196 protein-coding genes, 5 tRNA genes and 1 pseudogene (2 of these 202 cut by a window edge) are annotated in these 230,686 nt (G+C 35.2%); 103 read left to right on the top strand and 99 right to left on the bottom strand.

Annotation, left to right across the window (positions count from 1 at the left end):
- Positions 1 to 671, top strand: the end of a protein-coding gene (gene mrdA / locus LPC23_RS04275) for a penicillin-binding protein 2 (RefSeq protein ID WP_229331355.1). It extends 1,279 nt beyond the left edge of the window; only the last 671 of its 1,950 coding nucleotides appear in the window; its start codon lies off the left edge, out of view; its stop codon occupies positions 669 to 671.
- A 97-nt stretch (positions 672 to 768) separates the two neighbouring features.
- The gene (gene rodA, locus LPC23_RS04270) at positions 769 to 2,004 is read left to right on the top strand and encodes a rod shape-determining protein RodA (protein ID WP_229331353.1); all 1,236 of its coding nucleotides are present in this window, start codon (positions 769 to 771) and stop codon (positions 2,002 to 2,004) included.
- Positions 2,005 to 2,051: 47 nt separating this feature from the next.
- On the opposite strand, the gene LPC23_RS04265 is transcribed toward rodA, so the two are convergent.
- Positions 2,052 to 4,319, bottom strand: a complete 2,268-nt coding sequence (locus tag LPC23_RS04265; protein ID WP_229331351.1) for a carboxy terminal-processing peptidase — start codon at positions 4,317 to 4,319, stop codon at positions 2,052 to 2,054.
- Between the two features lie 181 nt (positions 4,320 to 4,500).
- On the opposite strand from LPC23_RS04265, the gene LPC23_RS04260 reads away from it, so the two are divergent.
- The 3 genes from LPC23_RS04260 to LPC23_RS04250 all read left to right on the top strand — a co-directional run bounded on the left by LPC23_RS04260 (position 4,501) and on the right by LPC23_RS04250 (position 8,045).
- On the top strand, positions 4,501 to 4,776 hold the full coding sequence (locus tag LPC23_RS04260) for a hypothetical protein (RefSeq protein ID WP_229326877.1): 276 nt from the start codon (positions 4,501 to 4,503) through the stop codon (positions 4,774 to 4,776).
- Positions 4,777 to 4,797: 21 nt separating this feature from the next.
- On the top strand, positions 4,798 to 5,910 hold the full coding sequence (gene lpxB / locus LPC23_RS04255) for a lipid-A-disaccharide synthase (RefSeq protein WP_229331349.1): 1,113 nt from the start codon (positions 4,798 to 4,800) through the stop codon (positions 5,908 to 5,910).
- Between the two features lie 98 nt (positions 5,911 to 6,008).
- Positions 6,009 to 8,045 (top strand): ComEC/Rec2 family competence protein, encoded by a 2,037-nt coding sequence (locus tag LPC23_RS04250; protein ID WP_229331346.1) that lies wholly within the window; start codon positions 6,009 to 6,011, stop codon positions 8,043 to 8,045.
- Between the two features lie 5 nt (positions 8,046 to 8,050).
- Here the strand turns inward: LPC23_RS04250 and LPC23_RS04245 are convergent, their stop codons facing one another.
- From LPC23_RS04245 to LPC23_RS04230, 4 genes are read right to left on the bottom strand one after another with little or no spacing between them, the layout of a single operon-like run.
- Positions 8,051 to 8,512 (bottom strand): thioredoxin family protein, encoded by a 462-nt coding sequence (locus LPC23_RS04245; protein ID WP_229331344.1) that lies wholly within the window; start codon positions 8,510 to 8,512, stop codon positions 8,051 to 8,053.
- A 39-nt stretch (positions 8,513 to 8,551) separates the two neighbouring features.
- Positions 8,552 to 10,297, bottom strand: coding sequence for a peptide MFS transporter (locus tag LPC23_RS04240; RefSeq protein ID WP_229331342.1), 1,746 nt, complete (start codon positions 10,295 to 10,297; stop codon positions 8,552 to 8,554).
- Positions 10,298 to 10,301: 4 nt separating this feature from the next.
- Entirely contained in the window at positions 10,302 to 11,846 is a 1,545-nt protein-coding gene (locus LPC23_RS04235) for a peptide MFS transporter (RefSeq protein WP_229331339.1), read from the bottom strand.
- Position 11,847: 1 nt separating this feature from the next.
- Positions 11,848 to 14,019: a S9 family peptidase gene (locus tag LPC23_RS04230; protein WP_229331337.1), complete on the bottom strand. Its 2,172-nt coding sequence runs from the start codon at positions 14,017 to 14,019 to the stop codon at positions 11,848 to 11,850.
- Positions 14,020 to 14,194: 175 nt separating this feature from the next.
- Between LPC23_RS04230 and LPC23_RS04225 the strand changes: the two genes are divergently transcribed.
- Positions 14,195 to 15,511 carry a hydroxymethylglutaryl-CoA reductase, degradative gene (locus tag LPC23_RS04225; RefSeq protein WP_229331335.1) on the top strand — a complete coding sequence of 439 codons (1,317 nt, stop codon included), beginning with the start codon at positions 14,195 to 14,197 and terminating at the stop codon, positions 15,509 to 15,511.
- 5 nt (positions 15,512 to 15,516) lie between these two features.
- The gene (locus LPC23_RS04220) at positions 15,517 to 16,428 is read left to right on the top strand and encodes a GYDIA family GHMP kinase (RefSeq protein WP_229331333.1); all 912 of its coding nucleotides are present in this window, start codon (positions 15,517 to 15,519) and stop codon (positions 16,426 to 16,428) included.
- A 69-nt stretch (positions 16,429 to 16,497) separates the two neighbouring features.
- Here LPC23_RS04220 and LPC23_RS04215 read toward each other — a convergent pair whose 3' ends face one another.
- The 5 genes from LPC23_RS04215 to LPC23_RS04195 form a co-directional block, all read right to left on the bottom strand.
- Positions 16,498 to 18,594, bottom strand: a complete 2,097-nt coding sequence (locus LPC23_RS04215; protein WP_229331331.1) for a peptidylprolyl isomerase — start codon at positions 18,592 to 18,594, stop codon at positions 16,498 to 16,500.
- 146 nt (positions 18,595 to 18,740) lie between these two features.
- Complete coding sequence (locus LPC23_RS04210) at positions 18,741 to 18,944, bottom strand: hypothetical protein (RefSeq protein ID WP_229326856.1); 204 nt, start codon at positions 18,942 to 18,944, stop codon at positions 18,741 to 18,743.
- Positions 18,945 to 18,955: 11 nt separating this feature from the next.
- Entirely contained in the window at positions 18,956 to 19,495 is a 540-nt protein-coding gene (lptC, locus tag LPC23_RS04205) for an LPS export ABC transporter periplasmic protein LptC (RefSeq protein WP_229326854.1), read from the bottom strand.
- Positions 19,496 to 19,529: 34 nt separating this feature from the next.
- Complete coding sequence (gene bamG / locus LPC23_RS04200) at positions 19,530 to 20,783, bottom strand: BamG family beta-barrel-assembly machinery protein (RefSeq protein ID WP_229331329.1); 1,254 nt, start codon at positions 20,781 to 20,783, stop codon at positions 19,530 to 19,532.
- A complete protein-coding gene (locus LPC23_RS04195) occupies positions 20,776 to 21,510 on the bottom strand; it encodes a type III pantothenate kinase (RefSeq protein WP_229331327.1) in 735 nt (244 codons plus the stop codon). Before LPC23_RS04195 ends, bamG begins: the two co-directional genes overlap by 8 nt.
- A gap of 98 nt (positions 21,511 to 21,608) precedes the next feature.
- Between LPC23_RS04195 and LPC23_RS04190 the strand changes: the two genes are divergently transcribed.
- From LPC23_RS04190 to LPC23_RS04100, 18 genes are all read left to right on the top strand, one after another.
- Positions 21,609 to 21,681 (top strand) — tRNA-Phe (locus LPC23_RS04190).
- A gap of 49 nt (positions 21,682 to 21,730) precedes the next feature.
- A complete protein-coding gene (locus LPC23_RS04185; protein WP_229331325.1) occupies positions 21,731 to 22,015 on the top strand; it encodes a GIY-YIG nuclease family protein in 285 nt (94 codons plus the stop codon).
- 98 nt (positions 22,016 to 22,113) lie between these two features.
- Complete coding sequence (locus LPC23_RS04180; RefSeq protein ID WP_229331323.1) at positions 22,114 to 22,398, top strand: GIY-YIG nuclease family protein; 285 nt, start codon at positions 22,114 to 22,116, stop codon at positions 22,396 to 22,398.
- Between the two features lie 308 nt (positions 22,399 to 22,706).
- On the top strand, positions 22,707 to 23,126 hold the full coding sequence (locus LPC23_RS04175) for an IS1/IS1595 family N-terminal zinc-binding domain-containing protein (RefSeq protein WP_229326823.1): 420 nt from the start codon (positions 22,707 to 22,709) through the stop codon (positions 23,124 to 23,126).
- Between the two features lie 105 nt (positions 23,127 to 23,231).
- Positions 23,232 to 24,467 carry a hypothetical protein gene (locus LPC23_RS04170; protein WP_229331321.1) on the top strand — a complete coding sequence of 412 codons (1,236 nt, stop codon included), beginning with the start codon at positions 23,232 to 23,234 and terminating at the stop codon, positions 24,465 to 24,467.
- 36 nt (positions 24,468 to 24,503) lie between these two features.
- Positions 24,504 to 26,072, top strand: a complete 1,569-nt coding sequence (locus tag LPC23_RS04165; protein WP_229331319.1) for an MFS transporter — start codon at positions 24,504 to 24,506, stop codon at positions 26,070 to 26,072.
- A gap of 32 nt (positions 26,073 to 26,104) precedes the next feature.
- Positions 26,105 to 26,326, top strand: coding sequence for a DUF6814 family protein (locus tag LPC23_RS04160; RefSeq protein WP_229331317.1), 222 nt, complete (start codon positions 26,105 to 26,107; stop codon positions 26,324 to 26,326).
- 315 nt (positions 26,327 to 26,641) lie between these two features.
- The gene (locus LPC23_RS04150; protein WP_229331315.1) at positions 26,642 to 29,347 is read left to right on the top strand and encodes an ATP-binding protein; all 2,706 of its coding nucleotides are present in this window, start codon (positions 26,642 to 26,644) and stop codon (positions 29,345 to 29,347) included.
- A 4-nt stretch (positions 29,348 to 29,351) separates the two neighbouring features.
- The gene (locus LPC23_RS04145; protein WP_229326811.1) at positions 29,352 to 29,717 is read left to right on the top strand and encodes a response regulator transcription factor; all 366 of its coding nucleotides are present in this window, start codon (positions 29,352 to 29,354) and stop codon (positions 29,715 to 29,717) included.
- Positions 29,718 to 29,742: 25 nt separating this feature from the next.
- The gene (locus LPC23_RS04140; RefSeq protein WP_229331312.1) at positions 29,743 to 31,641 is read left to right on the top strand and encodes an acetate--CoA ligase; all 1,899 of its coding nucleotides are present in this window, start codon (positions 29,743 to 29,745) and stop codon (positions 31,639 to 31,641) included.
- Between the two features lie 36 nt (positions 31,642 to 31,677).
- On the top strand, positions 31,678 to 33,585 hold the full coding sequence (gene acs / locus LPC23_RS04135; protein WP_229326808.1) for an acetate--CoA ligase: 1,908 nt from the start codon (positions 31,678 to 31,680) through the stop codon (positions 33,583 to 33,585).
- A 140-nt stretch (positions 33,586 to 33,725) separates the two neighbouring features.
- A complete protein-coding gene (locus LPC23_RS04130) occupies positions 33,726 to 34,751 on the top strand; it encodes a LacI family DNA-binding transcriptional regulator (protein ID WP_229326806.1) in 1,026 nt (341 codons plus the stop codon).
- Positions 34,752 to 34,909: 158 nt separating this feature from the next.
- Entirely contained in the window at positions 34,910 to 36,247 is a 1,338-nt protein-coding gene (locus LPC23_RS04125; RefSeq protein WP_229331310.1) for an MFS transporter, read from the top strand.
- Between the two features lie 3 nt (positions 36,248 to 36,250).
- Positions 36,251 to 36,907, top strand: coding sequence for a beta-phosphoglucomutase (gene pgmB / locus LPC23_RS04120; protein ID WP_229331308.1), 657 nt, complete (start codon positions 36,251 to 36,253; stop codon positions 36,905 to 36,907).
- Between the two features lie 60 nt (positions 36,908 to 36,967).
- On the top strand, positions 36,968 to 39,289 hold the full coding sequence (locus LPC23_RS04115; RefSeq protein ID WP_229331306.1) for a glycoside hydrolase family 65 protein: 2,322 nt from the start codon (positions 36,968 to 36,970) through the stop codon (positions 39,287 to 39,289).
- A 126-nt stretch (positions 39,290 to 39,415) separates the two neighbouring features.
- On the top strand, positions 39,416 to 41,251 hold the full coding sequence (locus LPC23_RS04110; RefSeq protein WP_229331305.1) for a glycoside hydrolase family 13 protein: 1,836 nt from the start codon (positions 39,416 to 39,418) through the stop codon (positions 41,249 to 41,251).
- Between the two features lie 8 nt (positions 41,252 to 41,259).
- Positions 41,260 to 42,915, top strand: a complete 1,656-nt coding sequence (locus LPC23_RS04105; RefSeq protein ID WP_229331303.1) for an alpha-amylase family glycosyl hydrolase — start codon at positions 41,260 to 41,262, stop codon at positions 42,913 to 42,915.
- Positions 42,916 to 43,103: 188 nt separating this feature from the next.
- On the top strand, positions 43,104 to 44,330 hold the full coding sequence (locus LPC23_RS04100; protein ID WP_229331300.1) for a BaiN/RdsA family NAD(P)/FAD-dependent oxidoreductase: 1,227 nt from the start codon (positions 43,104 to 43,106) through the stop codon (positions 44,328 to 44,330).
- A gap of 695 nt (positions 44,331 to 45,025) precedes the next feature.
- Here LPC23_RS04100 and LPC23_RS04095 read toward each other — a convergent pair.
- Positions 45,026 to 45,502, bottom strand: a complete 477-nt coding sequence (locus LPC23_RS04095) for a TspO/MBR family protein (protein ID WP_229331298.1) — start codon at positions 45,500 to 45,502, stop codon at positions 45,026 to 45,028.
- Positions 45,503 to 45,719: 217 nt separating this feature from the next.
- Between LPC23_RS04095 and LPC23_RS04090 the strand changes: the two genes are divergently transcribed.
- The 4 genes from LPC23_RS04090 to LPC23_RS04075 all read left to right on the top strand — a co-directional run bounded on the left by LPC23_RS04090 (position 45,720) and on the right by LPC23_RS04075 (position 49,786).
- A complete protein-coding gene (locus LPC23_RS04090) occupies positions 45,720 to 46,808 on the top strand; it encodes a diphosphomevalonate decarboxylase (protein WP_229331296.1) in 1,089 nt (362 codons plus the stop codon).
- Positions 46,809 to 46,816: 8 nt separating this feature from the next.
- Positions 46,817 to 47,755, top strand: a complete 939-nt coding sequence (locus LPC23_RS04085) for a mevalonate kinase family protein (protein ID WP_229331293.1) — start codon at positions 46,817 to 46,819, stop codon at positions 47,753 to 47,755.
- A gap of 30 nt (positions 47,756 to 47,785) precedes the next feature.
- Complete coding sequence (locus LPC23_RS04080) at positions 47,786 to 48,742, top strand: geranylgeranylglycerol-phosphate geranylgeranyltransferase (protein ID WP_229331291.1); 957 nt, start codon at positions 47,786 to 47,788, stop codon at positions 48,740 to 48,742.
- Positions 48,743 to 48,862: 120 nt separating this feature from the next.
- Positions 48,863 to 49,786 carry a pseudouridine synthase gene (locus LPC23_RS04075; RefSeq protein ID WP_229331289.1) on the top strand — a complete coding sequence of 308 codons (924 nt, stop codon included), beginning with the start codon at positions 48,863 to 48,865 and terminating at the stop codon, positions 49,784 to 49,786.
- Positions 49,787 to 49,939: 153 nt separating this feature from the next.
- Here the strand turns inward: LPC23_RS04075 and LPC23_RS04070 are convergent, their stop codons facing one another.
- Both LPC23_RS04070 and LPC23_RS04065 read right to left on the bottom strand, forming a co-directional pair.
- Positions 49,940 to 52,081: a M3 family metallopeptidase gene (locus LPC23_RS04070; protein WP_229331287.1), complete on the bottom strand. Its 2,142-nt coding sequence runs from the start codon at positions 52,079 to 52,081 to the stop codon at positions 49,940 to 49,942.
- Positions 52,082 to 52,173: 92 nt separating this feature from the next.
- Positions 52,174 to 52,255 (bottom strand) — tRNA-Leu (locus LPC23_RS04065).
- Between the two features lie 109 nt (positions 52,256 to 52,364).
- On the opposite strand from LPC23_RS04065, the gene LPC23_RS04060 reads away from it, so the two are divergent.
- Positions 52,365 to 53,753, top strand: coding sequence for a dipeptidase (locus LPC23_RS04060; RefSeq protein ID WP_229331286.1), 1,389 nt, complete (start codon positions 52,365 to 52,367; stop codon positions 53,751 to 53,753).
- 45 nt (positions 53,754 to 53,798) lie between these two features.
- On the opposite strand, the gene LPC23_RS04055 is transcribed toward LPC23_RS04060, so the two are convergent.
- Positions 53,799 to 55,169: a saccharopine dehydrogenase family protein gene (locus LPC23_RS04055; protein ID WP_229331283.1), complete on the bottom strand. Its 1,371-nt coding sequence runs from the start codon at positions 55,167 to 55,169 to the stop codon at positions 53,799 to 53,801.
- Between the two features lie 130 nt (positions 55,170 to 55,299).
- Between LPC23_RS04055 and LPC23_RS04050 the strand changes: the two genes are divergently transcribed.
- Entirely contained in the window at positions 55,300 to 55,686 is a 387-nt protein-coding gene (locus LPC23_RS04050) for a DUF423 domain-containing protein (RefSeq protein ID WP_229331281.1), read from the top strand.
- Positions 55,687 to 55,816: 130 nt separating this feature from the next.
- Here the strand turns inward: LPC23_RS04050 and LPC23_RS04045 are convergent, their stop codons facing one another.
- The 10 genes from LPC23_RS04045 to dnaE form a co-directional block, all read right to left on the bottom strand.
- Entirely contained in the window at positions 55,817 to 56,467 is a 651-nt protein-coding gene (locus LPC23_RS04045) for a PH domain-containing protein (RefSeq protein WP_229331279.1), read from the bottom strand.
- Between the two features lie 83 nt (positions 56,468 to 56,550).
- The gene (locus LPC23_RS04040) at positions 56,551 to 57,321 is read right to left on the bottom strand and encodes a cyclase family protein (protein ID WP_229331277.1); all 771 of its coding nucleotides are present in this window, start codon (positions 57,319 to 57,321) and stop codon (positions 56,551 to 56,553) included.
- Between the two features lie 92 nt (positions 57,322 to 57,413).
- On the bottom strand, positions 57,414 to 58,577 hold the full coding sequence (gene hemW / locus LPC23_RS04035; protein WP_229331275.1) for a radical SAM family heme chaperone HemW: 1,164 nt from the start codon (positions 58,575 to 58,577) through the stop codon (positions 57,414 to 57,416).
- 53 nt (positions 58,578 to 58,630) lie between these two features.
- Positions 58,631 to 59,005 (bottom strand): four helix bundle protein, encoded by a 375-nt coding sequence (locus LPC23_RS04030; protein ID WP_229326770.1) that lies wholly within the window; start codon positions 59,003 to 59,005, stop codon positions 58,631 to 58,633.
- Between the two features lie 46 nt (positions 59,006 to 59,051).
- Positions 59,052 to 59,606: a crossover junction endodeoxyribonuclease RuvC gene (gene ruvC / locus LPC23_RS04025; RefSeq protein WP_229331273.1), complete on the bottom strand. Its 555-nt coding sequence runs from the start codon at positions 59,604 to 59,606 to the stop codon at positions 59,052 to 59,054.
- Positions 59,607 to 59,630: 24 nt separating this feature from the next.
- Entirely contained in the window at positions 59,631 to 60,107 is a 477-nt protein-coding gene (locus tag LPC23_RS04020; protein WP_229326768.1) for a hypothetical protein, read from the bottom strand.
- Between the two features lie 363 nt (positions 60,108 to 60,470).
- Positions 60,471 to 60,544 (bottom strand) — tRNA-Asp (locus LPC23_RS04015).
- An 85-nt stretch (positions 60,545 to 60,629) separates the two neighbouring features.
- Positions 60,630 to 61,556, bottom strand: coding sequence for a DUF58 domain-containing protein (locus LPC23_RS04010; protein ID WP_229331271.1), 927 nt, complete (start codon positions 61,554 to 61,556; stop codon positions 60,630 to 60,632).
- Positions 61,557 to 61,648: 92 nt separating this feature from the next.
- Positions 61,649 to 61,966 carry a thioredoxin gene (gene trxA / locus LPC23_RS04005; RefSeq protein WP_229318210.1) on the bottom strand — a complete coding sequence of 106 codons (318 nt, stop codon included), beginning with the start codon at positions 61,964 to 61,966 and terminating at the stop codon, positions 61,649 to 61,651.
- A 114-nt stretch (positions 61,967 to 62,080) separates the two neighbouring features.
- Positions 62,081 to 66,622: a DNA polymerase III subunit alpha gene (dnaE, locus tag LPC23_RS04000; protein ID WP_229331269.1), complete on the bottom strand. Its 4,542-nt coding sequence runs from the start codon at positions 66,620 to 66,622 to the stop codon at positions 62,081 to 62,083.
- A gap of 630 nt (positions 66,623 to 67,252) precedes the next feature.
- On the opposite strand from dnaE, the gene leuC reads away from it, so the two are divergent.
- From leuC to leuB, 4 genes are all read left to right on the top strand, one after another.
- Positions 67,253 to 68,647: a 3-isopropylmalate dehydratase large subunit gene (gene leuC, locus LPC23_RS03995; RefSeq protein WP_229331267.1), complete on the top strand. Its 1,395-nt coding sequence runs from the start codon at positions 67,253 to 67,255 to the stop codon at positions 68,645 to 68,647.
- A 107-nt stretch (positions 68,648 to 68,754) separates the two neighbouring features.
- On the top strand, positions 68,755 to 69,351 hold the full coding sequence (gene leuD, locus LPC23_RS03990; RefSeq protein ID WP_229331265.1) for a 3-isopropylmalate dehydratase small subunit: 597 nt from the start codon (positions 68,755 to 68,757) through the stop codon (positions 69,349 to 69,351).
- Between the two features lie 78 nt (positions 69,352 to 69,429).
- A complete protein-coding gene (locus LPC23_RS03985) occupies positions 69,430 to 70,953 on the top strand; it encodes an alpha-isopropylmalate synthase regulatory domain-containing protein (RefSeq protein ID WP_229331263.1) in 1,524 nt (507 codons plus the stop codon).
- 36 nt (positions 70,954 to 70,989) lie between these two features.
- Positions 70,990 to 72,051: a 3-isopropylmalate dehydrogenase gene (gene leuB / locus LPC23_RS03980; RefSeq protein ID WP_229331261.1), complete on the top strand. Its 1,062-nt coding sequence runs from the start codon at positions 70,990 to 70,992 to the stop codon at positions 72,049 to 72,051.
- Between the two features lie 71 nt (positions 72,052 to 72,122).
- Here the strand turns inward: leuB and LPC23_RS03975 are convergent, their stop codons facing one another.
- Positions 72,123 to 72,470: an RNA recognition motif domain-containing protein gene (locus tag LPC23_RS03975; protein ID WP_229318204.1), complete on the bottom strand. Its 348-nt coding sequence runs from the start codon at positions 72,468 to 72,470 to the stop codon at positions 72,123 to 72,125.
- Positions 72,471 to 72,710: 240 nt separating this feature from the next.
- Between LPC23_RS03975 and LPC23_RS03970 the strand changes: the two genes are divergently transcribed.
- From LPC23_RS03970 to LPC23_RS03950, 5 genes are all read left to right on the top strand, one after another.
- Positions 72,711 to 73,355, top strand: a complete 645-nt coding sequence (locus tag LPC23_RS03970; RefSeq protein ID WP_229331259.1) for a 30S ribosomal protein S16 — start codon at positions 72,711 to 72,713, stop codon at positions 73,353 to 73,355.
- Between the two features lie 15 nt (positions 73,356 to 73,370).
- A complete protein-coding gene (rimM, locus tag LPC23_RS03965; RefSeq protein ID WP_229326753.1) occupies positions 73,371 to 73,895 on the top strand; it encodes a ribosome maturation factor RimM in 525 nt (174 codons plus the stop codon).
- A gap of 82 nt (positions 73,896 to 73,977) precedes the next feature.
- Positions 73,978 to 74,691, top strand: a complete 714-nt coding sequence (locus tag LPC23_RS03960) for a tRNA1(Val) (adenine(37)-N6)-methyltransferase (protein WP_229331257.1) — start codon at positions 73,978 to 73,980, stop codon at positions 74,689 to 74,691.
- A gap of 78 nt (positions 74,692 to 74,769) precedes the next feature.
- Complete coding sequence (locus LPC23_RS03955; RefSeq protein WP_229331255.1) at positions 74,770 to 75,948, top strand: acyl-CoA dehydrogenase family protein; 1,179 nt, start codon at positions 74,770 to 74,772, stop codon at positions 75,946 to 75,948.
- 90 nt (positions 75,949 to 76,038) lie between these two features.
- Positions 76,039 to 76,821 carry a DUF3050 domain-containing protein gene (locus tag LPC23_RS03950; RefSeq protein WP_229331253.1) on the top strand — a complete coding sequence of 261 codons (783 nt, stop codon included), beginning with the start codon at positions 76,039 to 76,041 and terminating at the stop codon, positions 76,819 to 76,821.
- Between the two features lie 52 nt (positions 76,822 to 76,873).
- On the opposite strand, the gene LPC23_RS03945 is transcribed toward LPC23_RS03950, so the two are convergent.
- From LPC23_RS03945 to LPC23_RS03855, 21 genes and pseudogenes are all read right to left on the bottom strand, one after another.
- The gene (locus LPC23_RS03945) at positions 76,874 to 77,191 is read right to left on the bottom strand and encodes a 2Fe-2S iron-sulfur cluster-binding protein (RefSeq protein WP_229331251.1); all 318 of its coding nucleotides are present in this window, start codon (positions 77,189 to 77,191) and stop codon (positions 76,874 to 76,876) included.
- Between the two features lie 46 nt (positions 77,192 to 77,237).
- Positions 77,238 to 77,477 (bottom strand): NifU family protein, encoded by a 240-nt coding sequence (locus LPC23_RS03940; RefSeq protein ID WP_229331248.1) that lies wholly within the window; start codon positions 77,475 to 77,477, stop codon positions 77,238 to 77,240.
- Between the two features lie 9 nt (positions 77,478 to 77,486).
- Positions 77,487 to 78,614 carry an Mrp/NBP35 family ATP-binding protein gene (locus LPC23_RS03935; RefSeq protein ID WP_229326741.1) on the bottom strand — a complete coding sequence of 376 codons (1,128 nt, stop codon included), beginning with the start codon at positions 78,612 to 78,614 and terminating at the stop codon, positions 77,487 to 77,489.
- 154 nt (positions 78,615 to 78,768) lie between these two features.
- Positions 78,769 to 79,119: an MGMT family protein gene (locus LPC23_RS03930; protein WP_229331246.1), complete on the bottom strand. Its 351-nt coding sequence runs from the start codon at positions 79,117 to 79,119 to the stop codon at positions 78,769 to 78,771.
- 7 nt (positions 79,120 to 79,126) lie between these two features.
- Positions 79,127 to 79,762, bottom strand: a complete 636-nt coding sequence (locus LPC23_RS03925; protein ID WP_229326737.1) for a LysE family transporter — start codon at positions 79,760 to 79,762, stop codon at positions 79,127 to 79,129.
- Positions 79,763 to 79,823: 61 nt separating this feature from the next.
- Positions 79,824 to 80,498: a tRNA (guanosine(46)-N7)-methyltransferase TrmB gene (trmB, locus tag LPC23_RS03920; RefSeq protein WP_229326735.1), complete on the bottom strand. Its 675-nt coding sequence runs from the start codon at positions 80,496 to 80,498 to the stop codon at positions 79,824 to 79,826.
- A 92-nt stretch (positions 80,499 to 80,590) separates the two neighbouring features.
- Positions 80,591 to 81,094: a nuclear transport factor 2 family protein gene (locus tag LPC23_RS03915; RefSeq protein ID WP_229331244.1), complete on the bottom strand. Its 504-nt coding sequence runs from the start codon at positions 81,092 to 81,094 to the stop codon at positions 80,591 to 80,593.
- 138 nt (positions 81,095 to 81,232) lie between these two features.
- Positions 81,233 to 82,222 (bottom strand): aspartate-semialdehyde dehydrogenase, encoded by a 990-nt coding sequence (locus tag LPC23_RS03910; RefSeq protein ID WP_229331242.1) that lies wholly within the window; start codon positions 82,220 to 82,222, stop codon positions 81,233 to 81,235.
- 109 nt (positions 82,223 to 82,331) lie between these two features.
- The gene (mscL, locus tag LPC23_RS03905) at positions 82,332 to 82,769 is read right to left on the bottom strand and encodes a large-conductance mechanosensitive channel protein MscL (protein ID WP_229331240.1); all 438 of its coding nucleotides are present in this window, start codon (positions 82,767 to 82,769) and stop codon (positions 82,332 to 82,334) included.
- A gap of 19 nt (positions 82,770 to 82,788) precedes the next feature.
- Positions 82,789 to 85,233 (bottom strand): bifunctional UDP-N-acetylmuramoyl-tripeptide:D-alanyl-D-alanine ligase/alanine racemase, encoded by a 2,445-nt coding sequence (locus LPC23_RS03900; protein WP_229331239.1) that lies wholly within the window; start codon positions 85,231 to 85,233, stop codon positions 82,789 to 82,791.
- Between the two features lie 69 nt (positions 85,234 to 85,302).
- Positions 85,303 to 86,028: a porin family protein gene (locus LPC23_RS03895; protein ID WP_229331237.1), complete on the bottom strand. Its 726-nt coding sequence runs from the start codon at positions 86,026 to 86,028 to the stop codon at positions 85,303 to 85,305.
- Positions 86,029 to 86,134: 106 nt separating this feature from the next.
- Positions 86,135 to 86,221, bottom strand: a tRNA-Ser gene (locus tag LPC23_RS03890).
- Between the two features lie 53 nt (positions 86,222 to 86,274).
- Positions 86,275 to 87,306: an asparaginase gene (locus LPC23_RS03885; RefSeq protein WP_229331235.1), complete on the bottom strand. Its 1,032-nt coding sequence runs from the start codon at positions 87,304 to 87,306 to the stop codon at positions 86,275 to 86,277.
- Entirely contained in the window at positions 87,296 to 88,432 is a 1,137-nt protein-coding gene (locus LPC23_RS03880) for a 1-acyl-sn-glycerol-3-phosphate acyltransferase (protein WP_229331232.1), read from the bottom strand. Before LPC23_RS03880 ends, LPC23_RS03885 begins: the two co-directional genes overlap by 11 nt.
- A gap of 63 nt (positions 88,433 to 88,495) precedes the next feature.
- Entirely contained in the window at positions 88,496 to 89,263 is a 768-nt protein-coding gene (locus LPC23_RS03875) for a TatD family hydrolase (RefSeq protein WP_229331230.1), read from the bottom strand.
- Positions 89,264 to 89,282: 19 nt separating this feature from the next.
- A complete protein-coding gene (locus LPC23_RS03870; protein WP_229331228.1) occupies positions 89,283 to 90,497 on the bottom strand; it encodes a TCR/Tet family MFS transporter in 1,215 nt (404 codons plus the stop codon).
- Positions 90,498 to 90,615: 118 nt separating this feature from the next.
- Positions 90,616 to 91,836 carry a 2-oxoglutarate dehydrogenase complex dihydrolipoyllysine-residue succinyltransferase gene (gene odhB, locus LPC23_RS03865; RefSeq protein ID WP_229331226.1) on the bottom strand — a complete coding sequence of 407 codons (1,221 nt, stop codon included), beginning with the start codon at positions 91,834 to 91,836 and terminating at the stop codon, positions 90,616 to 90,618.
- Positions 91,837 to 91,869: 33 nt separating this feature from the next.
- Entirely contained in the window at positions 91,870 to 92,106 is a 237-nt protein-coding gene (locus LPC23_RS03860; protein ID WP_229326713.1) for a DUF2442 domain-containing protein, read from the bottom strand.
- Positions 92,087 to 92,158, bottom strand: a pseudogene (locus LPC23_RS10300) (hypothetical protein); the annotation flags it as partial. The gene LPC23_RS03860 and the pseudogene LPC23_RS10300, both read right to left, overlap by 20 nt.
- A gap of 35 nt (positions 92,159 to 92,193) precedes the next feature.
- On the bottom strand, positions 92,194 to 92,319 hold the full coding sequence (locus LPC23_RS10295; RefSeq protein WP_420842315.1) for a DUF4160 domain-containing protein: 126 nt from the start codon (positions 92,317 to 92,319) through the stop codon (positions 92,194 to 92,196).
- A gap of 1 nt (position 92,320) precedes the next feature.
- Positions 92,321 to 95,092, bottom strand: coding sequence for a 2-oxoglutarate dehydrogenase E1 component (locus tag LPC23_RS03855; protein ID WP_229331224.1), 2,772 nt, complete (start codon positions 95,090 to 95,092; stop codon positions 92,321 to 92,323).
- Positions 95,093 to 95,212: 120 nt separating this feature from the next.
- Here LPC23_RS03855 and LPC23_RS03850 point away from each other — a divergent pair, with 120 nt between their 5' ends.
- Complete coding sequence (locus LPC23_RS03850) at positions 95,213 to 95,761, top strand: hypothetical protein (RefSeq protein ID WP_229331222.1); 549 nt, start codon at positions 95,213 to 95,215, stop codon at positions 95,759 to 95,761.
- A gap of 55 nt (positions 95,762 to 95,816) precedes the next feature.
- Positions 95,817 to 97,151, top strand: coding sequence for an alkaline phosphatase D family protein (locus LPC23_RS03845; protein ID WP_229331220.1), 1,335 nt, complete (start codon positions 95,817 to 95,819; stop codon positions 97,149 to 97,151).
- Between the two features lies 1 nt (position 97,152).
- Here LPC23_RS03845 and LPC23_RS03840 read toward each other — a convergent pair whose 3' ends face one another.
- Both LPC23_RS03840 and LPC23_RS03835 read right to left on the bottom strand, forming a co-directional pair.
- Entirely contained in the window at positions 97,153 to 97,512 is a 360-nt protein-coding gene (locus LPC23_RS03840; protein WP_229331218.1) for a hypothetical protein, read from the bottom strand.
- Positions 97,505 to 98,479, bottom strand: a complete 975-nt coding sequence (locus tag LPC23_RS03835) for a polyprenyl synthetase family protein (protein ID WP_229331216.1) — start codon at positions 98,477 to 98,479, stop codon at positions 97,505 to 97,507. Before LPC23_RS03835 ends, LPC23_RS03840 begins: the two co-directional genes overlap by 8 nt.
- 178 nt (positions 98,480 to 98,657) lie before the next feature.
- On the opposite strand from LPC23_RS03835, the gene LPC23_RS03830 reads away from it, so the two are divergent.
- From LPC23_RS03830 to LPC23_RS03695, 28 genes are all read left to right on the top strand, one after another.
- Entirely contained in the window at positions 98,658 to 99,254 is a 597-nt protein-coding gene (locus LPC23_RS03830) for a TetR/AcrR family transcriptional regulator (RefSeq protein WP_229331214.1), read from the top strand.
- A gap of 7 nt (positions 99,255 to 99,261) precedes the next feature.
- Positions 99,262 to 100,608 (top strand): TolC family protein, encoded by a 1,347-nt coding sequence (locus LPC23_RS03825; protein ID WP_229331212.1) that lies wholly within the window; start codon positions 99,262 to 99,264, stop codon positions 100,606 to 100,608.
- A gap of 11 nt (positions 100,609 to 100,619) precedes the next feature.
- Complete coding sequence (locus LPC23_RS03820) at positions 100,620 to 101,783, top strand: efflux RND transporter periplasmic adaptor subunit (RefSeq protein ID WP_229331210.1); 1,164 nt, start codon at positions 100,620 to 100,622, stop codon at positions 101,781 to 101,783.
- Between the two features lie 39 nt (positions 101,784 to 101,822).
- The gene (locus tag LPC23_RS03815) at positions 101,823 to 102,185 is read left to right on the top strand and encodes a four helix bundle protein (protein ID WP_229331208.1); all 363 of its coding nucleotides are present in this window, start codon (positions 101,823 to 101,825) and stop codon (positions 102,183 to 102,185) included.
- A 44-nt stretch (positions 102,186 to 102,229) separates the two neighbouring features.
- Entirely contained in the window at positions 102,230 to 105,694 is a 3,465-nt protein-coding gene (locus tag LPC23_RS03810; protein WP_229331206.1) for an efflux RND transporter permease subunit, read from the top strand.
- Between the two features lie 122 nt (positions 105,695 to 105,816).
- On the top strand, positions 105,817 to 107,571 hold the full coding sequence (aspS, locus tag LPC23_RS03805; RefSeq protein ID WP_229331205.1) for an aspartate--tRNA ligase: 1,755 nt from the start codon (positions 105,817 to 105,819) through the stop codon (positions 107,569 to 107,571).
- A 125-nt stretch (positions 107,572 to 107,696) separates the two neighbouring features.
- Entirely contained in the window at positions 107,697 to 107,891 is a 195-nt protein-coding gene (locus LPC23_RS03800) for a cold-shock protein (RefSeq protein ID WP_220763283.1), read from the top strand.
- A 243-nt stretch (positions 107,892 to 108,134) separates the two neighbouring features.
- Positions 108,135 to 108,500, top strand: a complete 366-nt coding sequence (locus LPC23_RS03795) for an NADH-quinone oxidoreductase subunit A (RefSeq protein ID WP_229326690.1) — start codon at positions 108,135 to 108,137, stop codon at positions 108,498 to 108,500.
- 39 nt (positions 108,501 to 108,539) lie between these two features.
- Entirely contained in the window at positions 108,540 to 109,088 is a 549-nt protein-coding gene (locus LPC23_RS03790; protein WP_229326688.1) for an NADH-quinone oxidoreductase subunit B, read from the top strand.
- 4 nt (positions 109,089 to 109,092) lie between these two features.
- On the top strand, positions 109,093 to 109,614 hold the full coding sequence (locus LPC23_RS03785; RefSeq protein ID WP_229326686.1) for an NADH-quinone oxidoreductase subunit C: 522 nt from the start codon (positions 109,093 to 109,095) through the stop codon (positions 109,612 to 109,614).
- A 32-nt stretch (positions 109,615 to 109,646) separates the two neighbouring features.
- Positions 109,647 to 110,882: an NADH-quinone oxidoreductase subunit D gene (locus tag LPC23_RS03780; protein WP_229326684.1), complete on the top strand. Its 1,236-nt coding sequence runs from the start codon at positions 109,647 to 109,649 to the stop codon at positions 110,880 to 110,882.
- Positions 110,883 to 110,885: 3 nt separating this feature from the next.
- Entirely contained in the window at positions 110,886 to 111,416 is a 531-nt protein-coding gene (locus LPC23_RS03775) for a complex I 24 kDa subunit family protein (protein WP_229331203.1), read from the top strand.
- Between the two features lies 1 nt (position 111,417).
- Entirely contained in the window at positions 111,418 to 112,785 is a 1,368-nt protein-coding gene (nuoF, locus tag LPC23_RS03770; protein WP_229331200.1) for an NADH-quinone oxidoreductase subunit NuoF, read from the top strand.
- An 82-nt stretch (positions 112,786 to 112,867) separates the two neighbouring features.
- Entirely contained in the window at positions 112,868 to 113,893 is a 1,026-nt protein-coding gene (locus LPC23_RS03765) for an NADH-quinone oxidoreductase subunit G (protein WP_229331198.1), read from the top strand.
- A 3-nt stretch (positions 113,894 to 113,896) separates the two neighbouring features.
- On the top strand, positions 113,897 to 114,949 hold the full coding sequence (gene nuoH, locus LPC23_RS03760; protein ID WP_229331196.1) for an NADH-quinone oxidoreductase subunit NuoH: 1,053 nt from the start codon (positions 113,897 to 113,899) through the stop codon (positions 114,947 to 114,949).
- A gap of 57 nt (positions 114,950 to 115,006) precedes the next feature.
- A complete protein-coding gene (locus tag LPC23_RS03755) occupies positions 115,007 to 115,552 on the top strand; it encodes a NuoI/complex I 23 kDa subunit family protein (protein WP_229326674.1) in 546 nt (181 codons plus the stop codon).
- A complete protein-coding gene (locus tag LPC23_RS03750; RefSeq protein WP_229326672.1) occupies positions 115,552 to 116,064 on the top strand; it encodes an NADH-quinone oxidoreductase subunit J family protein in 513 nt (170 codons plus the stop codon). Before LPC23_RS03755 ends, LPC23_RS03750 begins: the two co-directional genes overlap by 1 nt.
- A 1-nt stretch (position 116,065) precedes the next feature.
- Positions 116,066 to 116,386, top strand: coding sequence for an NADH-quinone oxidoreductase subunit NuoK (nuoK, locus tag LPC23_RS03745; RefSeq protein ID WP_229326671.1), 321 nt, complete (start codon positions 116,066 to 116,068; stop codon positions 116,384 to 116,386).
- A gap of 6 nt (positions 116,387 to 116,392) precedes the next feature.
- Complete coding sequence (gene nuoL, locus LPC23_RS03740) at positions 116,393 to 118,276, top strand: NADH-quinone oxidoreductase subunit L (protein WP_229331194.1); 1,884 nt, start codon at positions 116,393 to 116,395, stop codon at positions 118,274 to 118,276.
- Between the two features lie 9 nt (positions 118,277 to 118,285).
- The gene (locus tag LPC23_RS03735) at positions 118,286 to 119,728 is read left to right on the top strand and encodes a complex I subunit 4 family protein (protein ID WP_229331192.1); all 1,443 of its coding nucleotides are present in this window, start codon (positions 118,286 to 118,288) and stop codon (positions 119,726 to 119,728) included.
- A gap of 13 nt (positions 119,729 to 119,741) precedes the next feature.
- Positions 119,742 to 121,112, top strand: coding sequence for an NADH-quinone oxidoreductase subunit N (locus LPC23_RS03730; RefSeq protein WP_229331190.1), 1,371 nt, complete (start codon positions 119,742 to 119,744; stop codon positions 121,110 to 121,112).
- A 310-nt stretch (positions 121,113 to 121,422) separates the two neighbouring features.
- A complete protein-coding gene (locus tag LPC23_RS03725; RefSeq protein WP_229331188.1) occupies positions 121,423 to 122,781 on the top strand; it encodes a Kelch repeat-containing protein in 1,359 nt (452 codons plus the stop codon).
- Positions 122,782 to 122,977: 196 nt separating this feature from the next.
- Positions 122,978 to 123,466 carry a T9SS type A sorting domain-containing protein gene (locus tag LPC23_RS03720; protein WP_229331186.1) on the top strand — a complete coding sequence of 163 codons (489 nt, stop codon included), beginning with the start codon at positions 122,978 to 122,980 and terminating at the stop codon, positions 123,464 to 123,466.
- On the top strand, positions 123,463 to 124,080 hold the full coding sequence (locus LPC23_RS03715; RefSeq protein ID WP_229331184.1) for a hypothetical protein: 618 nt from the start codon (positions 123,463 to 123,465) through the stop codon (positions 124,078 to 124,080). The genes LPC23_RS03720 and LPC23_RS03715 overlap by 4 nt, the downstream gene beginning before the upstream one ends.
- A 10-nt stretch (positions 124,081 to 124,090) precedes the next feature.
- Entirely contained in the window at positions 124,091 to 125,911 is a 1,821-nt protein-coding gene (locus LPC23_RS03710) for a DUF7151 family protein (RefSeq protein ID WP_229331182.1), read from the top strand.
- Between the two features lie 67 nt (positions 125,912 to 125,978).
- The gene (locus LPC23_RS03705; RefSeq protein WP_229331181.1) at positions 125,979 to 126,287 is read left to right on the top strand and encodes a hypothetical protein; all 309 of its coding nucleotides are present in this window, start codon (positions 125,979 to 125,981) and stop codon (positions 126,285 to 126,287) included.
- A 16-nt stretch (positions 126,288 to 126,303) separates the two neighbouring features.
- A complete protein-coding gene (locus tag LPC23_RS03700) occupies positions 126,304 to 129,087 on the top strand; it encodes an Ig-like domain-containing protein (RefSeq protein WP_229331179.1) in 2,784 nt (927 codons plus the stop codon).
- Positions 129,077 to 130,012 (top strand): PorP/SprF family type IX secretion system membrane protein, encoded by a 936-nt coding sequence (locus LPC23_RS03695; protein ID WP_338032156.1) that lies wholly within the window; start codon positions 129,077 to 129,079, stop codon positions 130,010 to 130,012. The genes LPC23_RS03700 and LPC23_RS03695 overlap by 11 nt, the downstream gene beginning before the upstream one ends.
- Before the next feature lie 52 nt (positions 130,013 to 130,064).
- Here LPC23_RS03695 and LPC23_RS03690 read toward each other — a convergent pair whose 3' ends face one another.
- Positions 130,065 to 131,753 (bottom strand): sodium/sugar symporter, encoded by a 1,689-nt coding sequence (locus tag LPC23_RS03690; RefSeq protein ID WP_229331175.1) that lies wholly within the window; start codon positions 131,751 to 131,753, stop codon positions 130,065 to 130,067.
- Positions 131,754 to 131,951: 198 nt separating this feature from the next.
- Here LPC23_RS03690 and LPC23_RS03685 point away from each other — a divergent pair, with 198 nt between their 5' ends.
- Complete coding sequence (locus LPC23_RS03685) at positions 131,952 to 132,362, top strand: DUF2452 domain-containing protein (RefSeq protein WP_229326653.1); 411 nt, start codon at positions 131,952 to 131,954, stop codon at positions 132,360 to 132,362.
- A 2-nt stretch (positions 132,363 to 132,364) separates the two neighbouring features.
- On the opposite strand, the gene LPC23_RS03680 is transcribed toward LPC23_RS03685, so the two are convergent.
- The 5 genes from LPC23_RS03680 to LPC23_RS03660 form a co-directional block, all read right to left on the bottom strand.
- The gene (locus LPC23_RS03680; protein ID WP_229331173.1) at positions 132,365 to 133,660 is read right to left on the bottom strand and encodes a DASH family cryptochrome; all 1,296 of its coding nucleotides are present in this window, start codon (positions 133,658 to 133,660) and stop codon (positions 132,365 to 132,367) included.
- Positions 133,661 to 133,831: 171 nt separating this feature from the next.
- The gene (locus LPC23_RS03675; RefSeq protein WP_229331171.1) at positions 133,832 to 135,367 is read right to left on the bottom strand and encodes a cryptochrome/photolyase family protein; all 1,536 of its coding nucleotides are present in this window, start codon (positions 135,365 to 135,367) and stop codon (positions 133,832 to 133,834) included.
- 6 nt (positions 135,368 to 135,373) lie between these two features.
- Positions 135,374 to 135,511: a DUF2256 domain-containing protein gene (locus LPC23_RS03670; protein ID WP_229331169.1), complete on the bottom strand. Its 138-nt coding sequence runs from the start codon at positions 135,509 to 135,511 to the stop codon at positions 135,374 to 135,376.
- Complete coding sequence (locus tag LPC23_RS03665) at positions 135,477 to 136,985, bottom strand: cryptochrome/deoxyribodipyrimidine photo-lyase family protein (RefSeq protein WP_229331167.1); 1,509 nt, start codon at positions 136,983 to 136,985, stop codon at positions 135,477 to 135,479. Before LPC23_RS03665 ends, LPC23_RS03670 begins: the two co-directional genes overlap by 35 nt.
- A 149-nt stretch (positions 136,986 to 137,134) precedes the next feature.
- Positions 137,135 to 137,214: transfer RNA gene (locus tag LPC23_RS03660), tRNA-Leu, on the bottom strand.
- 351 nt (positions 137,215 to 137,565) lie between these two features.
- Here LPC23_RS03660 and LPC23_RS03655 point away from each other — a divergent pair.
- From LPC23_RS03655 to pth, 3 genes are all read left to right on the top strand, one after another.
- Positions 137,566 to 138,507, top strand: a complete 942-nt coding sequence (locus tag LPC23_RS03655) for a ribose-phosphate pyrophosphokinase (RefSeq protein WP_229331165.1) — start codon at positions 137,566 to 137,568, stop codon at positions 138,505 to 138,507.
- Between the two features lie 27 nt (positions 138,508 to 138,534).
- Positions 138,535 to 139,140, top strand: coding sequence for a 50S ribosomal protein L25/general stress protein Ctc (locus LPC23_RS03650; protein WP_229326645.1), 606 nt, complete (start codon positions 138,535 to 138,537; stop codon positions 139,138 to 139,140).
- A gap of 88 nt (positions 139,141 to 139,228) precedes the next feature.
- The gene (pth, locus tag LPC23_RS03645) at positions 139,229 to 139,903 is read left to right on the top strand and encodes an aminoacyl-tRNA hydrolase (RefSeq protein ID WP_229331164.1); all 675 of its coding nucleotides are present in this window, start codon (positions 139,229 to 139,231) and stop codon (positions 139,901 to 139,903) included.
- A 10-nt stretch (positions 139,904 to 139,913) separates the two neighbouring features.
- Here pth and LPC23_RS03640 read toward each other — a convergent pair whose 3' ends face one another.
- Complete coding sequence (locus tag LPC23_RS03640) at positions 139,914 to 142,583, bottom strand: zinc-dependent metalloprotease (RefSeq protein ID WP_229331162.1); 2,670 nt, start codon at positions 142,581 to 142,583, stop codon at positions 139,914 to 139,916.
- A 198-nt stretch (positions 142,584 to 142,781) separates the two neighbouring features.
- Here LPC23_RS03640 and LPC23_RS03635 point away from each other — a divergent pair, with 198 nt between their 5' ends.
- On the top strand, positions 142,782 to 143,711 hold the full coding sequence (locus LPC23_RS03635; RefSeq protein WP_229331160.1) for a bifunctional riboflavin kinase/FAD synthetase: 930 nt from the start codon (positions 142,782 to 142,784) through the stop codon (positions 143,709 to 143,711).
- A 76-nt stretch (positions 143,712 to 143,787) separates the two neighbouring features.
- A complete protein-coding gene (bioB, locus tag LPC23_RS03630; protein ID WP_229331158.1) occupies positions 143,788 to 144,873 on the top strand; it encodes a biotin synthase BioB in 1,086 nt (361 codons plus the stop codon).
- Positions 144,874 to 144,931: 58 nt separating this feature from the next.
- Here bioB and LPC23_RS03625 read toward each other — a convergent pair whose 3' ends face one another.
- Positions 144,932 to 148,789 carry a calcium-binding protein gene (locus tag LPC23_RS03625; RefSeq protein ID WP_229331156.1) on the bottom strand — a complete coding sequence of 1,286 codons (3,858 nt, stop codon included), beginning with the start codon at positions 148,787 to 148,789 and terminating at the stop codon, positions 144,932 to 144,934.
- A gap of 165 nt (positions 148,790 to 148,954) precedes the next feature.
- Between LPC23_RS03625 and LPC23_RS03620 the strand changes: the two genes are divergently transcribed.
- Positions 148,955 to 149,431 (top strand): regulatory protein RecX, encoded by a 477-nt coding sequence (locus LPC23_RS03620; protein ID WP_229331154.1) that lies wholly within the window; start codon positions 148,955 to 148,957, stop codon positions 149,429 to 149,431.
- A 27-nt stretch (positions 149,432 to 149,458) separates the two neighbouring features.
- On the opposite strand, the gene LPC23_RS03615 is transcribed toward LPC23_RS03620, so the two are convergent.
- The 4 genes from LPC23_RS03615 to LPC23_RS03600 all read right to left on the bottom strand — a co-directional run bounded on the left by LPC23_RS03615 (position 149,459) and on the right by LPC23_RS03600 (position 153,781).
- Positions 149,459 to 150,613 carry a beta-ketoacyl synthase N-terminal-like domain-containing protein gene (locus LPC23_RS03615; protein ID WP_229331152.1) on the bottom strand — a complete coding sequence of 385 codons (1,155 nt, stop codon included), beginning with the start codon at positions 150,611 to 150,613 and terminating at the stop codon, positions 149,459 to 149,461.
- 20 nt (positions 150,614 to 150,633) lie between these two features.
- A complete protein-coding gene (gene bioA / locus LPC23_RS03610) occupies positions 150,634 to 151,905 on the bottom strand; it encodes an adenosylmethionine--8-amino-7-oxononanoate transaminase (protein ID WP_229331150.1) in 1,272 nt (423 codons plus the stop codon).
- Positions 151,906 to 151,962: 57 nt separating this feature from the next.
- On the bottom strand, positions 151,963 to 152,580 hold the full coding sequence (bioD, locus tag LPC23_RS03605; protein ID WP_229331148.1) for a dethiobiotin synthase: 618 nt from the start codon (positions 152,578 to 152,580) through the stop codon (positions 151,963 to 151,965).
- Positions 152,581 to 152,641: 61 nt separating this feature from the next.
- Positions 152,642 to 153,781 (bottom strand): aminotransferase class I/II-fold pyridoxal phosphate-dependent enzyme, encoded by a 1,140-nt coding sequence (locus tag LPC23_RS03600; RefSeq protein ID WP_229331145.1) that lies wholly within the window; start codon positions 153,779 to 153,781, stop codon positions 152,642 to 152,644.
- Positions 153,782 to 153,947: 166 nt separating this feature from the next.
- Here LPC23_RS03600 and LPC23_RS03595 point away from each other — a divergent pair, with 166 nt between their 5' ends.
- The 4 genes from LPC23_RS03595 (at position 153,948) to LPC23_RS03580 (ending at position 157,787) form a co-directional block, all read left to right on the top strand.
- Positions 153,948 to 154,487 (top strand): hypothetical protein, encoded by a 540-nt coding sequence (locus LPC23_RS03595; protein WP_229331143.1) that lies wholly within the window; start codon positions 153,948 to 153,950, stop codon positions 154,485 to 154,487.
- A 294-nt stretch (positions 154,488 to 154,781) separates the two neighbouring features.
- Positions 154,782 to 155,690, top strand: coding sequence for a hypothetical protein (locus tag LPC23_RS03590; RefSeq protein ID WP_229331141.1), 909 nt, complete (start codon positions 154,782 to 154,784; stop codon positions 155,688 to 155,690).
- Positions 155,687 to 157,231, top strand: coding sequence for a vanadium-dependent haloperoxidase (locus LPC23_RS03585; RefSeq protein ID WP_229331139.1), 1,545 nt, complete (start codon positions 155,687 to 155,689; stop codon positions 157,229 to 157,231). The genes LPC23_RS03590 and LPC23_RS03585 overlap by 4 nt, the downstream gene beginning before the upstream one ends.
- Positions 157,232 to 157,340: 109 nt before the next feature.
- Positions 157,341 to 157,787 (top strand): DoxX family membrane protein, encoded by a 447-nt coding sequence (locus LPC23_RS03580; RefSeq protein WP_229331137.1) that lies wholly within the window; start codon positions 157,341 to 157,343, stop codon positions 157,785 to 157,787.
- Between the two features lie 59 nt (positions 157,788 to 157,846).
- On the opposite strand, the gene LPC23_RS03575 is transcribed toward LPC23_RS03580, so the two are convergent.
- The 7 genes from LPC23_RS03575 to LPC23_RS03545 form a co-directional block, all read right to left on the bottom strand.
- Complete coding sequence (locus LPC23_RS03575) at positions 157,847 to 158,128, bottom strand: F0F1 ATP synthase subunit delta/epsilon (RefSeq protein ID WP_229326617.1); 282 nt, start codon at positions 158,126 to 158,128, stop codon at positions 157,847 to 157,849.
- An 85-nt stretch (positions 158,129 to 158,213) separates the two neighbouring features.
- Positions 158,214 to 159,725 (bottom strand): F0F1 ATP synthase subunit beta, encoded by a 1,512-nt coding sequence (gene atpD / locus LPC23_RS03570; RefSeq protein ID WP_229331135.1) that lies wholly within the window; start codon positions 159,723 to 159,725, stop codon positions 158,214 to 158,216.
- Between the two features lie 202 nt (positions 159,726 to 159,927).
- Positions 159,928 to 161,460: an SGNH/GDSL hydrolase family protein gene (locus LPC23_RS03565; RefSeq protein ID WP_229331133.1), complete on the bottom strand. Its 1,533-nt coding sequence runs from the start codon at positions 161,458 to 161,460 to the stop codon at positions 159,928 to 159,930.
- A 28-nt stretch (positions 161,461 to 161,488) separates the two neighbouring features.
- Positions 161,489 to 164,335, bottom strand: a complete 2,847-nt coding sequence (locus LPC23_RS03560; protein ID WP_229331131.1) for a TonB-dependent receptor domain-containing protein — start codon at positions 164,333 to 164,335, stop codon at positions 161,489 to 161,491.
- Between the two features lie 287 nt (positions 164,336 to 164,622).
- Positions 164,623 to 166,470, bottom strand: coding sequence for a glutamine--fructose-6-phosphate transaminase (isomerizing) (glmS, locus tag LPC23_RS03555; RefSeq protein WP_229331129.1), 1,848 nt, complete (start codon positions 166,468 to 166,470; stop codon positions 164,623 to 164,625).
- A gap of 9 nt (positions 166,471 to 166,479) precedes the next feature.
- Positions 166,480 to 168,051 (bottom strand): BamH family beta-barrel-assembly machinery protein, encoded by a 1,572-nt coding sequence (locus LPC23_RS03550; RefSeq protein ID WP_229331127.1) that lies wholly within the window; start codon positions 168,049 to 168,051, stop codon positions 166,480 to 166,482.
- A 16-nt stretch (positions 168,052 to 168,067) separates the two neighbouring features.
- Positions 168,068 to 168,880: a glycogen/starch synthase gene (locus LPC23_RS03545; protein WP_229331125.1), complete on the bottom strand. Its 813-nt coding sequence runs from the start codon at positions 168,878 to 168,880 to the stop codon at positions 168,068 to 168,070.
- A gap of 107 nt (positions 168,881 to 168,987) precedes the next feature.
- Between LPC23_RS03545 and panC the strand changes: the two genes are divergently transcribed.
- The 3 genes from panC (at position 168,988) to radA (ending at position 171,690) form a co-directional block, all read left to right on the top strand.
- Positions 168,988 to 169,836: a pantoate--beta-alanine ligase gene (gene panC / locus LPC23_RS03540; RefSeq protein WP_229331123.1), complete on the top strand. Its 849-nt coding sequence runs from the start codon at positions 168,988 to 168,990 to the stop codon at positions 169,834 to 169,836.
- A gap of 14 nt (positions 169,837 to 169,850) precedes the next feature.
- On the top strand, positions 169,851 to 170,201 hold the full coding sequence (gene panD / locus LPC23_RS03535; RefSeq protein WP_229326604.1) for an aspartate 1-decarboxylase: 351 nt from the start codon (positions 169,851 to 169,853) through the stop codon (positions 170,199 to 170,201).
- 127 nt (positions 170,202 to 170,328) lie between these two features.
- The gene (gene radA, locus LPC23_RS03530; RefSeq protein ID WP_229326603.1) at positions 170,329 to 171,690 is read left to right on the top strand and encodes a DNA repair protein RadA; all 1,362 of its coding nucleotides are present in this window, start codon (positions 170,329 to 170,331) and stop codon (positions 171,688 to 171,690) included.
- 2 nt (positions 171,691 to 171,692) lie between these two features.
- Here radA and LPC23_RS03525 read toward each other — a convergent pair whose 3' ends face one another.
- The 6 genes from LPC23_RS03525 to LPC23_RS03500 form a co-directional block, all read right to left on the bottom strand.
- Entirely contained in the window at positions 171,693 to 172,295 is a 603-nt protein-coding gene (locus tag LPC23_RS03525) for a lipoprotein signal peptidase (protein WP_229327124.1), read from the bottom strand.
- A 116-nt stretch (positions 172,296 to 172,411) separates the two neighbouring features.
- A complete protein-coding gene (locus tag LPC23_RS03520) occupies positions 172,412 to 172,792 on the bottom strand; it encodes a TraR/DksA family transcriptional regulator (RefSeq protein ID WP_229326602.1) in 381 nt (126 codons plus the stop codon).
- Between the two features lie 6 nt (positions 172,793 to 172,798).
- The gene (ileS, locus tag LPC23_RS03515; protein WP_229331121.1) at positions 172,799 to 176,200 is read right to left on the bottom strand and encodes an isoleucine--tRNA ligase; all 3,402 of its coding nucleotides are present in this window, start codon (positions 176,198 to 176,200) and stop codon (positions 172,799 to 172,801) included.
- Between the two features lie 189 nt (positions 176,201 to 176,389).
- On the bottom strand, positions 176,390 to 177,103 hold the full coding sequence (recO, locus tag LPC23_RS03510; protein ID WP_229326599.1) for a DNA repair protein RecO: 714 nt from the start codon (positions 177,101 to 177,103) through the stop codon (positions 176,390 to 176,392).
- A 104-nt stretch (positions 177,104 to 177,207) separates the two neighbouring features.
- On the bottom strand, positions 177,208 to 178,551 hold the full coding sequence (gene gdhA / locus LPC23_RS03505; RefSeq protein WP_229326597.1) for an NADP-specific glutamate dehydrogenase: 1,344 nt from the start codon (positions 178,549 to 178,551) through the stop codon (positions 177,208 to 177,210).
- 247 nt (positions 178,552 to 178,798) lie between these two features.
- Positions 178,799 to 179,254 (bottom strand): DinB family protein, encoded by a 456-nt coding sequence (locus tag LPC23_RS03500; RefSeq protein ID WP_229331119.1) that lies wholly within the window; start codon positions 179,252 to 179,254, stop codon positions 178,799 to 178,801.
- A gap of 85 nt (positions 179,255 to 179,339) precedes the next feature.
- Here LPC23_RS03500 and LPC23_RS03495 point away from each other — a divergent pair, with 85 nt between their 5' ends.
- From LPC23_RS03495 to LPC23_RS03460, 8 genes are all read left to right on the top strand, one after another.
- Positions 179,340 to 179,690, top strand: a complete 351-nt coding sequence (locus tag LPC23_RS03495; protein ID WP_229331117.1) for an arsenate reductase family protein — start codon at positions 179,340 to 179,342, stop codon at positions 179,688 to 179,690.
- The gene (locus tag LPC23_RS03490; RefSeq protein ID WP_229331115.1) at positions 179,690 to 180,589 is read left to right on the top strand and encodes a DMT family transporter; all 900 of its coding nucleotides are present in this window, start codon (positions 179,690 to 179,692) and stop codon (positions 180,587 to 180,589) included. Before LPC23_RS03495 ends, LPC23_RS03490 begins: the two co-directional genes overlap by 1 nt.
- Positions 180,590 to 180,626: 37 nt before the next feature.
- On the top strand, positions 180,627 to 181,487 hold the full coding sequence (locus tag LPC23_RS03485; RefSeq protein WP_229331113.1) for a YicC/YloC family endoribonuclease: 861 nt from the start codon (positions 180,627 to 180,629) through the stop codon (positions 181,485 to 181,487).
- 10 nt (positions 181,488 to 181,497) lie between these two features.
- Complete coding sequence (gene gmk, locus LPC23_RS03480) at positions 181,498 to 182,070, top strand: guanylate kinase (RefSeq protein WP_229331111.1); 573 nt, start codon at positions 181,498 to 181,500, stop codon at positions 182,068 to 182,070.
- Positions 182,071 to 182,134: 64 nt separating this feature from the next.
- Complete coding sequence (nadD, locus tag LPC23_RS03475; protein WP_229331109.1) at positions 182,135 to 182,716, top strand: nicotinate (nicotinamide) nucleotide adenylyltransferase; 582 nt, start codon at positions 182,135 to 182,137, stop codon at positions 182,714 to 182,716.
- 71 nt (positions 182,717 to 182,787) lie between these two features.
- On the top strand, positions 182,788 to 183,951 hold the full coding sequence (locus LPC23_RS03470; protein WP_229331107.1) for an iron-containing alcohol dehydrogenase: 1,164 nt from the start codon (positions 182,788 to 182,790) through the stop codon (positions 183,949 to 183,951).
- A gap of 276 nt (positions 183,952 to 184,227) precedes the next feature.
- A complete protein-coding gene (locus LPC23_RS03465; RefSeq protein WP_229331105.1) occupies positions 184,228 to 185,223 on the top strand; it encodes an NAD(P)H-dependent glycerol-3-phosphate dehydrogenase in 996 nt (331 codons plus the stop codon).
- Between the two features lie 11 nt (positions 185,224 to 185,234).
- A complete protein-coding gene (locus LPC23_RS03460; protein ID WP_229331103.1) occupies positions 185,235 to 185,450 on the top strand; it encodes a hypothetical protein in 216 nt (71 codons plus the stop codon).
- A gap of 85 nt (positions 185,451 to 185,535) precedes the next feature.
- On the opposite strand, the gene LPC23_RS03455 is transcribed toward LPC23_RS03460, so the two are convergent.
- From LPC23_RS03455 to LPC23_RS03445, 3 genes are all read right to left on the bottom strand, one after another.
- Positions 185,536 to 185,943 (bottom strand): hypothetical protein, encoded by a 408-nt coding sequence (locus LPC23_RS03455; protein ID WP_229326582.1) that lies wholly within the window; start codon positions 185,941 to 185,943, stop codon positions 185,536 to 185,538.
- Between the two features lie 143 nt (positions 185,944 to 186,086).
- The gene (gene pheS / locus LPC23_RS03450) at positions 186,087 to 187,106 is read right to left on the bottom strand and encodes a phenylalanine--tRNA ligase subunit alpha (RefSeq protein ID WP_229331101.1); all 1,020 of its coding nucleotides are present in this window, start codon (positions 187,104 to 187,106) and stop codon (positions 186,087 to 186,089) included.
- Positions 187,107 to 187,184: 78 nt separating this feature from the next.
- The gene (locus tag LPC23_RS03445) at positions 187,185 to 187,541 is read right to left on the bottom strand and encodes a hypothetical protein (protein ID WP_229326579.1); all 357 of its coding nucleotides are present in this window, start codon (positions 187,539 to 187,541) and stop codon (positions 187,185 to 187,187) included.
- A 136-nt stretch (positions 187,542 to 187,677) separates the two neighbouring features.
- Between LPC23_RS03445 and LPC23_RS03440 the strand changes: the two genes are divergently transcribed.
- Entirely contained in the window at positions 187,678 to 188,181 is a 504-nt protein-coding gene (locus LPC23_RS03440; protein WP_229331099.1) for a CvpA family protein, read from the top strand.
- 9 nt (positions 188,182 to 188,190) lie between these two features.
- On the opposite strand, the gene LPC23_RS03435 is transcribed toward LPC23_RS03440, so the two are convergent.
- The 9 genes from LPC23_RS03435 to LPC23_RS03395 all read right to left on the bottom strand — a co-directional run bounded on the left by LPC23_RS03435 (position 188,191) and on the right by LPC23_RS03395 (position 197,808).
- Positions 188,191 to 188,934, bottom strand: a complete 744-nt coding sequence (locus LPC23_RS03435; protein ID WP_229331097.1) for a tetratricopeptide repeat protein — start codon at positions 188,932 to 188,934, stop codon at positions 188,191 to 188,193.
- A 51-nt stretch (positions 188,935 to 188,985) separates the two neighbouring features.
- Complete coding sequence (locus LPC23_RS03430) at positions 188,986 to 189,369, bottom strand: GxxExxY protein (RefSeq protein ID WP_229331095.1); 384 nt, start codon at positions 189,367 to 189,369, stop codon at positions 188,986 to 188,988.
- Positions 189,370 to 189,421: 52 nt separating this feature from the next.
- Positions 189,422 to 191,182 (bottom strand): BatD family protein, encoded by a 1,761-nt coding sequence (locus LPC23_RS03425; RefSeq protein WP_229331093.1) that lies wholly within the window; start codon positions 191,180 to 191,182, stop codon positions 189,422 to 189,424.
- Positions 191,183 to 191,215: 33 nt separating this feature from the next.
- Positions 191,216 to 191,998 (bottom strand): tetratricopeptide repeat protein, encoded by a 783-nt coding sequence (locus LPC23_RS03420; protein WP_420827830.1) that lies wholly within the window; start codon positions 191,996 to 191,998, stop codon positions 191,216 to 191,218.
- The gene (locus tag LPC23_RS03415) at positions 191,982 to 193,016 is read right to left on the bottom strand and encodes a VWA domain-containing protein (RefSeq protein ID WP_229331091.1); all 1,035 of its coding nucleotides are present in this window, start codon (positions 193,014 to 193,016) and stop codon (positions 191,982 to 191,984) included. Before LPC23_RS03415 ends, LPC23_RS03420 begins: the two co-directional genes overlap by 17 nt.
- A gap of 128 nt (positions 193,017 to 193,144) precedes the next feature.
- Positions 193,145 to 194,146 (bottom strand): vWA domain-containing protein, encoded by a 1,002-nt coding sequence (locus LPC23_RS03410; RefSeq protein ID WP_229331089.1) that lies wholly within the window; start codon positions 194,144 to 194,146, stop codon positions 193,145 to 193,147.
- Positions 194,146 to 195,771, bottom strand: coding sequence for a hypothetical protein (locus LPC23_RS03405; RefSeq protein ID WP_229331087.1), 1,626 nt, complete (start codon positions 195,769 to 195,771; stop codon positions 194,146 to 194,148). Before LPC23_RS03405 ends, LPC23_RS03410 begins: the two co-directional genes overlap by 1 nt.
- Before the next feature lie 92 nt (positions 195,772 to 195,863).
- Positions 195,864 to 196,727 (bottom strand): DUF58 domain-containing protein, encoded by an 864-nt coding sequence (locus tag LPC23_RS03400; RefSeq protein ID WP_229331085.1) that lies wholly within the window; start codon positions 196,725 to 196,727, stop codon positions 195,864 to 195,866.
- A 76-nt stretch (positions 196,728 to 196,803) separates the two neighbouring features.
- A complete protein-coding gene (locus tag LPC23_RS03395; protein ID WP_229326562.1) occupies positions 196,804 to 197,808 on the bottom strand; it encodes an AAA family ATPase in 1,005 nt (334 codons plus the stop codon).
- A gap of 212 nt (positions 197,809 to 198,020) precedes the next feature.
- On the opposite strand from LPC23_RS03395, the gene LPC23_RS03390 reads away from it, so the two are divergent.
- The 3 genes from LPC23_RS03390 to LPC23_RS03380 are packed head-to-tail and all read left to right on the top strand — an operon-like array spanning position 198,021 to position 200,396.
- Positions 198,021 to 198,893 (top strand): aldo/keto reductase, encoded by an 873-nt coding sequence (locus LPC23_RS03390; protein WP_229331083.1) that lies wholly within the window; start codon positions 198,021 to 198,023, stop codon positions 198,891 to 198,893.
- A gap of 14 nt (positions 198,894 to 198,907) precedes the next feature.
- A complete protein-coding gene (locus LPC23_RS03385; protein ID WP_229331081.1) occupies positions 198,908 to 199,663 on the top strand; it encodes an SDR family NAD(P)-dependent oxidoreductase in 756 nt (251 codons plus the stop codon).
- 7 nt (positions 199,664 to 199,670) lie between these two features.
- Entirely contained in the window at positions 199,671 to 200,396 is a 726-nt protein-coding gene (locus LPC23_RS03380; RefSeq protein ID WP_229331079.1) for a metallophosphoesterase family protein, read from the top strand.
- 56 nt (positions 200,397 to 200,452) lie between these two features.
- Here LPC23_RS03380 and amaB read toward each other — a convergent pair whose 3' ends face one another.
- The 3 genes from amaB to LPC23_RS03365 form a co-directional block, all read right to left on the bottom strand.
- The gene (gene amaB / locus LPC23_RS03375) at positions 200,453 to 202,006 is read right to left on the bottom strand and encodes an L-piperidine-6-carboxylate dehydrogenase (protein ID WP_229331077.1); all 1,554 of its coding nucleotides are present in this window, start codon (positions 202,004 to 202,006) and stop codon (positions 200,453 to 200,455) included.
- Between the two features lie 126 nt (positions 202,007 to 202,132).
- Positions 202,133 to 202,672, bottom strand: coding sequence for a 3-hydroxyanthranilate 3,4-dioxygenase (locus tag LPC23_RS03370; protein ID WP_229326556.1), 540 nt, complete (start codon positions 202,670 to 202,672; stop codon positions 202,133 to 202,135).
- A 41-nt stretch (positions 202,673 to 202,713) separates the two neighbouring features.
- Positions 202,714 to 203,811: an endonuclease/exonuclease/phosphatase family protein gene (locus LPC23_RS03365; protein WP_229331075.1), complete on the bottom strand. Its 1,098-nt coding sequence runs from the start codon at positions 203,809 to 203,811 to the stop codon at positions 202,714 to 202,716.
- Between the two features lie 128 nt (positions 203,812 to 203,939).
- On the opposite strand from LPC23_RS03365, the gene LPC23_RS03360 reads away from it, so the two are divergent.
- From LPC23_RS03360 to LPC23_RS03350, 3 genes are all read left to right on the top strand, one after another.
- Positions 203,940 to 204,905: a S66 peptidase family protein gene (locus tag LPC23_RS03360; RefSeq protein ID WP_229331073.1), complete on the top strand. Its 966-nt coding sequence runs from the start codon at positions 203,940 to 203,942 to the stop codon at positions 204,903 to 204,905.
- Between the two features lie 17 nt (positions 204,906 to 204,922).
- The gene (locus LPC23_RS03355) at positions 204,923 to 205,282 is read left to right on the top strand and encodes a YraN family protein (protein ID WP_229331071.1); all 360 of its coding nucleotides are present in this window, start codon (positions 204,923 to 204,925) and stop codon (positions 205,280 to 205,282) included.
- A gap of 108 nt (positions 205,283 to 205,390) precedes the next feature.
- On the top strand, positions 205,391 to 206,047 hold the full coding sequence (locus LPC23_RS03350; protein ID WP_229331069.1) for an aspartate kinase: 657 nt from the start codon (positions 205,391 to 205,393) through the stop codon (positions 206,045 to 206,047).
- A 43-nt stretch (positions 206,048 to 206,090) separates the two neighbouring features.
- Here LPC23_RS03350 and mfd read toward each other — a convergent pair whose 3' ends face one another.
- The 9 genes from mfd to LPC23_RS03305 form a co-directional block, all read right to left on the bottom strand.
- Positions 206,091 to 209,453, bottom strand: a complete 3,363-nt coding sequence (gene mfd, locus LPC23_RS03345; protein WP_229331067.1) for a transcription-repair coupling factor — start codon at positions 209,451 to 209,453, stop codon at positions 206,091 to 206,093.
- The gene (locus LPC23_RS03340) at positions 209,446 to 210,063 is read right to left on the bottom strand and encodes a hypothetical protein (RefSeq protein WP_229331065.1); all 618 of its coding nucleotides are present in this window, start codon (positions 210,061 to 210,063) and stop codon (positions 209,446 to 209,448) included. The genes mfd and LPC23_RS03340 overlap by 8 nt, the downstream gene beginning before the upstream one ends.
- A 145-nt stretch (positions 210,064 to 210,208) precedes the next feature.
- Complete coding sequence (locus LPC23_RS03335; RefSeq protein ID WP_229331063.1) at positions 210,209 to 212,131, bottom strand: OmpA family protein; 1,923 nt, start codon at positions 212,129 to 212,131, stop codon at positions 210,209 to 210,211.
- A 10-nt stretch (positions 212,132 to 212,141) separates the two neighbouring features.
- The gene (locus tag LPC23_RS03330; RefSeq protein ID WP_229331061.1) at positions 212,142 to 213,053 is read right to left on the bottom strand and encodes a PorP/SprF family type IX secretion system membrane protein; all 912 of its coding nucleotides are present in this window, start codon (positions 213,051 to 213,053) and stop codon (positions 212,142 to 212,144) included.
- A gap of 33 nt (positions 213,054 to 213,086) precedes the next feature.
- Positions 213,087 to 219,275: a T9SS type B sorting domain-containing protein gene (locus LPC23_RS03325; protein ID WP_229331060.1), complete on the bottom strand. Its 6,189-nt coding sequence runs from the start codon at positions 219,273 to 219,275 to the stop codon at positions 213,087 to 213,089.
- A 516-nt stretch (positions 219,276 to 219,791) separates the two neighbouring features.
- Positions 219,792 to 220,637, bottom strand: a complete 846-nt coding sequence (locus LPC23_RS03320) for a glycine-rich protein (RefSeq protein WP_229331059.1) — start codon at positions 220,635 to 220,637, stop codon at positions 219,792 to 219,794.
- 11 nt (positions 220,638 to 220,648) lie between these two features.
- Positions 220,649 to 224,209, bottom strand: coding sequence for a beta strand repeat-containing protein (locus LPC23_RS03315; protein WP_229331058.1), 3,561 nt, complete (start codon positions 224,207 to 224,209; stop codon positions 220,649 to 220,651).
- A 10-nt stretch (positions 224,210 to 224,219) separates the two neighbouring features.
- Positions 224,220 to 224,855 carry a hypothetical protein gene (locus tag LPC23_RS03310; RefSeq protein WP_229331057.1) on the bottom strand — a complete coding sequence of 212 codons (636 nt, stop codon included), beginning with the start codon at positions 224,853 to 224,855 and terminating at the stop codon, positions 224,220 to 224,222.
- On the bottom strand, positions 224,852 to 225,337 hold the full coding sequence (locus tag LPC23_RS03305; protein ID WP_229331056.1) for a T9SS type A sorting domain-containing protein: 486 nt from the start codon (positions 225,335 to 225,337) through the stop codon (positions 224,852 to 224,854). Before LPC23_RS03305 ends, LPC23_RS03310 begins: the two co-directional genes overlap by 4 nt.
- Before the next feature lie 663 nt (positions 225,338 to 226,000).
- Here LPC23_RS03305 and LPC23_RS03300 point away from each other — a divergent pair.
- The 3 genes from LPC23_RS03300 to LPC23_RS03290 are packed head-to-tail and all read left to right on the top strand — an operon-like array spanning position 226,001 to position 227,810.
- Positions 226,001 to 226,579, top strand: a complete 579-nt coding sequence (locus tag LPC23_RS03300; RefSeq protein ID WP_229331055.1) for a Crp/Fnr family transcriptional regulator — start codon at positions 226,001 to 226,003, stop codon at positions 226,577 to 226,579.
- 25 nt (positions 226,580 to 226,604) lie between these two features.
- Positions 226,605 to 227,180 (top strand): Crp/Fnr family transcriptional regulator, encoded by a 576-nt coding sequence (locus LPC23_RS03295; protein ID WP_229326530.1) that lies wholly within the window; start codon positions 226,605 to 226,607, stop codon positions 227,178 to 227,180.
- Between the two features lie 51 nt (positions 227,181 to 227,231).
- Entirely contained in the window at positions 227,232 to 227,810 is a 579-nt protein-coding gene (locus tag LPC23_RS03290) for a Crp/Fnr family transcriptional regulator (RefSeq protein WP_229331054.1), read from the top strand.
- Between the two features lie 13 nt (positions 227,811 to 227,823).
- On the opposite strand, the gene LPC23_RS03285 is transcribed toward LPC23_RS03290, so the two are convergent.
- Positions 227,824 to 228,105: a hypothetical protein gene (locus tag LPC23_RS03285; protein ID WP_229331053.1), complete on the bottom strand. Its 282-nt coding sequence runs from the start codon at positions 228,103 to 228,105 to the stop codon at positions 227,824 to 227,826.
- Between the two features lie 897 nt (positions 228,106 to 229,002).
- Between LPC23_RS03285 and LPC23_RS03280 the strand changes: the two genes are divergently transcribed.
- A complete protein-coding gene (locus LPC23_RS03280; protein WP_229331052.1) occupies positions 229,003 to 230,658 on the top strand; it encodes a DUF6377 domain-containing protein in 1,656 nt (551 codons plus the stop codon).
- Between the two features lie 10 nt (positions 230,659 to 230,668).
- On the opposite strand, the gene LPC23_RS03275 is transcribed toward LPC23_RS03280, so the two are convergent.
- On the bottom strand, positions 230,669 to 230,686 hold the 3' end of the coding sequence (locus tag LPC23_RS03275; protein WP_229331051.1) for a TonB-dependent receptor plug domain-containing protein. It continues 600 nt past the right edge of the window; 18 of the gene's 618 nt are visible here — the last part of the coding sequence; the start codon falls outside the window, past its right edge; the stop codon is at positions 230,669 to 230,671.

Genomic DNA, 230,686 nt, shown 5'->3' with positions numbered 1-230,686 from the left:
GGAGAAGTACAGCTATTGTATCTAATGCAATTGGTCAAGGAGAAGTGCTAATGACACCTATTCAATTAGCGAATATGATGGCAACAGTAGCGAATCAAGGTTATTATTATACTCCACATATCATTAAATATATTAAAGGGAGAAAAATAGAAAAAAAATTCACAACGAAACATTATACAACAATTGATAGAAAATATTTTAAACCAATTATTGATGGTTTATTTGATGTATATAATTTAGGTACGGCCTATCATCTTAAAGTAGAAGGAATCGATATTTGTGGTAAAACAGGAACTGCGGAGAATTTTGCTAAGATTGGAGGAGTGCGAACTCAACTTGAAGATCATTCAATATTTGTTGCCTTTGCACCAAAAGATAATCCAAAAATTGCAATAGCTGTAATGGTAGAAAATGGTGGTTACGGTGCAACAATTGCAGGTCCAATCGCCAGTCTAATGATTGAAAAATACCTTAGAAATAAAATCACTAGAACTGATTTAGAAACTCGTATTCTAAATAAAAGTTTACAAGGTCAATATGCAAAACTGGGCGGGCTTTCGGAAACTGTTAAAAAAGAAATGAGAAAACAAGACTCAATTATAAAAAGTAAAACTAGTAATCCCAAATTGAAAAAAGACACAATACAATCCGTAAAAAAAGTGGCTCGTTAAGTAATGAAAACACTATTTACAATAAATTTGTGCAAGCAAACACCAATGTTAAAAAAGCGATATCATATGTTACCGCTAGGAAATAGAATTTAAACATATGAAAAACCAAAGTATAACCAATAATATTGATTGGAGTTGCGTAATTATATATACCATCCTTGTTCTTTTAGGATGGCTAAATATTTATTCCTCTTCTTTATCATCAATGGAAGGAACTTCTGAAAAGCAATTTTTATTTATTGTTTTATCTATACCATTAATATTTATTGTGCTTTTTGTAGACGGTAAATTTTATGAAAAATACGCCTCAATTATTTATGGTGTAGGTTTAATTTCTCTATTGGGTTTATTTGCTTTTGGAAAAACGATAGCTGGACAACGTTGTTGGTATGGTATCGGAAGTTTCACATTACAGCCTTCTGAATTTGCAAAAGCAGCGACCGCATTAGCGCTAGCTAAATACCTAAGTGACAGTCAAATTAATCTGTCTCATACCAATAGACAAATTCAAGCTTTAGCACTTGTTTTTTTACCTGTATTATTAATCCTACCTCAGCCAGATCCAGGTAGTGCGCTTATTTATAGCGCATTCTTCTTAGTATTGTACCGAGAGGGTTTACCTTCATGGTATATTTGGACAGGTTTTGCAGCAATACTTTTATTTGTATTAACATTACTTTTCCAACCCGTTTATGTTATTCTTTTAGCGTTAATTGTCATTGTATTTGTTCACTTTAAATCGCGTTTAGCAGATAGAAATATTGTTCTTAGCGGAATATTATTGGGTATAATTTCAGGTTTTGTACTATCTGTAAATTATGTATTTACAAGTATTTTTAAACAACATCACAGAGATCGTTTTAATATTTTACTTGGAAAAACAGTAGATATGAAGGGGATTGGATATAACACAAATCAATCTGAAATTGCGATCGGCTCAGGAGGCTTTTTTGGAAAAGGTTTCCTCGAAGGAACCCAAACTAAAGGAGGTTTTGTTCCAGAACAACATACCGATTATATTTTTACAACCGTTGGAGAAGAATGGGGATTTTTAGGTTCTTTAGTTGTAATTGGACTTTTTGTAACCTTACTATTGCGTATTATCTATTTAGCGGAGCGACAAAAAACTAAATTTAGTCGTGTATATGGATACTGTGTTGCGGGTATTTTGTTCATCCACTTTTTTGTGAATATAGCGATGGTAGTAGGTATTTTCCCAACTATAGGCGTACCATTACCGTTCTTTTCTTATGGAGGTTCAGGACTTTGGGGCTTTACAATTTTGCTCTTTATCTTCTTAAAAATGGACGCTAATAAAGTTAATGAATGGTAGTTTAAATAAAAAGCGCTTATAAAGCGCTTTTTATTTAAATCTTTTGGTTACGATTTTACTAATTTACCATCTTTCAATTTAGCATTCATTGGTTTTTTGACAATCGGTTTGCCTTGTAAATCGTCTAAAACATTTAGCGCTTCTTCTACATAAATATCTTTGGATAAAGATTCGTGCCAACGCTGTCTTTTTTCTTTCAAGGAATTATCCTTTGCCATAATTTCAATTTCATAAGGAAGCGAATTGAACTTTAACTTATTAGAATAATTCTTAAGCGGCTTGTACATTTTTGCGCGTTCTTCAATTTGCTTTTGTGCCAATTTAAATTTATCAATGTTCAAACTATATACATAATCCTCACTTCTGCTGTCTATCCATTTAGCATTATCCTCTACTAATTGAAATTGGGCATTTTTGGCGATTCTATTTTTACTATTCATAATTACTTGGTTGAAATTTTTATTGTTTAACCAAGTAGAATAAGACGCTGGATCAATTTTATCCCAAGGCATCGCATTTTTCATATCACGCTCTCCCATTTTAAGATAAGAATAACGATCTGGCATAACAATATCGCTACTCACACCTTCTAATTGTGTTGAACCACCATTTATTCTATAAAATTTTTGAGTAGTTGTTTTAAGTGCTCCTAAATCCCCTACAGAACTACTTCTAACAAATTGGTTTAAATCAATCACATTTTGAACTGTTCCTTTACCATATGTTTGTTTACTTCCAATGATGATTCCGCGTTTGTAGTCTTGAATCGCTGCTGCTAAAATCTCTGAAGCCGAGGCAGAAAAACTATTCACCATAATTACTAATGGACCATCCCACTCAATTTTTTTATCTCGATCATAAAGTACTTCTTTTCTTTTTCCTGCTGATTTAATTTGTACTATTGGACCTTCTTCAATAAAGAGTCCTGCAATATCAACTACAGTAGATAAGGAACCTCCTCCATCATCTCGGACATCCAAAACAATTCCGCTAACACCTTCCTTCTTTAATCTAGCTACTTCGAGTGCAATGTCTTTTCCAGCGTCTCTACCGTCTCTATCTTCAAAGTCAATATAAAATTTGGGCAAATAGATTACACCATACTTCTTTCCATTTTTTTCAACAATACTTGACTTGGCATAGGTTTCTTCTATTTCGACAATGTCTCTAATAATTGAAATTACTTTGATGGTTCCATCCACTTTTTTAACCGTAAGTCGTACTTCAGTTCCTTTGGTTCCTTTGATTTTCTTAACCACATCATCCAATCGCATTCCTACTACATCAATAGGCTCTTGATTACCCTGACCTACTTTTATAACAATGTCTCCAGCCTCCAATTGTTTTCCTCTCCAAGCAGGCCCTCCTGAAATCAACTCTGATATTTCAGTATAGTCATTTTTCTTTTGTAAACGAGCGCCAATTCCTTCTAGTTTACCACTCATACTCACATCAAATCGTTCTTTATCCTCTGGTGCCAAATAATTTGTATGTGGATCAAACTTTGAGGTAACTGAATTCAGATATACCGAAAAGTAATCCTTTCGAGTTAAATCTTTAATAAAGCCAAAATATTCATCTAACGATTTTAGAGAACTCTCTCTTGTTTCTTTTTCTAATTCATCAAAAGATTTTTTCTTGTCTTTAGTAACTGCAAGTTCTTTCTTATTTTCAGTTTCTGCTGCATCCTGAAAATCAGATTCCTCGTCTAAGGGAGCCGCAACTGCCTTTAAATCTTTATCAATTACACCATTGCTATCCTGAATTTCCTGACGATCAACAAGAGAAGACAATGTAGATAATTTGATTTGCTTGCGCCATCTTTCCTTTAACTCGGAAGTATTTTTAGCGTATGGCATTTTTTCATAATCTGTATTGAATGATTCGTCAATAGTATAGTCAAAAGGTTGATCCAAAATAGATTTGTATATTGACTTGCTTTCCTCAATACGTTGAATTAATCGCGTGTAGGTTAAGTCAAAAAACGTCAAGTCTTTATTCAATAATTGATCGTCAAGTTCCAATTCATATTTAGAAAACTCATCAATATCTGCTTGCAAAAAGAAACGTTTGGATGGATCCAAAGCTTCGATATAATCCTTGTACACTCCTTTAGAAAACTCATCATCCATAGTTGCGGGACTATAATGTCCTTTTTCCAAAACAAAGGTTAAAAGCTCTATCAATAACTTGTCTTTCTCAGGGTCTGAAGAAGAACTAAAATTAGATTTAAAAGCTAGTAAGGATAAAGAAACAAAGGTGACTACTAAGAGTAGTTTATAATTTTTTTTCATAAATTGTAAAATGGTATTCATCCGGTTTTTTGTCTAAATTACAGTAAAAGTTATTTTAACAATGATAAGGCGTGCATAATTTTTTGTTAAAGATATAAAATTGTTCTTTTTGGCAAGAATTTAATGAATGAAGTTGGTATTTTTTGTTTTTCTTTGTTCATTATTTTGATTAAAAAGTATTAAAAACCAACACAGATTTCTTTTGAAAAACAAAACCGACCTCCTACTTGGATTTACAATAGGAATAATAACTTCTGTTTTTGGATGTTTTTTATTCATTCAATTGTTTACAAAATTTACTTTTATCGCTGGAGTTGAATTACTGCAAGCTGACGGTAAATTAGGAAAAATAATTACCTTAGGTACTGTTTTAGATTTAGTGCTTTTTTGGGGACTATTAAAATTGAATAAAGAGTTTATGGCACGCGGCGTAATTTTAGCCGTAATTACACTCACCTTGATTACGCTGTTAGTTTAACCTTCCGCAAAAGAAGAAACAATGAGATATTATATCATAGCAGGAGAAGCCTCTGGAGATTTACACGGATCGAATTTAATGAAAGCCCTTTATCAAGAAGATCCACAAGCTGATATTAGGTTTTGGGGTGGCGATTTGATGCAATCTGTGGGCGGAACTTTAGTAAAACATTACAAAGAACTCGCTTTTATGGGTTTCATTGAAGTGATATTCAATTTAAAGACCATTTTAAACAATATTACCCTTGCCAAAAAAGACATTTTGGAGTTCCAACCTGATGTACTTGTATTTATAGATTACCCTGGATTTAACTTGCGTATTGCTAAATGGGCAAAAGCTTTGAACATTAAAACCCATTATTATATTTCGCCTCAAATTTGGGCTTGGAAAGAGAATAGAATTAAAGACATTAAGCGAGATGTAGATCAGATGTATGTGATTTTACCTTTCGAAAAAGAGTTTTATGAAAACAAACACAACTATCCAGTTCACTTTGTGGGGCATCCGTTGATTGATGCCATCCACAATCAACCTAAAGTTGACGATGCTGTTTTTAGAAAAGAAAATCAATTAAATGACCAACCCATAATCGCTATTTTACCGGGAAGTCGCCAACAAGAAATAACCAAAATGCTCTCCGTAATGTTGAGTGTTGCCAATGATTTTCCTGACTACCAATTCGTAATTGCAGGCGCGCCAAGTCAAGATTTTTCTTTCTACGAAAAGTTTATTACGAATAATAATATCAAATTCATCTCTAATAAAACCTATTCACTATTAGGAATCGCAACTGCTGCTTTGGTCACTTCTGGAACTGCTACTTTAGAAACCGCACTTTTTAAAGTGCCCGAAGTAGTATGCTACAAAGGAAGTTGGGCTTCGTACCAAATTGCTAAACGCATAATTACCTTAAAGTACATTTCATTAGTAAACCTCATTATGGATAAAGAAGTCGTAACTGAATTAATTCAAGACGACTGTACAACAGAACGCATTAAAGAGGAATTAACTAAAATTCTAGAAGGAGAGTGCCGTGCAAAACTTTTGGCTCAATACGACCAACTAGAAAAAAAATTAGGAGGTGTCGGAGCTAGTCAAAAAACAGCCCAATTAATTGTAAAAGATCTAAGCTAATTTTTAAAATATATACCTCAAAAGCTTCCTGACTTTAAAAGTGGGAAGCTTTTTTAATTTATTATCATTTCATTTTCATTTTTTTGTATTTTAGTACAATGAAAGTTTTGCAATTCCCCCTAGCAAGAGTTACATTGGTTTTTATTGTAGGCATTTTATTTGCTAATGCTATTCAGCCAAGTCCCAATCTTGTTTTCACATCCCTTTTCATTTCCTCACTTCTTTTGGGGATTTTTTATCATTTGTATTCCAAAAAATATCATTTTGTTCGTCCCTTTGGATGGACAGTATTAGTAGTGGCTTTCTGTATTGGTATGACCACTCAAACTATTCACACTGCTACCAACCAAAAAAATCATTATTCCAAAATTCCAAATGTGTATGAAGATCCACATACCATTACGGTAATTCTCCACGAAAAATTAAAAAGCAACGCCTTTAGCCAGCGCTATGTGGGATTAGTTCAACAAATTGACACAATAAATTGTTCAGGTAAACTACTCATCAATATCAGAAAAGATAGCTTGAATCATTCCTTTAGCATTGGCAACCGACTTCAAATCAAAAGCAATATAAACCCCAATAGTGCTCCAAAAAACCCCAACCAATTCAACTACAGTAACTACTTAGTAAACAAACAAATTTATGGTCAGCTTTATGCTGATGCTTCAGAAATTAAAATAAGTACGCTAATTGAAAAAGACATTTGGTATTATGCCGCCCAAATTCGAAATACGATCATTAACAATCTAAAAAAAGACGGCTTTACTACTACTGAGCTAAATGTAGCAATTGCACTCCTTTTGGGACAACAACAGGAAATTGACCCCCAAATTATCCAAGATTATCAATATGCAGGTGCGATACATATTTTATCAGTTTCAGGTTTGCATATTGGTTTCATCTTATTATTTGTCACTTTTATTCTTAAACCAGTGCCAAACAACAGAAAAGGATCTTTATTAAAACTATTTATTATTATAAGTTCGCTATGGTTATTTGGGATTCTGGCAGGTTTATCGCCATCAGTGGTAAGGTCTGTTACTATGTTCTCGTTTGTTGCTATTGGACAACATTTAAGACGTAGCGTAAATATTTACCACACTTTACTGGTTTCTATATTACTAATAGTAGTAGTGCAACCGGCTTTTTTATTTGATGTTGGGTTTCAATTAAGTTATTTGGCATTATTTTTCATTATTTGGTTGCAGCCATTACTCGCGCAACTTTGGGAACCTAAAAATAAATTCTTAAAATACGTTTGGGATATAATTAGTGTTTCCTTTGCTGCTCAAATCGGCACCTTACCATTAAGTTTGTATTATTTCCACCAATTTCCAGGACTATTTTTTATAACTAACTTGGTTATCATTCCGCTCACAGGCATCATTATGGGATTGGGATTAGTGGTTATGGTATTAGCTTTTTTTAATCTTTGTCCGTTAATTTTATCCAAGGCATTGGAATGGAGTTTGTATCTAGTTAATCAAATCATCCATAATATTGCTTCTTTCGAAGAATTTATTCTGAAGGATATTCCGTTTAATACATTGTTATTAATTGGAAGTTATTCATTGATATTAACTAGCATTCTTTGGTTCGAAAAACGAAATTTCTCTCGATTAGTTGCTCTTCTACTTTCCGTTATTGGCATCCAATGTTCGTATTTATGGAACGAGTGGAATGTTGAAAATCAAAATGAGTGGGTCGTTTTTAATATAAAAAAGAATACTTTAATTACTGAACGCAACGGCAAGAAAGTAACTCTATTTGCCAATGATAGTCTTCAAAAAATAGGTGCGAAAAACAATAACTTGAACGCCTACCTTGTTGGGAATTTTAGTCATTTGGCTGCAGCCAAAGAATTAAAAAACACTGCATTCTTCAATGGAAAAAGGATTCTTATTGTGGATAGCACAGGGGTTTATCCTAAAAAGTACCGCCCAGAGATTCTGCTATTAACACAATCTCCTAAAATAAATTTAGATCGGCTTATACAAACCATTCAGCCAAAAGTAATCATTGCCGATGCATCCAATTACAAAACAGTTCAAAAGCATTGGGAAACAAGCTGTGTAAAAGCAAAAATCCCTTTTCACTCAACAAGTGAAAAGGGATTTTATATCCTAAATTAACATTTTTACTTCTTCTTCAAAAATCCATTTGCAACACCTAACCAAGCTGTTGGGCCTCCTGCTAAATAACCAGTATTTCCTAAAGATTGAAAGTTAACTTTTCCTTTGGTTTCAGTAACGGTTGCAAAATGAACCGTTGGATATCCCTGAATACCAAATATTTGTTGCAATTGTGCATTCTGTTGTTTGATTTCATTGGTTTGAGCTTTTGCTCTAGGATAATCCAATTCAACTAAAACCACATTTTGTTTTGCCCAAGTGGCAAATTCAGGTGTTTTCAAGACTTCTTTTTGCAAACGAATGCACCATCCACACCAATCGCTCCCTGTAAAAAATAAGAGCATAGGTTTATTGGTCTTTTTAGAAACTTCGATAGCTTTAGTTACATTGGTTTCCCAATACAATTCTTGCGCCTGTAAAGAAACAGAACCAAAAACAAACAGTATAGTAATAATTATTTTTTTCATTTTATTGCTAATTTTATTTACAAAAATACTATAATTTTTTTATCGTACCCCGTGCATTAACTTTTTAATAATCGGTGACATAACTAAAGAAATAAAAGCTACTGCCAAAGATACAATTGCTAACATCCAAAAGAAATAACTCAATCCTTTTTCGTCTGCAATTTTATCAATATTTTCTCCAAATTTAGCTGCCCCTTTCATTCCAATCGCAACAGCTAAATACCAAATTCCAAACATCATTCCAATCATTCTAGCTGGCACTAATTTACTCACATACGACAAACCAACTGGCGAAATACACAACTCAGCCATAGTAATAAAAAGGTACACTAAAATTAGATAAATCATACTTACTGATGCCGTTTTTGCGCCTGGTACAATTCCGTCCGATCCAATAGCAACACATATCATTCCGATTGCTAAAAAAGACATTCCGATTGCATATTTCATATTTGCTGAAGGATTGTATTTACTCTCCCACCATTTAGAGAATAAGGGCGCCAAAGTGATAATGTAAAGCGAATTTAAAGAGGCGAACCATGAAGCAGGCACTTCTAATGTTTCTCCAGAAAACTGATCATTCAACATCCAAAATGCAATTCCCCAAATAATGACAAAACTTATAGCCAAAACAATGTTAGCCATTGCATACTTTGCAAAAGTTTGCTTAAATAATAGAAATAAAACCCAAGTGATAATTCCTAAAGGAACTAAAGTAATAGCTGCATTGACAATCATGAAAATAGTGCCTGCGTTGCCCTCTAAAATACGATTCGTGTAATCATTAGCAAAAATCGTTAACGTTCCCGGAGATTGCTCAAAAATAGCCCAGAAGAAAATAGTTAAGAAAGCAAAAAAAGTAACCGCAATCATTTTCTCTTTGGTAATCTGAGAATAGGTCAACAAACGATAGGTTAAAAGAAATAAAAATAAGACTACCGCTAGAAGAATGGTGAAATTATTTCCTGTTAAACCCATTACTTCAAAATTGAATAGATCCACTCCTCCTTCTGTAATAATTTTAGCAGGTTCAAAAATAATCCACACCAAACCTAATACGATCATGATGCCAATTAAAGCCAATTGCCAAATTGAAAAAGGATTAAGAGTGTCATTGTTTTCATCTGTCAATGCCACTTCTTTTTTCACTGGTTTCAAACCAATATCCCCAAAGATATTTCGAGAAAGCCAAAATTGAATTAATCCAAAGAGCATAAAAATTCCAGCCAAACCAAATCCCCAATTCCATCCTACTTGCTCTCCAAGATAACCACATAAAACGATACCGAAAAAGGCTCCCGAATTTACACCCATATAAAATATGGTATAAGCACCATCTTTTTTCTCAGGACGATCTTTATACATTTCTGAAACGATGGAAACCATATTAGGTTTAAAGAATCCATTACCAAAAACCAATAAAATTAATCCTAAATAGATGAAGAAAGGAGTTTCCAATGCCATAGAGCCGTGCCCTAAGGTCATTAATAAAGCACCTATAACTACTGCCCATCGATACCCAATTATTTTATCTGCAAAATAACCACCAAGCATTGTAGACAAATAAACTAAACCTACATATGATCCAAAGATTGCCATCGCTTGTTCCCTAGTCCAATCCCAACCACCATTAGCCACTGTTGATGTAAAAAACATGACAAGTAAAGCGCGCATTCCGTAAAACGAAAAACGTTCCCACATTTCGGTAAAAAATAGTACAAAAAGTCCCGCAGGATGTCCTAAAACGGTACTCTTAAAAAATTGATCAGTTGAATTTTCAGTCATAATATTAATTGTTTAATTCTTTATCTACCCCATGCATTAACTTTTTAATTACAGGAGATAATATCAATAAAAGTAATCCAAAACCAATTCCTGTATAGAAAAGGTATTCAAATAATTTCATATAACTCTGTTTAGCCAAATTCAAATCTGGAGCCAAACCATTTGAAGTATCGATAGAGGCAATATTTGCCAAAACAGAAGCAATAAACTCAGAACTCGCCGTAGCCAAAAACCAAACTCCCATCATAAATCCTACGATCTTCACTGGCGAAAGCTTCGTTACTGCTGATAAACCAACAGGAGACAAGCTTAACTCACCACAAGTATGTAATAAATAGGTTAATATTAACCAAAATGCAGCCACTTTTCCTGTATCTGACAAATTAATTCCTAAAACTAAGGAACCAAATCCTAATCCTACAAGAATTAATGCAATTGAAAACTTTACGGCAGTATTGGGATTGTATTTCCCTAATTTAACCCAAAGCCAAGCAAAAACTGGCGCTAAAAGAATAATAAACAAAGCATTAAAACTTAAGAATTGTCCAGCAGTAAGTTCAAAACCAAGTACATTTCTGTCCAAAATTCTGTCTGCAAATAAATTCAAAGAAGTATATGCCTGTTCAAATAAAGCCCAAAAAACAATGGTAAAAACGATTAAAATCGTCAATGCAATTAATTGATCTCTCTCTTTTCCTGAAAGTTGAGTTGCTGCAAAATACACGATATACAAAAAGGACAAGCCACCTGCGATTTTTAAAATCCACGAAACGGCTTCGTGACTTTGAACCATTTGCCAAAAAAAGAAAGCTGATAAAGCACTCGCGCCATAAATTAACCATTCGTTTTTAATGCCAAAAGAAGTTTTAGCTAGTAATTCAGGAACCAGAGATTCTCCTTTACCTTCTAAAAATCGTTTCCCCGAAATAAAAGTGATTAGTCCTAAAAACATTCCAACTCCAGCTGCGGCAAAACCATAACTCCAACCGTAATTCTCTCCTAACCAAGCACAAATAATTGTAGCAAAGAAAGAACCTAAATTAATTCCCATATAAAAAATGGTAAATCCAGAATCTCTTCGTGCATCTCCTTTAACATACAATTCTCCCACTAAAGAAGAAATATTGGCTTTCAAAAAGCCAACTCCTACAATAATTAAGGACAATGAAAAGTAAAAAACTTGTAAAGCAAAATTATCCCGAACAATTTCACCCGTCATGGACTGCGTAGCGGCATTCCCTTCATATGCCATTCCTAAATGACCTAAGACTAACATAATACCCCCAAAAATAATCGCCTTTCTAAACCCTAAATACTTATCAGCAATAAAACCGCCAATAACAGGAACAGCATACACTAAAGCAGCATAGCTTCCAATTAATAAATTTCCTGAATCATCTGAAAAAAGATGGTATTTTGTTAGATAAAATATTAATAAAGCCTTCATTCCATAGAAAGAAAACCGTTCCCACATTTCGGTGAAAAATAAAATAAACAACCCTTTTGGATGTCCAAAAATGGTTTCTTTTTGCAAACTTGTATTTGTCATATTATAAATTTTCTTTGATGAAATTAGTCATTTTAGTAAACAATTGAATTCTCGTTTTACCACCATAAATACCATGGTTTTTATCTGGATAAATTTCCGAATCAAACTGCTTGTTAGCTTGGATCAAAGCTTCCATCATTTGCATAGAATTTTGAACATGTACATTGTCATCTCCAGATCCGTGAATCAATAAATATTTTCCTTTTAACTTATTCACGTGATTGATAGGCGAGTTTTCATCATAACCACTTACATTTTCTTGTGGCGTTTGCATATAACGTTCTGTGTAAATACTATCATAAAAACGCCAGTTGGTTACTGGAGCCACTGCAATGGCCATTTTAAATACATCTGCACCTTTCAAAATACAATTGGACGCCATAAATCCTCCATAACTCCAACCCCAAATTCCGATTCGGCTTTTATCTACAAAAGGATAATTACCTATTACTTTAGCCGCATCAATTTGATCTTCCACTTCGTACTTACCCAATTCTTTTTGAGTTACTTTTTTGAAGGCAGCGCCTTTGAAACCTGTTCCGCGGCCGTCCACACAGGCTATGATATAACCTAGTTGCGCTAACATTTGGAACCAATAATCATCATTTGAATTCCAATCATTATTCACTTGCTGTGATCCTGGACCAGAATATTGGTACATAAAAACGGGATATTTTTTAGTTGGGTCAAAATCTTTTGGTTTCAAAATCCAAGCATTCAGTTCGTTCCCTTTTGCTGTTTTTAAAACAAAAAATTCTTTAGCTGGCAAATTGTAGCCTTTTAATTTAGATGCCAGTACTTCGTTGTTTTCAATCACTTGCACTTGAACTCCTTTTTTAGCTTCGTTCAAAGTATAGGTAGTAGGTTGAGTTGCACTTGAAAACGTATTGATAAAATACTGGAAATTCGGACTGAAAGTAGCCGCGTTTGTTCCAGTAGATTTCGATAAACGTACTTTGTTTTTCCCATTCAAGTTGATGCTATACACATCTCTATTAATAGAACCATTCTCAACAGATTGGTAGAAAACTGTATTATTTTTTTCGTCAAAACCATAATAATTGGTCACTTCCCAATTCCCTTTGGTTACTTGATTTTTTAATTTTCCTGTTTTATCATACAAGTAAATATGGTTGAAACCATCTTTTTCACTTGTCCAAATAAAACTATTGTCTTTCAAAAAAGTCAAGTTATCGGTTACATCCACATAGGCTTTATCTTTTTCATTCAACACTACTTTTGTAGCACCTGAATTTCCATCAACAAACAACAAATCCAAATTATCTTGATGACGATTCAAGACCTGAGCCGAAAGTACATTCGCCTCATTTGTCCATTGCATTCTAGCTATATAAAAATCAGAGTACTGAGATAAATTCACTTTTTGTGTTCCTTTTGAAGCTACATCATAAATATGTAATGACACTTCTGAATTTTTTTCTCCCGCCTTAGGATATTTGAAGGTTTCTACTGTTGGGTACAAATCCTTTTTGAAAATCGACATCGAAAATTCTGGAACCTGACTTTCATCAAAACGAATAAAAGCTACTTTTTTACTGTCTTTACTCCAATCAAAGGCACGAACAAAAGCAAATTCTTCTTCATACACCCAGTCAGTAATTCCGTTAATGATGCTATTCTTTTTACCATCATTGGTTAATGCAACTATTTCTTTAGTTGTAATATCATATACATACAAATTATTTTCTCTCGCAAAAGCTATCTTTTTCCCATCTGGCGAAAAAGTAGGCTCTTGCACTTGGAAATCAAACAATTTAGATACCTTTTTAGAATTGGTATCATACAAATAATAATCGGCTGTAAATGAATGACGGAAAATTTGATTCGTATTATTAGCTATCAAAACCAATTTCTCATCTGGTGAGAATGTATAGCTGTCAATTCCATCCGCTAATACGGAATGATTTTTTGTATCAATTAACGTACTTACTTTTTTTAATGTAGCAAAATCGAACAAATCAATTTGCATGCTTCTTGAAGCGGCGTCAAAATTTAAAACAGTATATTGATTGGTGTTTTTCATGGACTGTAATTCATCCATTCCCTTGGTTCTAAAAGCTCCAGAATAAATTTCTTCAACAGTGATTTTTTGTTGGCTATAAACAGATAGCGTGAGTACAAAAAATAAAATAGAGGATAAACTTAATTTCATAAAAAATCGGTTTTTAATAGACCCCAATTTTAGTGAAAATTTTACAATTATTTCACATTTGTGTTGTTAAATGTTAAAGCAATTATACTTGCTCATTTTATTTGAAGTTATCAAGTTATAACTGAAAAGGTTGAAAAGTGTATCTTTGCAACAAAATCATTTTAATCTACTGAGAATGAATCAAGCCGTAAGCGGATTTTCAAAATTATCCAAAGAAGAAAAAATAGTATGGATTGCCCAAACCTATTTTTCAACTCCTGAATCTGCCATTCAATTATTAAAAAATTATTGGAATTCAGACGAAAAAATCCAGAAACTGCATGACGAATTCATCGAAAATACGATTTCAAATTTCTATATCCCTTTAGGCGTTGCGCCTAATTTCCTAATTAACGGAAAGTACAAAACCATTCCAATGGCTATTGAAGAAAGTTCGGTAGTGGCAGCGGCTTCTAAAGCAGCTAAATTTTGGTCCACTCGTGGCGGATTTACGGCTACAGTAATTGACACCGAAAAAATTGGGCAAGTCCATTTCATTTTCAAAGGAGATACTGAAAAATTACATACTTTCTTTTCCAAAATCAAAGCTAATTTCTTTACAGAAACCGAAAGTATTACTAAAAACATGCAAGCTCGTGGCGGCGGAATCTTGGATATTATTTTAATAGACAAAACCGATTTAATTCCGAATTACTATCAACTTCACGTAAGTTTTGAGACTAAGGATAGTATGGGCGCCAATTTCATCAACTCGTGTTTGGAACAATTTGCTAAAACCTTAAAAGAAAAAGCAAGCCAATACGAATTGTTCTCTGAAACAGAAAAAGACATTAAAGTTGTCATGAGCATTTTGTCGAATTATGTTCCTAATTGTATTGTACGTGCCGAAGTTTTGTGTCCTATTGCCGACTTAGAAGAAAAACACATCCCAAATCCGCAGGAGTTTGCCGAGAAATTTGTGCAGGCTGTTCGCATCGCCGAAGTGGAACCTTTCCGAGCTGTTACGCATAACAAAGGGATTATGAATGGCGTTGATGCAGTGGTATTGGCAACTGGAAATGATTTTAGAGCCGTAGAAGCTGGAATTCACGCTTATGCTTCACGCAAAGGACAATATTCAAGTTTATCTCATGCTAAAATAGAAAATGGCATTTTTAGTTTTTGGCTGGAAATCCCATTGGCTTTAGGAACCGTTGGCGGACTAACCTCTTTACACCCTTTGGTAAAATTAGCTTTGGAAATGCTGGAAAAACCATCTGCTCAAGAATTGATGCAAATTGTTGCTGTTGCAGGTCTGGCTCAAAATTTTGCTGCTTTGCGTTCTTTAACCACAACAGGAATTCAAGACGGACATATGAAAATGCATTTGAATAATATTTTGAATCAATTCGACGCAACAGAAGAAGAGCGAATCGCTGTTCAAAAACACTTTAAACACCAAACCGTTTCGCACAGTGCAGTTGTTGAATTGATGAAACAATTGAGAAACTAATTAGAATGCAAAAGACCTTCTACAGTAACGGCAAATTATTAATTTCAGGAGAATACCTTATTTTGGATGGTGCCAAAGGATTAGCATTGCCTACCAAAATGGGACAAAACCTCATTGTAGAAGAAACACAAACAAAAAGTATTCATTGGAAAAGTTATGATGCCGATGGAAGTATTTGGTTTGAAGAAACCCTTTCATTTCAAGAAATTCAAGATAACACCACTACTACTGAATCAGTAAAAGCAACGCTCATCAAAATATTGCAAGTGGCTAATACTATGAATTCCAATGTGTTTTCTAATTCAGAAGGACTTGCAGTTATAACTCAATTAAGTTTTCCAAGAAATTGGGGATTAGGCACATCGTCCACCTTAATTAATAATATTGCGCAATGGTTTCAAATAGATGCTTTTGAATTGCTACATCAAAGTTTTGGCGGCAGCGGCTATGATATTGCTTGTGCGCAAAACAACACGCCTATTACCTACTCTATTGTAAATGGGAAACCCAAGATAACACAAGTGGTTTTTGAGCCTGAATTCGCTAAAAACCTCTATTTTGTGTATTTGAACAAAAAACGAAATAGTAAATCGGCAATAGCAGAATACCATTCTAATAAAACAAATCAATTAACGGACTTTATTGAAACGATTGACAAAATAACCCAGTCTATTATAGATGCTGACAACTTAGAAGTATTTACTCAGATAATTAACCAACACGAAACTCTTTTAAGTGCGCTTTTAAAGACCGAAACGGTTAAAAATGCTTTGTTTCCTGAATTTGATGGCGCTGTAAAAAGTTTAGGCGCTTGGGGTGGTGATTTTGTTTTAGTAGTCTCAAAAGAAAACCCAAAGTCTTATTTTGTTGCTAAAGGATATGAAACGGTGATTCCTTATCAAGAAATGATAGTATAATTTCTCAAAATAAAACCAACAAAAAAAGCCAAGACAATGTCTTGGCTTTTTTTATATATAATGTACAACTTAGTAATTAAACTTACTTCTATTGTCTTCAATTGTAGCATTCGCTTTCAACGCTGGAAGAATTCTTCCTGCATCACCAGCAGTTTGTTGTTTTAATTTAGCTACATAAGCTGAGTGGTTCTTTAAAGCAGGTGCTTTTAAAGTACTTACATTTTTAACAACATACACACCAGTTGCACCTTCAATTGGCGCAGAGACTTTATTAGCAGTTAAGGCAAAAGCAGTTCCAACCACTTTAGGCTCTGCTCCTACTAAACCGAATACTGGATTTTCCATTGTAATATTGGCTGCTTGTTCTACTTTAGTTTTATTTGCTTTTGCAATTGCCTCTAAAGAAGAACCTGTCATCTTCGCTTTGATTAACTCTGCTTTTTTCTTATTTTTAAGAATTGGCTCTACATAAGCTCTAGCCTGAGCAACCGGAACTAAACCTGAATCATCAATAGATTTTACTCTTGCAATTACGTGACCAATATTAGCCAACTCAAAACGCTTAATTGAACCCACTTTAGAACCTTCTTCAAACGCCCATCTCACGATAGCTCTTTGGTTTCCTAAAGAAGCAAAATTTTCTTCCATACCAGTTACTGTAACAGGAGAAGCAATCGTTAATTTCATGTCTTTCGCTAATTTAGCAAAGTCTTTGTTAGCCGCATCCATTTCAAATTGTGTAGCTTGAGTAAAGATTTTGTCTGAAGTTGCTTCAGAAGGCTGTATTTTCTGAGCTACTGTAGCTAAACGCACACCATCTTGTTTATCTGTAATTCTGATAATATGAAAACCGAAAGGAGTTTCAACTAAACCAACTTTTCCAATCGCATTTCCAAAAACGAAATCATTGAATGGTTTAACCATTTGGTTAGGACCAAAATATCCTAAATCACCACCTTGTTGTGCAGAAGAATCATCTGAGTTAGAAAATGCTAACATCATAAAACTATCTGGATTTGCATTTACTTGAGCTAAAACAGCTTGTGCTTTTGCCAAGGCTTGCTCTTTTGTTCTTTTCTCTCTCTTGTTTGGTACTTGAGTTCCTTCATAGCTAATCAAGATATGACTTGCTTTAGCATTTACACCGGCTCTTTTTCCAAAAGATTTAGAAAGACAATAGTAATTTCCAAATTTGTACGGTCCGTAAACAGATCCAGGAGCCAAGTTGAATAACTGATCTGCATCAACTGCAGGCAAGTCTTTCTTAGCTACATAAGTAGAATCGTAAGGTACATCTGAATTTGAATTTACAAAATCTATTGCATTAGCAGCAGTTCTAAAACCTGCTACTGTATCATTTTTTCCAGTTTTTGAGTTGTAAACTACGCTACCAGCCAATAATGCTGTTATTTTAGCTTTAACATCAGCTTCATCTTGCGCCGATGCTTTATCTTCTAACAAAACGTACTCAATCTCTCTTGATGGATCAGCTTTGTATTTTTTCTCATTTTTCTTCATGAAATCTACAATTTCAGCATCAGTTACTTTTACTTCACTGTCCTTAATAGTTGAATATAATCCTGCAACGTAAGCAAAATTTACTTTATTTGCTTCCATTTCGTATTTCAATTTCCCTTCAGCTTCAGTAGTATATAAACTAGCTTTCACCAAAGTGCTATACATTTGGAATTTAGCATTCAATTCAGCTGACTTTTCTCTCTCTTGTAAAAATTGAGCTTGCTCTGGATTTGCTTTAAAATATTCTTTAAATTTTGCCAAATCAAATAATCCTGCTGCATTTAAAAACAAAGGATTACCTCCAATATTTTGATCGGCCTTCAACACTTCAATTAAGTGTTTCTCTCCAGCTCTTAATCCTAATTTTTCAAACTCTGAAGTTAACAAAGCAATAGAGACTTCCTGATCCCAAACTTGGTTTGCTGCTTGAGTAGATGTGATTCCTTGACCACTTTTCTCAACATTACTTACTTTAACTCTAAAGTCTTCAAACGAAATATCTTTGTCATTAACAGTTCCTACATCTTTTGTATCTTGTCCGATACCACCTTTACCAATCAAATCTTGAATGATAAATGCAAATAAAGCAAGTGCTATTGCACCAATTAATAATGCGGAACGTTGTCTAATTTTTGCTAAAACTGCCATTTTATTCTAATTAATTTATATTCAGTTTGCGAAAATACAATTATCTAGTTAATATTTATAGTACAAGTAGTTTATTTTGAAAGTTTTTTTAAATTTTTTCAAATAAAAACAATAGACTATGAAAATACTTTATGATTGCTTTTCTACTATTCTTGATTTCTATTGTTTCTTCGCTCTTCAAAACGTTTCGCATAGCGTCTTCTAAATCCAAATAAGAAAATAGCAATTGCTGCGAAAATCAAAGTTAATTCGGCATTTTCAGCCGGATTATTCCAATTAATAACGGAATCAATAATAAGATAAATTCCTAAAATTAGATACAAATAAGGAGTATACTTAAGGTAGCTCATACTATATATGTTTAATCGGCGGAGTCAACTTCGCCTGTTATTCTTTGTGAATTAATTACTTTAAAATCTTTGCTGAAATCTATTCCTTGTCCATTAGACACTCCTCTTGGAGAGCTAAATTTGTATTTTCTTTCAGTAAAAAACCAAGAATTTTTTTGATCGAAATACAATTGTTCTGTTTCTAGAATTTGACCATCAGTTGAAACTATTTTAACTTTATCTTGCAAATCAATGATTCCTGTTTGTTTATACGATACCGCATAATTTGATGTAATCACCGTTTCTTTTGCATTTTTATCAAATAGAGTGACGCGAATCCCTTTAGGAAATTCAGTAAATGGAAAATCAACTACTGCATAATCCAACATTTTTTTACTGACTAAAATCCCTGTAATTCTTCCTGAATCAGTGTATTTTAAATTAACCTCATCAGCATTGTTACTTGGAACAAAATCTGAAAAATTGTCTTTTTGAATGTCTTTAAAATTACTCTCACAAGCAGTAAGCGAAATTAAAAAAAGACAAAATAAAAATTGACAGGTTTTATTCATAAGTACAAATTAAACAGTATAAGTGAGATTAAGTTTAGTCAAATTTTCTCTTCTGAAACCATCTATCATTTAACGACAAACTAAGACTCAAAATAGCATAGTTTTCTTGAATTAAACCTTGGGATGTAGTTCCCCTTTTACCAATTTCAAATCCTAAATTTATGTTCGAGAAAGATCCTGACACAGGAAAACCAATACCCATTGTAGCTCCTATATCATTAATCGACTTAGAGTTCACAATTAAGCCTGTTTGTTCGTATTTCAACCCTCCTCTATACACTATTCTTTTAGCATAACTCGTAAAGGAATTATAATTTGGAATGTAATACCCTCCAAGACTAACTTTTTGATACTTTCCATACGAAACTGCACTAAAGTCATTGTATGTATTAACAAAATTAGCCGCATCTCTAAAACTAATTTGTGTTCCTAACAACCATTTTTTAGAAGATCCAAAGCCAATACCTAAAGTCATTTTACTTGGAGTAGTTAAATTTGTGGTAGTTTCAATCTGGTCTGAAGTATCGACTAATGAATTATTAAATTCAGCGTCAATTAAAACTGTAGAAATTGAACTTAGATTAACTGATTTCAAACTACTCTCCAACGAATAATTGAAACTGCTATAAAAATTAGTTTTAGCGGTTAGCTTTGTTTGATACATTAAACCAACATTGAAGTTAAAACCCGTCAAGGTAACATTATTTATCTCTCGAGTTCCCACAGGAATTGTAGATAAAAATTCCAAACTGGATGTGTTTATTGTTCCAAAATTATAATGAGCATCTGCGCCCAAACTTAATTGTGGGAGCAATTTGTATCCGAAACCTAGAAACACTTTGTTAAGACCACCTTTACCGTCAAAACGACTACTGTTTTGCGTCGCATCTGTTGCAATTGATTCAATTTTGTATCCAACAGAAGAATACGGAATTAAACCAAAACCTAACCCTGCCTTAGTACCCAAAGGCAATCCAACTGCTAAATAATCTAACGCAACCCTTTGAACAGCTGCCGACTCCTTAGCTGATTTTAAATTAGTCTGATTAAAACCACCGCCCAACGCAAATGTGGTAAGTTTCAAATTAGCAAAACTTGAAGGGTTATCTAAGTTAATATGGATACTGTCTTGTTCTACACCTATTCCAGCCATAGCTCGCATTTCAACGGTTCCTTTAAAACGAACATCCCCGATTCCAAAAAAAGAATACGGTGAGGCTGTTCCTTCTTGAGCAACAGAATAAGCAGAAACTAGAAGACAAATACTAAATACAATTCTTTTAATCATTTTTCATTTTATATTGAAAGGTTTGATTCAAACTCTCCAACAGAAAATTTGAATTGGCAAATATGGTATTTTTTAATCGTTTAGCCAAAAATTCTGCGTCTCCACCCGTTAAAATTATAATAAAATTTGGGTAACGCATTCGGTATTCTTCAATAAAACCATCTATCTCATGAGCTAATCCGTTTACAACACCCGAGTGGATTGAATTAGCCGTTGAATTTCCGATAAAATAATCTGGACATTCTGACTCCAATAAAGGCAAAGCTGAAGTAAACCTATTTAAAGACTGATATCGTAAGCGTAAACCCGGAGAAATAGCACCGCCCAAATACACATCATCTTGACTTATGAAATCGTATGTCACACAAGTACCCGCATCAATTACTAATCTATTTTGATTCGGATATCGAATTGTTGCACCCGAGGCCAAAACCATTCTATCAATCCCCAAAGTATTTGGAGTAGCGTATGCATTCAGGAATGGGAAAGGGTCGTGATGTGATACAAAGTGAATTGAAATCCGATTTGAAAAGGATAAAAAGTCATTTTTATCAAAATTTCCGACACTTGCAACTACCAAATCGGAGGCGCTCAGATATTTATTTAAAATACTTTCAATACCATTTTGTAGTGCTTTTGGCTCAAATTGAAATTGCTCAACAAAGGTATCGTTCTCAAAAACAGCACCTTTAATTCGGGTATTCCCAACATCGATTGTTAGAATCATATAGTTTTAATTTACAAGGCGAAGGTACGAATTGATTTTTTTTAATATTTGTTTTGGATAAATTAAAAATGATTCTATATTTGCACCCGCATAAGCAAGGTACCTTAGCTCAGATGGTAGAGCAATGGACTGAAAATCCATGTGTCCCTGGTTCGATCCCTGGAGGTACCACAAAACCCGCTCAAACGAGTGGGTTTTTTGTTTTTTAAACTCCCAAACCATGCCCCATTTTCTTTACATACTACATTCAAAAACAAGCACAAAATATTATATAGGCGAAACTCATGATGTTAAAGAGAGAATTCTCAAACACAACCAACATGGATATACTAACGCTTTTTCTAAAATTGCCAATGACTGGACATTAGCTTTAAATTTTGAATGTATTGACCGAAACGAAGCGCTCTTTCTTGAACGTTTCATTAAAAAAATGAAAAGTAAAATTTTTATTGAAAAAATTATTCAAAACCCTGAAATACTTAAAGATATTTTATCGAAAAAATAAAAATACATATGTCCCTGGTTCTCCCGAAGCGTCGGGACTGGAGGTACCACAAAACCCGCTCTAACGAGTGGGTTTTTTGTTTTTTAAACTCCCAAACCATGCCCCATTTTCTTTACATACTACATTCAAAAACAAGCACAAAATATTATATAGGCGAAACTCATGATGTTAAAGAGAGAATTCTCAAACACAACCAACATGGATATACTAACGCTTTTTCTAAAATTGCCAATGACTGGACATTAGCTTTAAATTTTGAATGTATTGACCGAAGCGAATCACTCTTTCTTGAACGTTTCATTAAAAAAATGAAAAGTAAAATTTTTATTGAAAAAATTATTCAAAACCCTGAAATACTTAAAGATATTTTATCGAAAAAATAAAAATACATATGTCCATGGTTCTCCCGAAGCGTCCTCCCGAAGCGTCGGGAGGAGGTACCACAAAACCCACTCTAACGAGTGGGTTTTTTGTTTTTACAATTTATTAAACAACTCTGGCTTCTTCAATTAAAAATATCAGGTTATTACTCAAAGTCAAATTTACCTATTTTGAAAATCACCCGTTTTACTGTTAAAAGTTTACTGTTTTTCTAATAAAAATAAAGTCTCTCTAATTATTTATATGTTTTTTTATTGATTTATGATTTGTATATTTGCTAATTTACTATATTTATGCAAAATTTATATATATGGAAATTCTTGCCTGTCCAAAATGCCAAAACGATCATATCGTTAAAAGCGGCATAATTAACCATAAACAAAGGTATGCTTGTAAAAAATGCAACTATTTCTTTACCGTTAATAAAATAGGAAAAAAGATAGATGATTATTATGTTACTAAAGCTTTGCAACTCTACTTAGAAGGTCTTAGTTATCGAGAAATCGAACGGATTATAGGCGTTTCTCACGTTACCATCAGTAATTGGGTAAAAAGCTTCAATATAAAAAAACCAACCCATACTAACTACCACCCTACTTACAAGATATTTAATCATTTAGAACTTGTAGAATATTTAAAAAATAAAGATTTACTTTCTGGTGCCGGAATGATAATTACCGAACTTGGAGATAAATTTATGCTAATAAAATGGGAACGTTTTAAAGACTAACTATAGTAGTTTACAAAAAAATATATAGTAATTTTTTTTAATAGAAAAATAATTGAATTTGGCACTGTGAAAACTAACCATTTTATTATTTAACCAATTATTACTATGAAAAAAACACTTTTTATTGCTGCACTATTATGTACAGCTTTTGTTTTTTCGCAAGAGAAAACCCCTCCAAAACCATTTAAAACAGAGCTGTACGGTTTTGCTCGAGTAGACTATAGTATAGACACGAGACAATCTGCACAAGTAAGAGAATTCCATCTTAATCTTTGGCCACTTGATAAAAAAATTGATTCAAAAGGAGCAGATATCAATGCGAGCGGTGCTTCTAATTTTCTTTCTGTAGTGTCTCGACTTGGAGTTAAAGCGTCTGGCCCAGATGTATGGGGGGCAAAAGCTTCTGGTGTTTTAGAAGGCGATTTCTTTGGAAATACAGAACAATCTATTGCCCTTTTTAGATTACGTCATGCATACGCTAAATTAGACTGGGAAAAAACATCATTAACATTTGGTCAAACTTGGTACCCTCAATTTATACCTGAGGTATTCCCGGGGGTGGCTAACTTCTCTACGGGTATTCCTTTCAATCCTTTTGGATGGGCAACTCAATTTAGATTAGATCAAAAATTAAGCAATCAGTTTAAATTTTCGTTCATTGCTTATAAAGACAGAGAATTTGGAGCTTTCCCAATTGATGGAAAGCAAAACTCTCCTGTTTACAATAGCGTTATTCCAGCGATGCATGGAAAAATAGAATTCAGAAACAAATCGGTAATTGCTGGTTTAGGAGCTGAGCTTTACCCAAACAAACCATTAATTGAGAGTAATGGTGTTAAATCTAACGAGACTCTAAATTCAACTTCAGTTCTGGCTTATTTTAAATACAATGCAGAAAAATTTCATATTAAAGCATATGGAATATCTGGAGAAAATTTACATCATTTAGTTATGCTTGGCGGCTATGCAAGCTATGCAAATGGAACTAATCCGGTTACCTATGAAGGAATTCGAACTAACTCATTTTGGTTGGATATTGCAAGCAATAGTGCAACAACAGCACCTGGTTTTTTCTTTGGATTCACTAACCAAGATGGTACATCGGCGAACACATCAGCTCTTGGTATTTATGGCAGAGGGATTAATAGCACAAGAGGAGTTAAGGATATAGTAAGAGCATCAGCTCGAATTGATTTCAAACAGAACAAATTTAGACTTACTCCTGAAATCGAATATACAGCTGCTACACATGGAAACACTCAAAAAGACCTTTCTATTTCTGGAATAGAAAACAAAGTAGCAAATTTTAGAGCGACTGTTTCAGCAGTTTACAGTTTTTAAAAAATTATTAACAATCAACCCAAAAACAATTACATTATGAATGAAAACAAAAAAAGCTCCTTATGGACAGTTATTGGAGCGTCTTCAGTAGGTACCATGATCGAATGGTATGATTTTTACATCTTTGGTAGTTTAGCTACTATAATTTCAACTAAATTTTTCCCTTCAGACAATCCAACTGCTGCCTTCCTATCTACATTGGCAACTTTTGCTGCAGGTTTTGTTGTGCGCCCTTTTGGAGCATTGTTCTTTGGTCGTTTAGGCGATTTGATTGGACGTAAATATACGTTCATGGTTACTCTTTTATTAATGGGAGGAGCCACTTTTTTAATTGGATGTATTCCAAGTTATGAAACGATTGGTTTCTTAGCACCAACTTTAGTATTAATTTTACGTTTACTTCAAGGTTTAGCTCTTGGCGGGGAATACGGTGGTGCAGCAACTTATGTAGCTGAACACGCTGGTCCGGGACAAAGAGGTTATTGGACTTCATGGATTCAAACTACTGCTACAATTGGATTATTTGTATCATTACTTGTTATTATGGCTACTAAAAGCGCCATGAGTAAAGAGGCATTTGAAGATTGGGGATGGAGAGTTCCGTTTTGGGTTTCAATCCTTATGATTTTAGTTTCTTATTTGATTCGTAAAAACATGAGCGAATCTCCTGAATTTGCAAAAGTAAAAGCAGAAGGTAAAACTTCTAAAAATCCATTGAAAGAAAGCTTTGGTAATAAATTGAACTTTAAGTTTGTGTTGCTAGCTTTATTTGGATTAGTTATGGGTCAAGGTGTAGTTTGGTATACAGGACAATTCTATGCTATGAGTTTTATAGAAAAAGTAATGGGCTTAACTGACCAAGTAGGTGATATCATGATGTATGCTATTTTAATGGCAACTCCGTTCTTCGTATTCTTCGGATGGTTGTCTGATAAAATCGGTAGAAAATGGTTAATGCTTACAGGTATTTTAATTGCAGTGATCGCATATAGACCAATTTACAGTGCAATGTATGAAACTGCTAGTATCAAAAACAAAACTGAAATTGAGGCTAAAACAGTTGTAGTAGCTGAAACGAAAGAGAATAAAGCAAAAGCATTAGACTCTGTGTACACAACAACCAAAGAGTATACTGATGGTGCAACTTGGAAAGAAGTTAAAACCGTAACTTTAGAAAATGGAGTAGCTAAAATTGGTGACGACGGAAAACCTAAAGTAGAAGTTAAGAAAACTATGGTAGTGAATGAATCAGACAAATGGACTTTGATTTGGTTAGTATTTATTCAAATTTTCTTTGTAACTATTGTGTACGGACCAACAGCAGCTTTCTTAGTTGAGTTGTTCCCTGCAAAAATTCGCTATACTTCGATGTCATTACCATACCATATTGGTAATGGAATCTTTGGAGGATTGCTTCCTGCGGTAGCTACTTCGTTAGTGGCAGCAGCAACAAAAGCAAATGATGCCGCAGCAGCAGCTGGTGAAGCGGTAGCAGTAGCCGAACCTTATTTAGAAGGTCTTTGGTATCCAATCTTAATTGGTGGTATATGTTTTGTAATTGGTGCCATTTATGTTGACGGTAAAAGTACCTCACACAAAGAATAAACAGTAAATAGTGTAACTTTAAAAAAAATATTATGAACGCAATAAAAAAAATATTAGGATTGGTTTGGATTGGGATTGGAGTCGCAGCGGCTTATTTCCTAATAATCGATCAAGCGATACCAAAATTTGAATCTGGAAAACCAGAAGATATGATTCCAGCAATTATATACACATTTGTACTTGCTCCAATTATTGTTGGAGGCTTAGGAATCTTTGGTTATTACTCATTGACAGGAGAATACAGTGATAAATAATTAGTAATTTCTATTTAAAATTATGCAATCGCTGTCATTTATGGCAGCGTTTGTATATTTTAAGAAATACTACTGAAAATAAAATATACTAGACCAATAACTTTACTGAATACCTAGTAGTATACAATATGAAAAAAAGACATGAACAAAAATTGGTAATCCTTTCAATGCTATTACTCTTAGCATTGAACATGCCATTATTGTTATTGTTTGATAGTTCTGAACCATTTTTAGGCTTTCCTATTGTGTACATTTACGTGTTTTCTATATGGTTATTTTCTATAGGTATAACCTACTTAATTATTAAAAGATATTATGAGTAGTGTAGCCCTTTTATTAATTTTAGTATTGTATATGCTAATCCTTTTTTATATTGCCTATTGGGCAGAAAAAAGAGGACATTCTCGTTGGACAAACAATCCTTATATCTATTCGCTGTCCCTTGCCGTATATTGTACAGCATGGACCTATTACGGAAGTATTGGCGTTGCAGCCAATTCTGGTTTAAATTACTTACCTATTTACTTAGGCCCTATCATTATTATTCCTACTTGGATGATTATTTTAAAAAAAATAATTCGCATTTCAAGAGTGAATAAAATATCCAGTATTGCTGATTTTATTTCATTACGTTATGGTAATGACAGATTTTTAGGTGCTTTAGTTACCATCGTTTGTATCTTTGGTATTGTACCTTACATTGCTTTGCAACTCAAGTCCATCTCGGACACTTTTCATATCGTTACTAAAACGGAATCTAGTTCTAATATTTTTTACGACACCTCTACCTATGCGTGTATCGCACTCGCTTTATTTGCCTCTTATTACGGGACCCGTTATGTAGATGCATCAGAGAAAAGACGAGGTATTGTAACTGCGGTAGCCTTAGAGTCGGTATTGAAATTAGTATTCTTTTTGATCATTGGAATCTATGTCACCTACTTTGTATTTGACGGATTTGATGATATTTATACACAAGCTTCAGGACTAGAAAAATTTGCTGAGAAAAATTCTATTGGAGGTTTGACTGGAGCCATCAACTGGTTTTTTCTTTGCATACTCTCTATGTTTGCCATTTTTCTTTTACCAAGACAATTTCATACCGCAATTGTAGAGAATAACAAAGAAACTCATTTAAAAACCGCCATGTGGTTGTTTCCACTCTACCTGTTGCTATTCAATATTTTTGTTTTCCCAATTGCTTGGGGAGGAAATATTTTATTTGAAGGGAAAGGATTCAATTCGGATACTTATTCCTTATTGATTCCACAATTTTTCAATAACAACACACTAACCGTTCTAGTATTTTTAGGAGGGTTTTCTGCCGCCATTTCGATGATTATTGTTTCGTCTATTGCATTGGCAACCATGTTAAGTAATAACTTATTAATTCCGTATGGTTTTGTTGGCAGGCTGAGAAACAAATCTCAAGATAAAAACAATACAAGAATATTACGAAGCAGGAAAATAGGTATCTTTTTATTGATTATTTTGTCCTATGCGATTTACAAAATTTTCATTTTAGATTACTCCCTTGTTTCCATTGGACTTGTTTCTTTTGTAATTATAGCGCAACTAGCCCCTGCTTTTTTCGGCGCTATTTTTTGGAGAAGAGGATCTAATAAAGGAGCAATAACCGGAATTATTCTTGGCTTCATTATTTGTTGTTATACTTTATTAATTCCTTATGCATTGGGGATATCTAATTCTACTAGCCAATTCATAAAAGAAGGTCCTTGGGGATTTGATTTATTACAACCCTTACAACTTTTTGGATTGGATTATTTAGACCCTATCCCACATGCTTTATTTTGGAGTTTATTTTTTAATATAATTGGGTTTGCTTCGATTTCTGTTAGTTTTAAAGGAAATTACAGAGAACGAAATTATGCCGAAATGTTTGTTGATATTGACAAGTACATCACCAATCACGAAGATGCTTTTGTGTGGAAAGGAACAGCCTATGTCTCTGATATTGAAAAGGTTTTGCAGCGTTTTCTTGGTGAAGAAAGAACCAAACGAGCCTTATCCATATTTAATTTAAAGTACAACATTGACAAAAATGTTACCACTGCAGACCCACGATTTATAAAATTTGCCGAGAATTTATTAACGGGACATATTGGTACGGCTTCCGCCAAAATTTTAATAGCCAGTGTGGTGAAAGAAGACGAAATAAGTCTGCCAGAGGTGTTGCGAATCTTAGAAGAGTCCAAAGAAAATATCATCATTAATAAAAAACTGACCGATACTTCCAATGAATTGCAAAAAATATCAGAGCAATTGAAAGTGGCCAATGAAGAACTTGTTAAGAAAGACATTCAAAAAGATGAATTTTTAGATACCGTTACTCATGAATTACGCACACCAATAACAGCTATTAGAGCCGCTAGTGAAATTTTACATGATGACGAAGATGTACCGTTTGAAGTACGTAAACAATTTTTGCAAAATATCATCTCAGAATCCGATCGTTTGAATCGTTTGATTGATAAAATTTTGGATTTAGAAAAATTTGAAACAGGCAAACAAAAGATTTATCTCTCTAAAAATAACATTGTTTCAACAGTAGAGAAAACCTTAGAATCGGTTAAGCAACTAATTGCAAATAAAAAAATACAGGTTGTATTTGAAGATGCTGGCAAAGAAATTCGAGCTTTTTATGACGAAGAACGCATCATTCAAGTGATTCATAACTTATTATCGAATGCAATTAAATTTTCAGCTGAAACAGATGGTTTAATTCACATTCAAATTACTGAAAACGAATCCAATGTTGCCGTAACAATTCACAACAACGGCAAAGGAATCAAAAATGAAGATTTTGAAGCCATCTTCGACAAATTTTATCAATCTAGAAACCAAAATGTCAAAAAACCAATCGGTAGCGGATTAGGATTAGCCATTTGCAAACAAATAATTGAACATCATAAAGGCGCCATCTGGGCCGAAAATAACGTAATAGAAGGAGCCACTTTTGTCTTCACACTACCCAACTACAACACAACAGAAAACAACTAAGAGGATGAAAAAGATACTAATCGTAGACGACGAACCGAATATCGTAATGGCTTTAGAATACACCTTCAAAAAGAACAATTTTGAAGTATTTATTGCGCGCGATGGAAAAGAGGCACTGGAAATTTTAGAAAAACAACTTCCAGATGTAATCATTTTGGACGTAATGATGCCAATGGTTGACGGATATGCTACTATAGAAGAAATCAAAAAAGACGATCGATTAGCCCATTGTAAAGTCATTTTCCTTTCGGCAAAAAACAAAGAAAGTGATATTGAAAAAGGGATGATGTTAGGCGCTAATTTGTATGTCGTCAAGCCATTTTCTGCAAAAAAATTAGTTGAACAAGTACACGAATTATTAGAAAACTAGCCCCAATTTATATAAAAAAGTTACAATGAATTATAAAGATACCTACGCAGCAAGCACCGAAAATCCGGAAGCGTTTTGGAAAAAACAAGCCGGAAGTATAGATTGGTTTACACAACCTGAAAGCATTTTATCTTCTGATGAAAATGGTTATCCGCTTTGGTACAAAGACGGAGAATTAAACGTATGCTATTTAGCATTAGACAAACATATTGAAGAGGGTTTTGGTGATCAAGTAGCCATAATTTATGATTCACCTGTTACTCAAACCATAAAAAAATATACTTTTTTAGAAGTAAAAACCGAAGTAGCTAAACTTGCTGGAGGAATGCAATCTTTGGGATTAAAAAAAGGAGATACAGCCGTAATTTATATGCCTATGATTCCGCAAGCCGCATTTGCCATGTTAGCATGTGCGCGAATTGGAGTGACACATTCAGTAGTTTTTGGAGGATTTGCTCCTCACGAATTGGCTATTCGAATTGACGATTGCAAACCAAGAGCAATAATCACTGCCTCTTCAGGAATTGAAATTGACCGATTGATTGCTTACAAACCGTTAGTTGATGAAGCTATTCAATTGGCCGAACACAAACCTAAAAAAGTAATTATTCTGAACCGAAAATTAGGGGCAAAAGTGCCATTTAAAAAATACGATGTGGATTATGACGCATTGGTATATGGTTCGGAAGAAGCAGAATGTGTTCCGTTGAACTCCACACATCCTTTGTATGTTTTATACACATCAGGGACAACTGGGAAACCAAAAGGAATCGTTCGTGATTCAGGTGGTTATGCCACAGCTCTAAAATATTCAATGCAAAATGTGTATAATGCCAAAGAAGGTGAAGTGTTTTGGGCAGCTTCTGATGTGGGTTGGGTTGTAGGACATAGCTATATTGTTTATGGCCCACTAATCAATAGAAATACAACTATTATTTTTGAAGGAAAACCAATCAAAACTCCCGATGCAAGTACTTTTTGGAGAATGATTGAAGAACATAAAGTAAGCGTAATGTTTACGGCTCCAACAGCCATTCGTGCCATCAAAAAAGAAGATCCCAACGGAGAATTCATCAAAAAACACGATTTAAGTTCGCTAAAAATTCAGTTTTTAGCGGGTGAACGTTGTGATGTAGCTACTTTAGAATGGTACCAAGAACACATTCCGGTTCCAGCTATTGACCATTGGTGGCAAACAGAAACAGGTTGGCCAATTGTAGCTAATATGATGGGGATTGAATATTTACCAATCAAACCGGGATCTGTTGGAAAAGCAGTTCCAGGATTTGACATCCGAATTTTTAGTGAAAACGGTACAGAAGTAGGACCCAACGAAGAAGGATATGTAGTTATCAAATTGCCTTTGCCTCCAGGAACCTTATTGGATTTATGGAAAGACAACCCAAGATTCAAAGCAGGTTATTTAGAAAAATTTCCAGGTTACTATTTCTCAGGTGATGGCGGATTCAAGGATGACGATGATTATATTTTTATTACTGGTCGTGTGGATGATGTAATCAACGTAGCGGGTCACCGTCTTTCTACTGCCGAAATGGAAGAAATTGTAGCTTCACATTCGTCTGTAGCAGAATGTGCCGTTATTGGAATTCACGATGAACTAAAAGGGCAAACACCATTGGCTTTGGTAGTCATAAAGCACGGAGATGACATGGAGCATTTCCAATTGGAACAAGAAATTGTAAAACTGGTACGCCAACAAATTGGTGCGGTTGCTTCATTGCGAAATGTAGTTATTGTAAATCGTTTACCAAAAACCCGTTCGGGTAAAATTCTTCGTAAATTAATGCGAAGCATAACTGACGGTGAAGATTTCCAAATTCCGTCTACTATTGATGACGAAGCCATTGTAGGCGAAATTATCGAGGTATTGAAAAAATACAAAATTGGAAGTTACAGCAAATAAAAACAAACAGAATTAGAACATATAAAATAGAATACCATGAGTTATTATAAAATTGAAAATCTAGAAGAATACTTCAAACACTACAAAAAATCGATTCGTGAACCTAAAAAATTCTGGGACCGAATTGCCTCTGAAAATTTTACTTGGTACCAAGAATGGGACAACGTAATTGATTTTAATATGGCTGAAGCCGAAATTAAATGGTTTACCAATGCCAAAGTAAATATTACAAAGAACTGTATTGACAGACACCTTGCCAAAAGAGGAGAAAAAACAGCCATTATTTTTGAACCGAATGATCCTTCAGAGGCAGCGCAACACATTTCGTATAACGAATTGTACGAACGAGTCTCAAAAATGGCTAATGTTTTGCGTGAGCAAGGCGTCAAAAAAGGAGATCGTGTCTGTATTTATTTACCAATGATTCCAGAATTGGCCATTTCATTATTGGCTTGTGCTAGAATTGGAGCGATTCACTCGGTCGTTTTTGCAGGATTCTCTGCTTCGGCAGTGGCTTCAAGAATCAACGATTGCGAATGTAAAATGGTCATCACTTCTGACGGAAGTTACCGCGGTAACAAAGCGATTGACTTAAAAGGCATTGTGGACGAAGCCTTAGAAAAATGTCCTTGCGTTGAAACGGTTTTGGTTGCCAAAAGAACCAACACCAACGTGAATATGAAAGAAGGACGTGACCAATGGTTGCAACCACTTTTAGATGATGCAATGAATACTAACGTTGCTGAAATTATGGATGCTGAAGATCCTTTGTTTATTCTTTACACTTCAGGTTCTACAGGAAAACCTAAAGGAATGGTACACACTACAGCAGGTTATATGGTATATACTGCTTATACTTTCAAAAATGTATTTAGCTACGAAGAAAATGATGTTTTCTGGTGTACCGCAGATATTGGTTGGATTACAGGACATTCTTATATTCTTTACGGACCGTTGTTAAATGGAGCTACCACTGTAATTTTTGAAGGAGTTCCTTCGTATCCAGACTTCAGTCGTTTTTGGGAAGTAATTGAAAAACACCAAGTCACTCAATTCTATACAGCCCCAACAGCTATTCGTGCATTGGCTAAAGAAAGTGTAGAATACGTTCAAAAATATCCTTTACAATCTTTAAAAGTAATTGGATCTGTTGGTGAGCCAATCAATGAAGAGGCTTGGCACTGGTACAACGACCACGTAGGCGGAAAAAGATGTCCAGTTGTAGATACGTGGTGGCAAACCGAAACAGGAGGAATTATGATTTCGCCTTTGGCTTTTGTGACGCCTACAAAACCAACCTATGCTTCGCTTCCATTACCGGGTATTCAACCCGTTTTGATGGATGAAAAACGCAACGAAATTGAAGGCAATCAAGTAACCGGAAGTTTATGTATTAAATACCCTTGGCCGAGTATCGCAAGAACTATTTGGGGTGACCATCAACGTTATAAAGAAACTTATTTTAGTGCTTTCCCAGGGAAATATTTTACTGGCGACGGAGCTTTGCGTGACGAAGTAGGCTATTATAGAATTACAGGTCGTGTCGATGACGTAGTGATTGTTTCAGGACATAATTTAGGAACTGCACCTATTGAAGATGCTATCAACGAACATCCAGCGGTGGCCGAATCAGCTATTGTAGGTTTCCCACACGACATCAAAGGAAATGCTTTATACGGGTTTGTCATCTTAAAAGAATCAGGAGAAAACCGTGATAGAGATAACTTAAGCAAAGAGATTAATCAACATATTTCAGATCATATTGGACCTATTGCCAAATTGGATAAAATTCAGTTCGTTTCGGGTTTACCAAAAACACGATCTGGAAAAATTATGCGTAGAATCTTGCGTAAAATTGCAGAAGGCGACTTCTCAAACTTTGGAGACATCACCACTTTATTGAATCCAGAAATTGTGGATGAAATTAAAGATGGAAAAATTTAGTATTTAGTTTAGGTGTTAATTGTAGTTAAAAAAAGCTACTCCATTCAAGGAGTAGCTTTTTTGTTTGTTCTGAATAGTATTTTAATTGTGAAAATTAAATTTACCTTTATACGCAATTATTATTTCCGTTTATTTAAATCATGAAGAGAAAAGTAACGCTAAAACAGATTGCAAAAGACCTCAACGTCTCCATTTCGACCGTTTCAAAATCGATCAGAAATAGCTCTGAAATTGGAGAAGAAACCCGTCAAAAAGTTCAAGCTTACGCTAAATTGCACCATTATACACCTAATAATATTGCTTTAAGTTTAAAAAACAGAAAAACAAAAACTATAGGAATCATCATTCCTGAAATTGTCCATCATTTTTTCTCAACCGTAATTAATGGCATTGAGCATGTAGCCAATGAAAATGGTTACAATGTTATTATTTGCTTGTCTGACGAGTCTTTTGACAAAGAGGTTTTGAATATGGAAATGCTTGCTAAAGGTAGTATTGATGGATTTATAATGTCATTATCTAAAGAAACCCAATTTAAGGGCGATTTTAATCACATTACCGAAGTGATCAATCAAGGAATGCCTGTTGTAATGTTTGATAGAGTCACAGATGAAGTTTTGTGTGACAAAGTCATCATTAATGATAAAGCTGCTGCATATGAAGCAGTACAAAGTCTAATCGATAAAGGAAGAAAAAAAATAGCTCTTGTCACCACAATGGATTATGTAAGCGTTGGAAAACTGCGAACCGATGGTTACACCAAAGCATTACTTGACAACAACATCGCCTTTGATGAAAATTTAATACTCAAAATTGAGGACATAGCAAATAGCGAAATTACGATTAGTACATTTTTAAAGGATAAGGCAATAGACGCTGTTTTTGCTGTAAACGAACTTTTTGCAGTTACCATAATTAAAACAGCTACAAAAATGGGATTGAATGTTCCAAATGATATTGCAGTAATAGCATTTACAGACGGTATTATATCAAAATATTCTACCCCAACAATAACTACTGTCTCTCAAAGAGGGAAAAAAATGGGTGCAAAAGCTGCGAAAATTCTAATCAATAGACTAGAATCTGAAGAGGAAGAAGAAGGGGAAGAAAATTATAGAACAGAGGTTATTGCTACCCATTTAATTGAACGGGAATCTACAATTTAAATTAAAAATGTTACTTCTATCGCAACTACAACCTTGTAGTTAAAATTATTTATCCAAAATTCAATTTGGCTCTTTTTAGTTACAAATATATTTTTACTTTTACGATTCAATGGCTGTTTTTAAGTATAAAACAAACCCATTTTTTAAAGTAAATTACTATGGAAAAGCGTAAATTAAGTACCGCTGAAATCTGGACAATGAGTTTTGGATTTTTAGGCATACAAATGGGTTTTGCATTGCAAAATGCTAATGCTAGCCGAATTCTTCAAATCTTTGGTGCCGATGTGCACGAACTCTCTTGGTTTTGGATAATTGCTCCATTAATGGGATTAATTGTACAACCTATAATTGGGTATTACAGTGACAAAACATGGGGCCGCTTTGGAAGAAGAAAACCATTTTTCTTTGCGGGTGCGATTCTAGCTTCTATTGGTTTAATCTTGATGCCACAAGCCGAAATTTTCATCGCTATGCTTCCCGCTTTATGGGTTGGCGCAGGAATGTTAATGATTATGGATGCCTCTTTTAATATTGCAATGGAACCTTTCAGAGCATTAGTAGGTGATAATTTAAGAACTGACCAAAGAACTGCGGGATTTAGTGTACAAACCGCCTTAATTGGTTTTGGAGCGGTTATTGGATCATGGCTCCCATATGTTTTAACCAATTGGTTTGGAATTTCAAACAAAAATGAAGAGGGCGGAGTGCCTTACAATTTAATCTTATCTTTTATCATTGGTGCAATTGTCCTAGTAGGATCCGTATTGATTTCTATTTTCAGTACTAAAGAATATTCACCGGAAGAGTTAGCCCAATTTTCGGATGAAAAACCAGCTTCAGAAAAAGAATCTAGTCTTTTTGATGTAATTGATGATTTCAGACAAATGCCATCCACAATGAGACAATTGGCTTTTGTTCAATTTTTCTCTTGGTTTGGATTGTTTGGCATGTGGGTTTTTACAACTCCAGCTATTGCACATCACATTTACGGTTTACCAATTAGTGACAATTCAAGTGATGCCTATCAAACCGCAGGTGATTGGGTAGGCGTACTATTTGGAGTGTACAACTTAGTATCTGCCATCTATGCTTTTGCTTTGCCTTACATCGCTAAACAAATTGGACGAAAAGCGACTCATGCCATTTCATTAATTATAGGTGGACTAGGTCTAATCTCCATTTATTTTGCACCTAATGAGGATTTCTTAATTCTTTCGATGGTAGCCGTAGGGATTGCTTGGGCAAGTATTTTATCGATGCCATTTGCTATTCTTGCAGGTTCTATTTCTCCTTTCAAAATGGGAGTATACATGGGGATTTTTAACTTTTTTGTGGTATTGCCACAGATTGTGAATGCCTTAATTGGTGGTCCTCTTGTGAAATATGTGTATCAAGACAACGCCATCTATGCTATTGTAACCAGCGGAGTTAGTTTTATTATTGCTGCACTTTTGGTAACACGAGTTAAAGATGTCGATGACGTAGTAAAAAAATAAATAATGACAAAAAAAGGATTTATATTCGACCTTGACGGCGTAATTGTAGATACAGCCAAATACCATTATTTGGCTTGGAAAAAAATTGCAAACGAATTGGGTATCGATTTCACACACGAACACAACGAATTATTAAAAGGAGTTAGCCGCGTACGCTCACTTGATATTATTTTAGGTCTTGGAAACGTCGAAGCTTCTCAGGATCAAAAAGACCAATGGTTAGTTCAAAAAAACGAGGAGTATTTGACTTATCTAGTAGATATGGATCAAAGCGAAATACTTCCTGGCGTAATGTCGGTTTTAGAATTCTTGAAAGCCAATCAACAACCTATCGCTTTGGGTTCGGCAAGTAAAAATGCTCGACCCATTTTAGATAAAACAGGTATTCTATCTTACTTCGATGTGATTGTTGATGGAAATGACGTAAGCAACGCTAAACCAGACCCTGAAGTATTTCTTCAAGCAGCACAAAAATTGGGAATTAGCAATGAAAATTCCATAGTTTTTGAAGATTCGGTTGCCGGAATTCAAGCCGCAAATATTGCCACCATGACCAGTATTGGTATTGGAGAAGCAAGCATTTTAAACGAAGCTAAATACAATTTTAAAGACTTCACTTTTATTGACGAAGCCTTTTTAAATTCACTTATAAATAATTAAAAAATTGAACTTGGGAAGAATTAACCCATTTTCAAATTTTCAAATTTTCAAATTAAAAAAATGAACCAAGATTATATAAAACCAGACAACTGGTCGATTATTGAAGAAGGATTTGATGTAGAAAGAGTAAAATCATCCGAAAGTCTTTTTAGTATTGGAAACGGAGCCATGGGGCAACGTGCCAATTTTGAAGAAGCCTATTCTGGCGAAACTTTTCAAGGAAGTTATATTGCCGGAATCTACTATCCTGATAAAACCAAAGTGGGCTGGTGGAAAAATGGCTATCCAGAATATTTTGCCAAAGTATTGAACGCACCCAATTGGATTGGAATTGATATCGAAATCAATGGTGAAAATTTAGATTTACACGCATGTGCTTCAGTTCGTAATTTCCGTCGGGAATTGAATATGAAAGAAGGTTGGTACCAACGTTCTTTTGAAGCTACTTTGCAAAACGGAACCGAAATTGCAGTAAACGTAAAACGTTTCTTATCTATTAATCTGGACGAAGTGGGAATCATCAATTACGAAATTTCTCCATTGAACAAAGACGCTAAAATTGTCTACAAACCTTATATCGACGCTGGAGTAACTAACGAAGATGCGAATTGGGAAGAGAAATTTTGGGAACCATTAGAAGTTAAAAAAGGAAGTAATGAAGCTTTTGTAACGGCTCAAACGTTCAAAACACATTTCAAGGCAACTACTTTCATGCACAATAGTATTTGGGCCAATGGAAAAAATGAAAACATTTCGCCAGTTGCTATTGATGCCACTAACGAAAAAATCCAACACAGTTACGAAACCGTAATTGGACAAGGTCAAACTTCGGCGATTCAGAAAATTGGTGGCTACACCGTTTCCATGAATCATGCCAACACCCAAACGGCAGCAGAAAATGTCATTAAATTGGCTTTAGCCAAAGGATACGAAGCTCTTTTAGAAGAACAAAAAGTTGCTTGGGCTAAAATCTGGGAAATGTCAGATATCACTATCGAAGGCGATGTGAAAGCACAACAAGGAATCCGTTTCAACATTTTCCAATTGAACCAAACCTATTTAGGTAAAGATTCTCGTTTAAATATTGGACCGAAAGGTTTTACTGGAGAAAAATATGGTGGTTCAACGTATTGGGATACCGAAGCGTATTGTATTCCTTTTTACATGGCAACTAAAGACCAGAAAGTAGCTCGTAATTTATTGACGTATCGTTACAATCAATTGGATAAAGCGATTGAGAATGCAGCAAAATTAGGCTTTACCAATGGCGCTGCTTTGTACCCAATGGTAACCATGAACGGAGAAGAATGCCATAACGAATGGGAAATTACCTTCGAAGAAATCCACCGAAATGGTGCGATTGCCTTTGCTATTTTTAACTATTATCGTTTTACAGGAGATTACAGTTATATTCCTGAAAAAGGATTGGAAGTGTTGATTGGTATTGCTCGTTTTTGGCACCAAAGAGCGACTTTTTCTACTAACCAAAATAAATATGTGATTTTAGGGGTTACAGGTCCTAACGAATACGAAAACAACGTTAATAATAACTTCTACACCAATTATATTGCTAAATGGTGTATTGATTATGCAGCTGAACAAATTCAGAAAGTATCTTTAGAATACCAATCCGATCACAAACGCATTATTGAAAAAGTAAATTTATCGAATGCTGAGTTGCAAGAATGGAAAAAAGTAGCCGACAATATGTACTTTCCAGAATCGAAAGAATTGGGAGTCTACTTACAACAAGACGGTTTCTTGGATAAAGAATTAGTTCGCGTAGCCGATTTAGATAGAAGCCAACGCCCAATCAACCAAAAATGGTCTTGGGATAGAATTTTACGTTCGCCATACATCAAACAAGCCGATGTATTGCAATGTTTCTATTTCTTTGAAGATCATTTTTCAAAAGAACAATTGAAAAATAACTTTGAGTTTTACGAGTCATTTACGGTTCACGAAAGTTCACTTTCGCCTTGTGTTCACTCTATTCAAGCGGCTGTTTTGGATAAAATGGATATGGCATATACTTTCTATTTAAGAACGTCACGTTTGGACTTAGACGATTATAACAAAGAAGTGGAAGAAGGATGTCACATCACTTCTATGGCGGGTACTTGGATGAGCATTGTAGAAGGTTTTGGCGGAATGCGTGTGAAAGACAACACCTTACATTTTGCTCCAAAAATCCCGAAAGAGTGGGAAGGATATTCGTTTAAAATCAATTTCAGAAACCAAATTGTAAAAGTATCGGTTAGCCAATCTGAAACTCAAATTGCTTTAGAAGGTAACAACGCTATTACTGTTGTTGTGAATGGAAAAGAAGTGGTTGTGGAAGCTAATGGTTTAGTGAACATAGAACCAATAAGACTGGGTTAAAATCCAGCCTTTGAATATAGGTCGAACCTACGGCTCTCGGAAATATACCAAAGTTCCGTAGGAACGACTGATTATTTAACAACGGATTTTAATCCGTTGGTTGCCTGGGTAAAAAATAAAATTGCTATGAAGAAAGTCTTCTTTTTACTGCTTACTACAACATTTGCTTTCGCGCAAATTGATCGTGTTGAACCACCTTTTTGGTATGCCGACATGAATCTATCAGAAGTGCAAATTATGTTCTATGGGAAAAATATTGCTCAAAACGAAGTAACAGTTTCCAATGGAATTAGTATTAAAAATGTTCAAAAGACTGAAAATTCAAACTATCTTTTTGTAACTATTGATACCAAGAATGTAAGAGCACAAGACTTGCTTTTTTCGTTTTCGAAAAATAAAAAAGTAACATTTACTCAAAAATACAGTTTAAAATCAAGGAGAGAAAATTCACGTTTCCGCAAAGGATTTGATAGTTCGGATATGATTTATCTATTGATGCCCGATCGTTTTGCTAATGGCAATCCGAACAATGACAGCACCCAAGAAACGATTGAAAAAGCCAATCGTGCTAATAAAGACGGACGCCACGGGGGTGATATAGAAGGGATTATCAAAAACCTAGACTACATCAAATCATTGGGGGCTACCGCACTTTGGCCTACCCCACTTTGCGAAGACAATGACGAAAAAGGATCGTATCATACTTACGGTCAATCTGATGTATATAAAATTGATTCTCGTTTTGGAACCAATGAAGATTATGTTCGATTGAGTGCCGAATTGCACCAACGTGGTATGAAAAACATAATGGATTATGTGACCAACCATTGGGGATACCAACATTGGATGATGAATGATTTGCCTACTTATGATTGGATTCATCAATTTCCTGGTTTTAAACAAACCAATTACCGAATGACCTCTCAGTTTGATCAAAATGCTTCCAAAACAGATGCTCAAATCTGTATGGATGGATGGTTTGTCAAATCCATGCCTGATTTGAACCAATCGAATCCTTTGGTGTTAAATTATTTAATTCAAAATGCCATTTGGTGGATTGAATATGCCGACTTAGATGGGTTCCGAGTGGACACCTATTCGTATTGCGACAAAAAAGGAATTGCTGCTTGGACCAAAGCCATTACAGATGAATATCCACATTTCAATATCGTAGGAGAAGTTTGGATGCACGATCAAGCTCAAATGGCCTATTGGCAAAAGGACAGTAAAATTGGAGCTATTCAAAGCTATAATTCCAATCTGCCTTCGGTGATGGATTTTACGCTGCACGATGCTATTAACGGAGGTGTTTTTAACGAAAACAAAGCCAGTTGGGACAAAGGAATAATTAAAGTATATGAAAATTTTACCAATGATTTCTTGTATCCAAATACAAACAACATCTTAGTTTTTGCCGAAAATCATGATACCAACCGCTTCAACCAAATCTACCAAGGGGATTTGAAAAAATATCAAATGGCTATGAGTTTGGTGGCAACTGTTCGAGGTATTCCACAATTGTATTATGGTTCTGAAATTGGAATGAAAGGCGATAAAAATGTAGGCGATGGCGATATCCGTCGTGATTTTCCTGGTGGTTGGAAAGACGATTCTAAAAACGCTTTTTCTGCTGAAAGTCGCACTAAAGAACAACAACAATACTTCGATTTTACTTCCAAATTATTCAACTGGAGGAAAGGAAAATCGGTAATTCATAACGTAAAAACCACACATTATGTTCCTGAAAATAATGTCTACACTTATTTTAGATACAATGATGCTGAAAGTGTAATGGTAATCATCAACAATTCGGATGAAAAACAAGAAGTAAACGTTTCTCGTTTTAAAGAAAATACCCAACACTATTCAACAGGAAAAGATGTAATTTCGGGACAAAGTATTAATATTAAAAACAACATTACTATCGAGGCTAAATCAGCTTTGATATTAGAACTTAAATAATCAAGACCATGAAAAAAAATATTTTATTACTAACTCTTTTGACTGTTTTTATTTCGTCAAATGCAACTCAAGCTCAAAATAAAGAAACGACTACCACTCCTTTTGTTTGGGAAGGAGCTAATTTGTACTTCTTATTGACCGATCGTTTTAATAACGGAGATCCGAGCAATGACATCCATTACAATCGAAATAAAGAAACGGGTAAACTACGCGGATTTATGGGTGGCGATGTCAAAGGAATTACTCAAAAAATTGAGGAAGGCTATTTTGACCAATTGGGAATCAATGCCATTTGGATGACACCTTTAGTTGAACAAATTCACGATGGAACGAATGAAGGAACCGGATATAGTTATGGATTTCATGGCTATTGGACTAAAGATTGGACTGCTTTAGACCCCAACTTTGGAACAGCCGAAGATTTAAAAACCATGGTTGAAAAAGCACACCAACATGGAATTCGTATTGTTTTTGACGGAGTTATCAATCATACGGGGCCCATAACCCCTCAGGATGCGGTTTGGCCAGAAAGTTGGGTACGAACAAGCCCAGCTTGCGACTACAAAAACTACGCAAATACAACCGCTTGTACCTTGGTAGCCAATCTTCCTGACACACGTACTGAAAGCGAGCAAAATGTAGAACTACCAGCAGCTTTAGTAGAAAAATGGAAAAAAGAAGGTCGTTACGAACAAGAAGTAAAAGAATTAGATGCTTTCTTTGCCCGAACAGGCTACCCAAGAGCACCCAAATATTACATCATCAAATGGTTGACAGATTACATCACTGAATATGGAATTGATGGATACCGTGCTGATACAACAAAACATCTTGAAGAAGGTGTTTGGGCCGAATTTAGAAAACAATGCGATTATGCATTTACCAATTGGAAGAAAAACAATCCTGAAAAAGTTCTAGACAGCAATTCGTTTTACACCACAGGTGAAGTGTCTGGTTACAACATTAGCGGTGGTTTATACTATGATTTTGGTGACAAAAAAGTGAATTACTTTGCTAATGGATTCAATAGTTTAATCAATTTCGAATTTAAAAATGAAGCTAAAAAAGACTATGAAAGTTTGTTCTCATACTACTCAAATACATTGCAAAAAGAATTAAAAGGTTTTGGCGTACTGAATTATGTTTCATCACACGATGACTCAACACCTTTTGATGGTAAGAGAGAAAAAACCTTTGAGAGCGCGACAAAATTATTATTAACTCCAGGTACGGCACAAGTATATTATGGAGATGAATCGGCTAGAAACTTAGTAATTGAAGGCACAAAAGGTGATGCTACCTTGCGTTCATTTATGAATTGGGACGATATTAAAAATGACCCATCTACTCAAAAAACACTAGCACACTGGCAAAAATTAGGTCAGTTTAGAAAAAATCATCCATCAGTTGGTGCTGGAGTTCACCAAAAAATAACTGCTAAACCGTATGTATTTAGCCGTAGTTATTCTAAAGAAAATTACAGTGATCAAGTAGTTATTGGATTGGATTTAGCCAAAGGCAAAAAAACAATTTCAACTGGAACAATCTTCCAAAACGGAGCCAAAGTAAAAGATGCTTATTCTGGAAAAGAAACGGTTGTTGCCAATGGAAAAGTAACAATTGATTCGGAATTTGATTTGGTTCTTTTGGAATTGAAGAAATAATATCGAATTAAGTTATAAAAAGAGTCTCTCTAAAAAGCACAAAATTTGTCATTCCGAATTTATTTCGGAATCTATAAATAATAATTATTCTTTATTTATAGAAACTGAAACAAGTTCAGTTTGACAGAAAGAAGTCTTTTTAGATAGGCTCTTTTTTTATTCTTAACTTTGTCATTCAATAACAAAAAATGAATCAAGACTTTGACATACTAATTGTGGGAGGTGGTGCTGCTGGATTTTTTTCGGCTATCAACATTGTTGAGCGCAATCCAAAACTCAAAGTCGCGATTTTAGAGCGGGGAAAAGAAGTGCTTTCCAAAGTTCGTATCTCAGGAGGAGGACGTTGCAATGTTACCCACGCTTGTTTTGAACCCAACGAATTGGTCAAATTCTATCCTAGGGGCGAAAAAGAATTGCGTGGTCCATTTCATCAATTTAGCTCTGGGGACACTATTGAATGGTTTGAAAAACACGGAGTCGAACTGAAAATTGAGGACGATGGCAGAATGTTTCCTGTTTCCAATTCTTCTCAAACCATCATCGATTGTTTTTTAAATGCCAGTAAAAAATTAGGCATTTCTATCTTAACAGGACAAAGTGTCCAATCCATTTTCAATACCGAAGGCTCGGATGGAAATTATTGGAAAATTGAAACTCAAACTGAGACTTACTTAGCTGAAAAACTCATTTTAGCTACAGGAAGCAATCCGAAAATTTGGGATTTGTTACATACGTTTGGGCATGCCATTGTCACCCCTGTACCTTCCCTATTTACCTTTAACATCAAAGATTATAGAATTAAAGAATTGCCTGGCATTGCGACTCAAGCAACTGTCAAAGTCAAAGACACAAAACTAGAATCAACAGGTCCTTTATTAATTACCCACTGGGGAATGAGTGGGCCAGCTATATTAAAATTATCGGCTTGGGGAGCGCGAATCTTACACGATAAAAACTACCAATTTACAATAGAAGTCAATTGGCTTAATGATATAGAATCTGAAGAGGCAGAAATGCTTTTGAAAGAGCTCAAACAAGAACATGCTAAAAAAACAGTGGCCAAAAAATCTCCATTTGAAGTACAAAATAGATTATGGGAAAGTTTAGTTTTAGCCTCAGGAATTAGCAACGAAACCAAATGGGCTGATTTATCGAAAATCCAATTGCAAAACTTGGCAAACCAACTCACAAAAGGTCTTTTTCAAGTCAATGGAAAAAGCACTTTTAAAGAAGAATTTGTCACCGCCGGTGGAATTGATTTAAAAGAAATCAATTTCAAAACTATGGAAAGCAAATTACACCCTAACCTTTATTTTGCTGGTGAAATTGTCAATATTGATGCCATAACTGGCGGATTTAACTTCCAAAATGCGTGGACCAGTGGTTTTATAGTTGCAGATGCAATAACCAATTAAAATTACTGATAATTTAAAGTTTAAGACATATGTTTTAAATTTATTTTGTTTTGCAAAAAAAGGTTTGTAAATTTGGCTTACAAATTATTGATTACTGTCCCATTTAGCCCCTACACTTACCCAATGACTACCACCAGCTACCGTATCCAGCTCATAAACAATTTTAAACCATTTGTTTTTTCCAAAAAGAAACCTTTAAATCAAAAATTAAGCAACTGCACAATTTCATTAATAATTAGTAGTATTTCTTTAGTAGCACTAATTGGGTATGGTTACTTGACAATTATATTGGAATTAATTGGAATTCAAGATTTTTTTGGATGGAATAAGAGTGGACTGATAATGATTGCACTAATATTGAACAGTATTAGTTTTCAAAATAGCGTGTTTCAATACCTTTTACTAAAACACATTCGTTTTCTAAATCAAAGTTCAGATCAATTCATAGATCGAGAGGTCAATGAGAATTTACAAAAAATCATCAATGAATTAAATACACCTTTTACATCTAAAAATGTAGTGATAGGATTTTGTATGTTACTCATTTCTTTACTTCTTAATTGCATAACAAGTTCAACTTTTGAATATGGAAACTACTTCAAAATCCCATTTGTACTCTATTCCATATACTTTGTGAAGCTTTTTTGGAACAATTATAAAAATCTCTTAGAAAATTTAATTCAAGTAGAAATTAATTAACGATTCAACCACCAAATACTAGCCGTTAATACCGATGCAAAACTCACCCAAGCCAAATAAGGCAGCATTAAATAACTAGCCGTTTTGTTGATTTTAGCAAACTGTGAATAGGTTTCGAAAATCATAAGCCAAAGCAAAACTACTTCGATAGTAGCCAACATTGGATTGTGCAATCCAAAAAACAAATAAGACCAAAGCGCATTTAGGGCCAACTGCAAAGCAAAAAAACGTAACGCTTTAACGACCATTTCTTTATTTGAATCGATATGATTCCAAACTAAGCCTGCGGCAATTCCCATCATGACGTACAAAGATGTCCAAACAGGTGCAAAAATCCAATTGGGTGGATTAAAACTAGGTTTTACCAAAGTAGGATACCAAGTCGCTATGGAAGCACGGGTGACCATTCCAGAAACATAGCCTACTAGTAAACATATAACGACAACTATTGCAATACGAGAAACTTTATTCATCTTATTTTTTTATCAAAATTAATCAAAACTTTCCCTATTCTACAAATAAAGGAATTAGCATTGATTACCAATTTCATTTATATTACCGCAAATTCGCAAATTAAACGAAAAGTAGCACTTGGAATTTTTATCAAAAAATAAAAATTTGCGAATTTGCGGTTATAAAAACCTCATAAATTAGCAATAGAAATCAGTATATTTGCTAAAATTTTTATTTATGGTAACCGCAAATGATTTTATTCCAGCTCCCTATACAAAGTCTGTTGAACAAGGTGTTTTTCAATGGAGTACGCCAAGTAATATTGCCTTGGTAAAGTATTGGGGCAAAAAAGAAAATCAAGTTCCCGCTAATCCTTCGGTAAGTTTTACTCTGAATAATTGTAAAACAATTACCCAATTGGCTTTCGCCAAAAGACAAAATACCAATTCCAATTTTTCTTTTGACTTGCTTTTTGAAGGAAAACCAAAAGAAGATTTTAAACCAAAAATTCAGAAATTTTTAGAGCGAATTGAATCCTACTTGCCTTTCTTGAAAGACTACCATTTTACGATTGATACCCAAAATACTTTTCCGCACAGTTCGGGAATCGCTTCTTCTGCATCGGGGATGGCAGCTTTGGCTATGAACCTGATGAGCTTGGAAAAGGAATTAAATCCCGCAATGACCGAAGACTATTTTTACCAAAAAGCTTCTTTCTTAGCGCGTTTAGGTTCTGGAAGTGCTTGCCGAAGTGTACAAGGTCAAGTTGTCGTTTGGGGGAAACAAGCAAATATTCCTGGAAGTTCTGATTTTTTTGGAGTGGAATTCCCACACACAATTCACGATAATTTCAAAAATTACCAAGACACTATTTTACTAGTTGATAAAGGTGAAAAACAAGTATCGAGTACTTTGGGGCACGATTTAATGCACAACCACCCTTTTGCCGAAAGGCGATTTGCACAAGCACATGAAAATTTAGACCAATTGATTGCTATCTTTGAATCAGGAAATGTAGAGCAATTCATCGCGGTTGTGGAGAGTGAAGCCTTGACACTACATGCTATGATGATGACTTCAATGCCTTATTTCATACTTATGAAACCCAATACTTTGGAAATTATCAATCGTATTTGGCAATTTAGAAATGAAACTAAAATTCCTGTTTGCTTCACTTTAGATGCTGGTGCCAATGTTCATGTTCTTTATCCAAATCATGTGAAAGAAAAAGTATTGCAATTTATTCAGGACGAATTAGTTGGCTATTGTCAAAATGGTCAGTATATTTGTGATGAAATTGGAATTGGCAGTCAATTAATTGATTAAACAAAACTATGAAAGGACCTTTATTTTATTCAAAAATATTACTCTTTGGTGAATACGGAATTATCCAGGACTCCAAAGGACTTTCTATTCCTTATAATTTTTATAATGGTGCCCTAAAAAGCGATGAAAATCCTTCTGAAGAAGCTATTGCTTCTAACGGACATTTGAAGCGTTTTGTAAGTCATTTGAAAAATTTAGAAATCGAACAACCTGATTTAGTTCAGTTCGATTTAGTTACTTTAGAAGCAGATGTTACTAACGGCATGTACTTCGATTCCAGCATTCCGCAAGGATATGGTGTGGGAAGTAGCGGTGCTTTAGTCGCTGCGATTTACGACAAATATGCCCAAAATAAAATCACCGTTTTAGAAAACTTGACTCGTGAGAAATTATTGGAGTTAAAAACTATTTTCTCTCAAATGGAAAGTTTCTTTCACGGAAAAAGTTCAGGTTTAGATCCTTTAAATAGTTATTTAAGCATTCCTATCTTAATCAATTCCAAAGATAATATCGAAGCCACTGGCATCCCAACTCAAAGTTTGGATGGCAAAGGAGCCGTTTTCTTAATCGACTCTGGAATTGTAGGAGAAACTGCTCCGATGGTCAATATTTTCATGGAAAACTTAAAAGATCAAGGTTTCCGTAACATGCTAAAAACGCAGTTTGTAAAATATACCGATTCGTGTGTAGAGAACTTCTTGGGTGGCGACATGAAATCATTGTTTGCCAATACTAAAAAATTATCTAAGGTAGTTTTGAGTCATTTCAAACCAATGATACCTGAAGAATTTCATGCCATTTGGCAAAAAGGAATCGACACTAACGATTACTATTTGAAACTATGTGGTTCTGGCGGCGGTGGTTATATCTTAGGGTTTACCGAAGATTTAGAACGCGCCAAAACTTCTCTGAAAGACTACAAATTAGAAGTAGTGTACCAATTTTAGTCCAAAACATTTAACGCTAAACAAAACATAATGCTAAGCAGAGCGAACAAATTGGTGATTAAGAAAATTATCAGCTTGTTCTCTGTGGTAAGAGGCTATAATATTCCCATTATCATTCTGGCTCAGTATTTATCAGCTATATTTATTTTAGCTCCTGAGAAAAGAGCTTTAAATGTACTTTTCGATTTCCATTTATTTATTTTAGTATTTGCCTCTTCATTAGCTATTGCTTCGGGCTATATCATTAATAATTTTTACGACAGCCAAAAAGATTTAATTAATCGCCCCAACAAATCGATGTTGGATCGATTTGTAAGTCAAAAAACAAAATTAAGCGTCTATTTTTCACTCAATTTCATTGTAGCTTTAATGGCGTTGTTTGTTTCATGGCGAGCCTTTCTATTCTTTTCGGTGTATATTTTTTTGATTTGGTTGTATTCCCATAAAATCAAAAAACAACCTTTTATTGGCAATTTGATGTCGGCTTTTTTAGCGGTTTTGCCTTTTTTTGCCATCCTTTTGTATTATTACAACCAAATCCCTTTTGAAGAAATTGAAAACTACAGCAGTCAATTGGCGGTCATTTTTGCACACGCAAGCTTCCTGTTTTTGTTATTGCTTATTCGAGAAATGATCAAAGATTTAGAAAACCTTAAAGGCGATTTGGCTAACAATTACAAAACCATTCCGATTGTTTACGGAGAAAATACTGCTAAAAAAATCATTACAGCTTTGGCATTATGCACTGTGATTCCTGTCTATATTTTAATCGAAATTTATGATGTAGGTTATATGGATATTTACTTTTACGGTTGCTTAATCGTCTTGATTTTCTTTTTATTATCCTTACAAAAAGCAAGCAGTAAAGAAGCATTTCTAAAATTGCACAACCTACTTAAATTTTTAATTGTAGCAGGCGTTTTTTGTATTGTACTTATTAATCCTGAAGTGCTGTGGAACGGAAAACGATTGTTACAACTCCCATAAAAGTAGCATATCGTGTGATTTCAACTCTTTGATTCTATAATCGTTTCTGAAGAATTTAAATACTATCTTTGCAGTCTCAAGGGCAACTTAGTCCGAATGCAGCAATAAATTACAATTATTATGAGTACTACCAGAGGAGGCGGAAGAACCAATAGTTCTAGACCGAGTTCAAATAAGCCCACCCGAGCCAGAGGCGAACGGAGCGGAGCTAAACCAGCGATGCAAAAGCGTGCGCAGGGTCCTAAAAAGGCTAAAATCAATACCAAAGCAGCCGAAGTGGAAGCTAATAAAGTGGTTAAAAAACCAAATCAAGCGCCAAAAAGAGCCAAAGCAGCTGACGAAATTCGTTTGAATAAATACATTGCCAATTCAGGCGTTTGTTCGCGACGTGATGCGGATATTTACATTCAATCAGGAAACGTAAAAGTAAATGGCGTTCCTGTTACTGAAATGGGGTATTTAGTGAAAATTACTGATACAGTTAATTTTGACGGGGTGCTTTTGACTCCTGAGAAAAAAGAATACATCTTGTTGAACAAACCTAAAAATTTCACTACAGCTTTAGACGAAGGTCAAGAGTTTCGTAATGTGCTAGAATTAGTTCGCGGGGCAACGACTGCAAAAATTGGAGCAGTAGGTAGAATGGACAAAAATACAACCGGATTATTATTGTTTACTAATGATACCGATATGATTAGAAAGTTTACTTTACCTAATCAAAAGTCATCAAAAATATACCAAGTTTCCTTAGATAAAAACTTGAAATACGAAGATTTAGAAAAAATTAGCAAGGGTTTAGTTTTAGATGGACATCGCGTATTTGTTGAAGAAGTAAGCTATATCGACAACGAACCTAAAAGTGAAATCGGTCTAAAATTACGTTCTTCAAATGTAAAGGTGGTACGTTCTATTTTTGAGCACTTTGATTACAATGTATTGCGTATTGACCGTGTGGCTTTTGCGGGTTTAACCAAAAAGAATTTACCACGAGGTAATTGGAGAATGCTTACGGAACAAGAAATTATCAATTTGAAAAACGTTTAAGTTGCTCCAATCAAATTCATAAAAAAACCTGCAAATTAATTTGCAGGTTTTTTGTTTTTAGATACTATCAAAAAACGGACTCTCGAGTAGTCAAATTTTTAGTCACGGATTATTAAATATTGGTGACAATCTGTGCAATTCGTGTTTTGATTATTATCCTTTTATCTTTTTAACAGGCGTTTCCTCTTTCTGATCCAAACCTCTTTTTCTCAATAAAGGCGCTATACTTGGCTCAGCACCACGGAAACGTTTGTACAATACCATTGGGTCTTCTGTACCTCCTTTTTCCAAAACATTTCTACGGAAAGACTTCGCTTTTTCTGGATTGAAAAGTGAAGTGATTTTAAACGCTTCAAACGCATCTGTATCTAATACTCCAGACCAGATATAACTATAATATCCTGAAGAATATCCGCCTGAGAAAATATGACTGAAATAGGTACTTCTGTATCTTGGAATAATCGATTCAATCAAGCCAATTTTGTTCATCGCTTGTTTCTCGAAAGTATTCGCATCAATAGTAATATCTTTAGTTTGTGAATGGTATGCTAAATCCAATAAAGACGCTGCTAAATATTCAGTAGTGCCAAAACCTTGATCAAACGTACCTGCTTTTTTCAATTTCGCAATTAAAGCATCAGGAATGACTGCTCCCGTTTGATAATGTTTAGCAAACATTTTCAACACTTCATCTTCTGCAGCCCAGTTTTCCATAATTTGCGAAGGCAATTCCACAAAATCTCTTGGCACACTTGTTCCTGCTAAACTTTTGTAAGTTACATTAGACAACAATCCGTGTAGCGCATGTCCAAACTCATGAAAAAGCGTACTTACCTCGTCAAAAGTTAACAACGCAGGTTTTGTTTCTGTTGGTTTAGTAAAATTACATACGATAGAAATTACCGGTGCTTTACGTACTCCATTCTCGGTTTTTTGCGCTCTATATGACGTCATCCAAGCTCCACCTCTTTTCGATTCGCGTGGGTGGAAATCAGTATAAAGTACACCAACATGTGTTCCGTCAGCTTCAAGAACTTCAAAAGCAGTTACTGCTTCGTGGTACTTTGGAATGTCTTTTAATTCTTTAAATTGCAATCCGTATAATTTTTGAGCTACTTGGAAAGCACCATTTCTTACATTCTCCAAACTAAAATAGGGACTCAATTCTTGCTCGTCTAAATCGAATCGTTCTTTTCTGATTTTTTCGGTATAATACCTCCAATCGTATGGTTGTACTGCTTCTTTGATTCCGTCTTTAGCCATCATTTTTTGAATGTCGGCAGCTTCCACCTTCGCTTTTTCTAAAGCAGGTTTCCACAAATCATTCAATAATTTATTGACATTTTCTGGTGTTTTAGCCATCGATTCTTCCAAAACGTAATTAGAATGTGAAGCATAGCCTAACAAACGGGCTTTTTGTCCACGAAGATTGGCTAACTGAATAGCATTGGCTTTATTATCCATTTCATCATCGTGATTGGCACGAGTTTGATAGGCGTTCCAAATCTCTTGACGCAATTTTCTGTTAGCACTGTATTGCAAGAAAGGCATCACGCTTGAATTGGCTAGAGTAAACACCCAGCTTCCGGCTTTTCCTTTTGCTTTTGCATCTGCAGCAGCAGCATCAATGACACTTTGAGGAAGTCCTACTAAATCCTTTTTATCGGTAATTACTAATTGGTATTTATTGGTCTCTGCCAAAATATTTTGACCGTATTTCAAACTCAATAACGATAAATCGCCGTTAATTTTTCGAAGCGTTTCTTTCTCTGAAGAAGACAAATTAGCACCTGAACGAACAAAGTCTTTGTATGCATTCTCTAAAATTTTAGCTTGTTCCAAGTTCAATCCTAAGGTTTCTTTTTTGTCCCAAAGTGCTTTAACTCTTGCAAATAATTTTTCATTCAAATAAATGTTATCGCGGTGCGCTGATAAATTAGGCGAAACTTCTTTAGCAATGGTTTGAATTTCTTTATTGGTGTGAGCCGAATTCAAATTAGAGAAAACCGTATTTACATTAGACAGTAATTCTCCCGCATTTTCCATGGCTAAAATGGTGTTCTCAAAAGTAGGTGCGGCTGTATTGTTTGCAATCGCATCAATCTCGGCAGCATTTCTTTTAATTCCTTCTAAAATAGCAGGTTTAAAATGTTCGTTTTTAATTTGCTCAAAAGGAGGAACGTTAAATGGGGTGTTGTACGACTGAAAAAATGGATTCATAGTAGTCATTTCTTGTGCATTTGTAGTTAGCATACTCCCGATAGCCAAGCAAACAAATAAAGTTTTTTGTATCATGTGATGGGTTTTTAAAAAAGTAAATTTAAGGGAAAGATAGTATATAAAATAAAAAAAACCTTAAAAATGTTAATCACTTTTAAGGTTTTTTGTGCGGATAATAGGACTCGAACCTACACGCCTTGCGGCACCAGATCCTAAGTCTGGCATGTCTACCAATTTCACCATATCCGCGTAATTGTGGGTGCAAATATACACATAAGTTCTAATTTTCAAAGTAAATTAAACAAAAAATATTTCAGTCCTTTTTCGTATTTTTGATTCTATAATTTGAAACCTAATTATGGAAAATATAACTTCTTACGTTCAGGAAAATAAAGAACGTTTCATTAATGAATTAATTGAATTATTAAAAATACCATCTGTCAGTGCTGATACTGCTTACTCTCAAGATGTATTCGATACCGCCGATGCCGTAAAAGCAAGTTTAGAAAAGGCAGGTTGTGATCTAGTCGAAATTTGCGATACTCCCGGCTATCCAATTGTCTATGGCGAAAAAATAATCGATCCAAATTTACCGACCGTATTGGTGTATGGACATTATGATGTACAACCACCAGATCCAATGGAATTATGGACTTCTCCTCCATTTGAACCTGTAATCAAAACTACCGAAATTCATCCAGAGGGAGCTATTTTCGCTCGTGGTGCATGCGATGACAAAGGACAAATGTACATGCATGTTAAAGCATTCGAATACATGATTAACAACAATTGTTTGCCTTGTAATGTAAAATTCATGATTGAAGGCGAAGAAGAAATTGGGTCCAAAAGTTTGAGTTGGTTTGTAGAACGCAACCAGGAAAAACTAAAAAATGATGTGATTTTAATTTCGGATACTGGAATGATTTCCAACCAACAACCCTCTATTACGACAGGACTTCGTGGTTTGAGTTATGTAGAAGTGGAAGTTACAGGACCTAACAGGGATTTACATTCTGGACTGTATGGTGGCGCTGTAGCTAATCCAATTAATGTATTGAGCAAAATGATTGCTTCATTACATGACGAAAACAATCATATTACCATTCCTGGATTTTATGATAAAGTAGAAGAACTATCTGCTGCCGAAAGAGCTGAAATGGCCAAAGCGCCTTTTAGTTTAGAGAACTACAAAAAAGCCTTAGACATTGATGCTGTTTATGGTGAAACAGGCTATGTAACTAACGAAAGAAACTCGATTCGCCCTACACTAGACGTGAACGGAATTTGGGGTGGTTACACTGGCGAGGGTGCCAAAACCGTTATTGCAAGTAAGGCTTTCGCCAAAATTTCAATGCGTTTAGTTCCAAATCAAGATTGGGAGGAAATCACAAAATTGTTTACCCAACATTTCTTGAGTATTGCTCCAGCAGGAGTAACAGTAAAAGTTAAACCTCACCATGGCGGACAAGGCTACGTCACTCCAATTGACAGCATTGGTTATCGCGCTGCAAATAAAGCCTACACCGAAACTTTTGGCGTTCCAGCTATTCCAGTTCGTTCTGGCGGAAGTATTCCAATTGTAGCCTTATTCGAAAAAGAATTGAAAAGCAAAACCATCTTAATGGGATTTGGATTGGACAGCGATGCCATTCACTCGCCAAATGAACACTTTGGAATTTTCAACTACTTAAAAGGAATCGAGACTATTCCATTATTCTATAAATACTTTGTTGAAATGAGTAAATAAAACATAACCGCTTCAAGTTAAACGAAGCGGTTTTTTTAAATAATATTATACAGATTCTTGATCTATATTATATCCTAAATAAGGAACATTGTCTTCTTTAAATACAATACCATATTCCTCTAGTTCTTTTAGAATGGGTTGGTATACTTCTTTCATTATTGGGAGCTGCACTCCTTTACTATTAATCTTGCCGTTTAAAATTAACAGAGTAGTCATAGCTACTGGCAAACCGACTGTTTTTGACATGGCGGTATACGTTTGATTTTCGCCTATGCTCACCATTTTTGAATCAATTTGAGATTTAATTCCATTTAATTCAAACCCAAATTTGTGATACATCACAATCATATCTTTATCCTGCTCTTGTAGTGTCCAACTGTCCGAAAGGATTTTTTGTAGTATTTGAGCTGGGGTAGCTTCTTTTAATCCGACAATTTTATTGGGATTGAATAGATCTAACTCCACCAATTTATCCCACATGATATCATCTTGGTCAATTTTAAGAATCAAACGCGTTTTAATCTCTACTGAATCTGTTGGGTGATACGGTAAAAATGAATTGGTAAACTGACGGTAAGACATCGTTTCTGATCCATCCATAGTATAAGAGTCGTCTGTCATTCCTAATTGAACAAACATATTCCAAGCTTTTGAAAATCCAACTCTACGAATTGTCCCTCGATACAAAGTTAACACATCTTCTAATCCGTATACAGTTCTATATTTTAACGAATCTCTATTCGAATAGGCTTCAAATCTTCCGAATCCTTCTACCTCTAAAAACTCTGTTCTGCGAAACACATTACAATATGGAATGTACTTATAAGTTCCTTCCTGAATAAATTTAGCCGCACCACCTTGACCTGCAAGCACCACATTCCGGGGTGCCCAAGTGAATTTATAATTCCATAAATTAGTATCGTTTTCTGGCGCTACAAGACCACCACAAAAGGATTCAAACAACAACATCTTCCCACCTTTCTCCTTGATTTCGTCAATCACTTTCATCGCACTCATATGGTCAATCCCTGGATCTAATCCTACTTCATTCATGAATAGTAATCCATTTTCCTTTACTACAGTGTCCAATGCTTGCATTTCGTCACTGATGTACGAGGCTGTAACCATATTTTTTTTGTACAAAATACAATCTTTTGCAATCTCAATATGCAAATGCGCAGGCAACATCGAAATCACAATATCAGCCTGTTGAATTGCCTTTTGCCGTTCCAATTCATTTAAAATATCCAAAGCAATTGGAGTTGCATTAGGATGATTATTCGTTTTCTTTTGAGCCAACTCCATAGATAAATCAGCAATCACTAAATGCAATTGTTCTTCTGCTGATTTTGCTAAAAGGTATTGAATCAATGAAGAAGCAGATCTACCTGCGCCAAAAATTAAAACTGTTCTCATTTGTATATATTATAACACAAATATATGTTTTTGTTTGATTTATAACAATTATATTGCTAATTAATACCTCAACTTATTTGAAATTTAGTTTTTTAATCAATCCATTTAGAATATTTTTGTAAAAAAAGATATGGATAAAAAGATCTCAATCACCGCGGCTTGCATTGGAATGATTGCTATTATTTTAGGAGCATTTGGAGCACATGCTTTAAAAAAAGTACTCACTCCAGAACAATTGATTAGTTTTGAAACGGGAGTGCGTTACCAAATGTATCAAGCCTTTTTTTTGTTTTTTCTGGCAACACAAAATGATATTCAGGAGAAAACTAAAAAAATAATATACAGACTAAATCTATTTGGAATAGTTTATTTTTCAGGATCAATTTATCTGTTGTCCACGACTGGGATTACTGGGATTGATTTTAAACCTATCGGATTCATCACTCCTATAGGTGGATTATTGCTTATAGTAGCCTGGGGAATACTCGGATATTCGATTTTAAAAACAAGAAAATAAAAAATAAGTATGTCCAAAAGCAAGTGTTTTGTCATTCCGAATTTATTTCGGAATCTATAAAATAGCATAAAATTATTTATAGAAACTGAAACGAGTTCAGTTAGACAAGACTTTTATGACATACTTATCATTACATATAACTCAGAATTTCCTTTTTCAAGGCATCGTATTCCCCTTGGAGAATCAAGCCGTTATCGAGTAACTTTTTATAGTTCTGCAATTTTTCAAAAAGCTCGTCTGATGACAATTCGTTAAGTGGTTTATCTGCATCCATAGAGCTGAATTCAGAAAACGAAGTGGATTGTGTAGGCATAATCTCTGCAAATGAAGTAACTTCTTCCGTATCGACTTCTTCTACTGCCAAGTTGGTAGTAGACCCTGAAACTCCTTTTAACAAATCGATTTGTTCTTTTGCAAAAGCGTACATTTTTCTCGCTTGAACTTTTGGAATATATTCTATTGTAACCGAAAGAGATGTTTTGGTTACAAATGAAAAATCAGAACCCAAAATCCCTTCTTTAACAACCGTACTTTCGATTTCGTCCCAAGAATAATCAGTAAAGTTCATTGAAAGTCCTAAATTCTTTGGTTGGCAAATAATGATTCGCTTATTCGTCACTACGATACTATCTGGCAAAACGGTAATAGCTGGTTTTTTCTGTACGGCTATATAACCAATCTCTTCATTTTTCATCAATAAATCACTCAATTTTGACATGACTTTTTCGATGGCTTTAGGATCTTGTTCTTCGTTTAAAAACTTTTTAAGCTGCTCATTCATAATAACTTTGTTTGGGAATATTAATTTAAGTAAAGATACTACCTAATTTGTGTTGTTTATAAAATAACTTTGAAACTGTTCTATTATTGTATCGAGTACAAAATAGGCTTACTGGGACTCGCATCATTTTCGAAAGAAGCAATTTGTAAATTCAACATATAATTTCCGTCATGAACTTCATTGGGAACAAAAATCATCTCAGTTATTGTAGAATTTAGTCTTGCGTCCACGTTCAAATGGTTCACGTCAGTAACATTCCAAAACGCCTTGTGCGCTACTAATTTCCCTTCATCTCTCTCTTTATCGACACTAGGCAAATCAATTAATAAATGTTGTATTCCGCTTTCGCGAAAAAACAATGCCGCTTCTTCAGATAAAAAAGGCGGATTGGTATTCGAATACTTTAATGATTTTTTAGAAGCCTCATTGGGCAACGTCCGAATTACAATCGCTTCAGATTTAATTTCTGAATTTTGAACAGATTGCAACGCCTTCTCAATCTGCGATTTAGAAATGACTAAATCCTCTCCCACTTTTTCTGGTTGAACCGAAATTAGTGTCGCCCAAAAGAAAAACTGTTTCAAACATTGATTAATGCTATAGAATTCCTTCGTGATATGTCCCAAACACTCGGTATGTGTTCCGTGGGCATGTGGATTAAAAAACAGGTTATTGAAATTGGTTGACGATTTACCCTCTGATACTTTCCCAATCCAATCTCCCATAACGACAGGATTAATTTCTGGCGCATTTTGGTACCAAGCAATAGGATTTTGCTCGTCATTCGTTATAGGAATCGAGATATCAATGGGTTTTGATAAATCTATTTCGAAATTATGGATTTTTGTTATCATAATTATTTAACCGCAAAGGGCGCAAGGTTTTCACTAAGTTCACAAAGTTATGTGCTTCTTTGTGCCTTCTTCGTGTTCTTAATGGTTAAGAATTATTCCAAATTTAAGTAAAACAAATCACTTGCTATTCCATCCGTTAAAAATTTGCCTTTTAATGTTGGCTTCAAAATGTCGTCAGTGATAGAAAGCAACCCATCGTCAATGAATTTTCGCGATTGTTTTTCTAAATAATTTAAAAAATCTATGCCAAATTCCTGCTCAATTCGAACCAAAGAAACCCCCCAAATCGTTCGTAAACCTGTCATAATATATTCATTATACCGATCTTCCAAAGTTAATTTTTCGACTTCATTGGGTAATTCATCATTCTGGAGCGCTTTCAGATACAAGGCGTTATTTGCAACATTCCAACTCCTCGAAATACCATCATAACTATGTGCTGAAGGGCCAATTCCTATGTATTTTTTGCCCAACCAATAGGCCGAATTGTTTTGAGAAAAATAATTTTCTTTACCAAAGTTGGACAATTCATAATGAACAAATCCGTTTTTTTCAAGGGTTTCGACCAAAATCATAAAATGTTCTTGGGCAACTTCATCATTCGGTGAAGCTATTTTTCCGGTTTGAATCAGTTTGTTCAAAGCCGTTTTAGGTTCCACTGTCAAGGCATAACTGGAAATGTGCGGTATTCCAAAAGATAGTGCCGTTTCAATATTCTGCTGCCATCTTTCGTTCGACATTTGCTTCGTCTGTTCGCCATTCTGGCTCAGGTCAGGAATTCCGTAAATTAAATCCAATGAAATATTATCAAAATAACGGGTAGCTATTTCCAAACACTTTTTAGCTTCTACCGAATTATGTGCGCGGTTCATCAATTGCAAATCCTCCTCAAAAAAAGACTGAATTCCAATAGACAAGCGATTAACTCCAATAGTTTTAAGATCGGATAAATAGGATTCTGACAAGTCATCAGGATTGGCTTCGAGAGTAATTTCTGGTTTTTCTACAACCGTATACTGTTCATAAATCGTAGCAATCAACAATTTTAAATCCGCAATGGTCAATCTACTCGGCGTACCTCCTCCAAAATAGATGGTTGCAACTGATTCGTTTTCAAACTCACTCTTACGCAATTGTAGTTCCTTGGCCAAAGCTAAAACCATTTCCTCTTTTTTCTTCATTGAAGTCGAAAAATGAAAATCGCAGTAATGACAAGCTTGTTTGCAAAAGGGTATGTGGATGTAGATTCCGCTCATTTTTAAAGTGGTCAGTGGTCAGATTTTAGTGGTCAGACGAGATTAAGAAAATATTAGTTTTCAGATTTAGAACCAAATTTACCTGGATTTAATATCATAAAATTGATAAGCTTACCAACTTCTTTTGACTTTTCAAGAATAGAATCGTGAATTTCTTGTGAAATATATTTACAAGCTAAAGCGTATTCTAACCAACCCTGCGTCTCTGAATTTTCTGAATCAGCGTCAGTTAATTTACTATGAAAATATTTTGGATACTCTCTTTTTCTATATGCTTCAGCTATAGTTATTGTAACACTTCTAGAACTTCTACGAATTTGATCCGTTAAAGAATAGATTTCCTCTTTTGGGAAATTTTTCGTTAATTCAAAAATTTCCATCGCAACAATAAATCCTTTTTTGTAGGCTAATAAATCTTGAAATCTCATAGAATAAAATTAGTTTGACTGAACACTAAAACCTGCACACTGAACACTATTTCTTAATTCGTTCTTCGTTTTGTTTCACAAAAGCATCCCAACCCGAATAACTTTTTCCGATTTCTAGTCGGCCAGAATTAAAGAAGTGACAAACTGCGGCAGCTAAACCATCGGTTGAATCTAAGTTTTTCGGTAATGTTTTAAGACCTAACAGTTGTTGGAGCATTTTGGCTACCTGCTCTTTACTGGCATTACCGTTTCCAGTGATGGCCATTTTTATTTTTTTTGGTTCGTATTCTGTAATGGGAATTCCGCGAGAAAGTCCAGCTGCCATTGCTACTCCTTGAGCGCGACCTAGTTTCAACATCGATTGCACGTTCTTTCCAAAGAATGGCGCTTCAATTGCTATTTCATCTGGATGATGTGTTTCGATGAGCTCAATAGTGCGTTCAAAAATGATTTTTAGCTTTTGATAATGATTATCGTATTTGGATAATTGTAGTTCATTCAGTTGTAAGAATTCCATCTTTTTATTGACGACTTTTATCAATCCAAAACCCATAATAGTGGTTCCAGGGTCAATTCCTAATATGATGCGTTCGTTTGCCAATTGAGTTTTGTTTAAGGGTAGCAACTACTCGACTTTTAGTATAACAGGAAGTACAAATTGTGTTTTGACAGGAATGCCGCGTTTAATTGCTGGATTCACTTTTGGAAAATCCACTAGACGTGCTTTTAAAATACTGTCAATTTTGATCGTATCATACGCCACTGAATCTTTAGGAAATTGCGGTTCAAATTGCATCGTTGAATTAGGAAAAACAGTTACTTTCACCTCAATAGTATCTAATTCTGGGTAAAGAACTGATAAAGTATCAACACTCAATTTCTCTTGAATTAACTGGGTTAGTATTTCGAAAAAACATTGTTGTCGTTGAGTTTTATCATCGATTTTTTCGCAATCTGCAACCGAAGGAAATTCATCTACTTCTTTCCAGTTGATTTCTTTCAATTCTTTTGCCAATAATTCCTTTTCAGAAGGCACAAGCCTATCAAAATACTGACATGAATTGAACAATAGGACTACTAAAAAAAGAAAAAAATGTTTCAATGTAAAGGTTTTGAATAGAACTAATTTTTTATAAAAATACAATTATTTTTTTGAGTAGCTTTATTAAGCACCAAATCTTGATAGAAAGAATAAAAAAAAGGAAAGTAAAGTTGGTTTTCTTTTAGAATGGATTTCTGAAAAACTAATATTGAAGAGTAAAATAAAACCACTATATCGTTTTAGTACAGTCTTAAATCAAAAAAGCTATCCTTAGTTCTGAAAATCAGAATTTCTGGAAAGCTTTTCATCGGTCTAACTACTAAACCAGGTCAGCTTACAAGGCCGACCAAACAACACAACTAGCTTTAGATACCGTTTTTGGGCAAAAAAGCACTTCATTACGAAGTGCTTTTCCCAATTTAGCGGTCTGGACGGGACTCGAACCCGCGACCCCATGCGTGACAGGCATGTATTCTAACCAACTGAACTACCAAACCTCTGCTTAATTGCGGTTGCAAATATACAACAGATTTCCTTTTATACAAGTGTTTTGATAAAAAAATTAAATATTCTAAACTAGAATTAACCAAAGTTTTGTTTCTCAACGAAATAGGTAAGTAATATTTTTTTAAAATTTTGCCCTACTTCCACTGGAACATATTGAATTCTATTTTGAGCACATGATAATGCTAATTTTTTGAAATAGTTTGAAACTGAATTTTCATACTCTTTCTGAACTGAATCAGCAAAAACAGGAACTTCTTCACCTGTTTCAATATCCACAAACTTTCGGGGTCTATTATCAAAATCTAAATCCAACTCTGATTTAGCATCATAAACATGAAATATAACAACTTTGTGTTTGTTGTGCTTCAAATGTTGTAAGGCACTAAACAAAGCCGCTTCATTTTCTGATTGAAACATATCGGTAAACAAAATAATCATAGAACGGCGATGAATCTTCTCCGCAATTTGATGCAAATACGTAATCGTATCAGTAGTTTTGGTTACTTTGGGGCGTTCCAAAAGACTTTCTAATGTATTCAAAAGCATTCGATGGTGGCGATCACTCCCTTTCTCTGGCGCATAGTATTCGTATTGATCTGAAAAAACACTTAATCCCACTGCATCACGTTGCTTTTTTAAAACGTTCATCAATACAGCTGAAGCAAGTACTGAAAATCCAATTTTATTTTCATAAAAAAACTGCCCATCATTTAAATTAGGATAATGCATGGAAGAAGAATTATCTATAATTAAGTGGCAACGCAAATTAGTTTCTTCTTCATATTGCTTGGTATACAGCCTATCGGTTTTGGCAAATAATTTCCAGTCGATGTGTTTGGTACTTTCTCCAGAATTGTACAATTTATGCTCTGCAAATTCTGCAGAAAAACCATGAAAAGGACTCTTGTGCATCCCTGAAATAAATCCTTCCACCACTTGATGAGCCAATAACTCCAAATTCTGAAAACTAGAAACAATATCTCTTTGCGATTCAACTTTCATAATTCAAATATAGGAAAACGATTGGTACTTTATATACAATAAAAAAGGATTGACTTTCGCCAACCCTTTTTTAAAATAATGCAATCAGTTGATTACAACAATGCGTCTAAACTATCTGCATAGGTTTGTTTTGGAGCAACTCCAACTTGCTTACCTACTACTTCTCCATTTTTGAAAATCAAAACTGTAGGAATGTTTCTAACACCGTATTTTGCAGCAAATTCTTGGTTAGCATCTACATCCACTTTCCCAACAACTACTTTGCCTTCGTATTCATTACTCAATTCATCAACGATTGGTCCAACCATTCTACATGGTCCACACCAAGCCGCCCAAAAATCTACTAAAACCGGTTTGTCTGATTTTAAAACTACTTCGTCAAAAGTAGCATCTGTTATTGCTAATGCCATAATATCTATGTTTTTGTTTGTTTATTAATGTTCTGCAAATCTATTAATTAAAAATCATTTTCTTATCATTCCCAAATTAGTTTTGGTTATGAAAGTATTGCCATTGTTTATTTACTAATTCAATTTAAAATTAATTTGTCTTTTTTCCAATTCAAAAAGCAATTCATTGGATATTTTGACTTTCAATTTGCGACTTGGCATACTTAATTTAGTTACCACATTGATTTCTTCCACTTCAGTTGTTGAGCTGATTTTTTGCGCTTCCATTAATGGAACATCTACCTCATCGCCATCGGTTTCTTCTACAAAAATTTCTTCTTCAGTATCCGAAATTTCAGAGGTGGTTTCTACAATTTTTGTGATTTTTTCCAATTCCATTATTTCAAAAGTAACCGTGTTATCTCCTTTGTTCTCTTGAAAAAGTTGGTTCAATTGCTGGATAAAATCAGTTTGAATATCGTTGATGTTCAATAACAAAACTAATTTTTTAGCAAATGACGGTAAAACATCTTGTAAATATTGGATTAATGTAAATTGCAATCGAGGTTCTCCTTTTTTACCGGTTTCTTTATCTGCCCATCCTTCTTTTACCAAAACACGCATATAAGTAAAATTGTTCTGAATCAAAAAGTGACGAAATTTCAAATACTCTTCTCCAAAGATTCTAAACTCGTAGCTTTCGTCATAGCCTTCCAGAAAAAAAGAAGCCCAACCTTTACCGTTTTTAGCCACTCTGTGCTGCACGTTATTGATAATTCCTCCAAAAGAAAGCGTTTTCCCTACATAATGCTCTAAATGTTTCAGCGCTTCCAATTTGGCATTGCAAAAGTGTTTCATCTCAAATTTATAATCATCCAAAGGATGTCCAGAAATATAAATTCCAACGACTTCTTTCTCCTTGGCTAATTTTTCCATGGTACTCCAATCCTCACAGGGCGGCACCACAGGCTCGGCGATTTGCACATCGCTACTTTCTCCAAACAAACTCACTTGTGATGAATTTTCGTTTTCTTGGAACTTGGCCCCGTAACGCATTGCTTTTTCATAAAAAGTAATTCCGTCGCCATCATCATGAAAATATTGTGCACGAGTCGTACCTTCAAACGAATCAAATCCTCCGGCTAAAGCTAGATTCTCTAATGCTTTTTTATTCGCGGCACGCAAATCAATACGTTTAGTCAAATCAAAAATCGACTTGTATTTTCCGTCTTTTCTGTTCTCGACAATAGTTGCTACAGCACCAGACCCTACTCCTTTTATCGCTCCCATTCCAAAACGAACAGCATAATCATCGTTTACCGTAAATTTATAAAACGACTCATTTACGTCTGGACCTAAAACCTGCAATCCCATTCGCTTACATTCTTCCATAAAAAACGACACTTGTTTGATATCGCTCATATTGTTTGAAAGTACCGCAGCCATATATTCAGCAGGATAATTAGCTTTCAAATAAGCGGTTTGATAGGCAATCCAAGCGTAACAAGTAGAGTGCGATTTATTAAACGCATATTCGGCAAAAGCCTTCCAGTCGTTCCAAATTTTCTCTAATTTGTCTTTGGCGTGTCCTTTTGCCATGGCTTGCTCAATGAATTTCGGTTCCATTTTAGCCAAGACATCAATCATCTTTTTCCCCATTGCTTTTCGCAAAACGTCGGCATCCCCTTTTGAGAAATCAGCTAATTTTTGCGACAAAAGCATTACCTGCTCTTGGTAAACCGTAATTCCGTAGGTGTCTTTCAACAACTCTTCGCAATCATCTAAGTCATACACAATAGGCTCTTCTCCATTTTTACGTTTAATAAAACTCGGGATATAAGCAATTGGACCTGGACGATACAAGGCGTTCATGGCAATCAAATCAGGAAAAACCGTCGGCTTTAATTCCTTCATGTATTTCTGCATCCCAGGACTCTCATATTGGAAAATCCCTACTGTCTCACCACGTTGAAAAAGTTCATATGTTTTTAAATCGTCAATAGGAAATTCATCTGGATTTAAATCGATTCCAGATCTGTATTTCACTAATTTAACCGTATCTTTAATTAAGGTTAGGGTTTTCAACCCCAAGAAGTCCATCTTTAATAAACCGGCACTTTCTACCACCGAGTTATCAAATTGGGTCACGTACAAATCCGAATCTTTGGCAGTTGCAACCGGTACAAAATTTGTAATGTCATCAGGGGTAATAATCACACCGCAAGCGTGAATTCCTGTGTTTCGAAGATTTCCCTCTAAAACTTTAGCTTGTTGTATGGTTTGTCCTCCTAAATCTGTTCCACCAGCTAAGGCAATTAATTCTTTGATTTTATCGTATTCTTCTGGACGAACTGTTTTCTTGATCAAAGCATCGTCTTCGTTTAAAAAACGAGCCAAATTCCATTTCGAGGGCATCATGCCAGGAATTAACTTCGCAATTTTATCGGCCTCAAATAAGGGTAAATCCAATACACGTGCTGTATCACGAATAGCCGATTTCGTTGCCATTTTACCATAGGTAATAATCTGAGCTACTTGTTTGGAACCATATTTTCGAATCACATAGTCCATCACACTGCTTCGCCCTTCATCATCAAAATCAATATCAATATCGGGTAAAGACACACGATCGGGATTCAAGAAACGCTCAAAAAGCAAGTTGTATTTTAGTGGATCAATATTCGTAATTTTCAAACAATACGCCACTACTGATCCTGCTGCCGAACCCCTTCCTGGACCGACAGACACGCCCATATTTCTTGCTTCAGCAATGAAATCTTGCACAATCAAAAAGTAACCTGGATAACCTGAGTTTTCAATTGTCATCAACTCAAAGTCCAAACGCTCTTGTATTTCGGGAGTAATCTCAGGGTAGCGTTTTTTGGCTCCTTCAAAAGTAAGGTAACGCAAATACTTATTTTCACCTCGTTTTCCACCGTCTGCCTCATCTTCTGGAACTAAAAACTCCGATGGAATTTCGAACTTTGGCAATAAAACGTCACGGGCTAAATCATAAATTTCAATTTTATCTACAATTTCAGCAATATTGGAAATCGCTTCAGGCAAGTCGTTGAAAAGTTGTTTCATCTCATCGCCCGACTTGAAATAATATTCTTGATTAGGCAAACCGTAACGGTAACCACGACCTCGGCCTATTGGTGTAGTTTGTTTTTCACCATCGCGCACACACAATAAAATATCGTGGGCATTGGCATTTTCTTTATCGATATAAAAAATATTATTGGTCGCAACCAGCTTCACTTGGTGCTTTCTAGCCAAAGCAATCAAAGCGGTATTCACCCGATTTTCATCTTCTTGATTGTGGCGCATAACCTCAATATAAAAATCGTTTTGGAATTCATTTTTCCACCAAAGCAAGGCTTCTTCGGCTTGGTTTTCACCCAAGTTCAAAACTTTGTTTGGGATTTCGCCATAAAGATTACCTGATAAAACAATAATATCTTCTTTGTACTCTTGAATTACTTTTTTATCAATTCTAGGTACATAATAAAAGCCTTCGGTATGCGCAATCGAAGACATTTTAGCCAAATTATGATAGCCCTTTTTGGTTTTTGCCAAAAGAACAATTTGGTACCCATTGTCTTTACGAGACTTGTCTTTATGATTGTCGCAAACAAAAAACTCACAACCTACAATGGGTTTCATAGGAACCTCTGTTGGTTCTTCTCCTTTTTCAACCGCTTCTTTGTTTTTGGTTGCAACTGATTTATTATGGGCTAAAATATCGCGAACAAAATGAAACGCTCCCATTAAATTGGCGTGATCTGTCATTGCCACAGCAGGCATTTTATGTTTAGCTGCAGCTTTTACTAATGCAGCAACACTTATGGTAGATTGCAAAACCGAAAACTGAGTATGATTATGAAGGTGCACAAAATCAGCATCAATTAATACTTTTTTATTGTCTGAAAGTGTTTGTTTCGAAACCGTAGGTGCTTGTTTCTCTCCGAACTGTTGACGAATTCGATCCGAAGCTTCTTTTAAATTGATGTGTTGTAAACCAATTAGTTCAATCGTTCTCGGGTTTCTATTTTGGAAATCTTGGAAATAGGAAGCGGGTACATCTAATTCTTCCTTAGTAAATATTTCGCGTCGAATTAATTCTAAAAAACATCGTGTTGTAGCCTCCACATCGGCAGTGGCATTGTGGGCCTCTGCAAATGGCTGATTAAAAAGATAACTATGCAATTCGGTCAGGGTAGGTAATTTGAATTTCCCTCCACGACCGCCGGGTAATTTTAAAAGGGAAGCCGTTACTTCAGTACAGGTATCTAAAACCGGTAATGATGCCATTGGCGATTCCATGCTCATTCGATGGAATTCACATCCCATAATATTGACGTCAAAACCTAAATTCTGACCTACAATGAACTTGGCTTTCGCCAAAGAACTATTGAATTTTTCTAAAACCTCAGCCAAAGGAATTCCTTCCGCTTCTGCTAACTCCGTTGAAATACCGTGAATTCGTTCCGCATCATAAGGAATATTAAAGCCTTCTGGTTTGACCAAATAATCTTGATGCTCGATGAGTTTTCCCATATCATCGTGCAACTGCCAAGCAATTTGTATACAACGTGGCCAGTTGTTAGTATCGGTGATTGGTGCGTCCCAACGCTTTGGTAAACCTGTGGTTTCGGTATCAAATATTAAATACATATTTCATCGTTCCAGCCCGAAAACAGTATTCGGGAACCAAAATCACATCGATTTTGATAGTTTATTTAACTGGTTGTAAACATTTTAAAATTAGAAAAACTCACAAAAAATGAGTTTCAAATTTAGTTTTTTTTGGTCTAAAAAATGAGGGAAGTTATTAACAAAAAAGTAAAGTTGTGATTTTTTGGATGTCGTAAAATGAATTCATAAAATCAACTATTGTTTTTCAAGCAAGCTCATAAAAAAATAACCTTAAGCAAGGCATAAAATGTAAATTATAATTTGACCTTTTTTTGCCTTTTTTATTGTTTTTTACTGCATAATGGGGTGTTTTTGTTTAAAATTGACGAATTATTAGCGAAATTATTCTAAAATTTTCAAATCTTAAAAACAAAAAAGCGCTCCTGAAAAGAGGTAAATAAGAACCCCATTTTTTAAAATTTAAGAAAATAGTTTTCAATTAGCGTAAAGTAATATTTGATTTTAAAAGCAAAAGTTAATTTGGGTATCGTATATAGCATAAGTACTACTAAGTCTACTTAATTTCTTTTTCTAATTTTGCTACTATTATTACAATTGTTATCTAATAAACCAACTGTAATACAGAGAAATACATTAAAAAAAGTTACAATGAGTAAAACATTATTTGACAAAGTATGGGATTCGCACGTTGTGCGTAAAATTGAAGATGGACCGGACGTGTTTTTTATTGACCGTCATTTCATCCATGAAGTTACTAGTCCCGTAGCTTTTTTAGGTTTAAAATCAAGAGGTGTTTCGGTTTTGTATCCAGAACGCACTTTTGCAACTGCTGATCACAACACACCAACAATAAATCAACACCTACCTGTTGAAGACCCGCTTTCTGCTAATCAATTGAAAGCTTTAGAAGACAATGCCAAAGAATATGGGATTTCTCACTGGGGATTGGGTCACCAAAAAAATGGAATTGTTCACGTAGTAGGTCCCGAAAACGGGATTACTTTACCGGGTGCTACCATTGTTTGTGGAGATTCTCACACTTCTACTCACGGAGCATTTGGTGCCATTGCTTTTGGTATCGGAACATCTGAGGTAGAAATGGTATTGTCTACGCAATGTATTATGCAGCCCAAACCAAAGAAAATGCGTATTAACGTAAACGGTCAATTAAGCAAGGGTGTTGGTCCAAAAGACGTAGCACTTTATATTATTGCCCAATTAACTACTTCTGGTGGTACAGGATATTTTGTAGAATATGCTGGTGATGTTTTTGAAAACATGACTATGGAAGGCCGTATGACCGTGTGTAACTTAAGTATCGAAATGGGTGCTCGTGGCGGTATGATTGCTCCAGACCAAACTACTTTTGATTTCTTAGAAGGAAGATTACACGCTCCAAAAGGTGAAGCTTGGAACAAAGCGGTAGCCTATTGGAAAACATTAAAAACAGATGCGGATGCGGTTTTTGATGCTGAATTGAACATTAACGCAGCTGACATTGAACCAATGATTACCTATGGTACTAATCCTGGAATGGGAATTGGTATTTCTAAACATATTCCGAATGCTAACCAAGTAGAAGGTGGCGCGGAAACCTACAAAAAATCACTAGCCTACATGGGCTTCGAAGAAAATGATATGATGATTGGAAAACCCATCGATTACGTTTTCTTAGGAAGTTGTACAAATGGTCGCATTGAAGATTTTAGAGCTTTTACCGAAATTGTAAAAGGAAGAAAAAAAGCAGACAACGTTACGGCTTGGTTAGTTCCAGGTTCCCACGTTGTAGAAGCACAAATCAAAGAAGAAGGATTGTTAGATATTCTTACCGAAGCAGGATTTGTATTGCGTCAGCCAGGTTGTTCAGCTTGTTTGGCAATGAATGATGACAAAGTACCTGCTGGAAAATATGCAGTAAGCACATCCAACAGAAACTTTGAAGGTCGTCAAGGTCCTGGCTCAAGAACTTTATTGGCAAGTCCAATTATGGCTGCTGCAGCTGCAGTTACAGGTAAATTGACTGATCCTAGAGAGTTGTTATAAGCCCCCTAACCCCAAAAAGGGGGAACAAACGAAATAGAAAAAAATATAAAAACATACGTCCTCCTGCAACTCCCCCTTTGGGGGTTGGGGGGCTAATCAAAAATCAAATGGCATACGATAAATTTAATGTTCTAAGAAGTAGTGCGGTGCCACTACCTATAGAAAACGTAGATACTGATCAAATTATACCAGCACGTTTCTTGAAAGCAACCAAACGCGAAGGTTTTGGTGATAATCTTTTCAGAGACTGGAGATACAATGGGGATGATACTCCAAAAACAGATTTCGTTTTAAACAATCCAACGTACAGCGGGAAAATCCTTGTGGGTGGAAAAAACTTCGGTTCAGGTTCTTCAAGAGAACACGCTGCTTGGGCAGTTTACGATTACGGATTCAGAGCGGTAGTATCGAGTTTCTTTGCAGATATTTTCAAAGGAAATTGTTTGAATATCGGAGTACTTCCTGTTCAAGTAAGTCCAGAATTTGCCGCTACTATATTTAGTGCAATTGAAGCGGATCCCAACACGGAATTGGAAATCAATTTACCAGCACAAACAATTACGTTATTGGCTACAGGTCAAAGTGAGTCTTTTGATATCAATGGATACAAAAAGAACAATATGATCAATGGTTTTGATGATATTGATTACTTACAAAGTATGAAGGAAGAAATTGTTGAGTTTGCCAACCAATTGCCTTACTAAAAATAAATTCAGAATAAAATTTAGGTTTCTGGATGGCTCTTTAATTTGAAATAAATTGCTTTCCAATTCAAATGAAAAATGGGGAAAAGAAAAATTGAAATAATGGACACGACACTTCGCGATGGAGAACAAACATCGGGAGTATCATTTTCTGCTGCAGAAAAATTAACCATTGCACAATTGTTGCTTGAAGAACTTCATATTGATCGTATCGAAATTGCTTCGGCGCGCGTGAGCGAAGGAGAATTTCAAGGAGTGAAAGGCATCATGGAGTGGGCTGCTAATAAAGGATACACAGATAAAATTGAAGTTTTATCTTTTGTAGATAATGGCATTTCAATTGAATGGATGAAAAAAGCGGGAGCAAAAGTCCAAAATTTATTAACCAAAGGTTCGCTCAACCATTTGACATACCAATTAAAGAAAACACCCGAACAACATTTTAATGAAATTGCACAAGCAATCGCTTTGGCAAAAGAAAATAATATTGAAACCAACGTCTATTTAGAAGATTGGAGCAACGGAATGCGCAATTCTCCTGACTATGTTTTTCAATACTTGGATTTTTTGACACAACAACCAGTTAAAAGAATCCTGTTACCGGATACTTTAGGAGTATTGATTCCGTCAGAAGTATTTGATTTTGTTTCAACCATTACGGCAAAATACCCTAACACCCATTTTGATTTTCATGCTCACAACGATTACGATTTAAGTGTTGCTAACGCAATCGAAGCAGTTAAAGCGGGTATTCATGGCTTACATGTTACCGTAAACGGAATGGGAGAAAGAGCAGGAAATGCACCACTTGAAAGCACCGTTGCGGTAATCAATGATTTTATGCATGACGTGGATATCAATGTTAAAGAATCGTCTCTGTACTCCGTGAGCAAATTGGTTGAAACTTTTACAGGCTACAGAATTCCAGCCAATAAACCGATTGTAGGCGACAACGTTTTCACGCAAACCGCAGGAATTCACGCTGACGGTGACAATAAAAATAATTTATATTTCAACGATTTACTTCCAGAACGTTTTGGAAGGAAAAGAAAATATGCCCTAGGAAAAACTTCAGGAAAAGCCAACATCGAAAAGAATCTTCAAGAATTAGGGTTACAGCTCAATCAAGACGATTTAAAATTGGTTACCCAAAGAATTATTGAATTGGGCGACAAAAAACAAACCGTTACCAAAGAAGATTTACCCTATATTATATCGGATGTTTTGGATAGCCAAAGCTATGAAGAACGTATTACTGTGGAATCTTACGTATTAGTTCACGCGAAAGGTATTCGCCCTTCGACAACACTTTGTTTAAAAATTGACGGGGAAGTTATCGAAGAAAATGCACAAGGTGACGGACAGTTTGATGCTTTTATGAATGCGTTAGCTAAAATTTACAAAAGCAAAAAAATGAGTTTGCCCAAATTAGTAGACTACGCTGTGCGAATTCCTCCTGGAAGTAGCTCTGATGCATTGTGTGAAACCATCATCACTTGGACCAATAGCGGAAAAGAATTCAAAACCCGCGGATTGGATTCAGATCAAACTGTAGCCGCAATTGTAGCGACTCAAAAAATGCTGAATGTCGTAAGCGTATAAAGCAACAAATTAAAAATTATAACAAAAAAATACTCAATGAAATTCAATATTGCTCTTTTAGCCGGAGACGGAATAGGACCAGAAGTAATTAATGAAGCTGTAAAAGTTTCGGATGCTATTGCAAAAAAATTCAATCACGAAATTGACTGGACGCCAGCATTAACAGGTGCTTGCGCTATCGCTGCTGTTGGCGTTCCTTATCCAGATGAAACACACGAAATTTGTATGAAAGCCGATGCAGTTTTATTTGGTGCTATTGGACATCCAAAATACGATAACGATCCATCGGCAAAAGTACGTCCAGAACAAGGATTGTTGTTGATGCGTAAAAAATTAGGTTTGTTTGCTAATGTGCGACCAACCTTTACTTTCCCTTCTTTAATTGACAATTCTCCTTTAAAAAGAGAGCGTATTGAAGGCACTGATTTAGTTTTCTTAAGAGAATTAACGGGCGGAATTTACTTTGGTGAAAAAGGAAGAAAAGACAACGGAGACACTGCTTTTGACAACTGTGTTTACACTAGAGCCGAAGTACAACGTTTGGCTAAAAAAGGTTTTGAATTAGCTATGACGCGTTCTAAAAAATTATGTTGTGTGGACAAAGCCAACGTATTAGAAACGTCTCGTTTGTGGAGAGAAACCGTTCAAGCAATGGAAAAAGACTATCCAGAAGTAGAAGTATCGTATGAATTTGTAGATGCTGTTGCGATGCGATTAGTACAATGGCCTAATTCGTATGACGTATTAATTACTGAAAACTTATTTGGAGACATTTTAACGGATGAAGCATCTGTAATTTCAGGATCAATGGGATTAATGCCGTCGGCATCTGTGGGAGAACATACTTCTTTATATGAACCCATTCACGGATCGTATCCACAAGCTACCGGATTGAATATTGCTAATCCATTGGCTACTATTTTATCAGCAGCGATGATGTTTGAAGATGCTTTCGGATTAAAAGCGGAAGCAGAAGCGATCAGAAACGTAGTCAACAAATCATTAGAACAAGGAGTTGTAACGGAGGATTTAGCTTCAAAAGGATCAAAAGCATACAAAACAAGTGAAGTAGGTGATTGGTTAGTGTTGAATTTGTAATTCACAATCCGATTTAAAATAAAAAAGGTGTCAATTTTCATTGACACCTTTTTATATATAAAGAAAAAATATTAATATCCTCCTCTACCTCCACGGTCTCCACCGCCACGGTTATTTCCGTAACCTCCGCGTGAATCTCCACCACGGTTGTTGTTAAAACTTCTTCTTTCGCCTTCTGGTTTCGGCTCAGATTTGTTTACTACGATTGAACGTCCTTGAACAGTAGCACCATTCAATTCGTCAATTGCTTTTTGAGCTTCCTCATCGCTTGGCATTTCAACAAAACCAAAACCTTTACTTCTACCAGTAAACTTATCAGTAATAATTTTTACTGAATCTACTGCTCCGTAAGCCTCGAAAGACTCTCTTAAATCTGCTTCCTCAATACTGAATGGAAGACTTCCCACAAAAATGTTCATATAAACTTGTTTAATTAAGCGACAAATGTAGTCTTAATATATCCTAATCTACTATGATTGCACTTATTTATGATATAATTATCAAAAAACATCCTTAAGGTCAATGAATTAGACCTAAAAACAGCTACCACATTTATAAATTAATAAAATAGAATTCGAATTAGCATTTTTAAATAAAAAATGTATCTTTGCACCCTTAATTAACCGAGGTCGAGTACCTCAAAATTTAATCATAAGATTATGTCAGTAAAAATTAGATTACAAAGACACGGTAAAAAACAAAAACCGTTTTACTGGGTAGTAGCAGCTGATGCTCGCTCAAAAAGAGATGGTAAATACTTAGAGAAAATCGGTACTTACAATCCAAACACTAACCCTGCAACTATCGAATTAAACTTGGATAGCGCTGTAAAATGGTTGCACAATGGTGCACAACCAACAGATACTGCAAAAGCAATTCTTTCTTACAAAGGTGCTTTATTGAAACACCACCTTGATGGAGGTATTCGTAAAGGAGCTTTAACTCAAGAACAAGCTGATGCAAAATTAGCTGCTTGGTTAGAAGCAAAAGCTGGTAAAGTAAATGCTAAAAAAGATGGTTTATCAAAAGCGCAGGCGGATGCTAAAGCAAAAGCTTTGAAAGCAGAAAAAGAAGTAAATGCAAAACGTTTAGCTGCAGCGGCTCAAGCTGAAGCTGATGCTATTGCTGCTGCAACTCCTGCTGTTGAAGAAGAAGTTGTTGCTGAAGAGGAAGTAGCTGTTGAGGCTGCTGCTGAAGAAGTTGTTGAAGCTCCTGCTGAGGAAGTAGCTGTTGAAGCTGTTGCCGAAGAAGTTGTTGAAACTCCTGCTGTTGAAGAAGAAAATAACGAAACAACTGAAGCATAAATTCTCTAAGCGACAATGCGTAAAGAAGATTGTTTCTATTTAGGTAAAATCGCTAAAAAATTTAGTTTCAAGGGGGAAGTCTTAGCCTATTTAGACACAGACGAACCCGAGTTATACGAAAATCTGGAATCAGTGTTTGTTGAATGCAACAAACACTTGGTTCCTTTTTTTATTGAAACCTCCTCCCTACATAAAAACGACTTTCTTAGAGTTCGTTTTGAAGATGTAACTACAGAAGAAGAGGCCGAAGCCCTTTTAGGCAATGACCTATACCTCCCATTAAGTATGTTACCTAAATTAAGTGGTAATAAATTTTATTTTCACGAAGTAATAGGTTTTGAAGTAGAAGACCAACGCCTTGGTGTAGTTGGAAAAATTCAATCCGTTAACGATTCAACTGCACAACCTCTTTTTGAAGTACTCAACGGTGCTGTTGAAATTTTAATTCCAATGATTGACCATTTCTTGGTGAAAATTGATCGCGAAAATAAAAAAGTCGTAATGAATTTGCCAGAAGGTTTGATTGAGATGTACCTTTAGATAGGTTATTCGGAGATTTGTTTATTCGGTTATTCGAAAAAATCAGAAATCATCATTCGTTAATCTGTAATCCGCAATCTTTATGTCTAAATTCCAATTCAAACAATTCTCACTCGAGCAAGATCAATGCGCTATGAAAATTGGCACTGATGGTGTATTACTAGGCGCTTGGGCTCCGATTTTACACAACCCATATAGCATTTTAGACATTGGAACTGGAACTGGAATTATTGCTTTGATGCTAGCACAACGCTCTAATGCAGCCCAAATTGACGCTTTAGAAATAGAAGAAAATGCATACGAACAAGCCACAGATAATTTTGAAAATTCGCCTTGGAACGATCGCTTATTTTGTTTTCATGCAGGCTTAGACGAATTCATGGAAGAGCCGGAAGACGAGTATGATTTAATTGTATCTAATCCGCCGTTTTATGCTGAAGATTATAAAACAAATGACGAACAACGTGATTTAGCGCGCTTTCAAGACGCACTTCCTTTCGAGGATTTAATTGAAGTCGCTGATTTATTATTATCCGAAAACGGAATTTTGGCCGTTATTATACCTTATAAAGAAGAAGAACGATTTTTAGCTATCGCCAAGGAATTTGAATTGTATCCAATAAAAATCACACGCGTTAAAGGAACCCCAACTACTGAAATCAAACGTAGTTTATTGGCTTTTAAACGTTTTGAATTACCTACTTTACACTCAGACGAGTTAATCATCGAAACAGCCCGCCATCAATACACCCCAGAATACATCGAACTGACAAAAGAGTTTTATTTAAAAATGTAGTTTCGTGAAATTATAACATTTTATTTTTATTTTGTTATATTACTTTGTGTAAATTTGTTTTCATAAAAACCGAATATAATGAAGCCAGACTTATTTCAAGCACCTGATTATTACAATTTAGATGATTTATTGACTGAGGAACACAAATTAGTTCGTGACTCTGCTAGAGCATGGGTAAAACGAGAAGTTTCCCCAATTATTGAGGATTTTGCACAACGTGCAGAATTTCCAAAACAAATCATTAAAGGTCTAGGAGAAATTGGTGGATTTGGCCCTTATATTCCTGAAGAATATGGTGGAGCCGGTTTAGACCAAATCTCTTATGGACTCATCATGCAAGAAATAGAACGCGGTGACTCTGGAGTTCGTTCCACTTCATCAGTGCAGTCGTCATTAGTGATGTACCCTATTTGGAAATACGGAAACGAAGAACAACGTCAAAAATATTTACCAAAATTAGCCACTGGAGAATTAATGGGATGTTTTGGTTTGACTGAACCCGACCATGGTTCAAATCCTGGCGGAATGACTACTAATTTTAAAGACAATGGAGATCACTACCTACTAAATGGTGCCAAAATGTGGATTTCTAATGCTCCGTTTGCAGATATTGCGGTGGTTTGGGCTAAAAATGAAGAAGGTCGTATTCATGGGTTAATTGTTGAACGTGGTATGGAAGGTTTTACTACTCCTGAAACACACAACAAATGGTCTCTTCGTGCATCTTCTACTGGTGAATTGATTTTTGACAACGTAAAAGTTCCTAAAGAGAACCTACTGCCTAATAAATCAGGATTGGGAGCTCCGCTTGGCTGTTTAGATTCTGCTCGTTATGGAATCGCATGGGGAGCTATTGGAGCTGCAATGGATTGTTATGATACAGCTTTGCGATATGCTAAAGAAAGAATTCAGTTTGACAAACCAATTGCCGGAACTCAATTACAACAAAAAAAATTAGCCGAAATGATTACAGAAATCACTAAAGCTCAGTTGCTAACCTGGCGTTTAGGTGTCTTAAAAAACGAAGGAAAAGCTACTACCGCTCAGATTTCAATGGCAAAAAGGAATAATGTTGAAATGGCTATTCAAATTGCGCGCGATGCGCGACAAATGCTAGGTGGAATGGGAATCACAGGCGAATATTCTATAATGCGTCACATGATGAACTTGGAATCGGTTGTTACCTATGAAGGCACACACGATATTCATTTACTAATTACAGGAATGGATATTACAGGAATTTCAGCATTCAAATAAGAACAAACAGTTATTAAAGTATTCATAAAATCGATAGTTAAAGCTTCTTGTAAATAAGAAGCTTTCTTACTTTTACAAAAAATTAGAAAAATGAATATTGAAACTATAAACAATAGCATTCAGTCTCAAAAAGAAACTTTACTTCAACACTCTCTCTACAATAAAGTACAAACTCTAGAGGATTTACATCATTTTTTAGAAAATCATGTGTATGCCGTATGGGATTTTATGTCTTTATTGAAAGCCTTACAATCTAAGTTAACTTGCACAACAACTCCATGGTTTCCAACAGCCAACACCCAAATTCGTTATTTGATTAATGAAATTGTGGTAGCCGAAGAGAGTGATTTAACTTTAGATGGCCGTCGCCAAAGTCATTTTGAAATGTACTTAGAAGCTATGCAAGATTGCGGAGCGAATACTAAAGAAATTGAAGATTTTTTAACTAATCTCAGTTCCTTAAACAATATTTTTGTTGCCATTAAAACAAGTAATTTACATCCTAATATAAAAGCGTTTTTAGATTTTACATTCAGAGTTATTGAAGAAGGTAAAGCTCATGAAATCGCAGCAGCATTCACATTTGGAAGAGAAGATTTAATTCCGAGTATGTTTACTGCTATTTTGAAAAACTTTCAAGCGAATTTTCCTGAAACTGATTTGAAAAAACTAATTTACTATTTTGAACGACATATTGAATTAGATGCTGATGAACATGGACCTATGGCTATGGGAATGGTAACTGAATTGTGTGGCAATGATGCTAAAAAATGGGATGAAGTAGAAAAGATTTCCATATTAGCTCTAGAAAAACGCATCGGCCTTTGGGATGCTATTGAAGAAAGTTTATCACTAAAAACTGAAATGGCCTAATTTAGAAATTTTCAAAACACAAAAAAGCGAGAAAAAATTCTCGCTTTTTTTATTAATTTTCAGGAGCTAATTCTAATTCTAATCCATCTAAATCTTCGGTTATGGGTATTTGACATCCTAAACGACTATTTGACTTTACATAAAAAGCTTCTGATAACATAGCTTCTTCATCATCTCCTTTTTCTGGCAAAGACACATCGTTTAGCACATAACATTGACAAGAAGCACACATCGCCATTCCGCCACAAGTTCCTTCAACTGGAAGCTCATAGGCTTTACACAATTCCATGATATTCATAGCCATATCTGTTGGCGCCTGCAATTCATGGACCACTCCTTCTCTATCTTTAATTTTAATTAAAACGTCCATTTGTAATTTATTCTTTAATTGTATTTATTGTTATCATAAAAGCAAGCTAAAGTACATTTATGACTGTTTCAATTTGAGGCGCGTATTTTTTTATTGTAGTTTCAACACCCGCTTTTAAAGTCATCTGATTGACACTACAGCTTGTACACGCCCCTTCAAGACGAACTTTTACATGCTTATCATCTTTAATTTCTACCAATGAAATGTCTCCACCATCCGAATTCAAAAAAGGTCTAATTTCCTCTAGGGCTTTTAGCACATTCGACAATACTTCTTCTTTTGTCATATCTTTAAATTATTTTTTAACTGCTGAACAACCTGCCATAGTTGTAATTTTTATTGCTTCAGTCGCTGGTAAACTTTCGTTTCTAGCAACCGTTTGTTGCACAACATTGCGAGTAATTTCTTGGAAAACTGCTTCGATCACTGAACCCTCTTGCATCGCGGCAGGGCGACCATAGTCTCCTGCTTCACGAATAGATTGAACAATTGGCACTTCGCCAAGGAAAGGAACATTCAAGTCTGCAGCTAAGTTTTTAGCTCCTTCTTGTCCAAAAATATAATATTTATTATTAGGTAATTCCTCCGGTGTGAAATAGGCCATGTTTTCGATAATTCCTAAAACTGGAACATTGATTGCTTCTGATAAAAACATGGAAACTCCTTTTTTGGCATCCGCCAAAGCTACAGCTTGAGGCGTACTTACAACAACAGCACCTGTAATTGGAAGCGATTGCATGATGGAGAGGTGAATATCACCTGTTCCAGGAGGTAAATCAATTAAAAGGAAGTCTAATTCACCCCAATTAGCATCAAAAATCATTTGATTCAATGCTTTAGCTGCCATTGGCCCACGCCAAATAACTGCTTGACTTGGAGAGGTGAAAAATCCTATTGATAAGATTTTTACTTCATAACTCTCAATTGGTTTCATCTTAGATTTACCATCTACCTCAATAGAAATTGGTTTCTCATTTTCTACATCAAACATAATTGGCATAGATGGGCCATAAATATCGGCATCTAAAACCCCAACTGAAAATCCCATTCTAGCTAAAGAAACAGCTAAATTAGCTGTAGTTGTAGACTTTCCTACACCTCCTTTGCCAGAAGCGACTGCAATAATATTTTTAATTCCAGGAATCGCTTTGCCTTTTATTTCAGGTTTATCCGCTACTTCTACTTTACTATTCACCTTCACCTTAGCGTCAGGGGAAATCAAATCATGAATTGTTTTTTTGATATCGTCTTCAGCTCTTTTTTTAATGTGCATTGCTGGGGTGTGCAAAACTAAATCTACCACCACTTCATCGCCAAAAGTAATTACATTAGCTACTGCACCACTTTCCACCATATTTTTCCCTTCTCCAGCAATTGAAATAGTTTCTAATGCTTTTAGGATCTCTTTTCTATCTAATTTCATTTTCTTTTTTATTAAAAATACTTCGTCTTAGCAAATGGGTTATGTTCCTTTTATTTAAACTGAATATGAATTGCAAATATAGCAGATTCTATTCGTAATTCCGTGTTTTTAGATTGGATTTATTGATATGAAAATCAATACTTTTTATTTGATTTTAAATAGTAAAATCAGAAGAATTATCGGTTATTGGCTCCCAGAAATGACTTTCAAAATCAACAATTTGATTGTCTTTAATTTGAATTCCTTCATTTTCGAGTAATTGCTGCATTAAATTGGTTCCGTCAAAATGTAATTTACCTGTGAGCAATCCTTTTCTATTTACAACACGATGGGCTGGAACATCATCTAAATGGTGCGATGCATTCATAGCCCAACCAACCATACGAGCAGAACGGGCTGTGCCTAAAGCTTTAGCAATGGCTCCATAAGAAGTTACTTTCCCATAAGGGATTTGCCTTACAATATCGTAAACGCGTTGGAAAAAATTATCGTTTGACTTAGTCATACACTAGTTAAGTCCAATAATATTGAACAATATTGAATAATGCTATAATTGCAACTACAGCTGTTATACTTCCGATAATTTTATTCATGTTTTTCATGAAAAAATCAGTTTTTGTTTCAATTTTTACAAAAAACAAAATGTAGCTGTAAAAAACTAGAATAGATCCAAGAATTGCACCAAAAACAAAAATTAGTATGGAAAGAGGTTCAAAAATAAACCAATTTAAAGAAGCTAGCCAAAGACTTACTACAACATAATATGGGATTGGAAAAAAATTCAATGCCGATAGCAACATCCCTAAAAAAAAACGAGTAGAAGTTCGTTGTTTAATCACCTTACCTTTTATTTTTTTCGGTGGCGAAGCAATCCAAAGAAAGTAGACCGCTAAAATTGAAAAAATAACAGCGCCTATTTCTCTAAACAAAAGACCAACTTCTGGACGGGCTCCAATAAATTGAGCAAATAAAATTGCAAGTGAAACTTGGACAAAAATTACAATTACTGCTCCAAAAACAAACCAAAGAGCAGCATTCTTACCTTCTTTACTATTGACTTTAGCCACAGTCATATTGATTAATCCAGGTGGAAGAATCCCTATTACCGCACTAATAAACCCAAAAAATAAAGTGGAAATTATAGTCATATAGCCTTTGTTTCAGTACCAATGTGTTGCTTTTACTCCAAATCCTGAAACTGAAACGACACTATTTAATTTTAAATCTAATATACGTAATTGCTTTGTTAATTTCTAAATATTGTTTCTCATAAAATGTTTGAAAAGCAGTAACCTCTTCTGGACTTCCTTCATTTGTATACACGTTATGATTAGCGTATACCACTTCATGACCTTCTCCATGCAATAATCCAAGGGTGTATCCGTGCATGAATTCACTGTCAGTTTTTAAGTTCATCACACCGTCTTTCTTCAATATTTTTTTATACAACTTCAAAAACTCTGAATTAGTCATTCGGTGCTTCGTGCGTTTGTATTTTATTTGTGGATCAGGGAACGTAATCCAAATTTCATCTACTTCATTTTCAGCAAAAATATGATTAATCAGTTCGATTTGAGTTCGAATAAAAGCAACATTATGCATCCCCGTTTCAACAGCTGTTTTAGCCCCACGCCAAAAACGCGCGCCTTTAATGTCAATTCCAATAAAATTTTTATTTGGATATCTTTCGGCTAGACCTACAGAGTATTCTCCTTTTCCACAGCCCAACTCTAAAACGATCGGATTGTCATTTTTAAAAAAATCTGAATTCCATTTGCCCTTTAACGGAAATAAATCACCTACAACTTCTTCTCTTGTTGGCTGAAAAACATTGTTAAACGTCTCGTTTTCCTTGAACCTTTTTAATTTGTTTTTACTTCCCACTTTATTTAAAATATTTTGGCAAAATTAAGGAAATATATAGGATAAAAGTAGGCTTCATTAGAATTATCTTAGAGAAAAGATAGTTTAAAATGTTATGATTTAGATCGAAGACGTGTTATTATGGGCTGTTCAATAGGAGACTTAATTGTTATTACTGATTTACTAGTCTCATTTGGTATAGTCATTGATAAAACATAATGTTTAATTTTCCATCGCCCTCCTGTTTTAACAAGTACTCCTGAACCTCTACAAATTTTCATTTGTGTATCCAATAATTCATCAAACCAAGCGGTATTTCCTGTTGAATCAAAATAAATATGTCTCTCTAAAGCAGTAAAAGACCATGCCTTTCCTTTATCAAAATGAGGTTTGGCATAGTTTTCAAATTCTTGTTTATTCCAATATTCAGTAGCGTCAGTCCCAATAAAAATTGCATCATCTGCCATTACATCAAAGTATTGTTTGAAATTAGCTTCTGAAGCTGCTTTGTGCCATAAATCCACTAATTGGTTAACATCATTATTTTGTGATTCATTTTGAGCAAAAAAAGATAAAGAATAAAAATTCAATAATCCTAAGAATATATATTTCTTCATATTGGTATAAAATAATAGTTATTGTGGTTCTGTAAAACTATAAAAATGAGAGCAATAATTACTAAAATTAAGAGAGAAACATAAAAAAAGCCATTTACTTTCAATGAGTAAATGGCTTTTTAATAAATATAAATTATACTATACTAGTTTAGCTGCAATCAAATACTCTGCGATTTGAATGGTATTTGTAGCAGCTCCTTTTCTTAAATTATCTGCTACAACCCACATATTTATTGTGTTAGGTTGGCTTTCGTCACGACGAATTCTACCTACAAAAACTTCGTTTTTACCTTCGGCATAACGTGGCATTGGATAAGTAAACGTATCCAAATTATCTTGAACCACTACACCATCTGTTTGACTCAAAATAGTTCGCACTTCACTTACATCAAAATCGTTAGTAAACTCAACATTTAAAGCTTCACTGTGCCCCCCAACAACTGGAACACGAACAGCGGTTGCAGTCACAGCTATAGAATTATCACTTAAGATTTTCTTCGTTTCGTTCACTAATTTCATTTCCTCTTTAGTGTATCCATTGTTCTCAAAACTATCACACTGTGGAATACAATTTCGGTTGATTTTATATTTGTATACCATATCTCCCTCGATACCAGCACATTCATTTTCGAATTGTTGTACGGCTTTTACTCCCGTTCCTGTAATGGATTGATACGTTGAAACAATGATACGTTTGATATTGTATTTTTTATGTAAAGGTGCTAAAGCCAATACCATCTGGATTGTTGAACAATTGGGATTAGCAATAATTTTATCTTCAGCTGTTAATTCTCCTGCATTGATTTCAGGCACAACTAATTTCTTAGTAGGATCCATTCTCCAAGCCGATGAATTATCAATCACGGTAGTTCCTACAGCAGCAAATTTTGGAGCCCATTCTAACGACGTGCTTCCACCAGCAGAAAATAAAGCAATATCTGCTTTCATATCAACCGCTGTTTGTAAACCCACTACTTTGTACTTAGTTCCTTTGAAATCAATTTCTTTACCCACTGATTTTTCAGAAGCCACAGGAATTAACTCCGATACCGGAAAATTTCTTTCTGCTAAAACTTTTAACATTATTTCGCCAACCATTCCGGTAGCTCCTACTACTGCTATTCTCATTGTATATAATTAGAGTTGAATTGTAATTTTATTGGACAAAAATAACCAATAAAGAGTTTGGAACAAGTGTGTTCACAAAAAATAACAAATTGTTAAATTTATAACATTTTTATTTGTTTTTCAACAAATCGCGGATTTCAGTAAGTAATTGTTCTTGCGTAGGGCCGCTTGTCTCTTTAGGAACTTCATTTTTAATGATTTTTTGTTGGGCTTTTTCGTAGGTTTTTAAAACTATAAAAATACAAAAACCGATAATTACGAAATCAAAAACAGTTTGTATAAAAGCTCCGTAATTAAGAGTCACCTCAGCAATAGCAGCCGTTTTTTGAATACCATTCTCCGTTACCTCAGGAACACCGTCTTGAAGTACTAATTTTAAATTCTTGAAATCTACCTTTCCTAAAAGCAGCCCGATAGGAGGCATTAAAACATCATTTGTAAATGAGGTAACTATTTTCCCAAAAGCACCTCCAACAATTACCGCAGTGGCTAGATTAACTATTTCGCCTTTCATTAAAAAGGCTTTAAAATCTGTAAAAAATCCCATAAATAATTACTATAAAATCTTATTCTCTATAAAAAATACGTTTCACACGTTGAGAAATACTGGTTAAAATTTCATACGGAATCGTATGTGTTTTTTGTGCTATCTCAATTACCGTTGGAGAATCTCCAAAAATAATAACCGGATCACCTTCAACACAATTAATTCCAGTAACATTAACCATCAACATGTCCATACATATACTACCTATAATTGCTGCTTTTTGTTTGTTTATCGAAACATAGCCTACTTCATTTCCCCATAACCTGGAGATTCCATCAGCATATCCAATAGGGATCGTGGCTACATCTGTTGAGCACTTTGCAACAAATCTCCTTCCGTACCCTACACTTTCACCTTCTGAAATTGTTCTAATCTGTGAAATGACTGATTTTAAAGTACTAACATTTTCCAACTGTTTTTGTTCTTCCTGATCGTTAGAAATTCCGTACAATCCAATCCCTAACCGCACCATATCATATTGCCCGTGAGTAAAATTACTTATCCCAGAAGTGTTTAGAATATGACGAATAGGTTGAATATCTAATTCAACCATCAATTGTTGAGATAAGATTTCAAATAACTTAATTTGATGTAATGAAAAATCAAGGTGTTCGACTGCATCACTCGTGGCCATGTGCGATAAAATACTTTTGACAATTACATGTTGATTTCCTTTCAAGGCAGCAATTAACTCTTCTATAGTGTTGGATTCAAAGCCCAAACGATGCATGCCTGTATCCAACTTGATATGAATAGGAAAATGTCTTAAGTTTTTTTGTTCTGCAAGTTTAAGAAAAGCATTAAGCCCCTTCAAACTGTATATTTCTGGTTCTAATTGATATTGAATGATTGCCTCAAAACTGGTTGTTTCTGGATTCAAAACCATAATTGGCAATTGAATTCCTGCATTTTTTAATGCAATGCCCTCGTCTGCAAATGCAACTCCCAAATAATCAACACAATGATGCTCTAATAATTTAGCTATCTCTACTCCGCCATTGCCATAACTAAAAGCCTTTACCATTACCATCATTTTGGTTTCTGGCTTCAATTTTGATTTATAAAAACTTAAATTATTGCTAATCGCATTCAAATTCACTTCAAGTACCGTCTCATGCGTTTTTTCTTCAAAAGCAGTAACAATTTCTTCAAAATGGAAACTTCTAGCCCCTTTTATCAGAATCGTTTCATTTCGTAAATTATCACTATCAAATTGTTCAATAAACTCATGAGTGGTGGCATAAGTTGAGCAATTAACAAACTTGTGTTTAAACTCCGAAATCGTTTTGCCAATTCCGATTACCCTATTTATTTTGTTAGCAATAATTAATTGTGACACTTTAGAATACAACTCCTCATTTGACAATCCGCTCTGAAAAATATCGGAAAGTATAACTGTCTTTTTTTTGTGATGCTTTTGACTTTCTAAAAAATCTAAAGCTATTTTTAAAGACTGAAAATCGGAACTATAACTATCATCAATAAGGGTAGTTCCGTTAATTCCATTCTTCAGTTTAAGTCGCATTTCTACAGGATAAAGCAATCGTATTCTACTCTCAATAATTAAAGGATCATAGTTAAAATATAACAATACCATCACGCAGTGAATCGCATTCTCAATAGAAGCATTATCTTGAAAAGGTATGGTAAAGTCGAAACTGTTTAATTTATACTTTACCTGAAATTGGGTGTTTTCGATTCCACTAATTTTTTGGATAAAAACGTCTGCTTCTTTATCATTAAAACTCCAAGAAAAAGTATTCAACCTAGAATTTAAGAAAGCATCAATTGTTTTGTTTTTATTATATATTAATGTGTTACAATTACTAAACAATCTAAGCTTCTCTTTAATTTTTTCTCCTATGGAAGCAAATCCCTCATCATGTGCAGATCCTATATTAGTTAAGATACCAATCGTTGGACGAATAATATCTTGTAACTTTTCCATTTCCGCTACTGTGGAAATACCTGCTTCAAAAATCCCTAAATTGTGCTGGCTATTAATCCCTAAAATTGAGAGCGGAACTCCAATTTGAGAATTATAACTTTTGGGACTTCTTATGATATTAAAATCTGGGCTTAATAGAAAGTTAAGCCATTCTTTAACTATCGTTTTTCCGTTACTTCCAGTGATGCCAATTATTGGAAAATTATATTGACTTCGATAGCTAATTGCTAATTGTTGTAAGGCGATTAAAGTATCCTTGACTACTAAAAAGTTAGCTTTACCAAGGCAATTTTCAGGAATGTGATTGACTACAAAATAACGAACTCCTTGACGAATCAAATCCTCAATGTAATGATGAGCATCGTTATTTGGCCCTACAAGTGCAAAAAACAAACTTGTAGCGCTATTTTGCAATGACCGACTGTCTATCGATATAGAATCAATCGTGTAATCACTACAATCTCCAATGAATTGGGCATTGAGATTTGAAATGCTATTTTGGATGGATATTTTCATGTATCAAATTAAGAAACTCAGGTCTTAGTGAATCAAAAATAGTACTTCTTTTCGAATTCGAGCTTTATACTATAAAATATAAAAGACCAACCCTATATTTAATGACCTTGCATTAATTGGATTGCCTGCAATTTGAGCTGTTTTAAACAAAGAATTTAAACCGTAGTGAATGTATAAATTAGCACTACCGTATCCTGCTGCAGCAAATAATCCGTACTGGATTTTGTTGAAGTCAGGATTGTTATTAATGGCTACATCACCCAAATTACTAGTAAATACAGACCTGTCAAATACCAAATAACTTAGTTTTAGTCCTGCATGAATGCGAAAAAAAGTATGATTTTGAAAAGTAGAACCCCTCCATCTCAACTCTATAGGGACATCTAAAAATAATTGTGAAAACTTATTGTTAGAATATTTTGACGGATCACTCAATAAAGAATAAGAGGGTATACCGTTACTAGTTGATATGCCAATATTTTGATTGTAATTATTAAAAGTCAGTCCTAATCCTGGTGCAATCGCTAAATTTCTTTTTGTGTTTATTGGCATGTCTCTCAAAAATCCGGCAGTTAAACCGGCAGCAAATTTGTCATTTGAAAAACCAACAGGTGTTTTGTTAAAAAGATTATAAGTAACACCAATAAAAAACTGATCTTCTCGGTACAACGAATCGATTTTAGTTTCAGAGATGATTTCTGATTTTTGATTCTCCTGACCAAAAATAGGAATACAATACAGTATAAATAATTGGAAAACCAAAATCGATTTTACATAGCTATTCATTTCTTTCATAGGGATTGTATTAATTATTACTAATAACAAAGATACCGTTTTGAAGGTTGAAAATTATCTAAATTAAAACAAAAAAACCCAAGATCGCTCTTGAGTTTTAATTTTGCAGAGAGGATGGGATTCGAACCCACGATACAGTTACCCATATACAAACTTTCCAGGCTTGCTCCTTCAACCACTCGGACACCTCTCTAATTGGGATTGCAAATAACTTAAAAAAAAATGAGGTATAAAAATGAAACTAGACTATTCTTGAATTTCACCACGCAATGGTGTTTCAAATCTATTTCTGAAATTAGACGGTGGTGTATTTTGTCCTAATAAATACATCAATTTTGTAATAGCCGCTTCAGTAGTCATGTCTTTCCCTGAAATAACGCCAATTTCAAGTAAAGCGGCACTGGTTTCATATTGTCCCATTCTAACACTTCCTCCTGAACATTGCGTTATATTAATTATATGGATTCCATTCAGAATTGCTTTTTTCAAAACTAATAAAAACCATTCGTCAGTAGGAGCATTACCAGACCCATAGGTTTCCAAAACGATTCCTCTTAAATTAGGAATTGCCACCACAGCATCAATTAATTGTTCGCTGATTCCAGGAAACAATTTTAGAATAATAACATTGGTGTCTAATTCTTTATGAACCTGCAATCTCGTATCCACATTTAAAGGCAAAAACAAGTCCGAATTAATATTGAGATGCACACCTGATTCAATTAAAAAAGGATAATTGGGCGAAGTGAATGCTTTGAAATGTTCGGCATTAATTTTAGTAGTTCTATTGCCACGATACAATTTGTATTCAAAATACAAACATACCTCTTTCACTACTGCTTCACCATTTTCCCGCAAAGAGGCAATTTGAATAGCGGTAATTAAATTTTCTTTAGCGTCGGTTCGCAAATCTCCTATTGGCAATTGAGACCCAGTAAAAATAATTGGCTTGCCCAAATTTTCCATCATAAAACTTAAAGCCGAGGCGCTATAAGACATCGTATCTGATCCGTGTAGCACTACAAACCCATCAAATGAATTATAATTTTCTTCTATAATAGTAGCGAGTTTCACCCATTTCTCCGGATTCATATTGGAAGAATCAATTGGATTTTCAAAAGAAATAGTTTCGATTTCGCAGTCTAATAATTTAAGCTCAGGAATGCGTTGCAACAATTTACTAAAATTGAACGCTTTTAAAGAACCTGTTACAAAGTCCTTTTTCATACCGATAGTCCCTCCGGTATAAATCAATAGTATTTTTGCTTTAGAAAGCATTGGTATATTTTAATTTATTAACAACCGGATTCGCATACATTGCTAAAAATCCATCTATTGCAACTTGATTGTCGGTTCCAATTCGCATTTCTAAACGGCGCTCAAAAAGAGATTTCTCAGATTCCGTGTACAAATGAGAAAAGGCATTTGATTTATTGACAATATCGTAAGCAATAAAATTAGTGGGCCACAACTTATAATTACTCAAAATAGCATCATCAATTTCTTGTGCTAGTGCCTGAATTTGTTTGTTTGACGAATCATTTTCAGCTACAATTCGGTCAATTTCAGTATCCAATACTTTTCCAATATGCAAATGAATATGCTTCTTTTGGCCCATAACACCACTCATAATTGTATTAAAATCTTCGTTTTTAGATTTCACATAGACTTCATTATTGGCTTCCGCCAAAAGTTGAGGCATTTTTAAAACGTCTGTTGGGTCGTATTCGTAAGAAATAGAAACAGGAACAATTTTAATTTTTTTGAAGTACTGCATTACATCGGCTTCGTCTGATGCCATTCCAATCATTTTTAAAACTCCTGGGTTGGTTTCGTCATTTCCATCTTTTGTTCGACCTTCTCGCTGCGCAATCCAAACCGAACGATTTTCGTGCAATAACAACTGACCCATGTATTCTGACAATAATTTAGAACTCTGCAACATCTCTCTTGGCGACAAACCTCTTAAAACTAAAAAGTTGCGATTCAATCGCGCCAACGTTTTGATAAATGATTTCTTAACTAAATTATCTCCAATGGCTGAGGCCGTCATCAAATGTCCATTTTGAAACAAAGAGGCGTTTAACAGTGTAGTATCTAAAAGAATGTCTCGATGATTCGAAATAAACAAATAGGAATTGTTTTTTTCTAAATGCTCAAATCCAGAAGTAGTAAGTCCGTCAGAACTATTTTCAAGAATTTTTTGAACTGTTTGATAAATAAAATTACACTGAAAATCTCGTATGGAATGGGTTTTTTTCAATTGCTCTTTCCATACCTCATCCTCCACATCAGGGAAAGTAAAATTCATCAACGCCTTCATCATCGGATGGGGAATTACACTTTGTAATGCCTCATTTACTTCAGTTTCATAAAAAGGGCGTATTGCGTCAAACTTTTGCATTTTGAAATCATTTTATTGAGAACAAAAGAACAAAAAAAATATCAAACTAAGTCTGATTCTGAGTTAAATCCCAAAAATAGCTTTGGAATTTTCAGTCGTGATACGTGCAATTTCTGATAACGGCATGTTGTATAATTCTGCTAATTTTTGAGCGACCAAAACAGCATAACTACTTTCATTTCGTTTGCCTCGATGCGGTACAGGAGCTAAATAAGGTGAATCCGTTTCAAGTACTATGTGTTCTAATTCGATTTGATTTAAAAACTGATCAATTTTACCATTTTTGAATGTCGCAACGCCTCCAATTCCTAATTTTAATCCAAACGAAATGGCTCTTTTGGCTTGTTCCAAATCGCCCGAGAAACAATGAAAAATTCCAAATAATTCAGGAGATTTCTCTAATTCCAACACTTCGAAAACTTCGTCAAAAGCATCTCTACAATGAATATTAATGGCTAATTTATGTTGTTTTGCCAATTGGATTTGGCGTTGAAAAGCGGTTTTTTGAATAGCTAAAGTTGTTTTGTCCCAGTACAAGTCAATCCCAATTTCGCCAATAGCATAGAATTTATGAAGGGCTAATTGTGCTTCTACATGAGCCAATTCGTCCAAATAATTATCTTTTACATAACAAGGATGCAAACCAATCATCAGACGCACATTGTCTGGAAATTGCGCTTCCAAATCATACATTTTTTGCGTTCCAGAACTATCAATTGACGGTATAAAAAAACGAGAAACTCCAACAGCAATTGCTCGCTGAATCATCTCAGTTCTGTCTTGGTCAAATTCTTCTGAACACAAATGCGTATGCGTATCGGTAATAATCATGAATTGGAATTTATAAAATTTAGACGCGCTTTTTAAAAGATAAATAGGCAATAATTGTACTCAATAACATCAAAATACTTGCTAAAACAAATGGCGCTCCAGGAAATTTAAATGGAGCTTCATTATGAGTGAAGAAATAAAAAACAGTAGACATCATTGGGGGGCCAATAATTGCCGAAGCACTCATCAAACTCGACATTGTTCCTTGGATTTCGCCTTGCTCATTAGCAGGAACTTGTTCTGAAATAACGGCTTGCATAGCAGGCCCAGCAATTCCTCCTAAACAATACGGAATTAAAAAGACAAACATCATCCAGCTTTCTGTAGCAGTGGCAAATAAAAACATACCTATAGTATATAAAGCCATCCCTACATAAATACTCTTTTCATTTCCTAATTTTGGATTAATCCAGCGTATCAGACCACCTTGAACTAGCCCTACTAACAGTCCAATTACACCTAACGATATTCCTACCATTTTTTCGTCCCAATTGAATTGGTACATGGTAAAGAAACTCCAATTACTATGCACTGCGTGAGACGCTACATACAATAAGAAAGTAGCTATTACTAAACCAATTAACTTAGGGTATTTTTTTAAATGCAATAAAGCACCAATAGGATTGGCTCTTTTGATATCAAATTCTCTTCTATTTTCTTTAGCCAATGATTCAGGTAAAATAAAGTAACCGTACAAAAAGTTTAATAAACAAAGACCTGCTGCAGCATAAAACGGAACCCTGGCGCCAAATTGTCCTAACAAACCCCCAATAACAGGTCCAATAATAAATCCCAATCCAAATGCCGCACCTATCATCCCAAAGTTTTTAGCTCTGTTTTCAGGTGTGCTCACATCGGCAATATAAGCAGTTGCAGTTGAAATACTTGCTCCTGTTAGTCCGGCAATAATTCGCCCTACAAATAACCATTCAATTGTTGGCGCAAAAGCCAATAACAAATAATCCAATGAAAACGCAAACAGCGAAATCAAAATGATAGGTCTTCGCCCAAATTTATCACTCAAATTACCTACTAATGGCGCAAACAAAAACTGAGTTATCGCATAAGCAAATGTCAACCAACCTCCAATTTTGGCTGCTTCACTAATATCACCATGAATCAATTCTTTGATCAATTTAGGGATAACTGGGATAATGATTCCCCAACCCGTAATATCGATTAACATGGTAATGAAGATAAACTCTATTGCGGCCGACTTTTTATTGAATGACATAGTTTGATTTTTAGGTTTGGCAAATAAACGAAAAATCCTAAACTCTTTAGAGAGTTTAGGATTTAGATTCTGAAACAAGTTCAGAATGACAATTATTTAGACTGATCTTGTCGAAGTCTTACAATTCGAATGCTTTTTTAGGATTGTTATCGCAAAGCAATTCTACTGGATTTTCAAGCGCTTCTTTTACTGCTACTAAGAATCCAACAGACTCACGACCATCAATAATTCTGTGGTCATATGAAAGTGCCACATACATCATTGGGTGAATCTCTACTTTACCATTTACAGCAATTGGACGCTCAATAATGTTGTGCATTCCTAAAATTCCTGATTGTGGTGGGTTGATAATTGGCGTAGACAACATACTTCCAAAAACACCTCCATTAGTAATAGTGAATGTTCCTCCTGTCATATCGTCAACTGTAATTTGTCCGTCACGAGCTTTGATTGCCAAACGTTTGATTTCAGCTTCTACTCCACGGAAAGTCAAGTTTTCTGCATTACGAACTACCGGTACCATTAATCCTTTTGGTCCTGAAACTGCGATAGAAATATCACAGAAATCATAAGCCACTTTATAATCTCCATCCATCATAGAGTTTACATCTGGATACAATTGTAACGCTCTTGTAACTGCTTTTGTAAAGAAAGACATATATCCTAAACCAACACCAGCGTGTTTTGCTTTGAATTCATCTTTGTATTCGTTACGCAAATTATTTATTGGTGTCATGTTCACTTCATTGAAAGTAGTCAACATAGCCGTGTCATTTTTAGCAGCTACTAAACGTTCCGCTACTTTACGACGCAACATCGATAATTTAATTCTTTCAGTACCACGAGAACCTCCTGTTGGAGTTCCCATTGAAGGTACTGCGTTCACAGCATCTTCTTTAGTGATACGTCCATCTTTTCCTGTTCCAACAATGTCTGAAGGTTGGATGTTTTTTTCGTCTAATATTTTACGTGCCGCTGGCGAAGGCGCTTGAGCAGCATAGGTTGCTACTGGAGCTGGAGCTGCTTTTGGAGCTTCTACTTTCTTTTCTTCAGCCTTTGGAGCTTCTGTAACTGGAGCTGGAGCTGAACCAGATGGTTTTGCTGCAGCCGTATCAATCAAACAAACTACCGCACCTACAGCAACTGCATCACCTTCTTCCGCTTTAAGTGTAATGACACCACTAGCTTCTGCTGGCAATTCTAAAGTTGCTTTGTCTGAATCTACTTCAGCAATGGCTTGGTCTTTTTCTACATAATCGCCATCTTTTACTAACCAAGTTGCGATTTCTACTTCTTTGATTGATTCCCCAGGTGAAGGGACTTTCATTTCTAAAATCATCGTTTGTAACTTTATATTGTTATTGTTCTAATATTATTCTAATAAATTTTCTACTGAAATGTCTTCATCAATTTCCGACCAATGAATTCCTTCTCCTTTTCCAATAAGCCTCCATTTACTTAATTGTTCAGAAGTAGCTTTTCTTAATCTTGGAAACCATTCAAGAGGTATTGACAATTCTCTTCCGTCTTCTAAAAAAACAATCATTTTTGAATCTTCAAAAGCTATATCAACTGCGTTTTTTGACTTGTTAATTGTTAAAATACTCATCCCATTTTTGAATTAATAGTTCTTGATTTTCTTCGACTAAAATACGTATTTGCTTTAATTCATTTGGATTAAATCCAAAAGACTTTACTAATTCAGCATTTTAAGATAAAACTTTGCTGTTTTATCTCTATTTTCAATATGAATGTGTTTTGGCAAATGTTCATTACTATAAAAGAAAAATCTAAATCCGTTTATGTAATAAACAGTTGGCATTTTATCTAAATAAATTCTTGTCAAAAACCATTCTAATGGCATCAGCATGACGTCTTCTATCTCTAGTATGACTTCCTGAAGCCGGTGCTGCATAATTTTTCAATGAGGCTAAACGCCAAGGAACCAAATCAAAATTCACTAACATATAACTGTATGCTCCCATGTTTTTTGGTTCTTCTTGTGCCCAAACGTAATCATCTGCATTTGGATAGCTAGCAATAATCGCTTTCAATTGTTCTGTTGGCAATGGAAATAATTGCTCTATTCGAACCAAAGCTACATCATTTCGTTCTAGTTTTTCTCTTTCAGCTAATATATCATAGTAAAATTTACCTGTACAGAAAACTACTGTTTTTACTTTTGATTTATCTACTGAATTATCGTCAATTGTCTCTTGGAAACTTCCGTTTGCTAATTCCTCTTGAGTAGAAATACACAATGGATGACGCAATAAACTCTTAGGTGAAAAAACTACCAAAGGTTTACGGAATTTCGTTTTCATTTGTCTTCTCATCAAGTGGAAGAAGTTGGCTGGTGTAGTACAATCAGCTACATACATATTATGACGAGCACAAAGTTGTAAATAACGTTCCATTCTTGCCGAAGAGTGCTCAGCACCTTGTCCTTCGTAACCGTGTGGCAATAATAGTACGATACCATTTTGGTTGTTCCATTTATCTTCTCCACAAGAAATGTATTGGTCAATCATGATTTGGCATCCATTAGAGAAATCTCCAAATTGTGCTTCCCAAATCGTTAAGGCATTTGGATTAGCCAAAGCATAACCATAATCAAAACCTAAAACACCATATTCTGAAAGGAACGAGTTAAAGGCATTGAACTGTCCTTTTTTATCTTTCACTGAATTTAAAAGAACTACTTCTTCTTCGCTATCTTCTACTTTTACCACAGCATGACGGTGAGAGAACGTTCCTCTTTCTACGTCTTGCCCTGACAAACGAACATCGTATCCTTCTTGTAACAACGAACCATAAGCCAAAGCTTCGGCAGTACCCCAATCGATTTGATTGTTGTCGTACATTGTTTTTCTATCGGTTACAATCTTAGAAATTTTGTTGATGAATTTTTTATCCGATGGTAATGTGGAAATTGTTTCTAAAATACCGTCTAATTTTTTCTTATCATAAGTAGTATCTACTTTTTGAAGCATAACATCGTCAGACACTTGAACAAATCCTTGCCACTCATCTTGCATGAATGGCTTAATAATCGTCAAATCTCTTTTGCGCGATTCTTGTAAATTTTCGTCTAATTTCGCTTTATAATCACTTTCGATTTTATTTACATACGCTTGGTCAATAATGCCATCAACAATCAATTTTTCAGCATAAATATCTCTTGGGTTTTTATGACGCGCAATAATTTTGTATAAAACGGGTTGGGTAAAACGAGGCTCATCGCCTTCGTTATGCCCGTATTTTCTATATCCTAATAGGTCGATGAATACATCTCCTCCAAAAGTCATTCTATAATCTAACGCAAATAACATGGCGTGAACAACCGCCTCTGTATCATCTGCATTTACGTGCAAAACTGGCGACAGAGTAACTTTAGCCACATCCGTACAATAAGTCGATGAACGTGCATCTTGGTAATTGGTGGTAAAACCAACTTGGTTATTTATCACTAAATGAATAGTACCCCCTGTTTTGTAACCGTCTAGTTGTGCCATTTGAATAATTTCGTACACAATTCCTTGTCCTGCTACTGCAGCATCTCCGTGAACGGCAATTGGCAATACTTTTGAGAAATCGTCGGGGAAATATTTATCTTGTTTGGCACGTGTAATCCCTTCAATAACCGCTCCAACAGTCTCTAAGTGAGACGGGTTTGGCGCTAAATTAATATTGATTGATTTGCCTGATTTCGTTTTCCTTTCAGAAGTTAATCCTAAATGGTATTTAACGTCACCGTCAAAATATTCTTGATCGTAATCTTTTCCGTCAAATTCAGAGAAGATGTCTTGAGTGGCTTTGCCAAAGATATTGGCTAAGATATTTAACCTTCCACGGTGTGCCATACCCATTACAAATTGCTCTACTCCTTTTTCGGCAGCAGCTTCAATTAAAGCATCTAAAGCTGGAATTATACTTTCTCCTCCTTCTAACGAGAAACGTTTTTGACCTACATATTTAGTATGTAAAAAGTTTTCAAAAGAAACTGCTTCATTAAGTTTATCTAGAATATTTTTCTTTTGTTCAACATTAAAATTGGGTAAGTTTTCATTGACATTCAATCGATCTTGAATCCATTGTACTACTTCTGGTTTACGAATGTACATGTATTCCACACCAATAGATTGACAATAAATATTTTGGAGATGACGAATAATTTCTTTAAGCGAAGTAGGTTGTTTTCCTAAAATTTTAGCTGCATCAAACACCGTTTCTAAATCGGCTGCAACCAATCCAAAATTTTCAATATCTAAATTAGGAGAATAGGTTCTTCTATCACGAACAGGATTTGTTTTAGTAAACAAATGCCCACGAGTTCGATATCCGTCAATTAATTTAATTACGTTGAATTCTTTCAGTACTTTCTCAGAAACGGTTCCATTAGAAACAGAATTAGAAGCGAAAGAAGTCATTTGATCAATGACATTTTCCTCATTATAGGTTGCCATTCCAAAATCAAAACCTTGGAAAAAACTTCTCCAACTTGGTTCAACACTATCAGGGTTATCTAAATATTGGTCGTATAATTGAGCGAAAAATTCGGTATGAGCTGCGTTTAAAAAGGAAAACCTATCCATAATTATTGATTAATATGCTTTTTGTTTAATTTGTTGACAAAAGTACAATAAACCAATCTATTTAATCCTATTATTTATCTACTTTTACGTTAAATTTTGTTAAAAATACCGAAAAAAATTATGCGCAAAATTAATTTTAACCAGGTTATCAAATTAAATTCAATTGTAATTTTGTTTGTTTTAATCGGATTTGATAATGGCTACTCGCAAACGATTGCGAATAAAACTCCTACTATGTTCTGGGAAAAAGTCCAGTTTGGCGGTGGTTTTGGATTGAATTTAGGATCAGGTTACACGGAAATAGCTATTGCTCCAAGCGCAATTTATCCTTTAAACCGTTATATAAGTGTTGGTTCTGGGCTAATTGGAAGTTATACCCGACTAAAGAATCAATACAGTTCTTCTATTTATGGCGTGAGTGCAATTAGTTTATTTAATCCAATTGAAAAAATTCAACTTTCTCTTGAGCTGGAACAAATTAGAGTCAATACAACATCATCATTTATTTCAAATCAAGTGTCAAGAAAATATTGGAATACTGGTCTGTATGTTGGAGCTGGATATCGCAATGGAAATGTAACCCTTGGAGCTCGATACAACTTATTATTTGACAAAAATGAAAGTACATACAGCGATGCGCTTATGCCATTTATTCGTTTTTATTTTTAAATTAATTACCTTTTTTTATCCCGTAAATACTACTTTAGCACTCAATAAATACATTATGAAAAATATCTTTCTTTCCCTTTTAATTAGCTGCTCTTTCTTTGGATATTCTCAAAAAACACTTTTGCAGTCCGGTCCTATGGTAGGTTATTGTGAAATGACTGAAGCCGTTATTTGGGCGCAAACTACAAAAGAAGCTTCTGTTCGTGTAGATTATTATGCAAAAGACAAACCGGCAGAAGTTTTTTCTTCGAAGACGTATAAATCATCAGAGAATAATTATTTTACCAATCATATTGTACTAACGCAATTGCAACAAGGCAAAGAATACCATTACGATTTATTGATTAATAATCAAAAAATCGCGTTGCCTTATGACACTTCATTTTCATCAAAAAAATTATGGCAATGGCGGGAAAAAGCGCCTGATTTTACGATTGCTTTAGGAAGTTGCTCTTATATTAGTGAAGAAGCATTAGATAGACCAGGAAAACCTTATGGTTCTAACTATTCGATTTTTGAAAGCATTGCTAAAATAAATCCAGACATAATGCTATGGGGAGGAGACAATGTGTATTTACGAGAAGCGGACTGGGATAGTAAATCCGGAATTTATCACCGTTACACACATTCAAGAGCATTAAAAGAAATGCAACCTTTGCTTGCAAGCACACAAAATATAGCCATTTGGGACGACCACGATTTTGGACCAGATGATAGTGATCGTAGTTTTTACAACAAATACACTACCCAACAAGCATTCAAAGATTTTTGGGCCAATAAATCTTACGGGATGGATGCCGAGCAAAAAGAAGGCATTTTCTCCAGCTATAATTGGAGTGATGCCGAACTTTTTTTGTTAGATAATCGTTTTTTCAAATCGCCAAACAAACGTCAAACTGGAGAAAAAACTATGCTTGGATCAGCACAAATCCAATGGCTAATTGACGCCTTAACCTATTCAAAAGCGAGTTTTAAAATTATAGTTATTGGCGGACAAGTTTTAAATACCGAAGCTGTTTTTGAAAACTATGAAAACTACAAATCTGAAAAAGACTTTTTGTTAAGCGAGATTTTGGCGAACCAAATAAAAGGAGTTGTATTTATTTCTGGAGACAGGCATTTTACAGAATTGTCCACCTTAAAAAGACCTAACACCTATCCATTGTACGATTGGACTGTTTCACCTTTAACCTCTGGGCATGGAAACGTTGAAAGAATAACTAAAGAACCTAACACTAATAGAGTGCCTGGCAGCTTATTTGCGCAACATGTTTTTGGGACTTTGTCTTTTTCTGGCGAAAAAGAAACCCGCCAAATGAAAATGAGTTTATTTGATAAAGACGGCGCTGAATTGTGGAACAAAACAATCTTAAAATCAGAATTAGAATAACTTAGTATTTATTTCGAAACCAGACTTTCATCCATTCTCGTTTTAAGACTAAAAAAGCAACCTGTTTGGATAATTCTGCAATATCAGATCCATCTAATTTCTTTACTTGATCTTCTGGAACATCAACAATGTAAAGTAAGTTCAAGTATTCGGCGAACTTATACTGAATCAATCGATAGATTTTTTCGTGTAAAGCCGACTTTAATTCTTCGGGTTGAATGTCCTGAGGTAAATCAATGGATTCGTTGGCTAAATTGAAATCTTTATTAATTTGCTCAATTAAGTTGAAGTACAAATTTTCGTTACTAGCTTCGGTAAGCAATACATCCGTATTTAATGGGGCGACGAAAGAACTAGACATTGCGATTCATTAAATTCTCCCCAAAAGACCTCAACATCGATTTCTTTTCTGAGCTAACATTCATTTTATCTAAGGTTGCAAAAGCCATTAATGTATAATCTTGTATAGCTTGTTGTGTAGCCTTAGTAGCGCCAGTAGCATTAAAAATAGTTTTAACTTCCTCTATTTTAGTGGCATTTTCTTCTAGTGATACCGAAAACAATTGTAATAATTTAGCTTTCTCTTCGGCAGAAGCAAACTCAATTGCTTTTAAATACAAATAGGTTTTTTTATTCTCAATAATATCTCCACCAATTTGTTTTCCGAAAGTAGCAGGATTACCAAAAGCATCTAAATAATCATCTTGTAATTGGAAAGCCAAACCTAAGTTCAGTCCGAAATCATAAATTAAATCGCCATTTTCAGCCGAAGTTTCTGCTACAATAGCACCCATTTTCATAGCTGCCGCCACTAGAACTGCGGTTTTGTATTCGATCATTTTTAAATACTCTGGAATGGTAACATCTGAACGAGTTTCAAAATCAACATCCCATTGCTGCCCTTCGCAAACTTCCAATGCTGTTTTACTAAACAACTTGGCTAATTCTCTAAAAATAAATGGTTCGTACTGCTCAAAATATTGGTAGGCCAAAATTAACATCGCATCCCCAGAAAGAATTCCAGTATTGATATTCCATTTTTCATGTACTGTTATGTTCCCTCTTCGCAAAGGAGCGTCGTCCATAATATCATCGTGAACTAAAGAAAAATTATGGAAAACCTCAACTGCTAAAGCTGCTGGTAGTGCTTTTACATAATCAGCATCAAAAATTTCAGCACTCATTAAAGTAAGTACTGGACGCATTTTTTTGCCGCCAAGTCCTAAAATGTATTGAATAGGCTCATACAAATTTTTAGGTTCCCGCTCCTGCTGTTGTGCATTTAGAAACTCCAAAACAAATTCTTGATACTGTTGAATAGAATGCATAGCTACTTTTATTCTGGTTAACAAAGCTCCAAAGATACAATTAGAATCGGAATAATTACTGCCAAAAAAGCCCGAGATTTTACAAATACAACTTCTCAATCACACTATCAGAAAAAACAATGGAAACTTTTTTGGTATTCCAAGTTTCCGCCTTATATTTGCACCTCCTAAAATAAACATGAAAGAAAAAATTATTGCAAAAGCGACCCAACTCTTTTTGAAACTTGGTTTCAAAAGCGTTACTATGGACGACATTGCTAATGAAATGTGTATTTCAAAAAAAACAATCTATAAATATTTTTGCAATAAAGAAATACTAGTTGCTGAGTCTACCTACATTATGACTAATACCATTTATTCCACTATAAATGAAATAGTAGCTAAAAATTATAATGCCATACAAGAAAATTTTGAAATCGTTAAGATGATTAAAGAAATGTTTGTCTCTATAGAAACATCTCCATCCTATCAACTTAAAAAACATTATCCTGAAATTCATGAAAAATTGACTGAAAAATTGCAGTTAGAATGTAATTCATTATTCAAACAAAACATTGAAAAAGGAATAAGTGAAGGGCTATATCGAAATAATATTAATGTAGAATCTTATGTTTATTTTTATTATGCACTTATTTTCACCATTAATGAAAATATTAGCTCCGAAAAAGAAGCTAAAAAATTGGAACTAGAAGCTTTAGAATACCATATCAGAGCTATGGCTACTACAAAAGGAATTTCAGAATTAAACAACTATTTAAATTCAAATCAATCTTAATCATACAATGAAGAAAATTCAATTAATTGTCCTTTTAACTATTAGCTTTGTGATTCATGCACAAACTAATCTCACAAAAGAATCCTATTCTTTTAGCTTAAACGAAGCTATAGAGCATGCACTAAAAAACAATTACAACGCTATCAATGCTGCGCGTGACATTGATGCCGCAAAAAAGAAAAAATGGGAAACCACTACCATAGGGCTTCCTCAAATAAATGCGTCACTTGGATACCAAAATAACATTGAATTACAACGATCTTTAATACCTGCTGAATTTTTTGGAGGACAACCAGGAGAGTTTGCAGAAGTAGCTTTTGGAACCCGACACAATATGATTGGAAACGCAACAGTTAGCCAATTAATTTTTAATGGTTCCTATATTGTAGGGCTTCAGTCGGCTAAAGTGTATTTGCAAATCTCAGAAAATGCCAAAATCAAAACCAACCAAGAGATTCGCGAAATGGTAGTTAATGCTTATGGAAATGTTTTATTGGCTAATGAAAGCATTGCTATTTTAGAAAAAAATAAAACCAATTTGGAGAAAACATTAAATGAGACTAGTCAAATTTTCAAAAATGGTTTGATCGAAGAAGAAAATGTAGAACAACTTCAGATTACATTAACTACAATCAAAAGTGCGCAAGAAAACATCAAAAGACAAAAGGTTATTGCTACCAATATGTTGAAATTAATTCTTGGAATTACTATAGAAAAAGAATTGATTCTAACTGAAAATCTAAATAGTCTTGCCTTAAACAATATCAATTTTGAATTAAGCACTACTCCATTTCAAGTTGAAAATTCGATTGATTTCAAAATTCAGGAGAATCTTGTTCAAAGTAAAAAACTATTGCTTTTGTTAGAAAAAAGTAACGCACTCCCTTCTCTAGCTGCTGCTTATAATTTTGGATACAATGCCTTCGGAAACCAATTTCAATTTTTCACTAACAATCAGCGATGGCTTAATTTTTCTAATGTAGGATTAAGTTTAAACGTCCCTATCTTTAGTAGTTTAGGTAGAAGCGCTCGAACACAACAAGCCAAAATTGCCTTAGAACAAGCCAAAACACAAATGACACAAGTAGAGCAAAGTTTAAAACTGCAATTTGAGAAAGCAAAAAGCGATTACGAATACAGTTTAGAACAATTGAACACTACTAAAAGCAGCTTGACTCTTGCTGAACGAATTGAAAATAAACAACAAATCAAATTAAAAGAAGGTTTGTCTTCTAGCTTTGATTTGAGCGAAGCACAGCGCCAATTATATGCTACACAACAAAATTATTTACAAGCTATGCTTGACGTAATCAACAAAAAAGCAAGTCTCGAAAAAATTATAACCAAGAACTAAATCTTAACAATATGAAATATAATAGAACACCAATGACAAAATTAATATTCCCTCTACTGGTAGCCACATCGCTTATAGTCTCTTGTGGTGATAAACAAAATGATCAAACTGTTGACCAACTGATTGCTGCAAAAAACAATAAAGAATTACAAGCTAGAAAAGTAGTAATTCAAGCAGATTTAGCTAAAATTGATGCTGCACTCGCTACACTAAATGTAAGAAAAGAAGAAGCTTTAGTTTCTGTATTAACATTGAAAGATACTGTGTTCAATCACTATTTGGACATTCAAGGTAGTGTGAACACTAAAGAGAATATTTTGATTCAACCTGAAATGCCTGGAACTTTAATAGCACTCAATGTAAAAGCAGGACAACGTGTTAGCAAAGGACAACTTTTAGCACGTGTGGATGATGGTGGGTCTAGCCAACAAGTTGCTAGTTTAGAAACACAATACCAATTGGCTAAAACTACCTTTGAAAGACAAAAAAATCTTTGGAGTCAAAAAATCGGTTCTGAAATTCAGTATTTACAAGCGCAAACGCAAATGTTAAGTTTACAACGTTCTGTGGCTCAAGCTAAAGCAATGTTGTCTAAAACAGAAATTCGCGCGCCTTTTTCAGGAACAATTGATGAAGTTTTTGTTGAAAAAGGACAAGTTGTTTCGGCAAGTCCTCAAGGCTTAATGCGAATTGTGAACTTGAATAATATGTATGTTTCTACTTCGGTTCCAGAAAGCTACATTGGCAAACTAAAAGTAGGTACTCAAGTGGATGTTTTCTTAACTTCATTAAATAAAAATTACAAAGGAAAAGTACGTCAAATAGGAAATTTCATCAACCCAAACAACAGAAGTTTCGGAATTGAAGTGAGTATCCCAAACCCAGAAAATCTATTGCGCCCAAACCAAGTAGCGAAACTAAAAGTAATTGATTACACAGTTAAAAATGCAATTGTAGTGCCATCAAATGTTATTCAAGAAGATGGAAAAGGAAATCAATTTGTTTTCGTAGCATCTAATAGTAATGGTAAAACCGCAACTGCTAAAAAAGCAATGGTAACTACAGGAAAGTCATCTGATAATGTAACTGAAATAATAAGCGGTTTATCCGCTAACGATATCATTGTAATCGAGGGAGTAAATACTATTTCTGAAGGAATGAAATTGAACTTTTAGTTTAAAAGTTCAATTGTTTAAAAGTTTAAAAGCCCCCAAATGAAAATATTTAGTTTTGAAAAACTTATTGCTTGGCAAAAAGCTAGAGAATTAGCTTTGGAAATTTATAAAATCACAAAGCTTTTCCCAAAAGACGAGCTTTTTGGCATAACGAGTCAAATGAGAAGATGTTCCGTTTCAGTTGCTTCAAATTTGGCAGAAGGTTCTGGAAGAAATTCTATGAAAGACAAAGCAAGGTTTACTGAAATTGCATATGGATCAGCTTTAGAATTGTTAAACCAATTGATTTTATCATTTGATTTTGAGTACATAGAAGAACAAAAATATATTGAAATTAGAGAAAAAATAACAGAGGTAACTGTACTAATTAATGGATTATATAAGTCGCAATTACCTAAATAATTTGCTTATAAACCTTATAATCAAATAAACTAATAACCTAAATTATGAGTCATCAAAATAAAGAATTCGGCATTTCAAGTTGGGCAGTTGACAATCGTGTCACGGTCTATATCTTGACTTTTATAATTGTCATTGCAGGTTTGACCGCATACATTAACATGCCTCGAGAAGATTTTCCTGAAATCATCGAAAACAAAATTTACATCTCATCCGTTTTTCCAGGAAACTCAGCTGAGGATGTAGAGAAATTGGTGATTAAACCGCTTGAAAAACAAATCAAAAACATCAGTGGAGTTGATAAAGTCACTTCCAGTTCATTTCAAGATTACGGAATGATTATCGCTGAGTTTTCTGATGATGTTTCGGTAGAACAAGCCAAACAAAAAATTAAAGACAAAGTAGATAATGCCAAAGCAGATACCGATTGGCCAAATATGGACAATGGTAGCAAGGTGGAGCCTAATGTTTTTGAATTAAACATTTCTGAGGAAGTGCCTATTTTGAACATCAATTTGCAGGGTAATTACACCACGCAACAGTTAAAAAAATATGGTGAATTATTACAGGATGATATCGAAGAAATTTCAGAAATCAAAAAAGTAGACATTTTAGGTGTTGACGATAAAGAAGTAGAAATCGCCGTGGATATCTTTAAAATGACTGCCGCTCAAGTTACTTTTGACGATATTCAAAACGCAGTGAAATATGAAAATATGACACTTTCGGGTGGAAATTTAACTTCGCAAGGATCACGTAATAACATTCGAATTGTAGGAGAATTTAAAAACCCAAAAGAGTTAGAAAACATCATTGTAAAATCCTTCGGCGGAACTGTTTATCTTAAGGATATTGCAAAAATTAATTTCAAAGAAAAAGAAAAAACAACCTACGCTCGTGAAAAAGGAACGGAAGTAGTGATGTTGAACGTTAAAAAACGTTCCAATCAAAACATGATTTCAGCTATTGATCAGGTAAAAGAAAAAGTAGCTTTGGCACAAGAAACTTATTTGCCTAAAAACTTAAAAGTAGAATTAACTAGCGACCAATCGTCTCGAGTAGAACACCAAGTAGATGAATTGTCAAACCATATCATTTTTGGAATCATTCTCGTAATGATTGTGTTGATGTTTACTATGGGATTACGTAACTCTTTATTTGTTGGTGCTGCCATTCCATTATCTATGATGATTGCTTTTGCCATTTTGTCTATGTTTGGTTTAACCCTAAACACTATGGTGCTTTTTGGCTTAGTAATGGGATTAGGAATGTTAGTGGATGACGGTATTGTGGTTGTAGATAATGTGTATGCCAATATGCAAAAAGGAATGACTCGAATTCAGGCTTCTAAAGTAGGAATTGGAGAAATTGCTTGGCCGGTAATTTCGTCAACAGCTACCACATTGATGGCCTTTTTACCTTTTGCCCTTTGGCCAGGGACAATGGGTAAGTTTATGAAATATTTCCCAATAACATTGACAGTAACTTTAACAGGATCTTTATTTGTAGCAATGGTAATCAACGCTGCTATGACGGGAGGGTCTATGGCGTTAGAAGATAAAAACATCAAGAAAAAAAGCTTGCGTTTTTACACCATACTATTCATTGCTTTAGGAATTCTATTTGCCGTTCCTGGAAATATATATGACAGCAAACTATTAAGAGGTCTAGGACATTTATTGCTAATTTCGGTAGGATTGATGTGGTTGTATTATTGGAAAATTTTCCAATGGACCCAAGATTTTCAGTACAGCTTTTTCCCAAAAATGGAAGAAAAATACAAAATCTTCTTGGCAAAAATTTTATCTGGAAAAGTCGCTTGGAAAGCCTTCGGCGGAATTATTGTCTTATTAATTTTTTCATTTGTGCTTTTAGGAATTTTCCCAAGAAAAGTATTGTTCTTTCCTGACAATATTCCAAATCAAGTGATTACTTACATTGAATATCCTCAAGGAACTTCAATCGAAAAGACGAATAAAGCTACTTTATTTGTGGAGAAACAAATCATCCAGATATTAGAGAAATATGTTGAACCTGGTACGAACCAAAACTTTATGGCGGAATCAATTATTTCGCAAGTAGGGGTTGGTGCTGGAAATCCAAATGTAGATGCTGGTTCAGCCTCTGAAACGCCATTCAAAGGAAAAGTGACAGTGAGTTTCTCCGAATTTAAATTCAGAAAAGGCATCAACACTTCGGTGATTTTAGAAGAAATTAGAGCTAAAGTAACTGGAATTGCTGGCGCTACTGTAACCGTTGAAAAAGATGCTAATGGTCCGCCTGCAGGGTATCCAATTAGTATTCAATTAACCGGTGCCGATTACGAACAAATGTTGAAAGAAGCCGATAGAATGATTGCTTTTATCGATTCTAAGAACATTCCTGGTATCGAAAAATTAAGTATCGACATCAACAAAGAAAGCCCAGAATTAGAAGTAAAAGTAGATCGTGCCAATGCAGGAAGTATGGGTATTTCTACTGGACAATTAGGTTTCAACCTAAGACGCTCGGTGTATGGACAAGAGATTTCGACTTATAAAGAAGGAGATGATGATTACAATATCGTGATGCGTATGCAAGACGATCAACGTAAAAACGAAAACATCCTTTTCAACCAATCGATGACGTTCAGAAACCCAAATAATGGACAAATTATGCAAGTCCCTATTTCTGCTGTTTCTAATACTGAAAAAACCAATACGTACAATCAGATTAAAAGAAAGAATTACAAACGAATAATGACCATTTATTCGAATGTACTTACAGGATATAATGGAGATGAAATAACGAAACAAATTAAAGAAGAACTTAACAGTTATAATCTTCCAAAAAGTGTAAGTTATTCTTTCTCAGGAGTTCAAGAAGAACAAGGTAAAAACCAAAGTTTCTTGATGTACGCGTTATTTTTAGCCTTAGCGGGTATTACTATTATAATTGTGTTGCAATTTAATTCAGTTTCAAAAACGATGATAATTATGTTTACCGTGTTATTAAGCTTTAGTGGCGTATTCTATGGTTATGTAATTGCTAATATGGATTTTGTAATCCTAATGACTATGATGGGAATCATCTCATTGGCTGGAGTTGTAGTGAAAAACGGAATCGTATTAATGGATTTCTTCGTTTTATTATTGGACAAAAAAGTTGCCGATAAACAATTAGAAAGCCACGATGATTTAAGTTTAGAAGAAATTAAAGAAGTGATTATCGAATCAGGTAAATCAAGATTACGTCCAGTACTGTTAACTGCTTTAACCGCCATCTTAGGATTAATTCCTTTGGCTATCGGATTGAACTTTGACTTTTTTACTTTGGTAACCGATTTCAACCCACATTTCTTTATGGGTGGAGATAACGTAATGTTCTGGGGACCTTTGGCTTGGACCATTATCTTCGGATTGACTTACGCAACTGTTTTAACTTTAATAATGGTACCTGTAATGTTCTATTTAGTGAAACGAACTAAATACTGGTTACGTGACCGTAGAAATCAAGATACAATAGTAGAATAAAGAAATATAATAGCGAAAATGAAAAACCTGCAAAGTACAATTTGCAGGTTTTTTTATTCCCACAATTTTATTCTGCATATATTCATAATTAGTCCTAAATTTGCACACAAATATTTTTAATCATGTACAGAAGTCATAACTGCGGCGAATTGAACGCCTCACATATCAATACAGAAGTTACACTATCCGGTTGGGTTCAAAAATCGCGCGATAAAGGATTTATGAATTGGGTCGATTTACGAGACCGTTATGGAATTACGCAATTGATTTTTGACGAAAGTCGCACCGAAAAATCGGTTTTTGAATTGGCCAAAACTCTTGGACGTGAATTTGTAATTCAAGTAAAAGGGACTGTAATTGAGCGTGAGTCTAAAAATGCTGCAATGACTACCGGAGAAATTGAGATTTTGGTTTCAGAAATGACCATCTTGAATGCTGCCTTAACCCCACCTTTCACGATTGAAGACGAAACAGATGGTGGTGAAGACATTCGAATGAAATACCGTTATTTGGATATTCGAAGAAATCCAGTAAAAAACAGTTTGCTTTTCCGTCATAAAGTAGCCATGGAAGTACGCAAATACCTTTCTGATTTGGATTTTTGCGAAGTGGAAACGCCTTATTTAATCAAATCAACTCCTGAGGGAGCTCGTGATTTTGTGGTGCCTTCGCGAATGAACGAAGGACAATTTTATGCCTTACCACAATCGCCACAAACCTTCAAACAATTATTGATGGTGGGTGGAATGGATAAGTATTTCCAAATTGTGAAATGTTTCCGTGACGAAGATTTACGTGCCGACAGACAACCTGAGTTTACTCAAATTGACTGCGAAATGGCCTTTGTAGAACAGGAAGATATTTTGAATGTTTTTGAAGGACTTACTCGTCATTTATTAAAAGAAATTAAAGGCGTTGAAGTAGCAAAATTCCCAAGAATTACCTACGACTACGCTATGAAAACCTACGGAAATGATAAGCCGGACATCCGTTTCGGAATGGAATTTGGCGAATTAAATACCGTAGCACAACATAAAGATTTTCCAGTTTTTAATACCGCTGAATTAGTAGTAGGAATTGCCGTTCCAGGCGCAGGAAATTACACTCGAAAAGAGATTGATGCTTTGATTGATTGGGTAAAACGTCCACAAGTAGGGGCTTCGGGAATGGTGTATGTAAAATGTAATGAAGATGGAACTTACAAATCATCAGTAGATAAATTTTACGATCAAGAGGATTTGACTCAATGGGCAAAAGCGACACAAGCAAAAGCAGGCGATATGATTTTTGTTTTGTCAGGACCTGCAAATAAAACTAGGGCACAACTTTCGGCATTACGTATGGAATTAGCTACTCGTTTAGGTTTGAGAAAACCAGACGAATTTGCTCCTTTATGGGTAGTCGATTTCCCATTATTAGAATTAGATGAGGAAAGTGGTCGTTACCATGCCATGCACCATCCGTTTACATCGCCAAAACCAGAAGACATTAATTTACTTGCAACTGATCCAGGAAAAGTTCGTGCCAATGCCTACGATATGGTGTTGAACGGAAACGAAATTGGCGGAGGTTCTATTCGTATTCACGATAAAGCTACACAAGAATTGATGTTTAAATATTTAGGATTCACTCCCGAAGAAGCAAAAGCACAATTTGGTTTCTTAATGGATGCTTTCCTATTTGGCGCACCCCCTCATGGTGGATTAGCATTTGGATTGGATCGATTAGTTGCTATTTTAGGTGGGCAAGAAACGATTCGAGATTTTATTGCCTTCCCAAAAAATAATTCGGGTCGCGATGTAATGATTGATGCACCTTCAACGATTGATGAAGCACAATTGAAAGAATTACATATTCAATTGGATTTGAAAGCGTAATTCGGCAATTATTATATACCGAATGCGTTGAAAATCAATATTTTTGCAAAATAAAAATCGAAAACGCATTTCGTATTGTATTTAATACTACATTTGTTCTATTATAAATTATTATTACTATTACAATGCGTACAGGTACAGTTAAATTTTTTAATGAATCAAAAGGTTATGGATTCATTACGGACGAAGAAACAGGAAAAGACATCTTCGTTCATGCATCAGGAATCACAGCGGAAGAATTACGCGAAGGTGACAGAGTGAGCTACGAAGAAGAAGAAGGAAGAAAAGGAAAAGTAGCTGCACAAGTAGCAGTTATCTAAGCTAGAAAATATTTTTTTAGCCTGAGAATGGTCAAAACGTCCCGATTAATATCGGGACGTTTTTTTTGTTTATAGTTTTTTTTAATTTATTAAACACGTTTTAAATTATCTCTTTATTTATAATTAATAAAAATAAGGTATAATTTAGTTTTATATTAACATTAAATTCAGTTTTACACTTGTGTTTTAAATACTTGAAAGTTATCTTTGTGCCTGATTTTCATTAAAAACATCAAATTTATTATGCAATCAGAACAATTGAATTATATTCCAATTTTCATGCAGCTACTTTTAGCTGTTGGTTTTGTAGCAGGAACCATTTTTGCTTCTGGAAAATTAGGTCCGAAAAGAAATTCACAATCCAAAGATAAAAACTTCGAGTGCGGTATTGAATCCGTGGGTAACGCACGTATCCCTTTCTCAGTTAAATATTTTGTGGTTGCTATCCTATTCGTTTTATTCGACGTAGAGGTTATTTTCTTATATCCTTGGGCTATTAACTTTAGAGAATTAGGAATCGAAGGAATGATCAAGATGGTCATCTTCATGCTTTTGTTGTTGGTTGGGTTTTTCTATATCATCAAGAAAAAAGCATTAGACTGGGAATAATTAATTCAAAATTATAAATTCAAAAATTACGAATTCGAAATGAGTGATTCAAAAACAACAATGGTAGCGCCACCGGAAGGAGTTGTAGGAGAAGGTTTCTTCGCTACAAAGCTAAATGATGTAGTAGGTTTGGCTCGTGCCAATTCACTTTGGCCTTTGCCTTTTGCAACTTCATGTTGCGGAATTGAATTTATGGCCACAATGGCTTCGCATTACGATTTAGCGCGTTTTGGTTCTGAGCGTGTGAGTTTCTCTCCTCGTCAAGCCGATATGCTAATGGTAATGGGAACTATTTCTAAAAAAATGGCTCCAATCTTGCGTCAAGTATACGAACAAATGTCAGAACCTCGTTGGGTAATTGCTGTAGGAGCTTGCGCTTCTTCAGGAGGTGTTTTTGACACCTACTCTGTTTTGCAAGGAATTGACAAAGTAATTCCTGTTGACGTATACGTTCCAGGTTGTCCTCCAAGACCAGAACAAATCGTAGACGGTGTAATGAAATTACAAGAAATCGTAAAAAACGAATCGGTTAGAAGAAGAAGTTCTCCTGAGTACCAAGAATTATTAGCTTCTTATAATATCAAATAACAAGATGGCTTTAGAAACAAACGAAATACAAGAAAAATTAGTAGCCACTTTTGGTTCCGATGTTTTTCAATTCAATCAAGAGAAAGATATTTTTTCATTTGAAGTAGCCGCTGACAAAATCACAGCCGTTATCCTTTTTTTAAAAAACGATCCTGTTTTACGTTTTCACTTCTTGACTGATTTATGTGGAGTACATTATCCAGATAATGAAGAAACAAGACAGTTTGCAGTGGTATACCATATGCACAATTGGTACGAAAACAAGAGAATTAAAATCAAAGCGTTCATCAGCGGAAACAATCCTGAAATTAAAACGATATCAACTATTTTCTTAAGTTCAAACTGGATGGAAAGAGAAGCTTACGATTTCTACGGTATCAATTTCATTGGTCATCCACAGTTGAAACGTATTTTGAATATGGATGAAATGGTTTCTTTTCCAATGCGAAAAGAATTCCCGATGGAAGACAGCGGAAGAACAGACAAAGACGATAGATTCTTCGGAAGAACAACAGCAAATTGCTAAAACAACAACATATAATTTTTCACATTCATTAAATGTCAGAACTATTATTACCACCAGAGCATCGTTATGCTAAAATAATCAAAGAGCGCCAAAATGAAGACGGGAGTGAACTTTCTATTCTGAATTTGGGGCCAACTCACCCAGCAACACACGGTATTTTTCAAAATATCTTGTTAATGGATGGCGAGAAAATTTTAGAAGCTGAACCTACTATTGGATACATCCACAGAGCTTTTGAAAAAATTGCGGAAAACCGTCCTTTTTACCAAATTACACCACTTACTGATAGAATGAACTATTGCTCCTCTCCTATTAACAATATGGGATGGTGGATGACATTAGAAAAACTATTGGATATTGAAGTACCAAAGAGAGCGCAATATTTACGTGTTATCGTAATGGAATTAGCTCGTATTACAGATCACTTGATTTGTAATTCCATCTTAGGTGTAGATACTGGAGCGTATACTGGTTTCTTGTATGTTTTTCAATTCAGAGAAAAAGTATACGAAATCTACGAAGAAATTTGTGGTGCTCGTTTAACAACTAATATGGGAAGAATAGGTGGTTTCGAAAGAGATTGGTCACCAGAAGCTTTCCGTAAATTAGAAGTGTTTTTAGAAGAGTTTCCAGTAGCTTGGAAAGAGTTTGAAAACTTATTCGAAAGAAATAGAATTTTTATTGATAGAACCGTAAATGTAGGAGCTATTTCAGCTGAACAAGCTATGGCTTATGGATTTACTGGACCTAACTTGCGTGCTGCAGGTGTTGATTATGACGTTCGCGTTGCACAACCGTACAGTTCTTACGAAGATTTTGACTTTATTGTTCCGGTTGGGAAATCAGGAGACACCTACGATCGTTTTTGCGTTCGTAATGCCGAAGTATGGGAAAGTTTAAGCATTATTCGTCAAGCTTTGGCGAAATTGCCTGAAGGACCATACCACGCTGATGTTCCAGAATACTACTTGCCTCCAAAAGAGGATGTATACCATAATATGGAATCTTTGATTTACCACTTCAAAATTGTAATGGGTGAAGTTCCAGTTCCAGTAGCTGAAATATACCATCCTGTGGAAGGTGGAAATGGAGAAATTGGATTCTATTTAGTAACTGATGGAAGTCGTACTCCTTATAGATTGCATTTCCGCAGACCTTGTTTTATCTATTACCAAGCTTATCCAGAAATGATAAAAGGTGCCATGCTTTCGGATGCCATTGTAATTTTATCAAGTTTAAATGTTATTGCCGGAGAATTAGACGCATAAATTATGGAACGTACAATACACAAACAAGAAATAAATATGACCGAAACGTTGATGAATCGCATCAACGAATTGATTGGTCATTATCCTGAAGAGAACAGAAAATCAGCCTTGATTCCTGTTTTGCACGAAGTACAAGATGCACACCAAAACTGGTTGAGTATTGAATTAATGGATAAAGTAGCCGAAATACTTCATATTAAACCTGTTGAAGTATACGAAGTAGCTACTTTTTACACCATGTTCAACTTAAAGCCTATTGGTAAATACATGTTTGAGTTTTGTCAAACGTCTCCTTGTTGTTTGAATGGAGTTGAAAATCTAATGGATTACACTTGTAATAAATTAGGCGTAAAAGTGGGCGAAATCACTTCTGACGGTCTTTTTGAAGTTCGCGGTGTAGAATGCTTAGGCGCTTGTGGGTATGCCCCAATGATGCAATTAGGCGATTTCTATAAAGAACATTTGAACGAACAAAAGATCGATCAAATTATTGAAGAGGCAAGAGCGGGTAAAATAATCTTACACGATAAATAAGATGTCACAAAAAATATTATTAGACAAAATCAATATTCCAGGGATTAAAACCTACGAAGTATACCGTCAAAATGGTGGGTATGCATCAGTGGAGAAAGCCCTAAAAACATTAACTCCTGACGAAGTAGTTGAAGAAGTAAAAACTTCAGGATTACGTGGTCGTGGTGGTGCCGGTTTCCCTGCAGGAATGAAATGGAGTTTTATTGATAAAAAATCAGGAAAACCAAGACATTTAGTATGTAATGCTGACGAATCAGAACCGGGAACTTTCAAAGACCGTTTCTTGATGGAATACATTCCGCACTTGTTGATTGAAGGAATGATTACTTCAAGCTATGCCTTGGGTGCCAACCGCTCGTACATATACATTCGTGGAGAGTACATGTGGGTGTATAAAATTTTAGAAAGAGCCATCGCCGAAGCAAAAGCTGCTGGTTGGTTGGGTAAAAATATATTAGATACAGGTTACGACTTAGAACTTTACGTTCATTGTGGTGCAGGTGCTTACATCTGTGGTGAAGAGACCGCATTAATTGAATCATTAGAAGGAAAACGTGGTAATCCACGTATTAAGCCGCCTTTCCCTGCGGTATCAGGACTTTGGGCAAACCCAACGGTTGTAAACAATGTGGAAACTATTGCTGCTGTGCCTTGGGTTGTCAACAATTCAGGAGCTGATTATGCCGCTATTGGAGTAGGTCGTTCTACCGGGACTAAATTAATTTCAGCTTCAGGAAATATTAAAAATCCAGGGGTTTACGAAATTGAATTGGGATTAAGCGTCTATGAATTCATGAATTCTGATGAATATTTAGGAGGAATGAGCTCTGACCGACCTTTGAAAGCCTTTGTTCCAGGAGGAAGTTCAGTGCCAATTTTACCAGCTAATCTGATTTACAAAACTGCTAATGGTGAAGACCGATTGATGACTTACGAAAGTTTGTCGGACGGAGGTTTTGCAACTGGATCAATGTTGGGTTCAGGAGGATTTATTGTGTATGATGACACTGCTTGTGTTGTTCGAAACACTTGGAATTTCTCTCGCTTTTACCACCACGAAAGTTGTGGTCAATGTACCCCTTGTAGAGAAGGAACCGGTTGGTTAGAAAAAGTATTACACCGAATTGAAAACGGTCACGGTCGTGAAGAAGATATTGAATTGCTTTTGAGTATTCAAAGTAAGATTGAAGGAAATACCATTTGTCCTTTAGGTGATGCTGCTTCTTGGCCGGTTGCCGCAGCAATTCGTCACTTTAGAGAAGAATTTGAATACCACATTCGTTTCCCAGAAAAAATAAAAAATAGAGACCATTTTGTCAATGAACCATTTGAAAAAGTGAGACATTTAGTAGCAAAACAAATAGTATAAAATAGTTTCAGCTTCAAGTTAAATGTTGAAAGTTGATTACAACTGAAACGCGAAACTTGAAACAAAAATAACAAAGAACAAAATGAAAGTAACAATAGACGGTCAGTCAATAGAAGTAGAACCAGGAACAACGATCCTGCAAGCAGCTCGTATGATTGGTGGAGATGTAGTTCCGCCAGCGATGTGCTATTATTCTAAACTAAAAGGGAGCGGTGGAAAATGCCGTTGCTGTTTAGTCGAAGTTTCGAAAGGAAGTGAAGCCGACCCAAGACCTATGCCGAAATTAATGGCGTCTTGTGTAACGGGATGTATGGACGGCATGGAAGTGAACTCAAAATCTTCGGAGCGAGTTACTGAGGCTAGAAAATCAGTTACTGAATTCTTATTGATCAATCACCCTTTGGATTGCCCAGTATGTGACCAAGCTGGTGAATGTGATTTACAAAACTTAAGTTTTGAACACGGAAAATCACAAACCCGTTATATTGAAGAGAAAAGAACATTTGAGCCAGAAGATATTGGGCCAAACATTCAATTGCACATGAACCGTTGTATTTTATGTCAGCGTTGTGTTCAAGTGGCTGATCAATTGACTGACGATAGAGTTCATGGAGTAATGGATCGTGGTGATCACGCTAATATTTCTACTTGTATCTCAAAAGCTATTGACAATGAATTCTCTGGAAATATGATTGACGTATGTCCAGTAGGTGCATTGACTGACAAAACATTCCGATTCAAATCGAGAGTTTGGTTCAGCAAACCTTACAACGCGCACAGAGATTGCGACAAATGTTGTGGTAAAACAACTGTTTGGATGTTTGGTGACGAAATTCAAAGAGTTACAGGAAGAAAAGACGAATACCATGAAGTGGAAGAATTCATTTGCAACGGATGTCGTTTTGACCATAAAGATGTAAAAGATTGGACTATTGAAGGTCCAAGAGCATTTGAAAAAGATTCGGTTATCAATCAAAACAAATACAACCACAAATTAGAAAAAGTGGTTATCAATACCGAAGAGAAAATCCTTTTAGGTAGAGAAGAAGACCGTAAAAAAATCAGTATGGCTGAATTCCCATTGGATACTAACAACCAAAAATCGTAAGCAATGGATAGTACCTTTATTATAGAGAAAAGTGTTGTTATTGTAGTGGTTTTTGCTGTAACAATGATTATGGCCATGTATTCCACTTGGGCAGAACGTAAAGTAGCAGCATTTTTACAAGACCGTGTAGGTCCTAACCGTGCCGGTTTTGGAGGTTTACTTCAACCGCTTGCGGACGGTTTAAAATTATTCTCAAAAGAAGAATTTGAACCGAATACCCCAAACCGTTTTTTATTCTTCGTTGGACCAGCTATTGCAATGAGTACGGCTTTAATGACCAGTGCCGTTATTCCTTGGGGAGATAAATTACACTTATTTGGACGTGATATTTTACTACAAGCTACCGACTTAAATATTGGTTTGTTGTACTTCTTCGGAGTAGTTTCTGTTGGAGTGTACGGAATCATGATTGGTGGTTGGGCATCGAATAATAAGTTCTCTTTGATGGGAGCGGTTCGTGCTGCTTCGCAAATGGTATCGTATGAAATAGCTATGGGATTGTCAATGATTGCTTTATTAATGATGACTGGAACTTTAAGCTTACGCGAAATTTCGGCACAACAAGAAGGAATGAACTGGAATGTTTTTTACCAACCGGTTTCTTTCTTGATTTTCTTGATTTGTGCTTTTGCAGAAACCAACCGTACTCCTTTTGACTTAGCCGAATGTGAAAGTGAATTAATTGGAGGATACCACACCGAATATTCTTCGATGAAAATGGGATTCTATCTATTTGCTGAATATGCTAATATGTTCATTTCTTCTACCATTTTAGCCATTTTATTCTTTGGAGGATACAACTATCCTGGAATGAGTTGGGTACTAGAAAATGCAGGAGTAAATATTGCAAACCTAATAGGAATTGGCGTATTATTCATCAAAATATGTGGATTTATCTTTTTCTATATGTGGGTTCGTTGGACCATTCCAAGATTTAGATACGATCAATTGATGCATTTGGGATGGAGAATATTAATCCCACTATCTATTATTAATATCATGATTACAGGGATTGTAATTTTAAGAGCGGATATCGCAGCTTATTTAGGATTCTAAACAATATCAATTTTAGAGGTGCAATTAAAATCACCTTAAGAAATAAAAAAATAAAAAATGTCAATAGAAACAATATCCTTATCGGGAAGAAAAAAAGTAGTCTCCAACAAAGAGATGACTTTTTTGGAAAAAATGTATCTGATCGCAATTATTAAAGGATTGTGGATTACTATTCAACACTTTTTTACTAAAAAAGCAACTATCCATTATCCGGAGCAAGTGCGTGAAATGAGTCCGGTGTACCGTGGTCGTCACATGCTAAAACGTGATGAACAAGGACGTGAAAACTGTACGGCATGTGGTTTATGCGCCTTGTCTTGTCCAGCAGAAGCTATCACAATGAAAGCAGCAGAACGCAGACCAGACGAAAAACATTTATACAGAGAAGAAAAATATGCAGAAATCTACGAAATCAACATGTTGCGTTGTATTTTCTGTGGATTGTGCGAAGAAGCTTGTCCAAAAGATGCTATTTATTTGACTATGTCTAAAGAATTAGTGCCTTCTAATTATGATAGAGAAGATTTTATTTTTGGAAAAGACAAATTGGTCATGCCTCTAGAAATGGCAATTCAAAATGCTCAACTTAAAAACGCTAACTAATGTCAGTATTATTAATTATTTTTTGCGTTTTAGCCGCAATCACTTTAGCAACGGCATTTTTAACCGTTTTTAGTCGAAATCCAATTCACAGTGCTATATACTTAGTAATCTGTTTCTTCTCAGTAGCAGGTCATTATTTAGTATTGAACGCGCAATTTTTAGCCATTGTACACATCATTGTATATTCAGGCGCAATCATGATTTTGTTCTTATTTACCATTATGTTGATGAATTTAAACAAAGAAAACGAAGTGCATAAACCGAGAATTACTCGTTTAGGCGCTATTGTTTCTTTCTGTTTGGTTTGTTTGATTTTGATTGCAATTTTCATCAACTCAAAACCAATTGCTGGAGATTATATTGCTACAGGCGAAGATTACCAATCAATAAATGTATTAGGTAAAATCTTGTTGAACGAATATATGGTTCCTTTTGAGTTTGCCTCCATCTTGCTTTTGGTAGCTATGATTGGTACAGTTCTATTGTCTAAGAAAGAAAAACTAGAGAAATAAAATGAATAATATTTTAAATCAAATTGGTATAGAAAACTATATCTTCCTGAGTGTTATCCTTTTTTGTATTGGAATATTCGGAGTATTGTACAGACGAAATGCCATTATCGTTTTTATGTCCATCGAAATTATGTTGAATGCCGTAAACTTATTGTTTGTTGCTTTTTCAACCTACCATCAAGATGCTCAAGGACAGGTTTTCGTGTTTTTCTCTATGGCTGTTGCTGCTGCAGAAGTAGCGGTGGGACTAGCGATTTTAGTATCGATATTTAAAAATTCTGGTTCGATTAGTATCGATGCCCTAAAAAACTTAAAAGGATAAATGGAAATGAATACCAATATAGCTTTACTTTTAGTTCTTGCTCCTTTTGCGGGATTTTTAATCAATGTTTTCTTTGGAAAAAGTTTAGGAAAAACCGTTTCAGGAATTATCGGGACACTTTCGGTAGCGATTTCTTTTGCTACTTCAATATATTTCTTTGGTGCACTAGCTGCGAACCCTAATGGATTTCAAATAAGTCTTTTTGATTGGATTCAAATTAGCAATTTCAAAGTTGAATTTGGCTTCTTGTTAGACCAATTGTCAATTTTATGGTTACTATTTGTCACTGGAATTGGTTCACTAATTCATTTGTATTCGATCAGCTACATGCACGACGACGAGAATATGCATAAATTCTTTGCTTACCTCAACTTATTCGTTTTCTTTATGATTACTTTGGTAGTAGGTAGCAACTTGTTAGTGATGTTCATCGGATGGGAAGGAGTTGGTTTGTGCTCGTATTTATTAATTGGGTTTTGGTACAAAAACCAAGACTACAATGATGCCGCTAAAAAAGCCTTCATCATGAATAGAATTGGAGATTTAGGTTTGTTAATCGGAATCTTTATTTTAGGGCATTTGTTCTCTACATTGGATTATGCAACATTAAAAAATGCAATTGCAGGTGCAACTAACCTTGATTTATATTGGTTATCTGCAGCTGCCTTGTGTTTGTTTATTGGTGCAACGGGAAAATCAGCACAAATTCCTTTATACACTTGGTTACCTGATGCGATGGCTGGACCAACTCCAGTTTCGGCATTGATTCACGCAGCTACGATGGTAACAGCGGGTATCTTTATGATTACGCGTTTGAATTTTATCTTTGATTTAACACCAGACGTACAAAGCGTTATTGCTGTCATTGGAGCCATTACAGCCTTAGTAGCGGCAACAATTGGTTTGGTACAAAATGATATTAAAAAGGTCTTGGCCTACTCTACTGTTTCGCAATTAGGATTGATGTTTCTAGCATTGGGATTAGGTGCTTACGAAGTTGCTGTTTTCCACGTAATCACTCATGCCTTCTTTAAAGCTTGTTTGTTCTTGGGTTCAGGTTCTGTAATCCACGCTTTACATGGTGAACAGGACATGCGTAACATGGGTGGTTTGAAAAAAGTAATGCCAATTACTTTCCTCACGATGCTAGTTTCTTCATTAGCAATTTCAGGAGTGCCGGTATTTTCAGGATTCTTCTCTAAAGACGAGATTTTGTTAACGGCTTTTCATCATAACATTCCGTTATGGGTTGTCGCTTCGGTGGCGTCTATTATGACCGCTTTTTATATGTTCCGTCTGATGTTCTTAACTTTCTTTAACGAGTTTAGAGGAACAGAAGAACAAAAACACCACTTACACGAAAGTCCTGCTTTGATTACGTTCCCATTAATTGTTTTGGCTATTTTAGCAACAGTTGGTGGAGTAATTAGCTTGCCTGGAAATTCTTGGTTGAATCACTACTTGATTCCAATTTTACCAAAATTAGCAACTGCACAACACCATTTAGGAACTACTGAATATATACTAATGGCTATTGCTGTTGTAGGTGGATTAGTAGGAATTGGATTGGCTTATGCCAAATACAACAAACAAAATACGGTTCCTGGAGAGGATGCTTCTATCACAGGATTTGCTAAAGTATTGTATAACAAATACTACTTAGACGAGATTTACGATTTCTTGTTTGTTAAATCGATTAATGCAATGTCTAAATTCTTTAGAGATCAACTAGAAACTAGCTTGTCTTCATTCGTATTTGGATTTGGAAAAGTAACCAATGAAATTAGTGTTCAAGGGAAAAAAGTACAAAACGGAAGTGTTGGTCTATACCTGTTTGCTTTTGTTTTAGGTTTATGTGCCATTATTTCCTTTTTATTTTTAGCTCAATAATACATTACTATGAACGTATCTCTTATATTAATTATTCTTTTAATTGGTGCTTTAGCAACCTATATGGTTGGTGATAAATTTGCATCTAAAATCGCCTTGCTTTTTGGATTAGTTTCCTTGGGTGCTTCTATCCTTTTATTGAATCACTATAATCTAGGTGAAAATATCGGTTTGTTCACACAATGGATTGCAAAACCGAATATTTCTTTTGCTTTACAAGCAGACGGATTAGCTTTAGCTATGCTTTTGTTAACCACAGCTTTAACGCCGATAATTATCTTTTCATCATTTGGAACCGAAGTGAAAAATGCCAAAACATTTTATGCCTTGATTCTATTTATGGCATTTGCTATGGCGGGTACTTTCTTAGCCGCTGACGGATTGTTGTACTATATCTTCTGGGAATTGGCTTTGTTACCAATTTATTTTATTGCCTTAGTTTGGGGGAATGGAGATGCCGAAGAACGTAAAAAAGCAGTAGTGAAATTCTTCATCTATACTTTAGCAGGTTCGTTGTTCATGCTAATAGGATTTGTGTATTTGTATCAAAAAGCGGGAAGTTTATTAATTGAAGATTTATACCAATTAAATTTAAACGGAACAGAACAAATTTGGCTTTTTGCAGCTTTCTTCTTGGCGTATGCCATTAAAATTCCAATCATTCCTTTCCATACTTGGCAGGCTAGTGTGTACCAAAAAGCCCCAACAGTTGGAACGATGCTTTTGTCTGGTATCATGTTGAAAATGGGATTGTATAGCGTAATTCGTTGGCAGTTGCCTATTGTTCCTTTTGCTGCCAAAGCTCACGTTACTATTATGTTAGTTTTAGGAATAGCAGGTGTAGTATATGGTTCCATTGTAGCATTAAAACAAAAGGATCTAAAAAAATTATTGGCCTATTCTTCTTTGGCTCACGTTGGTTTGATTGCTGCGGGAGCTTATACTTTGACCACTGACGGAATGAGTGGTGCCGTATTACAAATGATTGCTCACGGATTCGTAGTAGTGGGTTTATTTTTTGCAGCTGAAATTATTTTTAGACGTTATGACACCAGAACTATTGCAGATATGGGGGGAATTCGTTCGCAAGCACCAAAATTCACTTCTTTATTTTTAATCCTTGTGTTGGCTTCAGTAGCTTTGCCAGGAACATTTAACTTTGTGGGAGAGTTTACCGTTTTATATAGTTTGTCTCAAGTTAATATGGGGTTTGCCATTGTAGGTGGAACAACAATTATTTTGGGAGCTTATTATATGCTTAAAATGTTCCAATCGGTTATGTTAGGCGAAACCAATGCTAAACCCTTTGCAGATGTTACGGCAAATGAAGGAATTGTTTTGGTAGTAATTATTTCAGTATTGTTCTTCTTTGGATTGTATCCAAAACCAATCGTAGAGTTAATTGCACCAAGCATTGAAGAAATTGTAAATCAAATTAATAGAATCAAATAAGTCCACTACAAAAATGAATACATTAATAGCAATAATAGGATTAGGCGTTTTATGCCTTATATTTGAAATTCTAAATCAAAGAAAAGCAATTGTGCCGGTTACCATCATTGGTTTGTTAGCGGTATTGGGATTGAATATCTCAGAATTTGGTTCAACAGAATCTTACTATGGAAATATGATTGTGGTAAGTAAATTCTCTACTACATTTTCTTCTCTGTTCATTGTACTGACTATTTTCTTAGTGGCATTAGGACATAATTTTTATGAAAATCATCAAAACAAAATCTCAGATTACATTGCTATCAAGGTGTTTTTATTGTCGGGAGCTGTAGCCATGGTTTCTTTTGGCAACTTGGCGATGTTCTTTTTAGGAATTGAAGTGCTTTCTATTTCCTTATATATATTAGCAGCAAGTGACCGTTTACTATTAAAAAGTAATGAAGCCGGAATGAAATATTTCTTAATGGGTTCTTTCGCTTCAGGGATTTTATTATTCGGAATTTGCTTAGTGTATGGAGCTATGGGAAGTTTTGACGTAACTGAAATCAGTGAATTATCACAATCAGCTGAATTGCCAATATGGTTTCCAATTGGAATTGCGTTGTTAACCGTAGGTATGTTTTTCAAAATTGCTGCCGTACCATTCCATTTCTGGGCGCCAGATGTTTACGAAGGTTCGCCAGCATTAACAACGGCTTTGATGAGTACTTTAGCAAAAGTGGTGGCAATGGCTACTCTTTACAAATTATTGTCTGTTATGAACGCTGATATATCTGAAGCCTATAAAATGGTTATCGTAGCCGTTTCTATGGCTTCTATGACGGTAGGAAATATTATGGCATTGAAACAAACCAATGTAAAACGTATGTTGGCTTTCTCAGGAATCTCACATGCTGGTTTTATGTTGATGACCTTATTGAGTTTATCGACTTCGGCAAGTAGTTTATTGTATTATACCACTGCCTATGCGCTTTCAGGAATTGCTGCTTTTAGTGTGATTTTATACGTTTGCAAAAACCAACACAACGAAGACATTACTAACTTCCACGGATTAGGAAAAACACATCCCTTTTTAGCAGCGATTTTGACTGCTTCTTTGCTTTCTATGGCAGGTATTCCAATTTTTGCGGGATTCTTTGCTAAATTGGTTTTGTTCTCTCAAACCATCGAAAATGGATTTATTGCTTTAGTAATTGTGGCTGTAATCAACTCGATTATTAGTGTGGGTTATTATTTCAAATTGATCTTAGCCATGTACACCAAAGAATCGAACGAAGAACGCACTGGAAAACCATTCTTAATCTATGCTGTTGCCTTTACCGCAATCGCTTTGAATATTATCATTGGAATGTTCCCATCATTGGTATTAGACTTATTGGGGTAATTCCATTACAAATTATTTATCCTAACCCGTCAAGAGTAATTTTGGCGGGTTTTTTATATTATTGTTTTGCCACGAAGGCACCAAGGTAGGAAGTGGATTGCTAGAAGGAACGACGAAGCAATCCAGCCAATGATTCGCAGATAAATTGAAAATTGTAATTGGTTTCTAAAGTTGCTATTTCAATTGATTAACAGGATTTTAGCAATAATAAAAATACAATAAAATACATTTTCCACTAATTTTTGTTTCATTCTATCAGATTATACTAGATATTTGACTATATTTCTTACATCTATGATTCCCTCACAACATGGTCAAAAAAAATATACTACTGCTGCTATTTTCCCTGCTGATTGCTACCACAAGTCAGGGGCAAAAATTGAAACGCTATGATGATTTGCTATTGTTCAAAGAGGCCAAATCAAAACAACCCATCATTATTATTAACGATTCTCTTGTATACAAAGGGAAACAGCTCATTCCATTTAAGCATACCGAATATCCGGATAAAATAAGCGAATACCTTCCCTTTGAAATAGGCACAAAAACCTATCTTGTACATAAAGGCTGTGGACCCGTTTTAGAGTTTAGAAACGATTCCATAGTTCGTATAGATCGTTCCTTTTTACACAAAAATCAATACCGATGTATTCCTTTTGTTTACAACAATGAGATCTACCTCTTTGGTGGCTATGGTATGTTTACTCATAAAAATATTATTACTAAATATGACTTTAAAAGCGGAGAATGGAATCAAATACAAACAAATGGGCTAGCCAAGCCAGAATCAAGAACAGATGCCTACAACTATAGAGATAATAACAATCTTTACCTATTTGGGGGGTTCACAGGTGATGATAGCGACATTTTGATAAGCAAGCCTGTACAGTCCCAACTCTGGGAATTGAATTTACACACTATGACTTGGTCGAGTATTGGTTCGTACAATGCTGATTTGTTAACGGCTTCAGAAAAGAAAGTTCAAATTAAAAATAAACTGTATTTAATTGATGCTTATATTATTGAAATAGATTTTACTAATAAGATCGCAAAGAAATATCAATTTAAAAATTACGAGTTGCTCAAACAACATTTCATAGTTGGCGATACTATTAATGGAATTTTTTCTACCACTGAAAATAAATACTATTTCAAAAAAACTACAATTGATGACTTGAAAGGAAAATACATTGGAACAGTTCCTTTTTTTGTTGAGGATAATACAACTTTTAATAATTATCTTATAATTGGATTCATTGGAATACTATTTTTGGGTTTGGTTATTATTGGCTATAAAAAAAGAATTCTTTCATTCCAAAAACCTTTCAAAGGAATTGTTTATGACAGCAATAAAGACCAGTTTTTATACAAAAGAAAAGTCATTATTCATTTTGAAGAAAATGAGAAAAAGATACTGCACTTTTTATTGGCTAATAGCAACCAATTTGTTTCCTTAAACCAATTGAATGGCCTGTTTGAAAACCCAGCTCAGCCTCAAACTGCTTCGGCTATCATTAAACGAAGAGAACAAGCCATTAATGGGTTGCTCAATAAAGTCTCTAAATTAACAGGTATACCGGAGAACAAACTACAGTTGGAACAAAAAAACATGGAGGACAAACGACTCAAAGACCTTCTTTTACTCCCAAAACTACTTAAAAAAGTATAACCTATAGTAGAAATGCATCAAGAAACGCCTTCAACAAGGCGTTTTTCTTATTTTTATATTGTTTTGATTATCAATTAGTTGTTCCTGTAAAAATAGTAGAAAATATGATTTCCAACGATATTTTGAAATGCTTAAATGAGTTAGGCTATTTTTAATTCGAACTGTCCCCGCATTTTCAATTTTACTAAAAACACGAATGAAAAAAACAATACTAGTAGTATTTCTAGCAATTAGTAGCACTCTTTATAGTCAAAACTTACAACGCCAAATGGTAACTGCTCAAGGTAATAGTTTTACCATTGCTAATGGAATGTACATATCTCAGTCTATAGGGCAGCAGAGTTTAACTGGTACTTCTCAAAAAAACAATCTTACTATTTCGCAAGGATACCAACAAAGTCTATGGAGCAATTATATTAAAACCAATGACGCTTCGATTATAAGTACAAAAACTTATCCCAATCCTTTCTTTGACACAGTCTATTTTCAATTTTCACAACTAATAAATACAAGCATTCAGATTACACTATTTGACATAACAGGTAAAATAGTATATCAAGAAACGAAAAAACCAAACGAAAAAATACTTTCTATTGCAAACCTACAACTACCATCCGCAACTTATCTAGTTCGTTTAACTGCAGATAAATTGAATTATTACACTCAAATCATACAATCAAAATGAAAAAACTATTTCTAATTATCAGCTTTTATATAATTTATCAAAATAGTTTCGCACAAGAAGTCTATTTCTATACAGGAAAAAATTTCACCACTTATTATTTTAAAAATTCTAGTGGGGCTTCTAACCCTAATTTAAAAAATGGATCAGGGAATTTTTATGAATTAGGTTATACTAAACCTCTTTCTAATGAAAAAATTAATTTAAATATTGGTTTAGCATTAAATGAGTACAATAGTGCAGGGGGAAATTTAACAAATAGTTATTATTGGGATACTAATTATCTGAGCATTCAATCTCGAATATCCTATTCAATTCTAAATAACAGAAATAATTTCGACATTCTACCTGTTTTTGGATTCAATCTTGGTACAATCATTAGAGGAAAACAAACCATCAACGGCACTTATTTTGACTTAACTAAAGAAAAAGAGTTTAGTGGTTTATTAGTAACTCCAAGCCTTGGTTTACAAGTAAAATATAATCTTGCCGCTGCTGGCTATATTAGTTTAGGATATAATTATTGTAAAGGAATCAATTTGTCTAACTCGACCGATCAAAAATTAGGATTTAGTTCTCATCAATTAGAATTTGGTATTCACTACGCCATTAATTAAACCTCAAAAAATGAAGAATTTTTATACTCTACTTATAATTTTGTGCACATTTTGGTCTCAAGCTCAAAATGGCATTACCTATCAAGCGGTTATCTTAAATCCAAATACAGAAGAATTGCCTGGTGCAGACAACTCCCGTTTGCCTTTGGTAAATCAAGATATTACTTTAGAATTTAAAATTCTTAATGCCTCTTCTTCATTAGACTACCAAGAAATCATCAATACACAAACTGATGAATTTGGAATGGTAAATGTTGTCATTGGTACCGGTACTCGAAAAGCTGGAATAGCAACTCAATTTAGCACCATCAATTGGGATGGTTCTGCTAAAAATTTAATTGTATCCCTAGATCCAAGTGGTCAGTCAACTCATTTTATTGAAATTAGCAACCAGCCTTTTACCTATGTCCCTTTTGCACTCTATGCTGCGCATACAGGAGTGACTGGAACACAAGGTCCTGCAGGCAACAATGGACTTGACGGGAAAACAGTCTTAAATGGAACAACTATTCCAAACGCTAGTATTGGGACCAATGGTGATTTTTACATTAATACCGCTACAAGTAACCTTTTTGGACCTAAAACAAATGACGTTTGGGGAAATGGTGTACCACTAGTTGGTCCGCAGGGGATCCAAGGAATTGCCGGTCCAACTGGTAGTACAGGACCACAAGGAATAGCAGGGATTAATGGCAGCAATGGACAAGATGGTTTGTCTGCTTATCAAATTTGGCTCAATGCAGGTAATACCGGAACCGAATCACAATTTCTAACCGCTTTACAGGGAGCTACTGGAGCTCAAGGTCCACAAGGAGTAGCTGGAATAGCTGGACCTGCTGGTAATACAGGACCACAAGGAATAACAGGGACTAACGGAGCCAATGGATTAGATGGAAAAACTATCCTAAACGGAAATCAAGACCCAACAAATAGCACGGGAAACAATGGTGATTTTTACATTAACACTACTACTAATACGTTGTTTGGCCCTAAAACTAGTGGGGCTTGGGGGAGCGGTATTGCTGTAGTGGGACCACAAGGTGCTGCGGGAACGAATGGGAAGAATACTTTGGTCAATACCACTACAGAAGCTGCAGGCGCTAATTGTGCTGATGGCGGAACCAAAATTGAAGTTGGACTAGACACTAATAACAATGGTAATCTAGATTTATCCGAAATATCAAACGTTAGCTACATTTGTAATAGTTTAAGCAACATAAATAATGGTAACATCGATAATCAATTATCTAATGTTTTTCTTTTAAACAATACATCTATTTATACAGTTCCTGTGGGTAAAAGTGCAAGGATATCAAATATATTAGCAAATGCTTCTTGGTTTAATAATATGGATAAAATTATAAGTATAAATGGTAATAATGTATACATAGGCACTACAAATAAAAGAACTGTAAATCAGAATGATGATATTATTATGTGGACCTCATTTTTAGTTGAAGGTGATTTTTGGTTCCCGAGCGGAACTACTATAAACATAACTTCCGTTGAAAATATAGGATTTTTATCAATTCAAGAAATTGATAATACAAATTTAAAATGTCACTTAATTACAACATCTACTACTGTTCCAATTGGCAAGAAATGGAAATTATCATCGGTCTTACCGTCACAAAATTTTATCGGTAGAAAAGAATTTATTATAAAGATAAATGGGAATTCGATATATGTTGGGAATTCAGAAGATTTTTATAATGCCAATGCATGGGGAGCAATGACTTTTGATTTGATGAAAGGAAATATTTGGTTGCCAGAAGGGACAGTAATTGAGCCAAGCACTAATCTTTATGGCATAAGTGTAATTGAATATTAACTCTATTTCAAAAATTAATCAAAACAAACAATTGAATTGCAAATTAAAATTATACCCTAATTAAAAAATGAAAAGAACAAAAGATACTATATCCGCTCCCATTTTTAACCATTTAACCTTAGGCAAAAGATCTTCATTTGATTATGCAATTGAGAATGGTGTATTACTACTTCGTTTTGGAAAAATGAATTATTTCTTAGCTGTTAAAAACGAAATTGTTGAAAGTGTTAAAGAACGAATTAATCAAGTCAATAAAACAGATAAAGAAATATACACTTTTCGAACTTCATTGTACAACCAACCCAAATGGCAAGAATGTCCTAACAATAAAATCTCAGTATATGTAGCTTGTTTACTGATACATCATAAAATTTAAAATACTCTCTACAAATATGAAGTTGAAACTAAAAACACTACTATGCATTAGCTTCCTTTTTACACAGTTAGTTTTTGGACAAAGTCTTAAACTTACCAATACGAATCAATACGTCAATATTGGTGATTTAGACATTACGGGGAATCAACTTACTGTTGAAGCTAAAATTTTCATGTCTTCAACTTCAGCCTATGCTATGAATATTGTTTCAAAGCATACTGACTCCTCCAATCTAAATTATTTATTACGTCCTAAAACTTTTGAAATTAGTACTAGCAATGGATTTTATTTAATGAACAATCCCTATGCTTTGGAATTAAATAAATGGTATCATGTTGCAGGCACTTATGACGGTCAATTTGTAAGGTATTATGTGAATGGATGCTTGGTAATTAAAAATCCTGCCACCGGGAATTTATTGCAAAATAATATAAACACTGGAATTGGAAATAGAACTTCAAACTTTCAAGAGTTTGAACAATTTTTTGGCTCCATTGATGAAGTGCGAATATGGAACGTTTGCAGAAGTGAAAACGATATTAAAAACAATATGAATACTTTACCAAATCCATCTACTCAAGTTGGACTAAAAGGGTATTATAAATTCAATTCTAATTTATTAAATGAGATAGCTAATATAAATCATGGAGCTGCTGTAGGTTCAATTCAATATGATAATGAAGCAACCTCAATTAACACTTTTAATTATACTGGTTATACTATACTAAGTTCAACCTGCAGTCAATATACTGTTGAATTATTGTCCAATGTAAATACTGCTCAATATTCGCTTAATGGCACCAATTACTCAACTTCTAATTCACTTACAATTAGTCCAGGAAATCAAAATATTTGGATACGAAGTCCTGAAGGATGTGTGATTCAAAGCGTTTTAAATTTACCCCCTATATCACTTACAACGCCTGCTTTTAATCAAATAGCGCCTATTTGTTCAGGTGGCACAATCAGTTTGCCATTAACTTCCAACAATGGGATAACAGGAACATGGTCTCCAGCTTTAAATAATACAGCTACAACAACCTATACTTTTACCCCAAATAATGGACAGTGTGGCTCCACTGCAACTATGACTATTTCAATACTTCCTGCTGTTGTAGCCCCTACAGGATCATCTACCCAATTTTTTTGCTCATCAACTACTATTTCAGATTTAGTTGTAACAGGAAATTCAATCAAATGGTATGATGCAGCGACAGGAGGTAATTTAATACCAAGTACAACTTCACTTGTAAATGGAAATACTTATTATGCTTCGGCTAGCTCGTCTTCTTGCGAAAGTTTAACTCGTTTAGCAGTTACTACTACGATTGAAAATATTCCAGAAATTACGGCTAGTGCAACTGAAGTGTGTATTGGCGATCAGGTAAATTTGAAAATAAACAACAGTTCACAATCTTTAAGTCAATTTCAACTTGCAAACCCTGATTTGATACTTTTTAAAACAATTGGAAGTCATTCTTATTTTTATAAAAATCAAGCAACTACTTGGCCAGGAGCCAAAATACATGGAGATCAAATAGGTGCTTCAATGTATATAATAAATGATGCCAACGAAGAATTATCAGTTTATAATGCACTCCCTTCAAGAGGAAATGACGGTATTCAATACTGGATTGGGCTGTACCAAGATTTATCTTCATCTAATTATTCCGAACCTTCTGGAGGGTGGAAGTGGGTTGATAATTCCCCTTTACAATACACAAACTGGTATACAGGAGAGCCTAACAATACAGAAAATTCAGAAAATTTTGGTCAAATAGAATGGAATGTATTTGGAATGAAGTGGAATGATGCCGGAGATCCTAGTAACAATTCTTGTGGTTGTACAACAGCTTTTCCTATTTATGAAATTGAAAATTTAGCAACTTATTCCTACTTATGGTCAACTGGAGAAACTACCTCATCCATAAATCCAAAACCTTTAGTAACAACTACCTATTGGGTAGATGTAACCACAAATGAAAGTACCTGTAGAAAAAGCATCACAATTACAGTAAAAAACACTCCAGCTCCAACGGGTGCTGCTAAACAACAGTTTTGCAATGATTCTACAATTGCTGCCTTGGCAGTCAATGGAACAGATGTTAAGTGGTTTGCATCCGCAACAGGAACTACAGCTTTAAATAATACTACCGCTTTAGTTAATGAAACTAACTATTTTGCTACCCAAACTATTGATGGTTGTGAAAGTACTAATCGTTTTCAAACTACTGTTTCAATAGTAAAGGTCCCAACACCCAAAGGAGATGAAATTCAAAAATTCTGTTTAGAAGAAAATCTTGTAATTTCAAATTTAATAGTAACAGGCAACTCCATCCTATGGTTTGATGCCCTTACTAATGGTATGACTATTGACAATGCAACACTTTTACAAGACAATACAACCTATTATGCAACAACTATAGATGCAGCAACTGGTTGTGAAAGTTTACAACGATTAGCTGTTAAAGTAGATCTTTTTAAATGTAATATAACTGCATACAACTTAATTACCATTAATGGAAATTCATTAAACGACCAATTAACCTTTGATGACATCTCCTATTTTCAAGATAATTCGGTGAAAATTTACAATCGATATGGAAAATTAGTTTGGGAAACTTCAGGATATGACAATATGAGTAACGCTTTTAAAGGCAAAGCTAATGTTTCGGGGGTGTATATGAAAGACAGCTTTTTACCCTCTGGAACCTATTTTTTCATTTTAGTTTACAATAATACATTTGTAGATAAACAAACCGAATTAACCGGTTATTTACAAATTGACAATGCCAATTAAGATGCAGAAAATTAAATCAAAATTTCTTTTTTTATTTATAGCATTTTGTTTTATGCGCTTATCTGCTCAGGCTGATTTTAAGTTATCTAATTTTAGCTTAACCCCTTTAGCTTACAACCCAGCTTATGCAGGAAGTAATGGTGGAATCAGCTTAACTAGCGTATATAGCTCGCAATGGATTGGATTTCCAGGCGCGCCAAAAACCATTCTTTTCAATGGTCATCAGGCAATTTCTGATGGATTAATGGGATTAGGCATCAATGCTGAACTCGACAAAAGAGGTGCTGAAGAAGAAACAAAACTAGTAGCTAACTTTGCGTATCACTTGGGCCTAGATGATTTTTGGCGTTTTTCTATGGGAATAAAGGCGGGGATTCAAAATTATCAGGTAGATTATAGTCTTTTATCAATTGAGAATCCTTCTGAATTCATTGCTGGTATTGGTCAACAAAAAACCTTTAATTACATTTTTGGCACAGGTTTCTATCTTCATAATGAAAATTTCTTTATCGGAGCAGCTATCCCTAATTTGCTAGCTCCATCTTTATTAGATACTAATAATTCTACCATTTCACAACAAGCATTAAATTATTATTTTAGTTCAGGATACAAAATTTACTCACATAAAGATTTCTACATTCAGCCCACTGTTCTTACTCGATTAGTAAAAGGCGCACCCGTTAGCACCTTAATAGCTCTAAACTTAAATATGAAAGATGAAATATATGCAAGTGCTAATTTTGAATTCAAATCATCAATTGGAGTTTTTGCAGGAATTCGATTGTACGAAAAATATTTAATTGGATATGCATTTGACAAATCAATTACAAAATTCAATTCTCAAAATAATGGGACTCACTCTTTATTCTTGAACTTTAATATCGATGGTAGAAATAACCGACCTTGCAGTTGCTATAGCTATTAATAAAAAAGCCCCTCTGTCTCCAGAAGGGATTTATAGTATTAAGAGTTATTGTCTACCAAAACTTCACATACAAAGCAAAAATTGTCAAGACTAATGCCACTATCAAAACAGTTGTTTGTGGTTTCATTCTGAACATCACTTTGTCCAATTCAAAGGCTTTTTCGTTGACTTTAGGTCCAGCCAAACTCACCAGAATCATTAACAGCATCGTGAAGATAAAAGACAAGCCCATGCAAATTAAGAAGGGTATTTCGTAACCGCCTTTGCCGTTAGGGTAAGCTGTGTACAACCAAGTATCGTTGCCAAACCAAGCCGGTGCCAGTTCGTTAAATACCACAGACAAGGCAAATCCTGCCAATACACCTACAACAGCTGCAGCACCTGTAGTTCGTTTCCAAAACATTCCTAAAATGAACATCGCAAAAACTCCCGGGCTAATAAAACCAGTGTATTTTTGGATGTAGGTAAATCCGCCCACACCTCCAATGCCTAAAGTATCGTTCCAAGTAAAAAGTACTGCCAATAACAAGGCTACAAAAACAGCGTATTTCCCAACGTTCACTTGTTTCGTATCTGTTGCTTCCTTTTGAATGTATTTTTTATGAATGTCTAAGGTGTAAATTGTAGAAATACTATTGACTTTTCCAGCCAACGAAGCTACAATCGCTGCGGTTAAAGCCGCTACTGAAAGTCCTTTCAAACCCGTAGGCAAGAAAGTTAAAATTGCCGAATATGCACCGTCTTTCCCTCCCACTAATTGTGGTAAATGACCTCCCTGATGCAACACATAAGCCGCAATTCCAGGCAAAATCACAATTAAAGGCATAAATAATTTAATAAAACCCGCAAACAAAATTCCCGAACGCGCGGTGTCTAAATCGGCACCCAAAGCACGTTGGGTAATGTATTGGTTACAACCCCAATAATTCAGATTAATAATCCAAATCCCAGCCAAATAGGCCATTACTCCTGGAATAGTTAGGTATTTATTAATTTCTTCTTGAGTCGAAGTGGCTGTTGGTTCAGGCATAATCATTTTGAAATGTTCTGGCGCCTGTTCCATCAATACCTGAAAACCAGCAATAGCATCGTGTCCAAAACCAAAATAATGACTTACCGTAGTCAAAGCAATATAAGAAGTTACCAATCCGCCAATCAGCAAAACCGCCACCTGAATCACGTCGGTATAAGCTACTACTTTCATTCCGCCAAGTGAAATTACTAAGGCAAAGGAAGCTAATCCAATCATGATAATATGCAAGTATTGGCCACCAGCCAAACCATTAATAGCAACAGCTCCTAAGTATAAAATCGAAGTCAAATTCACAAAAACATACAAAAACAACCAAAACACCGCCATAATCAAAGCCGTCGATTCGTTGTATCGTGTCTTCAGAAATTGGGGCATCGTGTAAATCTTATTTTTCAAATACACTGGTATAAACCAAATGGCAACTATCAATAAAGAGATGGCCGCAATCCATTCGTAAGCGGCAACAGCAATACCCAAAAAGAAGCCTTCGCCACTCATTCCGATAAATTGTTCTGCCGAAATATTAGAAGCAATTAAAGAAGCCCCGATAGCCCACCAAGTTAATTTACCTTCGGCTAAGAAATAAGCCTTGGCATCGTTTTCGTTCTTTTCGCGTTTGCGATAAATAACATATCCATAAATGGATACTACTAAAAAGTAGGTAATAAATACAATATAATCGGTTAATTCAAGGCTGTTTTGGTTCATAGTTTTTTTGGTTAAATAGCGGAAATAAATATAGTGGTTTTGGTTTAAATGATGTTGAATACCTATCAAATTCTTTCATTGCTTCAAATTATCTTATTTTATCCTAATTTTTTGTTTTGTTTAACCAATATAAAATTTGAAATAGTGTAATTTTGAACTCTTTAGCGATTCCCACATTAAAAACACGAACAACAAAGTATGGACAATAAAAAACCTGACAATATTGTATATTCTGAAGAGCAAGGATACAACGCAAGTTTACTTCCGTATGCTACGAGTGTGGGCGCACCCGTTATTACAACGGATGATGTTGTTGCTTGGAAATCCCGTGGAATTCATAGTGTCAACAAGGAATTTGAAAACAAATTTCAAGAGTTACAATCGGCATACCAAAAATTAATGGACGATTACAAATGGAATGAATTAGTCTACAACGCTAAATTTTCCTTCGAACCAGTCATTGGCGAAACCTATCATATGTATTTGGGTGATGATGGTATTGAATTTTTATCATTGATTGCACCCAATGAATGGAACAAAGAATTCATTGCTTCATTCAAACTCAATAGTGATAAAAAATGGGTGGTTTTAGAAACAAAAACCGACTAAACTTACTCGGTTAACCAAAGTTTTCTGAACGCTTTGTTTTTGTCATAATCAGTTGCTTGTTTCTCAATATTAAAGTAACGGTGTCCCCTTGGGTCATTACCAACTCCAGCTAAATAGGCCCAATTGCCCCAATTGCTGCACACATCATAATCGATTAATTGCTCTTCAAAATAGGCTGCTCCAAGTCGCCAATCCATATTCAATTCGTTACAAAAATAACTCGCTACGTTTTGTCGTCCTCTATTACTCATAAATCCTGTTTGTTGCAATTCGAGCATATTGGCATTGATAAAATCAGAAGCCGTAGTTCCATTGACCCACTGAGAAAGTAGTTTTTCGTTTAAAGATTTGGAGTTGCCTTTTTTTAATTTGATTCCCTCATACAAGAAAAATTTGGTTTGGTATTTCTTAAACATAAATCGGAAAAAATCACGCCATAGCAATTCAAAAACCAACCAATAAGTCGAATCATTAGCGCCAAATTGCATTTCGTATTTTTTAACTTCGGCATAAATGTATCGAGCCGAAATACAACCCATAGCCAACCATGGCGAAAATTTAGACGAATAGTCCGCACCTACCATTCCGTTGCGGGTTTCTTTGTAAGTTGACAAAGATTGTGTATTATAAAAATAATGCTGTAACCGCTGAATGGCCTCACTCTCTCCACCTTTAAATGCTAAAACAGCACGAGAATCGATAGTAGTTTTCGAAACGCCTAAGTCCTCTAATGTTGGTAATTCTATAGCAGGGATTTCAGGCGAATTAATTTGTTTTGGAGCTGTAAATGGTGGCCTAATTTCAGCATCCTTTTCTGTTTTTTTTCTGAAATTAGTAAATACATCCGGAATATTTTTGATAGAAAAAGGCAAATCTTCGGCATGGTATAATGTACTGGTACTATAAGTGTCCAATTCGCAACGCAATTTGAACAATTCCGTTTGCACTTTTTTCTCAGTTTGTTTTTCTTCAAAAGCTACCTCGCGCTTGGCGAAGACTTTTTGCGCTTTATATTCTTGAACTAATTTGGGAATTTCAACTTCAGGCTTACCCATTACTATGCGCAAACCTGAACCTAAAGTTCGCAATTTGGCATCTAAATCTTCAAGCGATTCCAATAAAAACTGCGCTCTAAAACTCCCCGTTTTTTTAAATCCGTAAACCGAAGTTTCAAAATGAGCTTCATCAAAACAATACACAGGAATTACCTTCTCGCTTTGAGCAATCGCTTTGACTAAGGTTTCATTATCTTCAATTCGTAAATCCGTTTTAAACCAAACTAATGCTGTCTTTATCATATAATTATATTTGTCTTTGATTTGCCAAGCTGAATGAACAACTCCTCCTAGTTATTGAAATTTAATGGTTCAGAATAGGATGCGCAAAGTACAAAATGAAAGATTTATTGCTAGTTAAGAGATTAAAAATTAACGTTTTATTTTGTTAACTTTAGCTACTTTAACTCGAATTTATAAGTTGTTAATATTCTTCAAATAAAAAGCGGCTTGTTCTAACAAAGCGGCTTTATCATCAGGTTTCATTTTGCGCCACACATTATACATCATACCAATTCGTGGATTTTTACCTAATTTGTCTTCATTTTTATCATAAAAATTCCAATACAAACTATTGAAAGGACAGGCTTTGTCTCCGGTTTTCACAGCCTTTTTATAAAAGCAACTTCCACAGTAATGACTCATTTTATCGATGTAAGCAGCCGAACTTACATAGGGTTTGGTGCCTACAATTCCGCCATCGGCAAACTGACTCATACCGCGCGTGTTTGTAATTTCTACCCATTCAATCGCATCGATATAAATGCCCAAATACCAAGCATCTACTTCATCAGGATGAATACCTGCTAAAAGCGCAAAATTCCCGGTTACCATCAATCGCTGAATGTGGTGCGCGTAAGCGTAATTTAAAGATTGATTGATTGCATCTTTCAAACAATTCATTTTGGTTTTTCCTGTCCAAAACCATTCCGGAAGTGAGTTTTCGTTATTGAAATAATTCATCGTGGCATATTCGGGCATTTTGTTCCAATAAATGCCTCGCATGTATTCACGCCAGCCAATAATTTGGCGCACAAATCCTTCCAATTGATGGTAGGCAATTGCTTCAGGACGATTTTCCCATTCCAATATGGCTCGCTGAATCACTTCCAAAGGAGAAATTAGTTTCACATTCATCGAAAACGAAAGTCGGGCGTGATACAACGACCATTCGTTAGGTGTCATTGCATCTTGGTAACTCCCAAAAAGTGCCAAACATTCGGTTGCAAAAAAATCGAGTAATTCTAGTGATTGCTTTCTGTTAATAGGCCAAACAAAATTTTCTGCATCGATGTTTCCAATGCTTTTGATATCTGTTTTTTGAATTTCTGAAACGATTTTGGTTACATCATTTTGGAAAACCAAAGGCGGAGTGGGTTTGTGATCTTTGGGTAATTTTTTTCGATTTTCGCCGTCATAATTCCATTTGCCCGTTAAAGGCTTGTCACCTTCCATCAAAATGTGGTGCTTTTTACGCATCATATGGTAAAAACTCTCCATTAAAAAGGTTTTTTTACCTTCGAAAAAATCACCTAATTCGTTTCTTGAACTCATAAAATGCTCCGAATCGCAAACTGAACTTGTAATGGAAAGCGACTGACACAAATTTTTCAGCTGTTCGTCCAATCGGTATTCGTCTGGGAATTGGTATTCAAAATGGGTAAACTGTTCTTTCTCTATTAATGATTTGATGTTTTTCTCAAACGATTGTAAATTATTGCCATCATTCAAACGAATATAAATTACTCGATGTTGTTGCGATTGTATTTCGGCAGCAAATTCTTGCATCGCCGAGAAAAAACCAACTATTTTCTGAATATGATGCGTGGCATAATCCGTTTCTGTTCGAATTTCCATCATGACATAAGTCACCGAATCATCAATGGTTTTGAACCAAGAATGATTGCTGTTCAATTGATCTCCGAGAACTAATCGTAACGTTTTTGACATCTTAATTTATTTTTTTCCTCTGCATTTATCACTACAGTATTTTACTTCGTCCCACACTTTTTCCCATTTTTTACGCCAAGCGAATGGTTTTTGGCAAACAATACAGGTTTTAGTCGGTAGGTTTTGTTTTTTTACTCCTCGCATTTTTAGGTTTATTGGGGTTACTCACGTGTTTTTGCAAAATACGTTTTCCTTCTTGTTTGACTTCGTCTTTTTTTCGAAAGCTCCAAACGATGTCGCTAGCATACTTACGAGTTGCTTCAATATCAACAATAGGAGCTGGATAGTCTTTCCCAATGGTACAATTGTAAAATTGCTGTTCCATTTCATTCATTTTCCAAGGTTCATGTAACAAATGCACGGGCACTTCTGCTAATTCGGGGAGCCATTGTTTAATGAAAATTCCATCAGGATCATGCTCTTCTGAATTTTTAATCGGACTGTAAATTCGTATCGTATTAATTCCCGTGGTCCCAGATTGCATTTGAATTTGAGGATAATGAATTCCAGGTTCATAATCTAAAAATTGCCTTGCCAAAAAATGCAATTCACGCCAATCTTGCCATAAATTAAAAGTGAAAAATGACACCACCATCGCACGCATTCTAAAATTGATATAGCCCGTTGCTACCAAACATCGCATACAAGCATCGACAATTGGCACACCCGTTTTTCCTTCTTGCCAAGCTTTGATGTAGGTCTCATTTTTTGGTTTTACCAAAGAATCATAGGCACGGTTGGCGTTTTCAAATTCCATTTCGCATTCGTCTTCAAATTTTTGAATGAAATGGCAATGCCAATGCAAGCGCGAAACAAAATTGAGAATGGCGCGTTTGTTTTTGGATGCTTCATAATGCTGATTGGTATATTGATAAATCATCCGCATACTAATGTTTCCATAAGTCAAGTAAGGCGACAAGCGACTGCAGCCTTTTCTACTCAAGGCCGGTTTGGAAATGTGTTTGCTGTAATTGACATAACGTTCTTTAACAAAACTATCCAAATAACGCCAGGCCCAATATTCGCCACCTCGTTGAAAATTTTTGTTAGGAGTAGTAATTTCAGTTGATAAATCGGCTCCTTTTATTTGGTTGTAAAAATCAGGATCTAATTCAACCGTTTTTAAATCAGATTCTTGTATGATTTTTGGAGTATCTCGCATGACTTGTTCCCAGCGTTTGTCCCAATCTTGTCTTGATTTTAATCTGCGAATGACACCGTGCATTTGAAATTCTCTCCAAATGATGTCATTGGAATCAAAAAACGCTTTCATTTCCAAATCGCGGTCGTAGGTTAACTTATTTCCGATTTCTTGATGGGAGAAAACACTTTTTACCTCATATTCCTGAATTAATTTGGAAAAAACAGTTTTGACTTCGTCATGAAAAAAATAGATTTTTGCTTTCGACGGCGCTAATTTTTTATTCAAATCCTGAATAGATTCGTAAATGAATCGCCAATGGCGTACATCCGAATCGGGATAACTCATAACGCTAGGTTCAAAAAAACAAATGAATAACAGCGGCACACCCGATTGATGCGCATGAAACAAGGCTTCATTATCCACCAAACGAAAGTCGCGTTTGAACCAAACAATATGTAGGGACTGTTTTTTCAAGAAAGAAAAATAGATTGATTTTTTGTTTAATTATTCTTTAAAAATAATAAACAAATGTACTGTTTTTCGTCTCACAAAAAAGTAAAAAGTGAATATCAATTAGAGAAGTTAGCAAAACAAAAAAGCCTCTTCTTTCGAAGAGGCTTTTGTACCCGGAGCCGGAGTCGAACCGGCACGGTTTCCCACAGGTGTTTGAGACCAGCGCGTCTACCAATTCCGCCACCCGGGCAAATTATAGCTTCGAAATTTCTGATTTATTTTTAAAAAAATAAAAGCAAAACAGTCATCCGGGCTTAGCAGACATAAAATAACAACAGTTATTTTAACGCAATAAAAGAAGAGTTTAATACAAAATCAAGCCTCGATTCCTTTAACACGGTGCAAATGTAAAAAATAAAATTAAACGTGCTACAAAAAATACTTAAATTTTTCCTTTCAGAGTTGGATAAATTTTATAAATTTGCAGCTCGTTAAAACACAGCTAACTAACTAACTACAACCGAGGCGTATAAAGTAGCTACAACTATTATAAAATTAATAGTCTAACTATAAAAGGGTCACGGACTAATAAACAATACGAATGTCGCACCACGAACCAGAAGCTAAAATTTTTGCATGTTCAAAAAGTGTATACCTAGCAGAACAAATTGCGCAAGCATATGGAGTGCCACTAGGAAAAGTAATTACCTCAACCTATAGCGATGGTGAATTCCAGCCTTCTTATGAAGAGTCTATAAGAGGATTACGTGTATTTATAGTTTGTTCGACTTTTCCAAGTGCGGACAACTTGATGGAATTGTTATTAATGATTGATGCGGCTAAACGTGCATCAGCTAGACATATTACTGCTGTCATTCCTTACTTCGGTTGGGCAAGGCAGGATAGAAAAGACAAACCAAGGGTGCCAATTGGAGCTAAATTAGTAGCCAACTTATTGGATGCCGCTGGAGCAACTAGAGTAATGACTATGGATTTACACGCAGATCAAATCCAAGGTTTTTTCGAAAAACCAGTAGATCATCTTTTTGCTTCAACCATCTTTTTACCGTATGTGAAAAGTTTAGGTTTGGAAAATTTAACGATTGCGTCTCCTGATATGGGAGGTTCAAAAAGAGCCTACGCCTACTCTAAATTTTTAGAATCTGACGTAGTAGTTTGTTACAAACAAAGAAAAGTAGCCAATGTAATTGACACTATGGAGTTGATTGGAGAGGTGAAAGGCAGAAACGTAATTCTAGTAGACGACATGATCGATACTGGAGGAACTTTGGCGAAAGCCGCAGATTTAATGATTGAAAAAGGAGCCTTGAGCGTAAGAGCGATTTGTACTCACCCAATCTTATCTGGAGAAGCCTACGAAAAAATAGAAAACTCAAAATTAAGTGAGTTAATAGTTACCGATTCTATTCCGTTGAAGAAAAAATCGGACAAGATCAGAGTGTTGAGTTGTGCACCTCTTTTCGCAGAAGTAATGCACATGGTGCACCACAACAATTCCATTAGTGGAAAGTTTATTATGTAATATTTTTAATAACTATATTTTTTTACAATGAAATCAATTACAATCAAAGGATCAGAAAGAGAAAGCGTGGGCAAAGTAGCTACTAAAGCCTTACGTAATGCTGGAGCGATTCCTTGCGTTTTATACGGAGGAGATCAACCAGTTCATTTTTCAGCAGAAGAAAAAGCATTTAAAAACTTGGTTTACACTCCAAACGCACACACAGTTGTGATTGATTTGGGTAAAGGAAAATCATTCAATGCAATTTTGCAAGACATTCAAGTTCACCCAGTAACTGACAGAATTTTACACATTGACTTCTTCCAATTGTTTGACAATAAAGAAATCACTATGGAAGTTCCTGTGAAAATTGTTGGTACCTCTAAAGGTGTTCTTGCAGGTGGTGTTTTACGTTTGAACACTCGTAAATTAAAAGTGAAAGCTTTACCTAAAAATCTTCCAGATTTTGTTGAGGCTGACATCACTCCACTTGAAATGGGTAACAAATTGTATGTTACGAAATTAGTTTCTGACAAATACAAATTAATGCACCCAGACAATACTGTAGTTTGTCAAGTAAGAATTTCTCGTGCGGCTATGAAAGCGGCTCAAGAAGCTGCAAAGGCTGCAAAAGCACCAAAAGGGAAAAAATAATTTTTTTTCAATCATATGAAAAAGCATCAGTTCTACAACTGGTGCTTTTTTTTTGGTTGATTCTTTTAAATAAGTTTATTTTTGCAGTATGATTCAATGGATAAAACAACTGTTTGCCTCTAGTAAAACAGTAAGTGATACAGATAGTAAGAAACCGGAGGTTCACGAACACACAAATAACAATATGAAAAGCGTGAGTAATAAATTTTTAATTGTTGGGCTAGGAAATATCGGAGCCGAATATGTCAATACACGTCATAATATTGGATTTAAAGTCTTGGACTTTTTGGCTAAAAAGGAAAATCTTTCTTTTGAAACGGTAAAATTAGGCACTCTTGCCGAGTACAAATTTAAAGGGCGTACTTTCTTTTTGTTAAAACCCAACACTTACATGAATTTAAGCGGGAAAGCGGTTAAATACTGGATGGATAAAGAAAATATTCCTTTAGAAAATATATTGGTAATTACCGATGACTTGAACTTGTCTTTTGGTACCATTCGCATCAAACCCAAAGGAAGTGATGGCGGGCATAACGGACTCAAAAACATCAATTTAATCTTAAATACTCAAAACTATACTCGTTTCCGTTTCGGAATTAGTGACCAATTCAAAAAAGGACAACAGGTGGACTATGTATTAGGCGAATGGGATGAAGAAGAAAAAGCTAAACTCCCTGAACGACTTGAATTAGCAGCCGCAATTATACAATCTTTTGGAACTGCTGGTCTAGAAAACACTATGACTAGCTTCAATGGAAAATAAGAACCACTAATTACTCGATTACTATTTTCTTGGTTAATTGTCTTGGACCATCTTTTACTGTTACAATATAGACTCCCGTTTGAACATTGACTAGTTGGATTGTTTCATAAAAAATGGTAGTACTAAGGAATTGTTTTTCGTAAATTTTTCTTCCTAGTAAATCATGTACCATAATTGTTTTTTCTGCGACTTGATCGCTTGTAAAAATAACATTAAATTCTCCTTGATTTGGATTTGGATACACTAAAACTGAGCTTAAATCTATTTCAAATGGAGCGATCGGAGTAAATGCTTTGGTGCAAATGGTTACAGAAGCTGACTGAATAGACCCACTATCTCCACTAAACAAATCTCTGGCTCTGATGGACCAATTTCCGGAAGGATTACTATCATTTAATACATTTAAAGGATCTATTGGAACTACATTTTGCAGCAGCGAAGAGGTGCAATTAAGTTCTGTTCCTTGGTCATCAAAATTAAGTTTCAAACTAGAATTAGTATCTCCACATTTGTTTTCTAACAGTTTTATTACTCTCCTTTGCGGACTTATTAATTCAATATGAACGTCTGAAATATATTCATGACTCAATTCTACTTTTACATTAACATCAGAAACCATTGACGAGTTAACTGGAACTGAAATTGTTCTAGTTAACGGAGTAATAGACTCTGGTATCTCGAATGGCGTAGGAAAATCGTAGGTGCTACATGTGGTAACAGAAGAGTATCCTATTGCAAAAGACTCTTTATTTACGGCGTAAAAAATTGAGGATACCGGTTCAATTAAGAGTCTGCAATTTTTACCAACAATTCCTTTAGGAACTACTATTAATTCTGAACCATCGTTTGGAGTATTTGATTTTAAAACAATCGGAAATGTTTGACCACCATCTATTGATAATTTTATATTGACATGAGAAGCTCCTGGCAACTTCATAGTGTTATTTACAGCCCATGTTATGGTTTGAAAACTAGAAGCAGGCCATGACAAATCAGCTTCGCTTTGCGATAAAAATTCAAAAGGACCTGTAGTCGCATCAACCTGAACTTTCATAGTGTCTGAATTAGTCTGTGCTACATTACCTAAAGCATTATCTCTAACTGTTAATGCTAAATTTAATTCTCTTGAAATGTCTACAACAGATTCCCACTTTGATGTTAAAACTGAATTTAAAACATTCGAAAATGAAGGAAAAAAACGAATTGGAGATGAAGAGGGATAAACGGATCTAAAAAGGGGTCCGTTTTCTTTTGTTGGAAATGCAACGCTAGAACTTCCAGAAGTATTGATAGCAGAATCTATTTGTTCCCAACAATAGCTAATGCTATCTCCATTTGGATCTGTAGAGGTTCCTTTTAAATAAAATGGGGTGCTTTTTGGAATTACATAATCAGGACCAGCATTTACTGTTGGAGTCTGACTAGACAAAGTGGTAACTACGGGACAACTTTTAGCGGAAAGATTAGTTAAAATTTGTTCGATGCTAACTTTAGAAAAATAATCGTCCGAATTCAATTGAACGTTGTAATCTGTTAACCCAGCATAACCCATTATAGTGGAACCGCTACCTGGTTCAACACTAACCCCAGTACCTTCTATTTCATGAGAAAAAGTATGATTAGCACCTAATTGATGACCGATTTCATGCGCTACAAAATCTATATCAAAGCTATCTCCCTCGGGTTTACCATCTGAAGGCGAGGAATAGCCACTGCCTTTAGCTAAATCATTCTGTGATTGTGGATTTTGACAAACACATCCTATACAGCCAGCATTTCCACCGCCACCTGAAGCGCCTAGTAAATGTCCAATATCGTAATTTGAATTTCCGATTTTTTCAGAAAGATCTCTTTGAAGCTGCATATTCCAAGCGCCTTGAGCGCCAATATTTGCAGGCGAAAAAGGATCAGTCGCGGCATTGGGATAAATTAAAATTTCTGTATTGGGAATTAAATTTAAATGCAATGCTAAATCTTTATTAAAAACTCCATTTACTCTTGTCATGGTTGCATTCATAGCCGCCAAAGCTTGTGGCACTCCTCCAAAATGAGCAGTGTACTCTCCTGTACATGCGAGTGCCAAACGAAGTGTTTTGAACATACCGTTAGAAGAAACAGTCTTTGATGATAGAGACCGTATCGGTTTAGCCATTGATTCAAAAGAAGTGCAAATTAAACGTGCCTCCGATTCATTATCACGACTTGAAAAAATAGTATAAATGGATTGCGGAATGGAATACCCTTCTATAAACTCGGAGCCAGAATTAGCGCGAAGTATCATAGACTGAAATCCATAGGGTGAAAAACTAAAATGAATAACAGCTGTTTTATCACCACTACTTTTACCCGAAAAAGCTCTGATTTCTGGATATTTTTCTTGTAATTCAGGAGCAAAATTAGATAATTCTTTCACTACAAATTGTTCTAGGTCTCCATTGGAATTAGGAAACTCAATTAGTACGAAATCACCTTTCCTTTTATGAGACAAAACTTCTAATGAGGTCTTAAGTTGCTCTTGATCTAAATAAAACAGCAACTTACTCTTCCCTGACGGAGTAGCTCCAGCATCGTTTTTTAGCGTAAAATCGGAACTAGGGACTCGTTTCCATGGAGAAACAACTTGAGCATTTACAAGTGTATAAAAAGTAAATAAAAAGAATACAATACAATTTCTTTTCATGGATTTGGAAGCTTTGGATGACCAAAATTAGCTTATTTTAACGGAATTAAATTAGGGAGCTATATAATTTTTCACATAATAACTATTTTTTTTAAACTTTTGATTGATAGTTTAAAATTTCAGACAAAACCAACACGCATTGCTTCAAAATTTCAAATAGATTAACGTAAATTTGCAATCAAAATAAACGAAAAAATATTGAAAATTTTTCATTCCATACACGATTTTGAATCAGATAAGAAAACCATTCTTACATTGGGCACTTTTGATGGTGTGCATATTGGACATACTGCAATTCTAAAAAAATTGATTCAAAACACTCATAATGGAGAGTTTGAAAGTACCGTTCTCACTTTTTTCCCTCACCCTAGAATGGTATTACAAGGAAAAACAGATTTGAAATTATTAAATACCATTGATGAAAAAATAGGGTTATTTGAGAAAATAGGGATTGAAAATTTAATCATCCATCCTTTTGATGAGGTTTTTTCTCAATTGACTGCTGAAGAATTTGTCAAAACTATTTTGGTTGACCAATTGCATATTCAGAAAATAATTATTGGCTATGATCATCGTTTTGGAAAAAACAGAACCGCTAATTTTGAAGATTTAGAAGCGTTTGGTAAAAAATATGGTTTCGAAGTCGAACAAATATCAGCACAAGAAATTAATGCAATTTCGATTAGCTCAACCAAAATCAGAACTGCACTCGAAGAAGGAGAAATTCATCTCGCTAACGATTATTTAGGTTATGATTATGTTTTTAGCGGAACCGTTGTAAAAGGAAAACAATTAGGGAGAACCATTGGGTTTCCAACAGCCAATATTCAATTAAGTGAAGATTATAAACTAATTCCTAAAAACGGCGTTTATATTGTGCAAGCACTTATTGAGGAAAAGGCAGTTTTTGGGATGATGAACATTGGATTTAATCCAACCGTTGAGGGCAAAGAGAAAACGATTGAAGTACATCTATTTGATTTTGAATCAACCATCTACGACCAAAAAATTACCGTATCTATTATTCATCCTATTCGGTCAGAACAAAAATTTGAGTCGGTAACATTACTAATCCAGCAACTTCAAAAAGACAAAGAGTATTCGTTACGCTATCTTAGCGGATTATAAATGGTGGATTGGTGTGAGATAATACCATTGCTTGTTTGAAACTATTTGATTACTTTTGATACATAAAATTATACCCATGAGCATTACAAAACACGATTGGACTAAAGAAGAAATTATAGCGATTTACAATAGACCGTTAATGGATTTATTGTATGACGCAGCCACTATACATAGAGAAAATCACGATCCTAATGTAGTTCAAGTTTCTACACTATTATCCATCAAAACGGGTGGTTGTTCTGAAGATTGCGGATATTGCCCTCAAGCAGCACGCTACAATACCAACGTTGAAGGGAATGATTTAATGACTGTTAACCAAGTAAAAGCGCAAGCATTAAATGCTAAATCTGCTGGATCATCTCGCGTTTGTATGGGAGCCGCTTGGCGTAATGTAAAAGACGGACCAGAATTTGACCAAGTGTTAGAAATGGTACGTACCATCAACAAATTAGACATGGAAGTATGTTGTACTTTGGGTATGATTACCGAAAACCAAGCACAACGTTTAGCCGAAGCGGGTTTATATGCTTACAACCACAATTTAGATACCTCTGAAGAATATTATAAAGAAGTTATTTCGACACGTGGTTTTGAAGACCGTTTACAAACGATAGAGAATGTTCGTAAAACTAACGTTACCGTTTGTAGCGGGGGAATTATCGGAATGGGAGAAAGTATTGAAGACAGAGCCGGAATGCTGGTAGCTCTTTCCACATTGAATCCTCAACCCGAATCAGTGCCAATTAATGCTTTGGTTGCTGTAGATGGAACTCCTTTGGAAGATGAAGAACCGGTTGAAATTTGGGAAATGATTCGAATGGTAGCCACAACTCGAATTGTAATGCCTGAAACTCAAGTGCGTTTATCAGCAGGAAGAACGAATATGAGTCGCGAAGGCCAGGCGATGTGTTTCTTTGCTGGTGCCAATTCCATCTTTGCAGGAAATAAATTATTGACTACGCCTAATCCAGATGTGAATGAAGACATGAAAATGTTTGAATTACTAGGATTGAAACCACAAAAACCATTTACAAAAATGGTACAACCGCCAACGGTAGAAGCCGAAGATTCTCAATTTGTTGCCTTAGGCGAAAAACCAAAATGGTCTCGTCCAGGACACAAAATCGAAAGAAATTTAGAGGCCTCTATAAAAGGAAAATAAAAATGAATTGCAACTATATAAAAGCTTCCAGCCTGAAAAGACTGGAAACTTTTTCATTTTAAAACAAAACTTTACGACGGACTACTTCTCCAGTTTCCAGAGTAATTTGAACAATAAGTATTTTAGATTTCCAAATCGCTGCTTCAATTAAATGCGTTTTTGTTTTTAATTCTGAAGCTTTGTATAATTGTTTCCCATCTAGTGAATATAACACTACTTTATTTATCGTTTCTTTTGAAGAACTTATCTGGATTTGATTGTTTTGTGCTACAACTTGCACCTCAATATCTGTATTTTCAAGAACTGCATTTTTGTCTTGAAAAAGTAATTTAAAGCGGTTATCAAAAGTTCCTTTAGTTGTAAAGAAAGAATACTGTCCTTTCTTCAAATCTTGAATTTTTGATTCTTGAAGGTCTTCTAAATAAATGGATTGATTTACAAATAAGCCATCAAAATCGTCCAAGCCAATTGCAAAACTACCCTCCTGTTTTGCTCTATAACCAATATTGATAACGTCGTTTGTATCAAAAGGCAATGCTCTCGCCTGAATCGAATTTTTATCGCCATTATTTAAGCTATAGAAATCCAACCATTCATTTCCGTCCAATGAAAGCCCATCAAACAATACGTCTCTTTCATTGGTGGCTCCAGTGGCATATCCCAATAAAATTTGTTTAAAAAGTCCTTGTTTATTGGACAAATTAAGCCAAATTCGATGTTTCTCAAAATTAGAATTTATGATCGCTTTTTGTGAATTTCCAATTTTAAAGAATAAGTTATTATCTGTTTTTAGTCGCATAGAATTCTTAAACGTAATCGCACCTAATTGGTTGGTTCCTACAACAAAAAACGCTTGACCTGATGCAATTTTACCATTAGGAATTTTATTATTTACTCCACTATTTTTAGCTGCTGTTCCTATTCCGCCGAAAATGTTATAAACTGCATAATCATTTGAAGTATATTGACCATTTGTAATTGGTGTATTATGTGTCCAAAAATATAGACTTCCTTGAAGGACATTTTGATTCTCCAAAATAAACGCATCAGCATTTAGTGCAGATGGATAGGGATTCCCAATTAAAATGGGATTGTCTGTTTTTACATTAGGAATAATTAGTAAACCATTATTTGGGATTCCTGAAAAAACAGCATCAAAAACCGAAGGAGTAGTCTCTGAAAAATTTTGTGGCGCTTGAAAAATATACCCTTTACCCGGAATCATCTTTGCATTAGTGGATTCATTTTGCCAATTATTGGATTGTGAATTAAAAGAATAAAATGTAGCACTGGGCGAGTTAGGAGAAAGGAATTTCAATTGCTGAGCCGCCACAGGTGAAGACCAATAAGTATAATCCGTTTTCCGCATAGGTGTAGATTTGCGAATGTATTCAATAGAACCGGAGTTGACGATAGCGTCATCAAATTGATAGAGTGACGAATTGTTTTCAAAAATTAACTTTCCTTGACCAGAAAGATGTAGAGTCAGCTCCAGGGTTGCCGAATTTCTTACTCCAACTCTTATTCCTGAATTAACAACGCAAGAACAGATTTTTAAATCTGTTTCAATATTATAATTGGAATTAAAAATAACGGTCTTATCTATAGTTGGCAATCCATTACTCCAATTTGTACCGTCCCAAATTGTACCTTCTTGACAAAAGAGTAGCTTAGCAATTCGATGCTTAGATACTCCTGAAATTGAATTAAAATTACCCCCAATAATAGCACCCCCTTTGACTAATGCAATAGCTAAAACTTCCCCATTTATTGAAATTGGAAAAGAGGAATCAAAGGTTCCATTCGAAAAAAGACGAAGCATTCTCTTTACATTTATTCCATTATACTTGCTCGAAAACGAACCCCCTAAAAGAATACTACCATTGGATTGTACTGCTATTGTTCTCACAATTCCATTACTAAATCCTGACCCAGAATTAAAAGAAGTATCTTGGCTTCCATCTGGATTTAAACGAACAATTCGCCTGTTTGACTGACCATTAAAACTTGTGAAAGAACCACCAACAAGAATTTTTCCGTCATTTTGCAAAGTAATTGCATATACAAACCCTACAAATCCAGTCCCAACATTAAAACTCGTGTCAATAGAGCCATCAACATTGAGCCGAATTAATCTATTCGAAGCTACCCCATTAAAAGTACTAAACTCTCCACTTACTAAAACCTTCCCATCAGCTTGTAGTACTACTAAAGTAGGATTGTCGTTTGGATTTGTACCTATATTAAAACTACTATCCAAATCACCATTCGCTAACAAGCGAATGACTTTATTTACCGATACTCCTTTGTAGCTAGAAAAACTTCCCGCAGCAATAATTTTACCGTCATTTTGTAATATAATAGAATGAACCATTGAATTAAACCCAGATCCTATATTGAATGAAGAATCCACCGTGCCATTGGCATGTAACCGAACCATACGCCTAATAGAAGAGTCATTGTAATTTGTAAAATTTCCAGCAACTAATAATTTACCATCGGGGAGCACTAACACTTCTTTTACTGTATTATTGGCTCCTATTTGATTGAAATTAAAGGTAGTGTCCAACTCTCCTTTTGAATTAATCTTCGCTATTCGACTCACTAATTTCCCATTGAATTGAGTAAAACTTCCAAAAGCTATACAACTCCCATCAGCCAATGGAATCAATTTATTAACCGATTTATCAAACCCAACACCAGAAGTTAGAAATTCATTATCTAGTTCTCCCTTAAAACTAATCTTAGCTAATCTGCCTTGTTTTAACTCATCAAAAACAGAAAATGAACCTCCTACAAAAAAACTATCGGATGATGCAGCTAAAGCATAAACAGTTGCTGTTGCAGGGCCTTCGCCAATAGTAAAATCAGAAGCAATAGTTCCGTTACTTTTTAAAAGAACCAAACGATTCACATCAGTTGTTTTGTATTGATCAGAAAAATTACCCCCAATCAAAATACCACTTGATGCTACAAGAATGGTATGGACTGTTCCATTATTAAAACCTGTACCTGAAAGAAAACTTGAATCAACAACTCCATTTGAATTCAAACGAACAATTCTATTTTGGGTCGATCCGTTGTAGTTTAGAAAACTACCGCCTACTATTATTTTACCATCGGGTTGAATCGCTATAGCTTCAATAGAGTCGTCAAATCCGGCACCTATTGAAAACGAAGTGTCAATACTTCCATTGGAGTGTAACCGAACTAATTTGGAATAACTCGAGTTTCCATTAAAAGAAGTAAAGGTTCCCGAAAGGACTATTTTACCATCGGCACCAATCACTACATCATCAATAGTACTCGTAGCTGCTGTTCCGGTGACAAAAGAACTGTCCAAAGTACCATTTGGTAAAAGTCTTGCTATTCTGTTAACGGAAGTCTCATTGTATTTGGTAAAACTTCCAACCACAAGCAATTTCCCATCAGCTTGTAATGCTAATCCATAAATAATTCCGCTTCCGACCGCAACAGAAGTGTCAAAACTACTATCTCTTGATCCATCAACATTCAATCGGATTAAACGCCCTACGGGAGCTCCATTAAATGAAGTAAAACTACCTCCAACGATAATTTTCCCATCGGATTCGATAACTGATGCGTTTATTCTGCCATTGAACCCTGATCCCAAAATAAACGTAGGGTCTTTGGACCCATCTGTCAATAATCTGCAAAAATAAGGGGTGACATTTCCGTTGAAATTAAGAAACTCTCCTCCAACGAGTAGTTTTCCATCAGTTTGAATCGCGACAGATCTAACGGTGCCGTCAAAGCCATCTCCTGAGAGACCATCATCTTGTTTATTAAAATTGGAATCGACTTGAACTTCTTGGCTATAGCCAATGAATAAAGTAAAATGAATAAGCCAAAAAGCTATCGCTTTTCCGTGCTTGATTTGGAAAAAAGAATACATAAAGGGGGCACAATTATTATAGTTAACGTTATTGATTTCAACTAGTTAAAACAAATTTAACTAAAAAAGGAATATTTTAAAATACCTATATTTAGTGATTTTTGCCAAATTGTAAGTTTTCAATCCAATTAAAATACTTACTTTTCAACTTTAAAAGCTAACCCAATGAGCGAAGTCAATTCTGTTAAAGAAGCGATTCATAAAATAGAACATTTTTGTGCCTATCAGGAGCGTTGCCACGATGAAGTGATGCAAAAACTCCGCGCTATGAAAATGGATGCGAATGAAATTGACGAAATAGTAGCTCATTTAATTAAAGAAAACTACCTCAACGAAAGTCGGTTTGCTTGTAGCTTTGCCCGCGGAAAACACCGCATTAAATTTTGGGGCAAAGTGCGCATCGTCAACGAATTGAAATTTAGAAATATCTCTACTTACAACATCAATTTGGCACTCAAAGAAATTACACCCGAAGAATACGATACTAATTTCAATGCACTAGCCGAACGAAATTGGCATTCCATAAAAGAATCCAACGGGCTAAAAAAACGTAAAAAATGTTGTGATTTTTTATTGCGTAAAGGTTACGAAAGTAATTTAGTGTACGAAAAAGTGAAGGAATTAGAAGCTAGAAAAAATTAGTCTTCGACAAGCTATGACAAGCTCCAACTACAAGGACAATAAAATACTCACTGCATTGCCGCCAAAACCAACTGCATTGACCAAAACCTTTCTAATGGATTGCGTCTGTTCTTGCTTTTTCGCAAAAGGAACGCCCACAAATTGATTGTGTTGCAACATCAAAATAGCCAACTCCATACTCAAAATCCCAGAAGCACCAAAAGTATGTCCTATTTTCCATTTGTTGGAAGTCAATAAAGGAAGTTTGCTGCCAAATACTTTTTCAATGGCTTTGTATTCTGTCAAATCGCCTTTGATAGTTCCAGGAGCGTGCATTACTATGGCGCCTACTTCGGACAAATCCGTATTTGCTAATGCCATTCTCATTGATTTTTGGAAACAGTCTGCTTCAGCCGAAATGGAAATATTGTGTTCTAAAATTTCTGTAGCATAGCCGATACCTTCAATATAAGCTAAAGCGTTTTCTTTTTTTCCAATTTCCAAACAACAAACGCCAGCACCTTCACCTAAAATTAATGTGTTTTGTTTTTTTTCTAAATCCAATGCGCGATTAGGATATTCATCTTGACTTCGAGAGTAAATTTTTAAGGCGCGCATTTGAGCAATAGTGAAATCAGTCAAAGGAGCTTCGCTACCCCCAACTAAAAACTTGTCTGCCATTCCAGATCGTAACCAAGCAACGCCATTCAACACTGCGTGTAAAGCGGTCGAACAGGTGATTGAATGAGAAATTTCTGGTCCCGAACTTTGTAAATCGTGTGCTACCCAAGAGGAAATATTACCTAAGGTTGTAGTAGGAGAGGTTAAGGTTGGCGCACTACCCGTTGCAATATATTCTTTAAAATGGTTTTCAAACAGATCCGTTGCGCCACGAGACGATCCAATATTTATTCCGAAAACATCCTGCTTTGACCACCCTGCTTTGGCAATGGCTTGACGAGAAGCCAGCATTGCAAATAAAACAGAATTATCCAGTGAATTGTATTTAGTATCGGAATGTCTTAAAGCGGAAACTTCTGCTTTTGATTCCTCATCTAATGCCCCTACACAAGTATTCTTTCGATCTAATAATTGAATATGAAAACTAGGTTCAGGGTTTTGGTAATTCTTCCAAATAGTTTCGGAATCATTTCCCAAAGGAGAAACAGAAGCAATGGCCGTTATGGAGATGGTTTGTGACAAAGAATTTATTTTATGCAAAATTAAACTATTTCAAGAGCATTTTCGATGACTTGATATACTTTTTGTAATTGCTCTTTAGAGATAATGTAAGGAGGTAAAATGTAAACAACATTCCCAACTGGACGTAATATTACTCCATTTTCAATGAAATGATTATACAATGTATTGCGCATAGTCCCATAATAGCTCTCTTTCACCTCTGACTTTATTTCTAATGCAAAAATTACTCCCAACACTCGAGTGGCAAGTACTTTTGGATGCTTTTTTATATGTTGTTCAAATTGCAAATGAGATTGATTTACCTCTTGAATATTTTTTTGAATTGCCTCTGTTTGTAAAATAGAAATACTGGCTAAAGCTGCAGCACAACCTGTTGGATTCGCAGTAAAAGTATGACCATGAAATAGTGCTTTTGAAGTGTCATCGTCATAAAATCCATCAAAAATTTCCTGAGTAAAGGTCGTAATTGCCATAGGAATTGTACCTCCTGTAAGTGCTTTGGACAAACACATCATATCCGGTTGCAGCGACAGATAGTCACAAGCAAATGTTTTTCCTGTTTTACCAAAACCGGTCATCACTTCATCGGCTATGGTAAAGACATTATGGCTTTTGCACAAAGCAATCAGCTCGTCTAAAATTTGTGGAGAATACATAATCATTCCCGCCGCACCAAGCACCAAGGGTTCAAAGATAAATGCTGCAAATTCATTGGTTGTAAGCAATTCCTCTAACAGCTGTTTGGTTTCATTTTCTTTTCCTTCGACTGGAATAGGAATTCGAACAACTTCTAAAAGCGATCCTTCAAAAGCCTCTGTGAAAAAAGAAATCCCACTTGCAGCCATGGCACCAAAAGTATCTCCATGAAAGGCGTCTTCAAAAGCAATGATTTTAGTTTTTTTAACTCCCTTATTGTAATGGTATTGCAAGGCCACTTTAATAGCAACTTCAACTGCAGTAGAACCGTTATCGGAATAAAATAATTTTTGTTGGTTTTTTGGTAAAATTTGAGTGAGCTTTTCTGAGAGTTCAACCGCTACATTATGTGTAAATCCGCCAAACAAGACATGCTCTAAAGTTGTCAATTGCTTGTAAATAGCATCTGCCATAACTTGGTTTGAATGCCCATACGGATTGACCCACCAAGAAGCAATTGCGTCAATGTATTCTTTCCCATTTTCATCCCAAAGTAAAGCTCCATTCCCTTTAACAATTGCGGGGAAGTCTGGTGCAGTTTTGTGTTGGGTATAGGGATGCCAATTGTGTTTTTTATCTCTTAATGAAAAACTCATATTTACATTTTAAAGAACAAAGATACACCGAGAAAAATTAGCAGATTGACAAATGAATTATAAACTTTGCAATGGCTCTCTAAATTTATCCGCGTAATACTGAATTACATTCTGATCAAAATAAGGTTCGTTTTCTATTCTTCCAATAAATTTAGCATTTGACTTGCTTAAAATAATTTCTTCAGAAGAAGGGTATTCATCACCTGAAAATACAATACCCGCAACAGGAATATTGCGGGAGCGCAAGGCTTCTAAAGTTAATAATGTATGATTAATACTGCCCAAATAGTGTCTAGAAACTACAATCACTTTGTAATCATCTTTAATCAAATCAATGATGTAATCCGAATTATTTAAGGGAACTAAGAGTCCGCCCGCTCCTTCAATAACAAGATGATTGGCTGTTTTTGGCTCAACAATTAGTTGTATATCGATTATAATTTGATCCAATTTAGCAGCTAAATGTGGACTAGCTGGCGTAGTTAATTTATAACTGTTTTCGTGTATAACAGTTGAAGAATTAGAAATATAAGATTGAATTTTATGACTGTCTGAGTTATCTAAATCCCCCGCTTGAACCGGTTTCCAGTAATCAGCTTGAAGTGATTCTACAATAATTGATGAAGCAATAGTTTTACCCACATCGGTTCCAATTCCTGTAATAAATAGTTTCATTTTTTATACAATTTGAGTACAAATATCGATAAGTTATCAGGAAATAAATGATAGAAAAAAGTTAAATTATACAATTAGATAATAATTGTACTAATTGAGTAATTTCATTTTCTGAATTGTAACTGTGCAAACAAAAACGCAAGCGCTCTTGGCCTTCAGGAACCGTTGGAGACAAAATAGGCTTAACATCAAATCCTTTGCTTTGTAATTGATGGGCTATGCTTTTGACTTTTTCATTCCCAGGAATAATAGCTGATTGAATGGCTGATTTACTAAATACAAACAACGGCTTTAAGCTCAATCGATTCTTTTCCTGATTGAAATGAGCAATGTTATTTTTTAATTGTTGTTGACTATATGTTGCTTTTTCCAACTGCTGATAAGCCATCAAAATAGTAGCCACCGAATGAGGCGATAAACCCGTGGTATAAATAAAACTTCGAGCAAAATTGACTAGATAACTTTTCAATTCTTCGCTTCCCAAAATTGCAGCACCATGACAGCCCAATCCTTTGCCAAAAGTCATGATTCGGGCAAAAACTGAATCTTGTAGATGTAAACTTTGAACTAGACCTTCCCCTTTGTCACCTAAAACACCTAAAGCATGTGCTTCGTCAACTACCATATACGCATCGTGTTTTTCAGCCAACTGAACCAATTCTTCCAAATTAGGCGTATCACCATCCATTGAAAAAACGGATTCAGTAACGATATAAATTGTCTTTTCTGAATTCCGAACTAATAATCGTTCTAAATCCTCTAAATCATTATGTTGGAACTTATAGGCTTTCGCATTGGATAGCTGAATCCCATCCCGAATAGAGGCATGACATAATTCATCATACAAAATCAAATCTCCTTTTTGAGGAACAGCACTGAAAAAACCGACATTAGCGTCATAACCAGAATTGAAAATCAAAGCTGATTGTGCTTGATGAAATTGAGTGATATAATCCTCCGCAGTTTTGTAAATAGAATGGTTGCCAGAAAGCAAACGAGATCCTGTAGCGCCATTTTGTATTTGATTATGTTCTAACAAATACTGATGTGTAGTATCAAAAATTAATTTAGAATTAGAAAAACCCAAATAATCGTTCGATGAAAAATCAACCAAGTCAGTTTCTTGTGGCAACTTACGTAATGCGTTGTTTTGCAAACGAACATTTAATTTATTAAAAAGTATTTCTGGCAGCTTTTTCATACGCTACAAAAATAAGGCAATTTTTTGATCTTTTGGTTTCTTCAAATTTTTGAGGCAAAATCGAAAAGGTTTTCGTTGTAGCAACAGTTCAACTTTTGTTAAAAAAATGTTAAAATAATCTAGTTAGAAGATTTGGCGATTGAATAGTTTTCTATTTTCGTTACCGATGAAGAGAATAGCCACCCTTTTTTTAGTAGTAACCTTATTCTACAACATGATAGGTTATTATTTAATGTTTGCGTTCAAAGAGCAGCAAGCATGGGTTGCGCGTATGGAAAATACAAGCCCTTCTGATTTTCGAGTTTTACGATTAAATGCCTCTTTGTATTCCTTTGTCGATGACACAGAATTTGAAGATGTAAACGAAGATGTAGTCATCAATAATAAAAGCTATCATATCTTTAAAAAGCAAATAAAAGACAATGTTTTAAGTTTGTATTACCTGCCTAATACTAATGAAAATACCGTAAGCAAAGACTTAAACGAACTTGTTCATAGTCAATTATTTAATACAGGATCTTCGAAAGAATCGCCTACAAAAAAATTATTGAAATCATTTATCAAAGATTATATCGATAATCCTGAAGTTAGCATTCCTATGCCAGCTCAAGCAGTTGCTTTAACTGAAGCATTTGCTGCAGATGACACTGAATTTACTAATCCAGGTCATCTTTCATTACCCTATTCTCCTCCGGATTGTATTTAATTTCGGGTTAACCAATTATTATGTACTCCATTGAATTGTCTGTTTAATACACCGTATTTTACAACAAGGTATTATTTAATTCTGCAAAATTATTGGCTACACTCGTGACGTAAAACCCACTTAGGGTATAATGCCACACGTCAAATACAGTATTCTATCTTATTTACTATTTATTTTTCTTAGAATGAATATTCCATCCCGTTACTTAAAAGTAATGGTGTCTTGTTATCACTCATTTCATCAACGCTATTGAGTTGAGGCTATTCATTTGTAAGATGCTATTAATTATCTAAAATGAAAAAAATATATTTCTGCTGTCTATTACTTTGCCAGTTTATTGCAAATGCGCAAACTGAAATTGACGGCATCATGATGAGTAAAAACCAACTCTGTACAGGAGCGATTTTTCAATACGGTGCCTGGAGTAATTATTGGGAAGGAACCTTCAAAAGAGACAATCAAAATTTAGGAACGGTTTCTAACAACACTATCAGCATCAACGGAAACTATGGAGTTACTGACAAATTGAACGTGATTGTGAGTTTGCCTTATATCGCTACCAAAGCTTCGGCAGGCACTTTGAAAGGACAAAATGGATTGCAAGATTTATCCGCTACGATAAAATACATGCCTATTGAAAAAACGATTGGGCAAGGTATTTATTCAGTGTACACGATAGCAGGTATCTCAATTCCAACGACCAACTATGTTGCCGATTATTTACCCTTAAGTATTGGTCTACAAAGTAGAACAGCTACTTTCCGTTTAATGGGTGACTATCAAAGAGGTAACTTTTTTACCACAGTTTCCGCAGCGTATCAAAAAAGAGCTGCAATTACAATAGACCGAAATACCTATTTTACAACAGAAATGGTCTACTCTAATGAAGTAGTGATGCCTGATGTAATTAATATAAACTTACGCACGGGCTACCGTTCTGGTCGTTTAATTGCTGAAGCTATTTTGGATAACCAAGTAACGCAAGGCGGTTTTGACATTACTAAAAACAATATGCCTTTTCCAAGTAATACAATGAATTCTCTTAGAATTGGAATGCATACAAAATATACTTTCCCTGGTAAAGAAGCACTTTCGCTTGTTGGTGGTTTCAATCACGTTGTAGACGGACGAAATGTGGGTCAAACAAATGCCATCTATGCAGGCTTCTTTTACATCATCAATTTCAATAAAAAAACACAATGAAAAATATAATTATCACTCTTTTAGGATTTGTTTCTTTTATCTCTATTTCATCTTGTAGTAATGAAATTGATGATCGTTCAGAAAGTTATCCAATGTTAAATCCTTCCAATAATGATGATTTGGCTGGAAATTGGAAACCTATTTTACTTTCTGCTCCTGATGAATTTAGTTTAGATGCTCCAATGACTACTTCAAATGCAGCATTTACTAGAGAATTAAATGAAATTAAAAGCTATCAAGCCAATATTAGTAAAGAACAAAAATCCATAATCCAATACTGGAGTGCAGGTAGTGTTTTACGTTGGAACGAAATTATGCGCAGCTTAGTGGCTAAGTATAATCGCCCTCCTTACCAAAATGCAGACGGAACCTATCCAACTCCCTCAGCTACTAATCCGTTTGCCAATACTCCTTTTCCTTTTTCAAATCCACCTTATGCAGCTCGTGCCTATGCTTATGTAAGTGCTGCCCAATATGATGCATTGGTCGCAACTTGGCATTATAAAAAGCTATACAACCGTGCAGCTCCCTATGTTGTAGACAATACTATAAAAGTGCTCATTCCTAAAAACGGGATGCCTTCATATCCTTCAGAAGACGGAGTATTAGCTGGTGTAACTGTAGAATTATTAAAATTATTATTTCCAACTGAGATTGCTTATATCAATGGAAAAGCAGAGGAAGAAAAATTATATCGAATTATTAGTGGCGCTAACGTCCGTAGTGATGTAGAAGCCGGTATTTCATTGGGAAGAAAAATTGCGACAAAATACATCACTAGAGCATCAACTGACGGAATGGGAGCAGCTGTTGGAAATCAAACTATTTGGACGCAACTCGAAGCCCAAACAAAAGCAAAAGGCGAAATTCCTTGGTTATCATTAGATTTGCCTGCTCGACCACCTATGTTGCCTCTGTTTGGGAATGTACGTTCGTTCTTGATGTCTACAGCTGACGTTATTGCTAGTCGCCCTGTCCCGCCACCATCAACTAAATCGGTACAGTTTGCAAAAGAACTAGCCGAAGTAAAAAAATTCAGTCAAAATGCTAGTCGCAAAGAAATGGATATAGTAACATTTTGGGCAGATGGCGTAGGAACTTATACGCCACCAGGACATTGGAACGCAATCGCAGCAGATGCCTTTGTAACAAAAAATTACAGCGAGGTACGTTGGGCTAGAAATATGGCCTTATTGAATCTTTCACTTATGGATGCCGCAATTAGTTGTTGGGATGCCAAATATTATTATTTTAACCCTAGACCAACACAGATAGACCCGTCAATAAAAACATTGACAGGGATTCCAAACTTCCCTGCCTATGTATCTGGACATTCTACATTTAGTGGTGCAGCCGCTACTGTTTTGTCTCATATTGTGCCTGAAAAGGCTACCCAATTTAACGCTATGGCAAAAGACGCGTCCAATTCCCGATTATTTGGTGCAATCCATTATAGAAGTGATTGCGAAAAAGGATTGCTTTTGGGAGAAACGGTTGGAAAATTCGCAATAGCAAGAGCCCGTATTGATGGCGCTGAATAAATTACAAATATGTTGAAAATAAAAATAAGTGGTTTGTTTTATTATCAACTAATCTGAAGCAAATAGTTACTATTTGCTTCGGATTAATTTAATTCTAAATTAGGTTCCCATGACACAACATTTCAACTCCTTCTATTGTTCGTTTAGTATAAAAATTGAACGACATAGCATTATAATTATGCGAATCGCTTTAGCTATTGTTTACATTTGGTTTGGTGGATTAAAAATAATCGGAATCAGCCCTGCAGGTGACCTAGTAGAGGAAACGGTTTTTTGGTTCAAGCCTGAGATTTTCATTCCAGTGTTAGGACTATGCGAAGTATTCATTGGGTTAGGACTATTGATCAAACGATTAGTGCCGCTTACGACACTCTTGTTGTTACTGCATATGATAGCTACTATTTTTCCACTTTTTCTTCTAACAAACGCTTGTTTTGATAATTTTCCATACCGTCCAACTCTTGTGGGTCAATACATTATCAAAAATCTAGTTTTGGTAGCTGGCGTCTTGGTTATTGCGGGAAAACACAATAATAATTATTGTTCTCAACAGTAATGGTATAAAACAAAAAAGCCTAACGAATGTTAGGCTTTTTTAATGAATCTTAATTCGTATTAGTCAGCTAATAGAATTACTTTATTGTCTTTCATTTCGATTGTTCCTGACTCCACTGATAAGGTATACAATTGGTCATTTACTTTCGTTAATTTAGCTGCTGCTTCTTTAGAAAGCGTAAAACTTGGCGCTGCAATTTTTACAGTTCCTTTTTTAAGCAAAGAAACAATTGGCGCGTGATTATTCAAGATTTGAAAATCTCCATCAACTCCTGGAAGGTATAATGAAGTAATTTCTCCTGAAAATAACTTTGCCTCTGGTGATACTATTTCTAAAATCATTTTGATAATTGATAATTGATAATTGATAATTGATAATTGATAATTTTTTACATTGTCAATTGTAAATTATCCATTGTTAATTGAATTATGCTTCTGCTAACATTTTTTCTCCAGCCTCAATTACTTGTTCAATAGTTCCTTTAAGGTTGAAAGCAGCTTCTGGCAAGTGATCTAATTCACCATCAATAATCATGTTAAATCCTTTGATAGTATCTTTAATGTCAACTAATACCCCTGGAATTCCTGTAAATTGCTCAGCAACGTGGAATGGTTGAGATAAGAAACGTTGAACACGACGTGCTCTAGATACAGACAATTTATCTTCTTCAGATAACTCTTCCATACCAAGGATCGCAATGATATCTTGTAATTGTTTGTATTTCTGCAAAATTTCTTTTACTCTTTGTGCACAATCATAGTGCTCATCACCTAAAATTTGTGGTGTTAAGATTCTTGAAGTAGAATCCAATGGATCTACCGCAGGATAAATACCTAACTCAGCAATTTTACGAGACAATACTGTTGTAGCATCTAAGTGAGCAAATGTTGTTGCTGGCGCCGGGTCAGTTAAATCATCCGCAGGTACGTAAACCGCTTGTACAGAAGTAATAGATCCCTTGTTTGTAGATGTGATACGCTCTTGCATAGCTCCCATTTCAGTTGCTAATGTCGGTTGGTAACCTACTGCAGATGGCATACGACCTAAAAGTGCCGATACCTCAGAACCTGCTTGTGTAAAACGGAAGATATTATCCACGAAGAACAATACATCTTTACCTTGATCAGATCCAGCTCCATCACGGAAATACTCAGCGATAGATAATCCAGAAAGTGCTACACGAGCACGAGCTCCTGGTGGCTCATTCATTTGTCCGAAAACGAAAGTAGCTTTTGACTCTCTCATCCCTGGCATATCTACTTTAGACAAATCCCATCCTCCATTTTCCATAGAGTGCATGAATTCCTCTCCGTATTTAATAATTCCAGACTCTAACATCTCACGAAGTAAGTCATTTCCTTCACGAGTTCTTTCACCAACTCCTGCGAATACTGAAAGTCCACCGTGACCTTTTGCAATATTGTTGATCAACTCTTGAATCAATACTGTTTTACCTACTCCAGCACCACCAAACAATCCAATTTTACCCCCTTTTGCGTATGGCTCAATTAAATCGATTACTTTAATACCTGTAAATAAAACTTCAGAAGAAGTTGATAAATCTTCGAATTTTGGAGCAGCTCTGTGGATTGACAATCCATTTTCTCCTGTTTTTGGTAAGTTCCCTAAACCGTCAATGGCATCTCCAATAACATTGAATAAACGTCCGTAAACGTCTGGTCCAATTGGCATTTGGATTGGATTTCCTGTACCTACTACTTCATAACCTCTACTCAAACCATCTGTTGAATCCATCGAAATGGTACGTACAGTGTTTTCACCAATGTGCGATTGTACTTCTAGAACCAAGATAGTTCCATCTTTTCTTGTGATTTCTAACGAATCATAAATTTTTGGAAGTTCAACATCTTTACCGTTGAAAACAACATCAACTACTGGACCAATGATTTGGGCAACTTTTCCTATTACTTTAGACATTACTTATGTATTTATTAAATAGCTATTTAGGTTTATGAAATTGACTTAATTGAAAGTTATCAAATAAATCCTTTTTTCAGACTGCAAAGATAATTTTTAAAATATAAAATCAATAATTTTTTGTTAAAAAAACTACATAAATATTAACCCATAAAAAAACCACCGCCTTTTGAGCAGTGGTTAATAATTTAAAGCTGTTTATTTATAAACTAGCTGGAAATAAAATTCTATACTTACCTAAATCAACTTTTTTCAAAGTTGAAGCGTATTTAGCATTAATTGCATCAATAAAAGCATTTGAAATTAAAGCATATCCTCTTGGACTTGGATGAACTCCGTCTAATGAGAAAGAACCTCCAAATACAAATTGAGATGTCATTGTGAAATTATTTGAAACAATCCCAGTACTTGACAATTGGTTCATTATCGCTTTAGCATCAACAAAAGCCAACCCTTTAGAATCAGCTATCGCCTTAATACTTGTGTTGTAAGCATCTGTAGCAACTCTAATAGCTTCAATCTCTGAAGGAATCAAAACATGCATATCTTGTAATGGATATGAGATACCAAAACTATTTAAAGGTGCTGGAGGAGCAAATCCAAGTCCTGAATTTGCAGCTGTAGGCGCAGCACTAATAGCAGATTGTGTAGTCAATAAAACCAAATCAGCCGAAGTTGTTTGACGCGCTTGACCAAAAACAGCCCCGTAAAAAGCAGCGGTTGTAGCCCCTAATGTAGGAGTAAAAGCAGCGGTTAATTGAGCTGACAAATTAGGTAATGATTCATCTCTAATTAAAAGAGGATTTGCAGCTGTGGCAGAAAGTAAATTAATTCTATCCCCAGCTCCAAAAACAGTTAACGCTTGTTTTAAAGGTCCGTATAGCTGTGCATTTAGTGTAGCAAGGTTAGCCCCTAATGCAGCTGGAGACAAAGGACTTGAAGGTACTGTAGTAAAGAATGGCAAGGTATTAACATACGGTAAATTAGCCACCACTCCTTTTGCTCCATTAGCTGTCATACCGTTTACTAAAGTATTGTAAACACTAGCAAAAACAGTAGGGTCAGTTATATCATTTGAACCGTATGTAGCTGGGTTCATATTTCCAGTTTGGTTAGTTCCTACTCCTCCAGATGTTGCAAATCCTAAAACATCATTTCCTCCAATCCATAATGAAAAGAAAGTTGGTGTTTGCGCCACGGCATCTCCTAAAACAGTTGATGTAGCAGAAGTTGAAAAACGAGCATAGTAAGGATTAGCTAAACCAGCAGCAACTCCAGCAACATTACCATAACCAGCAGCAACTAAGTGGTAACTTTTAGCTCCAGGCACTCCTAAGTTTCCAAACGGACCAGTTACTTTAGTAGCAACATTAGTTGTAGGCGTTCCTGAAACAGGAGTTGGAGCAGCTCCGTTAAAAAACAAACGTTGATTTGCAATAACATTTCCTCCTAATAGTAAGCCTCCAGTGTTATCAGCTGTAAAAGGAGTTGTAAAAGCACCTCCACCAGCTTCCGAAAATTGCTGAGCTAATATGTTAGGATAAGCTCCTTTTTGAGCTTCAATAAATAAAGCGCCATCGCTAAAACCTGCCGCAAAAGAATCTCCTAAAGCAACATATTTTGAGAATACTGCAGAACCAGCAGATACTGGCTCTTCAACAATAATATCTTCATCATCATTACAAGCTACAAAAGTTAACGAAACTAATAATAGCCATTTGAAATTTTTTATCATGATTGTATTTTTTATATTATTAAATCAATTATGGATTAATTGTCCATGAAGCAAAATACTGTTGCCCAATTGCACCTGCACCTAAAACTTGGATATACTCTCTACCTCCTAAGTTAGCCGCTCCAATTTTAAGCGTAGACTTCAATTTTGGTATCAAATAGTTAATTTGAGCATCAATAACTGTAGCTGAAGGAATTACCCCATCCACCATTGTAGATTCCCATATGTATTCACTATTCCATCTTCCACTAATATTGAACCCAAAGTTTTTGAATAGTTTTTCGTTTCCAAAAGAAGCTTTAACTCTGTGTTTTGGTGTGTTAAATCCTGCTTCAAAACTTGGATTTGCTGTGCGATCAAAATCAAATTCAGCAAAGTTATAATTCATTCCTACTTCAAAATCCTTGTATACTTTTCTAGATAATCCAACACCAAAACCAAGTGATTGGATTTCAACATCCGTATTAGTATACAATTGGAAAGCTCTGATGTTCCCATTCTGCAATGCATGAAGCGACTGCACTCCTGGATCAGCAGCTCCAGCACCAGGATTTGGAGCGTCTTGTGCTTTACCATATAAAGGCGCAACTACATTTAAGTTTCCAATAAAGTTGTTGTACACATTATAATAACCATTAAGATCTATTGACATATCTTTAATAAACGAACGGTATCCTAATTCAAAAGCTTTCACTTCTTCTGGTTTTACGAACTGTAAATTTGTTTTTCTTAATACAGCAGGATTTCCAGTAGCACTCAACTGAGCTACAGAAGCCGCAGTATAGGAGTTGTTATAAGCATTTAGACCTGTAATATTTACTGATGAACCACCCGCAAACAATTGCCCTATCGGTGTTTGAATCTGCAAAGTTTCTCTATATCTAGTCAAGTTATCAGGAGCAGATCCTAATAAAATAGCACTACCTACGTTAAACCCAATATATTGATCTTGTGTAGTTGGGTTTCTAAATCCTGTTTGAAAAGACGCTCTAAAATTATGTCTTCTGCTTTCTCCTCCTGTGTATACCATAGAAACTCTAGGAGAGAAGTTGCCTTCAAAATTTTGAGCTTTGTCATAACGAATAGATCCTGTAAATTTTAAACGATCATCCATTACCTTTTTCATTACTTGAGTGTATGCTCCATATTCATTATAACGAATTGGACCATCAGCATCCGTATAAATACGACCAAATGAATTCAATACGTATTCTCTGAAAGATCCCCCCACTTGAATTTCTGCAAATTTGATTTGATCTTTAAAATTATAATTCACATCCGAATGATTAATTCTTGAATTATCTACTAATCTTGATCCTGATAATACATTTGGATCAGCAATTACTTGATTGAAAGCATTAACGAATCCCGGAGTTCCTGGCAATAATCTTCCAGTATCTGCTGTTGCACGAGCTGCTTTATGAGCGTTCTCTGGAGTCATTCCTGCCAAGGTGGAGGAAACGTATGCTCCAGCATATTCCCCAAACCATTGGCTGTCACCTTTCCATTTACGGTTAACATTAATACCTGTAAACAACATATCATACGATTGTCCTCCATCTTCTGTAGTAGTATACCCTCTAAGGAAGAAGTTTTTACCTTTGAATTCCAACTTATGCTGTTGCATAGAAAAATTATTCAAATAATACCTGTTGGCTCCTTGATAAACAGCATTACCAAAACCAAATTTACTTTGCCAGATCACTTCTAACTTTTCATTACCAAAAGGTCTCAAATGAACTGAGAAATCAATCTTAGTATTAGAAGCTTTGTTATCTGTCAAATCTGTCTCATTATAACCCGTTCTACTAACATTTGTATTTGGTAAAATAGCATTAAAAGCAGAAAATTGTGCAGCAGTAATTCTACCCGCACTTAAAAGTCCTGAAGCGACATTTTTAATATTGGTTGAAACTTCGTCCCCGTAAACATTTATACCATTATAATTTGGGTTTAATCTATTATCTCCAATAATTTCATCACCATTAGCTGAATTTATACCATTAGTATTGGTAGCAAACCAATCGGTTGCTCTCATATAAGTAAAATTAGCTTTAGCTGCTAAATAAGGACTAAATGCTTTAGCCATTCTTACACCATAATCCAAATAATCATTTGTTCCAGCTGCTTGTTGACTCGTTTGACCAAACTTTGCATACGCCGTGATTCCTTCACTTGTGAATGGATTTTTACTATTCATAAATAAAATCCCGTTGAAGGCATTTGCTCCATACAAAGCAGAAGACGCTCCTGGAAGTAACTCTACACTTTGTGTATCTATTTCTGAAACACCTATCAGGTTTCCTAAAACAAAGTTCAACAATGGAGAAGAGTTGTCCATACCATCTACTAGTTGCATGAAACGTGTATTTGCTACCGTAGCAAAACCTCTAGTATTAATGGACTTGAATGACATACTACTCGTATTCATTTGAACCTCTTTAAGATTCTCTAGTCCGTCGTAGAAAGAAGGCGATGCAGTTTTCTTAATCTCTGCAATACCCATTCTTTCAATAGTTACTGGAGATTCCAATACACGCTCAGGTGTTCTTGAGGCAGAAACTACTATTTCATTTAACTTTGTTTCTTCATCCATAAGTGTAACTGCTACTTTTTGATTGGCAGTAGTAATTGACACCTTCATAGATCCAAAACCTAAAGCGGTAATTTCAATTTGGAACGGTAATTTTTTAGTTGTATTCAAAATGAATTTTCCGTCAAAATCAGTTATTGCACCTGATTTGTCTCCAACAACCTTAATGTTGGCTCCGGGAACAGATTGTTTATTACTGTCTAAAACAGTACCTGAAATTGTGTTTTGAGCAAAAGAAATGCTGCAAAAAAACAAGGTCAAAAAAAGTAAGTATACTCTCATTGGTTTAAATTTTGTTGGTTTATGCAGCCAAAATACAAATATTTTTTGCTTTTAATAGAAAAATCGTATGAAAATTTCATTTTTAACAACTAATACCCAAAATTCTAGCTATTTAGCATTTGCCTTCGTTAAATAATTGTCAGTATTTGATGTGGTTTTTGAAAAAAAAGAATGTATTTTTTCAAAAAACGGAACGTTATTGAAAAAATCATAAAAAAATAGCGTTGGGTAAAAAATAAAAAAAGCAAGATAAATCTTGCTTTTTTACTAACTATATGTGCTAATTTTTACTCCACTGTAACCGATTTTGCTAAATTTCTAGGCTGATCTACATTACAATCTCTCATTACTGCTATATGATAGGACAATAATTGCAAAGGAATTGTTGTAATAAGTGGCGATAAAGCATCTGAAGTTTCAGGTATTTCTATCACAAAATCAGCTAAATCGCGAACTTGAGTATCACCTTTAGTTACCACCGCAATAATACGCCCACTTCTTGATTTTATTTCTTGAATATTACTAACTATTTTATCATAATGTCCTTGCTTAGGAGCAATAACAATAACAGGCATTTGCTCATCAATTAAAGCAATTGGGCCATGTTTCATTTCTGCTGCAGGATATCCTTCAGCATGAATGTATGATATTTCTTTTAATTTTAACGCCCCTTCTAAAGCAACAGGAAAATTATAACCTCTTCCTAAATACAAACAATTCGTTGCATCTTTGAAAGTAGCTGCAATTTCTTTTGCTCTTTCATTCGTATCTAAAGCTTCTTTAACCTTCTCTGGAATAATCTCTAATTCTTGTAAATACTGATGGAAATCAGATTTTGACAAGGTACCTTTGGCTTTAGCCAAACGCAACGCAATCATCGTTAAAACTGTAATTTGTGTGGTAAATGCCTTTGTAGAAGCAACACCAATTTCAGGACCAGCATGGGTATAAGCACCTGCATGCGATTCTCTAGAAATAGAAGATCCCACTACATTACAAACACCAAAAACAAATGCTCCGTTTTCTTTTGCCAACTTAATAGCGGCCATTGTATCAGCTGTTTCACCAGATTGTGAAATAGCTATAACAACGTCTTTACTGCTTATAATTGGGTTTCGGTATCTAAATTCGGAAGCATATTCCACTTCAACTGGAATTCTTGCAAATTCTTCAATAACATATTCAGCTACAAGTCCTGCGTGCCAAGAAGTTCCGCAAGCCACAATGATAATTCGATCAGCATTTAAGAATTTTTCTAAATTATCTTCAATACCTGCCATTTTGATAATTCCTTCATTAGCATGAAGTCTTCCTCTGTAAGTATCTTTAATCACACTCGGCTGTTCGTAAATTTCTTTTAGCATGAAATGATCATAACCTCCTTTTTCAATTTGCTCCAAATTCATTTGAAGTTCTTGAATATAAGGATCTACAAGCGAATCATCCTTGATTTTACGAACTTTCATAGGTTTATGCAACCTGATATTTGCCATTTCTCCATCCTCTAAATAAATAGCATTTGAAGTGTACTCTATAAATGGTGAAGCGTCTGAAGCTATAAAATATTCTCCCTCGCCTACCCCTATTGCTAGAGGGCTACCTAAACGAGCCGCAACAATTTCATTAGGATTTTTAACATCAAAAACTGCAATTGCATAAGCACCTATCACTTGGTTTAATGCTACTTGTATTGCTTTTCCTAATTTTAAATTTTCTTTAATCTGAACATCTTCAATCAAATTTACTAAGACCTCTGAATCCGTATCAGAATGAAAAACATATCCTCTTTTTATCAATTCTTCTTTAAGAGGAGCATAGTTTTCAATAATCCCATTATGAATAATGGCTAAATTTCCTGAATTTGAAAGATGAGGGTGCGAATTTACATCGTTTGGAACACCATGTGTAGCCCAACGTGTATGACCCATTCCAATTGTTCCATTAGTTGTGATTTCAGAAGCAGCTTTAGCTTCAAGATCAGAAACTTTACCTTTTGTCTTAGACAACTTCAAGTTTACTCCGTCATATAACATAACACCTGCACTATCATAGCCACGGTATTCTAATCTTTTCAATCCTTTAATTACTATAGGATAGGCCTCTCTATATCCAATATATCCAACTATTCCACACATATATTTAGTCTAATTTGGTTTTGTATAATAAATTTGAAGTTTTAACCTTTTATCGGCAGGTACTCTGGAGCTGGTTCCGTAAAGTACTGTTCCAAGAGGATTCATAACTGCTGCTTTAGGAAACTTTGATGTAAATGCATTTGCGCTTCTTAATTTCGAAAAAGTAGGCTCTGCGATATTCTCAGTAACAACTAATCCTAACTTTACATTTGTAGAATCAGAATGCTTGATTAAATTTCTAATCTGATTAGTAACTCTAACTTTATAGGATAGACCACGACCATTCGCTCCTTCTTGTTTTGTAAGTAGTCCTCCAAAAATAAATTTAGAATTTTTAGGGTTTGGCGAACTAGTTGGATCTAAATTGAAATCAGCTATTGGTATATTATGAGTAAGATCATAAAGATACAAACGGTTAGGCTCGTCAGAACCATTCATTTTATTTGCATCAATATGAAAAATTAAATTCGCTTCGTTAATTAACCAACCGCTAGTTCTTATTCTGTTCAACTCAGCTGCTGAATTGAATAAGTTAATTACTGCCATTGACCCTTGCCCGCCTTTAATATAAAGATTATCATCTCCCTCGGTAGTGTTTGGATTATTTACCGTATTTAAATAGGACGCAACTGTATTTGTATCTTCAAATAAGTTAACCGAATTACCTGTTAAATTTAAATCTAGAGATTTAGAAACTCTTGTTGTTACTCCATTGGTGACCAAATCTTCGGTATAATTAATAGTAATTCGTCCTGCTTTGAAATTCATCATAGCTAAACTTCCAGTGCTTCCTGGAACTGTTTCTACTTTAAAATAAAGGCCCCTAAAATACTCTTTAAAAACATCATTTGCTGCTAATTTACCTGCTGGTGCATTCAAAATTTTAGAAGTGAAAAAATTGCTATTTAATCGCAAACGCATTGCAGGAACTGATCTGTTCAACACTACATTTCCAGTCGATGCTATAGATTTTTGAACTATTTCTTTTGGGCTAAATACAAAGGCATCATTCTGAGAAGCATCCGAAGAATTATTCAATCGAGAACCGATTTTTGCATTATCAAAAGTATTGTTTTGATCAGTAAAAAAAGGCTGTGAAGTCTGAAAATTAGTCGATGGATCTAGATCTCTCATAAAAAAGCCCGATTCGAAAACACTCAACTTTATAGGCGCTTGACCTCCATATATTGAATCTAACTCATAGGTTTTACTGCCGTCTGCATTGGTTGTTTTTAGAGTGCTAAAATAGGGTACAGATAAATAAACGCTATCGATTACAGCATTAGCACCTATGGAAGGGGAAACAGTTGACAAATTCACTTGTGTTGCAAAATGAGATATTGTTTTACCAAATGAAGAATTAGTGGCAATCCCTAACGAATTTACAGGTAAATTAATTGCATCTACTGGTCCAACTTTCTGATTATAGGCGACAACATCAGAAGTATATTGCAAAAAATCAAAATTGTTTTGACCAAGTAAATCAGCTCCTATTGAATTATATTCTTTATCGCAAGAGTATAGAAAAAAGATTGAGATAAAAAACAGCAGCGTTCTCTTTGCAAAAGAATTATTGTACATAATATTGGGTTGAATTTTAAACTTTAAGCACTTCGTTTTTGTAAAAATTAGTATACGCATCAGCAAATACTTCTTTTGACTGGAAAGGTAAAAAAGGTTTTCCCGAAGATTCAATATATTTTGTTAAACTTGGTGAAACATTTTCACTAGCAACAATAATTGCATCCGAATGCTTGAGACTTGTCATGATAATGTTCTCATAATTTGGCACTTCAAGATCCAAAATAGATTCTAAAGGAACATTGTCAAACTTCACTTTTTGCATCATTTGAGTGTCTAAAGCACCATCAAAAGATTGACTGTAAACAGACGTAACTATTTTTGTATCAGAAAATAAAGCTTCGTTTTTATAAAAATGCTTCATATAAACCGGTAACATTGCAGCTAACCAACCATGAACATGAATAATATCTGGTACCCAATTTAGCTTTTTGACTGTTTCTACAACTCCTTTAGCAAAAAATATTGCGCGTTCGTCATTGTCTGGATACAACACATCATTCTCATCGGCGAAAGTAGCTTTCCTCTTAAAGTAGTCATCATTATCGATGAAATAAACCTGAATTCTTTCTTTTGGAATAGATGCAACTTTTATAATAAGTGGCATATCTAAATCATTTACTACCAAATTCATCCCTGAAAGTCGAATTACTTCATGCAACTGATGTCGTCTTTCATTAATATTACCATATCTAGGCATGAAAATTCTGATTTGCCCTCCTTGATCATTTATCATTTTAGGAACGTCATAGGACATCAAAGAAACCTCATTTTCAGCAAGATAAGGAACTACTTCAGATGATACATATAATATCTTCTTGTCTTTCATATTATAATTAACTAAATTTTTTGGCAATAAAAACCGAGCAAAATTACAAAAATTTATGCACTTTATAACAAATATGTTAAGTTTGCACTCCATTTAAAACAACTGGTATGCCAATTTTCTACGCGAAAGAACAATTAATAGCACACTTAGAGCTTATCAGTACTGCTGATTCTTCAATTGGTTTTGTTCCTACGATGGGCGCGTTACATAGTGGTCATCTTGCTTTAATGCAACAATCGCTTACAGAAAACACACATACTATAGTTAGTATTTTTGTCAATCCGACTCAATTTAATAATCCAGAAGATTTAGCAAAATACCCCCGCAATCTTGAAGCTGATCTAACAAAAATTACCGCATTAAGTACCAATATAATTGTTTATGCTCCCACAGTAGAAGATATTTACAGTGGAAATCCCGTCTCACAATCTTTTGATTTTGATGGATTAGAAAATCAGATGGAAGGTCAATTTAGACCCGGTCATTTTAATGGCGTAGGAACAATCGTTAAGCGTTTATTTGAAATAGTGAATCCTACTAGGGCTTATTTTGGAGAAAAAGATTTTCAACAATTACAAATTGTAAAAAAACTAGCTGTTAAATACAATCTTCCTGTAACAATTATTGGCTGTCCAATATTCAGAGAGACCAATCAACTAGCGATGAGTTCAAGAAACGAACGCTTATCTGAAGAAGAAAGGAAACAAGCAGGTCTCATCTATCAAACATTGGCTCAGGCTAAAATTAAATTCCAAAATGAAGATATTGAAAAAGTGAATCAATTTGTCCAACAGACATTTGAAAATCATCCACTTTTTGAATTAGAATACTTTGTCATAGCCGATGAAGAAAAGTTAATCACATGCCATAATAAAGATAAAAACAAAAACTATCGTGCTTTTATAGCGGTTTTTGTCAACAATATTCGTTTGATTGATACCATTTCATTAAATTAATTTACTTTTGTACTATGCAAATTCAAGTTGTAAAATCAAAAATACACCGCGTTAAGGTAACTGGAGCTGATTTAAATTACATCGGCAGTATTACTATTGACGAAGCTTTATTAGAGGCTTCTAATATAATTGAAGGCGAAAAAGTAGCCATTGTGAACGTAAATAATGGCGAACGTTTTGAAACCTATGCTATTAAAGGAGAGAAAAATTCAGGGACTATCACATTAAACGGACCTGCTGCAAGAAAAGTACAAAAAGATGATATTATCATCATTATTTCGTATGCAACACTTGAATTTGAAGAAGCAAAAACCTTTAAACCTTGGATTATTTTTCCAAATGAAAACGACAATTCTTTGACTTAGTCAAGAATATATACATTACAAACCACTCTCAAAAGGAGTGGTTTTTTGTTTTATCAACAATCTATTTCCAATAATTTTTTTAAACGATTCTTTACTGTAAATTTGAATTCAATTTATTTCAAGAATTATGTCGAAAGTGAAAACTACTTTTTTCTGTCAAAACTGCGGGACACAATATGCCAAATGGCAAGGGCAATGCAATGCCTGTAAAGAATGGAATACCATTGCCGAAGAAATTGTCCAAAAACAAGAAAAAGTAGCGTGGAAAAGCGAACCGACAAGCGCTGGAAAAGCACCAAAACCCTTGCGAATAAATGAAATCGACTCTGCGCAAGAAATTCGTCTAGACACAACAGACAACGAATTGAATCGCGTTTTAGGAGGCGGAATTGTCCCGGGTTCCTTAATTCTTTTGGGAGGCGAACCAGGTATTGGAAAAAGTACGCTTTTATTACAAATTTCGCTTAGCTTACCCTATAAAACATTATATGTTTCTGGGGAAGAGAGTCAGAAACAAATCAAAATGCGTGCAGAACGCATTACCCCAAACGGTGATAATTGCTATATTCTGACCGAAACCAAAACACAGAATATCTTCAAACAAATTGAAGCCATCCAACCTGAAATCGTCATTATAGATTCGATTCAAACGCTGCATACCGATTATATTGAATCTACACCAGGTAGTATTTCTCAAATTAGAGAAACAACGGCTGAACTAATTAAATTTGCCAAAGAAACCAATACACCTGTTATTTTAATTGGTCACATCACTAAAGACGGAACCATAGCTGGGCCAAAAATTTTGGAACACATGGTCGATACGGTTTTACAATTTGAAGGCGACCGAAATCATGTGTACCGTATTTTACGTTCGCTGAAAAATCGTTTTGGCTCCACTGCCGAAATCGGAATATACGAAATGTTAGGCAGCGGCTTACGCGAAGTATCCAATCCTTCTGAAATTTTGATTTCACACAAAGACGAAGAATTGTCAGGAACTGCTATTGCTACTACTTTGGAAGGTATGCGTCCTTTGATGCTCGAAATACAAGCTTTAGTCAGCACGGCAGTATACGGAACACCGCAACGTAGTACAACTGGATACAATGCCAAAAGACTGAACATGATTTTGGCGGTTTTAGAAAAACGTGCTGGTTTCCGTTTGGGTGCTAAAGATGTTTTCTTGAATATCACCGGAGGCATTTCCGTAGATGATCCAGCTATTGATTTGGCAGTGGTGGCCGCTATTTTGTCTTCCAATGAAGACATTCCTGTGAACAAAGATTTTTGTTTTGCAGGCGAAGTAGGCCTTTCAGGCGAAATTAGACCTGTAAACCGTGTGGATCAACGCATCCAAGAAGCTGAAAAATTAGGTTTTTCAACGATTTTTGTGTCCAAATACAACAAAATTGCCTTGAAAAATACAGGGATTAAAATCCGTTTGGTCGCCAAAATTGAAGATGTGGCTGGCGAATTATTTGGATAATTTTAATTTTGTGTTGGAAATGCTTTTGCGTTAAAAAAAAGTAAAATCCCCACGCCGGTAGAAATGGCTACGTCAGCAACATTGAAAATAGCATTGAAAAAAGTAAATTCTTTACCGCCCCAAAAAGGAATCCAAGAAGGTAAATTACCTTGCCAGATGGGAAAATAGAACATATCCACTACTTTACCATGAAACCAGGTTCCGTAGGGTTGATTGGAAAACATAGTAGCTACATTTTGTTGACTATCATCAAAAAATATTCCGTAAAAAACAGAGTCAATTATGTTCCCAAAAGCTCCTGCCATAATTAATATTATCGCAACTATAAGGTAGTTAGAACTGTTCTTTCTTGTAATAGAATCCCATAACCAATACCCTATGCCTGCAACAGCAACTAATCTAAATAAAGTTAAAAACAACTTCCCATATTCGCCAGGTATTTTAGTACCCCAAGCCATTCCTTCGTTTTCAATAAAATAAATTTTAAACCAAGAAAACACTTCCACTTCTTCCCCTAAAACGAAGTTAGTTTTTATGTAAATTTTAGACAATTGATCTATTATTAAAATCAAAATAACTAAAAGATAAGCTAGACGTAATGAGATAAAATTCTGTTTCATGCGGCAAAAGTAAATAAATTCCAAAAATAAAAATTCCAAATCCCAAGATTTCTAATCAGAAATTCTTGAAATTTGGAAAGGTATGCTTTTACAGCGATTTCTTATCGTTGCATATTTTTAGCTTCGATACTCATTGTAGCGTGAGGCACAATTAACAAACGTTCTTTGCTAATTAATTTTCCTGTCACTTTACACACTCCGTAGGTTTTATTTTCAACACGGAAAAGCGCATTTTTCAAATCACGAATGAACTTTTCTTGACGAATGGCTAATTGTGAGTTGGCTTCTTTAGACATGGTTTCACTACCTTCTTCAAACGCTTTGAATGTTGGAGACGTATCGTCTGTTCCATTATTCAAATCATTCATATAAGCACTTTTAATCAAGTCTAAATCTTCTTGAGCTTTTTGTATTTTCTTTAAAATTAATTCTTTGAATTCTGCTAAATCAGCTTCTGAATATCTTGCAATTTCATCTATCATAATCCCTTATTTAGTAATTAGTATTCTTGTTTTTATATCGTCAAATTCTATTTCTAATCCATTGGTTACCTCGTCTTCAAAAACCAAACTTTCAGTTAGCGTTTCCGACATGATATAATCTAAATTCGCTTCAACTGCGGTTTTTAATTCCGCATTTTGTTGTAAGGTTACTTTAATTTTATCTGTTACTTCAAATCCTGAATCTTTACGGATATTTTGGATTCGGTTAACCAATTCTCTGGCAATTCCTTCTTGTTTCAATTCTGTCGAAATTGTAATATCTAAAGCTACCGTAATTCCGTTAGAATTAGCTACCAACCATCCTTCAATATCTTGAGACGTAATTTCTACATCTTCTAAAGTTAAAGATACAGTATTCCCTGCAATAACAATAGCTAAAGTTCCTTGCTGTTCCAGTTCGTTGATTTGATCTGGAGAAAACCCTTGAATTTCCTTAGAAATCAAGCCCATGTCTTTGCCAAAACGAGGTCCTAATGCCTTGAAATTAGGTTTGATTTGCTTCACCAAAACACCCGAGGCATCATCCAAAAGCACTATTTCTTTTACGTTAACCTCCGCTTTAATTAAATCGGATACTGCTTCAATTTCAGCTCTTTGATTACTGTCAAGTACTGGAATCATTACCTTTTGCAAAGGTTGGCGTACTTTAATCATCTCTTTTTTACGAAGCGATAATACCAATGATGAAATCGTTTGTGCTTTTTGCATTTTGCTTTCCAACGATTTATCAACAAAGTTTTCAACGAATTCTGGAAATTTTGCCAAATGTACACTCTCAAAACCTTCTGAATGTGTCGCTTGTGTTAAATCTCTGTATAATTTGTCCATATAAAATGGCGCAATTGGAGCAGCCAATTTACTTATGCTTAACAAACAGGTATATAAAGTTTGATAGGCCGCGATTTTATCTTGCGCATATTCACCTTTCCAAAAACGTCTTCTACACAAACGAACGTACCAGTTACTCAAGTTTTCTTGAACAAAATCAGAAATCGCACGAGCAGCTCTTGTTGGTTCATAATCAGCATAGAAACCATCTACATCTTTAATTAACGTATTCAATTCGGATATAATCCAACGATCAATTTCTGGGCGATCTGCCAACGGAATTTCAGCTTCTGAATAAGTAAATCCATCGATATTAGCATACAAACTAAAGAATGAATAAGTGTTATATAAAGTGCCAAAGAATTTACGACGCACCTCAGCAATTCCTTCCAAGTCAAATTTCAAGTTATCCCAAGGGTTCGCATTAGATATCATGTACCAACGCGTTGCATCTGGGCCATATTCTTTCAAAGTTTCAAAAGGATCAACGGCATTCCCTAAACGTTTCGACATTTTCTGTCCGTTTTTGTCCAATACCAATCCGTTTGAAACTACATTTTTATAGGCAATTTTGTCAAAAACCAAAGTTCCAATAGCGTGTAAGGTATAGAACCAACCACGGGTTTGATCCACTCCTTCAGCGATAAAGTCTGCAGGGAATGATTTGTTTTGGTCAATCAACTCTTTGTTTTCAAATGGATAATGCCATTGTGCATACGGCATAGCTCCCGAATCAAACCAAACGTCAATTAAATCGCTTTCGCGTTGCATTGGTTTTCCTGAAGCCGAAACCAAAGTGATTTCGTCCACTACATTTTTGTGCAAATCAATCAAATCATAATTCGCTTCTGACATATTTCCAATCTCAAAACCAGCAAACGGATTTGTTTTTTGGAAACCAGCCTGGATTGATTTTTCAATTTCGATGTACAATTCTTCAACCGAACCAATCAAAATTTCTTCTTGTTTGTCCTCGGTTCTCCAAATTGGCAACGGAATTCCCCAATATCTAGAACGCGATAAATTCCAATCGTTAGCGTTTTTCAACCAGTTCCCAAAACGACCTTCTCCAGTCGCTTTTGGCTTCCAGTTGATGGTGTCGTTCAAGTCAAACATTCGGTCGCGCACCTCGGTAATCTTGATGAACCAAGAATCCAATGGGTAATATAAAATAGGCTTGTCTGTTCTCCAACAATGTGGGTAACTGTGAACGTATTTCTCTACTTTGAACGCCTTATTTTCTTCTTTTAACTGAATAGCAATTTCCACATCGGCAGAACGCTCCGGTGCTTCACCTTCGTTATAGTATTCGTTTTTAACGTATTTGCCTGAAAGATCTCCGAGTCCATTGACAAATTTACCTTGTAAATCCACCAAAGGAACTGGCGTGCCATTTTCGTCCAAAACCAACATAGGCGGTATTTCAGGAGTAGCTTCTTTGGCTACTTTAGCATCATCCGCACCAAAAGTAGGTGCGGTATGCACAATTCCTGTTCCATCTTCGGTAGTAACGAAATCTCCTGCAATCACTCGGAAAGCATCTTCAGCATTTTGATACGGTAAAACCAATGGCATCAATTGCTCGTAACGAATCCCAACCAAGTCCGCTCCTTTGGCTTCCGCCAAAATTTGGAATGGAATTTTCTTATCTCCTGCCTTGAAGTTTTCAAAATCAGCCGCATCTGTGGATTCGAAGAAGGTTTTTCCGAATTGTTTTCCAACTAAATTTTTAGCCAAAATGACATTCGTTGGTAAAAAAGTATACTGATTGAAGGTTTTCACCAACACATAATCAATTTTTGGTCCTACGGTCAAAGCCGTATTGGATGGCAAAGTCCAAGGTGTTGTCGTCCAAGCCAAAACATGAATATCGCCAAATCCTTGTAAAAAAATCGGCAATGATTCGGATTTGGTTTTGAATTGTGCTACAATGGTTGTATCAGTTACATCGCGGTACGAACCCGGCTGATTGACCTCGTGCGAAGACAATCCAGTCCCCGCTTTTGGTGAGTACGGCTGAATGGTGTAGCCCTTGTACATCAAATCCTTGTTGTAGATTTGTTTCAACAACCACCAAACGGTTTCCATATATTTGGGTTTGTAGGTCACGTACGGATCTTCCATATCTACCCAATATCCCATTTTTTCTGTTAGGTCATTCCAAACATCCGTATAGCGCATTACAGTGCGTTTACACGCCTCGTTGTATTCTTCTACGGTGATGGTTTTGCCAATATCTTCTTTGGTAATTCCTAGTTCTTTTTCGGTACCCAATTCCACAGGTAAACCGTGGGTATCCCATCCAGCTTTACGCTTTACTTGGAACCCTTTTTGAGTTTTATAGCGACAAAAAATATCTTTAATAGCACGTGCCATCACGTGGTGAATTCCTGGCAAACCATTTGCCGAAGGCGGCCCCTCAAAAAATACGTACGGCGGATTCCCCTCGCGGGTAGTTACCGTTTTTTCAAATATCGTTTCTTTCTTCCAAAAATCCAGCACTTCTTCTGCCGATTTTGGCAAGTCAAGTCCTTTGTATTCAGTAAATTTTGTGCTCATGGTATGCTTTTCTAAATCGAGTTGCGAAAGTAATGATTTATAGGCAAAAGGCAAAAGGCAATAGCTAAAAGTTATTGATACTGATTAATGTGTGATTTTCAAAGGGAATTAAAACACAGATTTCGCATATTATCAAAGAGACATACTACATCTGAGAAATTTGTGCCAATTCGTGAAATTCGTGTTTTTTTAAGCAAAAACCTCCTTCAACACATCCAACGATTTGGGTTTTCGAAAGCCGTCCAAATGATAACTGTAGTAATCCATTAGGATTTTCAAGAGGATTTGTCTTTCAATCACATGGAAGATTTTTTGATCCGAATCCCATTTTAAATCAATCAGTTTTTTGAATAAAAGGGTTTCGTGTTCCGTAAGTGAACTTACTGCATGAAACGGAGAAAAAACACCTTCTATCAATTCGAAAAAGGCTTGATCCTTGTCGGAAACATCCGGGTAAAATCCAAAATGCTTGGTCATTTCAAGCAATAAAATCAAATGGAAATTAGCCGTTTCATTATGATTGTCGAGCCACTGTAAGGCCGCTTCTAAAAAGGCAAAGAGCGGTTCGTTTTTTTCTTCTTCGTGAATGGAATGATGCAAAATCTCTGACAGAAACAAGACAATGGTGCTTTTGACAATGTCAGTATGAATCGAATGAAAAGGTGTGGCAATTTTAATTTCTTTGAAATTCTCCAAGGTCCCTTTATTCTTATGCACCGCTTCAATTTCCAAAATATTCAACGGCTGGAAATACGCAATTTTCTGATTCGATTTTCGAGCCGAAAAAGCATCTCGAACAAAATAGGATTTCAAACCGTGCGTTAACGTAAAGCATTTGACAATCAGGCTTTTTTCCTGAAATTTTAATGCCGAAATAACAATCGCTTTGGTTTTGACTTGCATGTATTGAGAATTGATTCACAAATATAGTATACTCTACCGCACAAAATAAAAAAAACCTTCTCTCGAAAATCGAAAGAAGGTTTTAAGTATTTGAATTAATAGTCTTATACCACCCCTTGTGCAAGCATAGCGTCAGCTACTTTTACAAATCCAGCGATATTGGCTCCTTTTACATAGTTAACATACCCATCTTCTTCCGCACCATATTTTTTACATTGATTGTGAATACCCACCATAATGTCTTTTAATCGTTCATCTACTTCCTCGCTCGTCCAGTTCAAACGAATCGAGTTTTGTGTCATCTCTAAACCAGAAGCGGCAACTCCTCCAGCATTCGCAGCTTTTCCTGGAGCAAATAATACTTTAGCATCTAAAAATTGTTTAATAGCGTCTAATGTACAAGGCATATTAGCCGCTTCAGTAACACAAATTACTCCATTAGCAATCAATTTTTTAGCATCTTCTTCGTTCAATTCATTTTGAGTAGCACATGGAATAGCGATATCTACTTTTGCTTCCCAAGGACTTTTACCTTTGTGGAAAACTGCATTCGGATATTTCTCTAAATAGGCTTCGGCTTTATTATCGCCTCGCGCACGAAGCTCTAACATAAATTCAATTTTATCGCCTGAAATTCCATCTTGATCATAAATATATCCGTCAGGACCTGAAAGGGTAACTACTTTTCCGCCTAGTTCGTTTACTTTTAAAGCAACTCCCCAAGCTACATTTCCAAAACCTGAAATAGCAACCGTTTTCCCTTTAATTTCATGACCGATAGAACGCAACATTTGCTCTGTAAAATACACTACACCGTATCCTGTTGCTTCTGGGCGAATTAACGAACCACCGTAAGCCAATCCTTTTCCAGTTAATACCCCCGTAAATTCATTGCGAATGCGTTTGTATTGTCCGAATAAGTAACCAATTTCCCTGGCTCCAACTCCAATATCTCCCGCAGGCACATCCAAGTCAGGTCCAATATGACGACACAATTCCGTCATAAATGATTGACAAAAACGCATGATTTCACCATCTGATTTTCCTTCCGGATCAAAATCAGAGCCTCCTTTTCCACCACCCATTGGTAGTGTAGTCAAACTATTTTTGAATACTTGTTCGAAAGCCAAGAATTTCAATACCGATAAGTTCACGGTATGATGAAAACGGATTCCGCCTTTATACGGTCCGATAGCGGAATTCATTTGAATTCTAAACCCACGATTTACGATAATTTCTCCATTATCTGCTACCCATGGCACTCTAAAAATAATAGAACGCTCTGGCTCAGCTATTCGAAGTAATATGTTTTTCCCGTCGTATTTTTTACGTTCTGAGATGAACGGAATTACCGTTTCAGCAAACTCTCTCACCGCTTGAATGAATTCCGGTTCGTTGGGATTTTTGGCTTCCACCAAAGCCATAAATTGATTTATTTTATCTTCCATAGTTTAGGTACTAAGTTTTAGGTCTATATACTTGATTTTGGGTTCCGATTACAATTTAAGAAATCGATTTCGTAACTACAACAAAGATAGTTGTAATTCACAAATAAATTCCTCTATATTTTTGACTTTTTTTGACGATTTACAATTTTAACAAGCTATATCGAAGAAATCTACATTTACAACGGCGCTTTTAATGAAAACAATATGGTTTTCGCAAATAATACTATAAAATAATTGCTTTTTAAAACTACACTATTTTCTTCATACTCATTATTATTCCAAGATGAAGTCCTTCGTGGAAATTATTGTATGCCATCGCGTCCTGAACGCTTTTTAAAACAAAACCACTAGAGGTTGGATACTCGGTAAATTGAGTAAATACACCACTCCCATAATCGGCTTGTGTTTGATCAATTGTATCAAATAATAATGATTTAATTTGATTTACATCTTCCTGAGACGCGGCTTGTTCAGGTTTTGAACCTTTCTTGTATTTATCAACCAATTCATCCGAAATTAACATAGGCAAACCTGAAAGTTTATACACTAATAACTGCTGAGTTACCACGACATGGGCAATATTCCAAAATAGATTATTGGTAAATCCTTCAGGAATTGTATTCAGTTGGTCTAGGCTCAATTCCTCTAAAAAAGGAGCAATTAATTTTCGTAGGGTTCGGTTCAGTTCGAATGTTTGTTCCATTAGGTTTGATTTGAAATTTTTGCTAAAAATAATCATTTTAAGTATCAAATGAATTTTCTTTGCAAAAAAGTAATCTCGTTTCAAAATGAACAAAATATACTACCTCGCCTCGTGCGATACCTGCCGAAAAATCATTAAAGCCTTGCCAAAAGGACATGATTTAGTTTTTCACGACATCAAACAAGACCCTATTAAGGAAGGGCAATTGGATGAGATGTATCAACTTTCAGGCAGTTACGAAGCTCTTTTTAGTAAAAAAGCACAATTGTACAAATCTTTAGGTTTAAAAGACAAAGCCTTGACCGAAGCTGATTTCAAAAAATACATCTTAGAACACTATACTTTTTTAAGTCGTCCCGTTTTTATTATTAAGGGCGCCATATATATTGGCAACAGCCAACAAAACATACTTCAAGTTCATAAAGCATTGAGTTAATGTACAAACGAAATCTCGCATTACTAGCCGCTACTATTGTTTCCATAATTTATGGGGTGACATTCACTATTGCTAAAGATGTGATGCCTCAATACATAGACGCTTTTGGTTTTATTGCGATACGAGTGGGTGGAACCATGGCTTTATTTTGGATGGTATCGATAGCTATAAATGCATTCAAAAAATCGCCGGCAGAAAAAATAGACCCGTCCGATTACAAAAGAATAATTGCAGCCGCTTTCTTTGGGGTAGCGCTCAATATGCTTACTTTTTTCAAAGGATTAAGTTTGACATCGCCAATAAGCGCCGCAGTAATAATGGTGTCTACTCCAATGATCGTTATGGTGCTTTCGGCAATTTTGGTTAAAGAAAAAATGAAAAAGCGAATGATTTTCGGACTCCTTTTGGGTTTGTTAGGAACCGCCTTGTTAATTCTTTACGGAAAATCTATTGGCAATTTAAAACAAGCAGGCTTAGGCAATTTTTTAGTTTTAGTAAATGCTATTTCTTATGGGTATTATTTAATTATTGTTAAAAAATTAATGCATAAATACCAAGCTTTCACTTTTGTAAAATGGATTTATCTCGCTGGATTTCTGATGGTTTTACCTTTTGGATGGGAAGAATTTCAATCCGTTCAATGGATTGCAGTTCCTTCTGAAATGTATTGGAAAATAGGTTTTGTAGTGTTTTGCTCTACCTTCTTAACCTATTTATTGAACCTGCTTTCTATGAAAGAATTAAGCCCAACCACTGTAGCCGTTTTCATTTATTTACAACCGCTTTTTGCTTCTATTTTTGCCATCGGATTAGGGAAAGACGAGTTGAACGGCATTAAAATAATTTCGGCAGCCCTAATTTTTAGTGGGGTTTATCTAGTTACGATTAAGAAATCCTAAAATTTCAATACATTTGTAGCTATTACACAATTCATATATGATACAATCAATGACTGGTTTTGGCAAAGCCACCTTGCAATTGCCAACCAAAAAAATCACGGTAGAAGTAAAATCTTTAAATAGTAAAGGACTCGATTTAAATGTACGAATGCCTTCGCTTTACCGCGAAATGGAATTGGGCTTACGCAACCAAATTGCATTAAAATTAGAAAGAGGTAAAGTGGATTTTTCGATTTTTATCGAAAGCACTGCCGAACAAACTTCGACCAAAGTCAATGTGCCAATTGTTAAAGGATATATGGAACAATTAAGAGCTGTTTATGCTGAGGCTGATGAAGTGGAATTGATGAAAATGGCAATTCGTATGCCAGATACAATGAAAATTGAGCGTGAAGAAATTGACGAGAAAGATTGGGCTCAAATTGAAACGGTTATTGAAGAGGCGCTACAAAACATCTTGAACTTTAGAAAAGACGAAGGAGAATCACTTGAAAAAGAATTTCAATTGCGTATTGCTAATATTCGCCGGTATATGAACGAAGCTTTGGCATTAGATCATGAACGCGTTCAAACTATAAAAGACCGTTTGCACAATGCGATAACTGAGTTAAAAGTAGCCGTTGATGAAAATCGTTTCGAACAAGAATTGATTTATTATCTAGAAAAATTAGACATTACCGAAGAAAAAGTGCGCTTAACGAATCACTTGGATTATTTCTTAGAAACTATCAAAGGAACGGAAGCTAATGGTAGAAAATTAGGTTTTATCACCCAGGAAATGGGACGTGAAATCAATACCATGGGTTCTAAATCGAATCATGCACAGATGCAAAAATTAGTCGTTCAAATGAAAGACGAATTGGAGAAAATTAAGGAGCAGGTATTGAATGTACTGTAATTAGAATAGTATGAAAGGAAAATTAATCGTATTCTCAGCACCATCGGGTTCAGGAAAAACTACCATAGTTAGGCATTTATTAAAGCAAGAGGATTTGAACTTGGAATTCTCCATTTCGGCAGCTACTCGCGAAGCCCGTGGCGAAGAAGTGAATGGAAAAGACTATTATTTTATGTCCATTCCCGAATTCAAAAAACACATCAAAAATGAAGATTTTGTCGAATGGGAAGAAGTGTACCGCGATAATTTTTACGGGACTTTAAAAAGCGAAGTAGAACGCATTTGGGCCAAAGGAAAAAATGTGATTTTTGATATTGATGTTGCAGGTGGATTGCGAATCAAATCGAAATTTCCAGAAGAAACTTTGGCTGTTTTTGTGAAACCACCAAGTGTGGACGAACTCAAACGCAGATTGAAAGAACGTTCAACAGAAAGCGATGAGAAAATCAATATGCGAATTGCAAAAGCTCACGTAGAATTGGCTACTGCTCCTCAATTTGATGTTGTAATTAAAAACTACGACTTAGAAGTAGCTTTAGAGGAGGCGAATGAATTAGTTAAAAATTTTATTGCCACGAATTAGTACAAATTTTGTGAGATTTAATTATTTTGGATTCGTGTTAATTTGTAAAATTAGTTTTTGAAAAATGAAAATAGGTCTCTATTTCGGAACGTTTAATCCCATTCATGTGGGGCATTTGATTATTGCTAATCACATGGCGGAGCATGCCGATTTAGATCAAGTTTGGATGGTGGTTACCCCACACAATCCATTGAAAAAGAAAAGTACTCTTTTAGCTGATCATCACCGATTAGAAATGGTGTTTTTGGCAACGGAAGATTTTCCTAAAATCAAACCTTCCGATATTGAATTCAAACTTTCGCAACCCAATTATACGGTGAATACCTTAGTTCACTTAGAAGAAAAATATCCTGAGCATGCGTTCTCCTTAATTATGGGCGAAGACAATTTGAAGTCGTTTCATAAATGGAAAAATTACGAAGCTATTTTGGCGCATCACGAAATCTATGTCTATCCAAGATTAGACGCTACAGCTGAAAATACGTTATTTAAAAACCATTCGAAAATCCATTTGATTGATGCTCCGGTTGTAGAAATCTCTTCTACATCTATTAGAGAAAATATCAAAAAAGGGAAAAATGTATTGCCTTTGCTCACTCCAAAAGTATGGGAATACATTGATCACAACAATTTTTACAAAAAATAAAATACTACAATTAACAGTCGTTCATCATAAACAACTATGTAATAGTGTATCTTTAATTAAAACTTACTCTTATGTTAAACTTTGAATTATACAATCCTGTCAAATTAGTTTTTGGAAAAGGAGAAATAGAAAAATTAAGCACTTTAATTCCTAAAGAATCAAAAATCTTAGTGGCCTATGGCGGCGGCAGTATTTTTAAAAACGGAATTTACGATCAAGTAAAATCGGCATTAGAAGGGTTTGACGTGGTGGAATTTGGTGGAATTGAAGCCAATCCGTATTTCGAAACCTTAATGAAAGCGGTAGAAATCATTCGCGAACAAAAAATAGATTTCATACTAGCTGTTGGGGGAGGAAGTGTAATTGATGGCGTAAAATTCATCTCGGCTGCTGCCAAATTTGAAGGCAATCCATTAGATATTCTTCAAAAAAGAATCATCTTCAAAGAAGGTGCTGATGTGGTGCCTTTTGGAACCGTTCTGACTTTACCTGCTACAGGAAGTGAAATGAATTCAGGTTCGGTAGTTTCCATAAAAGCGACTCAAGAGAAACGCGACTTTGGAGGCTCAGCCATGTTCCCAAAATTTTCAATTTGTGATCCAACTGTAATTGCTTCATTGCCAAAAAGACAATTGCAAAATGGCGTGATTGATGCGTACGTTCATGTTTTAGAACAGTATTTAACTTATCCTCACAAAGGATTTCTACAAGACCGCATCGCCGAAAGTATTTTACAAACATTAATTGAAATAGGTCCTGATGTAGTTGAAAATCCAACAGATTATGCCTTAGCTTCTAATTTTATGTGGAGTTGTACCATGGCATTAAATGGATTGATACAAAAAGGAGTTCCTTCAGATTGGGCAACACATATGATTGGACACGAATTAACTGCATTATACAATATTGACCATGCTCGAACATTAGCTATTATTGGTCCTAATCTTTACCGTGTTTTGTTTGAAACCAAAAAAGAAAAATTAACGCAATACGGTAAAAGAGTATTCCAATTGACTGGAACTGATGAAGAAATTGCACGTCAAGCCATTGAAGCAACAGTAGCATTTTACCATACAATGGGTATGAAAACTAAAATCTCTGAAAACGCTTCCAATATTGAAAATACTGCTGATTTTATTGTCAACAGATTTGAAGAAAGGGGCTGGAAAGCTTTAGGAGAAAGACAAAATATTACTTTAGAAAAACTACGTGAAATTGTAGAATTGAGCTATTAGTAAATAATAAAAAGACGTTCTACTAGCTCATTTGTGGAACGCCTTTTTCAAATACAAAAAACAAAACTAACTAACTCAAAGTAGATCTAAATACAAAATAATGATACTTAATACTTTATAACGTAAAATAGTACATTTTTATTGTGTGTGGATATTTATTTTTTTACAATTCAACTGCTTACAATTCTAAACAGCCTTCTATTATTGGCGTAAGAACACTAATAAATTGGTGCTTTTTATTTTTTTTCCTACTTTTGATTAAATCCAAAACACAAAATGACCGAAAATTTAAAGTTTGCAGTTATTGGTGGAGGTAGTTGGGCTACCGCTATTGCAAAAATGTTATGTGCTAATGTACCTGAGATTTCTTGGTACATGCGTAACGAAGCTGCAATTGAACATATCAAAACCGAAAAACACAATCCGAATTACTTAAGTTCGGTTGAGTTTGATACCAATAAACTGAAATTAACCCACGATATTAACGAAGCCGTTGCTTATGCCGACTATCTAATTTTTGCAATTCCTTCTGCTTTTTTGGAAACTGAATTGGGTAATTTAACTAGTTCACTTGAAGGCAAAATCATTTTTTCAGCTATTAAAGGTATTGTTCCGGAAACCAGTTTAATTGTGGGAGAACATTTTCACAACAATTACGGAATTCCATTTGAAAATATTGGAGTTATAACTGGCCCTTGCCATGCCGAAGAAGTAGCATTAGAGCGTCTCTCCTACTTAACTATTGCATGTGGAGATCCTGAAAAAGCAACAATTGTCGCAAAAAATCTATCCAGCAATTACATCAAAACTAAAATTACCGATGACATTATTGGCACTGAATATGCAGCGATGTTAAAAAACATTTACGCAGTAGCTGCAGGCATGGCTCATGGTTTAGGCTATGGAGATAACTTCCAATCGGTTTTGATGAGTAATGCGATTCGAGAGATGAAAAAGTTCATCAAAAAAGTCCATAAAATGAAACGCAACATCAATGACTCGGCCTATCTAGGCGATTTATTGGTTACTGGTTATTCCGTTTTTTCTCGAAATAGAATGTTCGGAAATATGATAGGGAAAGGCTATACTGTAAAAAGTGCCATGATGGAAATGAGTATGGTGGCTGAGGGCTATTATGCTACTAAAAGCGCCTACCAATTGAATCAAGGCTATGGAGCTAAAACTCCCATTATTGATGCCGTGTATAGTGTTTTATACGAAGGGAAAAATGCCAAAAAAGTATTCAAAAATTTGACAGATCAACTAGATTAAATACAATAATTATGAGCGAAAGATGGAAATATCAGGTTAAAACAGGGGTTTTTTGGGGACTATTTATGATAGGTTTTTCTACTTGGTACCTGTCTGAAACAACACCACTTGCAGTTCAATTAGCAGACTATAGTTACTATTTTAGAGCCGTTGGTTATATTGTTTTTGGAATTTTTGTACTGGGTTATTCTAGTTGGACGGCTAAAAAACGCCGTGAAGGAAAATAGAATTTTTAAACTATATAGTTAAAAGTTAACCGCAGATTTACTGATAATACTAATTCAGCGAATCTGCGGTTTGTTTTAGGATATATTATCGAACAATTACGCCGTCTACAAATAGAATTGGCACTTCTTCCTGATTCGCTTCGTTTATACTATTTGCTTTGAAAATAAATTTCTTATCATACAAAGTATTGCCTATAAAAAAAGTGACCATAAACTCATTGTTCAACGCCAATACGCTTTTTTCAATCAATTCGATTTTAGCCACCGAAACCTCAGGGATTTCAGCAAAAGCATGACGCAAAAGCGAGGTTTTTTTCATTTCTCCGTCAATGGTTCCAAATGCTTTAGAAACGACCATTACTCCGTCTAGTTGGAAATCAGAATCGTTTACTAAATAAGCATACCAGACTTTTTCCATGAACTCATCGCTCCATTCTTGAACGACCGCCATGAAAACATTTTCTACTTCGGGGATAATGATGTCTTTCTTCATATATGCAAAAGTTAATTTTTAGCGGACATATATGTAATCGCTTTATTTATTGATGTTTGCTTGCGCAAACTTGTGGTTAATGGCGATTTCATATTGTAAAAAACCCTTTCTAAATATTACTTCAAAAAGGGCGAATTATTTTTTTATACTATTGATTTGAATTGTTCCAAGAAACGAACGTCATTTTCGTAAAACATTCGGATATCTCCAATTTGGTACAGCAACATGGCAATACGCTCTACTCCCATTCCGAAAGCAAAACCATTGTATTCGTCCGGATTGATACCGCAATTTTTCAACACATTCGGATCCACCATTCCGCAACCTCCAATTTCTAACCAACCTGTTCCTTTAGTAATACGGTAATCGGTTTCGGTTTTCAAGCCCCAATAAATATCGATCTCGGCACTTGGTTCTGTAAACGGAAAATAAGAGGGTCTCAAACGGATTTTTGACTTTCCGAACATCTCTTTAGTGAAATACAATAAGGTTTGTTTTAAATCGGCAAAAGAAACGTCTTTGTCAATATACAAGCCTTCTACTTGATGGAAAATACAGTGGGAACGTGACGAAACCGCTTCGTTACGAAAAACACGCCCAGGAGAAATAGTTCTAATTGGCGGTTTGTTATTTTCCATATAACGCACTTGAACAGATGAAGTATGCGTACGCAATAAAATATCAGGATTGGTTTGAATAAAAAAAGTATCCTGCATATCTCTAGCCGGATGGTATTCTGGCAAGTTCAAGGCAGTAAAGTTGTGCCAATCGTCTTCGATTTCTGGACCTTCAGACACGTTAAAACCAACAGTAGAAAAAATATCGATGATTTGGTTTTTAACCAAAGAAATGGGATGACGCGACCCAATCAAAACTGGCTCAGCAGCACGAGTTAAATCGCCATAAAATCCTTTGCTTTCTTCTTTACTTTCTAAAGCTTCTTGGATAGACTTTACTTTGTCCTCAGCAGAGGTTTTTAATAAATTAATTACTTGTCCAAATTCTTTTTTCTGTTCGTTAGGAACATTTTTAAATTCGGCAAATAACTCTTTTAAAAGTCCTTTACTTCCTAAAAATTTAATTCTGAAAGCTTCTAGTTCTGCTGGATCTTGTGAGGAAAACCCTACTGCTTCGCTAATATATTCTTTTATCTTATCTATCATCCGTCTTTTGGTAAAGGTGCAAAATTACGATTTTTTAGTGAAAAGTGAAACCTCGATTGGTATTTACTACTAACGCTCTTACTTAATTAATTCTCTTTCCAGAAAATAATTCACAATCGCCTCTTTCATTAATACCGATTGTTCTCCAGCTTTTAAAGGCGGTAATTCCTCTTTTACTTTGTAATGAGGCCAACCTTCTTCGTCGAAAAATTCAAATTCGTAATAGCCATACGGTTCTAGCAATCTACAAATAGCAATGTGCATCAGATTGAGTTTTTCGTCTTTCTTGAATTCGCGGTGCAATTTTCCTAATTCTTGAATTCCTATTAAATAAATAATGGCATCCAAATCCAAATCTTCGCCTTGCGAAAACCGATCGGATAATATAGTTACAAGCTGTTCCCAGCGTTCTTTTAATTGTGCGTCTCTTGACATTGGATGTGCGATTTACGATTTACGATTTACGAATTGCAAAAAGAAACCAAATTTAAGCTACAAAGATAAGAAGTAGAAAATTGAGAATGGACAATCGACAATTCTTTTATCTTTGTGTTTTTTATACAATTCAACTATGGGATTTTTAGATAGTATTATTGGGGCTTTATTGATTTATGCTGCGTTCAAAGGCATTCAAAACGGACTTTTTGTAGAGCTAGCCTCCTTTTCTTCTTTAATTGCAGGGATTTATTTGGCTTTCCAATTTTCGTCTATGGCAAAAACGGCACTTGCGGGAGTAGTCAAGTGGAATCCTTATTCCATCCAAGTTATTGCTTTTATCCTTACTTTTTTGGTAGTGATAATTGGTGTGTCTTTAGCAGGAAAGTTTTTGACTAAATTGGTAAGTTTCGCTTATTTGGGTTGGATCAACAAGGCTGGTGGTGGCTTTTTCAGAGTGCTAAAAACAGTTTTAATTGTAAGTGTCTTTTTTAGTGTTTTTGAGAAAATCAATTACAATCATTTTTTAGCCAAAAAAGAAACTTTAGATCGTTCTATTTTCTTTAATCCAATTCAAAAAACAGCTGATTTTATCTTTCCTTCGATTCAGAAATTGTATCAAAAAGCGACTGCAAAATAAACTAAAACCTTATTTCACTTCCCTAATTGCTCCAGACTCAATCCAACCTTCAGTGCCGTCTGTGAGTTCAATTTTTTCCCATTTCCCCAAGATTTCTTTTACAAAGACTTTAGTTCCTTCGTGTAAAATAAAAGCAGCTGGACTGGCTTTTTGAGGTTCGCTCTTCACTTCAGTAACTTCCGCAAAAACAATTGCAGGGCGGTCCGTTACAAAATGATTTCTTTCAAAAATAGCAGCTCCAACACTAACTAATAAAAATAAAACCCATACAAACATTCCAAAAAAGAAAATGCGTTTTAATACGGCAGCAAGCGAAAAATAGTAGCCAATAAAAAATCCTAAAAACATCAATCCAAAGACAATAGAAATCCAAGCCCAAGTATTGTAATGATACATCCCCGTAAAATCATGAAGTAATTTGGCAAAACCCACTTTCGGAACTTCTTTTACCTCATCAATGGTTAATTTTTGTGCAAATTTTAGGTTGTTTGCTATATCTGCATCTTCAGGAGCCAACACCAATGCTTTCTCATAGTTGTAGATTGAGGGCGCCACTTTATTCAATTTATAGTAACAATTTCCTAAATTGAAATACAAGTCCGCTGATTGCTGACGCGAATCCAACACGCTTTCATAGGCTTGAATAGCTTGTTCGTATTGCCCTTTTTGATACAACGCATTCCCTTTTTCAAATCCGCTTTGAGCGAATACAAAAGAAGTGATGAATAAAAATATATAGACTAAATTTTTCATAAGTATGATTCTATTTTAAACACAAAGAGCACAAAGAAGGCACGAAGTTCACTAATATAGCTCTCCATTGATTATTCTTCTAACTCCCTCTTTAAGTAATTTTACATTAAAATTGATTAACAATCCTAATTTGCAATCCGACAATCTCAAATAAGTCAAGACTTGAGCTAAATGAACTTCATTTAAAGATTCTACAGACTTAACTTCTATTATAAATTTATTTTCGACTATTATGTCAATTCGATAACCCACATCTAACTTTACTTCTTCATAAATTAAAGGCAATGCTTTTTGTTTTTCTACAAACAAATTGGATTTCTTTAATTCATAAAAAAGACATTCCTCATAAGCACTTTCTAATAACCCTGGCCCTAAGTTTTTATGCACTTTCAAAGCACACTCAAATACAATTTTTGATATTTCGTTTTCAGTCATTTACCATTAATTTAAAATTGTGACCCTAGTGCTTTCTTTGTGTCCTTCGTGTTTAAACTATCTGTTTTTCCAATTCTGAAATAATCACCACTGCTTTATCAAAATCATTTTGAATTGACGTGCTTGAGGCTGGTGCATAACGAGCCAACTCACAACTTTCTGTCAAGGCAATAAAATCAGTAACTACATCTGGATTGGCATTGCGAGACAACAACAATTCTTGAATGTTGTCTTTACTCATTTCCGAAGTTTCAATATGCAATTTGGCTTTCAAGAAATTGTGCATTGCTTTTTCCAAAGCCACATAAAACGGCTCTTTATTATGTATCTGTTTTTTGGCTTCTGACAAATATTTTTTAGCCAATCGATTGTTCATTCGGATTCTGTTTCCAGTAACATCACCATCTAATGCTTCTTTTCTTTTTCTAAGAAGTACTAGTATTGGCAATGCAATAAATGGCAACACTAACAAAATGTAGTACCATAACGATCCGAAGAAATCTTGTCGTTTTAATGGTTCTAATTCTGTTTTCAATTTAATGAATTTGAACTGCTCTGCTCTTTCAATTTTGTTTTTATTTCCAGCTGAATTCGATGCTACCGCATTTTTAGCTGTAGGTCCGTCCAAAACATTAATTAATATTTCCTTTGATGTTAGCGTTTTATAGCTTCCTGAACTTAAGTCAAAATAACTAAACTGCATTGGCTTAACAATATATTTTCCTTTGTATTGAGGTACAATTGTATAACTATCCAAGATTTTTCCTAACATTCCTGATAAACCAGTGTTGACTGCTTCTTTATGAACCGCATCGTACATTTCGAGAGCATTAGGAACTACTGGTTTAGGCAAATCAAATAATTTTAAATTTCCTTTTCCACTAACACTCACAACCAAATCTAAACTTTCTCCGTTTTTTAAATCCGTTTTAGTAGGCGTTACTTTAAAATCAAAATTACCAACTGCTCCTGTAAATCCTTCTGGTTTTCCAGCCTCAGGAAGTGCTTTTACCGTTATCGTTTTGGTCCCTGCTGAAACGCGTTTATTGCCTTCGGTAATCATTACACGACCAAACATATCTCTACGATTGGTTGGCAATTGCACATCAATATCAAGTGCTAATGGTTCAATCTTTAGGCGCCCTGATTTTTGAGGATACAATACCGTTTTACGCAAGGTTACATAACGATAACGTTGTCCTTTGAACATTCCTTCTTCGGCAACTAACTGCTTGATGTCAATATTCTGACTCCAAAAATCATTGTATTTCGGTTTGTCTAATTCACGCCAATTGGAGATTCCAATATTGTAGCTGAAATACAATTTGTACACCACCGTTATCGGTTCGTTGATATACGGATTGGTTTTAGAAATATCGGCGACAAGGTAAATATTATTGTCGGCTGAAATTTGTGGTGCATTCGGATCGTTTGGATCGGCTTGTTGTTGTACTGGACTAGTAACTGTAACTCGAACAGGAGCCGTTTTATACAATTGTCCATTGAACTCAATGACCGCCTGTTTGATCACCAAATTCCCTTTTTGCAAAGGCAATAAAAAATAAGAGTATACTTTTTCAAACGAACTTCGTCCGTTAATCCACGATTGACTAATTTGCTGACTGGGTCCTGCAATTACTCGAAAACCTTCGAAATTGGGTTGAACAAAATTATCTCCGTCTACATTCATTATAAAATCTACTCGAAGTCTTTCGTTGAGTCCGAGCGTGTTTCTACTGACTTTTGCCTCAAATTCTACCTGAGCCAGAAGTCCTTGGAAACTGATTAATAATAGCAGTATGTATTTTTTCATTATTTATAAAATGGCATTCTTATTTCAAATTACTTACCAGTCTTTTTCTGTTTGAACTGGTTTTCCTTTTACTTTTTGGGCATTAACTTTATTTTGAACTTTCTTTTCTTCATTATTCACGGCGTCCAATAAATTTTGAACGCGTTGTTGTGAAATTCCACCTGGATTAGGTTTAGGCTGACCTTGATTCTTGGAAGAGTCGTCTTTCTTTTCTTTATCTCCCTGATTTTCTTTTTTATCTTTATTTTGATCGCCTTTATCCTTGTTCTTATCTTTATTTTCTCCGTCTTTCTTATCGTCTTTTTTATCCTTGTCTTTGTTCTTGTCCTTGTTTTTGTCTTTATCTTTATTCTTGTCGTCTTTTGGTGGATTGTCTTTTAGCATTTTTTTTGCCAAAGCATAATTGTATCGCGTTTCTTCATCTTCAGGATTATTGCGAAGCGCATTTTTATAGGCTTCGACCGCCTGCGAATAATTCTTCTCTTTCATAAACACATTACCTAGATTGTGAAGGGCTTTGTGTTTTTGAGGATACGTTCTAATAGTTTTTAAAGCATTGGCAAATGCTATTTTGGATTCCGAAAACTGGTTTTGACGATAAATTGCATTTCCTAAGTTATAGGATGCAACCGTTCTTCTTGGAAATTTAGAATGTGAAATTCTATAGTTGGCTTCGGCATCGGCATAGTTTTTTGCTGCAAACTCTTCATTCGCTTTTGGCAAAAGAGCGTCTTTCTCTTGGGCTGTAATCGCCAAAGAAAACACGAGCAAAATCGATACAATTACCTTTTTCATCATTTTATTGTTCCTTTTCATTAAACAAATTGAGTTTATTTACCCATTTAGTTTTGCGTTCCAATAGAAAAACATCTGCAAACAACAACACAAATGCAAATCCTAAAAACCACTGAAATTGCGACTGAAAATCGGCCATTTGAGTAGCTTCAAATTCGGTTTTTTCAATATTGTTTAAGGCGTTTTTTACATAATCGATCACTTCTTTTGTATTGGCTCCATTGGCATAACCACCTTTGGTAGCTTTTGCAATGGCAGTCAAACTTTCTGAGTTCAATTTGGTAATCACTACTTCGTTATTACTATCTCTTTTTAATCCTTCCATTACACCATTACGACGCAACGGAATGGTTCCGCCATTTGGAGTTCCTACTCCTATTGTTATGATTTTAATGCCTAGTTTGTTGGCTTCTTCAGCGGCAGCTTCAGCGCCCTCAGAATGATCTTCTCCATCCGAAACTAAAATCAATAACTTGCTCGTTTTTTTATCATCAAAATAGGTTGCCGATAATCGAATTGCTTCATCCAAAGAAGTTCCAACAGACGAAACCATATCGGTATTCATGCTTTGTAGAAACATTTTGGCCACGCTATAATCGGTTGTAATAGGCAAAACAGGAAACGAACTCCCTGCATAGGCTACAATACCGATTCTATCATTTCCTAATTGATTGATAATTTGAGAAACCAATTGTTTGCTTTTCTCTAAACGACTAGGAGCTACATCTTCGCAAAGCATACTTTTAGATACATCTATTGCAAAAACAATGTCAATTCCTTCGCGTTTAACAGTTTCCATTTTAGTACCAACTTTTGGATTGACCAAGCCCAAAATCAAACCTGCTAATGCCAAAAGTAAGACCCCTAATTTTAAAATCGGTTTGAATACCGAACTATCTGGACTCAATCGTTGTACCAATTCTAAGTCGCCAAATTCACGTTGCTTTTTTCGCTTCCAATATTGATTGAAAAGAAAAACCAACACCAAAAGTGGTAGTAGGAAAAGTAAGTACAAATATTTTTTCTCGTCTAATTCCATTATTGAATTTCTCTTTTTAACCACTAAGTTCACTAAGTAATTACACTAAGTTCACTATTTTCTATGTTGTATATTTAAAATCTACTGTGTGCCCTGTGCGTTCCTTGTGATCTTTGTGTTTAAATAATTTAAATAAATGATCGGTACACCGTATTTCGCAATCCTAATTCTAGCAACAATAAAAAACCTGCTAACCAAACAAAGGGTCTGTATTTTTCATCATAATCATAAAATTTCAACTCTTCAATTTCTGTAGTTTCTAATTTATTGATGGCTGCATATATTTCTTCTAACTTATTGTTACTTGTCGCTCTGAAATATTTTCCGTCTGTTTTACGCGCAATATTTTTCATTAACTGTTCGTCAATTTCTACTTGCATCATACGGAATAAAAATTGTCCGTTAGGTGCAATAGCATAGGGAAATTCGGCCATTCCATTGGTTCCAATTCCCACTGTATACACTTTAATCCCGTATTGTTTAGCAATATCCGATGCCGTTTCTGGCTCAATAAATCCAGCGTTATTTACACCATCAGTCAATAAAATAATCACTTTGCTTTTAGCCTTACTGTCTTTCAAACGGTTGACGGCTGTCGCCAATCCCATTCCGATTCCCGTTCCGTCTTGCAATACATTATCGTATTTGATACTTTCTATCGCTTGCAGTATAATCGCTTTATCACTTGTTACCGGAGTTTTAGTATACGCTTCAGAAGCATAGACTACTAATCCAATTCGGTCATTGGGTCTTTCGTCAACAAAACTAGCTGCCACTTTTTTCAAAGCTTCCATTCGGTTTGGTTTCAAATCCTTGGCCAACATACTTCCTGAAACGTCAATGGCCATTACAATATCAATTCCTTTTGTTGTTTTGGTTTTGTTACTAATGTCCACCGTTCTTGGTCGAGCCATCGCTACAATTAAAGCCATCAATGCCAATAAACGAAATACCCCTAAAAAGGGATACAACTTCACAAAAAATGATTTAGAACCTGAGAACCCTGCCGTTGAACTTATTTTTAAAGTCGCCGTTTGTTGGTCTCTTTTCAAGTACAACCAAGCTGCTACTGCTGGAATTAATAGCAACAACCAAAAAAATTCTGGATTTAAAAAACTTAATTTTTCCATTAATTACTGGCTTGTCTTAGTTCAACTGATTGTAACATTCGCTCTGCAATGGCGCTTCCGTATTGATCGCCTTCAGGAAATACAATCATAATTTGTTGTAATCCTTGATTTTGTTTGAAGTATAAAATCTCATAATATACTTTTTCACTCGACTTGGTCAAAGGATTTAACATTGACATCGTTCCATAACCTTTCATACCTTGTACACCACTTTCGGTTTCAAAGTCTTCTTGTTTAACTATAATATTTTGACCGCCTTGGGCTTCAATTATTTTTAAATTTCCTTCCATGGCTTTTGCCAAATCAATATCTGTTGGTTGTTTGAATTGACTGGTAGAAACCATAATGTAAAACCCATTCATCATGTCGCCATGTTGAAACAACTGCATTTCTTTAATTAATGCCATGGTGTTTTTAGGTAAGACTTTTTCGGCATCAATACGTTTTAACACTTGAGGAGTTTCAATTAGAATTCCAGGACTTCCGTATTCACTTTTTACCCATTCGCCTTCTAATAATTCTTTGGTTTCACGACCAAAAACAGTATCAATAACATATCCAAAACCACGAGTTACCACAAAAAATCCTGTTACCAAAACAAGTAAAAGTACTACTGAAACAATCGCAGTACGAATTTGTTTTGCTTTCTTTTTCTTTAACTGCAATTGGATTTGCTGTTGTCTTTGTGCCTCGTTTAATAGCAAATCTTCCTCTTCAGGCACCTCAACTGGAATCGCCTTATCCAAAGTTAAAATCGCTTTTTGAATCTTATTCCTATCCTCGGTGATTTCGAAATCAAGCGGTTTAGATTTAGCAAATTTTACCAAATCGGCTTGTTTTAAAACACGTTCTAAGTTTTCGATTGTTTCTTTAGAAAGTGTCATTTTCTTTTTGACAGAAGCCGCTCTCAAAGCAGTAATCAGTTCCGAAGTCGTACTTTCCATCGCTGGAATTTCGATAGCTTCTTCGATATAGTTTCTAGCTATGTCTGTCAATTCACTATAATATTCTTTGATTTCTCCGTTTTGCCACAATTCTTTTTGCTCCAAAATGGTCAATAACGAAGTTGCTTTTTCGATGGGCGATTTATAGACTTCTTCTTCAGTCTCTTTGTTTTGCCTTTTCTTAAAGTACCAGTACGCGAAAGCCCCTATTCCTGCAAGGATTATAATCGCTAACAAATACTTCCACCAATTGCCCCAATGACTCTCAGCCGCCACAATATTCTTGATATCGTACATTTTTTGTTGCAATGTATCTACTTTCACATTAGCTACCTCAACCAAAAGTGAGTCGGAAAAAAAGGGTTTTTTGTTAATCAATATTGGCACTCTTGGAATAGTATATTTCCCAGAATCAAATTGGGTTAAGCCATATTTTTTAACCAATTCGTAGCGATCGTCATTCCAAATAGTATCTATTGGATACGAACGAATTACTTCCAATGCTCCAAAGTTTTTCAATTTAGGAAAAACCACTCTAGCTGCAGTATCAACGGAAGCTTTCAAGGTCAATTTGAACTCGGCGCCAATTTTATTGCGCGTTGTGTCCAAAGCCGTTGTCACTTTTTGTGCAAAAAGCGAAGTGGAAATTAGAAACAATACTATGTATGCTATTTTTTTCATTTATTCTATTCAGAAATTTTGATTTCTGATTGTTGATTAACGATTAGTGATTTTTGATTTTACTATTAAAAATACTACTTAATCTAAAATCTTTATCTCGATTTAAAATACCCTAATAATTTGGTTACATAACTTTCATCAACTCGGGTGTTCACGACTCCAGCGCCTGATTTACTGAAGGTTTCTTTAAAATAATTCACTCGATCGTAATAGTGTTTTTCATAGTTCAAACGAACCGATTTAGAACCTGTATCTACTAATTGAACTGCTCCTGTTTCAGCGTCCAACATAGGGACCATGCCTAAATTCGGCATTTTTTCTTCGCGAATATCGTATACTCGAATACCCGTAATGTCGTGTTTCTTAGAAGCAATTTTCAATGTTTGCTCGTACTCCTGAGTCATAAAATCAGAAATAACAAAAACAATGGCTTTCTTTTTTTGTGTTCCCGACAAGAATTTCAAGGCTTGTGCCAAATCCGTTTTATTGCTTTTAGGTTCAAACTCGATGAGTTCGCGAATGATTCGCAACACATGCGAGCGACCTTTTTTAGGTGGAATGTACAATTCGATTTCGTCTGAAAATAGAATTAATCCAATCTTATCATTATTTTGAGTTGCCGAAAAAGCCATGGTAGCGGCAATTTCTGTGACAATGTCTTTTTTAAACTGATTTTTGGAACCAAAACTCTCTGAACCCGAAATATCAACCATTAACATCATCGTCAACTCACGTTCTTCTTCAAAAACCTTAACGTGCGCCTCGTTATAACGTGCGGTAACATTCCAGTCAATGGCTCGAATATCATCGCCATATTGATATTGACGTACTTCGCTAAAAGTCATCCCACGTCCTTTAAAAGACGTATGGTATTCTCCCGAAAAGATATGATCACTCAATCTTCGGGTTTTGATTTCTATTTTTCGGACTTTTTTGAGTAGGTCTTTTGTATCCATTTTGTTATTTAGGCAATAGGCAATAGGCAATAGGCATCAGACTTACTAATGGCTAATGGCTTTTGCCTAATTACTTTTAGGGAACCTCAACTTCGTTTACGATTTTGTTGATGATGTCTACAGAAGTTATGTTTTCGGCTTCTGCTTCATACGTAACGCCAATTCTGTGACGCAATACATCATGAACCACGGCACGAACGTCTTCTGGAATTACATACCCACGACGTTTGATGAAGGCGTAACATTTAGCAGCATTAGCCAAATTGATACTTCCACGTGGCGAAGAACCAAAACTAATCAACGGCTTCAAGTCGGCTAGTTTGTATTTTTCTGGATAACGCGTAGCGAAAATAATATCTAAAATATATTTTTCGATTTTCTCGTCCATGTAGACTTCACGAACTGCTTCTTGAGCGCGTAAAATTTGTTCGATAGAAACGACTTGGTTTACTTTCTCGTAGCTTCCGCTCAAATTCTGACGGATCACCAAACGCTCTTCATCCATTTTTGGATAATCAATCACCGTTTTCAACATAAAACGATCGACTTGTGCTTCTGGCAACTGATACGTTCCTTCTTGCTCAATTGGGTTTTGCGTAGCTAAAACTAAAAATGGCTTGTCTAATTTAAAAGTAGTATCGCCAATAGTCACTTGTTTTTCCTGCATCGCCTCTAATAAAGCTGATTGCACTTTAGCTGGTGCACGGTTAATCTCATCCGCTAGAACGAAATTGGCAAAAATAGGACCCTTTTTAATTGAGAATTCATTTTGCTTGATGTTGTAAATCATCGTTCCCACTACATCGGCAGGCAATAAGTCTGGTGTAAATTGGATTCGGCTAAACGAACCAGCTACAGCCTGCGAGAGCGTATTAATTGCCAAAGTTTTAGCCAGTCCAGGAACCCCTTCTAACAAGATATGCCCTTGACCCAAAAGCCCAATTAACAATCGTTCCACCATATGCTTCTGACCTACAATTACTTTATTCATTTCCATAGTTAGGAGATCAATAAAAGCACTTTCTCTTTCTATTTTCTCGTTGATTGCTCTAATGTCTAAAGACGCTGTATTCTCTTCCATTGTAATATATTTTAAACCATTTTTAATGTGGTTGCCATTTGCGAGTGCAAATTGAATTATTTTTTAGAAGTACGATGTTAAAGAATGGTTAAAACTTTAGCTAAAAACCCAATTTAAAGGTGGATTTATGATCAAATTTATCTATTTTTAAAATCTCGATTAAAATCGGATGAAAATACTTGAAATAAAAACGTAAAAGAGGCAATACTACTATGAGTAAATCGACTTTATCTCCCATAATTGCGGGAGTAATGAACTGGGGAATTTGGGATAAAAAACTCAATACTAAAGAAATGGATAATATTATCCATCTTTGCCTCGAAAACAAAATTTCAACTTTTGATCATGCCGATATTTATGGTGATTATACCACGGAAGCTGATTTTGGAAAAGCTTTGGTTTCAAGCACAATTGACCGATCTAAAATTCAATTGATTTCGAAATGTGGTATCCAAATGGTGACCAAAAACCGGAATAATTCCATAAAACATTACGAATATTCCAAAGACTATATTATTTGGTCCGTAGAGAATTCATTGAAAAACTTAGCGACAGACTATTTAGACGTACTTTTATTGCACCGCCCGAGTCCTTTGATGCAAGCTGACGAAATTGCCGAAGCAGTAACGAAATTAAAATCTGATGGGAAAATTATCGATTTTGGTTTGTCTAATTTCACTACTTCGCAAACGGAATTAATTCGTCAAAAAACCGAAGTTAGTTTTAACCAAATTCAATTCTCTGCGTCCCATCATGAGGCAATGTTAGATGGGAGTTTAGACTATATGCAAACTCATGACATTCGTCCTATGTCGTGGAACCCATTAGGCAGTGTGTTTCGAGAAGACAATGAGCAAACCCGACGCATGAAAAAATTATTGGCGCAATTAGTTTCCAAATATGGAGTAGGATCCGACACGATTTTATTGTCTTGGATTTTGCAACATCCTGCGCAAGTAATTCCAATTGCCGGAACGGTAAACGTAGCCCGAATTCAAGCCTTAATGAAAGCAACCGAATTACCTCTTGAAAAAGAAGATTGGTTCGCCATTTGGACAGAAAGTATGGGTAAAAATGTACCTTAAATAAAATAGAAACAATGACCAAAATAGCCTTAATTACAGGAGCAACAAGCGGAATTGGTAAAGCAACCGCTGAGATTTTAGCTAAAAACAATTACAAATTAGTGCTTTGTGGCCGTCGCCAAGATCGTTTGGATGAACTTCAAAAAACACTTTCCGCACATACCGAAGTGCATACTTTACAATTTGATGTGCGCGATAAAAAAGCAGTTTCTGAGCAAATTGAATCACTCCCAAAAGCATTTTCTTCAATTGATATTTTGATTAATAATGCAGGAAATGCCCACGGTTTGGACCCTATTCAAAATGGTAATCTAGACGATTGGGACGCTATGATTGACGGAAATATCAAAGGTTTGTTATATGTTTCCAAAGCGATTATTCCACAAATGATAGCGCGAAAATCAGGACACATCATCAACATTGGTTCTACCGCTGCCAAAGAAGTGTATCCGAATGGAAATGTCTATTGTGCTACCAAACACGCTGTGGATGCTTTGAACCAAGGAATGCGTATGGATTTGAATCCATTTGGAATTCGCGTGGGTGCCATTCATCCTGGAATGGTTTCAACGGAGTTTAGTAATGTACGTTTTAAAGGCGATGATGAGAAAGCGCAAAATATATACAAAGGATTTGCTCCTTTGCAAGCAGAAGATATAGCTGATATTATCCATTTTGTGGTGTCAAGACCCTATCACGTGAATATTGCGGATTTGATTGTTATGCCAACTGCACAGGCGTCATCAGGAATTGTGAATCGTTCTTTATAAAATTTATATGAGAACATTAGTTATTGGAGATATTCACGGAGGCTTGCGTGCTTTACATCAAATCTTAGAAAGAGCTAAAGTCAGTCCACATGACAAATTGATTTTTTTAGGTGACTATGTAGATGGCTGGAGCCAATCGCCAGAGGTAATTGATTTGCTGATTTCAATGAAAAAGTCGCATAACATTATTTGTATTCGTGGCAATCATGATGATTTATTGTTGGAGTGGCTCAAAAACGGAACCGACAATCCGCAATGGTATCAGCACGGCGGAGAAGCTACAGTAACGGCTTATCAAAAAAGAGATGGGAAAACTTTAGAAGCCCATATCGCTTTCATCGAATCATTGATAGATTACCATCTGGACGAACACAATAGATTGTTCATTCATGCCGGATTTACCAATATGAATGGTGTTGATTTTGAATATTTCCCTAATCTTTTTTATTGGGACAGAACCCTCTGGGAAACCGCATTGGCCTTGGATAAAACCATGAAAATAACTGATGTTGCTTATCCTAAACGCTTTACCCTATATAACGAAATATATATTGGTCACACGCCTGTTTCAAGAATTGGAAAAACAATTCCTGTTCAGATGGCGAATGTTTGGAATGTAGATACTGGAGCCGCTTTTAAAGGACCGTTAACGATTATGGATGTGGATTCTAAAACCTATTGGCAAAGTGAAAATTTAGATAATTTATACCCTAACGAAAAAGGGAGGAACTAAAAAAATCCGCTTGATTTAGGTAATTCAAGCGGATTTTTAAATTAAATAATTCTTTACTACAAGTCAAATTTAATTCCTTGTGCCAATGGCAAACTTGTGGTATAATTAATTGTATTCGTTTGGCGTCTCATATAAACTTTCCAAGCATCAGAACCTGATTCGCGTCCACCACCCGTTTCCTTTTCACCTCCAAAAGCACCTCCAATTTCAGCGCCTGAAGTTCCGATATTTACATTAGCAATACCACAATCTGATCCAGCTACTGATAGAAATAGTTCGGCTTCACGAAGATTATTGGTCATTATTGCCGAGGACAAACCTTGCGCTACTCCATTTTGAATAGCAATAGCATTAGTAACTTCTCCTGTATATTTTAATAAATATAAAATCGGTGCAAACGTTTCATGTTGTACAATTTCAAAAGAATTATCTGCTTCTACGATAGCAGGTTGAACGTAACAACCGCTCTCATACCCTTCGCCAACCAAAATTTTTCCTTCTACAAGGATTTTTCCGCCTTCTTCAACTGCTTTAGCTAAAGCATTAGTATACATAGCAACCGCTTGAACGTCAATCAATGGTCCGACATGGTTTTTCTCATCCAATGGATTTCCAATACGCAATTGTTTGTAAGCGGATACTAAAGCATCTTTTACTGTATCGTACATACTTTCATGTATAATCAAACGACGCGTAGAAGTACAACGTTGACCTGCAGTACCTACCGCACCAAAGACTGCACCAATAACCGTCATTTTAATATCTGCATCAGGAGTAACAATAATAGCATTGTTTCCTCCTAATTCTAACAACGATTTTCCTAAACGACTTGCAACTGTTTGAGCTACAATTTTACCCATTCGTGTAGAACCTGTTGCAGAAATTAATGGGACTCTAGTATCTTGAGTTAGTAATTCTCCTATTTTGTAATCGCCATTAATTAGACAAGAAATCCCTTCTGGTAAGTTATTTTCGCGGATAACTTCGGCAATAATATTTTGGCAAGCAATCCCGCAAAGCGGCGTTTTCTCAGAAGGTTTCCACACACAAACATCGCCACAAATCCAAGCTAAAGCGGTATTCCAAGCCCAAACAGCAACAGGAAAATTAAATGCCGAAATGATTCCGACAACTCCCAAAGAATGGTATTGCTCATACATTCGGTGACCCGGACGTTCAGAATGCATTGTTAAACCGTGTAACTGGCGCGAAAGCCCAACTGCGAAATCGCAGATGTCTATCATTTCTTGTACTTCCCCGTACCCTTCTTGCAACGATTTTCCCATTTCGTAGGAAACCAGTTTACCCAAGGCTTCTTTATTTTTGCGTAATTTTTCTCCAAACTGACGTACAATTTCTCCTCGTTGAGGCGCAGGCATTATTCGGAAAGTCTGGAAAGCCTCGGTAGCTTTTTGCATTACTTTTTCATAATCAGCAGCAGATGTAGTTTGAACAGATGCTATTAATTGTCCGTCCACAGGAGAATAACTTTTTAGTATTTCGCCTGAACCAAAACCAGAAGTTCCGGTAGAAGTTCCTAAATTTAAGTCTTTTACGCCCAATTGAGCTAAGGCTTCTTTCATTCCGAATGCAGATGCTATTGTTGTCATTGTAACTTTTCTGTTAAAAATTGTTATATTTTTGTAAAGATATTATTTTCAACTTAATAATTAAATTGAAAACAATTTATTTCAAGAGCTAGTAATTCCTTTAAAGATTTGGAAATAATATTCCAATTATTTTTTGGACAAAAATCTTGAATCCGTATCCATAATTGTTCCGCATTGGGAACAAGTTCGTAACTTTTCTGAGCTGTAAAAATGTTCAAAATGAGTTAAAAAGTCTTTTTCAATATTATGAAGTTCAAAATAAACTTCGTGTAATTTGTGATTGCAATTTTCACAATGCCAAAGTAATCCGTCTGTAAAACCTAAACCTGCTCTTTTGCGCTCTATAACTAATCCGATAGAACCTTCTGAACGGACTGGTGAATGGGGAATCTTGGCCGGATTCAAATACATATCGCCTGGATTCAAATCCATCTCTTTACGCTCTCCGTCTTCCTGAATGACTACTTTAATGCTTCCTTCCAATTGGTAAAAAAGCTCTTCGGTTTCGTTATAATGGTAGTCTTTTCTTGCATTCGGCCCTGCTACAATCATAACGATATAATCGCCTGATTCTGTATATATGTTTTTGTTGCCAACGGGTGGCACTAGTAGATGACGGTTTTCATCAATCCATTGATTCAAATTGAACGGTTTTGCAATAGCCATATCCTTAAATTTAGAATGGTAAAGTTACACTTTTACTCGTACTATTTTTTCTCTTTAATCAAATAGATATATACTGGGAAATGGTCACTAAATCCTATTTCGGTTGCTCCATGCCGTAAAGGATAGCCTTTAAATTGACCGCTAGTTTGAACTAAAAAAGATTTGTTATAAATTCCTGCTTTCCAGAATTGATAGCTAGAATAATCTGACTGCAAAAGCGACTTGGTAATCATAATTTGGTCAAAAATATCCCATGCATCCCGATGTGCAATTGTTCCCATCCCTTTTTTTGCCATATCTTCAAATGGATTGTAAATCCCCATTGGGGGAACATCTGCTTTTTTCGCCTTAGCCCCTAAAGCAATTTTCACACTTTTATTGTAGGGACCGTCATTCAAGTCTCCCATAGTAATGACTTTGGCGTTTGGATTTATGCGTTGCAGCGAGTCAATTATTTTTCTATTCAAAGCCCCAGCAGCTTCCCTAAAGGGACTCGATCGCTGTTCACCGCCAGAACGTGATGGCCAGTGATTAACAATCAAATGGATTTCTTCGCCCTCTAAAAACCCCGAAACTAGAAGCTGATCACGAGTATAGACTCGTTTGTTTTTTGAACTTACCACCTCAACATCATCTGTGAGTTCTTCTTTATTATTTTTGGAAATAGACTCCTTTTGAAATACATATAATGGAATATTAGAATAGGTCATGGGTTGAAAAAACTCTTTTCGATACAACAAAGCCACATCAATTCCTCTTTTGTCTGGAGAGTCAAAATGAATAATTCCGTACTTTTTATCTACTAAAATAGGCTGTGCAATTAGATCTTCTAATACCCCGCGATTTTCAATTTCACAACCCCCAATAAAAGTTGGCGACTCCGAGTTTTCTGAATTACCAATTTCGGCCAAGACTCGAGATAAGTTGGCTAACTTTTTTTGGTACTTAGCAAATGTCCAATTTTGCGACCCTTTTGGAGTCCAATCTTCATCAAATGTTTCAGGGTCATTGATGGTGTCAAATAGATTTTCGAAATTATAAAAGGCTAGGGTGTGGATTTTAAATTTTTTGGTTTGACCGAAAGATTTTGGATAAACAGCCAAGACCAAAAAACAATACAGAAAGATAGAAATTCTCATTTTATTTCAATTTAGGATCGTTAGGAGTGGGTATAGTAAAAGTAAGAAATTGAAACTGAAATTAAAAGTGATTTGGTATTTGCCTATATTTGTTTTTATAAATTACTGTAGCAATTCAGAATTGATTTATGAAAAAAACGTTCATTTTATTCACTATTAGTTTACTTTCCTTCACTTTTCAAGCTCAACCATCAATGATAACACCACCGTATTTACAAAAAGGAGATACTGTTGCAATTCTAGCAACTGCGAGAAAACATATTGTAAAAAGTATGCAACCCACAATTTCATTATTAGAAAGCTGGGGCTTGAATGTTGTTATTGGAAAAAGTATAGGTTTAGAAAAAAATCAATTGGCGGGAAATGACAAAGAACGTGCCGCTGATCTACAAGAGCAATTGGACAATCCCAACATCAAAGCAATATGGTGTGCGAGAGGCGGTTATGGTACAGTACGAGTAATTGATTTAATTGATTTTACTCAATTCAAAAAAAATCCGAAATGGGTGGTTGGTTTTAGCGATGTTACCGTTTTACACAATCATCTTAATACCATGGGTTACAAATCCATTCACGGAATTATGCCAATCAATCTGTCAAAAGCAACGCAAGCTGCGATTGAAAGTTTGCGTTTGTCCTTATTTGGACAACCTTTGCAATATGCTATAGACGCGCATCCTATGAATCGTATTGGAACAGCCACAGGCGAACTAGTAGGAGGTAATTTGTCCATCTTATATAGTGTATTGGGTTCGCCGTCAGCAATTGATTGTAAGGACAAGATTTTATATATTGAAGATTTAGACGAATACTTGTATCATATTGATCGAATGATGATGAATTTGAAACGAAATGGTTGTTTGGAAAGTCTGAAAGGAATAATTGTTGGGTCTATGACTGATATGAAAGATAACGATATTCCGTGGGGGAAAAATGCGCTTGAAATCGTACAAGACGTAACTAAAAATCTCAATATTCCTGTGATTTTTAATTTCCCAGCGGGTCATATTCATGACAATAGAGCCTTGATTTTAGGAAATACGGTTACTATTGATATCACCGAAAATTGTAGCACTGTGGTTTTTGAAAAGTAAATTCAACTAATTGCATTATGGCTGAGCACAACGAACTAGGTAAATTCGGAGAGGAATTAGCCGCTAAGTACCTTCAAAATAATGGATATACTATATTAGCAACCAACTGGACTTTCCAAAAAGCCGAAATTGACATTCTAGCGGAAAAAGATTCGGTTTTAGCCGTTGTCGAAGTAAAAACACGAACATCAATTGATTTTGGTCTTCCTCAAGACTTTGTTAAGCCAAAAAAAATCCAATTATTGGTAAAAGCGGTTCACGCTTATGTTACCGAAAACGATATAGATAGCGAAGTACGTTTTGACATCATTGCCATCAGAAAGGATGGTCAAAACTTTGAAATTGAACATCTTACAGACGCTTTTTATCATTTTTAAATTTGTTTTTACATGTTATAATTGTAACAAATTGTTTTTTTATTTATATTTGCAGTGTTTTTAACACAACTACTACCTACTAATAAAAAACAATTTAACACAACTACTATGAAAACAGTTTCTTCTATTGTAGAAAATTATATTAAAACAAAACCATTTTTGTTGAATGCCTTATCACTTGGTATTATTAATTTGACTTCTCTTTCGCGCAACATTATGAGTGAATTAGAAAACGAATTTGGCAAAGAAGTAAAACAAGGCGCTATTGTAATGGCCTTGAAACGATTAACCGAAGAATTAGACTTTAAATTGAATCACAAAATCAATAAGGTGATTAAAAATATTGGAGAAATTACGGTGCGTTCTCAGTTAACAGATTACACTTTTGCCGCCTCAGAAACTGTTTTGAATAAACAAGCCGATTTAATTACCGATATCAATAATTTTTCCGATATTTTTTATACTTCATCAAGAGGAGTAAACGAAACCAATATCGTGGTTAGCAACAGCGTGAATCATTTGGTTGACAAACATTTTGCCAACGAAAAATTGATTCAAAAATTAGAAAATTTAGCTTCTATTACGGTAAAATTACCAAAAGAAAACATCGTAGTTCCTGGAATTTATTATTTCATTTTTCAACGCTTGGCTTGGGAAGGAATTATCATCAATGAAGTGATTTCAACTTCGAATGAATTTACGATTCTAGTTAGCGAAAATGAAGTAGACGTTGCTTTCAAAGTAATTAAGGATTTGAAAAATTAGATAAATCCAAAGCTCCCAGCCTTTAAAAGGCTGGAAGCTTTTTTTATTTCTCCATCAACTCCATCAACTCCAAAGCTCTTCGAATTGATTTTACATTGTCAAACGTCAATAACAATCGTAATCCGTTAGGGGTTTGTTTTTCTTTCATTTTACACAAAGCGCTTTGCTTTTGCACAAACTGTAGTACGTGATGAAAACGTCCGGATTGGTAATAATCCGATTGTTGGTCGGATACGAAATACCCAATCATTTTACCTTGTTTTAAGACTAATTTTTCAATCCCTATACGGGTAGCAATCCATTTGATTTTCATACTGCTCAGTAAAGAAACAGCTTGTTTTGGCAAAGGCCCAAAGCGGTCAATCAGCTTGTTTTCATAATTCAAAAGTGACGCTTCATCTTTAATTTCTGCTAACTCGTTATACAGCAGTAATCGTTCAGAAACCGTATTGATGTATTCATCTGGGAATAATAATTCGAAATCAGTATCAAGCTGCAAGTCTTTAACGTATTCTTTGGTTTCGATATCATTTTGTTCTGGGTACAAATCCTTGAATTCGTTTTCTTTCAGCTCTTCGATGGCTTCGTTCATGATTTTTTGATAGGTATCGAAGCCAATTTCGTTGATGAAACCACTTTGCTCTCCTCCTAACAAATCACCTGCACCACGAATCTCCAAATCTTTCATGGCAATGTTAAATCCACTTCCTAATTCGCTAAATTGTTCCAAAGCCTGAATTCGTTTGCGGGCATCTTCAGTCATTGCCGAATACGGCGGACAAATGAAATAACAAAACGCTTTTTTGTTGCTTCGCCCTACTCGACCGCGCATTTGGTGTAAATCAGACAGTCCAAAATTATTGGCATTATTGATGAAAATCGTATTGGCATTCGGCACATCCAAACCACTTTCAATAATAGTGGTGGCTACCAAAACATCAAATTCGCCATTCATAAAAGCTAGCATCAACTCTTCGAGTTTCGCGCCTTCCATTTGGCCGTGACCAATTCCCACTCGGGCATTAGGCACCAATCGCTGAATCATTCCAGCAATTTCCTTGATATTTTCAATTCGGTTATTGATGAAAAATACCTGTCCGTTGCGCTGAATTTCGTACGAAACAGCATCGCGAATTAACTCTTCGTTGAACCCCACCACATTCGTCTCGATAGGATATCGATTGGGTGGTGGCGTGGTGATTACTGATAAATCTCGTGCAGCCATCAACGAGAATTGCAAAGTTCTCGGAATTGGCGTTGCGGTTAAAGTCAAGGTATCCACATTAGCCGCAATCGTTTTAAGTTTGTCTTTGACATTCACCCCAAATTTTTGTTCTTCATCGACAATCAACAATCCAAGGTCTTTGAAAACCACATTTTTATTCACTAATTGGTGGGTTCCAATGACAATGTCTAGTTTTCCTTCAGCCAATTGTTTGAGGGTTTCTGCTTTCTGTTTTGCTGTTCTAAAACGATTCAAATACCCTATCGAAACCGGCATGTTCTTCAATCGTTCCGAAAAAGTGCGGTAATGTTGGTAAGCCAAAATAGTGGTTGGTACTAAAACAGCGACTTGCTTGCTATTGTCCACCGCCTTAAAAGCAGCACGAATTGCCACCTCTGTTTTTCCAAAACCGACATCGCCACAAACTAGACGATCCATCGGGCGATCGCTTTCCATATCGGCTTTTACATCCTGTGTTGATTTGATTTGGTCCGGCGTATCTTCGTAAATGAACGAACTTTCTAATTCGTTTTGCAAATAACTATCGGGCGCATATTGAAAACCTTTTTCCAGACGTCTTTTGGCATACAACTGAATCAAATTGAACGCAATATGTTTGACACGGGCTTTGGTTTTCTGTTTTAAAACTTTCCAGGCATTCGAGCCTAATTTGTAAATTTTAGGAGGCGTTCCGTCTTTACCATTATATCTTGAAATTTTGTGTAAAGAGTGAATACTCACATACACAATGTCATTATCGGCATAAACCAATTTAATCGCCTCTTGTGTTTTACCTTCCACTTGGATTTTTTGCAAACCGCCAAATTTCCCAATTCCGTGATCGATATGCGTAACATAATCGCCAACAGATAATGAAGTCAGCTCTTTTAAGGTGATATTCTGTTTTTTAGAATACCCATTTTTAATGCTGAATTTATGATAACGTTCAAAAATCTGATGATCGGTATAGCAGGTAATTTGGTTTTCTTCATCAATAAATCCTTGGTACAAAGGCAGAACTACGGTGTTGTATTGCTTACGAATATTCTCTGAATTAGCCTCGTCTAAGGTTTCGAAAATATCGTGGAAACGCTTGGCTTGATTGTCATTCGAACAGAACAAATAGTTCTTGTATCCATTGAAATGATTGTCGTTCAAATTGTTCAATAATAAATCAAATTGCTTGTTAAATGACGGTTGCGGCTGAATATGAAATTCGAACTTTTTAGTGGTTTTAAAAATGGCTTTGGAAGCCAATTCCGCCACCGAAAAATCCAACGCTCGTTTTATAAATTGTTCTTGATTTAGGAATAATTGCTCAGGTGTAGCGTGTTTGATATCTTTGGAAAGTTTGTCAAACGCTTCTTTGGCTTTGGTAAATTGTTTGTCCAATTGACTTAAAAACCCTTCCGTATTTTGAATAAAAAGAACCGTTTTCTCGGAGATATAATCCAAAAAACTTTCGCGGTTTTCCTGAAAAAATTTATTTTCTACATTAGGGATAATCGCAATTTTCTTTTGTTGTTCCAATGACAATTGGGTGGCTACATCAAAAGTTCTAATACTATCTACTTCGTTGCCAAAAAATTCAATTCGATAGGGATTGTCGTTCGAAAACGAAAACACATCGACAATTCCGCCACGAACGGAAAATTCACCAGGTTCAGTTATAAAATCGACTCTTTTAAATTCGTATTCAAACAATACTTCGTTGATAAAATCAATCGAAATTTGGTCGCCTACGGCCACTTTTAAAGTGTTTTTGTCCAATTCCTTTCGTGTCACTACTTTTTCAAAAAGCGCTTCGGGATAACTGACAATTATGGCTGGTTTTTTTCGAGAATTGATGCGGTTAAGTACTTCGGCGCGAAGCAAAACATTTGCATTGTCTGTTTCTTCTATTTGATATGGCCGGCGAAAAGAAGCGGGATAAAACAATACATCTTGGTCTCCAATCATTTGTTCCAAATCATTCAAATAATAGGCCGCTTCTTCTTTATCGTTTAAAATGAGTAAAAACGGTAATTCTGATTTTTTAAAAACAGAACGTATAACAAAAGAAATTGAAGACCCCACCAAACCTGAAAGATGTAGTTTTGGGCTGTTATTTTGGGCTAACAACGCAACAATCTGTTCTGTTTTAGGAGATGTGTCGTAAATGGAATAGACTGTTTTACTCAACGCGTGAAAGGTTTGGTTTTGTTGGAGGAGTGGGCATTGGAGTTGTAGAAATGGCTCTTGTGGTATCCAACATTCTCAACATATCAGATTCGCCATCTTCCACAGGAATTTTACTTTTCTCTGTAATTTTATCCATTTGTCTTTGCAAAGAAACTAGCTCTGCATTGATTTCGCTCACTAAAACGACTACTTTTTTATCCGGAATAGCGTCTAAATGGATAAATAGGTCCAGTAAACGCACTTTAGTAATCAAAGTTCCTATTCTACTTTTAATTTGAGGTTGTTGGAATTGAAACGGAATATTACTGTTGAGAAGCAAGGCTTTTTTAGACAATTCGGCTGCTTTTTTTTGATACCCATTTAATGATTTTCCGGGATTCTGTGCCAATTCGTCTAAAAATTGACGGAACTCAGTCCAGCTTGCCACGCTTTGTTCTGAAGTAGTATTTATGGGCGTAGCATAAAAATTCCAGTTTGAACTGATGTTTTTATAAATTACTTCTCTTTTTTTAGTGGCTTTTTTATTCTCGGCTAGGCGTTGTTTATTGTCTTCTTTGCAAGAAGTCAAAAGCAAAAATAAAGCACAAAAAACAACTACTATTTGTCTCATTACCATTTTCATTGGAACGCAAAGTTACAAACTAAATTTACAATACCGAATACCTGCTATCGTACAAATTAAAAACATAAAAAATGGCTTGTCAATTACAACAAGCCATTTCACTAATTAACCAATTACAATCCCCTTAATTGTTTTATTGATTAATTATTACAAAAGTACTTCTACGATTCAATTGATGTTCTGCCTCACTACATTTAACGCCATCAGCGCATTGGTTGATTAGTTGTGTCTCTCCATATCCTTTGGCAGTTAGACGGTTTTTATTAATTCCGCGTTGCACCAAATAATCCAAGGTAGATTTTGCTCTTCGTTGAGACAAAGCTTGATTGTACGACTTGCTTTGACGGCTGTCTGTGTGTGAACCAATTTCAATTTTAAGAGAAGGAAACTGATTTAAAACCTCAACGATTTTCTCTAGCTCCACTCGAGCATCTTTTCTAATATTGGATTTGTCCAAATCAAAATAAATGTGTCTCAATGATAAGGCTTTAGCCAAATCCAAACCTTGTTGTATTTTATAACTATCTTGATCTAAAGCAATATTAGCCTCCGCTTCCTTATCATAAATTGCAACCGAAGCCGTTGTCTCGTTAGGAGCATAGGTTGCAGCATTAGCCTGAAGTCTATAGGTTTGGTTTGGATTTACTTTTTCAAAAACAAAGGTTCCTGATTCATTCGTTTGATACCTATTGATCTCTCTTCCGAAATTATCAAATAAAACAACTGTTCCAACTAAAGGTTGGTTGGTGTTTTTATCCGTTAACTTTCCGAAAATTCTGGTGTTGTACTCAAATGCAAATGGTTGTAACGCATTATTAGTGAACTCATACAAATCATCATCTCCTTGACCTCCGGGTCTATTTGAAGTAAAAACACCTTGATTTGTATTTCTATTCCAATAGATACCAAAATCATCAAACGGACTGTTTATCGGGCTAGTAAGATGCACCGGCAATGCGTCTTTTTGATTAAGGTCAACCGCAAAAATATCAAAACCTCCCATCCCTTGGTGACCGTCTGAAGCAAAAAGTAAAATATTATCTTTAGTTACAAATGGATAGCTTTCTCTACCTTCGGTATTGATGTTTGTTCCTAAATTCTCTGGTGCGGTGTAAGAACCATCTTCGTTGATAGTTACTTTAAACAAATCTGATTGTCCAAAAGATCCTTTAGCATCAGAGGCGAAATAAAGTGTTTTACCATCCGGCGATACGGCAGGGTGAGCCACTCTAGCGCTATCTTTTGCAAAAATATCTTGAACTCCTAGATTTTTCCAACGGCCATTTGTACGCTCTGATTTGTATATTTTATACAATCCATTCACTACTTTCTTGGTTTTATTTTCCTTTAACTCATTTTGGGTATAGTACATAGCATTCCCATCTAGAGTAAAAACTGGACTCGCTTCATGAAAAATAGAAAAGGTTTTTTTAGAATATAAATCCGGCTTGCTATAATTCCCGTCAGCTTGTTTTACACTAAAGTATAAATTGGTATAAGGCTGGTCTGTTCTAGCATAAATCTGATTGCCTACTGAACGAGGTTTGGCACTCGCAAAAAGTAGCGTGTCCCCAATATAAGTAGAACTGTAATCCGAATACTTTGAATTTGTATTGATGTTTTGTATTTCAAAAACATCACTGCCTTTTTTAATTGATTGTTGTGCAAGCGACCTACTCTTATTTTTAACTCTAATTTGGTTCGGATTTTCTTTATCAAATTGATCAAACACCACTTTAGCCTCTTCCATTTTACCCGCCGACTTTAAAGACTGTCCGTATCGAAATAAAAAATCGCTAGAAAAAGTTCCTTTCAATTCGTACCTTTTAGAGTACCATTTTTCGGCTTGAATATAGTTGGCATTGAAATAATTAGCGTCGCCTAGTTTTTCATAGATTTGCTCAGAACCCATTCCTTTATTGGCTAATCTCTCGTAGATTTGAATAGCAGAAACATAGGATTCGTTTTCAAATTGCTTCCCTGCTTTTTTGATTGTTCTTTGTTGTGCTAGTAAAGTAATAGGAAATACTAGTATAAGTAGAATGTATTTTTTCATTGGTATCAATTTAGAAGAATCTTGGGGTCTCCACTCGTTGGTTAATTTTAAACAAATCAAACTGTAAAAACAATTCGTGCGAACCCGAATTAAAATTTGATAATCTGGTAGTCTCTCGGTCGTAACCATATCCTATAGCCAATCGATCGCTTACTTTAAATCCTACTAAAGCCGATAGTGCTGCACTCCATCTGTAAGCCAATCCTACTGTGAATTTTTCATTAATTAAAAAATTCCCCGTAAGGTCAACTTGTAAGGGTGCGCCAGCTACCATTTTGGCAACAAAAGCAGGTTTGAACTTAAGATTATACGCCAATTCGAATACTTTTCCTCCCATTAAATAGAAATGTTGTCGTCTGTTCGCAGCTGAAAAAGCAAATTCATCGTACTGCTTAGTTTGCAAAATCATTGGCACAGATAATCCAAGATAAGTTGTGTTGGTGTAATAAAACAAACCCGCTCCTATATTAGGAGAAAATTGATTGTTAATGTTGTTTCTAAAAGAGTTGTCATTAGGATTGAAATGATTCAACTTATTGTAATCTATATTCAATAAGGCACCACCCGCTTTGATCCCAAATGCCAATCTGCTTTCATTTTCAAAATCTATGGTGTAAGATAAATCAACTGCAAATGATGTTGTTGTACTTGGCCCAATTTCGTCGTGAAGTAAATTTCCTCCAATTCCTAAATTTGAGTTTTCTATAGGTTGATGATAAGCTAGATTTAATGTTTTAGGTGAGCCTTCTAAGCCAATCCACTGAGTACGATACAAACTGAATAAAGTTCCGTACCCTAAAGAACCTGAATAAGCAGGGTTAATTACCGAAGGATTATACATATACTGCGTGTATTGTGGTTCTTGTTGTGCATACACACAACTCGTAATGATAAGTAATAACCAACAAACTATTTTTTTCATATTATGAATTGTTATGATTCTTTAAGCAGCCATTTATTGTTTAATGTACAAATAACCTGCTTTTTGTCTCTGTATCCCTTTACTGTTTACGTACATCAAAGTATAAAAATAGGTGCCTTCTGGTAGTTCCTCATTTCTATTTATTGTCGTTCTTCCGTCTGACAGTCCTTTAAAAAGAACATCTTTTTGTCCGTATCCATCTGCTTGATAGACCAATACGCCCCATCGATTGTATATTTCTAGGGTGTTATTTGGATAAAAATCAATGTTTCTAATGATTAGTTCATCATTGACACCATCGCCATTTGGCGAAATAGAATTATAAATTTCTATATCATCCTCAATTACAACTCTAACGTCTAATTGTTGTTCAGGACCTACACAACCATTAGCAGAAATTGCATTTACTTTTATTGTACCGCCTTGTTTGCCAACAATTACATTCAACTGCTCCGTTACAGAATTGCCAATCCAATCCGTTGGTAAGGTCCAATTATAGGATGCCAAGTTGGAGCTTGAAGCTATACTGTACAGTTGAGTTGTTTCTGAACCTACTACAATTGGCCCTGAAATAACTGATGGTAATTCAGGTAAAGGATGTACTTCTATCTTTATTTCGGTACGCTCACTTTCGGCACCGTTTAAAGTTTGACTTACATAACATACCTCTACTCCAATTACTTTAGTATTTGGAATAGGTGCAGTTTTAGAAGCAGAACCTCCTGTTGGACTAGTGTACCAATTAATTTCAGCTCCTGAGTCAGCGTCAACATTGATCGCGGTAGCCGTCTGATTGAAACAAAAATGATACGTATTCCCTTGTAAATTTGGGGTCTTTCTTGGCGCAGGCTTTTCAGTAGATGATTGCAAACACATTGGAACAAAATTTGGGGTATTGGATAATTGTTCTATAATTCGACCTGAAACAATAGTGAACGTTTGAATACTTCCTTTCCAAAAAGCAGGATAGGTAGCTGTATTATCGGTTAAATCGGCATTATTATCAAGAATAATGGAATAGGTTCCGTCAATCAAATCAGCATTAAATGTGAAGTAATGGAGCGCATCTCCATCAGTAGAAGTCACTTTAATTACTTGTCGATTGCTATTCAATAATTTTAAATAAATAGTAGTGCGAGGAAGCCCTTCTTGGTTATCATTTCCTTCTCGACAATTTTTATCCCTGTCATTGTACAAAACTCCTTTGATTTGCATCGTAATTGCAGTACAGCCTTTTACCATGGATCCGGCCATAGTTTCTAAACCTGTAGCTGAAACTCCAGAAACTGTCCCGCCCACAACAATACCGCTTGCAGTACCTGTATAATTGAACCCAACTACTTGGTAAAGCATGCCGTTAAAAGCGGTCGTAAATATACCAGTTGTATTGACTTGAACAAATTGGTTTGTAGTCGTATCTAAAAGGGCATATTGTTTGGCATTTGGAATAGATTCTGTAAAACTAGCATTGGAGATACAATTACCCGGTACAACTTGAACAGCATAAGAAGCTGTTGACCCACAATAGTCTGGAATTTGAATTTGATTGATTGCATTACCCACTACAATTCCAGTAGGATTAACTGTTGGCCCAAACACTAATGCATGTAGCCTATAATTTCCTGCAGCTACCCCTGTAAATTGAGGTGAAACGGTATTGACATATTTGATCTTTTGATCTAATTCATTGACTAAAACATAGACGGTTTTATTTGGAGTTGAAGAATTATTATGCTCATAACCGTTAATATCGGCAGGTGCATAATGCACTAAGCTCGTTGGGTTGGTGTTTTCAATTATACCTACATTTGCCACACAACAAGGCGTAATAACCACATCTACTCGCTGCCCTTCTAAGCTATAGCAGGCATCTGAAGTACTTTTACTCCAAAGAAAAACAGCTCCTGAAGTGTTATAGTTTGTAGTATTACTAATTTTAGCTGTACCTGTGCGACTAGTTGTAGTTCCTGTCCACCATTCATACTCAATTCCTGTTGCGGGTGGTGGTTGCAATGTAGTCAAATCAACAGTTTCTAAAGGACAATTATTTGCAATTGTGGTAGCATTTGGAGCCGCAGAAACCGAAGGATTAACCGTTACAACTACCGGACTACTAGCTACACTTGTACATTGACCATTAGAAACATTAACGGTATAGCTTCCTGATTCAATCACAGTTAGTGATCGACTAGTTGCTCCGCTAATAACATTCCCATCTTTAAACCACTGGTTACCCGAAGTAGCTGAACTCTCTAAAATTACCGAACCGCCTTGACAAAAAGTGGTGGTTGTGGTAGTAGTGATTGTTGGTGTTAATGGCGTTAATGGTTGTTGATTAACAATAACTAAGGTTGCATTGCTATTACAACTATTAAGTCCACTTTTTACTTTAACTAAATAAGATCCTGCAGCAACATTATTAAATATATTACTCGATTGAAAGGTAACTCCATCATCGATACTGTACCTGTCATTTGGATTCCCAGTTGACGTTACAGTAATCGTTCCTGTGCTATTCAAGCAAGTTGGATGATCTATTGATTGGATTACTGGTACATTAGGCTGACTGGTATCAACAGTAACCACAACTTCATCAAAATTGGTACAACCTGAACTGGTTTCGGTAGCTGTTAATCTATATGTGGTTGTCGTTGAAGGATTTGCGTTAGTAATTGTATTTGTAGGGCTAGTCAATCCTGTTGTTGGTGTCCAAGCATAGGTAGCACTTTGACCTTGAATAACCGCACCAATAGATTTGCCAGACGGATTTACTGAACAAGTTTTAGTAAAATCAGCTCCAGCATTGACCAATGGAACCGTTGTAACTACTGAAACCAGTACCGAACTAGATGCTGTACAAGTACCATCTGCTGCTGTAAGTGTATAATTTGTGGTTACTGTTGGATTGGCTACTGGGTTTGAAATTGTTGAATCACTTAAACCTGTCGTTGGGCTCCAAGAATAATTAATTCCACTCACTGCCGTCATTCCTATTTCTTTCCCACTTGGATTAGTAATACAGGTTTTAATAAAAGCTGCTCCAGCATTAGCAACTGGAGAGGCGGTAACAGTAATAGTAGCTGAATTAATTAAATCAATAGTGGTACAAGTTGAATTAGAAGCTTGCACAGTAAAAATATTATCACCAACTGTTAACTGATTAGCAGGTATAGTAAAAGTTAGATCAGAACCGTTTCCTGTTTGAACTGGAATGGATGATACTGCAACCCCGTTTTTCTTAATCAAATAAACTACTTGAGATTGGGATGCTTTTACTTTTATTGTTGAACTGAAACCTTGACAAACATTTGTTGATTCAACTGCCAATGTATCGATTGGGGTTGATTGAAAGATCGTTATCAAATCTGTTAAAAAATCAGTACATTTTGAATTCGCGCCATTTGAGGTTTTGACTCTTAATGTAGTTCCTGCTGCAAATATAAATCCTGAAGGAAAACTAATTGTTAGATTACCTCCAGTACCAGTCCCTGCAAGCCTAGGTATCAATGAATCGCCATTCATTTTAACAATCTCGTAAGTATATCCTGCTTGTGTATTACTAATAGTCACCGTTTTAGTAGCTGGTGTCAAACATAAATTAATATCAGACACTGCTAATGTAACATCCGGATTAGCATCTACTCTTACATCAACGGTAGAGGTGTAAGTTGGCGGATTTGAACAACTTAACGCATTTTTTAGTCTAAATGTTGCTCTATATTTTATAGTCGCTGAGGGACTCAATGTAACAGGCATACCATCAGCTAATACCGTTTGATTTGGATCTGCATCATCTGTCCAAGTAATGTCATACAAACCATTGGTTGCTGAAATCGCTCCCAAAGTAGTTGGACTCATAGGGCAAACTACAGGATCTGAAACAATGGCTCTGGGTTGTGTAATTGTAGAAGATAGAGATACATTTTGATCTACAGAATAACAAGAACTAGCAACTCTAACAAAGTAGCTACCAGTGGATAAATTTAAAAAAGAATGTTCTGTTTTGGTAGTATCGTTTTCTATATGAGTTGCAATTGGTGTACTCGGACTTGTGGTGCTAAACAAACTATAAGTTATTGGATAAGTATAAGTGCCTCCTGTGATTTGAGCACTTATTATTCCTGAATTAGTGCTTGACACATCACATATTGATGCTCCAGTGGAAACAGTAAAATTCTGATAGTCTGGAATTGTAATTTCTTTAAAATAACTGGTAGGTGAAGCTCTTTTTTCTCCAGTTGAATACCCTAAGCCTATGCCATTAAATTGAATAAAATAAGACCCCGAAGGTAAGTTGACAAAGGTTCCCGACCCATTTCCTGTTCTAGCCACAGCTTGCATAAAATTACCAAAACCTCCAGAAGAATTTTTAGCATATAAATAGACGTCTGCTGTTGGTGCCCAGTTTGTTCCAAAAGCAAAACCATTTCTATTCAAGTTAAATGAAATGGAATTAGAATTATTACACCCTTGATTAACAGTAAATGTTGGAGTGTAATTTGCAACATTTGTGTTGGTTGACGTAAACACTCTTGTATTTGAACATGCATCAGTGAGAGTAAATCGATATTGTCCAGGTGGTAAATCATAAATGCCACCTAAACTTCCCGGATCTGAATTCCAAGTAACAAACATTGGGAAGTTATACGTATAAGTTCCTGCAAGGCTTAAGGGTTCGGCTGCAGTATGATTTATTTGAGTTTGTCCATCTGTACGCTCTACTTGTACGGTTACGGGATACTTAATCCCAGAATTAAATATAGGAAAACTAAAGCCTACTGTTCCTGCTATGACAGAAGCTGTCGGGTTAACTGTTACGTTTGCTATTGGATTAGTTAAAGTTCCCGCGTTATAATAATTAACCACAGTATGATATCCATCTGAAACTGTTATTCTGTAATACCCCCCCTGATTTACAGTCCAAGTAGATGAAGCTGATGGTATAGAAGCATTAGGGTCTGAAGACACATTCAAATCATTGGTTGTTAATGCTGGGTCAGGAGAAATATCTGAACCGGATAATACTTGATATACGTCTGGTCCTGTCGAAATTCTTCGTGCAATTTCAACCGAATTGGTTGGACAAAAATATACGTTTCTGTCTACAAAAGGACCCTGTACATAATCTTGATCCCCAAAAATTGAAAACCGCAATTTTAAACCCAAACTACAATCATTATCAACAATTACTCTTGGAGATAAGTTAAACCAATTGTCAGGCATTTGAACAGGGCTAGTTCTTGTAAGAATTCCACATTCCCAATTAAAAGAGGTGGTAATTGACATATTATGAACTAATTGAGGACCATTAACAGCCACAGGGTTATACATAAATCCATTTCTTGCCGGAACGTAGGTTAAAGGATAATCTACGCCCGCTATGGTAATTTTTGCATTTCCTGGTTGTTGTAAAACGGCGAGCCTAGCCGGAGTTAAATTACTCAAATTGATGTAGAAGATAATTTTAGATTGTTGAGGATCAGAGCAATCTCTAATAAAGTTATACGCTCTAAAACCGTAAGATAAAGGAGCTGGCACAGCAGTTGAGGTAACATGACTTTGAGTAACTGAAACCTGACATCCTGCATTGCCATTTACTTTATCAGTAACTTCAATTGTTACATTTTCTCCAGCTCGTATGTTGTTGAATACATGTGTTCTGGCATTACTACTAACTGTTTGAACGCCAAAAGCAGAAGTTAATTTATAGTCAAAAGGGCCTGTTCCTCCCGATACTGTTGCTGTAAATGTACCATTTTGAATATATCCCGAATTCGAAACACTACAAGTAGGTGCAGTACTTGAAAGATTTAAAGTCATGGGAACATAATTTGAGGTGATGATTACAGGATTACTTGCAAAATTAGTAGTTGTAATTCCATCTGAAGTAGCAATATTATATCTTCCCGCTGGCAATGACCCAAAAACCACTTCCCCACCTGTAGATGGAAAGGTTAACGTTTGTGTTTGACTAGGAACAGGCGTATTTGAAGGTCCTGTAACCGGTACCAATGTAGCAAAACGAGTCTCGCAACTTGTTTGTCCCGTTGGAATACTAACTCTAATATCTCCATTAGAAAAGCAGGTTGCATTATTTCTTGTAACTACAAAACTACTTACAGTACACTGAGAATACGTTATTTGAACAATAAATAGAAAAAAAGAAAATAGAAGAACTTTGATTCGAACGATTGAATTCAGGTTATTAAAAAAATTTTTCATACTTGTTATGTTGCAACTCTTATACGGGGGAGAAAAGATATACTGCTATAAATTTGAATTGGGGATTAGGGGTTGTTTTTTTGGGGACGTATTTTAAATTAGTCTATTGATTGAAATAGAATCAACTTTAACTTATCATTCTTTAAAATAATTGTATACATTAAATAAAAGCGGAATCGATTTAATTGTTTCATTTTATTTATATTACTGTGTCTTGACGGTTGTTTAATTTATTATTAAAAGAAAATATTTTGGTTTAGGTTGTATTTAGCTGATAATTAACCCTCCAAAATTTGCGTCTTAGTATTTAAAATGCTTACAAAAATAAAACTAGTTTTTGTAATAAAAGTTGCAAAATCACAAGTTTTTAAAAAATTTTCTGTAAGTTAAAATATAAATTATAAAGAAGATAAATAAAAAAATAAAAATTTGTCAAAACGTATCAAACCGTTTGGAAAAATAAATTAATATAAAACTATAAACCTTTATGAACGAAAATTAAACCAATTTCTACTGTTAATTATAATAAATAATTACTCTGCCGTGACCTGAATTAAAATTTGAAACATTAGAAACTTGTTGACATGAAGAATTTGTCCAAGATGAACCACCACCACCTGATCCTTGAGCATTTCCGCCACCGGCACCACCGCCGCCGCCGAAATAACCAGCACCACCTCCTCCTCCGCCGTTCCATCCAGCACTTGCCCCACCTACTATACCACCTGCGCCACCATTTATAGCAGAACCTGCCGTTGGCAAAGTTGAGTTTCCATCAAGAGGTGTTCCAGCAACACCTCCTACTGTTTGACTTGCACCACCACCTCTTGTGGATATACCTCCATATACTGAAGCTCCATTTAATCCGTTCAATCCGCCTCCGGCACCACCGTTACCAGCAAAACCACTTGTTGGAGTTCCGCCGCCACCGCCTGCTATCAAAAGAGCATTAGCTTGTGTTACTGGAGCAGAAGTAGATATTGCACTCAATCCACCTCCAGCTCTGGCAATGGTCCCAAAACTTGTAGAACGACCTCCATCACCAGCAAAACCATATAACGCAATGTTATTTGTAGGTTGACCTCCTACAGTAATTTGAAGAACATCACCAGGTATAACAGAGAGTAGTGCACTAACTTTCCCACCTCTTCCACCTATATTTGTTCCTGCTGAACCTCCTTGTGCGCCTACCACATCAACAAATATTGTTGTTACACCTGCTGGCACAGTCCAAGTTTGAATACCTCCAGTATAATCAAATCTCACAAAATTGGTATAAACTGGTTTTAATTGCAAAAACTCTGGATTTATTTGCGAAAAAATCGAAAAAGGTATAAAGATTAAATAAATATATTTTTTCATATTATAATCCTTTAAAAAGCAGTATCACCTGATAAATACGCTGAAGTTGAACTTGTCAACATAATTCCAACAGATGAACCTATTGTTCTACTAAAAGTACCTAAAGCACTAATTACAGTAACTCCACTTCCTTGAACATTTACCTGTCCAGCTCCTTGTTGAATAATTTGACAATAAAAACCTGTTGGTAGCGTTGAAGGAATAGTAACGGCAACCGTAGTTGTGCTATTTACAACAATAACAGTACCATAATCTGTTGCCGCTAATTGAAAATCTGCAGTTCTTGTATTTACTGTATTGTATTGCCAAGTTGCATTACCGTTTGCATCAGAAGTTAAAACTCTTCCTACTCCTGGTGTACCTGCACCTGCCAATCGCACTGAACCCGTTGTATGTAATTGTGCTGTTGGGGCAGTTGTTCCTATACCCACATTTCCTCCGGCTGGTTGCAAAACATATGGTAATAAAGCACCTGTTGAATAATTATGAGCTTGAGTAGCAGCAGCTGTAGTCGTTAAATAATGACTAATTGCATTATTATTAATTCCTGATGACGATTGAAAACGAGTTAAGGGTCTAAAGGTCGAATTGTCCATTAAATTAGTTGAAGAACTTGGGATATTTGCAATGTAGGTATTATCATTAACTATTAATCTTGTTAGAGGTGAAGTAGTTCCAACCCCTACATTTCCATTACCAAGCACATTGAATAAAGGTGTTAAAGAACCCGTTTGGGTTGCTCCTGAAGAAATTTCTAAAGCATTAGTCGAACTTGTGTTTCCAGCTACTTTTACTTGTAAACCATTACCATTAGTTGGTTGCGAATAAAAAGATCCTGCAAAACCAGTCCCTGGTGAAGACCAAGTGAATCCACCAGTAAAAGCATTTGTGGAATTTGAACCTTGAATTGCTGATGATGTATTTGACAAAGCACTTATTGGAGCAGTTGTACCAATACCCACGTTCCCATTGGCTTGCCAAGTCATTACATTATTGGTTGCTACACCATCACCATCATTCATGGCTAAATCTAATCTACTCGTTGCATTGGTACTACCACCTGTTGTAACCGCATAACTTCCCAAATTAAATTGCGCAATATTCTCCCATTTGACACCTGGGTTTTGAGGTCGTTGTAATCTAAATATTCCTTCGGTATTTACTGTATTTGTTGCAATAGAGGAATTTACTTGTAATCGAGTAGCAGGGGTGTTAGTCCCAATACCTACGTTTCCAGTTGTATGTTGAATACGCATTCTTTCAATCCAATCATTCGTTGCAAAAGTTATAGGCTGATTTCCTTGTGTATTCAAAGACAATTGTGTTATTCCTGACACTCCTGCTAAATAGGCTGTTCCATCTATTTGGCTATTATAAGTGGAACCTGTATAACTACCCAACCTAAAAGTTCTTGATGAACTAGCAAAGTCTACAGAAGGCAAGCCCGTATTTAATACTACAGAATTTGTATTTGCTGAATTTCTTGCTTTCATATCGCCAACTGTCTCAAACTTACTTGTTGGAGTTGTTGTTCCAATTCCAACATTAGTACCATCATCAAAAATAGAACTGTTTGCTAAAATTTTACTTGGACTTGTTCCTGAGAATTTAGGTACAAAATTTACAGTTCCACTTCCTCCAATTTTTGTGTCTACATACTCTTTATTGGCTGCATCCGTTGCGTTTGATGGTGCGTCGTTAAGTATTATTTTTTTTCCTGCTGGAAAAACCAAGTTTCCAACCATGGTACTTCCTGATAATTTAACAAAGGTGTTATCTAATGCAGCAATATTTGTAGAAATTTCATGCCAAGTAGAGCCATCATAAATAAACGTACGCCCATTGTCATTTGTTGATCCTGATTGACCTGAAACAATATAAATATCAGATCTTACTGGTGTAGTTCCTGTTGTTGGAGTTATTGTAGAACCAGTATAAACATTACCAATTAGAACTGATACATTACCAGTAGTATTATCAGGCAATACTCCGTTTACAGAACGAACCGCTCCCGTTACATCGGTTACTGGAATAGACGATACTGTGGTAAAATTAGCTCCTGTAGTCGCCTGTTTCACATAACCAGCAGTGGTGTTCATATTGGAACCTGTTCCTCCTTTGGCAATAGCTACTATCTCGCCTAATTTAGCATTTGTTACAGCGTTATCTGCTAATTTTTCAGCAGAAATGGCTCCGGCAGAAATTTTTGGTGCTGACGCAGTGGTTCCAGTTCCAGCCAAATCACCTCCCAATTGGATTTTACCTTTCACACTTGATGTAGCTTCAGGAGTAGATGAAGTTGCTATTTGATTATCAACATAGGTTTTTACAGCATTTTGTGTTGGAAACATCAAATTGCTTGTTCCTAATAAAGTATCTGTTGACTTATTTGACGCGTCTTCTTTTGCATTTAATGCTGTTTGAACTGCCGATGAAACTGGTTTGTTTGCATCTGATGTATTATCTACATTGTTTAACCCAACAGCTGTCTTATCTAGAGTTTGCCAAGTTTTGTCACCTCTGAAATATTCAGAGATAGTTCCAGTTGTAATTATAGGTTCTTTAGTTGACAAACCTGGAACAGTTGGCCTATCTGCCGTTCCACTTAAATCGCCTGCTAATTGAATTTTTCCTTTATAAGAAGTTGTAGCGTCTACAACGCCTGAACTTACTTGATTATCTACATACGTTTTTACTGCTTTTTGAGTAGGAAATAAAATATCACTATTGCCCAAACTAGTATCAGTAGATTTATTCGCTGCATTTTCTTTATTGGCTAATCCAGGTACAGTTGGAGCATCTGCCGTTCCACCTAAATCTCCTGCTAATTGTATTCTTCCCTTTTGTGTGGCTGTTGCGTCAGGAGATCCTGCTGTAGCAAGTGCTGCATTTACAAAAGCCGTTGTTGCTATTTGAGTCGTGCTGGTTCCAGCCGCCGCGGTTGGAGCGGTTGGTATTCCCGTAAAGCCTGGTGATGCTAAGGGTGCTTTAGCATCCAAAGCGGTTTGTGTTGCCGTTGAAACTGGCTTGTTCAAATCGGAAGTATTATCGACATTGTTTAAACCTAAATTAGTTTTGGCGCCAGCCACTGTTGCAGCGCCAGTACCGCCATTAACTATAGGTACAATTCCCGAAACGGTTTCGGCTACCTTAGAAGCAAATGCAAAAGGAACCGATGCAAATTTTTGATTACTGATTTCAATAAAATTGGTACAATTCCCATTAGTATCAATTTCAACTTTTAAATTTTTATTGTTGCTATTCCAGATGATTGCATCAAAATTAGCGGCATAGCCACTCACCTGATCGCCATCTCCTACAATTAGGTTCACCATACCAAACTCGTCGGTTTTCACTTTTTGTACTTCTTGATACTCTACACTGGAGTTCGCATCAGAAATACTGAATCGCAAACAAATATTTTTCTCTGCTAAAACTACATTCGGATTGTTATTTCCAGGTAGGATTTCAGTACTTGGATTGTAAATAACCGCTTGATAGGTTATCCCTGAATTTTGGGCGTATACTGAGCTGGTTACTATAAAAACAAAAAGGGCAATAATTTTTTTCATATTACTTTAATTAATACAGTTCAAATGAAATTCCAAATACAATTTGGTGATTTAAAAAGGACAGTTTTTTATCTGTTGAGTTAGTCAAACTAAAACTTCTTGAGTAGTTGTATCCTAGACTAAGATAGCCGTACTCTGATAGATTACATTTTGCTTGAAGACCTAACAACGGACTCATAATAATGCCGTTAAAATCTTTTTGATTGTTTAGGTCGAATTTTGAATTGTTTATTTTTTGCTTTCCTGTCAATAAGGTTGATGTAGTAAATCCTCCTTTTAGTGCAATATCCACATGGTCTGTTTGCACAAAAGAAAATTTAAGCGCATTGGTAATCCCAATGTACTCGGTGTTCCAACTGTAATGATTGGTTTGATTGCCGGCACTGGCATTGAATTGATTCAAATTCAAACCTACAATATAATCCAGGTTATTATCAAATGTCAAACGCTGTACTTTAATCGGTATAGCCAGTCCAATTTCGTAACTGCTTCCTGATCCGCTTTTATCAAGTTTATTTACCGTTTCGGATCCATTGTATCGCAATTGGTAGTTGGTATAATTTTTTCCCGTCAAAAAATAAATTTCTTGAGAATAAACTCCGCTTACTGTCAAAGTAAAGAGTAATGTGAAAATTAATTTTTTCATTTTGATTTTAAAATTTTTGTAGAAAAGTGATGGTCTTTGGTTTCTATTTTAGCAAAGTAAACCCCTTCAGCAAGAAACGCTAATGAGAGCGAGGCTGCTTCTTGATCAATGGCTTGTTTTTCGGAATGAACCAAACGTCCTCTATTATCAAATAGACTAATGATAGCTGTTGTGCCCATATTAGAAGAAAACTTAAAATTTACTTGGTCCACTACTGGATTAGGATAGGCCACAACAGAGATGAGTGTTTTTGTTGGACTGGTAAATTTGGCTTTGCCATAACTTTGGATATACCCTTGGCCTATAGCCATAGTGTTGTTTTTAAAATTTCCAATGGCAGCGTTTGCTTGCCCAACAGATTGGGCAACAATCATTCCATTTGGCAATTTTTGTGTAACTCCCTGAGAAGAAACCACTTGATGGTGGATTTTCTGAGACCAAGTGGTTGTACAAAAGAATAAAAATAAAATAATTTTATGCATAATTATAGCCAATATAAAAGTGTGCAAATTTAGTAAAACTCTCAATATCAATAACCTTCTTAATGAGTTTTAAAAAATCTTAGTATAAATTATTAACAATTTATCTTTTGTTGAATAATTTGTGACTTTTTTTAATAATAACTTTATTTTTTGACCAAAAAACTAGCCGTTATGTAGGCTAGTTCAATCATGGTCAACACTAAAGATTTGGGATCTTTGTCTAGGGGCAACACAATTGAATTATAAATAAATCGTTTTAACTATTTTTTTATTGAATAATAAGGGTATAGTTTCTTTACTATTTTTTCTGGATTTATATGCGGATGTCGTTTTTTCATTTTTTTTATCATAGTATAAAAGACAAGTATCTCGCTTTCGGGCACGATGGGTAAATTTGATTTTCTCCTAAAAAATTTACAAGCCATCTTATTTTCTGTTATTGCTATTTTAGTTTGATACTTCTTCCCTTTTTTATTGGCCAAAAATAAACTGCTAGTTTCATTAAAAAGTTGTGAAATCACAACTTTTTGAAAAAAACAGGATTTTTTTCAATATATTTGTGTTGTTAATCGGCTTTTTAAGCGTTTTAGAGTGTTTTATGTGCTAAAAATAATTGGCTTGAATCTCCGGTTTACATTTACCCAAACCCAAAATCTTTTACCCATGAAATCTCAATCTGACAAAAAAGACCCAAAGCTTGCTGCTAAAGAATCTGACTTTTCTTTTATTCAAAAATTTGCCCAATTTCTTTTTAGCAAAAAATACAAGAAAAAAGAATTTTTACTTCGCGCAGGCGAAATCAACGATCGTATTTTTTATGTAAAAAAAGGTTTGCTGAGAGTGTACATGGTATATGAGGAAAAAGAAATTAACACTTGGTTTGTCAAGGAAAATGAATTTATAAGTTCTGTTAACAGCTATTATAATGAAACTCCTAGCGAAGAATTCATTCAAGCCTTAGAAGATTCTGAAATTATATCGTTCAAAAAAAGTACTTATTCTATGGTGCTCAAACACAATCATAAATTAGCACTTTTTGCTATTAAACAATTGTATATAAAGTTATGCGAATACAGTGATCAATGTCAATATTTACGAATTCTATCTGCTGAGAAAAAGTATGAGTTTTTGAAAAAGAAAAACCCTGAGGTCCTGGAGCGAGTGAGTCAAAAGCATGTAGCTTCTTTCTTGGGCATAGAAACGACCTATTTGAATAAAATAATTGCAAGTCATAAAGAGTGAACTTGTATACTAAATACTAAATACCATGAATATTATCAACCGCGTTATTGGACTTGAAAAATTCTTTAAAAAGAAAGATATTCCCCTTCTTGAACAATTAGCTACGTTGCCTTTCACCAAAAAAATTAAAAAAGGAAACCATATTTTACATGCAGGAGATGTAAACAAACATATTTTTTATGTTCAATCGGGATTGTTTCGTGTGTATTTACTTAATGACGACAAAGAAGTGAACACTTGGTTTGTTAAAGAAGGAGAATTTATTACATCGGTTAAAAGTTTCCACAAACAAGAACCTGCTACTGAATACATTCAGGCATTAGAAGATAGTGTGGTATTGAGCATTCGAAAAGATGTGGTGGATATGGTTTTGAAAAGCAATCATAAATTTGCCTTATTTGCTATAGATGAATTATTCAACAACCTTTGCGAATATTCTGATCAATGCGATATGCTACGTTATATGACATCCGAAAAGCGCTACCTTTTTCTTAAAGAGCGAAAGCCCGAAATCTTAGAACGATTGAGCCAAAAACATTTGGCCTCTTATATTGGAGTAGATAGCACCTACTTAAGTAAAATTGTAAATCAGTTTAAATAACCCTAATTCTATATTTTAAATAATTACATAAAATTAAAAAAAGCCCCTATAATGAATATCGTTGAAAAAGTCCTAGAATCTGGTATTTCCTTTCAAAAAAAAGAACGTCATGTAGTTGAAAAATTGGTTTCTTTAATGTTTACCAAAAAAATTGCTAAAAAAGAAATTCTATTACGTGAAGGAGAGATATGTAAAGAAATCTTTTATGTCCAAAAAGGATTACTACGCGTTTACATTATTAATGAAGGTAAAGAAGTGAATACTTGGTTTGTAAAAGAAGGAGAATTCATTACCTCAATTAGTAGTTACCACAAACAAAAACCCAGCGAGCATTATATTGATGCGCTTGAAGAGGGCGAAATCATTTCTATTAAGAAAACTACTCTTGATTTCATCATGAAAAACAACCATAAAGCGGCCTTATTTGCAAATCATGAATTGTTTGATAAACTCTGTGATTACCAAGAACAAGCAAGTGCCTTACGCTTTATGAGTGCTGAGAACCGCTACAGCTATCTTTTTGAAAAACAAGCCGCTATTTTTTCTCGACTGAGTCAAAAACACTTAGCATCTTTTCTAGGAGTAGACACCACTTATTTGAGTAAAATAATAAGTAAAGAGAAAAAATAAATACAACTAAGAGTTACGAAAAATCAAGACCTAATAGTTCTGAAAAGTCAACTCTGTTTATAAATTTACTATTCAAGTATGTGGTTATTATTGCTTCGTCCTGGTCAGTAGAACTTAAATTTAAAGTAGTGCTTTGTCCAAAACATTTAACAGAGAATACATTTGATTCTACCTCATAATATAAAATTAAATATCCTGCGGCAATACCCGTTTGAAGAATTTCTTGATGACTGAGCTTTTCACTAAAGATAATTGGAATATTTTCTTCGTTAATGATGTACTTTAAAATATTCATTTGTAAAATTTAAGTTTTGTCCAAAAAAACCAAAACCATACCGGCAAGAGGTTAGCCGGTATGGTGGTTGGTTTCCCGTGGCATTTGCGATTGTTGAAACTAAATCGACAATACTAAAGTAAATTGCCACGGGAAATGATTAGAAAAACACTACATGATTTTATTAAAAATGCATACTGTTATAAATGTCCCCACATCTTTTCTAATCATTATTTTTTTAAATTATCAATCTTTTTTTTTAAATCCAACACAAATAAAACTAACTGTTTAGATCGAGTTATGTTTTCTTGATTTTCATATGCCAAAGTAAATTCATATCATTTTAATAAAAGTTGTGATTTTACAACTTTTTGATTTTTTTTAAATTTTTTTTAGATCAGCAACTATTTATTGGTTGATTTAATGTTTATTTTTAATTTAAAAAATTGATTTTCAATTATTTAAATAATTTTAAATATTAGCACCTGCCTGCTGACAACCCTCAAAAAAATTAACTTTTTTCCTGAATTTTTTCAAAAAAGGGTTGTTTTTACATTTCCAATTTAATGTCTAGCTTGAAAATAAAGTAGATTTTTTACTACTCATTCTGTTAGGTTATAAAAAATCAACAAAAAATCAAATCGATAAATGAATCCAATTAAGTTGTACCTTTGTACTGTAAAAGTGTCCCCACTCTTTTCAATTAATGTGAATAACACATTTGATTTCCGTTTTCAATAGTATGAAAACGGATTTTTTTTAACAACTACTGGAGCTATTGTGATCGCATTACTCTTTATCTTTGTTCTTATTAGATTTTCATACATTACAGGTTCAAAAGGCGTATCTCAATTTACAGCATTGAGGTTACACTCATGAATCCTGTTTGATACTACTTTACAATAGAACACACTAATTATGAGCTTTTCTTTTTTAAAAATTTGGATTTATTTTAGTGCTCTGCTTTTTTCAAGCATAGTGTTGGCTCAAAAAGACTTTGCCTATTTTAAAAAAGAACTGGACCTCAGCTTAGCCAAATCTGAAGAGTATTTAAAAATAAAAAACGATCGGATTCGTAGTCTTAAAAATACTATATCCGAATCCTCAACTGCGCAAGTCCGTTATACCATATACACTAAATTATTCCATGAGTACAGATCCTATCAATCTGATTCGGCTCTTGTGTATGCCAGAAAGGCGGTAAATACCGCAACTTTATTGACTAAAAAAGAATTACACCAATCCCAATTTGATTTAGCCTCTATCCTTACCACTTTAGGTACTTATGACCAAGCCCTAGCTGTTCTAAATAGTGTTGAGTCCCAAATAATGCCTACAGAAAAAGGACGTTTTTTTTGGACTAAAGAGAACGTATATGGCGGCTTAGCCAATTATGCCAACGACGCTGATGAGAAAAAGAAATACATCCAGCAATCTAAGTTGTTTCGAACCAAAGCAATTGCACATTTGCCTCAAAACGAAACGCTATACTATATTGCCCTTTCAGGCCAATTGCTAAATCAAAAAAAATACCTGCAAGCCTATCAATTATTGTTTCCTGTTTTTAATAGAACTCCAAAAACTGATCCTAATAGAGCGGTTATCGCTTATATAGTATCGGAAACTTTTCGGTTCAGAAAATCGAAAGAAGAAGAGAAAAAATGGCTCGCTATTTCGGCCATTTCAGACTTGGAATTAGTAAAAAAAGAAAATATTTCTTTACGAAAACTAGCATTATTGTTGCATGAAGAAGGAGAAATCGAAACCGCCTATGAATACACAAAACGTTCTCTTGACGATGCAGTTTTTTGCAATTCTAAACTTCGAACCTACGAAATATCAAAAATGTTACCCATTATTAACGAAAGTTATGAAGCCAAAAACAAGTCAAATCAATCGCAGTTAATTGTCTTTTTGATTAGCGTTAGTATTTTGTCTTTGTTTCTTATTGGTGTTTTGATTTTGCTCTTCAAACAAATGAATAAACTGGCTAAAGCACAAAAAAATGTGGAACAAGCAAATCACCAACTTTCAATTGCAAACCAACAATTACAAGGATTTAACACGGCATTAAATCAAACGAATTCAGCACTTGCCGAAACGAGTTTACTGAAAGAAATTTATATTGGGCGCTATATGGATCAATGTTCCATTTATATTGGAAAAATGGAAGAATACAGTCAAAAACTAAAGGTGATGGCTACGGCAGGAAAAGTAAACGACTTAATCAGTACCGTTAAATCAAAAGCTTTTATCGACAAAGAATTGAAAGAATTCTATTCGCAATTTGATCAAACCTTTGTCCAACTTTTTCCCACTTTTGTGGAAGAGTTCAAAACTTTATTGACAGAACCAGAAACTTTAGTTGTCAAAAAAGGGGAACTCTTAAATCCTGAGTTACGGATTTTTGCCTTGATTCGTCTTGGCATTAAAGACAGTGCTAAAATTGCCGACTTTCTTCGCTATTCTCCCTCCACGATTTATAACTATCGTTCACAAATAAAAAGTAAAGCTAAAGGAATAAGAGAAGAGTTTGAAATGAAAGTAATGAGAATTGGCACTAAATCAGACTAATAAAAGGAGGTTATTTTTTCAATTTGAT

Origin of the sequence: Flavobacterium ammonificans, assembly GCF_020885975.1 — a bacterium.
In the GTDB taxonomy this organism is placed as follows: Bacteria; Bacteroidota; Bacteroidia; order Flavobacteriales; family Flavobacteriaceae; genus Flavobacterium; species Flavobacterium ammonificans.
Note: the sequence above shows the minus strand (reverse complement) of the source record. Positions and strands in the feature narration are given on the sequence as shown.

What these genes read in the sequence shown, in the direction of transcription:
- LPC23_RS03550 (WP_229331127.1), bottom strand. Translation starts at nt 168,051, where the DNA reads ATGTACAATAATTCTTTTGCAAAGAGAACGCTGCTGTTTTTTATCTCA.
- LPC23_RS03955 (WP_229331255.1), top strand. Translation starts at nt 74,770, where the DNA reads ATGAAGCCAGACTTATTTCAAGCACCTGATTATTACAATTTAGATGAT.
- atpD (WP_229331135.1), bottom strand. Translation starts at nt 159,725, where the DNA reads ATGTCTAAAGTAATAGGAAAAGTTGCCCAAATCATTGGTCCAGTAGTT.
- leuC (WP_229331267.1), top strand. Translation starts at nt 67,253, where the DNA reads ATGAGTAAAACATTATTTGACAAAGTATGGGATTCGCACGTTGTGCGT.
- LPC23_RS03565 (WP_229331133.1), bottom strand. Translation starts at nt 161,460, where the DNA reads ATGATAAAAAATTTCAAATGGCTATTATTAGTTTCGTTAACTTTTGTA.
- LPC23_RS03395 (WP_229326562.1), bottom strand. Translation starts at nt 197,808, where the DNA reads ATGGAAGAGAATACAGCGTCTTTAGACATTAGAGCAATCAACGAGAAA.
- LPC23_RS03595 (WP_229331143.1), top strand. Translation starts at nt 153,948, where the DNA reads ATGAAGAGAATAGCCACCCTTTTTTTAGTAGTAACCTTATTCTACAAC.
- LPC23_RS03855 (WP_229331224.1), bottom strand. Translation starts at nt 95,092, where the DNA reads ATGGATAGGTTTTCCTTTTTAAACGCAGCTCATACCGAATTTTTCGCT.
- LPC23_RS03285 (WP_229331053.1), bottom strand. Translation starts at nt 228,105, where the DNA reads ATGAATATTTTAAAGTACATCATTAACGAAGAAAATATTCCAATTATC.
- LPC23_RS03455 (WP_229326582.1), bottom strand. Translation starts at nt 185,943, where the DNA reads ATGAAGAAAGACATCATTATCCCCGAAGTAGAAAATGTTTTCATGGCG.
- LPC23_RS03950 (WP_229331253.1), top strand. Translation starts at nt 76,039, where the DNA reads ATGAATATTGAAACTATAAACAATAGCATTCAGTCTCAAAAAGAAACT.
- LPC23_RS03720 (WP_229331186.1), top strand. Translation starts at nt 122,978, where the DNA reads ATGAAAAAAACAATACTAGTAGTATTTCTAGCAATTAGTAGCACTCTT.
- LPC23_RS03750 (WP_229326672.1), top strand. Translation starts at nt 115,552, where the DNA reads ATGTCAGTATTATTAATTATTTTTTGCGTTTTAGCCGCAATCACTTTA.
- LPC23_RS03830 (WP_229331214.1), top strand. Translation starts at nt 98,658, where the DNA reads ATGAAAGAAAAAATTATTGCAAAAGCGACCCAACTCTTTTTGAAACTT.
- lptC (WP_229326854.1), bottom strand. Translation starts at nt 19,495, where the DNA reads ATGAATAAAACCTGTCAATTTTTATTTTGTCTTTTTTTAATTTCGCTT.
- LPC23_RS04125 (WP_229331310.1), top strand. Translation starts at nt 34,910, where the DNA reads ATGGAAAAGCGTAAATTAAGTACCGCTGAAATCTGGACAATGAGTTTT.
- LPC23_RS03310 (WP_229331057.1), bottom strand. Translation starts at nt 224,855, where the DNA reads ATGAAAAAATTAATTTTCACATTACTCTTTACTTTGACAGTAAGCGGA.
- LPC23_RS03700 (WP_229331179.1), top strand. Translation starts at nt 126,304, where the DNA reads ATGAAGTTGAAACTAAAAACACTACTATGCATTAGCTTCCTTTTTACA.
- pheS (WP_229331101.1), bottom strand. Translation starts at nt 187,106, where the DNA reads ATGATAGATAAGATAAAAGAATATATTAGCGAAGCAGTAGGGTTTTCC.
- LPC23_RS03300 (WP_229331055.1), top strand. Translation starts at nt 226,001, where the DNA reads ATGAAATCTCAATCTGACAAAAAAGACCCAAAGCTTGCTGCTAAAGAA.
- LPC23_RS04160 (WP_229331317.1), top strand. Translation starts at nt 26,105, where the DNA reads ATGAACGCAATAAAAAAAATATTAGGATTGGTTTGGATTGGGATTGGA.
- LPC23_RS03585 (WP_229331139.1), top strand. Translation starts at nt 155,687, where the DNA reads ATGAAAAATATAATTATCACTCTTTTAGGATTTGTTTCTTTTATCTCT.
- LPC23_RS03900 (WP_229331239.1), bottom strand. Translation starts at nt 85,233, where the DNA reads ATGAAAATATCCATCCAAAATAGCATTTCAAATCTCAATGCCCAATTC.
- LPC23_RS04170 (WP_229331321.1), top strand. Translation starts at nt 23,232, where the DNA reads ATGAAAAAAACACTTTTTATTGCTGCACTATTATGTACAGCTTTTGTT.
- amaB (WP_229331077.1), bottom strand. Translation starts at nt 202,006, where the DNA reads ATGACAACAATAGCATCTGCATTCGGAATGAAAGAAGCCTTAGCTCAA.
- LPC23_RS03280 (WP_229331052.1), top strand. Translation starts at nt 229,003, where the DNA reads ATGAGCTTTTCTTTTTTAAAAATTTGGATTTATTTTAGTGCTCTGCTT.
- LPC23_RS03780 (WP_229326684.1), top strand. Translation starts at nt 109,647, where the DNA reads ATGTCAGAACTATTATTACCACCAGAGCATCGTTATGCTAAAATAATC.
- LPC23_RS03410 (WP_229331089.1), bottom strand. Translation starts at nt 194,146, where the DNA reads ATGGAAAAATTAAGTTTTTTAAATCCAGAATTTTTTTGGTTGTTGCTA.
- LPC23_RS04195 (WP_229331327.1), bottom strand. Translation starts at nt 21,510, where the DNA reads ATGATTCTAACAATCGATGTTGGGAATACCCGAATTAAAGGTGCTGTT.
- LPC23_RS03795 (WP_229326690.1), top strand. Translation starts at nt 108,135, where the DNA reads ATGCAATCAGAACAATTGAATTATATTCCAATTTTCATGCAGCTACTT.
- panC (WP_229331123.1), top strand. Translation starts at nt 168,988, where the DNA reads ATGCCAATTTTCTACGCGAAAGAACAATTAATAGCACACTTAGAGCTT.
- lpxB (WP_229331349.1), top strand. Translation starts at nt 4,798, where the DNA reads ATGAGATATTATATCATAGCAGGAGAAGCCTCTGGAGATTTACACGGA.
- LPC23_RS04220 (WP_229331333.1), top strand. Translation starts at nt 15,517, where the DNA reads ATGCAAAAGACCTTCTACAGTAACGGCAAATTATTAATTTCAGGAGAA.
- LPC23_RS04105 (WP_229331303.1), top strand. Translation starts at nt 41,260, where the DNA reads ATGAAAAAAAATATTTTATTACTAACTCTTTTGACTGTTTTTATTTCG.
- LPC23_RS03625 (WP_229331156.1), bottom strand. Translation starts at nt 148,789, where the DNA reads ATGTATTCTTTTTTCCAAATCAAGCACGGAAAAGCGATAGCTTTTTGG.
- LPC23_RS03850 (WP_229331222.1), top strand. Translation starts at nt 95,213, where the DNA reads ATGCGCAAAATTAATTTTAACCAGGTTATCAAATTAAATTCAATTGTA.
- LPC23_RS03680 (WP_229331173.1), bottom strand. Translation starts at nt 133,660, where the DNA reads ATGATAAAGACAGCATTAGTTTGGTTTAAAACGGATTTACGAATTGAA.
- LPC23_RS04145 (WP_229326811.1), top strand. Translation starts at nt 29,352, where the DNA reads ATGAAAAAGATACTAATCGTAGACGACGAACCGAATATCGTAATGGCT.
- LPC23_RS03895 (WP_229331237.1), bottom strand. Translation starts at nt 86,028, where the DNA reads ATGAAAGAAATGAATAGCTATGTAAAATCGATTTTGGTTTTCCAATTA.
- LPC23_RS03325 (WP_229331060.1), bottom strand. Translation starts at nt 219,275, where the DNA reads ATGAAAAATTTTTTTAATAACCTGAATTCAATCGTTCGAATCAAAGTT.
- LPC23_RS03930 (WP_229331246.1), bottom strand. Translation starts at nt 79,119, where the DNA reads ATGACTAAGTCAAACGATAATTTTTTCCAACGCGTTTACGATATTGTA.
- LPC23_RS04030 (WP_229326770.1), bottom strand. Translation starts at nt 59,005, where the DNA reads ATGAGATTTCAAGATTTATTAGCCTACAAAAAAGGATTTATTGTTGCG.
- LPC23_RS03575 (WP_229326617.1), bottom strand. Translation starts at nt 158,128, where the DNA reads ATGATTTTAGAAATAGTATCACCAGAGGCAAAGTTATTTTCAGGAGAA.
- LPC23_RS03580 (WP_229331137.1), top strand. Translation starts at nt 157,341, where the DNA reads ATGACACAACATTTCAACTCCTTCTATTGTTCGTTTAGTATAAAAATT.
- LPC23_RS03465 (WP_229331105.1), top strand. Translation starts at nt 184,228, where the DNA reads ATGACCGAAAATTTAAAGTTTGCAGTTATTGGTGGAGGTAGTTGGGCT.
- LPC23_RS03690 (WP_229331175.1), bottom strand. Translation starts at nt 131,753, where the DNA reads ATGAACCAAAACAGCCTTGAATTAACCGATTATATTGTATTTATTACC.
- LPC23_RS04165 (WP_229331319.1), top strand. Translation starts at nt 24,504, where the DNA reads ATGAATGAAAACAAAAAAAGCTCCTTATGGACAGTTATTGGAGCGTCT.
- LPC23_RS04265 (WP_229331351.1), bottom strand. Translation starts at nt 4,319, where the DNA reads ATGAATACCATTTTACAATTTATGAAAAAAAATTATAAACTACTCTTA.
- LPC23_RS03520 (WP_229326602.1), bottom strand. Translation starts at nt 172,792, where the DNA reads ATGATAGATGAAATTGCAAGATATTCAGAAGCTGATTTAGCAGAATTC.
- LPC23_RS03350 (WP_229331069.1), top strand. Translation starts at nt 205,391, where the DNA reads ATGAAAACAGTTTCTTCTATTGTAGAAAATTATATTAAAACAAAACCA.
- LPC23_RS03355 (WP_229331071.1), top strand. Translation starts at nt 204,923, where the DNA reads ATGGCTGAGCACAACGAACTAGGTAAATTCGGAGAGGAATTAGCCGCT.
- LPC23_RS04175 (WP_229326823.1), top strand. Translation starts at nt 22,707, where the DNA reads ATGGAAATTCTTGCCTGTCCAAAATGCCAAAACGATCATATCGTTAAA.
- LPC23_RS03590 (WP_229331141.1), top strand. Translation starts at nt 154,782, where the DNA reads ATGAAAAAAATATATTTCTGCTGTCTATTACTTTGCCAGTTTATTGCA.
- LPC23_RS04245 (WP_229331344.1), bottom strand. Translation starts at nt 8,512, where the DNA reads ATGAAAAAAATAATTATTACTATACTGTTTGTTTTTGGTTCTGTTTCT.
- LPC23_RS04140 (WP_229331312.1), top strand. Translation starts at nt 29,743, where the DNA reads ATGAATTATAAAGATACCTACGCAGCAAGCACCGAAAATCCGGAAGCG.
- LPC23_RS03400 (WP_229331085.1), bottom strand. Translation starts at nt 196,727, where the DNA reads ATGGATACAAAAGACCTACTCAAAAAAGTCCGAAAAATAGAAATCAAA.
- LPC23_RS04130 (WP_229326806.1), top strand. Translation starts at nt 33,726, where the DNA reads ATGAAGAGAAAAGTAACGCTAAAACAGATTGCAAAAGACCTCAACGTC.
- acs (WP_229326808.1), top strand. Translation starts at nt 31,678, where the DNA reads ATGAGTTATTATAAAATTGAAAATCTAGAAGAATACTTCAAACACTAC.
- LPC23_RS04150 (WP_229331315.1), top strand. Translation starts at nt 26,642, where the DNA reads ATGAGTAGTGTAGCCCTTTTATTAATTTTAGTATTGTATATGCTAATC.
- LPC23_RS03415 (WP_229331091.1), bottom strand. Translation starts at nt 193,016, where the DNA reads ATGGAATTAGACGAGAAAAAATATTTGTACTTACTTTTCCTACTACCA.
- LPC23_RS04050 (WP_229331281.1), top strand. Translation starts at nt 55,300, where the DNA reads ATGGATAAAAAGATCTCAATCACCGCGGCTTGCATTGGAATGATTGCT.
- LPC23_RS03925 (WP_229326737.1), bottom strand. Translation starts at nt 79,762, where the DNA reads ATGACTATAATTTCCACTTTATTTTTTGGGTTTATTAGTGCGGTAATA.
- bioB (WP_229331158.1), top strand. Translation starts at nt 143,788, where the DNA reads ATGAGCATTACAAAACACGATTGGACTAAAGAAGAAATTATAGCGATT.
- LPC23_RS04100 (WP_229331300.1), top strand. Translation starts at nt 43,104, where the DNA reads ATGAATCAAGACTTTGACATACTAATTGTGGGAGGTGGTGCTGCTGGA.
- LPC23_RS03385 (WP_229331081.1), top strand. Translation starts at nt 198,908, where the DNA reads ATGACCAAAATAGCCTTAATTACAGGAGCAACAAGCGGAATTGGTAAA.
- LPC23_RS04115 (WP_229331306.1), top strand. Translation starts at nt 36,968, where the DNA reads ATGAACCAAGATTATATAAAACCAGACAACTGGTCGATTATTGAAGAA.
- LPC23_RS03370 (WP_229326556.1), bottom strand. Translation starts at nt 202,672, where the DNA reads ATGGCTATTGCAAAACCGTTCAATTTGAATCAATGGATTGATGAAAAC.
- rodA (WP_229331353.1), top strand. Translation starts at nt 769, where the DNA reads ATGAAAAACCAAAGTATAACCAATAATATTGATTGGAGTTGCGTAATT.
- LPC23_RS03670 (WP_229331169.1), bottom strand. Translation starts at nt 135,511, where the DNA reads ATGCGAGGAGTAAAAAAACAAAACCTACCGACTAAAACCTGTATTGTT.
- nadD (WP_229331109.1), top strand. Translation starts at nt 182,135, where the DNA reads ATGAAAATAGGTCTCTATTTCGGAACGTTTAATCCCATTCATGTGGGG.
- LPC23_RS04075 (WP_229331289.1), top strand. Translation starts at nt 48,863, where the DNA reads ATGAGTACTACCAGAGGAGGCGGAAGAACCAATAGTTCTAGACCGAGT.
- LPC23_RS03495 (WP_229331117.1), top strand. Translation starts at nt 179,340, where the DNA reads ATGAACAAAATATACTACCTCGCCTCGTGCGATACCTGCCGAAAAATC.
- LPC23_RS04215 (WP_229331331.1), bottom strand. Translation starts at nt 18,594, where the DNA reads ATGGCAGTTTTAGCAAAAATTAGACAACGTTCCGCATTATTAATTGGT.
- LPC23_RS03935 (WP_229326741.1), bottom strand. Translation starts at nt 78,614, where the DNA reads ATGAAATTAGATAGAAAAGAGATCCTAAAAGCATTAGAAACTATTTCA.
- gdhA (WP_229326597.1), bottom strand. Translation starts at nt 178,551, where the DNA reads ATGGAAGATAAAATAAATCAATTTATGGCTTTGGTGGAAGCCAAAAAT.
- LPC23_RS04180 (WP_229331323.1), top strand. Translation starts at nt 22,114, where the DNA reads ATGCCCCATTTTCTTTACATACTACATTCAAAAACAAGCACAAAATAT.
- LPC23_RS03315 (WP_229331058.1), bottom strand. Translation starts at nt 224,209, where the DNA reads ATGAAAAAAATTATTGCCCTTTTTGTTTTTATAGTAACCAGCTCAGTA.
- LPC23_RS03820 (WP_229331210.1), top strand. Translation starts at nt 100,620, where the DNA reads ATGAAATATAATAGAACACCAATGACAAAATTAATATTCCCTCTACTG.
- LPC23_RS03320 (WP_229331059.1), bottom strand. Translation starts at nt 220,637, where the DNA reads ATGAAAAAATATATTTATTTAATCTTTATACCTTTTTCGATTTTTTCG.
- LPC23_RS03330 (WP_229331061.1), bottom strand. Translation starts at nt 213,053, where the DNA reads ATGAAAAAAATAGTTTGTTGGTTATTACTTATCATTACGAGTTGTGTG.
- LPC23_RS03340 (WP_229331065.1), bottom strand. Translation starts at nt 210,063, where the DNA reads ATGAGACAAATAGTAGTTGTTTTTTGTGCTTTATTTTTGCTTTTGACT.
- LPC23_RS03870 (WP_229331228.1), bottom strand. Translation starts at nt 90,497, where the DNA reads ATGTCATTCAATAAAAAGTCGGCCGCAATAGAGTTTATCTTCATTACC.
- LPC23_RS03485 (WP_229331113.1), top strand. Translation starts at nt 180,627, where the DNA reads ATGATACAATCAATGACTGGTTTTGGCAAAGCCACCTTGCAATTGCCA.
- trxA (WP_229318210.1), bottom strand. Translation starts at nt 61,966, where the DNA reads ATGGCATTAGCAATAACAGATGCTACTTTTGACGAAGTAGTTTTAAAA.
- LPC23_RS03825 (WP_229331212.1), top strand. Translation starts at nt 99,262, where the DNA reads ATGAAGAAAATTCAATTAATTGTCCTTTTAACTATTAGCTTTGTGATT.
- LPC23_RS03490 (WP_229331115.1), top strand. Translation starts at nt 179,690, where the DNA reads ATGTACAAACGAAATCTCGCATTACTAGCCGCTACTATTGTTTCCATA.
- nuoK (WP_229326671.1), top strand. Translation starts at nt 116,066, where the DNA reads ATGAATAATATTTTAAATCAAATTGGTATAGAAAACTATATCTTCCTG.
- radA (WP_229326603.1), top strand. Translation starts at nt 170,329, where the DNA reads ATGTCGAAAGTGAAAACTACTTTTTTCTGTCAAAACTGCGGGACACAA.
- LPC23_RS04040 (WP_229331277.1), bottom strand. Translation starts at nt 57,321, where the DNA reads ATGATAACAAAAATCCATAATTTCGAAATAGATTTATCAAAACCCATT.
- pgmB (WP_229331308.1), top strand. Translation starts at nt 36,251, where the DNA reads ATGACAAAAAAAGGATTTATATTCGACCTTGACGGCGTAATTGTAGAT.
- gmk (WP_229331111.1), top strand. Translation starts at nt 181,498, where the DNA reads ATGAAAGGAAAATTAATCGTATTCTCAGCACCATCGGGTTCAGGAAAA.
- LPC23_RS03885 (WP_229331235.1), bottom strand. Translation starts at nt 87,306, where the DNA reads ATGCTTTCTAAAGCAAAAATACTATTGATTTATACCGGAGGGACTATC.
- LPC23_RS03755 (WP_229326674.1), top strand. Translation starts at nt 115,007, where the DNA reads ATGTCAATAGAAACAATATCCTTATCGGGAAGAAAAAAAGTAGTCTCC.
- LPC23_RS04230 (WP_229331337.1), bottom strand. Translation starts at nt 14,019, where the DNA reads ATGAAATTAAGTTTATCCTCTATTTTATTTTTTGTACTCACGCTATCT.
- LPC23_RS03470 (WP_229331107.1), top strand. Translation starts at nt 182,788, where the DNA reads ATGTTAAACTTTGAATTATACAATCCTGTCAAATTAGTTTTTGGAAAA.
- LPC23_RS03815 (WP_229331208.1), top strand. Translation starts at nt 101,823, where the DNA reads ATGAAAATATTTAGTTTTGAAAAACTTATTGCTTGGCAAAAAGCTAGA.
- LPC23_RS03425 (WP_229331093.1), bottom strand. Translation starts at nt 191,182, where the DNA reads ATGAAAAAATACATACTGCTATTATTAATCAGTTTCCAAGGACTTCTG.
- LPC23_RS03360 (WP_229331073.1), top strand. Translation starts at nt 203,940, where the DNA reads ATGAAAAAAACGTTCATTTTATTCACTATTAGTTTACTTTCCTTCACT.
- LPC23_RS04095 (WP_229331298.1), bottom strand. Translation starts at nt 45,502, where the DNA reads ATGAATAAAGTTTCTCGTATTGCAATAGTTGTCGTTATATGTTTACTA.
- rimM (WP_229326753.1), top strand. Translation starts at nt 73,371, where the DNA reads ATGCGTAAAGAAGATTGTTTCTATTTAGGTAAAATCGCTAAAAAATTT.
- LPC23_RS03545 (WP_229331125.1), bottom strand. Translation starts at nt 168,880, where the DNA reads ATGAAAGACAAGAAGATATTATATGTATCATCTGAAGTAGTTCCTTAT.
- LPC23_RS03290 (WP_229331054.1), top strand. Translation starts at nt 227,232, where the DNA reads ATGAATATCGTTGAAAAAGTCCTAGAATCTGGTATTTCCTTTCAAAAA.
- LPC23_RS03985 (WP_229331263.1), top strand. Translation starts at nt 69,430, where the DNA reads ATGGGGAAAAGAAAAATTGAAATAATGGACACGACACTTCGCGATGGA.
- glmS (WP_229331129.1), bottom strand. Translation starts at nt 166,470, where the DNA reads ATGTGTGGAATAGTTGGATATATTGGATATAGAGAGGCCTATCCTATA.
- LPC23_RS04185 (WP_229331325.1), top strand. Translation starts at nt 21,731, where the DNA reads ATGCCCCATTTTCTTTACATACTACATTCAAAAACAAGCACAAAATAT.
- recO (WP_229326599.1), bottom strand. Translation starts at nt 177,103, where the DNA reads ATGCAAGTCAAAACCAAAGCGATTGTTATTTCGGCATTAAAATTTCAG.
- nuoF (WP_229331200.1), top strand. Translation starts at nt 111,418, where the DNA reads ATGTCACAAAAAATATTATTAGACAAAATCAATATTCCAGGGATTAAA.
- LPC23_RS03305 (WP_229331056.1), bottom strand. Translation starts at nt 225,337, where the DNA reads ATGCATAAAATTATTTTATTTTTATTCTTTTGTACAACCACTTGGTCT.
- LPC23_RS03500 (WP_229331119.1), bottom strand. Translation starts at nt 179,254, where the DNA reads ATGGAACAAACATTCGAACTGAACCGAACCCTACGAAAATTAATTGCT.
- LPC23_RS03445 (WP_229326579.1), bottom strand. Translation starts at nt 187,541, where the DNA reads ATGTCAAGAGACGCACAATTAAAAGAACGCTGGGAACAGCTTGTAACT.
- LPC23_RS03460 (WP_229331103.1), top strand. Translation starts at nt 185,235, where the DNA reads ATGAGCGAAAGATGGAAATATCAGGTTAAAACAGGGGTTTTTTGGGGA.
- LPC23_RS03440 (WP_229331099.1), top strand. Translation starts at nt 187,678, where the DNA reads ATGGGATTTTTAGATAGTATTATTGGGGCTTTATTGATTTATGCTGCG.
- LPC23_RS03405 (WP_229331087.1), bottom strand. Translation starts at nt 195,771, where the DNA reads ATGAAAAAAATAGCATACATAGTATTGTTTCTAATTTCCACTTCGCTT.
- LPC23_RS04090 (WP_229331296.1), top strand. Translation starts at nt 45,720, where the DNA reads ATGGTAACCGCAAATGATTTTATTCCAGCTCCCTATACAAAGTCTGTT.
- LPC23_RS03365 (WP_229331075.1), bottom strand. Translation starts at nt 203,811, where the DNA reads ATGAGAATTTCTATCTTTCTGTATTGTTTTTTGGTCTTGGCTGTTTAT.
- LPC23_RS03335 (WP_229331063.1), bottom strand. Translation starts at nt 212,131, where the DNA reads ATGAAAAAATACATTCTACTTATACTAGTATTTCCTATTACTTTACTA.
- LPC23_RS04250 (WP_229331346.1), top strand. Translation starts at nt 6,009, where the DNA reads ATGAAAGTTTTGCAATTCCCCCTAGCAAGAGTTACATTGGTTTTTATT.
- bioA (WP_229331150.1), bottom strand. Translation starts at nt 151,905, where the DNA reads ATGAGTTTTTCATTAAGAGATAAAAAACACAATTGGCATCCCTATACC.
- LPC23_RS03845 (WP_229331220.1), top strand. Translation starts at nt 95,817, where the DNA reads ATGAAAAATATCTTTCTTTCCCTTTTAATTAGCTGCTCTTTCTTTGGA.
- LPC23_RS03735 (WP_229331192.1), top strand. Translation starts at nt 118,286, where the DNA reads ATGAACGTATCTCTTATATTAATTATTCTTTTAATTGGTGCTTTAGCA.
- LPC23_RS03560 (WP_229331131.1), bottom strand. Translation starts at nt 164,335, where the DNA reads ATGAGAGTATACTTACTTTTTTTGACCTTGTTTTTTTGCAGCATTTCT.
- LPC23_RS03810 (WP_229331206.1), top strand. Translation starts at nt 102,230, where the DNA reads ATGAGTCATCAAAATAAAGAATTCGGCATTTCAAGTTGGGCAGTTGAC.
- LPC23_RS03775 (WP_229331203.1), top strand. Translation starts at nt 110,886, where the DNA reads ATGGAACGTACAATACACAAACAAGAAATAAATATGACCGAAACGTTG.
- dnaE (WP_229331269.1), bottom strand. Translation starts at nt 66,622, where the DNA reads ATGTATTTAATATTTGATACCGAAACCACAGGTTTACCAAAGCGTTGG.
- LPC23_RS03785 (WP_229326686.1), top strand. Translation starts at nt 109,093, where the DNA reads ATGGCTTTAGAAACAAACGAAATACAAGAAAAATTAGTAGCCACTTTT.
- LPC23_RS03790 (WP_229326688.1), top strand. Translation starts at nt 108,540, where the DNA reads ATGAGTGATTCAAAAACAACAATGGTAGCGCCACCGGAAGGAGTTGTA.
- LPC23_RS03860 (WP_229326713.1), bottom strand. Translation starts at nt 92,106, where the DNA reads ATGAGTATTTTAACAATTAACAAGTCAAAAAACGCAGTTGATATAGCT.
- LPC23_RS03655 (WP_229331165.1), top strand. Translation starts at nt 137,566, where the DNA reads ATGTCGCACCACGAACCAGAAGCTAAAATTTTTGCATGTTCAAAAAGT.
- LPC23_RS03835 (WP_229331216.1), bottom strand. Translation starts at nt 98,479, where the DNA reads ATGCATTCTATTCAACAGTATCAAGAATTTGTTTTGGAGTTTCTAAAT.
- LPC23_RS03685 (WP_229326653.1), top strand. Translation starts at nt 131,952, where the DNA reads ATGGACAATAAAAAACCTGACAATATTGTATATTCTGAAGAGCAAGGA.
- ileS (WP_229331121.1), bottom strand. Translation starts at nt 176,200, where the DNA reads ATGAGCACAAAATTTACTGAATACAAAGGACTTGACTTGCCAAAATCG.
- LPC23_RS03430 (WP_229331095.1), bottom strand. Translation starts at nt 189,369, where the DNA reads ATGACTGAAAACGAAATATCAAAAATTGTATTTGAGTGTGCTTTGAAA.
- LPC23_RS04110 (WP_229331305.1), top strand. Translation starts at nt 39,416, where the DNA reads ATGAAGAAAGTCTTCTTTTTACTGCTTACTACAACATTTGCTTTCGCG.
- LPC23_RS03640 (WP_229331162.1), bottom strand. Translation starts at nt 142,583, where the DNA reads ATGAAAAGAAATTGTATTGTATTCTTTTTATTTACTTTTTATACACTT.
- LPC23_RS04060 (WP_229331286.1), top strand. Translation starts at nt 52,365, where the DNA reads ATGGAAAATATAACTTCTTACGTTCAGGAAAATAAAGAACGTTTCATT.
- LPC23_RS03600 (WP_229331145.1), bottom strand. Translation starts at nt 153,781, where the DNA reads ATGAAAAAGCTGCCAGAAATACTTTTTAATAAATTAAATGTTCGTTTG.
- LPC23_RS03295 (WP_229326530.1), top strand. Translation starts at nt 226,605, where the DNA reads ATGAATATTATCAACCGCGTTATTGGACTTGAAAAATTCTTTAAAAAG.
- aspS (WP_229331205.1), top strand. Translation starts at nt 105,817, where the DNA reads ATGTACAGAAGTCATAACTGCGGCGAATTGAACGCCTCACATATCAAT.
- LPC23_RS03705 (WP_229331181.1), top strand. Translation starts at nt 125,979, where the DNA reads ATGAAAAGAACAAAAGATACTATATCCGCTCCCATTTTTAACCATTTA.
- LPC23_RS04210 (WP_229326856.1), bottom strand. Translation starts at nt 18,944, where the DNA reads ATGAGCTACCTTAAGTATACTCCTTATTTGTATCTAATTTTAGGAATT.
- LPC23_RS04070 (WP_229331287.1), bottom strand. Translation starts at nt 52,081, where the DNA reads ATGATACAAAAAACTTTATTTGTTTGCTTGGCTATCGGGAGTATGCTA.
- LPC23_RS03380 (WP_229331079.1), top strand. Translation starts at nt 199,671, where the DNA reads ATGAGAACATTAGTTATTGGAGATATTCACGGAGGCTTGCGTGCTTTA.
- nuoH (WP_229331196.1), top strand. Translation starts at nt 113,897, where the DNA reads ATGGATAGTACCTTTATTATAGAGAAAAGTGTTGTTATTGTAGTGGTT.
- LPC23_RS04080 (WP_229331291.1), top strand. Translation starts at nt 47,786, where the DNA reads ATGCTAAGCAGAGCGAACAAATTGGTGATTAAGAAAATTATCAGCTTG.
- LPC23_RS03710 (WP_229331182.1), top strand. Translation starts at nt 124,091, where the DNA reads ATGAAGAATTTTTATACTCTACTTATAATTTTGTGCACATTTTGGTCT.
- LPC23_RS04235 (WP_229331339.1), bottom strand. Translation starts at nt 11,846, where the DNA reads ATGACAAATACAAGTTTGCAAAAAGAAACCATTTTTGGACATCCAAAA.
- leuD (WP_229331265.1), top strand. Translation starts at nt 68,755, where the DNA reads ATGGCATACGATAAATTTAATGTTCTAAGAAGTAGTGCGGTGCCACTA.
- LPC23_RS03840 (WP_229331218.1), bottom strand. Translation starts at nt 97,512, where the DNA reads ATGTCTAGTTCTTTCGTCGCCCCATTAAATACGGATGTATTGCTTACC.
- LPC23_RS03730 (WP_229331190.1), top strand. Translation starts at nt 119,742, where the DNA reads ATGAATACATTAATAGCAATAATAGGATTAGGCGTTTTATGCCTTATA.
- LPC23_RS03960 (WP_229331257.1), top strand. Translation starts at nt 73,978, where the DNA reads ATGTCTAAATTCCAATTCAAACAATTCTCACTCGAGCAAGATCAATGC.
- bioD (WP_229331148.1), bottom strand. Translation starts at nt 152,580, where the DNA reads ATGAAACTATTTATTACAGGAATTGGAACCGATGTGGGTAAAACTATT.
- LPC23_RS10295 (WP_420842315.1), bottom strand. Translation starts at nt 92,319, where the DNA reads ATGCCAACTGTTTATTACATAAACGGATTTAGATTTTTCTTTTATAGT.
- LPC23_RS03650 (WP_229326645.1), top strand. Translation starts at nt 138,535, where the DNA reads ATGAAATCAATTACAATCAAAGGATCAGAAAGAGAAAGCGTGGGCAAA.
- LPC23_RS03800 (WP_220763283.1), top strand. Translation starts at nt 107,697, where the DNA reads ATGCGTACAGGTACAGTTAAATTTTTTAATGAATCAAAAGGTTATGGA.
- LPC23_RS03675 (WP_229331171.1), bottom strand. Translation starts at nt 135,367, where the DNA reads ATGTCAAAAACGTTACGATTAGTTCTCGGAGATCAATTGAACAGCAAT.
- leuB (WP_229331261.1), top strand. Translation starts at nt 70,990, where the DNA reads ATGAAATTCAATATTGCTCTTTTAGCCGGAGACGGAATAGGACCAGAA.
- odhB (WP_229331226.1), bottom strand. Translation starts at nt 91,836, where the DNA reads ATGATTTTAGAAATGAAAGTCCCTTCACCTGGGGAATCAATCAAAGAA.
- LPC23_RS03390 (WP_229331083.1), top strand. Translation starts at nt 198,021, where the DNA reads ATGAGTAAATCGACTTTATCTCCCATAATTGCGGGAGTAATGAACTGG.
- LPC23_RS04225 (WP_229331335.1), top strand. Translation starts at nt 14,195, where the DNA reads ATGAATCAAGCCGTAAGCGGATTTTCAAAATTATCCAAAGAAGAAAAA.
- pth (WP_229331164.1), top strand. Translation starts at nt 139,229, where the DNA reads ATGATTCAATGGATAAAACAACTGTTTGCCTCTAGTAAAACAGTAAGT.
- mscL (WP_229331240.1), bottom strand. Translation starts at nt 82,769, where the DNA reads ATGGGATTTTTTACAGATTTTAAAGCCTTTTTAATGAAAGGCGAAATA.
- LPC23_RS04045 (WP_229331279.1), bottom strand. Translation starts at nt 56,467, where the DNA reads ATGAATGAGCAGCTTAAAAAGTTTTTAAACGAAGAACAAGATCCTAAA.
- LPC23_RS03765 (WP_229331198.1), top strand. Translation starts at nt 112,868, where the DNA reads ATGAAAGTAACAATAGACGGTCAGTCAATAGAAGTAGAACCAGGAACA.
- LPC23_RS04240 (WP_229331342.1), bottom strand. Translation starts at nt 10,297, where the DNA reads ATGACTGAAAATTCAACTGATCAATTTTTTAAGAGTACCGTTTTAGGA.
- LPC23_RS03940 (WP_229331248.1), bottom strand. Translation starts at nt 77,477, where the DNA reads ATGACAAAAGAAGAAGTATTGTCGAATGTGCTAAAAGCCCTAGAGGAA.
- LPC23_RS03970 (WP_229331259.1), top strand. Translation starts at nt 72,711, where the DNA reads ATGTCAGTAAAAATTAGATTACAAAGACACGGTAAAAAACAAAAACCG.
- LPC23_RS03620 (WP_229331154.1), top strand. Translation starts at nt 148,955, where the DNA reads ATGAGCGAAGTCAATTCTGTTAAAGAAGCGATTCATAAAATAGAACAT.
- LPC23_RS03875 (WP_229331230.1), bottom strand. Translation starts at nt 89,263, where the DNA reads ATGATTATTACCGATACGCATACGCATTTGTGTTCAGAAGAATTTGAC.
- LPC23_RS03880 (WP_229331232.1), bottom strand. Translation starts at nt 88,432, where the DNA reads ATGCAAAAGTTTGACGCAATACGCCCTTTTTATGAAACTGAAGTAAAT.
- LPC23_RS03420 (WP_420827830.1), bottom strand. Translation starts at nt 191,998, where the DNA reads ATGAAAAGGAACAATAAAATGATGAAAAAGGTAATTGTATCGATTTTG.
- LPC23_RS03695 (WP_338032156.1), top strand. Translation starts at nt 129,077, where the DNA reads ATGCCAATTAAGATGCAGAAAATTAAATCAAAATTTCTTTTTTTATTT.
- nuoL (WP_229331194.1), top strand. Translation starts at nt 116,393, where the DNA reads ATGAATACCAATATAGCTTTACTTTTAGTTCTTGCTCCTTTTGCGGGA.
- hemW (WP_229331275.1), bottom strand. Translation starts at nt 58,577, where the DNA reads ATGAGCGGAATCTACATCCACATACCCTTTTGCAAACAAGCTTGTCAT.
- bamG (WP_229331329.1), bottom strand. Translation starts at nt 20,783, where the DNA reads ATGATTAAAAGAATTGTATTTAGTATTTGTCTTCTAGTTTCTGCTTAT.
- LPC23_RS03945 (WP_229331251.1), bottom strand. Translation starts at nt 77,191, where the DNA reads ATGGACGTTTTAATTAAAATTAAAGATAGAGAAGGAGTGGTCCATGAA.
- LPC23_RS03915 (WP_229331244.1), bottom strand. Translation starts at nt 81,094, where the DNA reads ATGAAGAAATATATATTCTTAGGATTATTGAATTTTTATTCTTTATCT.
- panD (WP_229326604.1), top strand. Translation starts at nt 169,851, where the DNA reads ATGCAAATTCAAGTTGTAAAATCAAAAATACACCGCGTTAAGGTAACT.
- LPC23_RS03435 (WP_229331097.1), bottom strand. Translation starts at nt 188,934, where the DNA reads ATGAAAAATTTAGTCTATATATTTTTATTCATCACTTCTTTTGTATTC.
- LPC23_RS03725 (WP_229331188.1), top strand. Translation starts at nt 121,423, where the DNA reads ATGGTCAAAAAAAATATACTACTGCTGCTATTTTCCCTGCTGATTGCT.
- LPC23_RS03715 (WP_229331184.1), top strand. Translation starts at nt 123,463, where the DNA reads ATGAAAAAACTATTTCTAATTATCAGCTTTTATATAATTTATCAAAAT.
- LPC23_RS04010 (WP_229331271.1), bottom strand. Translation starts at nt 61,556, where the DNA reads ATGAAAGTTGAATCGCAAAGAGATATTGTTTCTAGTTTTCAGAATTTG.
- LPC23_RS04055 (WP_229331283.1), bottom strand. Translation starts at nt 55,169, where the DNA reads ATGAGAACAGTTTTAATTTTTGGCGCAGGTAGATCTGCTTCTTCATTG.
- LPC23_RS04085 (WP_229331293.1), top strand. Translation starts at nt 46,817, where the DNA reads ATGAAAGGACCTTTATTTTATTCAAAAATATTACTCTTTGGTGAATAC.
- LPC23_RS03910 (WP_229331242.1), bottom strand. Translation starts at nt 82,222, where the DNA reads ATGAGAATAGCAGTAGTAGGAGCTACCGGAATGGTTGGCGAAATAATG.
- LPC23_RS03975 (WP_229318204.1), bottom strand. Translation starts at nt 72,470, where the DNA reads ATGAACATTTTTGTGGGAAGTCTTCCATTCAGTATTGAGGAAGCAGAT.